Origin of the sequence: Bacillus cereus group sp. MYBK222-1 (assembly GCF_051916425.1) — a bacterium.
GTDB classification, from domain to species: domain Bacteria; phylum Bacillota; class Bacilli; order Bacillales; family Bacillaceae_G; genus Bacillus_A; species Bacillus_A paranthracis.
In genome coordinates this window covers 346,030-576,715 of sequence record NZ_JBQAGP010000001.1, presented here as the reverse complement: position 1 = coordinate 576,715, position 230,686 = coordinate 346,030, and the positions used below count along the sequence as shown (strand labels likewise).

Below are 230,686 nucleotides of genomic sequence, written 5' to 3'. Positions count from 1 at the left end.
TTTAGCCATTTCAGCAAAGAAGCGAAAATTATGAGCCGAACGTGGTATATCGAATCCTTTACTTTCTTTAATTGGCTTTCCCACATCCAGAGTTTCTATATAAGCTAGCTCATCCACTCTTTCCATAATCAAATCCGACATTTTGCATAAAATATTTGATCGCTCTTCCACAGGCATTTTACTCCAAATACCGCTTTTAAATGTACGTTCTGCCACATCAATTGCTCTTTTGGTGTCCTCTTCATTTGCCTTTGCAATAGATGCAAGCTTTCTATTCGTTGCTGGATTGAACGTATCAAACGTTTCACCACATACAGAATCCACATACTGTCCATCAATAAACAATTTCGCATCTTTCACTTTCAGTTTGTCCGCTAATAATTCTTTGTTCACCTTCTTTACCTCCTACTCCTCAATTTCTAAAACCATCTCAATTTCAATTGTTGTATTATTAGGTAACTGAGCCATACCGACTGCTGAGCGAGCATGTTTCCCCTTTTCTCCAAATATATCTACTAATACATCCGATGCACCGTTCATTACTTTTGGCTGATTAATAAAGTCTTCCGTACTATTTACAAAACCAAGTATTTTTACAATTCGTTTTACCTTATTTAAATCACCTAGTTCATTTCTCACAACACTTAACAAATTCAACATCGATTGCCTTGCCGCTTTATACCCTTCATCAATTGAAATATCTTTTCCTAATTTCCCGTGATACTCATCTACACCTTGTCCAGCAGTAAATAATAAGTTACCTACTCTTACACAACTAACATAATTTCCAACTGCCGGGCGAATAGCTGGTAGTGTAATTCCCAACTCACTTAGTTTATCCTCAGGTGTTTGTACTCTCTGCATATGCTACACCTCGTTTTTTTATATCAATATTTAAAAATTCCGCAGCATTTCCCCCAAGCATTGCTGCTTTTTGTTCCTCTGATAAACTGGCTGTTTCATCAATCACTTTACCCGGATCAACTTCTCGCAATAAAAATGGATAATCTGAACCCATGAAAATCTTTTCATGCCCAAACCTTTCAATCATATATTTCAAATTAATAGGATCATAATTTAAAGAATCAAAATAAAATTTCTTTGCATAATAACTAGGAGGATGCGTAGTCAATCGTAAATGCGGCCATACTTTCCAGCCTTGATCTAACCTTGGCAAAATATATGGGAAAGAGCCGCCGCCATGCGCAAAACAAACCTTTAGCAGTGGAAACTTCTCCATTATTCCACTCCATACTAATGTAGCTGCCGCAAGTGCCGTTTCACTCGGCATCCCAACTGTATACATAAAATTATGATGTGGCATTCTATCACGCCCTAATGTTTCCCATGGATGAATAAAAATCGGAACTTGCCATTTTTCAGCCATTCGAAAAAATTCAATAAACGATGGGTCATCTAAATTTTTTCCATTTACGTTTGTACCAATTTCAATACCATGTAAATTTAATTCCGTTATACAACGCTCCATTTCACGAATCGCAGTTTCTCCATCTTGCATCGGAACCGTTCCTAACCCTACAAAACGATCTGGATATGCTAAAACTGTTTCTGCAATAAAATCATTTTGAATACGTGCCATACTTTCGGCTTCCTCTGGTTTTGCCCAATACGAAAATGTAACGGGGATTGGTGATAGAACTTGAATATCAACACCTTCACGATCCATATCTTCAATTCTTTTCTTAGGACACCATACTTGGTCTGTCACGTCTCGAAAATTTTTACCTCCAACCATAATACTTGCACCACATGTACAAGTCCGATTTAATATCGGCCAACGACCGCCACCAAACTTCTCTTCAAAATCTGGAAAAGTTTCAGGAATAATATGTGTATGAAAATCTATTCGCACTTCCATTCCTCCACTTCCTCTGGCATAATATGACCGCAGTTTTTACACGCTCGAATTTCTTTATTTGAATTAAAACTATGAATTGCTTCTTTTACTTGTTTTTCAATATCACTTAATTGGACGCGTACACGATGCATTTCATGATTACACTCATCACAGAACCAAACGAAATCCTCAAGTTCTCCTTGGCTACGTTTTCTTTCAATTACGAGCCCATATGTGTTAGCAACGCGATGTGGTGAATGCGGTACCATAGCTGGGAGCATAAATACATCCCCTTCTTTTACTGTGACGACTTCCCGCTTCCCTTCTTCTGTAATACATTCCACATAACATTCACCTTTAATTTGATAGAAAAATTCATCTGAAGGATCTACATGGAAATCACGTCTTCTATTTGGACCACCTAATATCATGGCGATAAACTCTGAATCTTGCCAAATAACTTTGTTATTTACTGGTGGCTTCAATAACTCCTTATTCTCATCAATCCATTTTAGTAAATTAAAAGATTGCAATGTTTTAGACATACTATTTCCTCCTTATAATTCCTTTTTATTTATATCGTTTTAAAAGACCAACCGAGTAAAGAACTAGACTTTTGCAAATCCCCATGATAGATATAATCTCTAATTCTCGTTGAAGATATTCGCTCACCTTCATCACAGCAAACATCTTTCACTATAGAAAGGTTGAATTGTTCTCTTAGTAGCTCAATATTTCCCTCACGATTTTTTCCAAACCTAAAATCTTGACCAATAAAAATTTCTACAGGGCTTAACCTTTTTATATCTTGAATAAAGCAACTCGCACTTTTTGTTATATAAGACTCATCAAACCGAATTACAATCACATGTTCAACACCAAGGTTTTGAATACGTTTCACTTTCTCATCAATAGTCGTTAATACTTGCGCTCCTTGAAAATATGAGCGTGGTGGTGGATCAAATGTGTACACAACATTTGTTATCTTTAATGCTTTTGCCTTCTCAACCGCATTTTTAATTACGGCTTGATGACCTTTATGCACACCATCAAATGCTCCAATTGAAACAATAGATTCCGTTAATTCAGGTATACACTGCTCATGTATATAAATGATACTCATCTCTTTTCTTCTAAAGTTAAATTTCCAAATAACCAAATTCCTTTGAAATCAAATTTGCCGTATTCATCACACTTTGAATTATGATTTCACGGTTACTTCCTTGCATATACGATATAGGTCCAACAATATTAAGTGCCGCAATAGTTCTCCCAGTATAAGATCGAATAGGAGCTGCAATTCCATACAGTCCATGCTCATTTTCGTTATCACTAATTGAATAACCTTGCTTACGAATTTTCTGTAACTCTGTTTGGAATTGTTTGACACATGTAATGGTATTGGGTGCTCGTCGTAAAAGCCCTTTTTCTGAAGTATATTCTAAGGGTGATGAATGAAATGAAAGCAGCACTTTCCCTGTGCTTGTACAATATGCAGGTTCTCTTGATCCAACATGTGTTGAAATTTGAACGGACTCCTTCGATGAAACTTTCAATATAAATACAACATCACCACGGTCAAACATACCGATATGCACAGTACCACTAAAATTTCTTACTAGCTCTTCAACAAGCGGAATCGCTCCACTATATATCTCTTGCTGAAACATGACTTGATTTCCCCACTCTAACAATTTCCAACCTAATCTATATTTTCTTTGCTCATCTTGTATGAGCATTCCTTCTGCACACAACGTACGAACAAGATGGTGAACCGTACTTGCATTCATATTTAGCTTTTCCGCTATTTCCGAATTACCTAGCACAGGCTCATCACTTGTGAAACAATTTAGAATTTTGCAAATTTTACTGATGGAAGCGATCAAATCATATACCTCCCCTATTCCAGTTACAGTTCTCACGTTCTAGATATTGTTAAAAATATAAGAAGAATTACATCCTAACAGTAAAATTCTTTCTATCATCTATTGCTCCTTCCTTTTCCAAACAAAAATGTAAGCGCAAACATTTTTATTTAACTTAAGGCCCCTTCAGATGAACTCGATTGCAACGCATTGTTCACAAGTGAAAAAGTTTGTTGTTTTTTGTACGCATTATAAAACATTCCCATTTTACGCACCGGATCTCCAGAATAATAACGCTCATATTGTAATAACCGTTGTCCAAAAGCCTCACCACATAAGTCCCATGCTAATTTAAACAAACGAACCCGTTCCTCAGAGGATACTCCTTCACGCCCGATATAATACTTTTGCATATCATCATGAATCTCGGGGTTCATAAAATCAGCACCTGTCGGTGACATTAATAATCCACCCGCACCTATAGTTTGAATAATCTCAATAGCCCGCGGATACATCTTAGGTAATAAACTGCGTATCGTATCAAGCGGTAACCTCGCAGGAATAACTTCTCCATATGAATTCGTTTCATACTCATATTCAGCTACTTGCAGGAGAGCACGTATCGTTTCAACATCTTGCATAAGCTCTGCTAGCTGGTTTTGTACATTTAAAAAACCATCTACTCCAATCGAATCTGCTAATTTCATAGCTACTTCAGCTGCAAAAGATAGTTTTACTAACCCTCTTACCCCAGATTGATGTGCTGGTTGATGACCAATTCCGGTTTTAGGATACAATTGATTCCCAGCTTCCACACTTTGATAAATAAATACTTTATCCCACGGGATAAACACATTATGAAATACTAGTAATGCATCCATTTCCTCAAACCTTGATGCGAGTGGATGATCAAATAAAGATCGTTTTCCATCTTGCATTGGCTCACGACATAGAATTCTTAGACCTGGTGCGTCAATTGGAACTGCAAAAGAAATTGCATGACGTTCATCACCTGGCTTAAAACTTGGATAGGAATATATTATTATCTCATCCGTAATCGGCGCCAGTGTCGCTAACATTTTAGCACCACTAACATACATTCCTTCCGCTGTTTCACTTACTACCCCTAAATGCATTGTTTCATCTTCTTGTTGATGGGAGGCCTTACTCCGATCATTTTGCGGATTAATAATTGCGTGTGTTAAAAACAAATCATTATCCCTTATATGTTTATAATAATTTTTTATATTCGCTCCCCATTCTGGATTAAACTTCTCAAAAAACCACGAATTACTTGCCATTGAAGTAACCGTTACATTTAAAAAATCAGGTGTTCTACCCATTAAACCATAAGTGGCTTTTGCCCACACTTCAAATAATTCGCGGCGTACTTTTAAATCCTCATAATTTCTCGGTACTAAAAATGCATTTGATACCCTTTCTCCTGTCTCTTCGCATATATGAGTAATCTTATCTTGATATTCTGGATTGTGCTGCATATCATATAAGTTCGCAATTTGTATAATTGGTTCACGAAAAACATCTTCATTTACTACATCCGTTACTTTTCTTCCTCCAATCCAAATTTCAGGATTTCTTTTTCGCAACCCTTCAATATACTGTTCCCCTGTTCTAATTGCCATTCTTTCCCCTCCAATTTCCAATAATAATATACTAAAAAGTTTAGAAATTTTACCAGATGACTGAATTTTCAATCATTATATCAATTCTATTTCTTACAGATTCTCCTTTATTTCATATTATGAAATCTTAAAAATTTTTTAGTGTAAATGAGTAAGGAACGGTCCCCCGTCCCTTACTCATTTAATTTATAAATTAAAAAATGATAAAAAATAAAAAGAGAAACGGCATCCCATTTCTCTTTTTCACTCTTATTGTTCTTTTTCTGTATTATTTAAAGGCAGTTTCTTCGCTTGTTTTTCTTTAAAGATTTCACCAATTGCCCCGAGAGTACCAAGTGTTTCAATTGCATTAGATGGAATAAAGACTTTATTTGCTGGCCCTTTCGCAACTTCAGCTAATGATTCAAATGATTTGTAAGCAAGTATACGTTCATCTAAATTCGCCTCGCGAAGTAATTCAATTCGATTTTGTTCTGCTTTTGCAATTTCCTCAATCGCTCTTGCTTCCCCTTGCGCTTCTAATTCTTTTGCTTCTTTAATACCTTCTGCTTCTCGAATACGTGCTTCTTTATCCCCTTCAGCCATTAAGATTTTACTTTGCTTTTCCCCTTCAGCACGAAGGACTTTATCTTGTTTTGCAGCTTCAGCTTCTAATATGATCGCACGTTTATTACGCTCTGCTTTCATTTGTTTTTCCATTGATGCTTGCACATCTTTCGGCGGATTAATATCGACAACTTCAACACGTTCAATGCGAACGCCCCATTTTTCTGTAGCTTCATCAAGTGCTAAGCGAATTTCTGTTGAAATTTTTTCACGACCAGATAACGTTTCATCCAGTTCCATTTTACCAATGATTTGACGCATCGTTGCTGAAGTAATGTTACGTACACCGTATTCATAGTTCGAAATACCATATGTCGCAAGTTCCGGTTCAACGACTTGATAGAAAATAATTGTATCAATTTCCACTTGTACATTATCTTTCGTAATTACTTTCTGCGGTGGTACATTCGTTTGCTGAATACGTAAGTCATGATATACACGAACGCGATCTACAATCGGGATTAATAAATTTAATCCTGGCTGCATCACACGCTGAAACTTACCAAATCTTTCAACGACTCCAACTTTTTGCTGTGGAATAATTTTAATTGTTAATGCGATAAATGTAACAACAATTAGTGCAAAAATAATCGTTAACGTTAATGCTACCATATTTATTCACTCTCCTTTTTTACTTGTAATATAGTACTATGCCTCTTTATAACAATAACTTTTTCTCCAGCATCAATTGGATCATCTGCAATAGCTGTCCAAGTATCTCCATCCACTTTCACAATGCCGTTCGCCTCATTTGTAATCGCTTGCATAACAATCCCTTTTTTACCTGCAAGCATATCTACTGTATCAGTAAAACCTTTTGCTTCCCGAAAGTTTTTTGATATTCTTTTCGTAAAGAAAGTCAATGTTAAACTTACAATTGCACCAGCAACAACTTGTAACAGTAGTGCTTCAGGAACAAACAAAGCAATAAGACCTCCGACAACAGCTCCAATTCCAAGCCAAAGCATGTAAAATGTAATCGACAGCATTTCTGCAATAAATAAAATACCAGCTATTATAAACCAAATTACCCAAGCAGCCATTTGCAACCCTCACTTTCTTTCTCATTTTCTATATGTATATGAAGAAAAGAATGGTTTATCCGCCCTTTCTCATACGTGGGCGCTTACTACAAGCTATTGTACATTTTCACTGTTACAATGAGTATTATTAAAATACTATATTAATATATTCTTCATTATACATGAAAATCCCTTTCAAAAAGTGACAAAAAATTAAATTCTTTCGAAAATTTAATTTCCAAATTATAATTATTCTAACTACTGAAATATTACTTTTTTGGAAGGTGGTGTTCTTATTGCAACAACGTTCATTGACTTACTATTTAGGATCGAAAATATGCATTACTCTCGCTGACATCGTATACATAATGATTATTACAACTCATATGTATATCACAACGAAATCAGCTACATTAACTGCTCTTTTTCCATTATTACAAGTCATAACTAATCTTATAGCAAATACATCTGCACCACTTATAATGAATCGTTTTTCATCTTATTCATTACTTTTTACACTGCAATGGATAAAAACTGCTCTATTATTTTTATTCATGATATTATTCCCGATCGTTTCCACAAGCATTGTAACACTATTCATTTTCATCTTTTTCATTTCATTGTGTAGCGGCTGGAGTGCTCCATTATTATACGGTATTCTTCCGCGCCTTACACCGAAAGAGAAATTAGTAAAAGTAAATAGTATATTTTCCTTTTCCACACAAATTGCGCAAGCCGCTGCTTATTCATTTACAAGTATTATTGTTCTTCTCGTCGGCGCTACTACTACACTTATGATGAATAACATATTGATGATTTTTGGATGTGTTGCATTACATATTTCCTTACGGTCCATACATACTGAACGAGTAATAGAGCCTTCTTCTTCAAAAGGTGCTGCTTTATTGGAAGGTTGGAAACTCTTATTTAAAAACCCTTCCCTCCGTACTGTTACATGTATGGACTTAATTGAAACTTTTGCAGGAACAATATGGATCGGTGCTATTACGATGGCTTATGTAACAACTGTCCTTCATAAAGGAGAAGAATGGTGGGGATTTATTAATACAAGTTATTATGTTGGGACGTTAATTGGCGGTCTATTAGCGTGGAAAATGAGTACATACATTCAAAACAATTTAATACGCTCTATGGCGATAGGCTCTCTTCTGTTTAGTATTCTTACATTTTTATATGGTATAACAAGTAGCGGATTTATTGCGCTGTTCCTATGCATTCTAATGGGCCCATGTTACCAAATTAGAGATATTTCTCAAACAACTGTTTTACAATCCAGCGTCGCTCCATCTTTATTATCAAAGATGTATACAGCTCACGGCGCTCTTCTCTCAACAGCTTCTGGCCTTTCTATGCTGAGTGTTGGCATTATTACCGATTTGTTCGGTGTTCGTACGATCTATATTCTCGCTTCAATCCTTATATTGTGCTCTGCTTGTTTATCATTTAACTTATTAAAATATGATAAGACAAAGCAAAAAAACATGTAACTTTAATGAACAAAATAAATAGGACAGGATTTCCTGCCCTATTTATTTATGATAAGTTAGGAGATTTCCGATGCTTTGTCGCTTGTTCAAAAGCGTATGCGAGTTTAATTAAAGTCCCCTCATGAAAAGCAGTGCTTGCAAGCGTAATTCCAAATGGTCTCCCGTTATCCATATATCCCGCAGGTATTGCTATAGACGGATAACCTGCTTTCGCACATATAGTGGAGCCTATATAAGAAGGAAACAGAATCGCATCAAGATTATATTTTTCCAGTGCAAAATCAATGCCTTGTTCTTGTGAAAAATATATATCTTCTAATCTTGCATTTAAATATTGTGGATTTCTTAACGTATTAGGAAAATCTTTTCTTCTTTCTAACTTAGTTTGTCCATATCTCAGAGCTCTTTCTGCTATGTTTTCATTAAACTCCATTAACTCTGAAATAGAATGCACTGGTATAGTAGAAGGCAATTTCGAAAGATAGTTATCTAAACTATGCTTTAATTCATAAAGCGATACACCCCAGCTCCATTCTCTATGAAAAGACGGCATATTAATATCCTCTACTACTGTCGCTCCCTCAATACGCAATACTTCAATCGTTTCCTTAAACAATTTTTCATCATACTCACCAGTTTCATAATACTCTTTTGGTGCATTGCTATATACACCAATTTTCGCTCCATTTAAACCATTAACATCAAGGTATTTTGTATAATCATGCTCTGCTATCCCTTCACTTTTATAAGTGGCTACATCTTTCTCATCTACCCCAGTTAAACTCCCTAACAAAATAGCCGCATCTGTTACCGTTCTAGCAAATGGTCCTGCTGTATCTTGCGAATACGTAAATGGAATAGTACCTCTACGACTAATTAAACCAACAGTCGGTTTAATACCGACTACAGAGTTTTGAACAGCTGGACTCAAAATAGAACCATCCGTTTCTGTTCCAACCGATATTACTGTACAGTTAGCAGCAACTGCTATGGCAGATCCTGTACTTGAGCCACCAACAAACATATCATCCTCACCCGTACCGTAAGGGTTTATTGTTTGCCCACCTCTTGCACTATATCCAGCCCACATTTCAAATGACATTGCATTTGCTAATTCTGTCATATTTGTTTTCCCTATTATCACTGCTCCTGCTTCTCGCAGCTTCGTAACGAGAAATGCATCTTCACTACTTATATGTTGTTCTAGCGCAATTGTACCTGCACTTGTATGCATAGAGTCATTCGTTTCAATATTATCCTTAAGTAAAACCGGTATACCATGTAATGGACCTCTTTTACCTTTAATCTTTCTTTCATAATCTAACGCTTCAGCAATAAAGATGGCGTCTGGATTGATTTCTAAAATAGAATTAATTTCCGGTCCATCTTGATCATACTTTGCGATTCTATGAAGGTAATACATAACTAGTTCTTTTGAAGTTAACTTTCCATCTTCCATCGCTCTTTGTATATCATGAATTGTTAATTCTTTTTGTAGTAGTGTATTGAACTAAATCTCCATTTTCATTCTCCTTCTATAAACCTTTATTGATAGCATATCTCTATTACTTTTTCATTTTCTCCGCTCCTCACATATACAACTACAATCCCTCTATAAGAATTCAACTTACCGATGTAAAAACCTTTTATTTCCTGAAAAATAAAAAAAGTCTGAAACGATTTCACCTTCGCCTCAGACCCTATTATTACTGCACGTATACCTCATCTAACAAATGTAAAAACTCACCTTGTTTCCCCGCTAATTCAGGGCATTTTGCAATATCAATCCATTCATAGCAAAATACTAAGCCTTCATCTTCCTCACCGGCACTTACAATATGTTCCCAACGATCTTTTACATCTGTTAGTAATGTTACATGGAAGAAATGGCGTTTTTGATATTCCTTTTTTTCTTTCACATGTATGATGTAATCAGCTAGGAATCGTTCTATGCATAAATGACGTAATCCAGTCTCTTCTTGTACTTCACGTAAAATCGCTGCTTCTAATGTTTCCCCTTCTTCCACTGTTCCTCCTGGTATTTGTATACCAGCTTCAGGTATATCACGATGTTTAAAAACAAGCAGTTGCATAACTCCTTCTTTTTCTCTTGTCACATATGCGTGTACTTTTTTCTTATATAACACCGTCATAATCCTTCTCTCCCCTCAATTGTTCACTGCGCTACTTCTTCAAGTGTTAGTTGATTTTCATATAAATATGTAGCTTGTGGATTTCCCACATACCTCACGTGCCATGGTTCAAATCGATAGCCCGTAATCGATTCTTTCTCCTTTGTATATCGGATGACAAAACCAAATTTATGGGCATTTTCAGAAAGCCACTGCCCTTCTTTCGTTTCACCAAAAATTGTCTCTAACTGAAACTTAGCAGATTGTGATGTGATATCCATAGCTAGTCCTGTTTGATGTTCACTCGTTCCAGGAACTGCACTCGACATTGCCGTTTTGGCTTCTCCATCTTGTTTTTTATACATTGTATTTAACGCTTTTTGCCGATCAAAAGATCTAAATCCAGAGACTGCAAATAAGAAAACACGCTCCTTATCCGCTTGCTGAAACATTTCCTCAAGCGCACCGGCCGCCTCTTTCCTCATTTTTTTCTTTTCTTGATCACCTTCACTAGAATAGCGCACTTTCGGAATAACTAAATCTGGCGGTCTATACCCGTCTGGTAAACGCCTACTTTTATTCACAAGCACAAGCATTGAATTCGGATTACTAATTACTGCAATATCTCCATCCATATTCGCAATCGTTTCTTTCGCTTTCGGAAATATGTTATTTACATTCACCTCGCGCGCTTGCTTATCCTTATACATTTTATAATTGATTCCTGCTACTCCAACAATGAGTATCGCCGCTACGATACCAAGTAGTATCCATCTTTTTTTCATATAACGACCTCTTATTTTAATAATTTGGCCATTTCATACTCATCGATGTTCTCTCCATCGATAATAAGAGCAGCTCTTTTGACACCTTCTTTCTCAAATCCAGCTTTTTTATATAGTGCCTGAGCTCTTGTATTGTGGGCCATTACCGTTAATTCTAAACGCCATACATCATGTAATCTTGCCCACTTCTCGACCTCTTTAAACAATCTAGTCCCAATACCTCGCCCGCTATACTCTTGCAAAATCCCAATTACAATACTTGCTACATGTCTCTTTCTTTGAATATGATTTCCATTCACTAAAATAAACCCTACTATTCTCTCTTCTTCAACTGCTACCAATATTGTTGCATATTTATTTTCTACAAAACGCTGAATCATTTGCTCTTGTTGCTCGGCTGTGAATTTCCTTTCTCCTGGTTCATACAACATAAATTTTGTTTCTTCATCTAATTGCTTACTTAATTGCAAAAATGATGCTGCATCTTCTACTTTGATTTCCCTAATCACTTCAATCACCCTACCAATTTCATAATAAAAAGCTTTCCTTGTAAAAAGATTTTCTCTACTTTCCCGAAAATCCCTTTGTAAATCTCCCAGTATAATTTGACAAATTTCGATCTTACTATAACATCGACAAATTATGTCTATTCTGTGACGCATCATTAATTACAAAAAAACGCAAGCTTTACATTACACTCACGTTTTTTCAGACTCTCGCATTCATTTCTGTTTCACTTTATCCATTCACTTTTTCTGCCTGCCAGAAATATTCACCAAACGCTTTAGCTAGCGCATCAATCGATCGATTTAGTTCTTCCTCTGTATTATCTACGCCACCAACTTCAATTAATATCGCTTGTCCTGACAAATCTTGATTGTAGACACCATTTCCTGTTTGGAATCCTTTTTGAATGACACCACGACTAACGCCTGGATATTTCTTACTAATCGTCTCATGTAAAGCCGTTGCTAATTGCAAGTTTTTTTCATAGTTTTTGTTACCTTTCCCTACTACAAACGCAAGCTTCGCATATGATTTATCACCGATTATTTTTGTCGTGACATTTTTCCGAGCACTATCACGATGTAAATCAAAGAAGTATTGTAATTCTTTATTGCCGGCCATTGCTTCTTGTACAATTTCCCGTGACATTTTATATGAACTATTACTATTTAACCCTTTACTAATCAACTTTTGACCAACATCAGTCTTGTCGTTAGTTGCTCCGATTCCTTCATTTGCTAATTGTTCACGAAATCGGTCGCCGACTATTGAAATATTCGTTACGGAACTTGTGGCTTTATTCGGATTTGGATCATTTGTTAAATTCAATAATGGCAAATAAGATTCCCAGCTATGCGAATGATAAATAAATGCAACTTGTCGTTTTCCTGTCGTTTGAGCTGGTTGCTTTTTCTCTTTATTCGTATCCGGCTTTTGAGCCTGTCCACCTTCTCCAGTCCGTTCTTTTACTACTTCTTCAAGTGGAACGCTCGACTCTATAGGCAAGTTAGAATAATTTGTTCCTTCACCCGCAATAACAATTTCTGTATCGTACTTACCGAAACCAGGTAGCTCTTTGCCGACAAAACTGCGTACATCGTTAAAACGAATATTCGTAGCCATAGAAAAGAGAAACGAAGATATTGAAAAATCTTGATTTAAATTTCTATATTCCTGTGTAAAATAATGATTCTCTTTCCCAAGAACGTACATGTAACCATTCATTGATAACTCATTTAACCAATTATATAAATACGTTGACTTTGTCTCTTTCATAGAAGTTACCATCATACTAATAAGAAAAAAAGTCGCTAGTACTGTAGCAATAATAAATAATACTAACTTACGTACACTCGTGAATTTCACATAAAAAAAGCCTCGATTCATACTATCACCTCTCTATTTCAAGTTATGTACAAGCTCTAGAGAATAGACCGTCTAAATTCAGGCTATATTGTTAATGAGGTGAAATGAATTGAAACTACTAATAGGAACACTCCCCGTTGTACTATCATTTATTTTTTATTGGCTTGCTAAGCATCCTACCATCCGTGTTGTGTTACATATTTCAGCATATCTAGCACTTTATGTACTCGGTACAATCATTTCTATTCATATATATGATGTTTTAATACAAGACTTAGTTTTTATGACAAGTATTCATGGGATTTTACTAAATCCATTTTTTCTTATATCAGGAGCGTATATAGGGATATACACTTTGTACCTACTTTTGTCCTACATTATTACAAATATAGAAAATGGAGCGCAATGAAATGCAACCACCGTTCATCTGTCATACATGCAAAAAAAGAATTACGCGAAAGAAAGATCTTATTACTACCACATGGTACTTCCGCTTTTATGTATTTCATAGTGATTGTTTTAAACGACAGCAAGTTTTTATCTCACGATTTATCCCTGTAAATACACTTATTAATTTCTTTCTTATTATATATGGGCTGATTGTTGGTAGCATTCTTATGACTGTAGAGCCATCTATCATTTGGCTTGTTTTCTTACTTCCAATTTTATATCGGTTTCTTTCCTATTATTATGTTGAACGTTTTTTCTCTAAATGAAAGTTAGACTTTCCTCTAGGAATACTTAAACATTCCCACTCATTTTCTTTTAACATTTTACCGATGTAAATCATTTGTCCAATATGCAAAGCATAATGAGAGATTTGTCTTTCAATTGCTTGCATGACAGTATGTGCTTCACCGCGAATATATACCGTCTGCAATAAATGTTCTGACGTTAGTGCATTCATCGTTTTAAAAACATATTCCCAACCTTCATTCCATGCTGCGAGTACCTCTTTCTTAGAAGAATAACCACCTTCAAATTCAGCATCTCGGTTACGATCTATTTTTTCACCGTCAGATGTTAAAAAATCCGTCCATCTAGAACGCATATTACCGTGCAGATGCTTAATTATAATTGCTATGCTATTTGTTACTTCATGAGAAGACCATTCAATCTGTTCATATGATAATTGTGAAAGCACCCGTTCCCCTTGTTTCTTTGTTGCTTCAAAATTCGAAATGGCACACTGTACGTATTCGCGTCCAATATCCATGTTCCCCCGCCTTTACATTAACTAATTTTTGTTCCATTTGGTAATTCCATATTAGGCTGCAGTAATACGACATCACCCGCTTCAGGTACTCCTCCTAAAACAAGTACTTCTGATTTAAATCCCGCTACACGCTTTGGCGGAAAATTTACAACAGCAACGATTTGCTGACCGATTAAATCTTCTGGGTTATATCTCTTCGTAATTTGAGCACTTGACTGCTTCATTCCAAGCTCTCCAAAATCAATTTCTAGTTTAATCGCTGGAACTCTCGCTTCTTTAAATTCCTCTGCATGTGTTACAGTCCCAATCCGTAAATCCAAAGTTAAAAAATCTTCAAAATTAGCCATTTTATCACTCCTTTCATTTATTACTTAGACAAAACAAAAAAATCCCCTTTAAAAAAAGAAAGGCGCCTAAGCACCTTTCTTTTGTAATTCACTTGATTCATTTGATTTATAGAAGAAGAAACCGAGGATCCCGCCAATACATGATGGGATTAACCATCCTATTCCTTCTTTATATAATGGTAACATTTGTAGTACGTTAGAAATCGCGTCAATTTTAATATTCGCACTTTCTAAACCGTTAAAGAAACTAATTAACAACGCACCTAAAATAGCTCCAATATAAATGGTATTACGCTTCCCAATCCATTTATGGAAGTAAGAAAGTACAATTAATACGATTGCAACTGGATAAATAATCATTAACACTGGTAAAGTAACTGCGATTAATTGTGTTAAACCTAGGTTAGATACAATTAAACTAAATACACATACCATTGTTACAATCGTTTTATGCGAAAGTTTTGGGAATAAGTTTGTAAAGAAGCCAGCACAGGCTGATGTTAATCCAACAGAAGTTGTTAAACAAGCAAGTACAATAACAAGTCCTAATAAAATTTTACCACTTGTTCCATATAACTCATTTACAACATTCGTTAAAATAAGTCCACCATTCTCTGATACCCCAAGTGATGTACTTGTTGAACCAAGATAAGCAAGTGATAAATAGATTAACGTTAAACCAAGTACAGCGATAATACCTGATACTACTGTTATTTTTGCAATTTGATTACTCTCTTTTATTCCTTTAGAGCGGATAACTTGTACAACTACAATTCCAAATACAAGCGCACTAATTGCGTCCATCGTTAAATATCCTTGAATAAATCCACCAAAGAAAGCATTTTCCTTGTATGCCTCTAGCGGTGCAGCTGGTTCTCCAATCGGATCAACAATTGCCTTTCCGACAATTACAGCAACAATTAATACTAACAATGGTGTAAGAAATTTCCCGAACCAATCCACTAATTTTGATGGATTTAAAGATAAATACCAAGTTATTCCGAAGAAAATTATAGTGAAAAGAAATAGCATGTACCATTCGGAAACTAATGCCTCTGATAAAAATGGCTTCATACCCATTTCAAATGAAACGGCTCCCGTACGCGGAATCGCGAAAAAAGGTCCAATCGCTAAATAACTAATTAATGGGAAAACAAACGCAAATATAGGGTGAACTCTAGAAGATAGCGCTTTCAAGTCCCCCTCTACAAACGCGACAGCTGTTACAGCTAATAGGGGTAATCCGACTCCCGTTACAAGGAATCCAATTGTAGCAACCCAAACATTCTCTCCAGCTTGTTGCCCTAAAACTGGTGGAAAAATTAAATTTCCTGCTCCTAAAAATAGTGCAAATAACATTAAACCAATTGCTACCGTATCACCTGGCCTTAAACGTCCCTTCATGCTTTTCATTTGCATAGCACTTTTTCATTGTTTATCTCTATTTTCACAATATGCTATGCATCCTCCTCTCTGTTCAAGCTGATAAAATATGCCCCTTACAAAGCAGTGTCTTTCTCCATAATTTCTCCAGTCCCCTTATTTTTACTCTAATTATTAATTTTTGATTTTTTTGAATTTTTAAATCATTAGAGTGGTATTGCGCGGAGTATAGTTGTCAGACCTCTTTGTTTTTATCACACATATAGTAACATATTTAGTTGAAAAATAAAAACATATTTTCAAATTGACTTTTTTGAAAATCAAAATTATCTACATTTTTTATTCTTTTGCACAAATATTGTTTCAAACTCACTTATTATCTATCGTTATTTTTAAATAATTTTATACACGTAACATAACAAAAGCCATCCAACATAATTAGACGGCTTTTGCATATTATTCTATCGTTTCAACTTCACGTGGATTTTTCATCTCTTCCACATACACCACTCTAAATCCGTGATCTTCTAAATCTTTCAATAACGTCTCTAATTCACCATCGTTAAACTCTTCTCCTAATGTAAACATAATTCTACGAACTAATAAGGCATCATTATCAAAAGTCATTAAACTTTGGATACCTGTATATTTTTTTAATACTGTCGATAATTTTTGAATAGCCCCATTATAATCTTGTGTCCCAATCATGACAGAATATTTACTAGAATGAACGCCCCAAGCATCTTCTAATAGCTCAAAAACTTTTTTATGCGTTAAAATCCCAAGAAAGACTCCTTTTTCATCAACTACTGATAAATAAGGTAATTTTTTTATTGTAAAAAATACTTTAAAGAACGAAGAATCTTCTCTGACATATCCTTCTTTATCGTTTAATAGTTGTAATACACTCTCTTCCAGTGAACCTTTATATTCTAAAATATCTACTTTATATATATTCCCTAAATATTTCTCTTTTTTTTCATCTAAAACTGGTACACAACGATAACCAGTTTTATTTAAATGCTCTAGCGCTTCCCCTACTGTAATTGAACTTGAGCAAAATAAAACTTCCCTTTTCGGCACATAATTCCCTTTAATCCTCATAAACAGCCTCCTTATGTTAAAATACTTTCTGTGCCATAACTATATTATATTTTCAGAAAAAAATAAATAATTTATTTTATTTTTCTGAAAATTATTCATTTTCTTGTCATAATTTATTCACGTTTCATTCAATTCTATCCACTACAATACTAAACTTCTTTAAGAAAAATATATTGTAACTTACTCCGAAAAAAGCTAAAATAAGAATAAGAATTTTCTGAATATTCAAAGAGTAGGTGATTACATGTCTTTATTGCGCTCACATATATATAAATTTATCGTTGGTGTTCTCATTATATTTATCATTAGTCCTATTCCAACTTTATTCGTTACACATAAATACTCATACATCACCGGCTTTATAAGCATTTTCCATAACTTCGCACAACTTTCTTCGATGACAATTCCAAAGATTGATTGGATGCACGAATCTATCTTTTTCTCAGCAAATGAGATGGTACATACTGCTAATCAATCAACACCGTTATTCCCTTACATGTGGGAAATATATTTTTTATCGATTGTTCGTTTTACCTTTACTCTTGCAATCGGATTCTTCATCAGCTTAGGGATTGGCCATTTATTTTTTAAAGCACCTCAATCGGTTAAAAAGTTCGCTTCTTTATTAAGATGGATTCCTTATTCTTTATGTACTGTATTATTACAATGCGCAGTCTTATTACTACTCCTATACATCACAAAATTTATAAAGATTCCTTACTACTCATCTTTTATCATCGTTTGTAGTACTTCCATGATTATCGTTATGCAAGCAATAAAAAAATGGATTCCTTTCTTAAGTAATACAAATGAATATGAAATAAAACAAGCTTCTTTCCTTGTAGATACATTGTTTTTAGCGCTTACTTCGAATCATAAATCTATTTTAGGTTCCATTATTCTTTCATTCGTTTTTATGGAATGCGTTTTTCACGCAAGTGGACTATTGCAATTTATCGTTCAATTCGGCGGAAATGCACCTATTATTGTTACAATTAGCTTATTACTTTTGTATATCCCGTATTGTATACTCTCATTCCTTCAAACGCTATGGACGACAAACTACTTTAAACAACAATCATACGCTTTAACGAGAAGTATTCCAAAACCTTAATTTAAAATAACCCTCTAGAATCTGAAAGTAGAGGGTTATTCCTTTTGTATAGCGGACAAAATAACAGCAAATTCAAAAACCATTGCAGAAACATACCAATATTTACCCTTTTTCTTTGACTATTCTTTTCATTTGGATTTATTATAAAAGTATAACATAATTGCAGGAGGTGACATCTTTATTCCAAACGACGGAATAGAGAATACACTTGGACATATTAAATATTTTTCTCATCTTTGTTCTTATCCTTATTTCCGGCTTTTTCGTTGCATCAGAATTTGCTGTTGTAAAAGTACGAAAAAGTCGAATTGACCAGCTTGCAAACGAAGGCAATAAACAAGCTTTAGCTGCAAGAAGTGTCATTTCTAATTTAGATGTTTATTTATCAGCTTGTCAGCTCGGGATTACAATTACTTCTTTAGGGCTTGGTTGGCTTGGTGAACCGACTGTGGAACATTTACTACGACCGCTCTTTGAAAAGATTAATATTACTGGAACAATGGCAAATACTTTATCATTTATTATTGCTTTTAGTGTGATTACATTTTTCCATGTTGTATTAGGTGAATTAGTTCCAAAGTCATTCGCAATTCAAAAAGCAGAGGCGATTACGCTTAAGTTTGCACGACCACTTATTTTATTTGATAAAATTATGTACCCGTTCATTTGGTTACTTAATAGTACTGCTATCTTTTTCACAAAACTACTCGGTTTAGAACCTGCGAAAGAAAATGAACTTGCCCATTCTGAAGAGGAACTACGACTCATTTTAGGTGAAAGTTTCAAAAGCGGCGAAATAAATCAAACCGAATATAAATATGTAAATAATATTTTTGAATTTGACGACCGAGTTGCGAAAGAAATTATGGTCCCTCGTACAGAAATGATTTGCTTATCTACTGAAAATACGTTAGAAGAAAATATGGATATCGTCGCAACTGAAAAGTATACACGCTACCCTATCATCGAAAAAGATAAAGATGATATTATCGGTATGATCAATACGAAAGAAGTATTTCACGATCAAACGAAAGGCATTCATAAGCCACTTGAATCTTACATACATCCAGTACTAACTGTATTTGAAACTGTTCCAATTCGTAAAACACTGGTACATCTACAAAAGAATCGCGTTCAGATGGCAATCGTTATGGATGAATATGGTGGTACTGCTGGACTTTTAACAATGGAAGATATTCTTGAAGAAATCATTGGAGAAATTCAAGATGAGTTTGATGCAGATGAATCACCCATGATTGAAAAACGTACGCCTAAACTTACTGTTCTAGATGGAAAAGTACTTATTTCTGAAGTAAATGATATGTTTGGCTTACATATTGATGAGAGCGACTTAGATACAATTGGAGGCTGGCTATTATCGCAAGCAGTTGACGTAAATATTGAAGCTGGCTACTCCATCGAATATGCCGGTTTTCAATTTAAGGCATTAGAACTTGATGGACATCAAGTCAAAAAAATTGCTGTACATAAATTAGATATACAAAAGGAGTTATAAAGTGACTGTTTTCTTAACAATCTGTATCATTGCCTGTTTCATTATTTCATTTCTAGCTTTTATTTATCCTATTATCCCGGGCATCCTAGCTGTCTGGGCTGGATATTTCATTTACCATTTTGGTATAAATGGCGGAGAACTAACGATTTCTTTTTGGATTATTCAAGCTATTTTCACACTATTCATTTTCGTTGCTGATTTTATTGCAAATGGATATTTCTTAAAGAAATACGGTAGTTCTAAATGGGGCGAACGTGTCGGAATGATTTCGATCATTGCCGGATCTTTCTTCTTCCCACCATTCGGACTTATTATCATACCGTTCTTAGCGGTATTTATAACCGAATTAATGCATAAAAAAGCGCCAAAAGACGCTTTTCTAGTAGGAGTTGCTACTGTAGTTGGTTTTTTAAGCAGTACAGTAGCGAAAGCCATTCTCCAAATCATTATGATTATCATATTTGTATGTTATATCGTCTTTTAACCATCCCAATTTTGGGATGGTTTTTTAATAGGAAATACCTACCCGGCTATTCTCATATTTGTTTTCACTACACAGATTCCATGTAAATTGCGCTGTATCACCAACTGTTATTTTTGCTCCTCCTTCTGGTAATACATCTTTTTCAGTTCGATATATACCTGTCACATCACCGTCAATTAAATGCGTCGGACAAACGACCGTCCAGCATAAATTACTACTACTAAGTATCTTATATGCAGCTAAATGATCTTCTGCTGCTGTTGTCGACTTTCTCTTTGATTCCGTTGATTGAAAACGATATAAATTTAGATTTGTTCTTGCTTGTAAAATACCGGCTGTTCCTATTGTAATGATTTTACGAACTCCTTCTTCTTCCATTTTCTTTATAATTTGTGGCATACTCTTCGCTAACGTCCCATTTTGATCCGTTCCAAGTGCACTAATTACTATATCGCTTCCTTTTATCGCTTTCTTTATATCATTTTCATTTAATACATTACCTTCTATAACTCGTAATCTTTCATGATTTATTTCTACCCTACTTGAATCACGCGCTAATGCAGTCACTTCTGCTGAATCTTTTAATGCTAATTTAATTATGTTTGAACCTACTCGCCCTGTTGCTCCCAATATACATACTTTCATTTGTTTTCCCCCTCTTTCATTCTTTCTCTATTTTTCAATAATCTCAATCAATTTACAACAAAAAAGCTTCCTCACATAAAAGAGGAAGCTCTATTATTACATTATTTCTTTTCTTTAGAATCCGTAGACTTCTCAGTTCCACTTGTTTCTTTATCCTTTTTATCCTCTTGTTGTGTTGTTGTATCGTCCTCTTTCTTCTTGTCCTCACCTTTACTACAACCTACCATTAATAAAGAACTTGCAAGTGCCATAGCAGTTAATGATTTAACCCATTTGTTCATTTGCGTTTCCTCCTTTTGATAGAATATGTACAATCCCATATTACTCTCTATTTTTAAAGGAAAGATTGAAAAATAGTAAATAAACGGTAAATATTTGTAAATTTTCTGATAATAAATATGTACATATATTCATTTTTCTCCACGAAAAGTAAAAAACTAAGGCGCCTATCTTTCCGCCTTAGTCTCTTATGCAAATTTCTCATTTTCATATACATGTTTAATCTTATACTCTTTCTTCACGACATATTGCCATACACTATAGGCATAACGATTCATTTTCAGGAAGCAGTTTTCTAAAAACGAGCGAAATTCTGGATTTGCAACTTCAACTGCCACTTGAGCAAACTTTAACGCTAACCGTTTCAAATGCGAAATATAACAAGTTGCAATATACATATCACCTGTATATTTACTATCAGTTTCCTTTTCCATTTCATGAAAATGAAATGAAATTGGTTCACAAGTTATATGCTGTACATTCTCTCCTTCTTGAAAGTTCACTTGTTCATTATATGCTTGCAACATATATGGTAAATGATGCTGTAATAACTCCTTTAATTCTTCGTCTCTTACCTCTCCTGTATACTCCCCAACCTTATATATAAGCATATAACTATACCTCATCAATTCTTTCATACAATCCATGAAAGTGCCCCCCTTCTTTTTGTCTATATGCTATAAATATGATGCTATAACATTTGCTATTCTTGCTAAAAACCAATCCCATTTACTAATTTCCTCAAAATCTTCTTCCGAAAATCTTTTTGATTTATGGAAGTCTTCTTTTAATCGGTTCCATACGTCGGCAACAACTGTTTTATCATATATGATACAATCAGATTCACAATTTAAATAAAAACTTCTATTATCAAAATTCGCTGTACCTATATCAACAATTTCTCCATCAATGATTGTTACTTTCCCGTGAAAAAAACCATTCCGATATTGATAGATCTCCGCTCCAGCATGGTTCATCTCTCTCAAATACGGATAGGCAGCTTGTTTTAACAATACTGCATCACTTTTAAATGGTACGAGAATTTTCACATTGACACCGCGGTTTAATGCACCTTTTAACTCTTTCATCATTTCTTTACTTGGTACAAAATATGGTGTAGCAATAATTAAAGACTTTTTAGCCTGCTTTAAAAACGCTCCATATTTTTCCCATAACCCTTTTCCATCTGAAAATAAATATTGATATTTTACATTCCCAATTGCAGGTAGACTTTCATGTACAGGCATTTTTTCTCCCGTATCTTCTTTCCAGTCAGCAGCAAATTTTCTTTCCATATCCGTGGCACCATTCCCCTTAACCCGCACATGATAATCACGCCACTGGCCAAATTTCGGATCTTGTCCAAGGTATTCCTTTCCGATGTTAAAGCCGCCGATATATGATACTTTTCCGTCTATCGTAACAATTCGTCTATGATTTCGCTGATGCAACGAATAGAATAAATGTTTCAATTTAGGTTTTTTACTAAACGTAAACTGGACACCATTGCTTTGTAGTTGACGAATTACCTTTTTCTTCAGCTTATATCCACCTATTCGATCGACTGACAATTTCACTTCTACTCCGCTAGATGCCTTTTTCTCGAGCAACTGCAAAAACTCTTTGCTTATTTCATCTTTACCTACAATATAAAAATGGATATATATGTACTTCTCCGCATTACGTATATCCTCAAATAAATTCGTATATAACTCTTCACCGTTCGTATACAGTTGAAATTCACCTAATCTAACTTGTCCTACTTCATATTCACTAGCCATTTTTTTCCCCATTTCCACATCGATGTTCATCCAAATGAATACACCTATTACACAAAGGATTACAACGAAAAAGTGTTTCATGGATATTTTCCTTTCTCCACTTACTGTTATTTCTATATCTTCCCTTTTTTAATACAATATCATTCAAGAAAATATGTCATTGCATGATATATGTCCATATCAAACGATAGCTCATTTGCATATTGTATGTTGTATCTTAAAATAAAAGGAGGAAATAACAATGGGCTTCGCACATGGTAATGGATTCGCGTTATTAGTCGTATTATTTATCCTCTTAATCATCGTCGGTGCTGCTTGCTTCTGCTAAGTAGTTATTGTCACATGATATGCGGATAGAAAAACTATAAAAGCGGACACCTATTTTTAGGTGTCCGCTTTTCATATGAAGAACATTTCGCTCTGTTATAATACCTTTAACAACTAAATATTCAATTCAAAAAGTTAGTAATGTAGCTACTTTCTTACTCTCTGCCTTACGTATATGACGTTGTTCTGCACGTAACACTGCAATGCGATGTAATTCTTTCTCTTCTTCTGTTTCAGGGATTACTCGCGGCACAGGAACTGGATTATTTTCCTTACTCAGTGCAACAAAAGTAACAAAAGACGTTGCTGCGATACGCTTCTCACCTGAAATTAAATCTTCCGCTACTACCTTCACAAATACTTCCATAGAAGTTCTACCCGTCCAAATTACGAAGGATTCATAACTAACACAATCTGAAGAGCGAACTGGATGTAAAAAATCAACCCAATCCATAGAGGCTGTTACACATTCTTTTCTTGCATGCCTCGTTGCTGAAATAGAAGCAACCATATCCATCTCGGCTAATATCTTTCCACCAAATAACGTGTTATGATCATTTAAATCTGTTGGAAATACTCGGCTCGTTTTGAACACCCTTGATTCATTGGCTGTTTTCCCCTTTACTTCTGTCATTGTTATCACCCCTTTAATGATGTATCCTTAATATCTCAATAATCACTATACTAAATGAACTACACGTTTAATATTAACAACATTCAGAACTCTTAGTCCATAAAAAAGAACCGATGTTATCAATCGGCTCCTCTAAATACATATTGCTCTTTCGGTTGTTCAACTTTATTCCATTTCGTTACTTCTAAAACAGGAATGTTCGCATGGAATGGCTGATAAAACTCCGTTGATATTTCTCCTTCAACTTGAATCCAATCATCATTGGTCCATTCTACCCCTTCTGGCTTTTTCACTAACATACCATATACACCAGAATCCGCTACACAATGTATAATACCGAAACGGAATAAGAAATATTGTTCTTTTTTAGAAGAATCATCTTTGAAAACAAACCCTTTAAAAGATAATTTCTTCCCAGTAAACTCGCCAGGATAATTATAAATTGTTTCCATCCCTTTTAAGAAATCTTCATCTTTTAAAGCAATACTATCTTTCGTAACAAACTCTTTTTTCCCTTTTTCCATTACACCACGATATCCTTCTTTCCCGTAATAAATGCTCGTATCAGGTCTTAGAAATTGCCTTGTCATAAATGGATCTTTACTTTCTGCTTGTGCTACTGGAAAATGAAACCCTTTTGCCTTAACAATATCTGAATCTAACGTTGCAATCGGGAAAAACAAACCTGAGACTATCGGAAAACAAAACAATGTGTACGAAAATGCTTTTTTCCACCAAGTATTTTCATCTTTCGAATGATCATGCCCGCAATGGCTATGATCACAACCACAATTATGCTGTTCTCTTTCTTTTTGATGTTCTTTTTGGAAAACGATTATAATTTGAACAACAGTTAAAAAACCTAATATAATAGCTGCTGTTTTTGATAAGTAGGCATACTTCATATTAATATACTTCGTAATATTACCTGAAATATGAAGCTGCGCGATTAAGATTGTAAAACCTAATAATATATATGCTCGAAACATAACCTACCACCCCATCGCATAAATGAGTAGTGAGCTTGCATAAACAACAACTGTAACTGTAACTGTAACGACAATTACAAATTTTGTTTTAAATGTCGCAAGCATCATAAACATATTTTTAATATCCACCATCGGTCCATATACGAGGAACGCGACAAGTGATGCTGTTGAAAATGTACTTTGGAATGACGAAGCAATAAATGCATCTGCTTCTGAACAAAGTGATAAAATGTAAGCAAGTCCCATCATAACAGCTGGTGAAGAAAACGGACCTTGTCCTATAGCAAGAAGTGTTGAAGTTTGTACGAACGTTTGAACTGCAGCTGCAATTAATGCACCTAATACTAAATATTTTCCCATCGAGAAAAATTCCTCAACAGCATGCGTACATACATCCCACATTTTTTTACGTAATGGACGCTTATGATTCACTTCTGGGAAGTGATCATCTCGTAATTGATGTTCTTTAAACATAAATGATAATATAATTCCAACAATGATTGCTACGATAATCGCTACAATAGAACGATACCATACCATGTGCATACTACTTCCAAAGGCAACGTATGTTGCAAATAATACGACCGGATTAATAATTGGACCAGTTAACATAAATGCAATCCCGGCATATGGCGGAACCCCTTTTCCAATTAATCGCCTAACAATCGGAACGATTCCACATTCACAACCTGGAAACATCATCCCTAAAAAAGTAGCCATTAAAACAGACAGAAATCGGTTTTTCGGCATCCATTTTGCTACCATATCTTCTGTCACAAACATTTGAATGAATCCTGAAATAAATACACCAATGAGCACAAAAGGAAGTGCTTCGATTAATATGGAGATAAAAATTGTATTCATTTGCAGGAATGCTTTCGGTAATTGAAACAATTCCATGATGTATTTCCTCCAACTTTTCATTAACAATATGTAATTTTAACCCCATTTTATTAATTGGACAAGACTTATACGGAATTCCCTTCTACCATATACATTACATTTTATAAGTTATATTCTATTCAAAACTTTCGATTTCATAGCAAAAAAGCTGCTCTAGCGCAGTTACACAACTATGCTAGAGCAGCTTTCTTATCGTTAAAAGTAACGTTTCTTCCAAAATACAAATGCTAAAGCGCAAGATAATGTTGCACATATTATGAGTACAATTACAAAACCTTGAGCCTCACCTTCAAATGGAACCTTTACGTTCATTCCGAAGAAACTAGAGACCATTGTTGGTAATGATAAAATGATTGTAATAGACGTTAACAGTTTCATAACACTGTTCAAATTATTCGATATAACAGAGCTAAAAGTATTCATCATTCCACTTAGAATATGACTATATATTTCCGCCATTTCAATAGCCTGTTTATTTTCAATTAATACATCTTCTAATAAATCTTGATCGTCTTCATACATTTTTAAAAATGTACTGTTACGCATTAATTTTTGAATTACAATTTTATTCGCCTTCAATGATGTTGTAAAGTATACTAAACTTTTTTCAAGGCCTAGCAATGTGAAAATCTCTTTATTTTTCATCGACTGATTTAATTGATGCTCTAAATCGATTGTCTTTCTGTTAATTTGCTTTAAGTATCTTAAATAGTAAGTAGAAATCGTATATAAGAGCTGAAGTGCAAAGCGTGTCTTTTTAAACGTATAAAATTCTTTAATACGTTGATTAATAAAACGTTCAAAAATTGGATTTTCTTCTAAACAAATTGTCACAAAGCAATCTGGCATTACAATCATACCTATTGGAATCGTGTCATAAATCGAATTTCCTTCTTCATCATGTCTAACTGTTGGAATATCTACGATTATTAAAGTATTATTGTCTTCCTTTTCAATACGAGAGCGTTCTTCATCATCTAAAGGGTCTTTAATGAAATCTAAGTCCACATTTAAAGTTTGTACTAGATATTGAATTTCTTCTTCCGTTGGATGAAGTACATTAATCCAGCAACCCTTTTGCATTTCCTCAACCTCTTGTAGTTTTCCGTTTCGGTCTGTTAAATAAATATTTAACATACTATCACCCCGATTCTTTTTACATGTAGGAATCTACCTCTCTTACATAACAGTTTTTGAACCGCCATTCTCAGCATATGAAACATACGTTTAAATTTCAATAGAAAAATTATTTTGAAAACGTTTTTATAAGAAAAATATTATAAAGTGAAACTTTAATCAGTGGGGGGCTTCATCCCCCCACTGATTTTCAGCCCTCACCAATCGGGCTTTTACGGGCAGCCCGCCCCCAACCAAACTTCTTTTCTTTCGCTGAATTTTGAGGTGAGGATCTTACTGCCCGTTAAAGCGGGATAAACAAAGAAAAAGACAGAGTGCTCTCTGCCTTAAAAAGCTTATGTTGCCTTTATAACATATTTAGAAAGCATCCACAAGTTAAAGCCAACTGAAATCGTATAACCAGCGTATGTTGAAATAATAAAACTTACATAATCAAAATACGGAAGCAATACAATATTTAAAACTATCTTCACAATAATGCCAATCACTAACCCTAGCACTGTTTTCTGTTGTTGATTAATTCCTTGCAACATTGCAGCCGTTACTGTAAAAAGCGAAAATAGTATACAAGCAGGAGCGTAATACTGTAAAATAACGCTTCCCATCTCCGGATCATTTCCGGCACCAAATAAAAGAGTATACACTGGTTTTGCTAACACCATCATTCCAATTGCCGCGGGTACCGTAATACCTACTACTAATAGATTCGTCCTCGTAAAATGTTTGTACAGTAACTTCACATTTCCTGCTGTATAAGCTTTTGTCATTTCAGGTACGAGTGACATACTAAAAGCAGTCGCAACGGAAACTGGGATAAGTACAACCATCTGAACAAGTCCAATTATCGCATTAATCTTCTCCGCTTCTCCTTGCATATATCCTATTTGTATAAGTAATTTATTAATTGTAAATGTGTCAATCGTCTGATACAACGGAATTGCTAAACCAACCACAACAAATGGTATTGAATATGTAAAGAGCTCCTTATATAGTAAAAAAAAAGATTTCGTTGTTTGCGGTATACTTGCCATTTCTTTTTTCTTTAAGTGCTTTCTCCTCCTTATGTAATACGCACTTAAAACAGTTAGTCCACCTATCGCTCCCATAAAAGCACCGAACGTTGAAATACCAACAGCTAGTGAGATAGAAGCTTTTAAAACATATAAAACGACAAAGCTTCCTATCAAGATGGTTAAGACTCGAAAAAATTGCTCTACAACTACACTTAGAGCAGAAGGCCCCATCGATTGAAATCCTTGAAAAAAGCCCCTTAATAAACTCATTACTGGTACGAGTATTAACGCAAAACTTACAATTTGAATATTAGTAGTGACCGCCGCTACACTATTCCCCGTTTGATCATTTCCATCGATTACAAGTTTAGCCAAATGCGGAGCTAGCATATATAACGTAAAACACGAAATAACTCCCATTATAAACATAAAAACAATTCCACTTTTCAACACTCTCTTAACCGTATGATAATCATTTAATTGATCATATTTTGATACCATCTTTGAAACTGCAAGTGGTAGTCCCATCGTCGCAATGCTAAGCATAATTGTATATGGACGATAAGCATACGTGTATAAAACGTACCCACTCGTACCGACCATAGCTGTAAATGGTATAACATATATAAACCCTAACATTTTAGATATCATCGTTGCCATTGTTAAAAATATCGTTCCACGTATAAACGGTGACCCTTTCATCACATTCCTCCGCTACGCTTTATTATTACACATTATGGACAACTCCTTTTTTTTAGAACCAAAACAAATAAAAAAGCCAATGAAAAATCATTGACTTTAACGCGCTGCTTTTTTCTTTTTGAAATACTTTAAACCGAAGTATAGAGCAACAAAGAGAACCGCTCCTATAATTATGTAATGTGTGTAGTCAGATGCATACTCTTTAATATGTCGCCAATTTCCACCAAGCTTTTCACCTAAATATATAAATAGTATTGACCACGGAATAATCGCAACTACTGTATACAGTGTGAATAGTTTTAATGGCATCTTAGCTAATCCTGCTGGAATAGAAATTGCATGACGTACGACTGGGATAAAACGTGCCGAAAAGATTACTCCTGCTCCGTAACGCTTAAACCAATTTTCTGCTATGTCTAAATGGTGTTTATTAATAAGCAGATATTTCCCATATTTCTCTACAACTGGACGTCCACCATAGTATCCAAGCCAATATAAAAAGATTTGGGCTAAAGTACCACCGATTGTTCCAGCAATAACTGCACCGACAAAGCTAATTTTACCATCTGCGACTAAAAAGCCAGCATACGAAAGTACAATTTCACTTGGGATAATTTCAATCATTAAAGCTAGCGCTACTCCAAAGTAACCTAAACTTGCAAAAAATTGCAATAACTGATCTATTATGCTTGCTAACATCTTATTTTCTATCTCCTTTTTTCTTCACATACCATCTCATTATTACATAAAGGTTGCATTCTGCCAATATCTTCATGCCGACAATATCACAGGCATACGCATTATTAATCTATTACTATTTCTTTCTGAGGTTCTTTTATGTAGGCAAACATTTGTTTAATTTGCTCTTCTGTATTTCTAGCAATCGATAAATTAGGCAATTCATTTTCACCAAAAAACTCCACATCATCTGTTTCAATACTAGTTTTCTTTTCACCACCAATAATTTTACAGCCAATAAAAATTTTATATACATGCGTTGCTGAAGGCGATGGTTGATGTTTTTCTTTATCAAATATAGCGAGTAACTTAAAATGATCTACCTCATAACCTGTCTCTTCGAAAACCTCTTTTGCCGCTACTTCTGTCGGCGTATAACCGATATCAGCCCATCCACCTGGCAATGCCCATTTCCCATCACTTTTTTCTTTCACAAATAATAACTTTTCATTTTGAAAAACGACTGCTCTTATATCGACTTTAGGTGTTTGATAGCCTGTCTCACTTGCAAATAACTTCTCTACAACTTCCCAATCTGTCTTTGTATAATGTGACATCATCGAAATGGAAATATCCCGTAATTGTTGGAAACGTTCTATATCATACACATCCTTAGAATACGTTAAACCCGCTTGAGCTATAGATTGTATTTGTTTTACCCAATCAATCCATTTTACCGTCATGTTTCCACATCTCCATCCTTTATTAAGTATATATTACGCCAATTCTACCAATACTTCTTTATTATACAAAAAAAGAGATTGATAATGTTCCAATCTCTTTCAAAATTAATCCAATTCATGTAAATGATCTTGTATATACTTTCTTCTTTTATTTATATATTCCTCAATCATATCAGCTTCTTGATCAAATATTTCTAATTTTTCTTTCATATATGGATCTTGTAGTAAATAAGGACGAATCGACTCACACAAACTTTCTACTTTCGGCATCATAAATGAAACGGTAAATTGTTCTTCTAATATTTCTTCCAAAATACCTCGGTATTGCTTTCTAAATACAGGTATATCTAACAATCTTGCACTTAACGTGTTATAACCTTGAATACGAATATATTCATGATTAAGTGGTCTCCCTTGTACATCTCGCCCCCAAGTCGCATCATAATCCCACGGTATTACTTCAAATAAATTTGTTTCATCATTATGATATAGTGCATAGTTATGAACGAAACCATCAAAGTTTTGTGTAAAAATAACGCCAGCTAACCATCGTAAATATTTATCAACATGCAAAAACTTCCCAATTTCTTTTTCATAAGATTCCCTCGACAAAGCGTTCGCTTGAAATACAAATTCACTCAGCTGTTCTTCACTATTTTCATTCGAGTATTTAAATTCATAACCCGCAAAGAGCTCGGTCTTAACATCTTTATCTCTCTCACTCATTAAAGAAAAATTCGCATCATCATCTATCGCATAATAAATAGAACCACTCGGTAATCCTCTATTTTTCAAAAAGTTTTCGTCAACTGATTCTAACTGTAAATATACACCTTGAATTTGACCATTAATTTTTATAAACACATGTTGTGATTTCGGTGAAAGTACACCAATATCATGAAAAAAGTCTAAAGATAATTTATTTCGTATGAGAGACGGATCCATAAACTCAGAATTTAAATGAATCTCTTTCGCACCTTGAAATTTTTTAGGCTTATAAAACATAACATGATAAGATTTTTTCTCAAATTCACGAATATGAGCACCACGGTATACGATATCAATATCATACTTCTTTTTTCCATAAGTTAATTTTGCTGGTACTGGACTGTCTGACCAAATGTCTTTTTTCAATTCCACTAAGTACATTGGATGAATAAAAAAATCATATGAAGGTAGCATGTTTTCTCATCCCTTCTCAGTTCTCTTCATTCAATGTATGCAACTCGCCTTGTCCATACATCCGCTATCATCTATTTATATAAAATTACACTCTTGTCCTGTTCAGAAAGATACCTACATACATATCCTGTTAAGGAAAAAGAATACCTTTTCAACTTAATACATGATAAGGAGGATTTCTATGAAACGTGATATTAGAAAAGCGGTTGAAGAAATCAAAAGTGCTGGGATGGAGGATTTCTTACACCAAGATCCAAGTACTTTTGAATGCGATGATGATAAATTCACTCATCATACTTGTACAACTGGATGTAAATGTACAACTGGGGGTAAATGTCCAAGAACAAGATGTACTCGCGTGAAACATTGTACGTTCGTTACAAAATGTACACATGTGAAAAAATGGACATTTGTTACAAAATGTACTCGTGTACGCGTTCAAAAATGGACGTTCGTTACGAAAGTGACGCGTAGAAAAGAATGCGTTTTAGTTACAAAACGTACTCGCAGAAAACATTGTACATTCATTACAAAATGCATACGCTTTGAAAAGAAATTTTTCTGGACTAAACGAAGTTTCTGTAAAAAGTGCGAATTCTTCCCGCATAGACACGGCGGCTCTTGCGATGATTCATGCGATCATGGTAAAGACTGTCACGATGATGGACACAAATGGAATGATTGCAAAGGCGGACATAAATTCCCATCTTGCAAACACAAGAAATTTGATCACTTCTGGTATAAAAAACGTAATTGTTAGTTTTTATGCCTACAAAAAAAGGCCGCAAAACGGCCTTTTTTACGTTTATCCCGCTTTATTGAAAATGACTTATATCTGCAAATTGCTTCACTTCACCTTTACCATCTTCAAATTCTATTATACTGAGACTAGCACTATGCATAAATGGATCATTCCACACATTTTCTATTTCAATACCCGCAAAATGTCCTACAAGTAATTTTGCTGCTGCCGCATGGGAGACAATTAATATACTTTCTCCTTTATGCTTTTCTAAAAGAATCTGCATCCCCTCAATTACCCTTTTATGAACAGCCTCAAAATTTTCTCCTGATGTTGACTGAAAAAGATGTGGCTCATACCAAAATAACTGTATGTCGTCTGGATATTGCCTTTCTATATCATCAATTGTCTGTCCTTCCCATATACCCATGCTAATTTCATAGAAATGCTCATCCGCGATTATCGGTATATCACGTTCTCCCTTTATTAACTCTGCAGTATGAAGGGTTCTTTCACTCGGACTACTATAGATTGCATGAATAGATAAATCTTTCATTCGCTCTCCTAATTGCTTAGCTTGCAGTATACCATTTTCAGTTAAAGCAGAATTTTTCCGTCCTTGCATTCGCTTCGCTACATTCCATTCCGTTTCACCATGCCTTGTTACATATACCGTTGTCTTCACTTCAATTCCCCCTTACCATGTTGGCCGCAATTCCCACGGTTCTACTCGTCCTACAATCCATTCATTACATTTACGTTCAATTCCTTTTATTACCCCATCCGATATTTCTTCATGAGTAAGCCATCTTGCGTATGTATCTTCTAATATAAAACCTAAAATTATTCTATGATAGCTACATCGCGTACCACCTATTTTTTGTGAGGCTATTCTCGACGCTTTACTGCCTAAAATATGAAAAACTTCGTATGTTTCAGGCGACAAGTCTAATTCTCTACAAATAAGTGATAACGCATCTTCTGCACTTGAGTGTATCCATGCGACAACTAATGTTATTGGGCCATTCCGCTCAATTGTGCTTTTAATAGCTACCTTTACATCGTCATCATTATGATAATCTAACGGAAGGCATGTGATATTTTCTGGTATAGCACTCTCTCGTTTAACATTTTCTAATTTCACTTCATCTCTTCCAATAATAGAAACATGAAACCCTTGCTCACAAAGCCACATAGACACCCTCTTTAGCATTCCTGTTCCACCAATTACTAGCGCATGCAACTTTCTTTGCCCCCCTTAATAAAACGTCATATGAGGTTTATCTTCCCTATAATAATTAAGCCTGTCTTGCAATGTCCCTGAATGAAACTCAAATTTGTGGCCGTCAGGATCAACAAAATATATAGATTCACAGTCCCTTACATCCCGTTCTCTTCCTTGTAAAATATGAACATCGTTTTCTTCTAATCGCTGCAGTAGACGTTCAAAGTCTTTCTGTTCAACAGAAAACGCAATATGCGTATAAGATTGATGAATCTCATTTCTTGGAATATGTATTTCTTCATTAAGCGCTATCCATACTCCACATATATTAAAATATGCAAGTTTTCTTCCTCTAACTAATAATTCTCCTTCCAATACTTTTTCGTAAAATGTAATAGAATCTTCTAAATTAGATACTGAAAAACAAAGATGATTGATTCCTTTTAACAACTCTAATTCCTCCTATACAAATAAAAGATGAGCGAAAATTCTCTCATCTTTTATTATACTATTTTTTTGTAATATATGCCCATTTATAACTGAAGTCCCCACCAAACGTATGATTTGCAATACCTTTTACGTATGGTTTCTCTAAGTATGCGGTACTTTGTTGGTACGTAGGAGAAATGGCAGCATCTTGACCAATTAAGATTTTTTCCGCTTCTGCAAGTGCATTCCAGCGTGCTTTATCATCTTTTAATAGTTCTCCTTTTGATTTCGCTACTAACTCATCATACTTCGGATTAGAATAATCCATTTCATTAAATGAGCTTCCAGTAACAAACATATCAATATAAGTCATTGGATCTGGATAATCTGGACTCCATGCAGATAAAGAGAATTCATATTCAAGTTTCTTTTCTAAATCCAACTTCTGCTTATATGGCTGTTGTTTTAAATTCACTTTAATACCAGGTAAGTTTTTCTCTAACTCTTCTTTAATAAAGTCTCCTACTTTTTTACGACTACCGTTATCATCATTTAGTAATTCGACTGTAATTGTATCTTGACCAATTTCTTTCTTCGCTTCTTCCCATAATTTTTTCGCTTTTGCTGCATTATCTTTACTGTCACGGAAATTTTTATTTACAGTACGGAAATCTTTCCCATCAGGTCCTGTCGTAAATTTTTCAGGTACTAAGAAATACGCTGGCAATGATCCATCATTTAAAATAACATTTGCAATTCCTTTTTTATCATATGCTAGATCAATTGCTTCACGAACTTTTTGGTTTTTAAACGTTGCATTTTTTTGGTTAAAACGTAAGAAATACATACGTGGATCTAACTTCGTTTTAAATTCATCTGGCTTATTCTTTTTATATTTATCAACAAATTCAGAAGTTAAAATAACCCGATCAGCTTGATCACTATCATATAAATTTACTCCTGTGCTTGTTTCCTTCACAATATTCACATTAATTTCTTCTAACTTCACAGTATCTTTATCCCAATAATTAGGGTTTTTCTTTAACTGATAACTTCTTTCATGTTTCCATTCACTCATCGTAAATGGTCCATTATATAATAATTTATCTGCTTCTAATCCGTATTTATCTCCTTGTTCTTTCACATATTTTTCATTTAAAGGGAAAAATGTTGGGAATGAAGTAAGCTCAAGGAAATATGGTGCTGGTTGTTCTAATTCTACTACTAAAGTTTTATCATCCTTCGCTTTCACTCCTAATTGATCTAACGGTAACTCTCCTTTATTTACTTTCTGTGCATTCTTTACATCAAATAAAATAAATGCATACTCAGCTGCCATTGCTTTATCTAATGTACGTTGCCATGCATATACAAAATCTTGCGCTCGAACTGGATCACCATTTGACCATTTTGCATCACGTAATTCAAATGTATATGTCTTTTTATCTTCACTAATTTTCACGTCTTTTGCCATACCTGGAGTTGGTTTATTATCCTTATCTAAACGATATAATCCTTCCATTGCATTTACAAAGGCACGGAATGATACAGAGTCTGTTGATTTTGACGTATCCATTGAAGGAATTTCAGCTGTTTCTAGTAAGTTTAATACTTGCTTATCTGCTGCCCCCTTACCTGTTTCTTTCTTCGTTGTAGATGCCTTCTCCCCATTTCCGCAACCCGCAACTAATATACTAGTCGATAATGCAACTGCAGCAATCGTTGTTACCTTTCTCTTCATTGTTCCTTCCCCCAATCTATATGTATAAATGAAAGCCAGTATAATACATATTATTATACAAAAGATTCAGATTATTTCAAATATTATTTTCGTATATACAAAAAAAGAAGCGGATAGAGAGCTCTACTATCCACTTCTTTTTCTTTTACTTGTAATCCATCCTCTATGTCAAATGGATTTTGAACTTTAAATATTTCGTCCATTATCTTTAAAAATTCTTCCTCATTTTTAGATTCGCCATTAATCATAAGTGAGTATGGCTCAATCTCACCCAATTTATAATCAACAACAAATTGGATCGTAACCTTTTTCTTCGACATATCCGGACTATCCCCTTGGAACTCTACCAATTCTAATCCTTCCGTGCCACGATAATATGCCCAACCCGGATTTCTAAAATAATTTTCAAACGATTCACCAATTGAAAGGAATGGATATTCATATAGCGAGCTTGTACGAACTTTTTGAATAATATCTCGATCAGTCGGGAAAAAGAAATGGCTGATAAAAATACTAGCAACCGCTAAAATCGTAACAATTGTTGCTCCCATTTTACTCGTTCCACCACTATCACGAATGAGGTACTTTTCAACCGATCCATCTTGAATTTCTCTTGCTTTTATTCGATATATACGCCTTTCTGCAAATTGATAATATAATCCATTCGCAAAAATCGCCATTCCAAATAAAATAAAAACGAGTAATAGAAACGTAAGAGGCACCATATTAATGATCGGCAATGCTACGTTGAAGCCCATATAATAAGAAAACGCATCACACGCTAATAATAACACTACAAATAAAGCTGCAGGTAAATAATACTTACGATATCCGAGCCAACCTACATTGAAAATAGCTGCCCAACCATTCCAGCTCCACCTAGCAATCCGCTTTTCCTCAAGCTCCCATTTCCTTTTGTAATACGGATATTGTCTCCCTACATATACTTCTAATTCCTTGTCTATTAGCGAGCTTCCTTCACTCTGTTCAGTATGCAAAGTCCGCTGGCAACTTTCACAATTCAGCTGATTTCCCTCGCAAAGTTGCCCACAATTTATACATTTCAAAACAATCCCTCTTCCCATCCATACGTCATTTCAAAATACCTTCATGTTTTAATAACCACTCTTTCCTCCATAAACCGCCCGCATACCCAACAAGTTTCCCGCTCTTTCCTATTACACGATGACACGGAACGATTATTGAAATCGGATTGCGACTATTTGCTCCTCCTATTGCTCGTACAGCTTTCGTATTTCCGACTTTCTCTGCAATATCTAAATATGAAGCACTTACGCCATAAGGAATCGTATAGAGCGCATCCCATACATTTTTTTGAAATGCTGTTCCCTCAGGAGACAACGGGACTGCGAACTCTTTTCTATTCCCCTTAAAATATTCATCGAGCTCATTTATACATTGATCTATCATTTCATTTGTATGTTCTTCTTGTCTCTCATCAACGAATATAACAGACGTAATTCCTTTATCGTTCGCTGTAATTTCTAGCAAGCCTAATTCACTTTCATAATAAGCTTGGTACATATGTCATCCTCCAATTCAATTCATATTCATTATTGTAACACGAATAGACAAAATTTTTCGTATAAGCGTTTTATTCGAGAAACAAAAACGAGAATGATACAATGTAAGAAAATTCAATCTAGGAGGCTATTGGATGAATTACAAACTTTTTTCACCTTATACAATTAAAGACGTTACATTAAAAAACCGGATTGTTATGTCACCTATGTGCATGTATTCATCGAAAAACGAGGATGGCCAAATAACGAATTTCCATCTTATTCATTATGGAACAAGAGCTGCTGGTCAAGTTGGTTTAGTTATGATTGAAGCAACAGCCGTGTTACCTGAAGGTCGAATTTCAAATAAAGACTTAGGCATTTGGGATGACAGTTTAATTGAAGGCTTACATAAAGCGACAACTTTTATACACGATAATGGTGCAAGAGCTGCCATTCAACTCGCTCATGCTGGAAGAAAAGCAGAATTAGAAACAGATGCGTTAGCTCCTTCAGCCATTCCATTTAATGAAACAATGAAAATGCCAATAGAAATGAGCAAACACCAAATTAAAGATACTGTATTAGCTTTTCAGCAAGCTGCAGTACGATCCAAACAAGCTGGATTTGACGTTATTGAAATACACGGTGCTCACGGTTATCTTATTAATGAATTTCTTTCTCCACTTACCAATAAGCGGACTGATGAATATGGTGGTTCACCTGAAAATCGATATCGTTTCTTACGCGAAATCATTGAATCGATAAATGAAGTTTGGAACGGACCGTTATTTGTTCGTATTTCAGCAAATGATTATCATCCTGACGGGTTAACAGTTCAAGATTATGTACAATATACAAAATGGATGAAAGAACAAGGAGTAGATTTAATCGATTGTAGCTCTGGGGCTGTTGTACCTGCGCGCATCGATGTTTACCCTGGGTATCAAGTACAATATGCTAAACATATTAAAGAGCATGCTAACATTGCAACTGGTGCAGTTGGATTGATTACGACCGGGGCACAAGCAGAGCAAATTTTAAATAATAACGAAGCAGATTTAATTTTTATCGGACGTGAGTTACTTCGCAATCCTTACTTCCCAAGAATAGCCGCCAATGAACTTGGCTTTGAATTAGAAGAACCGTATCAATACGAGCGAGCGCCTGGGAAAATCAGTACAAATAAATAAAACCGAGAAGCTTTTCTTCTCGGTTTTATTTATTCTATCGTTGTAATTTCATTCGAATTATAAATGTGGATACCTGATTCTTCTCGCAATGCAGTTATATACATCCCTTTTGCCACATCTTTAGCGGAAATTGGTTTATACTTTTTGAAGGCTCCTTTAAATATAAAAGGAATCATACGAGATAATTTTTCCGCCATTCTTTCACCAAAGCGAAATTCTTGTCGATTTCCTACTAATAAAGATGGCCTAAAAATGTGAATACCACCGATTACTAACTTTTGCAATTCCTCTTCCATTCTTCCTTTCACTTGTGAATAAAAGAAAAACGATTTAGGATTCGCTCCCATTGAGGACACAACAAGGAAATTTTGCACCCCTTGTTTTTCAGCTAAACAAGCCGCTCGTAACGTATATTCATAATCTACCTTTTTGAAATTAGCTTTCGTTTTTGCTTTTTTGATTGTTGTTCCTAGACAACTAAATACGTCATCTACAGCAAAGAACTCTTTATATTCCTCTAATGCCAAATAATCTACTTGCTTTTGCTGTAACTTTTCATGTTGCCATTGCATTGGTTCTCTTACAAAAATAGTAACCGAATCGTAGTAATCTGATTCAAGTAATAGACGCGTTATCTCTTGCCCAACTAAACCACTTGCACCAAGTACTAACGCTGTTCGCTTATTCATATATGCATATACCTCTTATTTTACTTTTCTCTCCTTTAGTAACATACAACTTTTAGGAGTTTCCTTCTCTCATTTTACCACAAGTAAAGCACTATGCGTACGCATAGTGCTTTACTCACTCTTTTTTCTCATCTTTCTCTCGTAATTTTGTTACGGTTGATGCATCTCCTAAATTACTTATTAATCTTCTTAAAAAAATTAAGACTACGGCTAATGGTAATACTACCGCTAATATCAATAAAATAGCTTCCATTAAGTAACCCAAACACTCAGCCCCCTCTACACCCTCCTTTCATATATATGAACACAGCGTTGTCACATATGCATGTATTCGCAAAAATAACACACCTATATTTGACAACTTTATAACAAAATCAAATCGGAATGATTATTATTTATTGCAACTTTATAAAAGATGTATTATACTAAGTTCGCAAACTAAAACGTAATTATTCCGTTTTGTATTAAAATGATATTTTTCTTCTATAATTGGGGAAAATATATCCGTAAAAAAAGAAAAGAGGAGAACTTCATGCCTAAAAGATTGACTATATTTTCATTCTTACTTATTTTCACTTTAATTTTTACTGGCTGCTCAAATACAAAAGAAGGTAATGCCAAGAAAGACGGAAAGCTAACTGTTTATACAACTATTTTTCCTCTTGCAGATTTCGCAAAAAAAATTGGTGGCGACTATGTAACTGTTGAAGCAATTTATCCGCCTGGTGCCGATTCTCATACATTTGAGCCAAGTCAGAAACAAACAGTACAAGTTGCAAAAGCCGATTTATTCGTTTATAACGGTGCTGAATTAGAACCATTTGCTGAAAAAATGGAAAAAACATTACAAAAAGAAAACGTTAAAATTGTAAATGCATCAAAAGGTATTGAACTGCGTACTTCTACTGAAGAAGAGCATCATGATCACGGAGACGGCCATAAAGAGGATGAACATCATCACGATAAAGACCCACACATTTGGTTAGACCCTACTCTAGCAATGAAACAAGCAGAAAAAATTAAAAATGCACTTGTAGCATTACAACCTGACCATAAACAAGAGTTCGAAAAAAACTTTGCAGCACTTCAAACAAAATTTACTGATTTAGATGATCAATTTAAAGCAGTTGTTTCGAATGCAAAAACGAAAGATATTTTAGTTTCTCATGCAGCTTATGGATACTGGGAACAACGCTATGGCCTAAAACAAATTGCTATCGCTGGTATTTCAGCTTCTGATGAACCTTCTCAAAAACAGCTTGCTGATATTACAAAAACAGTAAAAGAACATAATCTAAAATATATTTTATTTGAAACATTCTCTACTCCAAAAGTAGCATCCGTTATTCAAAAAGAAACGGGTACAAAAGTTTTACGCTTAAATCACTTAGCCACTATTTCTGAAGACGATGCGAAAAATAATAAAGATTACTTCACTTTAATGGAAGAAAACGTGAATACATTGAAAGAAGCTACTAACTAATCAACTTTTGATAAGAAGAGGCTGTCTCAAAAGGTCTTTAAACAAGACCTTTTGGAGACAGTTTTTTATTTTAACTTTAATATGGATGAGAAAATCTTTAAGAATCAAGAGTAGTTCATTTTAGAGATGTAGTTTCAATTGAAACTACATCTTTTCATGCTCATAAAAACTCTATATCCACTTCACATTTACATTAGATTCATCCATAATTATTTCATATAATTTAGCTGTCTTTTCTTAATATTAAGTATTTACATTTCCCCTTCTTACCTCATAATTTTAATCGGGAAAGGGAGGAAAAAAATGGTTCAAATAAAAGTAACGCCCGAAGAATTGGAACGAGTTGCAAAACGGGCAAACGATACAAAGCATGCATTAGAATCTATACATAATAACTTATGCAATCAAATTGATTACATGTGTTTTCAATGGACAGGCGCATCAAATCAAAATTTCGTTCAAATGTTTAACAATGCAAGACCATCCGCATTCACAGCTATTAATGCGCTTGTGCATGTTGAAGAAGAATTAAAGAGAATTGCTGAGAAATTCCGCGTTGCAGATAGTGAAGATGTAACATCCCCAAAAACGACTAAGTCTAGTAAAGCACCTGAAAAATCTTTCTTAGGAAAAGTATGGGATGGTATAGTAGACGGTGCGGGAGATGCTGTTGGAGATACAATCGACGGTATAAAAGCATTAGGTGACTGGGAAACTTGGAAAGGCATGGGCTACACTGTCACCCATTTAGATGAAGCTTTACCTGCTATGTGGAATGCGTTATCAGATTCCTTTAACAAAGATGTGATAAATGGAGATGCAGAGACCCGTGCAAGATGGGGATCTTACGCTTTAACACAAATTGGATTAGGTCTTCTTGGAGATAAAGGGGTCAGTAAGGCTGCAAAGCTAGCACAAGGGGCTAAATTCTCTCAAGGTATCTCGAAAGCTGGACAATTATTTAATAAAGGCGATAATTTGGCTTTCGCAGGCGGTAATGGTGGTAGATCTGTATTTGATAGTGCTAGTTTTAGACAAGCCGAAGAAAAACTTTCAACCTACCAGTTTGCTAAAGGTGATAGGTCCCAACCTGTCACAAGTGTAGGTGAAGCACAAGTAAAACGTTATTTAGAGAATACTGGCGGAACAGTGGCAGAAATCAAACCGAGATATACACGTGAACAAATCGAACATCTAGCTGAAAGTAACTTTGAAAATCAAATAGATTCTGTTTTGCGGGATGTAGATATATCACGTGAAAAGTTTAATGAGCTAAAAACAAAAATGTATCATGAACTTAGTCCAGAAGAAGTAGTAGCCATGAAACAGATTAGAGACAGTGTTCCCGCACCAACTTCTACTACAATGATGCAGAAAGCAATTCCGTTAGAAGATATAAAAAAATACTTAATGGATGAGCGATTCAATGAAGTCGGGGGATGCGTTGCAAAATTTGAAGATGTAGCAGACATTCAATCATCACATGACTTATTTCACTCATTACGTTTAGATTATCACAAAACCAAATTTACTACCGAAAGTGATTTTGGTGTTATTAGATTTACATCGGATGATGCGGAAAAACTATATATTCCTTATGGCGATAATTTTAATGACCCAATAAATAAAAAACCTAGCGATTACTTACAATATCCTCAAACAGGAAATGGATTTGTAATGTCTGAAAACGGACGTATTATTCCAGAATATGAATCTCAATTTCCACAGAAATTAAGACCACATGATGGAGCAGAAATATATGAAGTTGTAAACGGAAAGGAACGATTGGTAGGAATATATAGCGAGCTAGATAAAAAATTTATTCCAGCTGTGACTAAGAACTAAGAAAGGAATTATGGAAATGATTAGACGAGATGAGTATGCAGTTTATAAAGGGACAGAATATAGTATATCCAAAATCGGTAATCGGTTTATATTAACTTCTACAAATCAAAAGGACTTACAAAACGGTTTTACACCCTACGAACGAAATCCCAATTTATTTATAAAAGAAGTTGAAAAATCCGAGTTAGAAACAGCGTATGACATTACACCTTTTGCCAAGCATAAAGAAATTATGTTTCGAATTATTGGAGAAAATAAAGACAAGGGAACTGTTTCAATATATACGATTGATCCCAAAGTAGGAAAAGAATTAGGAATGTCTTCACCTGGTCGTGGGGAATTCGTAAAAGATGTAAGACTAGAAGATGTTGAGTTAATTGAAAAAGTAGAACCTATCTGGGGATTTACACTAAATAAAGAGAATTAATTACAATAGATAACAGCAGAACCTTATAAGCACAAAGGTTCTGCCGTTTAATACCGGCAACCGAAAAACAGTAGATTAGGTGACTCAATGATTAGAGATGGAAAATATGGATTATATAATGGACAAGAATACATGTTAGCTGGAAAGAAAGATGATCTAGAAATTATATCGAATGATCCAGCTGAACTATTAAATGGTTTTATTCAAGATGATTGGGATGAAAATATTTTCTTTAAAAAAATAAAAAAAGAAGACTTGGATACCGCTTATGAAATTACAACATACGCAAAATATAAAGGACATAATTTCGGAGTACTAACTGCAAGCGAATTAAAAGTAGTTATTGCTACAAATAATCCACAGGTAGGACACAAACTAAATATGTCTGTACCAGGTCGTGGGGAATTTCATATGGAAGTAAATAGGACAGATGTTGAGTTAATTGAAGAAAAAAAACCTATATGGGGATTTACACTAGATATAGACAATTAATTACACCAAATAAAAGCAGAACCGTATAAGGGTTCTGCTTTTATAATCCTTACCTATTTTGTAACAATAGCAAATCCTAAACCAGCATCTTTATTTTAACTAGCTATCCAAATTGATAAATATAAGGATCAATATGTTCCTAAAAACACAATCCAGAATTTCTCCTGTAGGATATTACATACAGCAGACAATACAAAACCAAGTGCCCCTTCAACGAGTGCAATGTGCAGTGAATAAAAATATTGAGTTCACCAATGGAGATGCTCTTATTAGCATAATGTTTATGTGTTTCTGCTTGACTTGACCAAAATAACAAGTAAAATTATCCATATTAGCTTTTAAGCTATATTAATTTAGAAGGTGAGTTGGAATTATGACTCTTCACATTTGTGAAGTAACAGAAAAAAATTGGCGTTCGGTAGCTGCTTTAAACGTCGCAAAAGACCAGCAGCAATTTATTGAAAGCAATGCGTTTTCTTTAGCAGAATCATTATATGAGGGAAACGGAACGTCAGTAGGTTTATATGATGGAGAAACACTTGTAGGATATGCAATGTATGGATGGTATTGTGAAAAACGTAAAAGCATATGGTTAGACCGCTTTATGATTGACCAACAATATCAAGGAAAAGGATACGCAAAACGTTTCCTTCGCTTGCTTATTCAATTCTTACAAAATAAATTTGAATGTAAAACAATTTATTTAAGTTTACACCCAGACAACAAACTTGCAATGGGATTATATGAGTCATTTGGCTTCCGTTTAAATGGCGATATTGATGATGAAGGTCCTGTTGTAGGTGTTGTAATGGAGTTACTTTTAGATGAACATACAAACCTGTGAAAACAGGTTTTTTTAGTCCTTCGTTTTTGGCAATCTAGTATTTTTCTACAAAACACTTAGTTAAGTCCAAAAAATAAGCCTGCAATAAACGCAGACTTATTTCACACACTCCTCGAAATGTGCTTGGAACCATTCTTTATTAATATCTTTTCCGATAAAAACAACTTCACTTACTCGATCTTCGCCCTCTTGCCACTCTCTATCATACGAAGCAGCAAATAACGTATGTACGCCTTGGAAAACGATACGTTTATCCACTCCATCAATCGATAAAATTCCTTTGTAGCGATATAAATATTCTCCTAGTTCTTGAACGACAGCTGACATCCACTCATTTAGTTTTTGTAAATCTAACGGACGCTCTTCGCGTAGTACAAACGATTTTACACCTTCTAAATGATTATGCTCTGTATGAGGATAAATTTGTAACGTATCTTTCGTTTTAAACGTTTGAATTTGTAGTAACGATGGAATATCCACATCACAATTAGTCGACTGAATTAACTTTGCAGTCGGGTTTATTCCTTGCAATTCATGTAGGAGATTTTCTTTTTCACTCTCTTCAATTAAATCTAACTTATTCACTAATACAACATCAGCAAATGCAATTTGTTCTTTTGCTTCTAGCCCTTTTTCAAAATGTTTATGTATATGATAACTATCTACTACTGTTACAACACCATTAATTTGGTATGCAGATTGAATAACAGGATCTAAAAAGAATGTTTGAATAATAGGACCTGGATTTGCAAGACCCGTTGTTTCAATTACTAATCCATCAAAGTCCATTTTCCCTTCTGCTTTTACGTCCAGTAATTGTTTTAACGCAACGAGTAAATCCTCACGTACAGTACAGCATAAACAGCCGTTTGTCATTTCCATAATTTCTTCTTCAACATTCATAATCAACTGATTATCAATACCAATTTGCCCGATTTCATTTACGATCACCGCCAATTTCTGACCGTGATTCTCTGATAAAATACGATTTAATAATGTCGTTTTCCCTGAACCAAGAAAACCAGTTAATATTGTTACTGGAATCATTTTGTACCTCTCCTTCTAGCTATATGTTTTTACATTATATCATATAGAAATAATCGTTTTTGTAGCAAAACATATTTATTGTTTGTACGCCCCTCTAACTATATAATAATATGTAGTAAGAAAGCCTTTTCAAAAAATAATCATTCATCAAGGGGGTACTATAATGGAACGAGTTCAAATGACCGAAGCACTCGAATTTTCTCGTATGATTCAAGGTTTTTGGCGTTTAGCAGAATGGAATATGACGAAACAAGAATTACTTTCTTTCATTGAAGATTGTATGGATATGGGAATTACTACTTTTGATCATGCTGATATTTATGGCGGTTATACGTGTGAAGGACTGTTCGGAGAGGCATTACAACTAAAGCCTTCCTTACGTGAAAACATGCAAATCATCACAAAATGTGGAATCGCTCCCCCATCACCGAAATTTCCAGAGCGTTATGTTGCTCACTACAACACTAGTGCAAAACATATTATTCAAAGTGCAGAAGCTTCACTTAAAAATTTACATACAGATTATATTGACGTATTACTTATCCATCGTCCTGATCCTTTCATGGATCCAAATGAAGTGGCAGAAGCGTTCTCACGCTTAAGACAAGAAGGAAAAGTTCGGCATTTCGGTGTATCTAACTTTTTACCTTCCCAATTCAATATGTTAAGTTCATACTTAGATTTCTCGCTTATTACGAACCAAATTGAAGTATCAGCTCTGCAGCTTGAGCATTTTGAAAAGGGAACAATTGATTTATGTCAGGAAAAACGAATCAATCCAATGATTTGGTCACCTCTTGCTGGCGGAGAAATCTTTACTGGTCAATCAGAACGTGCTGTACGTGTACGTGAAACTGTGCAAAAAGTTGCTACTGAGCTAGGTGTTTCTAGTATCGATACGGTTATGTATGCTTGGTTACTTGCACATCCAGCTAAAATGTTGCCAATCATCGGATCTGGTAAATTAGATCGTGTTAAAACAGCCGCTCTTGCTACAAAAGTTAACTTAGACCGTCAACAATGGTTTACAATTTTCGAAAGCTCTAACGGACATCCTGTACCATAATACACAAAAAGAAGAGCCGTTTCTCTACAGCTCTTCTTTTTCATATGTATTTCTAGTCATCGCAAATACACACATATCCCTTAATCCATTTCCATCTACTGCAACACTCGCACTTTCTAAAACACCCTCTAATTTAAAACCTAATTTCTCAGGGATCGCTCTACTTTTCTTATTTAAAGAATCACAACGAATTTCTACGCGGTTTGCTTTCAGTTCAGAAAAAGCATAATCTGTTATGCCTTTCGCAGCCTCGACCATATAGCCCTTTCCACTAAACCTTGAATCAATCCAATATCCGATTTCAAATTGTGGTATATTCCAATTAACGCGATGTAATCCAGCCGATGCAATAAATTCACCTGTTTCTTTCGAAAAAACTAGTAATCTTAAGTCCTCACGCTGTAAAAATTGAATATGTGATTTTCTAATGCTCACTTCTACTTCTTCCTCTGTTTGCTCTTTTTGCGCAAAAACCATCCATGGTTTTAATTCTTTCATAGAAGCTTGAATGGCATCGTATACAACTTTACCATCACCTGGTTTCGGCATTCGAATCAATAACCTTTCAGTATAAAATTCAGAAGGAAAATCGAATAATAATGGATTCACTGTAAACACTCCCTATAATTCTTTTATATATAATAATATCCATCTCAAACTATACAGTAAAGAAATTTCTGAATTTTATACATTTAATTCATTTACATCTACCGCAACACGAACGCCAGATTCAATTGCCCCTTGTATCCATCCGTGATATAACGTTGTATGGTCTCCAGCAAAGAATATTCTTCCCTCTGGTTTGACAATCGCTGGTTGCAACTCTGATTCTTGACCTGCCTGAAATAGAGCAAACCCTCCAAGTGCATATGGATCCAACGTCCAACTTTTTGATATACCAGATAAGAATTCATCATATACTTGACCACCTAATATCGTTGCTAAGTTTTGTAATGTGTAATAAATACGGTCACCCTTTGATAAGCCATCCCATAACAACGCATCATAAGACCATGTATAGCTTCCTAGCATCATAGCTGGTCCCTTCTCTCCAATTCCATAGCTTGGATAATAGGCGTAACGAATTGGCAAATCTGTTATAATTCTGCCACCTAACTGTCCTTGTTCTTCCCAAAATCGACTTTTAAATTGAATTCCTATTTTTGTCGCTGGCATATAATGCAATTCACGAATTGCTTTCCATTTCTCATGAGATATAGAATCAAATGGATCTACTTCTACAAACCGCATTGTCGAAAACGGAATGGTAACAATAACTAAGTCCCCTGTAATACTACTATATTCAAACGTTTCTTCGTTTCGATAGAAAGCTGTCACACCATTATCATGCTGATGTAGCTTCATTAATTTTTGATTATATATAATATCTTCCTCTAATTGTGGTAAAAAAGATTTTGGCAATCTATCATTACCGCCTATTATTTCACAAAATCCGCTCTCCTCTTGCATAATGTATAAAAAACGTAATGTCTCAACGAATGACCTTTCTAAAAAACCTTCTAAATCCAACAAAACGCCAATCATCTCAATTGTTACTGGTGAAAAGTAAGTATTATATTGATAAGGGTGATACTTTAAAAATTGTCCTGTAGAGTATCTGCCAAAATCATTTACTACAACATCCCAATTTTTCTCCGGGTTCTTTTTAATAAAATTTATAATAGGCTGTACCGCTAACAATAATAGCTCCTCAGACGTTTTCCCAACTTCATTCATTTCCACAGGATACTTTAATATACTTGGCTCTTTTTCATATTGTTTTAATGTCGTTTTTCGGCCGTTTACGTAAATAATATCAGTCTCATTCCTATTAATAAAAGGGCTTACCTGTAGCCCAAATTTTCTTATATATGCCATCGTTAATGTATGCGAATACGGAATTCTCATCGCCCCTACATCCAAATATAAACCGGTATCTTCCATTCTAACTGTCTCTATGCGGCCACCTACCCGGTTGTTTGCCTCAAAAATCTTCACTTCATGTCCCGCAGCTTTTAATAAAGATGCCGAAACTAATCCAGCCATGCCAGCCCCTACTACAATAATTTGCTTTGGACTCGTCGTCTTCTTTAATCCTTTATTTATAATTTTTAACGTTTCATCCATCTCCGTGTTATACATTATATCTTTCTGCACAATTCCACCCCTTACTTCATCAAATGGGCATTAGTCGTTTAGTGCATTTTATTCATAAATTTCCATAAACATAACAACAGAGCAAGTTGAATATTCACTGAAAATACATAAGAGATCGCTCTCACATCTCTTCACGCTTCGTATAATATAGCAACAGCAAATAAGGAGTGGTTAAAAATGAAACCAACTTACGACTACAATGCTACAAAAAAGGATTTAGAAGAAAAGAAACAACAGCTATGCAACAAACTTAGTAATATGCATCTATCTAAAAAAGAGCGTGAACAAATAAAACTTGAGATTGATAACTACGAATATATTTTAAATGTAGTCGAAATGAATCATTATGAACGAGGATTTTCACATTAAAAGTGGATATATAATTTATCCACTTTTTATTTTGAGCATTTCATTACGCATTTTTCGTAAGTAAATATATAATAGGATGTACATTAAGATTGAGAGGTATATTCTATGATCAAATTAAGTGTATTAGACCAATCCCCTATTTCAGATGGTAGTACAGCAACCCAAGCTTTTTCACATACAGTTACGCTTGCGCAAGAAGTTGAAAAACTCGGATATACACGCTTTTGGGTATCAGAGCATCACAATTCTGTAAGCCTTGCTGGTTCAAGTCCAGAAATACTTATTTCTCATATTGCAGCAAAAACGGAGCGTATGAGAGTTGGTTCGGGTGGTGTTATGTTACCTCACTATAGCCCGTATAAAGTTGCTGAGAATTTCCGTGTTTTAGAAGCGCTTTATCCAAATCGTATTGACCTTGGTGTCGGCAGAGCACCTGGTGGTATGCCCATTGCAACTCGCGCACTTCAAGAAGGAAAAATGGTCTCACTTGATCAATATCCAGAGCAAATTGCAGATGTTGCAATGTACTTACATGATCAAGTACCAGAAAACCATCATTATGCAAATTTAAAGGCTACTCCTGTAATTCCCACATCTCCTGACATGTGGTTGCTTGGCTCTAGCGGAGAGAGTGCAAAGATTGCCGCACAACAAGGTGCTTCTTTTGCATTCGCACAGTTCATTAACGGATACGGCGGCCCTGAAGTAATGGAAGCTTATCAAGAACAATTCCAGCCTTCCTATTTAGGAGATAAACCAAAATCAATCGTCGCTATTTTTGTTATTTGCGGAGAAACAAATGAAGAGGCGGAAAAAATTGCTTCTAGTTTAGATTTATCAATCTTATTACTAGAACAAGGAAAGCGTACAACTGGCACTCCTTCTATCGAAACTGCTCAAAATTATTCATATAGCACGTATGATTTATTCCGTATAAAAGAAAATCGTCAACGTATGATAGTAGGCGATCCGTCTTCTGTAAAAGAAAAAATCATAAACTTAAGCAAAGCGTACAATACTGAAGAATTTATGATTGTCACTATTACTCATCGATTTGAAGATAAATTGAATTCTTATCGCTTATTGGCAAATGCTTTTAATTTATAATTTTAAAAAGGAGATACATCACATATGATGCATCTCCTTTTCTTACTACTTATTGTTTTCATTCCCTATATATTCAATAGCTTCTTTCAATACCTCTTCAAAGTGAATAGGATAATCATGATTTAAGTTAGGTATAATTTTATACTTATGTTCTATATTCTTATCTCTTAATAATTGTACAAATTGCTGTGTGCATTCGAAACAATCTTCATCTTGATCACCGCAGACTATATATCCCTTTATATGTTTATCCTGTAGTACTCCCAGCAACTCATTCCATTCTTCAACCTCTGGAAGCCACGGTGCCATAAAAATAAACCCATCCACAGCTATATTTTTTTGTAAAATTGTATATAGAGCTACTCTTGCTCCAGCAGAAAAACCGCCAATTATTACATGTTCTACTGTACGGTTCTCTATAAGCTTATCGTAATGCTCTTTTAATTCTTCTTTCCCTCTATGTAAATCATCCCATACAAACCCATCTGAAAACTGGATTTTCGAAGACTGTGGTAAAGCTAACGTATAATTTTGTGCCAAAACAGATTTCCAATATGGTTCTATTATTCCTATATTTTCTTGATCACCGTGCATTGCAATAAATAGTTTTTCTTTTTTCTTACTTTCTATATATTTCACATCTGCTCGTTCTGTTTTCTTTGCTAACTCTTCTCTTTCTTTACATAATTGAACCATTTGATGAAACTCTTCAAATTTATGTAGTGGTTTTAAATCGTCGTCCGAAATTAAATACTCATTTCCATACCAAAAACCCTTTTCTATAATAGCTTCCTTCATTAAATGCAACGCTTCTTCTTCAAGTCCTGCTGCACTCGCTAATGCATATTTAAAATTATATATTTGAGCCTCATTCCCTACTATACCTTTAGCATGCTCCATTATATAAGTGTACGCTTCTAAACTTCCTTTACTTGCATAGCAATGTAACGTTTCATTTAATAATTGAATGTAAGTCATACCATTTTTCATACATCTACTCCCCCGTAACCTGTTATAATATTTATGTCTCAAACCTTTATATCATTCTGTAATCGTTATATAACTCAAGCTAACAATAACTTTATTCTTAAAATGATACTCAATTATTACTCCTCTTTACCCAATAAATTTAGTATAAAGTTTAATAGACTGAAAAATAAATATTTTTACAACCAAAAAAAAGACAACAATATATTTATTGTTGTTCTCAATACATCTACCCACTCTTTTGTTTTTTTCTATCTGGTTTACTTGAAACTAAATAATGTTTTTCTGAAATATATAAGTCTCTTTTTAATATACGATCTAAGTAAGGTCCTAGTTTCATTCCGCATATGAGGCGATCTTCACTACCTTCTACAATTGGAAACATTTCTTTTTCTGTTACATACTGATCTACTGCCTTTTGTACAATATCAATTTCTTTCACTAGGTTTAAGTTTTCTTCTGTATGTTCAAATACCTCAAGCGTTTCCTTCGTAATAAGAAAATGGTTTGTTGGAAATGCAGGTAAATACGGCTTTAACAAATCATAATTCACTGTATAATCATCATTTACTAATACTGTATAAACGATATTAGCATTCTTTTCTAGAAACTTAGCCATCGCTTGTTCCAATTCATCTTTCGTAATTTCACGCTCTTCTTTTCTAGTTTTGAAAAAGCGAAACATCGCATCGCCTCCTTTTTACTATATTATAGCATAAAAGAAAACTGAAAAATCACAAAAAAGTCATTGAAAGAATTTTTCAATGACTTTTTTCTTTATATTCTTATATTTATCCCGCTTTAATGGGCAGTAAGCCCCCACTGATTAAAGTTTCACTTTATTTTAAGAACGCACTTAGCATCCATACATGTTGTTCTAATGTTGTATGAATTGCTAACAACATGTCCGCTGATGTTTCATCTCCAGCTTCACCAGCAACTTCCATGCCTTCTTTTAGTTCTTGAATAAGTGCTGAGTAATCATTTACTAATGTTTGCACCATTTCTTCTGCAGATTCCTTGCTTGTCCCTTCATTCACACTAGATGTTGCAAGATATTCTTTCATTGTCGCTAACGGCTTACCTTCCAATGCTAAAATACGTTCTGCTAATTCATCAATATACGTTCCAGCTTCATTGTAAAACTCTTCAAATTTCTCATGTAATGTAAAGAAGTGTGGTCCTGTCACATACCAGTGATAATTATGTAGTTTCACATATAACACATTCCAGTTTGCTACCTGCTTGTTTAATACTTCAACAACATTTGTTTTCGTACTCATACAATCCACTCCTCTTATCATTTTGTAATGATTATCTTTTCATAACCTAGTTACATGTTACCATACATTTCCTATCCTTTCGAACGATTAGCTTATATGTAACAAAGTTTTAACACCTTTAATATTTCCCTAATATGTATTAATTCATGTATGTTTTCAAACACTTCATACGTCTAATTGTCCAAGCTCATACATATGCATAATAGTAAATCAAGCTCATCGTAGTAGAAAGAGGGATAACATGGACAATCAACAATGGCAAGTAGCAAAGAAAGTCGCTGCTACTTATATTGGAACAGTCGTTGGAGCTGGATTTGCTACTGGACGAGAAATTGTTGAATTTTTTACAGTGAATGGCTTTTATGGAACAATTGGCATATGTATAAGTGGATTTTTTTTTATTTGGCTCGGTACAAAAATGATGTTACTCTCCTCACAAATCGGTGCATTTTCAGCGCAAGAATTTAACAAATATTTATTTGGGGATGTATTTGGAAATGTCGTAAACACATTATTATTACTCGTATTATTTGGTGTAACGAGCGTTATGTTATCAGGAGCTGGGGCGGTATTCGAAGAGCAACTTCGTTTACCAAGACAACTCGGTATTTTCATTACAGTAATCGCCTGTCTCATTATAGGTAGTCGCGGATTACAAGGGGTTTTTGAAGTTAATACACTTGTCGTACCTATTATGATGATTTTCATTATCGGACTTGCTATTACAACGTTTTTTCACGGTACAACTCCTATTAGTAACACTATTCCTGCAGAAAGCTGGAATATGAAGTGGATAACTAGTCCTATTACATATGTCGCCTTAAATCTTTCTCTCGCCCAAAGCGTCCTCGTCCCGTTAGCCAGCGAAGTAAAAGATCGAAAGGCCATTTTATGGGGCGGTATTTTAGGTGGGGCAGGACTTTCTTTAATATTATTATGTAGCCATTTAGCTATCTTATCAGTCGACCAATTTTATCAATATAACATTCCAATGGCTGAAGTCATAAGAAAATTCAATGCCACTTTTCACTTTTTCTTTGTTCTTATCATTTTCGGTGAAGTATTCACAACTTTAGTTGGCAATGTGTTCGGAATGACAAAACAAATGCAATCCATCACTGGCTGGAAAAATAACAATATTATTTTCTTCATTTTACTAATAAGTTATTGCTTTAGTTACGTTGGTTACAGTGAATTACTCCATATTCTATATCCAGTAATCGGGTGGGTTAGCATCATTTTACTTCCGATTATTGCTTTTAAACAACTTCAAAAAACATAAAAAGCATCCATGTTATTGGATGCTTTTTATATATATTTACTCACAATCATCACATACTTCCCAGTACGGCCCCATTTCGAGTGCCAAATATGGCTTTAATTGCAACCGAATCATTCGACTAGGCATACGTTCTAAAACGAATTGAATCCCTTCTTCTTCTTCATCTAATTCAACTTTTGAAATCGCAATTCTTTGCATCGTCGAAATAGGCATTCCCTCTTTATATAAAGTGATTTTCACCTCATCATATTCATTAAAATACAATTCAACACTCATTTGATTTTTCAACATTTCATTAACAATTTCATATTTATCATTTCGTTCCTGGATTATATATTTCCAAGCGCCTCTACCTTCTTCTTTCGGAGCTGCTTGAAATAATGTCATCAAATCCTCGTATAGCATAAGATAACCCCTCTCTTACTAAAAAACGATGAGTATTTTATATACTCTTTATCTCTATCACTATCCATATGTATTGTACCATATATCAACGTTCTAACCGTATTCATTTGCTTCATAAGTATATAAAACACTTTATTCAGTCTTCATTATTATGTGGCTTACTTTATTACTTAATCCTCCTTAAATTTTAAACCTATTCCCAATCATTATTTGCTCACATCAAAAAAGGAGAGTGATTTACATCACTCTCCTTAAAAGAATTTCCCAGTAGCTGCTAACGCTAATACTAGTATTAGAATTGTAAATAATAATGATACTATAAAACTAAAAATAGGTAATGCTTTCTTTTCATTCTTCTTAAAGAGTAACTTTAAACTAAGAAAGATGTTTACTGGTACAAATATAAAATAAAAATATTTAACAATTTGCACTGAACTATTTGAAAGTGTTTTAAAAATAAACACTTCAATGAGAAAAACAATAAAAAATGAAATACTTAACCAAAATGAGACATAACTAAGCCAAGAATGTCTTTTTGTCCCCCAATACACTCCCATACGAATCTCCTTTTATTTGTATTCTATATGATTATAATTATACACAAAGTTAACAAATACCTTTATTTTTCGACAAATATTATACAAAATATATATTTAAACCTCATAAAAGTATTGTGTATTTCTATTTAATTTTACAAAAAAACAGACTACTCCAATAGCATACTGCTATCTTGGAGTAGTCTGTTCTCTATTAAACTTTAAATCTTTCAATTAATACTTGTAACTCTTCAGCCATTTGAGAAAGCGTACCAGCTGCAGAACCAATTTCCTCCATCGAAGCTAATTGTTCTTCCGCTGATGCTGCAACGTTTTGAGTACTCGTCGCATTATTCTGCGCTGTCATTGCAATTTGTCCTACCGAAATAGACACTTCATTTGCACCTTTTGACATCCCGTTAGCCGTTTCAACCATCGTTTTAATTTGATCGGCAATTTCGTTTGTAGATTGTAAAATCTCAGTAAAGTTTTGCTTCGTTTCATTCGCAATTACAAGTCCAGATTGAACTTCTTCATTTACATGCCCCATTGATTTTACCGTCTTACTCATGTCATCTTGTATTTCACTTATTAATTTACTAATTTCACTAGAAGATACGCTAGACTTCTCCGCCAATTTACGTACTTCATCTGCAACGATTGCAAATCCTCTTCCGTGCTCTCCTGCTCTTGCAGCTTCAATTGCCGCATTCAAAGCTAGAAGATTTGTTTGATCTGCAATATTTTGAATGACTTCCAGTATGTCACCAATTTGTTTTGATTTATTATTTAATAACTGTATAACTTCATCTGACTGTGAAACAGATTCTGCAATAGACTGCATTTGATTTACTGTTTTTCCTACTAGTTTTCCACCATCTTCTGCTTTTTCACGAGTATGCGCAGAAGCCGTACTAATTGATGATGAACTATTTGCTACATGTTGAATTCCTTCTGTTACATTAAATAGTAACATTGCACCATTTTCTACACTTGTTGTTTGTGTTGTTGCCCCGCTCGATATTTCATCCATTGCCATTGTAATTTGCTCAGTCGCTTCACTCGCTTGTCTTACACTTGCCGTTAGCTCTTCTGATGCTGCTGCAACATGTCCAGCCGAAGTATTAATTCTTCCGATTAATGTTCGCAATGCATCAGTCATCTCATTAAATCCTTTTGCAAGTTGACCAATTTCATCATTAGAATGAATTTCGATGGTTTGCGTTAGATCTCCCTCACTTATTTCTTTAGAAGTGACAACTAATCTTTTTAATGGCTTCGTTATAGAAAGTGTCACAAAATAAATAAGTGCCCCGCCTATAACTAATGAAATGAACATAACAATTAACATATTATAAAATACAGGCTGCGCAGCTTCAATTACTTCATTTGAGTACATCGTCCCACTGATTTTCCAACCTGTTTTTACATTTGTAGCAAATACCATTTGTTTTTCGCTACCGTCATACATATATGAAAAAGCACCATGATTATCTTCATAAATTTTCTTCGCCCAAGAATCAGATGCTTTTTCTCCTGACTTCTCTTGAGGATGTGCAATTATTTTTTGTTTCCCATCTAAAATGAAAGCATATCCCTTTTTACCAATATTAATTAACTTCGTTGTTTTTAATAAATTATCTAAACTTAAATCTATCGCTACAACACCGTTTTTATCTTCTGCTTGTTTTGCAATCGTTACGACAATATGTCCATTTCCTTTTGCCTTATACGGCTCAGTAATTACAATACCACCTTGTTTTGCCACTGCATCTTTATACCAAGAACGTTCTGTTGGATCATAGTCCGCTGCCATTTGTATATTTGGTTCTTGCACAAATTTCTTATCATTTCCAGCAACGTATACTTGTTCAACATCTTTATTTAAATTAATATATTGAGATAACATCTTCCTTAATTCATCTTGATTTTCCCCTTGATACATATTCCCTTGAATCACTCGCGCAAAATTATTTATATCATTAAATTTTGCCTCAATCATTTGATTGATTAAATTATCTAATATTTTTATATTGTCGTGAGCACTACTCGTAATTTGTGATTCAAAATTCTTTTTAGCTGTTTGATAAGACATGCCTCCGATAATAGAGACCGCCGCAATTAGAATGACGAAAAATGAAATTAGTAGTTTTTTTGCTACTTTCATATCACGAAACCAATTTAATAGTCTACCCATTACAAACCTCCTGCTTTTCAATTTTATAAGATAAATATTGTGAATTATAAATACTTCCCATTCCCTAATTATTATTTTCATAACCTATTATGATGAATACTTTGTAAAGTTTAAACAAATAAATTCTATTTGTCTATATATTTGAATAATATTATTATAAAATTTACAAATGTAAAAAACCAAAGGAATATACCTTTGGTTTTTTACATTTTTTTATGCTGTTTAGAAATCTTTTTCCACTTATCACGCTCTGCTCTTGCAAGAACAGCATCTTGTTTTCTCATAAAATAGGCTAGTTCTCTTTGTAATTTTTTATAGCTTTGCAATCGATTTATCGTAATCATTCCGTTATCAATTGCCTTATGCACTGCACACCCTGGCTCATTTTCATGCTTACAGTCCCTAAAACGGCATGTATTTGCTAGTTCTTCAATATCAGAAAATGTTGTTTGAATCGCATCGCTTCCTTCCCAAAGCTGCAGCTCCCTCATACCCGGAGTATCAATAACTAAACTACCACTCGGTAATCGGAACAATTCACGATGAGTTGTCGTATGCCTTCCTTTACTATCTTCCTCACGAATATCTCCCGTTTTTGCTACTTCAATTCCTATAAGTGCATTTAACAAAGTAGATTTCCCAACCCCTGATGACCCGACTAAAGCAATTGTTTTTCCTGAAGTAACGAATTGCTGCAACGATTCAATACCGGCATGCTCTACACTATCAACGACGAAGATTGGAACACCAATTGCCACAGCTTCCGTTTCAACAATTTTCTGCTCTATGTCCTCACATAAGCTACTCTTTGTTAAAACAATTACAGGCATTGCACCGCTTTCATACGCTAATAGTAAATAACGTTCCATTCTTCTTACATTAAAATCATGATTAAGTGCATTCACTAAAAATAGATAATCTACATTTGCTGCTATTACTTGTTCTTCCGTTCGAGTACCAGCCTCTTGTCTAGAAAAAGAGCTTCTTCTTGGAAAAATACGATGAATAATTGCTTTCTTTTCATTCTCTATTTTCTTTATATACACCCAATCACCAACTGCTGGATAATCTCCCTTCGTTACTGCTTCATGTCGAAACTTTCCAGACAGCTCTGCCATATATTCACCATCATTACAAATAATTCGATATATATGCTTATGCTCAAGTAAAATTCGTCCTACTTCAAAGTTCTCAACAGCTTGTTCCTCAAAAAAAGAATCCCAGCCGAACGATTCTAAAATATTTTGATTCAAATTGATATCCTCCCTAGTTTAAGCTAAGCGGAAGGATCGTGCGCTCCCTTATATAGTCTCGCCCTTTCCATCCACCTTTGTATTTGGTTTATTATTCATATAAGTTATTTTCGCCATAATACATCACCCCGTTCTCATTTTAATTACTCTCATTATATGGAATATTCATTTAAAAAGCTACCTTATTTAACGTAATTTTCAAACATTTTATTTTTCATCATTCTAATTTGCCCACGGTGACTAATCTCATCTTCTAGCACGTGAAACCACAAATAGTACTGGTTATGAGCTACACCGTTAGGCCACTTTCTTTCTGACATAAGCCATTCATCACCTTGTTCACTCAAATACTTCAGTGATTCTTCTCGAACACTTTGTAGAAGCTGTACATAATACTTTATTTCATGACCACGAATCGTTTTCCTCGATTCTCCTAAATAGAGTGCGTCTTTCCATATTTCTAATTCTTCCTTTGTAAAGTCACGCTCTTGAAATGAAATAAGCTGATGTGCTTTTTCAATAGCTGCTATATGCTTTAGTAACGCTCCAATGGAATTCCCTCCACTCGGTATCATTAAATCTAATTGCTCAACCGATAGATCTCTTATTTCAAGGAATGTTACAGCCCTTGTATGCTCCAGCATGCTTACTAATTCCCCTATATTTTTTGTATAACCAGCCACACTTCTTATTCGGTAATCTATATTCATATCACGCACCCTTTTCTGTATTCATATTAAGGAATAACAGCTTCATATAATAGACTGAAATATATCAGATTTTTCTGTTATAATTAAATTGAATACGTAATACCCCCAAACAAACTTTCTCAATATGCTTCTATGAAATATTAAAAGGAATCAATATAAAATAATCGAATCTTATTCACTAAAAGGAGTGGATTCGATGGAAATGTATCAATGGCTAACCGCTATACTCGTTGGTGGCATTACCGGTTTCGTTTCCCATCTAATCAATAACCAAGGTAAGTTATTGCTTCCACGCCGTTTGAAGACTTTTTTTCACTTTGGGTTTTTGACTGATATTTTCACTGGTAGTCTAGCTGCACTTCTTGGACTCGTTTTATTTGATGTCACCTTAATCAAAGAAATTATTAAAGTATCCATTGTGACTGCTATTTCCGGTCAGACTTTTTTACTACATCAAGCTCTTGGTGGCGAACAGGCTAAAAATACGCAAATCGGGAAAGCTGATGAGAAGATTCAAGAAATTGACAAATTATTGCGACGTTAGTCTATACTTTTTTTGAAAATTATTGCTATAATAAACAATAAATATTTTCTATTGCGTCGTTTGTCAGAAGAAAGGGTGTTTCGTATGACAAAAAAGAAAATAGAAGATTTCTTAACAGACACTGAAAAAGAGGAACTGCTAGAAAACTATAAATGTTTACGAGAAGCCCGCACAAAAAGCGAAGCTAACTATTTTGGAGAAGCAGTAAACCATCTATTAAATAAAGCTAAACAACGAATTATTAAAGATGCAGGCATACATGATGAAAATGCAGCAACTGTTCAATCAAAGAGAAAAGCACTGTTTTAGTTCATTAGCTAAAACAGTGCTTTTTATTATGTTATTTTTCACATTACTTTCACAACTATTTCACAATTATAAGTAGTCCTATATGTTATACTCAGTATATCCTTTTCCAAGGAGCTATATGCCGATATATGAATCCCTATCTCTATAGGGATTTTTATTTTTGGGCTTTTTTTATTTGTAAGGACTTTATGACGCAATTCCTGTTTCACTATTTTCAGTAAGCTTTTCACTTTTTCTAAACAGAAATACAGCTATAATATATAATATTGCAGTAAAACTACCTACAAATATAAAATTGTGAGATGCTGCAAATAACATTCCTGCCATTGCCGCTCCAATCATTTGACCAATATACATAGAAGCATTAGCTAGAGCCGCTCCTGTTCCTCTTGCTACGATAGATATGTTTTGTAAGTGCCTCATCATTAATACAAACAAAATTCCTGTCACAAAAAACAAAACAAAAAATAATAACTCCACAATTATAATGTTGTTTACATGAGGAAGTAATGCATATAGAACTGCTGTAAATATAATTCCACCATAGAATGAAAGGTTATAACCAATTTTATTTACGATTCTAGGTCCAAAAATATTACCAGTTAAATTTCCTAATCCTAATACGAGCATAGCTGTTCCTATTTCATGAATTTGCAAGCCAAATTGAATAGACAGCCACACACCGAAGAATGAAAATGCAGCAAAATTACCAGTTTGAAAAACAAAATATGCAAAAAAAGAAAGTGAAACCTTAGAATCTGAAAGTAATTGTTTATAACGCCTTAAGATATTTGTTTTATTTCCATTTATATAACCCGGTTGTATTTCTGGTAATACTGCATAAATAAGAATAACAAGTAGTGCTGATAATATACCAATGATGAAGAATGGTGTTGTATAGTGTATCATTGCTAAATATGATCCAACTGGCAGTCCTAAAATTTGAGAGAGTGACAATCCTGCTGTTGCAATCCCAATTGCCTTTACAATTTGTTCCTTCTCTATAAGGAGCGGAATAGATGCCCACACTTGTGGAGATACAAAGGCTGCACTTACACCTGCTAAAAATCTCAATATTAACATCCATAGAAAACTCGGTGCAATTCCACATAAAAACGTACTTAACGCAAAAAAACTCATCCCTATTACCATCACTTTTTTTCTGTTTAAACTATCTGATATAGGACCAGCGATAAGTGCAAATGCAGCATATCCCAAAGCATATGAACTCACCATCCACCCTGACAACTCAGTTGAAATATGATACACCTGTTGTAATGTGGGTAAAAGTGGTGAAATTAAGAAAGTATCTGTACCGATCATAAACATGATTGTAAAGAATACAGCTAGTACTCTTTTCATTTAAATCTTCTCCTTTTATATAAAAAGAGGGAATTATCCCTCCTTTCAACTAATCTTCTAAAATAGATTCAATCTCTTTCATGACATTTTCATTCAATGAAACTTCCACCGCTCTTACACTTTCTCTTATTTGCTCCGCTCGTTTCCCACCAGGAATAACAGTATCAATTCCTTTTTGGTTTAATAACCACGCTAAAGCTAAATGCGATAATTCGAGATCCTTTTCTTTAGCTATGTCTTTTAACTTTTCAACTTTCTTAAAGTTGCTCTTATATGTATTCTCTTCAAATAGATTTACACTTTGACGCCAATCTCCTTTATTCAATTTGAAATCTTCTGTATATTTACCACCTAGTATCCCAAAAGCAAGAGGCCCGTAAGGAATAAATGAAATACCTGATTCTATACAATATGGCAAAAGTTCTTGCCCAGCAGTACGATCTAACATATTATACGGTGATTGTACAACATCTATGTGCCCATACTGATTTGCTTCTTTTAATTGCTCTACGTTTACGTTAGATATTCCAATTGAACGAATTTTCCCTTCTTCTTTTAGGCGAGTAAGTTCTCCAATTGAATCTATGTAACTTGTTTCTGGGTTTGTAAAATGTAAATAATATAAATCAATATAATCAGTTTGTAATCTTCTTAAGCTATTTTCTACAGCTTTTCTTAAATAGCTCGGTTCATTATTCATATAAACCTCTCCATTTAATAACGGTTGTATTCCACCTTTGGTAGCAAGTACAGCTTCGTGGCGTTTTCCCTTCAATGCTTCCCCTACCAATTCTTCTGATCTGCCGAAACCGTATGAATCTGCTGTATCAATAAAGGTAATCCCTTGCCCCATAGCTTCTTCTATTAATCGTTTTCCTTCTTCCTCATTCACATCAGCATATAAATTATGTCCCCCTACAGCGTTTGTTCCTAACCCCAACTTTGAAATATTTAGTCCTGCCTTTTGCAATTTTGTATACTTCATTTTTTTCTCCCCCTATATTTCTATTGTTCGAATATATTCGAACAATAGAAATATACCATTTTATATGTTATAGTGCAAATATATTACTTACACGAGCAGGTGAAAAAATGCGTACTCTCTATCATCCAAATCGAGAAGAAATTCAATTTTCTTCTATTTTATATGCACTTAGTGATCAAATTCGTTTACAAATTGTAACTATGCTACTAGAGAAAAATGAACAATCTTGTGGTGCGTTAAATATTCCAATTGCGAAATCAACTTTATCTCACCATTTCAAAGTTTTACGTGAATCTGGTGTTATGTATACACGCCTTGAAGGCACACAACGTTTCATTTCAATTCGTGAAGATGACTTAAATGCTAGATTCCCCGGTTTATTAGATGTCATAATACATGCAACAGAACCATACTAAAACAACATCTCATAGGAATATGAGATGTTGTTTAGTTTTTTCTATTTTTTTAATACTGTGAAGCTTTATTCATTGAGGCTTTTGTTCTTCACTATAACTACCAAACCCCTTCCTAAATTAAAGTTTGAATAAAACGTTTGAACGCTGATATCCCTTCTTCATCTCGTTTAAAAACACCAGCATCTTCAAGCGCCTGAATAAATTTCCGTCCCAATTCTTCTCTCATAATCTCCTGTATATTTTGTTCATTCATCCTATTTTCATATTTGGTTTTTAATTGTTCTGCCCATCGTATATGAGGTGCTGGAATATCATTTGGAATATTAAGTAAGAATTTCCCCACTTCCTGAAGTTCTGTTTTTAAACGAGCAGGAAGTACAGCTAGCCCCATTACTTCAATCAGACCGATATTTTCCTTTTTAATATGTTGTATTTCCGCATGAGGGTGGAAAATACCCAATGGATGTTCCTCACTTGTATAATTGTTCCGTAAAACTAGATCCAATTCGTACATATTATTCCGGTAACGAGCAATAGGAGTAATCGTATTATGCGGAACATCATTCGTAAATGCAAATAAATTAACAGAAGGATCACTATATCCCTTCCAACTCTCTAATATGTACTCCCCTGCATTTACTATTTGTTCTATGTCGTTACTTCTTAAGCGAATAACTGACATAGGCCATTTAATAATCGAACATTGCATTTTTGGAAAGTTAGTTAGTTCAAAAATTATGTCGTTCGATGCATTTGCCATAGCAAATTCATAGTTTCCACCTTGATAGTGATCATGTGTTAGAATAGATCCTCCTACAATTGGCAAATCTGCATTGGAACCGAGGAAATAATGCGGGAATTTTTCTACAAATTTTAATAAACGTAAAAATGTTTGACGATCAATCTTCATTTCCCGGTGGTCTGATGACAATACAATACAGTGTTCATTGAAGTATATATACGGAGAATACTGTAGAAACCAGCTTTCATCTGTAATGTTCATTCGAATCATACGATGACTCGATCGTGCAGGATGTCCAATTCTGCCCCTATATCCTTCATTCTCTATACAGAGTAAACATTTTGGATAATTTGTATTTTCCAATACTCTTTCTTTAGCAATTTGTTTAGGGTCTTTTTCTGGTTTTGATAAATTAATTGTTATATCAATGGCACCGTATTCCGTATTTACTTTATAATTTATATTTTTGGCAATTTGCTTCATTTGGATATAGTTGCTGTTTTTACTTAATTCATAGAAGTAATCTGTCGCAGCCTTCGGATTTTGTTCGTATTTTTCATAAAATAGAGTATTGATAACGGACGGTTTGGACATAAAAACATCCATAATTGCACTTGCTAAAATCTCCTTCTCATCCAGTACTTCCTCAATGACTTTATGCATACAAGCATATTCTATTAACTCTTCCAACAACTCCGAATTTGCTTTCTTTGCAGGCCCAGGAGCTGGTGCTTCCACTACAAAGTCATCTAAACGAAGTAAGGAAAGGATTTTATTCCTTGTATATATTGCATCTTCTTGTTCAATCAATTGAATTTTGATAGCACGATCAATTAACTGCTGGATAGCTTGATATATCATCATCATTTACCTCCTCTAGTCTCATAGCGTTTTAGGTTGTTACGATGCAAGTTCTATGTACCTTTTATCATTTTATAAACGGACGTATGGGATAACCACCATTCGAATATACGTTTTGCTTTCTCCGAAGAAGCTATTAGCATACTAGAATCGCCCGTTTAGCAAGCTATTTTGTTACATTATACGTACGTAAAAACACTTCTACAATCAACATCTTGTCGTATTTTTTAGACATCTTGCTTTTCATTTTTAACATCTCACTAAAAACATAAAAAAGTACATGTTTTGAAGAACGATTTCCGACGATTCAATGAACACAATGTGGCCTACCTCCACCGAGATAGACCTTTCATCCACAATATTACACTAGCAATAAAATAACCCTAGCTTTATAAACCAGGATTATTTGTTATTTATCTTATTTTCAACATTACAAAAAACAATATTTCTAAAAAACATAGCAATATCTCACTTGTGTAAGCATTTCACAAAAAGTAATCTATGGGTACAGATAGATACTGGAAACTACTTCTGGTTTTAATAGATTCTCAACTACTATACAAGCTTCACATTCTATCAAAATATTAAGTTTAAAAGATCATAAAGTAATCTATACCTGTGAAAAACCATCCATATCAAAATTGCCAAAATGGAAACGAGGGGGTACATATGAAAAAATCGAAAAGGAAATTCAAGAGGAAGATTGCAACACTTGTAACAAGTTGTGTCGTAGGTTCTACTTGTTTTACAAATGGTTCCCTAATCCAAGCCGAAGGAACCACGGATACTAAACAAGCTGAAAATCAAATCATTTCTCAAAGCCCAAATGCGGTTATTTCATCTAATCAAATGAATGTTCTCGTTGATGTGAATTTTCCAAGAGTCATTCAATACGATTTAAAATCCGGAAATGGAGCAGGAAAGACTTTTTACGGACAAACTGAGACCTTAAATACAATCCTTATAAATGATGTAGCAGTAAAACCAAAAGTAAAAACAAAAGTTTCCTCCGAGAAAGTTGTATATGAGATGACGGTAATAGATACTCCCAACAATATCTCTGCGGTTATTACTGCTGAGTTGGCTGTTAAAGAGAATATATTAGAATTCAATATTACAAAGATCGTCGACAACAAAATCGTAAAAACTATCGAAATTCCAAATCATAATTTAATTTCTGTAAATAACAGTCAAAAAAACGCAGTGCTAGATGGCGTACAGATGTCAACAAATACACGTATTAATGGTGATAGACAGGTAAAGGTTGATGAAAGTTTAATTACGAAAGATGAAGAGCAAAAAGGATATATGTATGCCTTTCTTTCTACTGATGAATTAAGTGCAAGTATATGGTCGAATACAGAGAATAGTTTAGCAAAAAAATTGGCTCCAGATTCTTATGCTGCAAAGACCGATGCTCAAAGAATTACGGCAACTGCTACGACTAATAGTACAGGAAAAAAAACACTTGGTCTAAGTAGTACCTTCTGGACGTATCAAAAGTCAGAAGGACATCGTAAAGAAGATGGCACTCTAGAGCTAAAGGATGGAACAGTTAATAAGGTTGATGAAATGCCGTCCGTGAAAGTAATCATTACTGCTGATGCTAATGATGATAAAAAGATAAACTGGCAAGACGGAGCAATTGCTTATAGAAAAATTATGAACGAACCTCTAGGGGCAGAAAAGGTTCCAGACTTAGTTGGTTACCGTGTTAATATGAACTTTGGCAGTCAAGCCCAAAATCCTTTCTTAATGGCTTTAGACGGAGTAAAAAAGTTTTATTTAAATACTGATGGACTAGGACAATCTATTCTACTAAAAGGTTATGGTAGTGAAGGACATGATTCTGGTCATTTAAATTATGCTGATATTGGAACCCGAATTGGCGGTGCAAAGGACATGAAAGCATTGCTAACAAAGGGGAAAGAATATGGGGCGTCTTTTGGTGTTCATGTGAATGCAAGTGAAACATATCCAGAGTCAAAATATTTCCAAGAAGATCGTTTATTAAAAAATCCAGATGGAACTTATAAATATGGTTGGAACTGGATTGACCAAGGAATAAACATTAACGCTGATTATGATTTAAGAAATGGTAGAGCACAACGATTCAAAGATTTATATGATGCTCTTGGTGGTAAGAAAAATGATTTAGATTTTATTTATGTAGATGTTTGGGGTAATGGACAGTCAGGTGATAATAGCACATGGCCGAGCCGTCAATTAAGTAAAGAAATAAACAGTTTAGGTTGGCGCTTAGGTAGTGAGTGGGGATATGCAAATGAGTATGATTCTACATTCCAACACTGGGCAGCCGATTTAACTTATGGCGGGTATACGCTAAAAGGCATTAATAGTACAATCACCCGTTTCATTAAAAACCATCAAAAAGATGCATGGATTGGTAACTATCCTAAGTATGGAGGCGATGCAGATGCTCCATTATTAGGTGGATACAGTATGAAAGACTTTGAAGGTTGGCAAGGTAGGAGTGACTACAAAGCGTATATTGATAATTTATTTGCGGTAAATATTCCAACCAAATTCATTCAACATTATAAAGTCACACAGTGGGAAAATGGTAAAGCAGTTGAAATGAAAGATGATAAGCAACAACCTTACAACTGGGTACCAGGTATGAAGACAGTATTAAAGGATGAATCTAGTGAAAATACACTTACAATTGAAAGAAAATCAAATAATTTTGCAAATGATCAAGATGGCTATCGAACAAGAACTATGATATTAAATGGTAAACGAATATTTGAAGGTAAACCTGGTGACGAAAAATATTTATTTCCATGGTCTTGGGATCAAAATGGTAAAAAATTATCAGCAGAGAATGAAAAATTATATCACTGGAACACAAACGGTGGAAAAACAACGTGGACTGTCCCTACTGGTTGGCAAGGTACCGTTAAAGTGTATGAGTTAACAGAATTAGGTAAAGAGAAAATGAAAAATGTTAAAATTGAAAATGGAAAAATCACATTAGATGCAAAAAAATCTACTCCATATGTAATTTATAAAGGGCCAAAGTCCAATAAAGATGTTAAATGGAGTGAAGGAATGCACCTTATAGATACTGGATTTAATAGCAATTCCCTAAAAGATTGGAAAATTAAAGGAGACTCAAAAGCTGTTAAGATCACGAAGAGTGAAGGTAATAATAATATGCTAACAATCTCCAATAATAAAAAGAAAGTACATGTAACTCAAAAATTAACAGACCTAAAACCTAATACAAGGTATGCTGCATATGTGGGTATAGACAACCGAAGTGAAGCACAAGCAAGCTTAACAATTACTTCTAACGACAAAGAGTACACAAATAGTACTGGTAAATCTATTGCTAAAAACTATGTAAGAGCATACGCACATAATACACTAGGCTCTGAGCAAGCAAAAGCTGATGGTCAAATGACTTCAACTGTGGATGGAACAAGTTACTTTCAAAATATGTATGTGTTTTTTGAAACTGGCAATAAAACACCAGATGTAACCATCGATTTATCTAGAGATAGTGGAAATGGCGCAAGTTACTTTGATGATATTCGCATCGTGGAAAGTAATGCCGAAAACCAAGTAAGCGATCATAAATTCGTACAAGACTTTGAAAACGTAGTACAAGGCATCTATCCGTTTGTAATTGGTAATATTGAAGGCGTAGAAGATAATAGAACACACCTGTCTGAATTACATGCACCATATACACAAAGAGGTTGGAACCAAAAAATAGTAAATGATGTTATCGCAGGTAAATGGTCACTTAAAACGAATGGATTAACAGAAGGTGATGCTCTTGTGTACCAAACGATCCCTCAAAACTTCACATTTAAACCAGAAGTAACCTATAAAATTACTTTTGATTATGAAGCAGGTAGTGATGGAACGTATTCAGTGGTGACAGGTAATGCTCCATTTGAAGAAAAAGGAGTATTAACGAAGGAGGAATTAAAATCGACCGCGAGTAGTGATAAGAATGCAAGAGCTGGCACATATTCCTTTACTTTAACAGGAGATAAATCCGGGCAAAGCTGGTTTGGCATTTATTCCACTAATAAAGCAGCTAATACTAATGGTGTGAAAGGCTCACAAGCTAACTTTAACGGTTATAAAGATATTATGATTGATAATCTAGTTATTGAAGTAGTGCCAAATAAAGTGAAACTTTAATCAATGGGGGTTTTCTTCATCCCCCACTTAACTTCTTGCTTTCGCTGCATTTTGAGGTGGGGGTCTTACTGCCCATTAAAGCGGGATAAATAGAATCAGTTGCTTTAAATTGAAAGAGGTTGTCTCAAAGGATCCTTAAAATTGATCTTTTGGTGACAACTTCTTTTTATACTCTACAAACCTAAGAGAATCCTTCCTTTCTGCCCGTAATTTCGTTGTGGTGACATACTTATATGAAAAAGAGGTTAACCTTTATAGCTATTCAGCTACCTTTCGGTCAACCTCTTTTCTTTCACGATATTACACGAACGATAAAACTCGCTTTATCTTAATTTGAGATTTTTACCTCTGTGTCTCTCCCCCTGTAGTCACCTTTTCAATACGTAAATTATCTAAAATAAACGTACCCGCTCCGGTATCTCCGTTTAAATTCGTTCCATCACTGAAAATTCCAACGTAAGTTTGAGCATTCTCAGAACCTGTCACAGTAAACTCTGCTCTTTTTGTGTCAGTAGATGCAGTAAGAGTGTTATTCACACTTAGTCCCTTTGCACTTGCTATGTCTCGAACATCAATTTCTTGATCCCCTGAAATAAAGCGGAATGCATTTGCTGTTGTTTGGTAGTCAAATGATACTTTATAAGTTACGCCTGGTTCGAAACGATAATTTTGAGGAATAGTACGGTACAGCAAACCTTTATTTCCGGTGTTCACTTTAACGGACCAATTCCCACCTAATACATCATCGACTAATTTTTTACCTGCCCATCCTTTTTGCGTATATGGAGCATGCAATTCAGACAAATGAATTCTGTTGTCTTCTACACCTTCTGTATTACCAATAACAAATGGATAAATACCTTGTACTACCGATTCAAAATCTTGTTTAAATTCCGTCGGTGAGACATTATTTTTTAAAGACTTTTGAACGATTCGAATGTCATCAAATTTTGTGTTCCCTTTCCCAGAATCACGGCTTAGAGTTAATTTAGCCCTATTAGATACAGCTGTAAAGCTCACTTGCATGATTTGCATTTTGCTGTTGTATCCATCATTTGTGGCATGTGAATCTGCCTTAACATAGTTCTTTTGCAGGCTGCGAAGTGTGTAATTGCTAGCATCTTCTTTCCCACCTGTTACTGTAATTCCGGCCTTTACATCACTATTGTTTTCAACATATACCTCTGCTACGTAATCTTTACCTGATTCCAAACCAGTAAGGACACGGGAAACAGTTGTATCTTTTGATGGACTATCAATGTTTAAGTAGTAATCTCCACTACTTACATTACGGTTGTTTCCAGTTTGATTCGTTCTGATGACGCTTACTGCTTTATTATCACCCTCAATAGTTGTATATGCGCTTACTTTTCCTGTATTGAATCCCCCATCATATATATGAGCATCCTTGCCCCAATTGTAGTCAAAGATTTCCAAACCCTTATCTCTTTTTGGTACGACAACATAAGGAGTTGCGGCACTTGCTGTCAAAGTTATCTTATTATTTACGACCTTTACTTCTTTCACATCTGTTCTACCTTGATCTGTCAATTTGTATACATAAACAGTAGTGGCATTTTTATATTCATCTGGAAGTGTCCAAGTCGTTGTACCACCTTCCAAATTCCAGTGATATAATTTTTCTGAATCAGGAGTTGGACTTTTAAAGTCTTGTTTCACCCAAGGAATTAAATACGCATGGCCATCAAGTATAACATTTCCATTTAGCTTAATAACACGTTCTCTAGCATTGTCTTTTCTAGTTACATCGACAACATCCCCATTGCTTGGGTCCTTCAATTTTATTTCCTTTTCTAAGTTCGTCTTGCTCTTATCCCCTTCTACATTTGTCCAGTTCGTTATATAATATTTTTGTAGGAATTTAGTAGGTAAATTCGTATCAAATGTCATACGAATAAAGTTATCGAAATTCTTATCAGATTGCCATCCTTCGAAACCAGCTAATTCAAATCCACCAAGTAATGGATGGTCAGCAGTTCCACCTACTTCAGGCCAATTCAACACCCAAGAATCTCTTTGGTGATTACTAATAAAACGCAGTACTTCTGAGTTAATCCCTTTACTTTCCGGTCCACCGTAGTTTTTATCAGTAGCCCAATGTTGCCACGTTGAGTAATTGGCCATAGAACCACCAAATTCCGTTGTTAATCTCCAACCTCTATCTTTAAATTGATCTGCTATTCTATTTGATTCCCATTGATTTTGATACCATACATCTAAATAAATAAAGTCAAGATCAGGAACAGTCGTTTTCAATTCATCTAGTCTCTTCGCACGTGATCCAGAATACAAATCTTTTAATTTATTAATTGTATAAGATTGATCTAACCATCCCCATCCTAATGAACTTGGACGATCAATAAAATCATTATTGAAAGCTTTCGCTTCTGGATAAGTTTCTTGAGCATTTATATGGACACCGAATTGGGTATTATACTTATGTCCCTCTTTAATAAGCGTATTTAAATCTTTAACGCCTCCCATACGTTCGCCCACATCACCATAATCTGGATGACCACTATCATGCCCTTCGTTTGCATATCCTTTTAATATGACCGCTTGCCCCAATTCATCTGTAGCAAGAGCAACCTTTTTCACATTATCGGATGTTTTTAAGAATGGTTGTTGCGCTTGTGAGCCGAAATTCATTGCAATACGCATTCCAACATTATTGTTTACATCTTGGTATCCTTTAATGTCTTGCATAATATCACGGTATGCAATCGCCGCATCTTGCCAGTCTGCCTTATTATCATTATTCAAATCTTTAGCAATAGCTATTTTAATAGTTGGTTTATCTTTTTGTGGTTCTGGCATAAAATCTCTTTGATAATAAAGTGCACTAGAACCGATTCCCATTGCTTTAGCACCATTTTTATTTACATATCGATTTGCAACTAAATTTTTATAGCCGTCCACTTCTGAACTAGACCATACACCTGCGCTCAATTCGTCAGCTGACAAGAATGCTGTATAATTTTTAGTAGATGTACCTATTTCTCCCATAGAAGAATCTACGCTTACATCTACATCACCTGTTTTCCTAACATCTGTACTAATATTCGTTAATTTAGCTTTTGCACCTTTTTGTTCCGAATTTACCGATATAAAGTTCATATCAGCAAACTCAACCGTCTCGATTTTGGCACTACCATTATTCTTAATTTCATCGAAGCTATAAACAACCTTATTATCATTCACCTTTACAGATACCTTAAATACCGCATCAAGGTTTTTCATTTCATCTACAACTTTTAATGTATATAGTGCTTCACTATCGTTTAACTTTTCAAAGTTTACTTTAGGATAGTATAGTCCACCATTTACTTTCAATCCGTAAACAGGAGCTTCCTGTCCGCTCATTACTTTATCGCCCACTTTGTATTTCACAATCCGCGGGAATACTTGGTCAATTGTGACGTCCATATACTTTGACTTTATTATATTTTCTACTGGTTGAGTATCTGGAGGCTTTGGTGCACTATATTCCTTTATTTTGACATTTGAAATCGTAATATCGGCAGCACCTCGGCTTTTTTCAAATCCTAGTAAGCCAGCTTGATCTACACCACCTGTTAAAGTCCAAGAATCTACCTTTTTACCATCAATGTATAACGTCGCAACATCGTCCATGAATACTAAACGTAAATGGTATGTTTGTTTTGCTTTTAACGGCACGTTTGAAGTCATCGACGTCCAATTGTTTATAGGGCCAAAAGTTTCTCCAAAATACTGATCGTTCGTATCCCCTGTTCCTACATATGTGTATGTAGATGAATTTTGAACACGATAGATAAATCCAAAACGATTCATCTTATCAGTATTAGTAGTAACATCCGCTTCAAAAACACCATTTTTAATCGCCTTCATTTGGTTGTAGACAATTCGATTCTTTTGGGTAGATGTAACACCGAAAGTGGCTGAACCATCTTCATTATAGGTAACTTTTCCGTCACCTGAGATAATTTTCAAATCACCTTCTTCCAATTTATTATCCGTAATATCGACAAGTTTTTCATTTCCTGGATCTGTGCCTCCATCCCCAGGCGCCTTTCCTAATTCAATGAGTACTTGACTATTTTTATCTCCATAAGCCCCAAGTTTAATCGCTTCCTTACCTGTAAGAAGGTTATTTACATCATTAGATAAGGTAACCGGTCCAAATAAATCTTTTCCATCTAACGTAATATTCAAAGTGGTTTTATTATAATCAATTTTAATAGAGTGCGAAGTTCCAGCCTCTGGAAGTGGAACATTAGGTCTAGTTTTTAGCCATTCACCTTTCCCTTGATATTTGTATTCGTAGAACCATCCAAGTGAGTCGTAGCCTACAAAAACGAAATTATTATTGTCAATATAATGAGGATAAAAACCGAATCTAGTATCTTGTCCCTTTGTTTCTGGAATAAAACTATATTCCATCGTTCCTGATTCTTTAGCGACTTTATTCTGTTCTTGAAAAACTGCAGCTTTAGCCCCATTATCGTTGCCAGCACCTGCTCCAAGCCTTGCATATGACTTACCATTTTGTTCTATTAATGCATTGATTTCGTTTCCAACAGATGAAATTGTAACCCATGGATTAGACGTATTTGCCCCTACATGCCGCGGCACAATCATGCTTACTAAAAGTGTTGGCACAATCAACATACATGCAAGAAGGGTATTAAAAACTCTCTTGAAATGCTTATTTTCCAATTCTTTTCCTCCCTTGAATTTAAAATTTTGGTTAAAGACGATACCTGCACATTAATTTTGAAATAAACAAAAACCTGAAAGGCACCGCTTTCACTTATGTTTAGAATAGTTTTTTTAAAGTGCCTACACAATAAAGATATTGTTTCTTTTTTTAGGTATATTGTCTTTTTAAAAACGCTTACAATACAAAGATATTGTTAGCTTTTTCAAGTGTATTTTTTGGCGAAACCCCACTAAAATTCAATTAGTTTGATTGTACATAGCTATTAGTACTTACCATTTTCTTTATATATAAAGGGTCCCCATATACCTTTACCCGAAGCTATAGTTACTACTGCCCTTGCTGTTCTCGATTTTCATTCTAGGGTTTTCACCATGTTGGACACACTAAAAAAAGAGCAGACGAATGTCTGCTCTTAATTTGTCATTCCGTTTAAAAATTGATTCTGATGCAATTATCACTTAAAGCTAGAAAGAAATAAAGGACATATAGAAGGAAAGATATCGTACTAACTTTGAAGATCCGCTGTTTGTTTTACTTTAGCAAACCATGAGTTGGCTGTCTCTTTCAACACGAGATTTAGTTCTTCAGCGTTCCTTTTACCAGTATCTTTTAACCAATCACGACCTGCTTGTTCGCCGCTTATAGCAAAAGGTGCCACACCGTCCTTCCAGGTTGCCCGACCACATAACACTCCGTTAAAGGTAGAACCGGATTCTTTAGCAAATTTCAATGTTTCTTGGAATAATTTAGCACTTACACCTGCACTTAAGAAGATAAACGGCAGCTCAGTTACTTCACTTTGTTCTTTGAAAAAAGAAGCAGCTTCTTCTTTTCTGTAAACGAATTCACCTGTCGTATACCCTTCCACAAAATTCATATCCACCGGAACCTCTACTTTTAAAACATCTACTTGGTATTGAGATTTCGAGAACTCCTTCATAGCCTCAATCACTTTATGTGGTTTTATTTTTGCGTACTCTTTACTTTTCGCATCATCATTTTCAGCATCATAAGTAACAATCTCCAAGAAAAATGGAATATCTTCAGCAGCACACTCAGATCCGATACGTTCCATATAGACATGTTTATAGTTATTAATTTTTTCATCTTCATCGAAATCATAGTAGAGTAAGAATTTAATAGCATCGGCACCTGCTGCCTTTAATCGTTTCACTGACCATTCCGATAATAAATCTGGTAACCGTCCTACTTCTGACGCATCGTATCCGGTTTTTTCATACGCTACTATTAAGCCTGATTCTTTATGTCGGACCTTTGCCGCTGGCAGTCCGTATTCCGGGTCCAAAAGAATTGCTGTTGCAAATGGTGTTAATTCCTCAGAAACCAATTCTTTGAAACGGATAATGCCCTCATCTCCAACATGACTTGCACCGCCAGACGCAATCATTTTTTTCAATGAACCGCGTTGATCAATAGCCAATGCTCCAATTATGCCATTTTCAGCAGATAAACGTTTTAGAGCTTCCAATTTATTCTTGGTTAGTTCTAACATCAACATTCTCCTCTACTAATCTATTTTTTCAATTTTAATGAGATCAAAGTATTGTTTAAACTTATTTATATTAATATAACCAGTACCAACTTCCATCGTATTTAATATTCCTGTAGTCATCGCCGTTTTAAGAACAGTCTCAACCGTTTGATTTTGATATAATGCCACAGCTAGCCCTGCAACTGTCGCATCACCAGATCCAACCGGATTGACCACTTCTATTTTTGGAACCGTAACTTGGTAATAGTCCTCACCATTCCTGACAAAGGCACCTTCACTACCCAATGACACGATAATCCACTCAATTCCAGTAAATAGTTCATGGTTTAATGCTTGCTTCAAATCTATGATTCCCATTTCCATGTTAATGCCCAACAACTGAGATAATTCTGCTTTATTTGGTTTGATGGCAAATGGTTTTTCTTTATGCACCAAGGCGTTTTTCAAAGATTTCCCTGATGAATCTATAATCACTGGAATTCCATTGTTATTACAGATTTCTAACATTTGATAATAAAAGTTAGTCGGTAACCCTTTCGGCAAACTACCTGAAATTGTCACAAGTGAAGCTGTTGTAAGTAAACATTCAAATTTTTCTAAAAAAGTTATCCCTTCTTCATTGGATAATGTCGGCCCTGATTCTAAAATCTCTGTTTGCATCCCTTCATGAAGAATGGCAATACAATTTCTTGATTCTTTTTTAATTTTTAAAAAGTCATTTGGAATATTGTTTTTATTTAATTCTTGAATAATGTATTCGCCAATCGTACCACCAATCACACCTGTCGCTAGAACAGCTTCTTCCATTTGAGCGATCACTCGCGCCACATTCAATCCTTTTCCACCAGCAGTTTTATGAACTGTTTCCACACGGTTAACAACATCTAACTTTAATTCATGAGTCGAATAGGAAATATCGACAGATGGATTCATGGTGACAGATAAAATCATTTGAAATCCCTCTTTCAGAAAAATATTTAAGCTTGAAAATGGCACACACCATCAAGATAGGTAGCTGCTAAATCCATCGCTGGAGTCAGTACTATAAAGTCAGCAGCATATCCTTTAGCGATCTTCCCACATTCGCCATCTAGTTGAATACTTTTAGCTGGTGCAGTACTCGCCATGTAAATTGCTTGCTCGGGCGCGGCAATTCCCCAATCGACGACATTTTTGACAGCATCTTTTAATTGCAAAATGCTACCTGCTAAACTTCCGCTTTCCAAACGAGCCATCCCACCTTTTACTTTCACAGGAAATTCTCCCAATTGATACGTTCCTTCAGGCATACCTCCGGCCATCATACAATCGGATACCATTACAACCTCTTCTCTGCCACGGACATTCATTAAAATATTTAAAGCAACAGGATGAACATGATGTCCATCACATATGATTTCGGTAAAAACATCTTTTAAATTCATGGCTGCTCCAACCACCCCTGGCTCACGATGGTGCAGCGGACTCATACCATTGAAAGTATGAACAAAAACGGATGCGCCTTTTTCACTAGCTTGCTTGGCTTCTTCATAAGTTGCATCACTATGGGCCAATGCTACTATAATCTCTTCTCCTACAGCATATTCAATGAATTCCGCCGCTCCTTTTCTTTCAGGTGCAATCGCAATTTTTTTAATAGAATCATTTGATAATTTCTGCCAACCTTTCAACATATCAACTGATGGGTCACAAAAATATTTCGTGTTTTGTGCTCCTTTATGCTTTTCAGTAAAAAACGGCCCTTCTAAAAAGATACCTTTAATTTTTGCGCCCTGTACTTTTTTGTAATTGGCACCAATCATTTCAACGACATTATTCAACGATTCTATTGAGGATGTTAAAGTTGTCGGTAAAAAGGATGTAACGCCGCAAGAAAGGAGTCCTACCGATATTTGATTTAGTCCTTCAAAATTATTGTCCATAACGTCGTGATTTCTAAAACCATGAATATGTGTATCCACTAGACCAGGAGCAATCCAATATCCTGCATAATCGATGATTTCTTCCGCTTCTTCTGGCCTGTTCTCTAAAAAGATACCGAATTTTCCATCTTTTATCTCCAAAAAACCAGGACCTACGACCTTCCCCTCAAGAAAAAACTTATCTGCAAAGATAAAAATAGACATGTATGTTTCCCCTAACCTAGTTACTCATATTCGTAGATAGTAACACCTTTAACGACACGGTTCACCGTTCCTGTCGGTGAAGGTGTATCTGGTGTATTACCTACTTTCACGGAGGCTAACAGTGATATTGTTTGCCCAATCATAACAAAAGGTAATGCTAAGTAAGCATCTGGTACAGACTGTGCCTCGCTACCAAATACAAACCTATTCCCAGCGTAATTCGTTTCTCCATTAACCTCGATGGCACATATATAGCTGGCAATGTTGTCTTGTTGCATTTCGTTTAACATATCTAAATCATATTGACGTGTATATGGATTGTTAGAAACAAACACAAAAACTAATGATTTTTCGTTTACAAATGATTTTGGACCGTGCCGGAATCCTAGTGGTGAATCAAAAGCGGTGACAATTTTTCCAGCTGTCAGTTCTAATATTTTTAATTGTGATTCTTTCGCTAAACCTTCTAAACTACCAGAACCTAAGTAAATAATTCGGTCAAAATGCAAATCTACTATCTTTTGGATAGCTTCTTCTCTTTGAATGACACTTTCACCCATTTGATAAATTTCTTTCACTATCTTTGATTTTTCTTCAGTCGATATAGAATCAAAAACAAGTAATGCCGTTAACGCCATGCAAGTATAACTCCCTGTCATTGCAAAACCATGATCATTTGATTTTTCGGGCATCAATAGCAATAAGTTTTTGTCATTATTCACGGCCTGTTTAGCTAATTTTCCATCTTTCGCACAAGTAATCGTTATTTGATACAAATCGCTTACTATTTGCTCAGCTAATTGTACGGAAGCGACACTTTCTGGGCTGTTCCCGCTTCTAGCAAATGAAACGAGTAAGGTTGGAAAATCCTTTTTGAAAAATTGGTAAGGATTTGAAACTAACGTAGTTGTCGGGATACTTAGTACTTCCCACTGTTGTTCATCTACTTTTTCTATTACATAAGGGGTGACTGTATCACCGACATAAGCAGACGTTCCAGCGCCTGTAAAAATAACTCGAACCCGATTATGTTTCGTTACTATTTTTTGCAAAAACTCATCAATTCTCTCGCTCTTCTCCATATACAAAGCAAAGGTTTCAATCCATAAATCAGGCTGCCGTCTTATTTCCGCCGTTGTTATCGATGCGCCTAACGAAACTAATTTTTCTTGACTTAATGTAAACATATTCGTCACTCCTCTACCTATTTGCCATCATTCTCTCCATAAAAGAAAAGAAGACCAGCATCGCCTCATTACATACCTTCAAATACTCGTAATCCCGCACCAACAACTCCATTATTTTGTGCCAATGTACTGATGCTCATCTGCTCCAAAAGATGTTGTTGCTCAGGAAGCTGAAAACTCTTTAGCTTCACTTTGATCAACTCCAGTAGAAATGGATTTTTCACAATGACACTGCCACCAAAAACCATTCTATGTGGATCTAATAAACAGGAAATCTTATAAAGACCTTGAGCTAAATAATCAGTTACCTCATTGATAATGGACTGATATTCTGGTACCCCATTTATATAACTAGCAAAAACATCTTTTGTTGAAATCGTACCTACCTGTAAGTCTCTTTCGGCTATTCTCTGGATCCCTGGCCCAGCAGCGATTTTTTCTAATCGTTCATTGATCCCCTTCGATAGAACAGGGATCAAACCTAGTTCTCCAGCAAATCCTGCTCCCCTAAAAAATGAGCCTTTATGAATGATAGAACAAGATATTCCCGTACTTATAGTCACGTAGACAAAGGTTTCATTTCCTTTTACATGTGCTGCTCTCCATTCAGCAAAAGCCGCCATATAGACATCATTGTCAATCGTAATCCGCTGGATTCCAAATTGCTCCTGCAAACGGACTGAAATAGGAAACTGGCTCCACGGTAAATTGTTTTGAAAAACGGCAATTCCATTCTCACAATCCACTTTTCCCGGTACTCCAACGCCAATACCCTCAATATCAGAGATGGAAACTGATAATTTTCTGAGAACTTGTTCCACAGCTTCTACAACTCTACCAAACATTTTTTCCCGGTCTAAAGGATCACTTTTTACTTCCGTACGTTCGAGCAGTTCGCCTGTATCTGAAACAACTCCCGCTGCAATCTTCGTTCCTCCAATATCAATACCGACTGCCTTTTTCATTTGTCTGCACCCCTAAGTTTGTATTTGATGCACTGAGTAGTTTTCTATGTTCATTATCGTTAAACATAGACCTGCGATTTCGTAATCAATCCACTTGCCCCAATTGATTTATACGTATTTCCGATTGTAATTATAAAGCAGCCCTAAGAGACCAGCTAATCCAATTAACATCATACCCAGTTCAAATTTACCAGCTGTCTTTTGGTAGACGATAATGAAAGATAGGCATACGAGAAACACAACAATTTTAATAACGAATACGATATTAGCCTTCATTTGAAAAATCCTCCCACCTGATTTCACTAGGTGCCAACGTCACTTCTATCCTGTTTCCTTGTCCATCGTAGACAAACGTCATTTGTTCGACCATCGAATTGTTAACAATCGCCATTTTTCGGATGGATGGATATGCATGAACTTCACAATAAATGTTGCTCGCATGATACTTTTGAAATTCTTCTTCTTTATGGGCAGCATAGTATAACGCACGCATCAGCAGACGTGTATTTTCTTCGCTGTATGGAAGCCCTGCTATATAGACAGCTCTGCCTTCTCCAAACGGATGAGCAGAAAGATGAACTTCTCCATTTGAATATTCGATTATTTCGGTTTCTTCTGATAACGCATAAATATTTTTCATTCCTTCACCAAAATTAAATTGGGTGCTGTCAGCAGAAATAAAATGATTTTCAACAGGATTAATAAAATATTTATCTGTTGATAAGCTGAATCCGAGTTCCTTGTCAACGCCTAAGACATTTGCCAATTGAAAATAATGTCCTTCATGCTGATAAGCTGTAGGTTCCCCAATACCTATGAATCCTCCGCCATTATACATCCAAGCTCTGATTGTAGTGACTAACTTTTCATTAATCCAATTAGCCCCCCCTGAAAAAGCTGTGCCCACATCTCCGGCATTAATGATTACATCAATATCCTCTGGTATCCCATCATTCATGACATCATCAAAACTAATGAACGAAACCTCCACGGCAGCCCCACTCAAGGACTCTAAAACGCCTAAATAAGAATAAATTTGTTTATACCATAGTGCATGAGCAACCATATGTGTTTGCCAAGTTCTCAACTTGCCCCAAGAATTCAAAATCGCAACTTTAAGACCGCTATATGGTTTCACACCTTTGATTGTGTCATGAATTTCACGAAATTCCTCAGTAACTTTTTCAATATAGGAGATGAATTCTGGAAATTGATACGCTAGACTTAAATACCCCCCATATCCGATACGATCAACAGGATTACGCAGTATAGCTCTACGCGCCGTTAGCCAATTTTCATTCGCTTCAATCGTCGGGTTGTTACCTTCGTAAAAAGTATCTGGAAAGAAATAAGGTAAGAACCGCCCTTCCGTATATCGAACATGTGGTATATCTGCAATCATACGCAATGTGGCTCCACCGCCCACACTGCCTACAACTGCATCCAATCCGATATTTTCAAAGTATTTTCCATATGGTTCTGTACCAATCCAGTTATCACCAAGGAACATCATTGCTTCTTTTCCACTTTCATGGACAATATCCACAAGTTTCTTTGCTTCTTCAGCAACGAACTTATGAACAAAATCTATATAATCTAAAAAAGCTGGGGTTGGAATTCGAAACGAAGTATTATAATAACCTTGATCAACAATGTCCTCTGGTCTTAAGCGATAGCCTTTTTCTTTTTGAAAAGCATCCAAAGCAGCAACTGAAACACTAGCACCATATCCGAACCAATCGACAAACTTCTCTTTGCCAAGATTATTGAATACAAGGGTAAAATGATAGAAAAACGTTGTAAACCTGACCACATCTGTATCCGGATTTTCTGTCAGCCATTGTTTTAAATAGGTTTTCATAAATTCATTAGAATGTGGCTGCCTGACATCAAAAGGAATATCATGTGGCTTATCTCCCCAATTATTAGTAATATGATTGTACATTTGGGTTGGATCCCAAATCGCATAGACTAGGAATGAAACCGTATATTCATGCCAAGGAATCGCCTTCGTAATCAAAACACGATTTTGATCTTCGTTTACTTCCCAATCATTAACGTCAACAACTTCTCCTGTTGTCCGATCAATAACCTCCCAGTATTTTTTTGGACTGTGAACGTAATCCGGTTTTAATTGTTCCTCAAAGTAGCCTTTCATAAAATCAATTTCGAGGGTGTCAGTAATCGCAGTATTGAACAAGCTCATTAAATAAAGTTGCTGGCATTCATCCATATGCTTCTCTGCGAACTCATTGTGAGCTCGAGCAACAAAATAGGTCGTATAAATTTTCGCATCCAATTGTTTAATATCATTATCTAGTTTTGTTCCATCACTATCGCGAATCGCATCTGCACCCCATCGTTCCATTAATTCTTTCGTTTCCTTAAGAAAATTTTCTTCACTCGGTAAAGTAACTCGGCCTGTTTTCCTTTTCATGTAAATCCTCCTCTAATCCTTTAAACCACCAAGGGTCATTCCTTGTGTTAATTTTTTTTGAACAATGATATATAAAATCAAAGTTGGCAGCATGACAAGAACCATTCCTGCATACATTTGACCATAGTTTGCAGCAGATTTTTGAGCTGCCATCAAGTTCATTAACCCAACAGGTAACGTCTTATTCGGCCCTGGAATTAATGTTAAAGCTATAATATATTCGTTCCAAAAGGCAAGAAAATTAAATAAAATGACGGCAATAATACTTGGACGAGCTATCGGAATCATAACTGAAATCATTGTTTTGAAATATCCGGCACCATCGACCAACGCCGCTTCCTCATACGTGGATGGAAGCGATTGAAAAAAACTAGACAGCAAGTAAATCGTGAATGGTAACGCCGTCGCCGCATATACCACAGCTAAAATAAATAAATTGTCTAATAGCAATCCATCACCTAGTTGGCCTCGTAAAAAGTTATCTCCGTCCAATAACATCAAGAAAATTGGCACAACAATGTAGTTCACATTGATGAATAATCCAGCTTTAAAAAAAGTATTTATTAATTTACTTCCTCTAAAGGTATATCTTGCCAACACATAAGCTGCTGGTAAAGCCACAATCAATAAAATAAGAAGGGCCAACGCAGTTACCATGACTGAATTCAACATATAGGTACCCATGTTTGCCTTTTGGAAAGCATCGATAAAGTTTTGAAAATAGAAACTTTTCGGCATGGCCCAAGGGCTTCCATAAAACTCCGAATTTTGCTTCACTGAGGCTAAGAAAACCCATGCAACAGGAATAACAATTGAAATTGCTAACGTAATAAGTGCTACGTAGATAAAGCAGCGATACATTGCTTCTGTAGTCATTCCTTTTTGTGTTTTCATTGTTTTTGGGGCTGGATAAGCTGATTCTACAGTCACTTCTTTTTGTGTTTCTATCGTTTTTGGATCTCGATAAGCTGTTTCTGTAGTCATTCTTTTTTGTGTTTCCATCGTTTTTGGACCTCCTTAATACTCCAACACTTCCCTTTTAGTAACACCACTGATAATTGCAGATAATGCGAATGAGAATAAGAAAATGACCACCCCAATAGCCATACCGTAACCGTAAGAAGAATTCGTGTAAGCCTGCTTATACATGTAGCTTAAAAACACTTCCGTCGATCCATCAGGTCCGCCGCCAGTCATTGCTTGAACGAGAAGAAAACTTAAATTAATCGTACTAATAACGAAGAAAGTTAACGTCGTCCGAATGTTGTTCCAAATTAACGGTAAAGTAATACTAAAAAATTGTCTGAACCGTCCAGCACCTTCCAAAGCAGATGCTTCATAAAAACTTTCCGGGATACTTGCCATTGCCGCCATATACATGACCATATAGTAGCCAATTGCTTGCCAAATGAGCGCCCCGCCAATGCTGTAAATGGCAATTTTCTGATTTCCGAGCCACATCTTTTGTAGGTGTTCCAGGTTAAATAAAGCAAGTAAATTATTTAACAACCCTGTAGTTGGGTCATAAACTGCAGAAAATATTCCCGCGATAACTACAACCGATAAAATATTAGGGATATAAAAAATAATTCGAAAGAAGCTTTTTCCTTTTATTTTTTCTCTTGTTAACAAAGTGGCAAACAAGATCGCCATCACCATCGTGATGAGTGTGACGATAACAATCAAAACTATACTGTTTTGGAGAGACCGAAAGAAGTTCATATCATTCCATAAAATCTTGAAGTTTTCGAGCCCAACAAATACCTTATTATTAGAAAATCCTCCCCACTTATATAAGGACATCCTGAATACCTCAATCGTAGGAACAATCATAAAAATGGCTAACAGGATTAGTGCCGGTGCAGTACAAACAAAAATAAAAATTCTTTTTTCTGTCGTCTTATTCATGCCATCACCTCAATTAATAAGTACAACGGTGAGACTAGGCGACTCACCATTGTACATAGTGAAAACGAATTTATTTTAATGCAGACCGTAATTGGTCACTCACTTTTTCAACAGAGCTTTGCCAATCTTTCACCTTTTTATCACCAGAAACAACACTGTCAATCGTTCTAAATAATGTATCTGGCATACTTACACCTTCAACAGCTTTCGTTGCAGCAAATCCACCTATTCCCACTTTCACTCCATTATCATAGATACTATAGAATGATTTATTTTCACCTGTCAGTTTATTAGAAAGGCCTTTAATAGGCTGGATCGCACTCGACTCAGCAAAAATTTCAGCTGCCTTATCCGAATAAACAAACGTCATGAAGTCTTTAGCAAGTTGTTTATTTTTAGCTGCCGATGGAATCCACATTTGTTCAAAGAAAGTAAATGCATAACGGTCGCTATTAGCATCAAGTGTTGGTAAAGCCATCATGCCCCATTCAAACCCTTTAGATCGAGGAGCTTCTTTCATTTCACCAACTACCCACGTACCATTTGGCATAAACAAAGCTTTGTTATCGAGAATCAACTGTTGATTTTTCTTGTAGTCTTTATCATTTGCATTCGCAACAGTAGTTGGCTCTGTATACTTTCCTAATTTTCCGATAATTTCAAAAGATTTTGTTGCTTCAGAAGTTTCCCAAACACCATCTGTATATTTCATAGCTTTATTAAATAACTCAGGCCCGCCCACCCCTAGTAGTAAAGAATAGAAGAATGTATCAAAGTAGCCTGTAGTAGGATAAGTAAATAATGAAATCCCTTCTGCTTTCGCTTTATCTCCTAAAGCCCACATTTCGTCCCAAGTCTTCGGCACTTCCCAACCTTTTTCTTTTAATAAACTAGCATTATAAAATAATCCAGTTGGACTATAGAACATCGGTGCCATATAAATTTTACCGTCATTATAAGGATTAGTTGCAGGTGTACCAGTAAGCCCTGGTACTAACTTATCTTTGACTTTAACATCTTCACCATAAACATTTTTATCAAAAACATCAGTAATGTCTTCTAATGCTTTATCTTTAATCAAAGTTTCTGTTAGCGCCTGTTTTCTCCCAGTTGCCAACAACACAACATCCGGATACTTTCCTGCTTTCATATTTGATCCTATGACATCCTCAAGATTTTTGTCCACTGTCAATTTAACATCAACTTTAGGATTAGCAGCTTCATATGCGTCAATCACTTTGTTCCACATCTCTTTACCATAAGCCGATTCAAGTGTTGCCACATGAAGGGTTTGTTTTTCACTGGAGCCTTTACCATCCTTAGCGTTATCAACTTTTGTAGTATTACTTTGGCAAGCTATTAAACTAAAAGATAACAAAGCTGTCATTCCAGACAACAATAACTTTTTTTTCATCTTTATCTTACCCCCATCTCCTAATCTTCCTTTCATAATTAAAGAATACAAAATAGATAACGCTTTCACAATAAACATCTTGTTCTGTTTTTTAGATATCTTGCTTTTTACTGAATATCCCACTAAAATCTTTATAAAATAGATAAAAATTCTAAGAAGGAGGGATTCATTTGTCCAATGAAGTATATGAGATTCCACAATTTCAACGAAACCATCTTCCAGTAAAACTTCTTTATATTACAAAATCAAAATACGATAAAGATTGGCATAGTACCATTCATGCTCATCACTTTACAGAGCTATTGTATATTACTAAGGGCAAAGGCACTTTTATCTTTTACAAAGAAGAAATCCCTGTTCAAGAACACAATTTGATTATCGTCAATCCAAATATCGAGCACACGGAAAAGTCTGATACAAATCATCCACTCGAATATATTGCACTTGGTATTCAAGGCCTGTCCTTTTCATCCATAGAAAATCCCAGTCCTGTCACTATTCATAACTATAAACAGGATCAAAAAAACTTCCTCTTCTACCTTCAGCAATTGGTCGAAGAAGTGGAAAACCATCAAGAAGATTATGATTTGATTATACAAAATATTCTGGAAATTTTATTACTTAAGATGATGCGAAAAAAATCTTTTAATGTAGAGAAAACATCTACTCAAAAAATTAATAAAGATATTGAATTTATTAAAAACTATATTAAGCAGCATTTTCACGAAAATATCAGCCTAGATACATTAGCAAGCATTAGTCATATTAATAAATATTATCTATCCCATTCCTTTAGAAAATTCGTCGGTGTGTCGCCTATTGAATATTTAATTCAAACTCGTATTAGAGAAAGTAAAATTTTGTTAGAAACTACTAACTATTCGATTTCTAATATTTCAACCATTACCGGTTTTTCTTCACAATCATTCTTTGCACAATCATTTAAACGAGAAACGAATCTATCTCCTTCACAATACAGAAACGCTATAAATTCTAGCAAAAACAAACTAGATTCTAGTGCAAAAATTTAAAGATAAATGCAATGAATCTATACTTCTTTAATATATTGTTACTACTATTTTGGAAAGAGAGTGTTCCTATGATTCAACAATTAAAAACATATTATGGTGAGGATATAAAAATCAATGAAGCTGTGTTGTCAGAAGATTATAGCTGGTTTTTAGTTGAAGGAAATAAAGTCGGGATTCGAAAAATTCGATTACATCAAAAGGAACATCAATTGCTTTCATCCATCTTAACACCCATTCATGCTGATACATTTTATAAAACGGAAAAAGAAAAATCATGGTACGAAGCATTATACAGAAATAACAATATCCCTATACGATCAGTTCGTTTTTTACACTTCTTCACAACACAATCTATTGTAGAAAGAGAAGAATTTCAAGATGCTTTACAGTCTATGTTTTCTTTTACTACTACAATGTTATGGGAAACTTCGCAAGCCGGTGTCCTCATCTTAGAAGAAAACATAACGGAATCTGTATTGCAAACAGCCTTAGATACACTAGAAACAGATTTTTTTATATCCCTATCCTTCTTTGTTGGAAGACGTTATTCGCAAACAACTGAATTTACTTACCTGTATCAATGGGAACGAACATTATTTTCTGTTCTTTCTCCCTATTTATCAAAAAAAATTACATACATTGAACAACTTCTCCCTTATCAATTAATGATTTCATTACCAAAAGAAGAAAGAAAAAAATACACGAATCAATTATTAGAAAATATTTCAAACGATAAAGAACTAATAGATAGCGTTAAAGTATTCTTCCAGTGTAACTTAAATGTCTCTCTTGCAGCTAAACAATTATATTTACATCGTAATACTTTGCAGTATCGAATTGATAAATTCATTGAAAAAACAGGGATTAATATAAAAACCTTTGAAGGTGCAGTAGCAGTTTATATGGCGTTTCTTTCTTTAGATATCTCGTGAAAGACGATACAATATTCATTTCTCTTATATCATCATCGTTTTATAGTCTCTTGTGTGACTGGGAAACTCTATAAACTTATTTTTCTACGAGAAAAGAATACTTTCTTCCTATATCTATAGATGAACTTAAGTTCTACAGGAGCTTTCTCGTATCTTAAATCTGTAAACTTGCATAAAAGCTCCTCATTCTTTTGTGCACAATGCCAATTTACTTACGCCTTTAATAATCTTATAATTCTATCAATTACAAAAAGGAGTGGATATTTATGGCCGAACTTGTATTAGATCATATTTTTAAAGTTTATGATAATAAAATCACTGCCGTTTCTGACTTTAATTTACATATTAAAGATAAAGAGTTTATTGTATTTGTCGGTCCTTCTGGGTGCGGAAAATCAACAACTCTACGTATGATTGCAGGGCTAGAAGACATTTCTGATGGTTCGTTTTATATTGATGGGGATCGTATGAATGATGTCGCTCCAAAAGATCGCAACATTGCGATGGTATTTCAAAATTACGCACTCTATCCGCATATGACTGTGTATGATAATATGGCGTTTGGCTTAAAGCTACGCAAACTTCCAAAAGATGAAATTAATCGCCGGGTAACGGAGGCGGCAAAAATCTTAGGGCTAGAAGATTACTTACAACGAAAACCAAAGGCATTATCAGGTGGACAACGCCAACGGGTTGCACTAGGAAGAGCTATAGTCCGGGATGCAAAAGTATTTTTAATGGACGAGCCTCTATCGAATTTAGACGCAAAATTACGCGTAAGTATGCGTTCAGAAATTTCTAAACTTCACCGCCGTTTAAATACGACCACTATATATGTGACACATGATCAAACAGAGGCAATGACAATGGCATCACGCCTTGTTGTTATGAAGGATGGGCTCATCCAGCAAGTTGGAACTCCAAAAGAAGTATATGATACTCCTGAGAACATATTTGTTGGCGGATTCATTGGTTCTCCAGCTATGAATTTCTTTACCGGGACATTACAAGATAGCTATTTTCACATGGAAAATATACGCTTCAAAGTACCAGATGGTCAACTAAAAACATTAAAGCAAAAAGGGTATAATGGAAAAAAAATCATACTCGGTATTCGTCCCGAAGACATTCATGATGAACCTATCGTTCTGCAATCTACTCCTGAATCCACAGTCGAGATTACAGTAGAAGTTGCTGAATTATTAGGTGCTGAAACGATGATTCATGGAAAACTTTCAAACCAAAACTTTATTGCGCGAATTAACGCTCGTTCCGAGATTAAAACTAACGATACACTTCCATTAGCTTTTAGTTTAGCGAAAGCACACTTTTTTGATATCACTACCGAGCAAAGAATACGAAATAATTAACGAATGTCTAAAAAAATCCCGATAGAATTGTCCCGTAAGTAACTCAATCTTTCCATTTTATTGTATGCATAACTTCTACTTCGAAAAAATAGATGTAGCTACGACAAACATTTCTTGAAAAAGAATTCAAGACTAGATTCCACTATATATGCGACAGAACCATACTAAAAAACATCTCATATGAATATGAAATGTTTTTTAGTATTTTCTATTCTTTTAATAAATCTAATAAACCATTCCCTTCAGATGTACGTTCATATCCTAAAGGTACAGTTCTTTTAATAAGTTGTGCATATATTTCTGGTTCTGATAACTTTCTACCATATTCCCTTTCACACTGCTTTATGAGCAATGCCAGTGCTCCAGCGACATGCGGTGTGGCCATAGAAGTTCCACTTAATACCGCATATTTCCCTTCAGGATACGTAGATAATATTTCATCGCCTGGCGCCACTAAATCAATTTCTTGATTTGAATTACTAAAACATGCGATTTTCCGCTCTAAATTGACGGCACCCACTTCAATTACTTCTGAGTATGCACCTGGGAAATCTAGTTCCTCCGTATTATCATTACAATCTCCATTATTTCCAGCAGCACATACGACGAGAACATCTTGCTTTACTGCATTTTGAATTGCTTCATGTAATTCTGGAACATCTTGCGGGCCACCAAGTGACATGGAAATGACTCTAACTCTTTCTTTATTAGGCCCTCTCCAATTTACAGCATAATGTATCGCCTCAATAATTTGCTCATAACTTCCAGAACCATCTCCTGCTAAAACCTTTAACACTAACATTTTAGCAAGTGGTGCGACTCCTAAAACACCAACTCCATTTTCAGTCGCTGCAATTGTCCCAGCTACATGAGTACCATGTCCGTTATTATCAAGATAAATATTTGGATCTCCTTCGTAATCTTTCGTGAAATTTCTTCCGCCGATAATACGATCCTTTAAATCTATATGATTCATATCACACCCTGTATCTAATACTGCAACAACAATATCTTTTCCTTTTGTACTCTTCTCCCATACTTGTGGAGCATGAATGAGTTGTACACCTGGCGGAATTTCATTTACTTGTTCAACCACCTTATCTACTGTAAAAGGAATCAATTGTATACCTTTTTGTTTATTCGCTGTACTACTATTCATTGTAATCCCTCCTGAAAATATATTATTTTCATTTCAGACCACTTTTGAAAGCACTTACATTTAACATTCGTTTTATGTGTTTCGTTTTCCTTCCTTAAAAATGTTTCTCAATAAGGCTTACGAAATTTATACTACTCTTTTATTTATCTCGTAATTTGTAGACATCAAAAATCCGATTGGTACAACCAATAACCAAAATAAAAGGACCACTAAATTGGTCCTTTTACTGTCTTTCAAGAATGATATGAAATTTTTAAAATAATATAAATTAAGACTAAGCCTCACTCTTGTTTAAAAACTTCTCTATTTCTTTTATTAAATATTTCGCTCCATCTATACTAACAGTAATGTTTCCATTTGCTAATGATATGTTTTGATTTGAAACATCACCTGTTATTTGACAAGCATTGTAAGGTTGATATTTTTGTAAAATGACTTTGTCTTCTTCTACGAAAATTTCAAGCGGTGATTTAATTTGTATTCCCAATACATCACGTAATTCTTTAGGAATTACAATTCGTCCTAATTCGTCTACTTTTCGAATAACTCCTGTTGCTTTCATATTACTTCCTCCCTTACTATTTATTAATTTTTTCACCTCGCTTTTTCCATTTTATCACTTTTTGGTAATACCTGCCTCTTTTTAGAAAATTTTGTACTCAAGTTAAAAAAACACATTTAACGAATACGTAATCTCTCTTTCAATTGTTTTAAATAACGAAATCGAATCAGTAAAAAATATACAACTTGAATTCCTACGAAAATACTTAATACAATCGCATTTTCTTTAAATAGTGAGTACTCAAACATCTGTCCGAGTGCAGTTAACGCTACTGCCCCATGTAATGTTGCAACACCTATTGGAACAAAGAATAAAAGCGCCAATCGAATTGTAACTACTTTCGATAATTCTCCACTTGTTAAGCCTACTTTTCGAATCATTTCAAACAAACGAGTATCATCCTCCAAGTCAGAAAACAAACGGAAATAAAGGAAGCTTCCTGCACATACGAAAAATACAATACCGATAAAGAAACCTACAAATAGAATTGGTCCTGCAATTTGTAAACTTTGGTTTTGTGCGTACTGTTCTGCACTAAACGTTGCATGTTCTTCATAAGGTTTCATCTGATGCGTTAGTTCTTTCCCAACCTCAATTTCATCTTTCGTTCCCTCTGTTTTGTATACATAATTTTTTTCCTCTTTAAATCCATCTTGTAATGCATCATACTGCTTGTTAGAGATTACATAAACGTTACCTCTTATTATTTTACTTAATGAAGACGTATTAATTTTTTTCACTTTTAAAGGTTCATTCAAATGTGGCAACATAACTTCTTTTCTTTCTTTCATCGGTGGTCCTGGTATATCAACTGCCAAAAATAAAACTTCTTTTTTGGATCCCTCATGAAAGGGTTCTCCTGTTAACTTCGCATATTCCTTATAGTCTGATTCCTTTATAAACGTGGCGCTTCTTAACGACTGCTCCTCCGTTTTCTTTGTTGAAATATTAGTTTTTGAAGCTGCTATACTATGTTTCTTTAACCCTTCGTCAATCATCTTCAAATGCTGTGATTCATTACTATTTCCTTGCTTAGAATGATAGTGAAACGCAATTGGTCTCTCCATAACCGCCTTTGTCATTGATGTAAAGCCAACTAATGTACCTATTGCTGAAAATGCTACAGTTGAAATTATCGTTACAATAAAGAACATTCTTGCGTTATCTCTCATACGGTAAGCTAAATCTGACAACGTAATAATATTTGTCTGTGTCCAATAAAAACGTTTACTTTTTTTACATAGTCTAATAATAAAAACACTCAACTGCTTGTACAGCAAATACGTACCAATAATGACTACCGTTGTAACAGGAATCATCATGATAAATACCATTGTACCGTGTGACATAAGCGCTCCTGCATATCCGGCACTAAGCAATATAACTGCTAATATAGAAGAAATAATGGATGCTTTCGGTTCCGGCTTCGCTTCTGCCGATCCTCTAAACAATTTCATAATTTTATTTTTTCGAATCATTCCTGCACTAAACAATGAAATGATCATAAATAATACGAAAAACATAATACTCGTTACAACAATGGCTTTCATTGGAATGTAATAAGATAAGGAAATATCTAACTTTAATATCATTGGAGCTATAAATAGTAATATTCCGGAAAATAGCATTCCAGCAAGTATCCCAAAAATAATTGCCCCTATTCCAATCATAATATTTTCAAAAAAGATAAGACGCTTTAATTGATATTTCGTCATACCTAACATCATTAAAATTCCTAGTTCACGCTTTCTCGTTTTTAAAAACATTCCCATCGAATATAAAATAAAGAAAAATGTAAATAAGTAAATAATGGACTGTGCAAAAGACATACTTACGAACACATATCGTCCCAATTCTCCAGCACTTAATGCCGGATGAAACGCAAAAAACGAATAAACAAAAAAGGCCATAATAGCAAATGCACTACTTAAAAAATATGCTGAATATGTTCGTCTATTTCGCGTCACATTCCGATATGCGAGTTCTCTAATATTCATATTACTTCTCCGCCCTTCTACTAACTATGTTCTTATATTAGTAAAGTACGGAAATCCCTTCCATCGATTCAAATGACAAAAACCTTACATTATTGAAAGATTTCAAAAAAATTGCTTAAACGATGCAGTTTCATTATAATGACTACATTCATATTCATACACACATCCTATTGTATATTCGTTAATTTTGCGAAATAATAAAGGATAGAAGTATGTACCAATATACATATAAACTTATTTACCGCTTTAATATGAATAGGAGGAAAACATAATGACATTGCAAGAACAGATTATGAAAGCATTACACGTTCAACCTGTAATTGATCCGAAAGCAGAAATCCGTAAACGTGTTGATTTCTTAAAAGATTATGTAAAAAAAACAGGTGCGAAAGGATTTGTACTTGGAATTAGTGGCGGACAAGACTCTACATTAGCTGGACGTTTAGCTCAGCTTGCAGTGGAGGAAATTCGTAATGAAGGTGGTAATGCAACGTTTATCGCCGTGCGCCTTCCTTATAAAGTGCAAAAAGATGAAGATGATGCGCAATTAGCATTACAATTTATTCAAGCTGATCAATCTGTTGCATTTGATATCGCTTCAACTGTTGATGCTTTCTCAAATCAATACGAAAACTTATTAGATGAATCGTTAACAGATTTCAATAAAGGTAACGTAAAAGCACGTATCCGCATGGTTACACAATATGCAATCGGTGGACAAAAAGGGCTCCTTGTTATCGGAACAGATCACGCTGCAGAAGCTGTAACAGGATTCTTTACAAAATTCGGAGATGGTGGTGCAGACCTATTACCATTAACGGGATTAACGAAACGCCAAGGACGCGCTCTATTACAAGAATTAGGTGCGGACGAGCGACTTTACTTAAAAATGCCAACAGCTGATTTATTAGATGAAAAGCCAGGTCAAGCTGATGAAACAGAGTTAGGTATTACGTATGATCAACTTGATGACTATTTAGAAGGTAAAACAGTTCCAGCTGACGTTGCAGAAAAGATTGAAAAACGTTACACAGTGAGTGAGCATAAAAGACAAGTACCAGCATCAATGTTTGATGATTGGTGGAAATAAATAAAACATAAAAAAGAAGCTAATCTCATTTAGCTTCTTTTTTATATGTTAACGATATACCCCTACCCTTTTCTCCAATAAATCTTGCAGGCAATCTTCATGCTGTTTACAAAATAACGGTGGCATGTTGTCTAACGGGAAAAACTTCAAATCCAACGTTTCATCACCATCTACTTTTTTGTCGCCTCCAACTATTGAGCATGAAAAACACATCACAATTGACTGCGCCTTGTCTCCATTTGGATATGATTGAAAATATTTTGTATACACTCCAATAAGTTCATTTATTTCTACATCATACCCGGTTTCTTCTTTTATTTCTCGAATTGCAGTTTCCGCAGCCGATTCTCCTATCTCCATTGCCCCCCCTGGAAAGCCCCAAGCGTTAAAGTCACCTCTTTTTTGCAGTAATACTTCTCCTTCTTTATTAAATACAAAACCACCGGCAAAGTTTAAGAAAACATAATCATGCCCTACTTTTTCGCGTAATTCTTTTATATAATTGGCCATTCTCTTTCCCCTTTTCATACTTCTTTTATCGCTATTCCTTATCTTTTTCAAGCAATTCAATAATTCGATCTAGCTTCTGATTCATATGCATCACTTGTTGTTTTTTTGCAGCGCTGTTTAGAAATACTCTTCTAATAAACAAAGTAAATGATAGGAAAAACAAAACGATAAGTCCGATTACTAAACAAGTATATATCAATGTAAAAATATCACTCTCGAACAAATTCATTTAGATTCCACATCCTTCCTCCTTTCATTTTATCATATAATTCTGATTTTTGTAGTAATACATAAGGAAAAGAGCATCCTTTACAGATGCTCTCTTTCACCGATTAATACGTAAATGTAATTGTCGCTAATGAATAATCTGCCATCGCACTATAAGGTGCTACTTGATAAGATACACGCTTTGCACCCTTTGGCCAATTTATTTCATTTAATGCTTTCTTTATATCTTGCATCGTCCCATCCATAGACTGCTTATATCGTACTTCTACCTTTTCTGGCTTAGAAGCAAATTGTTGCTGTAATTTCTTCTTAAAATCACTATAATTCTCTGCTCCGTATTGTGTAGACATATATTTTAAATTTGTTTCTTTTAACATTTGTTCATACGCCACAGTCTTTGAACTACCCGCTTTTATTTTGTTTGTTAATTCATTAAAGTAGCTTGTAGTTGCTGCTGGATATTTGCTACGATCCCAATCGTGGTCTTTACTTAATTGTTCATCAGACATATTAAAATATGAATATGTTACGCGCCCAGCTTTATCTGGTACTGGATCATCGAATGTTGTATCAAGATGATACCATTTGTTTTCAATGTTCACTAAATTCCATGCGTGAGCTTGTCCATTTCCTGTACCTGTTACAATATGGTTTTGGATACCTGCTCCTTTTAGCAATTCATATGTTAATAACGTATATCCTTGGCAAACAGCAGAGCGATTCGCTAATGCTTCATATGCTGTATATGCTTGATAAGACGTATCATATGATACATGTTTTACAACGTAATCATGAATAGCTTTTACTTTCTCATGATCATCCATCCCTGGTTTTACAATCGAGCCGATAATCGCTTTTGCCTGAGATTTTACATATTGTGTTTGCTCTTTCGATTCACGGTACTTCACTTGCAGTGTAAATGTATAGTTTCCTGGTAACCCTTTAATGGAATATCTAGTAGACGCTACATTATATTTTACATACTCATCTGCATCTACAATTTTATTAAACTCGCCATACAATTCATCCATAATACTTCTAGCATTTCTATCTTTTGTTTTATATGTGATTGTAATATTTTCTTCTCGATTATCAACCTGTTTTTTTAATTCTTTTTTGAAATCATTTAACAACTTTGTATCTGATTGCGATGTCGCTACAGTTTGATTTGTAGCTGCATAAGATACAGATGACGCGTGTAAGCCCCCCATTACTATAGTTGAACAAAGTGCGGCAGCTGTCACATACTTACTTGTCTTTCCCATCATGTCACTCCTTACATTCTATAACTATACGAAAAAGTATCGTATAGTTTCAGAGTATACAATACTTTTTCGTATAGGTCATATGAGATTATGCATATTTAACATTGTAAAAGGGTTGTTCTTTTTACAAGAACAACCCTTTTCATTAACAAGTTTGTAATACACAACATGCATTTTCAAAACGTCGATTTTTCAAGTCTTCATTTCCTATACAGAAATAAAGCATCCCTAAATCTCCCCACATCATATTACAATTTTTAGTATCTGAATCAATTTGGAATAAAAGCGTCATTTGCTGCGGATCTATGTCCATATATTGTCCAGTCTCGTATAATACCTCATCTTGTACAGAAAATGGCTCACCAAATATTTGATGGTTATCATAGTTGTCTGGGATTAGCTCTTCAAGTAATTGCAAGAAACGGTCCGAATCAGCCTCATCTTCAATGAAAAGCTCTGGCAATTTATACGTTAATTCAAAAGTAATTGCACACTGGTTATAATTCGTTTGCAATTCATCTCCTCTTCGTAATTGCTCTACAGGAACATCATAATAAAGCACACGCCCCGCTCCAGTTGGATTCACATCTTCTTCAAAGTAATTTTCCACGGTAAAGAAATATAACATCCCCGTCTTAGGAAGATCGTGATTCATACCAATATTTTGTAAATCCTTTAAATTAAATTGTGCAATAAACTGTAACGTATTTCCTTTATGCGTTGGATATTCAAATGTAAATGGCAAGTCAGGAACCCCTCCCATTTTCGAACTACCTATCGCTACTGTTTCCTCCTGCTTTGGCACAACTTTTATACAAGGAAATACAGTATTCATAAGTTCCTCTTTTAAATGCGTCAGCCCATATTTATCAATTAATACTTCAATTTGTTTATTCATACATTCTCCTTATATTTACATACTTATTTGTATCATCGCACAAAAATTATACTCCATTCTTTATAAAAACAACAAGCCTCCAAAAAAACGGGCTCTTCCTTCATACGCGAACAAGTTAAAAAAAGCATAGTATACATTGTTCCTACAAACACGATAGTTCATTATTTCTTCCAGTACATTTTCCCCTCGTTCATTTTTATTTTTAATTTAAGGAGGAATTCCACATGGGTTACGGATATAGTTGCGGCGGTTACGGTTACGGCGGTTACGGCGGTAGTTGTGGTGGATGTGGTTATGGAGGCTTCGCTTTATTAATCGTTTTATTTATCCTTCTAATCATCATCGGAGCTAGCTGTTGGGGTGGCTTTGTAGGCTGCTAGTAAATTTAAAAACTATTGTAAAAAAGCACGTATAATACGTGCTTTTTTGCCATTTTCAAATATTTTATGTGAAAGGAAGTATGACTTTATGAAGATTGATGGTGTTTTTGAAGGAGGCGGTGTACGCGGAATTGCGCATGTAGGGGCAATTTGCGCGTTAGCTGAAAAAGGCTATGAATGGGAACGTGTAGCTGGAACATCAGCTGGTTCGATTATCGCTGCGCTCCTAGCAGCAGGATACTCTTGCTCAGAGCTAAAAACGATTATAACAAATATTGATTATGATAAATTTACGAAGAGAACCTTTATTGACAGAATCCCGTTTATTGGAAAAGGATTAAGCGCATGGACTACTCTTGGTATTTACTCTAATATTTTTATCGAAGAATGGATTGAAGAATTACTTCGAAAAAAAGGAGTTCACTTATTTACAGATTTACCTGATTTAAATAAGCTTAAAATTATCGCTTCTGATATAAGTAATGGTAAAATGGTTATCTTTCCTGATGACTTACCGAACTACGGATTTTTAAATTATCGCTTCTCTATTGCTAAAGCTGTACGAATGAGTAGTACAATCCCCTTCTTTTTTGAACCGGTAAAATGGAGAACCCCAAAATGGAAGCAGCCTTGTTATATGGTTGATGGAGGAATTTTAAGCAATTATCCAATTTGGATTTTCGACTCCCCTACCTCTCCCCGCTGGCCGACTTTTGGGTTTCATTTCGTAAAAGATGAGATTCAAGCTGACCCAGCCCACTACAACGAGCCTATCTCCATGTTCAAAGGACTTTTTAAAACAATGATGCAAGCCCATGATTTACGTCATTTAGACAAGGAATCAAAAGCAAGAACAATTACAATCCCAACAGGATCCATTACTAGTACAAACTTTGAGTTAACAATGGAAGAAAAAGAGTGGCTATACAATTCTGGTTATAACGCCGCAAATAAGTTTTTACAATCGTGGAATTTCAGACAATATATTGATAACTATAGAAACGGAAATCAGGATCGAAAATCAAATCGTTATTTCCGTCAACTTGACTCATAATATTATTATCTTTTATACGAGAACACGTAACGCTTTCAAAAAATAAGCCTAGTAATATAATATATTACTAAGCTTATTTACTTTCTGTATCATTATTATACGTTGTTTAAGGATAAGTTAACCCTTCTGCTTCCTCTGCAGTAATAACGGTGTATCGATTTCCCGTTCGTAATCCTAACAATTCTGCTTTTTCAATTGCTTCCTGCTTCGTCTCCGCATAAGCAGCTAAATATTTTTCTCCATTGATAATTTGGCAAATTACATATTGTTTCATTACTTTCTCCTCTTACTTTTTCATTAGTTGTGCAAGTTTTTTTATACCTATTTCAATTTCTTCTAATGTTGCGTATGAATATGGATACAAATTTTCATTTCTTCTATACAATATACACTATCATAATAAATTTAAATAGGAGGAAATATGATGAGTGAAGCAATTATTCATGGGATCATTCTTGCATTTGGTCTTATCATTCCATTAGGTGTTCAAAATGTTTTCGTCTTTAACCAAGGTGCGAGCCAACCAAATATTTGGAGGGCAGCCCCTGTCGTATTAACTGCCTCTATATGTGATACGTTACTCATATTGATAGCGGTACAAGGTGTTTCCCTTGTACTCCTTACTTTTTCTTGGCTAAATAACTCGTTATATATAATTGGATTTTTCTTTCTCCTATACATGGGCTTTGTTATTTGGAGAAGTAACCCTTCCAACGATGTAAAACAAGAAAAAAGTATGCCAGTAAAAAAACAAATACTTTTCGCTGCATCGGTTTCATTATTAAATCCACATGCAATTTTAGATACAATCGGTGTAATTGGAACAAATTCGATTCAATACATAGGAAATGAAAAATGGGCTTTCACACTTGCAACTATTATCGTTTCTTGGATTTGGTTTATAAGCTTAGCTTTAGCGGGGAAATTTCTAAAAAGGCTAGACTCAACCGGAAAGACAATCGTATTATTAAATAAATTTTCTGGTCTCATCATATGGAGTGTCGCACTTTATATGTTAAAACAAGTTATTTATTCCTAATGAACGAAAGAGAATTGCATGTTACTGAAAACATCATGCAATTCTCTTACAAATTATGAAGTAGGTTCTGGTTTCTTTTTTACGTTCTTTGCATCTTTTGCTGGTTTAATCCAAATGATTGCTATAGCAGCACCAATCCCAGCGAGAATACTTGTTACATAAAACACTTCATGGTCAGCACCTTTCATGAAAAAAGAGTATAGAGGTGGTCCAGCTGCTACACCGATAAATCGCATAGAACTATAAAATGACGTAACCGTCCCCCTTTGCTCCTTTTCAATTCCTTGTGTAATGAGAGCATCTAAACATGGGAGTGCCATACCAATTCCTACCCCCATAATAACGAGACAAAGGAGTAGTAAATAAATTCCTTTTATAAATAAAGGAATGATGACTGATGCAGCAGCCATTAAAAAACCAATGTAAATACACTTCTTCATCACATTTTGGTTATCTCCAATTTTTTTGCCAGCCATATATGAACTAAGTGACAGTACAAGTAACGGGATTGCAAGTACACACCCTTTCCAAATACCATGAATGTCATACTTTGATTCCAATATAGTTGACAAATAAAAGAGAATTCCGAATAAAATAAGCATAATAATTGCACCTAATGCAAAAATGGCAATTAACCATCTTCCTTTTTCTCGAAACGTAGCAAGAATTGATTTTATAAACTCTTTAAGCGGTGGTACTTCTCCTTCTTGTTTCTTTGCCTTTACTAGAACAAGTAATAAAACAATTGATACTACGCATAAAACTGGAATCGCCCAAAACGGCAAGAACCATACAATGGCAGCCAGAGCAGATCCTAAAATAGGGCTCAACACTTTCCCAAATGTATTGGATGTTTCGATGATTCCTAAACCTGTACTAACTTGTTTTTCATCTTTGTATAAATCACCAACACACGGTATAACAACTGGCATTGCACCAGCAGCACCAATACCTTGAATCGCTCTACCGATCAATATCCAAGTGTAGGGATTATCAACTTTCCAAGATACCCAACCAGTTATCGCTCCTCCTATAGCCGCAATCAGCAAACTCGGAACCATTACCATCTTTCGTCCCCATCTATCTGATAAATAACCAGCAATCGGTATAAGTAGAATGGCTACGATAGAATAAATGGTAATAATCATGGATACTTGAAACGATGAAATATGTAATTTCTTTTCAATAGTCGGCAGAATTGGAATGAGCATTGAATTCCCTAATGTCATAACAAGTGGAACTGATGCAAGCGCAATCAAACAACAGTTTTCTTTTTTTAACATGTTGGCTTCGAAACCTTTCATCATATATTTCTTACCATATAATAGCCCTGCTGGAACGTAACTTTTCATTCCACCAGGGCTATTACATTTTTACTACTTCCCATTCACAACAAAAGAAATTGGGGAAAATATAGTATTATTCCTATTCTTTGAATCCAGTTCACAATATATCCATACCAATTAATTGAAAAAAAAAGAAAGGAAGAATCCTTCCTTTCTCCTATAACCTTCTACAATTAGCGAGTATATCCGCCACCAAGTTGTTGTTCTGCCATCGCTACAAGGCGTTTTGTAATTTCACCGCCTACAGAACCGTTTGCACGTGAAGAAGTATCAGCGCCAAGTTGTACACCAAACTCTTGTGCAATTTCATATTTCATTTGATCTAAAGCCGCTTGTGCTCCATGTGATGCTAATTGATTAGAATTACGATTTCTAGCCATTACCAATCACCTCCTTATTTATATATAAATTGTGTTAAATTTTAATTTAAATACATGGTAATTTTTGGTTATTTATATTTTTAAAAAAGAGTCTCTACAATGAGAGACTCTTACATCATTTTATACTAAGAAGTTACTACTTCTAAATTTCTATTTGTTAGTACTTTCATTTCTTCTTTTCATATATCTTTCGCATTATGTCCAAACCATTCGAGTGAAACAAAAAAGGTATACTTTAATTGGTATACCTCTTTCAAACATACACTTTACATAATAATATTATTAATATCTTTCCAACAATACGCTGTCTCTTCCACCTGTAATCTTTCTAAAAATTTTGTATCAATTTTTTCTGGATTAAACTTTTCATAAAACGTTTTAGAAGGGTTATTCGTAACAACCCATACTAAAAGTGATTGCATATTATTGTTTGTACATTCAGATAGTAAAGCTTGAAATAACTTTTGTCCTATTTTCATGCCTTGATACTCTTGTAAAAGGTAAATCGCATATAATTCTCCATCACAATTATATGTACCAGTTCTTTCTGCTCCTCCATCGATGAATCCAACTATTTCTCCATTTAACGTCTCTGCTACAAATCTAAATTGATGGTTACTTTCTTTTTGAAAAATGTTTTCCCATTGTTTTTCCCGTTTCTCATATGTTATATTTTCTAAAATCTCGTTAGGGAATATGCCTTGATATGTCGTTTTCCAACTATCAGCGTGGACCTTTGCTATACCTGGTATATCATCTTTTATCGCTCTTCTAATATGTATTTCCATCATTTCTCCCCCTCGTTTACTCATCATTATATCAATTTACTTCCTTAAAAATCCAAACAAAAAAGAGTGAATTCACTTCACTCTTTTTTGTTACAATTATCTACTTTCCACTTCAACTGAAACAACACGATCTATCTCTTTTAGTGAGCTATATAACTCAGTTGTATATAAATCTTCTGGAGCTAAAATAACCATCTCTAATTGCTGAAATGCTCCACTATCTATATCTTTAATCTTCACGCGTTTTACATGCATTCCTAAATTTTTAATCTGCTTAAATATACCATCTAACTCATGATGCTCTTTTACAGTAATTTTAATAGACAAGTCCTTTTGTCTTAATGAATACGGTCCTGCAATTTTCACAAGTTGCGGAAGTACATTAATTGCTAAAATAATTAAAATCATAGCAACCGTCGCTTGTAAATAAAATCCTGCTCCAATCGCAATACCTAAAGCTGAAGCAGCCCACACCATAGAGGCGGTCGTTAATCCAGAAATAACGTCATTACTTCTTCGTAAAATAACACCTGCTCCAAGAAAACCAATTCCACTCACAATTTGAGCAGCTAAACGCATGGGATCCATATTTGTATGCCCTGGAACAGAATATACATGTACAGATTCAATTGAAACCATCGTAATTAAACAACTTGCTACAGAAATAACCATACTTGTTTTCACACCAAGTGGTTTATTCTTTAGCTGCCTATCTATCCCGATGAATAATCCTAAAAAGAGTGCTAAACCTAATTTGAGTAAAAATTCATATGACATATTTCCAGTCTCCTTACTTTACAATGTTTCCCTTGGAATAATTCACTATAACTCTTTTATGATATCAATTCCAGTCTTTTCTATTCATTTAACGTAAAAAACCGAAAAAACATTTGTGACGATGTTTCTCCGGCTTTTTATTACGCTTAAAACTCTTCTTTATTTCTTATCTTTAATCTTAATCTCTGCATCTTTGTAGAATGCTAATTTACTGTCATTATACTCTTTTGTAAAATTGTTAAATTGCTCTTTTGATTTTTGTGCTTCCATAGTTAATTCATTAACAGCCTTAACTTTTTCACCAATCTCTTTTAATTTCGTTTCTTTTACTTTTAATTTTTCATACAATTCTTTTTCGGTCGCTAACGCCTTCGTATAATTTTCATTCATCTTTTGGAATGCATCATAACGATTTTTATACGACTCTTCTACTGCTTTCGCTTGTTTTTGTAACTTTTTATCTTCAAGCTTCTCTATATTTCCTTGAACAGATTTCGTTTCTTTCTGAGCTTTTTCTAGCATTTCTTTCTCATTTTTCAAAGCTTTTTCACGATCATCTACATTGGCAGTAGCCTGCTCTATTTTCTTCATAACAGCGTCATTATGATCTTTACCTTCTTGTAAAATTTGAGAATATAGTTCTTGGCCTTCCTTCTCTAACTTCTCTAATTTTTTCGCTTCATCAACTAATGATTTCTCTTGTGTCGCCGCTGTTTCAAAAGCTGTATATAGGTTTTCTTCTGGTTTTTCACCGAAACAACCTGTTAATAGTCCTACTGATAGTGCTCCAACTACTGCTACTTTTCCATACTTCAACGTTCATTCCTCCATTACATACGGTTATCATGCCAGAAATTCACTGGGAAGTGACTCTCTTCATGATAAGCTTCAAACTCATAACCCTTTTCTTTTAACCCTTTTAAAATTGCTGGCACAGCAGCAACTGATTGCGGATGAATATCATGCATTAAAATGACTTCTTGTGGTTTTGTTGCATTTGTTAATACATTTTGAGCAATTTGTGCTGCAGCTGCATCAACTTGCATTTTATTATATTTCCAATCTAATGAATCAATTGTCCAATCCCACACTTTAAAGCCGCCCTCTACCACTTTATTTCGAAGACTTTCATTTAATCCAGGCATTGAACCGTATGGTGGACGTGTTAATTTAGGTGATTTCCCAATAATATTGGCGATTAAGCTTTGATCTTCTTTCATCTCATTTACATACTCGCCATTTTTATATAACTTTGCAAAATTATGCGTCATACTATGCATTCCTACATAATGACCTTCTGCATTTTCTCGTTTCACTAAATCTGGAAACTCTTTTACATTCGCTCCAATTAAAAAGAATGTCGCCTTCGCATCATGTTGTTTTAACGTATTTAATAATTCAGCCGTATATTTCCCCGGGCCATCATCAAATGTAAGATAAGCAACTTTTCTTTCCTTGCCATTAAAACGACTTGGTGCCGTTTTATTCATTTCTACTTTCGGTTGTTCACTTGCGAGTTGTACTACATTTTCTTGTTTTGCAACAGCCTTTGCTGGTGAAGTAATGGATTGAAACATGAAATACCCAATAGCTACTGCTGCAATCGCTATTAAAACGAATACTACTCGTTTAATTTTAAAAGCTTTTTCCATTCTATCGAATTCCTCTCCCTATTAATCTTATATATAAATCACCCAATATAATTATACATCTATTTATTTTATTACACTATATAAACAGACCTATATATGTATTATAATGGGAGTTTTATCAAAATGGTCGTTCCTATTCCTTCTTTACTTATAATATTTATTGTACCTCCATGAAGCTCCACCATTTTTTTAACGATGGCTAAACCAAGACCCGCACCTGTAGCATAATTATTAATCTGGTAAAATGACTGTTCTATATACAGTAAATGCTCTTTAGCAATTCCAATCCCTTCGTCTTTCACCTTTATCACTGCTTGTCCTTTATTTTTAGTCACTTCAATATATACTTTACCATTTTTATGTGAATATTTAATGGCATTTTAAACAATATTCAAGAAAATTTGCTTTAGTCTATTTCGATCTCCTATCAATTCGATTCTTTCTATAGTTTTGATGAATTGCATTTGCTTCTCTTCAGCATTAGGAGTTAATTGCCAAATCTTCTCCTCTAGTATATCGTATAATTGCACCTTTTGTTTATATAAATTGAAATGATTTAAGTATAAAAAATCGTTACAGAAAAGTTACAAATCCATCTCGATAAAAAAAGATTGGCAAAGGCCAATCTTTTTTTATTATTCATTTCGAACTGGCTTTGGTGTTACACCTAAATGTTCATTTAATTTTTTCGAAATATCTTTCACATTTTTTTCATTTGGAATGTAATAATAAATGCCTCCGATACGTTTATCCGTACCTTCCACTTGCATTTTTTCCATTTCCAAATTAGATCCTGCCATATTTTTCGTAATAGCAAGCATATCATCGAAAGTTAAGTTCGTTTTCATATTTTTATCAACCGCATCAAGTAAAGAGCCCATTTTGCTAATAGATTGAACAGACATCGCTTTTTTAGCAATTGCTTCAATTACAAGTTGTTGTCTTTGACCACGCATTGCATCACTGTCAATTTTACGCGTTCTTGCAAGCGCAAGTGCTTGTTCTCCATTTAAATGTTGGTAGCCTTTCTCTAAATGAATCATACCTGCTTGGTCTTTACTATCTTGTTCAGTGAAAGTAACTGGTACATCAATATCAATACCACCAAGTGAATCGACAATTTGTACGAATGATTCAAAGTTAAACTTCACATAATAATCAACAGGAACATTTAAAAATCTTTCCACTGTATCGCGTGTACTTTCAACACCACCAAATACGTGTGCATGTGTAATTTTATCTAATTTCTTTCTAGATGGAATATATACACGTGAATCACGCGGAATACTTACTAATTTAACTGATTTATCATCTTTATTAATTGTTGCTAATAAAAGTGCATCTGTTCGAACAGCTTCTCCGTATTGGCTTTTTCTCATTTCACTACCATCAACACCCATAATTAGAATTGAAATGTTATCCTTTAAAGGTTCAACTTCTTTATCACGCTTCGATGATTTATCAATTTGTGCATATGCATCACTTACTACTGCTTTTGCTTTATTATATATTAACGATCCATATCCTACTCCACCAAAAATAAGTAAGAACAATGGAATTATAATGAACCATTTTATTGATTTTCTTTTAGAACGTTTTTTACTGCTTCTCGTATTCTGTTCTAATTCAGAGCTCATATCCATTCGCCTCTCTTTCTCTTTCCCAATTATAATGCAAGTCTATTAACCTTCATATTGAATTTCCTTTCAATTACCTTACAATTTTGTAAGGTTACTGCGCAAATCCAATATGTACTCCATTTCACATTATACTCTCGTGCTTATTTTTGGCAAGTCACTATTTATATAAAATTATTTTTTAAATTCATATATTATAATTTTATTAGTTTGGTGTATACATAGTTTGCTTTCCATTATTAATAATGAAAGCTGATTTTGCTTTTATTTTCGTCTTTTGTATTTCTATCTCTTCATTTGAGAAATTCACAATAATTTCAATATTTTTTCCATACGAAGCTGATTGTACTAACTTATCTTCTGACAAATATGCAAAGTTCGTCATTTCTTCTTTTACTGCCTTTTCATGAACTTCATTCCAAACTTTCAGGTGCTGCGTAATTTCTTGTTTATGCTTATTCCACTCTACTTTATCTAAATGGTACAACGGAGGAACGTTATACAATAATTCGTATAACATACGGTTTCTAACCTCATCTTTTACTTTCAAGCTTCCCCATTCCCAGTGGTGCGTTGTAATTACAGAATCATTGTATACTAATTTATATAATGGTACTGAATATGCAGGATTTAAATATACTTGTTTATACTCTTCTTTTAACGGTACTTGTTTCGCATATTTTTCTGGAACATTTTGATTCGGTGACCAATATCCACCTACATAATACGGACTTGTTTTATTTTTCCTCATATCTTCATCGTCCCATTTAATTACAGGCGTTTCAATACCATGAGCAAATGCAATCGTACTACTAGCAAAATCATTTCCGCCTTCAGAACCAACGACCATACCCTTTTCTTGCGCAATGTAGTCCATTCGTTTTAAACGTGCTTTTAAATCTTGCTCTTGTGTCGTTATATGTTTCGCTGAATAGTCATCGTAAATTTCACCTGTCGCATCACAATCAATAAACCATGAATTATATTTAGGTCCATTTTGTAATATATCGTTCATTCGTTCTTTTACACTAGGAAGAGATAAAGTTGGATTTAATTTTCGCCCTCTACCTAAAAACCCTTGCACCTTTTCTCCATTTTTCTTCGTTACAGTAGCCTCTTCGTATAATGATGGGTCATTAAAGGATGCTGTGTTCCAATTTTTATCACTTTTTTCGTGAATGGAATGATATGAGTCATACGGACCAACTAAATACCCCATTTCCTTAGCTTCTGTCACGAAATTAGGTTGCATAAATCCTTGTTCCCAGTTTGGCAGACCAATCCACGCTTTTTCTATTCCTGCCTCTTTCATTTCCTTTAGTATGTCCGTTCCATCTGCATTACCCCATTTACTTACCTCTTCAACCGCATCACCAAGTAGCGACTTTAATAAATGCTTATTTAAGCTATACAATTCTGTATTCGTTAAGTGACCTACACCTTTCTTTAATAGCACACTAGCTTCCTGATTAACGTTTTGAAAAATATCATCTTTATAAAATTCTTTCATTGATAACACTTCGTTTATATAACGTAAAATAACATTTTTTTGATACTTATCAATGAAATCTTGTTTACTTACTTGATCTAATACATTCAATTCCCCAGGCTCTGAACTATATTTTTGAATAAGCTCTTTTATATGGCTAAACAAAGGGCTATTTATTTTCTCTCTTAGCTTTGGCCAATTTACATTACTTTCTGATAAGCCATTTTGATTCCAAAAATAAAAATGAGCTGCACCGTAAAGCTTTTCTATCTCTTTATTTTTTCTAGCCTTTTCTTTTAATGTTTTAAATTCACCTTTTCGAGCGATATTGTCTTTATACAGTTTAGCAATACTTACTACATCATTATTTGTCACATATACTTGAAATCCATATGTTTTATTTTTATTTATACGCGGAAATTCATGTATAAAATCAAACCCGATTTTCGGATCCGAATGAAATTTCACCTCATTATTAAACATATTGTTCGCGATATATACAATTGAATATTTCAAACCATTTAATGCGAAAAACTTCATAGAAAATGATTCAGCAAATGAATATGCATCATCCTTTAAAAACTTCTTCCAATTTTCATCATTACTCGAAATTTGCTTCCCTTCCCATAACGGAAGTGTATAATTTTCAGCTTGTACTTTCGGCCAAGTAAAGCTTTCTGCACCAGTCGATTCTACTTCAATATTTAAGTGATCTTTTTTCTTCTCTAGACTCACTTTTACTTTTTGATCTGGATATTCCCAAGATGTACGATCCTTTTCTTTTTTTACATTCAACACCTTCATTTTCGGCAAGGGCTGTGATGCCAGTGCCTTTACGCCATCATGTTCTACAATTAACGTGAAAGTCTCTGGATTGACATCATAAGTAAATTCTTTATACGTTGCTTTCTTTATTTTAGACTCTTGAACAGTATTGCTACCTTTTACATCACACCCGACTAAAGTCGAAAATGACATCGTTGTAAGAAGACATATTGCTATCATTTTTTTCATCTTCTGCACCTCCACCACTGAATATACAGAGGCTTTGTTACAGGAATGTGGCAAAAAAATAGAACCAGCATAATGCTAGCTCTATTTTTGGGATTAAAAATAAATATATATGGGCAACTATAATCTGCTTAATATATATAGTACAATAACCGTGTTTTTTCATCCTCACTAATTATAAAAGCAAATCATTCAAAGCTTTAACATGCATTTCTTAACTAAAAAAATAAGTGTATATAACATACGCTAAAACTAGCACTAAAATTACTATCGCTGTACCTTTCCAATTCATACCACCCGCCATATCAACTGGACTACCCGTTTCAGCTCTGTTGAGCCCATCATGTAAAGAACCGGTAGAATTGTTTTTCAATTCACTTTGCCTTATACGTTCTCTTTTTTCTTCCGGTAACTCTTTCTTCATATGATCCGTTCACCTCCAAGTTAATATACTCTTTACTAAATTATACATTCATATTTTTCTTTTATATGCAAACATATTTACAACATAAAGAAAGCTAGCGATACTAGCTTTCTTTATAATCCAATATGTTCTTCTTTATTTACAGTAATCCCTCTATGATCAATTTCTAGCTCACACACTTTCATAGACGTAAATACTCTCGCTAATTGCTCAGCAATTTCTTGACGTTTCTCATACGGCGTTAATATAAAAATAGATGGTCCTGCACCGCTAAGCGCTGTACCGTATGCACCGAATTCTTTTGCACATTTACGAATAGATGGTAATAACGGTACAAGCTCTAAACGATACGGCTCGTGAAAATGATCCCTTTCCATCATTTCGCCTACAACTTTCCATTTCTTTTGACATAAAGCAGCTACTAATACATTACTTATTGCACTAGCCTTAACAGCTTCATGAAACGGGAATACATCTGGTAATACAGATCGACTTTCATCTGTATTTAGCTCTTCATTTGGAATAAGAGAAATAACACCTAATTCCTTACTTTCAATTCTTACAACCGAAACATTCTTTCCATCAAGTGCTCCGATTACAGTTCCTCCTAATATAGAAGCAGCAACATTATCAGGATGACCTTCAAAATTTGTAGCAATTTGAACTCTTTGATCAGTCGTTAAGTTCAATTTTCCGAGTTGATTCGCAAGCTCTATCCCAGCTACAATTGCTGATGCACTACTTCCTAGACCTCTTGTTAGCGGAATGTTACTAGTAACTTCTATTATATAGGGTGATAAAGAAGGACATACTTTACATGCCGTGCTAACAATTAAATTTTTATCGTCTGTCGGAATTGAATCTTCAAAGGAATGGATTACTTGCCATTTATCAACTTTTTCTTTAACTACTACATGTAAATATAATGACAAAGCTATTCCTACTGAATCGAATCCAGGTCCAACATTCGCTGTACTAGCAGGAACACGAATACTTAATGGTATCACGACATAATCACCCCTTTAATATGCTCTTTAATTTGTTCTATATTATTTGAAATACTTGCAATATCTAATGTATTAGAAGAAATTGCGATATCAGGATCTTTCAAGCCGTTTCCAGTTAAAACTGCAACAACTGTTTCTCCTTTTTTGATTTTTCCAGATTGAACATGTTTCATTACGCCAGCTAATGAAGCATTCGATCCTGGCTCAGCGAAAACCCCTTCCGATTTTGCTAATAATCTATACGCATGTAAAATTTCTTCATCTGATACCATATCTATTTCACCGTGAGATTGCTCAGCAGCCTCTACTGCATATGACCAACTTGCTGGGTTACCGATGCGAATCGCTGTTGCAATTGTTTCTGGCTCGTCAATTACATGCCCTTTTACAATAGCAGCTGCTCCTTCCGCTTCAAATCCATGAATTCTTGGCTTCTTATATCCTTTTTCTTTCTCATATTCACAGAAACCCTTCCAGTACGCTGTAATATTCCCAGCATTCCCAACAGGAATCGCTAAAACATCTGGTGCACTTTGCAATTGGTCACAAATTTCAAATGCTGCTGTTTTTTGCCCTTCAATTCGATAAGGATTTACCGAGTTAACTAATGTGATTGGCTCTTCTGCAGCAATATTTCTTACAGCCTTTAGTGCATCATCAAAATTTCCTTCTATTGAAATAATTTCAGCACCATAGGCAACTGCTTGCGCTAATTTTCCATGTGCAATTTTCCCTTCTGGGATTACGATAATACATTTCATTCCAAGACGTGCCGCGTATGCTGCGGCCGATGCTGATGTATTACCTGTTGACGCACAAATAATGGCCTCCGAACCTTCTTCTTTTGCCTTTGCGACTGCCATTACCATACCACGATCTTTAAAGGAACCTGTCGGATTCGCTCCTTCGTACTTACCATATAACTGAATCCCTAATTGTTTTGATATATTTAATAACGGAATAAGGGGTGTATTTCCTTCCATTAAGCTCACATCAGGTGTGTTTTCGTTTACCGGTAAATAAGAAGCATATTGGTTTAATAGTCCTTTATACATATTGTTTTTCCTCCTCAATAATGTAGTAACTGTTTATTTCACTTGCGACATCTTCTATCGCTCCTAAAACTCGTTCGAATTGATACTTTGAAGTTTGATGTGTCACAACAACGACTTCTGCAAGTTCACGATTTAAAGGTAATTGAATCACTTCTTTTAAACTTACAGAATAATTAACGAAACATTCTGTTATTTTTTGCAACATCCCAGGTTCATCTCGTAATGAGATACGTAAGAAATATTTCGAAACGACTTCTTCATCCCCTTGTAATTCGTACGGTTCCGGTTCTTTTAACGCACTTTTATTTTTCTGAACTTGATTCATATTTTTAACGATTGAAATAATATCACTTACTACAGCAGAACCAGTCGGTAACTTCCCAGCTCCAGGTCCGTAAAACATTACTTCTCCTACCGCTTGCCCGTGAACATATACTGCATTAAATTCATTATTTACATTCGATAATGGATGATGACTAGGTAAAAGAGTCGGTTCTACACTTAAATGAATGGCTGATCCTTGTTTCTCTGCTTTACCAATTAATTTCATTGTAAACCCTAACTTTTCAGCCATTTGTAAATCTTCTTTTTCGACCTTTCGAATCCCTCTTACTTGCACATCATCTAAAGAAACATTCATTGAAAAACCTAAGTTTGCAAGAATCGCTACCTTTCTCGCCGCATCTAGCCCATCTACATCCGCTGTCGGATCTGATTCTGCGAAACCTAATTTTTGTGCTTCCTGTAAAGCCTCTTCATACGACCATCCATTTTGACTCATCTTTGTTAACATGTAATTTGTTGTACCATTTACAATCCCCATTATTTTTTCAATTTGATCTGATGCTAATCCGTCTGTTAACCCTCTTAACACCGGAATACCGCCCGCTACACTTGCCTCATAACATAAATCACAATCATTATCGTTCGCCAGTTGGAGAAGTTCTGCACCGTATACAGCCATTAAATCTTTATTTGCTGTTACGACATGTTTCTTATTTCGTAAAGCTTTAACAATATGCTGCTTCGCTTCTTCAATTCCGCCCATTACCTCTACTACAATATCAATATTTGAATCATTTAGAACTTCATCAACATGACTTGTTACTACGATTCCATCAATACAAACATCACGTTCTTTTTCTAAATCACGTACAGCGACTGTCTTCACTTTCACTTCATACCCTGTATCAAGTGAAATTTTTTTATAATGTTCTTTCAAAATATGGACAACACCACTTCCGACCGTACCTAATCCTAACACCCCTACATTAACAACATTATTCATCTTCTAATCTCCTCCTACAATTTTATTTTTTATCTTTATCAATCACCTTACTCTGCTTTTCAATCATGCAGGTGGTGGTTATTTCCGTACGTACAAATCGTTTCATGTTACAGCACCTCCTTTCAAAGTAATAAAAAAACACACTCATCCCTAGGAAAGGGACGAATGTGTTTTCGTGGTTCCACCCTTGTTCCAATCCAGACATATTTCCTCCTAGATTGCTCAAGTTCAGATAACGGCTGATTCCGTCAATAATTACTAGATTACTCGTTCACTATTGAAGTTCAAAGGTGGTAAAATCATTTCTCGTGTTAGGAAGCTCACACCCTTGACTTCCCTCTCTGTAAACCGTAAAAATGATTTCGTGTCCTTATCGTTACTTTTCGTTCATGTTTATTTGTTAACTCATTATACTCGCATAAAAAACAAAATCAATACTATTTTTTAATTATTTTTAATTTTCAATCTCTAAAACTATAAAAAAACACACTCATCCCTAGGAAAGGGACGAATGTGTTTTCGTGGTTCCACCCTTGTTCCAATCCAGACATATTTCCTCCTAGATTGCTCAAGTTCAGATAACGGCTGATTCCGTCAATAATTACTAGATTACTCGTTCACTATTGAAGTTCAAAGGTGGTAAAATCATTTCTCGTGTTAGGAAGCTCACACCCTTGACTTCCCTCTCTGTAAACCGTAAAAATGATTCCGTGTCCTTATCGTTACTTTTTCGTTCATGTCTATTTGTTAACTTATTATAGTTATCAACTTTTTAAAAAGCAAGCCTATTTTTGTTCATTATTTTTAAAAATACGAATCATTTTATTTTAAAATAACAAATCATCTAATATAGATTTCTACTCTTGCACATGTATTCATCACTTACAAACTAACAAGATTGATATTAAATTCTCATTCTAAAACGTTTAGAGTTTCACACCTCAACACTATATTTAAAAAGTAATTTTCTTAATACAATCTTTCCCTATAACTTTCTTCTAAAGAACGTGCAACATCCTCTTCTGAAGTATTCACTTTCGCATGCTCCAACAACATTTTTGCTGCTGAAGGTAACTCTTTTTTATGTAACCAAAATTCCGGATCCCACATTTTTGAACGAATAAAAGCTTTTGCACAATGAATATAGCATTCCTCTACTTCAACCACAATTCCAAGTAACGGATTGCGTCCATTTGCCTGCATTTCTTGCAAAATTTCTTCGTCGTTTGTTATATACGCTCGGCCATTTATTCTGAGTGTCTCCCCAAGGCCTGGGATAAAAAAGATTAATCCTACACGTGGATTGGAAATAATATTCAAAATGGAGTCTATACGGCGGTTGCCTGGTCTTTCTGGAATGATAATTTTATTATGGTTTAATACGTAAACAAATCCAGGTGCATCTCCTCTCGGTGAAGCATCACACTCTCCTAATTTATTTGCTGTAGATAATACTAGAAAAGGAGATTTAGACAGAAAATCTACGCAATGGTGGTCTAATGATGAAATAACCTTTTTCAAAGCTCGCTCACTTGGTTCCCCTAATATTTTCCGTAATTCTACCTCAGTTGAAATAATCGATTTTATTTCCGTCCTCTCTATACCCACTTATACCCTCTCCTTTTTTCTTTATTTCCCCAAAATTCATTACAAATATTGTATAATAAAATTTGCAGAAAGGGGAATTAAAATGACAGAGTGGTTAACGATATTTGATTCTGAAAGAAATATACTTGGGAAGAAATTACGTGATGAAGTGCACCGTGACGGTGATTGGCACGAAACATTTCATTGTTGGTTTGTAGAAAAAGATGATGAAGATATGTTCTTATATTTCCAATTACGCTCTAAAAATAAAAAAGAAGCCCCATGTATATGGGATATTACTTCAGCTGGACATATTATGCATGATGAAGATGTACAAATTGGTGGCCTTCGTGAAATTAAGGAAGAATTGGGGCTTTCTTTTCAAACGACTGATTTAGCATATAAGGGCATCTTTAAAATAGATTATGAAATTTCAAATCTTACGGATCGCGAGTTTTGTCATATGTATTTCCACAATGTCATCAATCCACTTCCATTCGCACCAGGTGAAGAAGTAGACGATGTGATGAAAATACATGCAACTTCTTTTCTACAGCTATTAAAAAGAGAGATTCCATCTTTTACAGCTACTTCTGTTTTGAGCAATAAACCGCTAACGATAACTTTTGATGATATCTATCCATATGATCTTGCATACTATGAATTTGTTGTTGAACAAGGAAAAGACTTACTAGAAAATAATAGTTTATAAATAAAATAGGACTCCTAGCATTATATTGCATGAAGTCCTATTTTTTCATTATTGTTCAAGCATTTTTAATCTACTCTCTACTCGTATAAATAAACGAATGATTAATAACAGCATAATCACCATAATCGCTATCATTGTATGTGGATATCTAAACAGTATACTAACAACACTTCCAATTAACATCATAATGAATCCGTTTTGCTTCATCACTTCTGCACTATACCTATTACCTACATCCCATAATTCTTTATTTTTCATAGATCGTTTCGTACGATAACCATATGCCGCATTAATATCGGTCGGTGGATTTTTTTGAAGGACAATCGCCGCAAGTATAAATATAATACCTATTAAAATACTCATTCCTATGTTTATTAGTGCATACATCAATTATATTCCCTCCTAACAACCTACAGCTTCATTATACGACAAAATCCTGTTTTTTCCAATTTAACAACACATTCACTTCCGCTCTTTCGATGTTTGGAACATACTTGGCAGCGTTACAAAGCGCGCCCCTTTCGTTTTTAACTGCGGAATCATTTTGTCTAGCGCCTCTACAGATCCTTGCAGGCGTCCACCTGGAGTTGAATGTTGAAGTATGATACTACCAGGGAATGAGTTCCCTAACACATTATTTGTAATCGTATCAGCACTTACACCTTTCCAATCAACTGTATCCACACTCCACTGTACAATCATAAAGTTTTGCTCAGTTGCCCAATGCAATTGATTTTCAAGTATTTCACCATACGGCGGGCGTATAAATTTAGGAGCATAGCCGGCTATACGTTTTAATATTTCTTCCGTTTTTATAATTTGATTACGGTACTCATCCTCATTTACTTTCGCTAAATTAGGATGACTATACGTATGATTACCAATTACATGCCCTTCATTCGCAATACGCTTTACGACATTCGGAAACTTTTCTGCATTTTCACCAAGCAGGAAAAAAGTCGCTTTTACATTATGTTGTTTTAACTTATCTAATATTTTTGGCGTGAATTCTAAATCCGGTCCATCATCAAATGTAAGTGCGACTTCCGCTTTATTGTACGGTCCTGAAAATGCGTACGCATATTTTTCGACCCAAGAAAATGGTGTCCACGATCCACGTTCATCTGCTTTCATTTGTACTTCATAATTTTGAGGGGTATATGCGTATGGCAATGAGTTTATATAGTCTCCATAATAAAATGAGTTATATGGCATATAGGCATACGAAACATCTCGTTCTAGCCCCCATTGATATGGAGCAAACCCTTCTGGTGAATAAAAATAATACATAATAAAAACCTCCCTAGAGTTTCATATGTGATTCATCTGCACTTTGTTAGAGAAATTGTTATTCATAAACAAAAATAAGACTGTCCGTCATTTGGACAGTCTTACTGCTGACTATTATTAATAAATTGATGTACTATCTTTCGGTAAAGCTTTCACATGTTTTAAATAACTTGTCACTCTGTCATCATCACCTTGCGGGTACGGATATCCATAAGCGTTAGCAATTTCGTTCGCCACTTCCCTAAATAAATTACCCATGACAAAGAATGATTCCCATATGTTTTCATATTCTGCATTAGAAAATGTCCTTTTAAATTGCTCCCACATATCTTTTTCAATATATTGCTCGAAATGCTTTCCAAACTTTCCTGCATTAACTGTAAAGTCTGTTTTCATACCAATATGCCATTCTAGCATTACGATGAACATATCCCGCACTGGACCATCAAGCATTCCTTTTGCATAAGAAAGTTCCTCACGCCATAACCCTTTTGCCACATTCGTACTACACCACCAAAACTCATTACAGCAACCTAAAAACTCTTTTTCTGTAGGCTTTTTTATTAAGTAATCTTTATCGCTTGCTGGCGGGAATTCTTCTATACAATTATCTTTATCGAGAAGTAATTTACTTAAACTATCTTGTCCAACGAAATTATTTATTAATTCAACTGGCACTAGTGTTAAATCAATCCGATTCCCATCCATGAACTGCATTAAATACGGAAACTTTCCGTCTCCATCTGGTGGAACTAATGACATTTCTTCCGGCATTTGTACAATCATTATTTCTCCAAATCTATGAATCCAATTATGATTAGACGTAAAGGATTGTATATCTTTTACAACATACATAATATCATAGTCTTGAAAACAATCTCTTTTCACATGTGGATTTACACGCGATCCATTCATAATAACTGCCCGGATTCTTTCATCCTCTTTTGCTGTATTTATAATTAAGTCCAGCATTTCTTTTTCAGTTCTCATCTATTCCTAACCTCCAATTTTTAATATAAACTTATATTTTGAAGTATGTTGGAGGTCCACGAGCTAACTGCGTTGTATACGATACAAGTTATAATTTTTCAAACATCTTTTTCATTCTATTTATCTCCTTTCGTTATTCTTTTACGAAAATGTAAAATCTTTCGGTATTCATACATCACTCATATATTGATCAACAGCCGTCTACTTCTCAATCATACTCATGGAAATACCATCGCTTTCAATACTTTTCTACTATTCACTTTCAATTATACAGAAAATTCCGTCTTATATACAAAAAATAAAGAAGGGACATCTACTTCATTACAAAATAGATATCCCTTCTTTTGTTTATACATGTATCCCTTACGGATTAGTAGACCAAAGTCCTGCTGATTTAATAAATGTACGTTTATTTAATTTCAGCTGCGCTACGATAAACTCTGCAATATCTTCTGCTTGCATAACTTTATCAGGATTTCCATCAGTTAGCCCTAAATCTACAGCCATATCTGTTGCTACTGTACTTGGAGTTAAAGCAGTTACGCGAATGTTATGTTTACGAACTTCCATCGCTAACGATTCTGTTAAGCCAAGAACACCAAATTTAGAAGCACTATATGCACTTGTTACAGGTGCACCTTTTTGTCCTGCTGTAGATGAAATGTTAATGATATCACCAGATTGTTGTTCAATCATGCTTGGTAAAGCTGCACGAGTTGCATAGTATACACCCATTAAGTTTACTTGAATGATTTTTTCCCAATCAGCAACGTCTAGTTCTAAAAACTTACCGAACTTAGAAATACCAGCGTTATTAATTAAAATATCGATAGATCCTAAACCGTTTTTTAACGTCTCAATTGCAGTAGTCACTTCTTCATATGAAGAAACATCAGCAGTCGCAATAACAGCTTTTACGCCTTCTGCTTCTACTTCTTTCGCTACAGCTTTTAAGTTTTCTTCTGAGCGAGCTAAAAGACCTACATTTACGCCCTCTTTCGCTAATGCGATCGCTACAGCGCGACCAATCCCTCTACCTGCTCCTGTAATTAAAGCATTTTTGCCTTGTAATAATTCTGCCAAGTATAACACTCCTTAATCATCTCAGTTATGTATTATATTAAAATTGTATCTATGTTTATGTAAAAAGGCAATGATGCACTTTCATGTGCGTAGGTTACTTGTAGGTAACTATAGAAAGTTCTTATTTATAATTCTCATCTTTTTGCCATAATTCATGTAAAATAGAAATAAATTCCATAAAGGAGAGCATATGCGTATGAAAAGAAAAAATGGTTCTTGTCACTATCTGCAGTCGGACTATTTAGCATATTTTTGGCTATGTACTTTATATTTGGTAATCCACTATATTATAAAGTAATAGAAAAAGAAACTAACGAATATCTCCATACTATAAAAGGATATAAGCAAAAAGAAATACAAAGCATAACCGGAAAATATACTTCCCTTTATAATATCGGCTATTATGCAGAGGTAGTATATAAAGACGAACCTTATTTTACATACTCTTATACATACGATAATAATAAAAAAATAATACAAGACAATGGCATTTTAGGAAGACATACTGAATCATTTGAGCATCTTAATTTAAATTGGTCACTGTTCGATCAACTAATACAAGGGATTCATACGAACTTACAAGAAAGAGGTTTAAGTGAAAAAAAGGATTATTCTATACGACACGTTCATTTCATTGATATAGATGATGATAAAAACGATGCAGAAGCATACGTTGACTTTAAAAAAGATGAATAATGAAGGAAAAGCTTATCAATATAGTTGCAGTAATGGGAAATGTATTTTTAAAGAGAAATAGTGTTAGAAGGTTCCCCTTCTAACACTATTTCTCTTCATGATTCGGAATACGTACAATAAATTCCGTACCACTGCCTTCCTCACTCTCGACTTTTATTTCTCCTTGATGAAGGTCGAGTACTTTTTTTACGATAGCCAAACCTAAGCCACTCCCTCCATAAGCACGATTTCGTGAAGAATCCGCTTTATAAAAGCGCTCAAAAATATGTTGCTTCTGTTCTTCAGATATCCCAATTCCCGAATCGCGAATACGTACTTCCACTACTTTCTCATATTCTTTTAACTGGATTGTAATTGTGCCACCACTTGGAGTAAATTTAATACTATTATGAATTAAATTAATCCAAACTTGACTCATACTTTCTTGGTCAGCAGTAATGTGCACTTTCTCTAAATTAAGTTCCAATTCAATTTCTTTTTCAGCCCAGAGCGGTTCACTATTTAACACAATTTGCTTTAACTGTTGATCTAATCGATAAGTTACTCTTTCTGGTGTATATTCTTCCGACTCTAAAAGGGTAAGCTTCAGTAAATTTTGACTTAGTTTAGATAATCTCGTCGTTTCCGTTTCAATAATGGTAAGGTAATGCTCTCTCTTTTCCTCGGAAAGATTGTTATCTTGTAGCGCTCTAGCAAATCCTTTTATAGAAGTTAATGGTGACTGTATTTCATGAGAAACATTCGATACAAATTCCTGGCGCATTTTCTCCATCGCATTTAGTTCATCTGTCATATCATTTATACTTTTTACGAGCACACCAATTTCTCCATCATATTTCTCTTCATTTCGTATTTTTACGGAGAAGTCCCCTTTTGCAATTTTTTGTATCGGTTCAATAATAGTCCAAATCATCGCCTCTCGCTTCGGTCTCATTAATACTGCAATTAATATCCAAAGAAGAATCATAAATATAAAACTGAGTATGTCACTAATGAGGTAGGTAACAAAAGGAGATAAATGTATTGCAAGTGCATCCAATATACTAGATGATACATAAAATGCTGTAGACCAAATAATAGTAAGAAAAGAAAAGAGTGCTATTATCGCTCCCGTTACTTTTAGCATCTTGAATTTACTCATTCGTTCTCTTTTTCTCATTTACTTACCTCTAAGCGATATCCTAAACCCCTTATTGTTTTAATACTAAATTTCGACTTCTCTTCTTGAAACTTCTCACGTAACCGATTTATATGAACGTCTAGTGTACGTTCATTCCCTTCAAAATCATATCCCCATACATCTTCAATTAATTGCTCTCTCGAACAAGTTCTCCCCGCTTTAGAACCTAAAGTAAAGAGCAATTCGAATTCTTTTAACGGTAACGTAACCGTTTGTTCTCCAATTGTAACTTCAAATGTTTTACGATTTAACAGTACATTCCCAACTTGAATTGATTGCGATACTGTAATTTGGTAACGTTTCAATAACGCCTTAACCCTCACTACTAGTTCTATCGGATCAAATGGTTTTACAAGATAATCATCCGTTCCAAGATGAAATCCTTTTACTTTTTGAGACGTTTCTCCTTTAGCAGTTAACATCAAAATCGGAATATCATAGTATTTCCTTAATTCGAAACATACATCAAATCCATCCATATTCGGCATCATGATATCAAGAATAACCATATCAACTTTCACTTCATCTATTTTTTGAAGTGCATCTAGACCATCAATTGCTTCATATGTTTGAAATCCTTCCCGCTCTAAAAATACAGAAACAAGTTCTCTAATATGTGGATCGTCATCTACTATTAAAATTTTTGGTAGCAAAGAAAACCTCTCCTTTCTACGTAGCATCTTTTATATAACTTTTAAAATGAATCACCAGCGGAGTATAAGCCCCACTGATGATTCATTTTATAATACGCCCTCTTTAATTTTCAATTGTTGCGTTGCAAATTCACGATACATGTCATGTGTGCGTAACAATTCATCATGTGTACCACTACCTGTAAGATTCCCTTTTTCTATAAAGATAATTTTATCTGCATCTACTACAGTAGAAAGTCTATGTGCAATAACTAACGTTGTTCTGCCTTTCATTAAGTTATTTAATGCCTTTTGAACGACAGACTCTGATTTACTATCTAAACTAGAAGTTGCTTCATCTAACATAAGAATTTGTGGATTTCGAAGTAACGCTCGGGCAATGGCAATTCGCTGTCTTTGTCCTCCAGAAAGTTTCACACCACGTTCTCCAACTTCTGTTGCATATCCATTTGGCAAATCATGAATAAATGCATCCACATATGCCATCGCCGCTACTTTTTCAATTTCTTCATCTGTCACTTCTCCCTCAACGCCGTAACAAATGTTATCCCGAATCGTTCCATCAATTAACGGACTATCTTGTGAAACGTAACCAATTTGACGTCGCCATGACTGTAATGAATAGTTCGTAATTGTATCTTTCCCTAATTTAATAGCACCGCTAGTTGGCTCATAAAAACGTTCTAATAGTGAAAATAATGTCGTTTTCCCGCTACCACTTGGCCCTACGATCGCTGTTACTTTTCCAGATTCAATTGTGAAATCAATATTCTTTAACACTTGCTCTTCTTCGTTATACTCGAAATGTACATTTTCAAGAACGATTGGCTGCTTAGCATTTGTGACTTTCACACCTGTTTCATGATCTTCTACTTCATATTCTAAAATTGTATTAATTCTTTCCGTTGCACCAATTGCCTTTTGGAATTGTGTAAAGAACATAGATAATTGACTCATCGGCATTATAATTTGAACTAAATATAAAATAAACGCTACAAGTTCACCTGTAGTTAATGCACCGCTAGAAACACGCATTCCCCCATACCCTACGATAATAACAAGCAATGCCATTAAAACAAACGACATAACTGGTGAAATTAACGCTTGCACTTTTCCTTCTTTCAAACCAAATTGCAATAACTTTTCGATACCTTTATTTCCAGTTTCATATTCTCTTTTTTCTGTGTTCGAAGATTTTACTAAACGAATTTCTGATAACACTTGTGTTAATACACTAGTAAAAGAAGCCGTTTCATCTTGAAGTGCTTTTGAAATCTTATACATTTTTCGTCCAAGTGGAACTAAAATAAGTACTGATAATGGAATAACCGTTAAAAGTAAAAGTGTCATTTTCCAATCTAAAACAAATAATACGATTAATGATCCGACAATTGAAATACCGCCTGTTAATAAATTTGACAAATGCTCAGAAATTAATGTCTTCACAACACCTGTATCATTTGTCATTCGGCTAATTGTATCGCCTGTTCTATTTTGATCATAATAAGATACTGGCAATATAAGTACCTTTTTCCACAAACGTTCTCTCAGTCCAGCTACAATCTTCTGTCCTATATAATTTAATAAATATATAGACAATCCTGCAGCTATAGTTTGCATAATAAAGAATGCAACTAATCCAACAATTTGTCCTGTACTAATTGAGGAAAGCGAAAAATTATCTACTAACCCTTTCGTTAACATCGGAATAAATAAACTCGCTCCTGTAGAAAGTAAACTCATGAATAACGCAAAAATTAATATCCCTTTCGGAGGATTTGTATCTTGAATAAGGCGTAAAAACTGTCTCCAATTCCCTTTTTTCTTTATTTCATCTCTAACTTCCATTCATGTTCATCTCCTCGTGTTAAACAAAACTGTTCTTTCTAAAAATAGAATACAATACAAATGTAAACTGAATGTAAACACACATTTTTTATTTTTACAAAATATACATAAAAACTCATATTTACAACAGATATAAACATCTGATATTATTACCTGGTACTTAATATTATTCTATGTGAATTATAAATAACTAATTTAAAATATTATATAAATCTCCAGTTATTGAAAGGAGTATCCTTTTTGCAAACAAATATACATTCCGAAAAGGAAACAATCATTTTTATTCATGGATTAGTTGGTAATCGTCGTGCCTTCAAAAAAGAGCATAAACGATTTTCAACCTCCTACAACATTATTACGTATGACTTATTAGGTCACGGCGATGATAAAGGTGAAGCTATCGAATTTTCATTACAGCGCCTCGTTGATCAATTATTGAATTTATACGAAAAAGAAGGCATTCAAAAAGCTCATATTTGCGCTTTAAGCTACGGCTGTTATATCTCTACCATTTTTGCACAAATGCACCCAGAAAAAGTTTTAAGCATTTGTCATATTGGCGGCCATTATAATAATCCTTCTCTTTTATATAGCGTATTTCAAAAATTTTGGGAGAAACGAGGAGACGATTACTCTAAATGGCTCTCTCAATACGCAAATACCATTTTTCCAAGTGGCATACTAAAAGCAAACCCATTTGCAGTCATTTCAAGAAATATTTATTACCGTTTCGGATTGCAATTACATTCATCAATTATTGCCCAGTCATTACGACATCGGTTAGAATTCGATTTAAAATCTAAATTAAAATCACTTACCCACCCTATTCTATGGGTAATGGGTGAACATGATCATCTCTATAAATCTTGTCTTTTTGATTTAAAGTCCATTCTTCCTAACGTTTTATATAAAGAAATACCGTTAGCAGGACATGCAGCAAATTTATTTCGCCCTAACTATTTCCATGACTTATACGATCGATTTTTAAACGGGAAGTTAAAGTAAAAACTACTATACTCCCAATTTATTCAACTATAAAAAGGCTTCCCAAGTTTCCCTGGAAAGCCTTTTCTATATTCGAAAAGTATATAAACTACTTTTTCTTAGTATGCTTTTGTGTAACCTAGAAGGTGCTTGCTCCAGTAAGAGTTGCTTACTGAACTAATACGTACGCCAGTTGCATCAGTTTCTGCACTAATGAACTGACCGTTTCCTAAGTAAACACCCATGTGAGAAGGACCTGATTTATAAGTGTTTTGGAAGTATACTAAATCACCTGGTTGTGGATTGCTAGTTTTTGTTTTAGAGCTCCAGTATCCAGCAACTGTTTGACGAGCGCCTTTATGACCAGTTTGATTTAATACGTAGTGAATGAATCCACTGCAGTCAAAACCAGCAGGTGTTGTACCAGCAGTTCTGTATGGTGAACCATTTAAAGATCTAGCGAAACCAGCGATTGAAGATGTATTTCCACCTGTTGTTGGTTTTTGTACGTCTTTAACTGGTTGTTGAACGTTATTCGTAACGTTGTTTACTCCGCCTTTTACAAACTTAACGAAGTCTGCACTTACGTAACCTGCACGGCCGTTATGGTTAATTTTGTACCAACCATTTTCAGCGCCAGTAACGTTTAATACTGTACCGTTTGTTACGCCACCAATTACAGCGTTGTATGTAGCTGGGCCTGTACGTACTTTTAGAGCACCAGTGTTAACAACATAAGAACCACCAGTTTGAACTGTAGTAGTATTGTTGTTTGTAGTTGGTTGTTGTGTTTGGTTAGATACAGCAGAACCACCTTTTGTTACGAAGTCTTTGCTTACGTATCCAGTTCCACCATTGAAGTTGATTTTAAACCAATCTTGTACTTCACCAACAACTTGTACTGTTTTACCTTTATTTACAGAGCCTAATACTGTATGAGATGTACTTGGGCCTGTACGTACGTTAAGTGAAGAAACGTTTACTGTGTAAGTACCAGTTCCTTGTTGAACAGTAGTTCCTGTTTTACCACCAGTCGTTACGAAGTCACCACTTACATAACCAGTTTGACCGTTTACAGTTACTTTGAACCAACCGTTTTCTTGTCCAATTACTTGTAGTACTTGACCTTGTTTTACTTTAGAAATAACGCTATGTCCTGTACCAGCACCTGAACGAACATTTAATACATCAGCAGTTACTGTGTATTTTAAGTCAGATTTTGTTTCTACAGTTTTTGTTTCAGTTACAGTCGTTTGAGTTTGAGTTTGAGTTTGTCCATTAATTTCTTTTAGCGCTTCGTTTGAAACTTGTGCTTGAGCAGAATCCATACCTGGAACTGCAACACCTACTACAGAAGCTGCTGCTAAACCTGCAATTACTTTTTTCATAAGTTGTCTTTACTTCCTTTCCCTACTATCCTCTTTAAAAAAACTTATAAACTTAATACTTTACAATATTATCAAAGTAAAATATTCATTAAGTTCCATTTTTTAGCAAGAGTTTTATTTTTCACACAGAGTTCATTTTAAATGAATGAAGTGAAATCCGTGTGAACTTCATGTGAACTTTACCATTAAACTTACTCTTTTTGCAATGCTTTTTTCATATTTCTTATGTATTTCATTGAAAATTCGACATACCATTCATTATCTTAGTAAATATTTTTCTATCCACTTTGAAAAATTCTATTCATCTAACACAATGCAAAGAATGTATTACTTAGTATAGTTCCTCCCATGAAGCATACTCTTATCATGACAAAAAACACTTTTTTTATCAATAGTATAATATTTTTAGAAAACTATTTTTGATACTATCTATCACTTTTAAAAGATTTGACGATTTGTAAGATTTAACTTCAAAAATTCTGTTCTAATTTGACGAAAGTACACATTCCGCTACCCATTTTTAACTGTCTATGGAATTTATAGGGTATTTATATTATCATATATATAGTAGCGTCTTAATCTATACACATTTTATTTACCCTACACGGAAAGCAATTGAATTTTAAGATGAGCGTTTTATTGCTTGCAAATAATGGAATCAAAAGGGAGGTATATTTATGAATAACATAATAGATGATCCTATAAATAAAAATATAGAACTGTACTATGCTTTTTTTCAATTCGTTTCAATTATTACCTTACAAAAAATATCAACTATTGAAACACGTAAAAACGAATTAAAAAATCAGATGAAAAATTCCTATCAAAAAAATCCTTACTACTTATAAAAAGGTGAACAGGTTGTATCCCTGTTCACCTTTTTATAAGTAGCAAAACCCCGATTGGTTCAAATAATAATTAGTTGGGGATAAACAATTCCCCCACTCGTTCCTACATTATTTATAAATTTTTACACGGTTTTCTAAAGGCTGGTATTCTTTTTCACCTGCAGGTACAACCGGTTTACCAAACGGCATTTGCGCAATAAGCTTCCAATTTTCTGGAACTCCCCATTCTTTTCTCACTTCTTCATCAATTAATGGATTGTAATGTTGCAATGTAGCACCAAACCCTTCAATTTCCAAAGCTGTCCAAATTGCAAATTGTAACATTCCAGAGGATTGCTGAGACCAAATTGGAAAGTTCTCTTTGTATAATGCAAATTTTTCTTGCAGTTCTTCCACCACTTCACTATCTTCGAAGTATAGAACTGTTCCATAACCACTTTTAAATGCATTCATTTTTTCTTCCGTAGAAGCGAAGTTATTTTCAGGTACAATTTTTCGTAACGTTTCTTTCGTAATATCCCATAACTTATCGTGTTGTTCTCCAAGCAAGACGACAACGCGAGCACTCTGAGAGTTAAAAGCTGAAGGTGTATGTTTTACAGCATGATAAATCACTTCTTGAATTTTTTCATCAGAAACTACTTGTTCTTTACTAATTGCGTAAATAGATCTTCTGTCTTCAATCGCTGAGTAAAAATCTTTTGCCATCATAATTCCCTCCAATTTTCATTTGAGGCTTTTTCCTATGTACACATCATATGCCCCTCAAAACTTATCATTAATAAGTTTCTAACTTTATAATATAAACAAACAATAATAAACTCAAATAATAACACTCACATTTTTTACCTTTTTACTTTATTAGTGCTAAAAAATAAAAGGCAATTTGCTGTTACCGATAGTACGTAAAAACAAATTGCCTTTCTTATATGATGATCCAACTCAGTATTTCACTTAATTAACTAAGCCAAATGCATAAGACATTAGCTTATTCGTCTCTGTAAAACGCTTCGTTTTACCTTTTGTTCCCATAACAACTGTAATAATACGAGTATCACCTTGTTTTGCTGTACCCGTAAAACAATACCCTGCGCTATCTGTAAATCCTGTTTTTAATCCGTCTATTCCTTCTATATATAAAGCTTTATTATTTTTGTTTAACATATCATTTGTACTTATAACATTAATATTATTAAATGCTAACTGACTTTGACGTAAGTGAGTCACTTCTAATATTTCTGGGTAATCTTTTATAAGATGATACGCCAAGTTTGCTACATCACCAGCCGTCATTTTTGTTTCACTTCCATCTGGCTCTTGTAATCCAGAAGCATTTGCAAATTTAGCATGTTCCGACATTTTGAACTGTTTCGCTTTTGCATCCATAAGCTGAACGAAATCTTTCTCCGATTTTGCCATATGTTCTGCTAAAGCCACAGCTGAATTATTAGCTGACTCAATCATTAATGCATGATATAAATCTTTAACAGTTAATGTGTCATTAACTTGTACTGGGATTCTCGCTCCCTCTGTTTGTGCCGCTTTCGCACTCATTTTCACCGGATCTTCCCAGCGAACTTTCCCATTATGTACATTTTCTAATAGAAGATATGCTGTCATCATCTTAGACATACTTGCTGGCGCAAAAGCCTCATTTTCATTATGTTGATAAATAATATCTCCATTACTCGCATCAATAATCATAGCTGCTTTTGCATCAATTTCCGGTGGTATGTACTTTGGTGGGACTACTTTTTCAACTAATCCTGTTTTAGGTAGTTCTGCCACTTGTAAAGGTTGTCCCTCTATACTTGTTGCACTCTTTTGAGTTCCTTGGAATAAGAACCAACATATCCCTAAAACAATGACTAATAGGACTGTCAGCCTTCCCCATTTTAACCGCTTCATTTCAAAACTCCTTTAACAAACCTTTTATACACTCACATTTAACCATAACAACTTTCCCTTTATATCGTCAAGGTAAAAAGCATATTTATTCATCTACAGCAATTATTATTTCAATGCATGTATGTTACAATAACAATACCGAAATATAAGAATATTCAATGATAAACCTTATGAATAAAACTATTAATAGAAGGGATTCATACAAATGCCACTTCCAAAATCATTAAAATACGGAGATACAATTGGGATTTACTCCCCTTCTTCTCCAGTAACCTACACTTCTCCTAAAAGATTTGAACGAGCGAAATCTTACTTACAACAGAAAGGATTTCATATATTAGAAGGTTCACTAACAGGTCGATATGATTATTATCGTTCGGGTAGTATACAAGAGCGTGCTGAGGAACTAAATGCTTTAATAAGAAACCCGAATGTTTCTTGTATCATGTCAACAATTGGTGGCATGAATTCAAATTCCTTATTGCCTTATATTGATTATGATGCTTTTCTAAATAACCCTAAAATAATGATTGGGTATTCAGATGCAACAGCTTTATTACTAGGGATTTATGCAAAAACAGGACTCCCTACATTTTACGGCCCGGCACTCGTTCCCTCCTTTGGAGAATTTGAGCCTTTTGTAGATGATACATACAAATATTTTGTAGAAACATTACTGCATGATCAAGCGCTTCCATACAACATAAAACAACCTTTATTTTGGTCAGACGAATTTATTAATTGGGAAGAGAAAACGAAAGAAAAAGAACTTAGACCAAATAATTGGATTTCTGTAACAAATGGACAAGCTACCGGACGGATAATTGGCGGCAACTTAAATACAATACAAGGAATTTGGGGCAGCTCTTTTATGCCATGTATTCAAGAAGGCGATATTCTCTTTATTGAAGACAGTTCAAAAGATGCAGCTACTATTGAAAGAAGCTTTTCATTCCTTAAAATTAACGGTGTATTTGATAAAATTTCAGGTATCATTCTTGGAAAGCATGAGCAATTTGATGATTGTGGTACAAATCGAAAACCTTTTGAAATACTATTAGAAGTACTTCAAAATCAAAGAATTCCTTTTCTAGCCGACTTCGATTGTTGTCATACACATCCAATGATTACCATGCCTATCGGTGTTCAAGTAGAATTGGATGCAACAAATAAAACGATACATATTGTAGAACCTTGGAAAAAATGAATACATGGCTTTTATTGTTTTACAATAAAAGCCATGATACTATATAATTTGGAATGTGAAAGATTAAACTAAATACGTTCCAATATCTATCATTAAAAAAATTAGGTATAAATATATATTTATATGCAAAAGAGAGTGAATAAATGAAACCAACTATTAAAAATTACTTATTTTTACATGTAGCTTTTTTGATATATTCTATCATTATGGTTTACATGAAATGGGCGGCTAAATTCCCCATTGCTTCCATCTCATTTTTTATGGCTTATTTCGGACTAGTTATACTTTTATTTGGATATGCAATTTTATGGCAACAAGTAATTAAACATTTCGAAATATCAAAAGCATATTCACATCGCGGGATTATTATACTATGGTCAATGCTTTGGTCAGTATTTCTATTTGGAGATACGATTCAGTGGAATCATTTACTTGGTGCAGCTATTATTATCGTCGGAATTGTGGTGGTGACAAAAGATGAATAGTTATATGTTATTATTTATTTTCGGGATAATTTTAGCTAATTACTCACAAATATTATTAAAAAAAGCTACTTTGCAACAATACGATTCTAGAATAAAAGAATATGTGAATCCTTATGTTATTATCGGCTACTCTTTATTTGTAATTAACGCTGGATTAAATGTTATCGCCATGAAGGGCATGGCATTAAAACAAGCATCAGCATTAGAATCCTTAAGTTATATCATCATATTAATTTTCGGTTGGTATTTCCTAGGAGAAAAAATAACGAAACGTAAACTCATCGGCAACATGATTATTATCGTTGGTGTAATCGTTTATTGTATCCAATAGTAAAAGGCTCCGTTTATCACAAACGGAGCCTTTTACTATTGACCTAAATTTTGCACCTTCTCTTTCAAATCTCGAACTTGATCTACCGTCTGCATAAGCTCCGAGTTTTTAAACTCTTCTACATTCACTTTCCCTTCTTCTATCTTTGTCATCGCCGTATCAATTAACGTATTTAACTTTTCGTTATATCCGACGATTTGCTGATGAAGATCCTTTGCTACATCAGGCGGTGTTAATTCATTAAAAGCGGGTATATCTTGTTTAATTTCACTAAGCTTCGCTTCTAATTCTTTTCGAGCTTCACTATCATTAACAGCCTTTTCAGCTAATGCTGGTGCATCATTTGCAAACGCACTTATTTCATTTATATAGTCTGTCGCTTTTTGAGCATAATCTATGGAGTTCTTTCCTTGTTCTACTAGTGAACATCCCATTAAGCCAATTGTAACTATAAATACTACTAAAGTTGATTTTATTTTCATTTTAGGCTCCCTTCGTCTTTATAATTGTCTGTAAGTTTCTCTATCCTAACTTCTAGCTACATTACTTATAACCTTTTTTCAAATAGCTATTTACCCTCTTACATGCCCGATTACTGTTACAACATCTACTTCTATATGTACGCTAATAATATCTTCAATTATATCCGTATATCCTTGTCCTATAGCTGTTCCATAGTGTAATGTAAGCCCCTTCTTTTCATACACTGACTTTGGTACTGAAAAAATAAATCTCCTCAGATTTCTTTCATCAGCCGGTTCCATAATTAAAACAATCCCATCCTCATCAAACATATACGCTCGCCCTCCAACTTTACATTCACTATGGCTCAGTATTGCCTTGGTCAGCAAAATTTAAAACATAATACGTTTATATACACACTATGCTGCACCATAAAAATAAAAAACATTCCTTCTTTTTGTTAAGAATGAATGTTTTTTAAAAAATCAATTTCTAACTCTAGCATCTTTCTTTGACGAGGTTTTACTTTTCTTACGGGAACTCCCGCATAAATATACCAATCATCTAAACTCTCTTTTACCATACTCATCGCACCGACTGCCGTACCTTCTCCTATAGTTACATTTGGAAAAATAATAGAATTAGCACCAATAATCGCATGTTTTTTTAAAATAACTTTTTCTGTTTTCACATTCCTATATTGACTCGGAACAGTTGGTCCCATTAATGTATTCCCACTGAAATCATCTAGTACTGCATATACGATTGTTTTAGCTGAGATAGTTGCAAAGTCATGCATTTCAATCCCAACTTCCCCTCCATATAACGCTGTATACGCTGATATATGCGAATAACTTCCAATTGTAATTTTGCCACTTAAAATGCAAAAATCATCAATCCTTACATGATTACCTACTGATATAACACCTGGATTATATATACTTGCTTTTTTACTAATCAATACATTCTTCCCAATTGATAAAAATCCAATTTTCTTTAGCTCTTCTTGACTATAAAAACTATTCATCTGCCAACACCGCCCTCTGACCTAAACATCTTACAATTTGTTCTACTATTTCTTTCGTCATTCCTTCCCATAAAGGCAAACTTACTATTCGTTTTGCTATTTTATTCGTTCTTGTTAAATCTGTAGACTTATAGTTTCTAAAAAGAACTTGTTGGTGGCAAGAGGGCGAAAAGTATAATCTAGCTTCTATTTTCTGTTTTTTCAGGTCTTCTATTACTTGTTTGTTGCGAACTTCTTCCGGACAAAGAATAGGCATAAATTGCTGAATAACTACTTCTGTCTTTTGGAGTTGCCACCCTTTTTTCATTAATCCATTACTTTGTAACAATTGTTTATACCATTCAGAAATACGGGTGCGTTCTTTTAATTTGTCATCCCATTTTTTCATAGTTGCAATCCCAATAGCGGCTGCATATTCAGACATTTTACAATTAAACCCCATCATCGTACATTCACGATTTGTATCAAATCCGAAATTCCCCATTCTTTTAATACGTTGTATATCTTCTTCATTTTTACTATATATGAGCCCTCCTTCACCAATTCCAAAAGGCTTTGTTGCATGAAAACTATATACGATCATTCCACTAAAATCCTGTCCATAATGCACACTTCCATTCATCAATCCGAATCCCGGTGCCGCATCTACGACAACCGGAACACCCCTCTTCTCTAATTCTTCATATTCTTCTAAGTTCATCCATGATCCAAAAGTTGCGTACGGGACAACAATCGCAACCTCTTCTTTTAATTCTTCAATCTTATCCAAAAGTACTGTTTTATCCATATACCAATCATCTATTGAAATATCAATAAAATAAGGTTCCAATCCACACCAAATAGCTGCTAATGGAGTCGCTGGGAATGTAAAACTAGGCATGAGAGCATATTTTCCTTTTTTTCTTTTCTTAAGTTGAATGGCCGCCATTAACCCTAACGTTGCGTTTGCTACTGTTGTAACAGCTCCCCTGTTCTGAAAAAATCCCGACATAATTGTTTGTTCAAAACGTTGATTTATAGGTCCGTAATTCGTATATATGTGAGATGTATCAATTTCCTTCAATTCATCCAAATACTCAATTACAGGTACAGTTGAAGCACGTAAAAAAGGAATATTCTCCATATCTATCTATTCCTTCCTATCATTTTCGGACAATATAGAGCATATCTGTTTCAGATAAGCCAAATTTCCTAGCACTTTTCATCCCTTGTTTTTCAGCTAGGTTATATAATTCCACCTTAAATCCCGCATTCATTAATCGTTGAATGAACCCTGATTGATTATAAATTCTCACATGATCTTCTTGACCAAAAGCTAATTTCCTCAATTGTGGAGTTACAATTAATTCATTCTCTATAATAGAATCCACATTCATTACGATGGGTACTTGAATAATTCCCCATCCACCTGGTTTTAGAACCCTATATAACTCTCGCATTGCTTTGCCATCATCAAGAACATGTTCTAATACGTGGCTACATAAAATTACATCAAAAGTATTACTATCATATGTAATGCTTGTAACATCAATTTCCTTCATTAATGGATCCTTTGGCTCTAAATCCCCACATACATACGTAATATTTTTATACTCGTTAAACCAATCTCTTACATTCGCTTCAGGTGCAATATGAAGCATAGTATATTTTCTACTTAACAAGTCCGTTTCCGTTTCAATGTACACACGATACAATCTTTCACGATCCATCGAACTACAAACTGGACATATCCCTGTATCTTTATTCCACATCTCAAATTTATATTTTGGAAAATCATAATGTGCTGGCCAAGGTGAAAATTTTTCAAATTGTTGATTGCAATATTGACAATAACAACATTCTTTCTCAAACATATGGGCAACTAGTTTGTTTAACCCCTTTTTAATCTTTTCATTATAAATTTGATCTAGTTCTCCATTTCTTACTGCATCCTTAACTATAAATCCCGCATTCTCTAAACAATAGGATAAGCTCTCTTTATAATCTCTTTCAGAACTTAAAAAACCACTATTATATGCATCTATAATTAATTCAATCCACTCGTCAATTGTCATTAAAATAAAATGCATTTGTTTTTGATTTTGTCCACTATGTTGTCTAAAATAACTAAGAGGTTCTTGTATATAAACTACTTTTCCTTTCCTCATCATGTCTAGCCAAGTTGCAATGTCATTAATAGCAGAATAAGCCTTCCCTTTAAAATACCCAAACTTTCCTTCAAACAATTCCCGATTAAACAAAACAGTTGTCGGCTCACCAACTATATTTTTCAAATTTTTTAACATATAATTCCCTAATTCTTTTCCTTCAAAAAGCGTAGTTTCTTTCGCGATTTTCATATTTAATGTTGAAGGTGGTAATATCTCTCCATTCTCATCAATCAGTTCACGATATGACGTCACAAATGAAATATTTTCTAACGTCAAAAAGTATTTCATCATTCTCTCGATCTTTTCATGATGAAATAAATCATCATCTAATAAAAAGTTTATATAGTCCCCATTCGCAAGTTCTACACACTTATTAAAGTTTTCAGCAACTAACGGCGTTTCATTTTTAACATATGTAATACACTTATATTCACGTAAATACGGTTGAATCATCGCATTGACTTCATTATTTGTACTGTCGTCAGAAATAATAATTTCAATATTTTCATATGTTTGATTCAGAGCACTATTAAGCGCCAATTCCAAGTAATACGGTCTATTGTACGCAGGAATAAGTATACTTACTTTCGGTAAAGGAGAATTATTATTTATATATTGTTTTTTCTTTTCTATGTTTATTTTCTTTTCTTTAATTTTTTGATAATAGTCTAATGTATATAATATTGATGATGGAACTATCCTTCTTGCATATTCTAGAAAATTAGTTATCGCTTCATCTAACTCTTTTTCGTTAGATAAGAAACCATATTTTTCTCCAGCTATAATACTATGTGAAAAATCTTCTAATCCATCCATCATTTTATTAGATTCATTTAACTGTTGATCTGGATGTAATCGAAAGTAACTCAGTGTCTCTGCAATATATACCGCTTTTCCTTTACTTAATAAAGATAACCATGAAGCTATATCTACGTTACAAAGATACCTCCTCTTATCAAAAATCCCATACGGTTCTTGTAAATCATTTTTACGAAATAAAACTGTTGTCGGTTCTCCAATATAATTTTTTTGATCGACAATTACCCTATTTGCTAATTCTGTTCCCTCTATAATCGTATCCTCTTTAAATAAACGGACAGTTGAATAAATATGTCGTAGTTCTTTCCCTTTTTCATCAATTACTTGACGATGGGATGTTACAAGCTTAATTTCATTATCTAAATCATTGAAAAAATACTTCATCATTTTTTCAATTTTATCCACATGAAAGATATCATCGTCCATTAAAAAATTTATATATTCACCGCTCGCTTTATTAAATAACATTAGAGCATTTTCAAACTGTCCAAGAGTTGACCTGTTTTTTATATAAGTAATATTTGAATGATCACATAAGTATTTTTGTAACACCTTTTCTGTTTCATCATTCGTACTATCATCTCCAACTATAATTTCTATATTAGAGTACGTTTGTTCCAGCACACTACGTAACGCCTCTTCAAAGTAGCGAGGACGATTATATGTAGGAATTAATACACTTACCAACGGAAGTTGATCTACCACCTCTTCATTTCTTTCAATACGAGTTCTCATTTTACTCTCTCACCTCTTCGCATATTATTTATATACGCGACACAAAAATCACATTACTGTAACCGAATGGAGCCTATATACTTTTATGCAGAAATGAAACGAAATATCATACTTTTCGTTCCTGAATAAACATATTTAATAACACGGACATTTTATTTGCACCTTTTTTATTCATATGATCACTATCATAAAAATCTTCATCACAAAATAATGGCGAATCAAATAAATCTATAATTTGAAAAGAATATTGAGCTTGAAAATCGTTTATAACTTTATAAAAATCTTCTTTTAATTTCTTACTACTACAATTGAAATAATGTGAAGTAACAGGGAATACAACAATTAGTGGTTTTATATCATGTTTTAAAAGTAATTCTAAATATGTTTTAAAAATTGTTTTATTTTCAACTAAAGTATGAGGATATGACAATTTAGCATGTGAAGCTGCTCTTATTTTTCCGTGTTCTTCAAAAGGAATGTGAAGAGGAGTGATATTCCATTCAGCATTTATCCAGGGCAATATCAATGATTCATCTGTTAGTTCGTCTAATAAAATATATTCAAAATGCAAATTAAAAATAGAAAAAAGTGGTTTCGGGGTATCTAGATGTGAGAATCCATCAGTGGATAGAGGAGAATGAACTACAGTATGATGGCCGTCTTGAAACAATGGATAATATACTTTGTGAATTCTATATGATTCAGATGATAACGACATGTCAAAGTAAAACGAGAAATAAGCTATTCCTATCAAACAATATTGAAAGGAATGATCGTTTGATAGAAGTTGTGATGCTATTAAATAATCATAGTATAAATCTTGCGATGGAAGTGTTAGTTTTATTGACTTTTTTGAGAGGAGCTCTGTACTTATGCCACAATGCGGATAAGACAAGCCCGTCGCAAACAATTCATACGTCGGATCACCCTTTGCTTTTTTCATAGAAATGTATAGAGACATAAGATCCGGATTTATTTGATAGATAGAAATTAATTTATTCCTCCATTCATACATGTATTTTGTTAAATTAATAATTTTTGTACTTTGCACGCCCCTGTTTATTAATTCATTTACAAGTTTTTCTGCGTCCACTCTCCAAATAACTATATATTGAAAAGAACTCTCTATACGAACAATAGCTGAAACGTCTACAACATGAACGATTGTTTTACATTTATTTTTGTCTAATGTATTTTGAATCTTCTCCCTTGATAATTCATCACTTAAAACAATAATTTTACACTGCTCCTTCACGTATATCCCCTCCATTATATGTATAATATGAAATTCATTTTTCATTCGTAACGATCATATACATTTGCCATCCATCAAAAAAAGAATAGAATATTTATTTTAAAACAAAAAATAGCTCCACCATTAGGCGTAGCTATTTTTCCATTACATACTTAATAAAGTGAAGCTTTAATCAGTGGGGGGTTTTTCATCCCCCACTGATTATTAGTTGAACCAATCGGACTTTTATGGACAGTTGATCCCCCACCTAACTTCTTTGCTTTCACTGCATTTTAAGGTGGGGGTCTTACTGCCCATTAAAGTCGGATAAAATTATATTCCTTTGTCTAACTCATAAAGCATACGATACTTTTCATTTTCTGTCAGAAGTTGTTCATGACTACCTTGCATCACAATTTGACCACGATCAAGGAATATTACTTCATCAACATGCTCCATTCCTACAAGATGGTGCGTAATCCAAATTACTGTCTTTTCTTCCGTTGCAGAAAACATTGTTTCTATTAAAGATAATTCTGTCTTTGGATCTAAGCCGATTGTAGGTTCATCTAGTACAATGATTGGTGCTTCTTGCATTAGCGTTCTAGCAAAAGCAACCCGTTGTCTTTCCCCGCCAGAAAACCTTTTCCCCATCTCATGCATTTTTGTTTGTAATCTATCTGGAAGAGAAGCAACATGCGAAGCTAATTGTGCTTTCTCTAAAGCATTCCATATCTCTTCATCTGTTGCCTCTGGTTTGCCGATTCGCACATTATTCCCAATTGTCGTATCGAATAAATGCGGCTTTTGATTCAATACAGAAATATATTTTGATAAAAGATTCGTGTGAGCATGTTCACTATTCAATAAAACTTCACCCTGTAATGGGCTTAGTGCACCTGTTAACAATTTTAACAAAGTAGATTTTCCAGTTCCGCTTCTTCCTAAAATGGCGATTTTTTTTCCTGCTTTTATTTGTAATGATACGTCTTTCAATACAAATTCATTGCTATCTGGGTAACTATACGATACATGATTTAATTCAATGTCTATATGTTTTGGTGCAACATAATCTTTATCTCTAGGTAATCCCTTTTCATCCTGTAAAATACCATTACCTTCTACTTGATTGAGACGATGAGCGGATTCTACATATGATGGAATTCGATCGATAGCATCTGACAGAGGAATTAACGCGTTTGTGACAGATAACGTCATTAAGACGAAAGCCGCAATAACGGTAGGAGCAATCTGTTCACTCGCCGCCTCATTTCCAGTCCATATAATCATTGAAATAACTACAATACCCACTACTAATTGAATAATACTGTCCCGAATATGATTCCAGCGCTTCATTCTTTTTTCCGTTTTTAACAACTGAGCATTTTGATCTACATACTTATCAATGAATTCATCTTTTCTACCACTTGCTTGCCAATCAGATAATCCAAAAACAGCATCTGTTAGTTGTTGGTACAAACGGTTTCTTCCTTGCTTTAAAGTAACATGATGTTTCTTCATTAAAAGTAATGATATAAATGGAAGAAGAAAAACGATAATAGCCAACATACATGCTGCAATAAGTGCAAACACTACGTCAAATGTACCGATAACAAGTACGAATATGCTATATACAACTAATGCTAATATGCTAGGAAATATTGTACGTAAATATAGGTTTTGTAAATGCTCTATATCTTCGGATAATACGCCTAACATATCGCCCGTTTGAAATCGTGAACGGAAAAATAACGCCTGTGGTTCTACTATCCCATATAGTTTCGTTCTCATCTTTTCTAATATGCGTAATACAACATCGTGTCCAACTAAACGCTCTACATAATGAAATACCGCTTGTCCTATACTAAACGCACGTGTTGCAACGATAGGAACATATACAGCCATTACATTTTCTGGTCTAAGAGCAGATTTAGAGATTAAATAACCTGAAATGAAAAGTAGCATCGCACCTGAACTAACTCCAAGAAGACCAAGGAAAATAGTTACAGTCATTCTACCTTTATATTGCTGTATATACGGTTTAATCCAGTTACTCATCTCTATCCCCTCTCTTTCCTGCGAAAATGTAATGCTTCATTCTTTACAAGTTCTTCATACGTTCCGCTTTCTATCATTTTCCCTTTATTTAAAATAAGAATATGATCCATCTGTTTCATCCAATGAAGACGATGTGTTGCAAGAAATACTAACTTACCTTCAAACAGACGTAACATCGCTTGCTTTATTTCAAATTCAGTTTCAATATCAAGATGTGCTGTAGGCTCGTCTAATAAAATAATTGGCTTTTTGCTTAAAAGGGCTCGTGCCATTGCGACACGTTGTTCTTGTCCGCCACTCAGCATACGCCCACCTTCTCCAATTCTTTCATACATTCCATTTGGAAGCGATGTAACGAGTGAACGAAGACCAACTTCATTCATAACTCTTTCCACTTCTTCATCCGTTGTATTTGTTTCATAGAAACAAATGTTATCTTTTAATGAAAGCGGGAAAATATAAGGTTGCTGCGGAATATAAGCAATATTCTTTTGCCACTCTTCACGAGTAGCCCCGTCAATTTCCACACCATTTACAATCATCTTTCCAGCTGAAGGAGTTAAAAACCCTGCTAATACGTCGATTAACGTTGATTTCCCTGCTCCACTTTCACCAATTACACCTATAGCGCCAGTGCCTTTCCAAGTAAAATCAATTTCCTCTAATATAGCTTTTTCAGATTCATCATTCTTTACTTTTACATCTTGTAATTTCAAATTACTAGTTGAATTCCATATTAAGTCTACATTAGATTCTTTCTTCCCTATTTCTTTTTGTCGCTGTAAAATCTCTTCTATTTGCTCCATTGCAAGTTGTCCATCTAACGTAGCATGATAATTTGCTCCAACTTGTTTAATCGGCAAGAAGTATTCCGGAGCTAAAATTAAAATCGTAAGGGCTGGCAATAGTACAATTGTTCCATCTATTAAACGTATCCCTAATCCGACCGCTACAAATGCAATTGATAAACTCGTAAAGAAATCTAATGCAAATGAAGAAAGAAAAGCAACTCGCAAAGTACGCATCGTTGCTTTTCTATATCTTTTACTTACTTTTTCAATCTTTCCTTCGTGTTGTTTACTTTGACCTAAATACTTTAATGTTTCTAATCCTTTTAACGTATCTACAAAATGATTAGAAAGAACACGATATGTTTCATATTGGCTATCCGCCATTTTCTGCGCTGCTAATCCTAGTAGGATCATAAAAATAATTACGATAGGAATCGTTACAACTAAAATGATTCCTGACTCAATATCTAGTGTAAAAACATATAGTACAATTAGTCCTGGTACGATACTACTTCTAATCATTTTAGGAATTGTTAATTCAATATATGTTTTAAATTTCTCAATACCCTCTATCGATAAGGTAACCAGATGACCTGTTCCAACAGTTTGAACATACCGTGGACCTAATGTGAAATACGCCTCTATTAATTGTTTTCTCAGTAGCGATCCTGTTTTTTCAGCGAAACGTTCCACTAATATTTGTGACATTCGAACTAGCAAATGACGTACTGCAAACGTGATTCCAAAATAAACAGTTTCATTTAACATAGATTGCACTGCTTCTCCCTGAAATAAAAACGTAATAGCCCGCGCTAAAAACACTGTTTGTGCAATAATACTAAAAGCTTCTAACATGCTAATGATTGTTAGCACTACATATAAAACTCGGCTACCAGGATACGACGGAAGTCCTCTTTTTCTTTTCATTAGTACTCCAAATCTTTATCTGACTTAACAGGTTGTCTAAACACATAGAAACTCCATATTTGACTTCCCAATACAAATGGCAATATAGCAATTGAAAAATACGTCATCAGTTTTAGTGCATAATCTCCTGATGCTGCATTATAAATTGTCAAATCGTATATTGACCCTAACGAACTAATTAAGACACGCGGGAACATGCCGGCAAACACACTCGCACTTAGTAAAATGATTGTTAAACTTGTCATAAAGAAAGCCCAACCATCTCTTCTTCTTTTATTTAATAATGTTGACACACATAATGCTACAAAAGCTCCAATCGGAACCATAATCCATTCTGTACCATGACCAGTGAAAATATCTGTTTTCCATAACCCTACACTAGCAAAAATAAGAAGCGCTATAATTGCAAGTGGTGCAATTTTCAATGCAGCAATACGTGCACGTTCTCTTAACTTACCAGTTGTACGTATTGTAAGGAATTGCAAGCCGTGAACAATACATAGCAGAAGGAACATAACTCCTCCAAGTAATGCAAAGGGATGAAGTAATTGTAGGAATCCACCTACAGCATTTTTCGTCTCATCAATTGGAATACCTACCATAAAGTTAGCAATGGCAACTCCCCAAAGGATAGGTGGTAATAAACTTCCTAAAAACATACCCCAATCCCAAAAACCTTTCCATTTATGATTGTCTATTTTCGCACGGAATTTAAAGGAAACACCTCTTATAATTAAAGCAAGAAGCATAAATACAAAAGGAATGTAAAACCCACTAAATAAAGTTGCATACCAGTGCGGGAATGCTGCGAACATAGCGCCACCTGCACAAACAAGCCATACTTCATTCGCATGCCAAAATGGGCCAATTGTATTTAAGTAAATCCTTTTCTCTAAATCGTTTTCTCCTAAAAACCTTGAAACTATACCTACACCGAAATCGAAACCTTCAAGTACAAAGAAGCCTACGAATAAAATTGCAATAATGATAAACCACAACTCATTAAGAGATAACATACTCATCCTCCTTATCAAATGGATCATGGCTTTGAGAATCCTGTTTCGCTTTCTTATTCTCATGTCCTTTAATGATACGAACGAATAAGTAAATGGTAATTCCACCTATAATTAAATATAGTGATGTGAATGAAACTAAAGAGAATAACACTTCTCCGAACGTAACATTTGGAGATACAGCATCTTCCGTTTTCATAACACCGAAGACTACCCAAGGCTGACGTCCCATTTCAGTCATAATCCATCCTACTGTATTACCGATAAACGGTAGTGAAATTGCATACACCATTAATTTTAAATACCAAGTTTTTTCAGCTAAACGGTCCTTTTTGGATAAGAACCAACCGTACGCTCCTAGAAGAAGCATAAATGTTCCACTCATTACCATCGCTCTAAAACTCCAAAACATCGTGTGTACTGGCGGAATATAATCTCCAGGCCCATATTTTTCTTCATATTGCTTTTGAATTTGATTCATCCCTTCTACTTGACCGCTAAATTTATCAAATGATAATAGGCTTAGCATATAAGGGATTTGAATTTCAAACGAATTTTCTTTCTTCTCTGCATCAATTTTCGCAAATACAGTAAATGGCGCTGGATCTTCACTCGTATTCCATAACGCTTCAGCAGCCGCCATTTTCATTGGGTGTGTTTTGATTAATTGTTGCGCTTGCGCATGACCGAAGAATAATACTAGCGCCGTTGTAAGTGTTCCAACAATGATAGAAATGCGGAATGATTTTTTAAACACTTCCGTTTCTTGGGCTTTCGTTATTTTCCATGCACTCACACCTGCAATAAAGAATGCACCCGTTGCAATTGCCGCTGTAATGGTATGCGGGAATTGTACCCATAATTGTGGATTTTGAATAATTGCTAAGAAATCATTCATTTGTGCACGTCCATCTGCTGCCATTTCATATCCTACTGGCGATTGCATAAATGCACTTGCAGTTAAAATCCAAAATGCTGATAACATTGTTCCAATTGAAAGGAGCCAAATACATAAAAGGTGAATGCGCTTCGGTAATTTATCCTCACCGAATACCCATAAACCTAAAAATGTAGACTCAATGAAAAATGCTAATAAACCTTCAATCGCAAGTGATGGACCAAACACATCACCTACGAAACGTGAATAGGTTGACCAGTTCATACCAAACTGGAATTCTTGTAAAATACCAGTTACTACACCTACCGCAAAGTTAACAAGGAATATTTGTGTCCAAAACTTCGTCATCTTCTTATAAATTTCTTGTCCCTTTACCACATATAACGTTTGCATTAACGCAATGATAAAAGCTAAACCAATAGACAGCGGAACAAAAAAGTAATGGAAAATCGTTGTTGATGCGAATTGTATTCGTGCCAATTCGAGCGTTTCCATACTACAATCACTTCCTTCATAGTTTTTATAATAAAAGTTAATTGAGCAATCTTATCAAGCTCAATTATTAAGAAATACGAAAAGACAAAAACATTTTGTATGTATTGTCGAAAAATACGAAGTTTCAGTTTTTCAAACTATTGTAATGCTATTTTTTACCTTTTCACTATTTCTGTAGTGTTTTATTCGTTAATCGAATTGTATAATATACCTGCATAGTAAATTCAGCTGATTTTTGACGTATTATTGACATCATTTTGTCTGAAATATGTCTTTTGGTATTTTTTTGAATTAGATTTTTCTCATCGATAAAATGTGTTTTTTAATATGAGACTTATCTTTGCATCAATAAAATAATCGTTTCTCTCTTTATACACTTGACTTTTCTACGGAAAAATGTCCTATTAACCAATGGATAATTTCGTTATTTTTTTGTCAAGAGAAAAATGTATTTCTAAAATTCAAACATGAAATATTGTTATTCAAAAATAGGAAATAACCTCCTCTTTTCAGATTAAAAATTCACTTTTTTGTCATTTTTTCAAACTAAAATAAATAAAAAAATACCGAGAATCCATTGGACTCTCGGTATTTTTTTATTTATTTTGCTGTATGTTTTCTAATAGCCGGTAAAATTTCAGTAGCAATTAGCTCGATATTTTTCTCAATTTTATCATATGGTACGCCACCAAAATCAATTTCTGCCATAAAGCGTTGTTGCCCAAACAATTCATATTGGTAAAGCATTTTTTCAATAATTTGTTGTGGGCTACCAACCATTAACGCGTCACGGTAATCTATTGCATTTGTAAATTGTTGTTTCGGATACCCGCCACCGCGTAGCGTAAGCATACCAGCATTAATGTGAGGGTAGTATTCACTAAGTGCATCTTGTGAATTTTTCGCTGTATAAAATAAACTCGTTGTTGCAACTGGCAAACTCGCTGGATTAAATCCACTTTGCGCAGCCGCCTCACGGTAAGCATCTACTGATCCTTTAAAGTTAATAGCTGGACCACCTAGTGTTGTTATCATCATTGGTACACCTGCACGTCCTGCTTTAATCGCACTAGCTGGTGGGCCACCAACTGCACGCCAAATTGGTAAGTTATTATTTTTAGCTCTTGGAATAACCGATGCATGCGCAAGCGGTGCTCTGAACTGTCCATTCCATGTTACATGTTCCTCTTTATTAATTTTTAATAAAAGATCCATCTTCTCTTCAAATAACTCTTCATAATCATTTACGTCATAACCAAGTAAACTATATCCCCCAATACGAGATCCACGACCAGCCACAATTTCTGCACGTCCATTAGAAATCAAATCAAGTGTAGCAAAGTCCTCGTATACTCGTACCGGATCAGATGTACTTATTATCGTTGCTGAACTTGCAATTTTTATATTTTTCGTAGCTTGCGCAATCGCTCCTAAAATAACTGTATGAGCTTGCGTTGTAAAGTGCGTTTGATGACTTTCACCGACAGCAAATACATCAAGTCCAGCTTCATCCGCTAACTTTGCTGTTTCAATTAATTCATGAATTCTTTGTTCCGCACTAATTTTCTCTCCGTTATGTGGATTTAAAACATGATCCCCAATTGAATATAATCCAAACTCCATTCCTTTACTTGTATTCATACGGTATTTTTCCATCATTACTCTCTCCTTTAATGAAGTGTTATTAGTTTCTCTTTTAAAAACTTTTGTAAGTCCAATGTTTTTCTCTATTGTTTACAACATCACTTGATTAGTCAATTGATAATATAAAAAAAATTACTCTTGCGGTAATTCTTTTTTTTCACTATGCTTATGAACCTTTGTCATTAGCTCGTATAACATTTTCTGTTCCTCTTCATTTAATACGTCATCAAAAAACGATGATTGAAATGCAAGTTGCTCTGGCAATGCTTTCTCTAAGGCAGCTTCCCCTTGCTCTGTCAGACTAATTGTTTTCGTTTTCCAATCTTGTTTTCGTACAATATATCCTTCTTTTTCAAGACGCGTTAACATTCGAGAAATACCGCCTTGTGTAACAGTTACCTTTTCAGCTAACTCCATTTGTGTTAGTGGTTGATACGTACGTATTTGCAAAAGCACATCAAATTGAGCAGTTGTTAAATCAAAACGTTTTAAAAACTCATTTGACATCTGATTACTTTGGTTCGTAAATCGTATTAAACGTAACCATATTAATGATCCTATCGTATTATCACGCATGTTTGATCACTTCCTATCGTGAATCTTACTATCACTTTACTACGCAAGTGATAAAAAAGCAAGAGAAAAAGTGAAAAATATCTCATTAAAGTATTACATAAATAACGATAAGAAAGAATTCATGTTTAAATGACTTCTTTCTTATCGTTATTCTTAACTTTCCCTATCATTCATTGCTATATGTAAAGCGCCTACTGCTTTGGGCCAACCAACATAAAAAGCCATATGTGTTATTAATGCAATCATTTCATTTTCTTTAATTCCATTTTGTTTGGCCAGTCGCAAATGAAATGGTAATTGTTCTGTATTACCAAGACTGATTAATACCGACACTGTACATAAACTCCTTTCTCTTAATGTTAAAGTGTCATCTCGCCACACTTCCTCGAACAATATTTTTTCACTATAATGAGCAAATGCAGGTGCCTTTTCTCTCATTTTCTCTTGAATACAATATTCAATGGATTCATTCATCATTTCACTCCCCCTTCACTTTTACCAATTGCGCCAATCCTTGACCAAACGACCAATTTTCAGCGGCTGTCTCGTTAAGTGTAATAAAAATGTCTGCACTTTTTATACTAGAACATTCAGAAACCCTCAAAGATATTGACTGATACAGATCGCGTTTCTGTTTTATCGTTCTTCCCGGTCCACATGTAATAGAAACATAAATCATATTCTCTGTTCTCTTTTCTCCTCTTTCTAATAAATAATATGGATCATATAAAAATTGATTTTGTTGATAAGGTACAAACATTTCAAAAAAATCATTTTCAGGGATGTTAAAATGTTTAATTAATGAAAGATGAATACATTCACCTATCTTTTTCAATTCTTCTTCATTTAATATATTTTCATGATAATAAACGTTCACAAAAGGCATATATTTTCACCCCTTTACTTAATTTAGCATTCAACAAAATATCATTGTGAAATGTGCAAAATCTCATATACTGTAGTACCTTTATTCGTTACCATATCAGGCTTTTCTTCATAAAAATTAAACTTACTATATCCCCATTTATCTGGATTATATACTATTACATTTCCTAAACAATTTTCTACCTTTTGATCCACAATGATAGATTGAATCCCACTCAATGATTCACTTTGAGAAATACTTCCTTCATATTCAACAACATATCTACATTTCTTAAAATCACTCTTTACATTAACAACTAATGGAACACCTATATTTATTTGTTGCCATCCAAAAGATTGTAAAATATTATCGTAATACCCTTCAAAGATAAATTTGTTCATTCCTTCATGACCATTCCAAATATATAAAGGTGCATAACAGTTATAGAAATTTCCGTCCTTATCTGCCTCAGTAATTAAATAAGCTTTAAAATTCAAGTCTTGAAAACCATCCGTTTTATACCCATTATCCTTTACCCTTTTCTTAATAATCTCCATATCATAATCTTTCGGCAAAATGACCTTATATTGCATTCCAATCATGTTTATCACTCACTTTCCATCTTATATACACAATGATAAACCGATGATTGACTAACGTAAAATAGGTATAAATTATGTTTGGTATCATTTATAATGATATCGTATAAGGGGCTGTGATAAATGGAAATAAATGATCTTATTATATTCAAAACTGTAGCTAGCGAAGGTTCTATTAGTAAAGCTGCGAAAGAATTAGGTTATGTTCAACCGAACGTAACTGAAAGAATAAAAAAATTAGAACAAGAGTTAGAAACACCTTTACTACATAGAGATAACAAAGGCGTTTCGTTGTTACCTTCTGGTGACATTTTACTAGACTACACAAATCAAATATTAACGCTAGTAGAAGAAGCGAAAGATAAAATTAAAATGTGTGGTTCTTCTTATATAATCGCGACGTCACAATCGATTTTGACTAATTATGTAAGTAAGCGTATTAAAGAAAATTTCAGGAATTATCAAATATATGTAGAAAATAGTAGTCATTTGCAAAAATTACTGCAGCAACAAAAAGTTGATATGGTCATTACTTATGAGGATTACCCGGACATATCGTTTAAAAAAGTATTTTCCACTTCAATTTCTATCGGCTTATTAAAACCGAAAGAAAAGTGTACCATTGAATTTTCAAAGGAACTCTTCTTCGTTAGTAATGACAAAAAGTGCCCTTTTAGGAATAAGACGATACAATTTCTAAAAGAAAATAATTTATCTCAGCGCCAACTTCAACAATTAGATTCTTATTCGCTTATAGAAGAGTTTATTCAGGACGGAAAAGGAATAGCCTTTTTACCAATTAAAAATGATAAATTAGTACCAATTGAAGATGTTCCAATTGAGAAATTAGCTGTTCATTTCTTTACGAACCAAAATTCTTTCAAACAAATCCCTGATGAACTATTTAATTAATATAATATTTATAAAAGAACTAAATTTACATACAGCAATAAAAATCCCTCCTTTCCGAATCTAAAAGAGGGATTTTCATATTCTATACAATTGATTTTTCACACATTTTGCTCCACTTCTGCACTTTTCTCCTTCTTATTCCGTTTCATATTCTTCAGTCCCTTAACCGTGCCAACTAATCCTTTCGGGAAAACTAGCAATACGATAATGTACAATACACCAAGAATAATCGTCCATCGTTCAAAGATCGGATACTCTGTAGCTAGTTCTGATAAATAATATTTTAGGGATTCAATAATTCCAGCTCCTGCAATGGCTCCAATTAACGTTCCAACGCCTCCAATCATCGTCATCAATAATGCATTTAATGTCATTTCAATTGAAAATACAGTTGTATTAACAAAGCGCAGTGTAATAACAAATAAACCACCGCTAATTGCAGCTACTACTCCTGCAACAATGCTAGCAATAATTTTATAATGAAGAACTTTATATCCTAATGCTTCAACACGTTGCTCGTTTTGTGAAATTGCCTTTAATACTTTTCCAATAGAAGATTTGGTAAAAAGACGTAACAGAACAAAAATGATAAGTAAACATATAAGTGTTACATAATAAAACGTAAAACGATCACGAAATACGTCTGGTACACCAAATGTAAAACCATCTCCTCCGTGAGTGAGCCCACGCCATTTTTCAGCAAGTACGAAAAACAACTGTGAAATAGCAAGTGTTAACATTGCATAAAAATGACTTTTCAGCCGTAAAGAAAGCAAACCAATTATATAACTAACAATGGCTGAAATGATAATTGCAGCTACTATCCCTATTAAAAAGTTCGTTATGGATACTCCTTGTCGATCAAATAAAAGTGCTACGCCATATGCTCCGATTCCAAAGAACATACAATGGCCGAACGATACAATTCCTGTATATCCAAGCAATACATCAAAACTCATTGCAAAAATAGCAAAGATGAAGATTTGAGTGAACAAAATTAACAAGCTCCGTGAATCATTTACGAATGGAAATACACTTAAACAAATGAGCATACATACTCCGAAGTATACTTTAATTCGATTTGATGTACTGTTCACCATTTCACCCCTTTTCACCAACAAGTCCATTTGGCTTCACGATTAAGAAAAACAGTAGCATTAACATATTGATTGCAAGTGATAAATCTGGTATAAAATACGCTGTAAAAGCACCAGCTAATCCGACAATTAAAGAAGCAATTGCTGAACCTTGTACGCTTCCTAATCCTCCAATGATTACTACTATGAAAGCTAAAATCGCATACTGCATACCCATTTCTGCGAAAATAACGCCTGAATACGGTGCTAATAAGAAACCTCCCAACGCTGCCATCCCTGCTCCTAATAAAAAGACGAAAGAAAATATCGCTTTTACGTTAATACCGAGCGCTTGAACCATCTCTTTATCCATTACGCCTGCGCGTATCATAAGACCTATCTTTGTTTTTTTGAGCAATAATAATAATGCAATGTATATGATAACCCCAATTATGATAACGAATAGACGATATTTAATTAATATAACGCCTCCAAATGTAAAACTTCCTTGTAGCCATAACGGTAACTTTGCACCAATTGGATTCGGTCCCCAAAATACTTTAATACATTCACTAAGTACAAGCATTCCTCCAAGCGTAACAAGAAGCTGGCGAACGTGATTTCCATATACCGGTCTAATAAGGAATCTTTCTAAAATGAATCCAAGGAACATTCCCATAGCTATTGCTCCAATTAAAGCTAATACGTAACTACCTGTCATATTAAATAGCCAAACACCTGTAAACGCTCCCCACGCAAATAAACCACCATGTGCGAAGTTTAGAACACTCATCAAACCGAAAATAAGCGAAAGACCTGATGCTAATAAAAAAATGAGCATCCCTGTTGAAATCCCATTTACAAATAAATTGATTAACACATCCATCCTTCTCACCCCGGATTCATGTTAAGAGATCCCTAAATATTTGTGACACATTTCCTTATCCTCTTTTAATTCATGCATAAAACCGTTATGAACAATTTTTCCGTTATCCATAATATAAAAGTAATCACCAATTTGACTAGCCATCATAAAATTTTGTTCAACGAGTAAAACTGTTGTTTTTTCCTTCATTTTCAAAATAGCTATCATTAATTTTTCTATCATAATGGGGGACAAGCCTTTACTCGGCTCATCAATAAGTAGTAAACCATCACTATTAATAAATGCTCTTGAAATTGCTAACATTTGCTTTTGTCCCCCGCTTAAGCGTCCGCTTTTTTTGTGCCAAAATTGCTTTAAATCTGGAAATAGTTCAAGCATCCATTCTATTTTTTCTTCCGCTTCTTCCCCCTTACCTCTAGCAAGAGCGAATGTTTCTTCTACTGTCAGATCGTGAAAAATACCTTGATTTTCTGGTACATACCCTATCCCTTTCCTTGAAATTAAATGTGTAGATAATCCATTTACTTGTGTACGATCATAATAAATTTCACCATGTGCGATATGGTGAAACCCCATAACCGAACGTAACGTCGTAGTCTTCCCTGCCCCATTTCTTCCAAACAGTACAGTAATCGTTCCTTTCTCGACAGTAAGAGATACCCCTTGTAAAATATGAAACTGATCTAAATACGTCTCTATATTATTCACTTGTAATAGTGCCACTATATAATCCCCCTAAATAAGCACTTTGTACACGCTCATCTTTCATAATTTCTTCGGGTAAACCTTCAGCCAATAACTCTCCATGAAATAAAACGATTAGATGGTCTGACAAACCTAGTACCATATCCATTTTGTGTTCAATAAGTACAATTGTACTCTCTGGATGTTTCTTAATATTTTCAATCACTTGTAGTATAGCTGGGACTTCCTCGACCGAAATACCTGCCGTCGGCTCATCAAGTAATAACACATCTGTTTTTAAAGCTAATAACATCGCAAGTTCTAGCTTTCTTTTCTCTCCATGTGCCAAATCTTTCGCTAATACATTCTCTTTCTCCTGAAGTAATACTGTTTTTAAGAAACGTCTCGCCTCTCCAACTTGTTGCTTTAATTTTGCTGGACTCGGGAAAAAACTATAGTAATCTTGTACGAATGATTGAACACTTAAACGGACATTTTCAAGTACCGTTAATTCTGGGAATATGTTTGTAAGCTGAAAAGAGCGACCGATTCCTAAGCGTGTTCGATCTGAAATCGATAGTTTTGTAATATCTTGCCCTTTAAAATACACTTCACCTGTTGTGGGTGAAATCTGTCCACTTAGTAAATTAAATAATGTTGTCTTACCCGCACCATTTGGCCCGATAATAGAAATGAGTTTTCCTTTTTGTACAGTTAAATTTACATCTTTAATAACATGATGCTCGCCAAAAGATACACTAAGATTTTTCGTTTCTAGCAAATGTGTCACGAAATCCCTCCCTTTAAAACTTTCAGTATGAAAGAAATACGTATAAAGAGGGTGTACCCCTCTTTATACGTAAACAACAGAAAATTCAGTCTATTTATTTTGAACTGGTGGTTCTGTTTCTTTCATCGTTAATTCTCGCTCTAACACTGGCACCGGATAATCAACACCATCTTGTTTTTTCAATGTGATAGAATACAGCGTCTGCATCGCTTGATGATCCTTCTCTCTAAATTTCATCTTTCCTTTCGGTGTATCAAATTCCATTCCTTCCATTTTCTTAATTAATGTATCTACATCTGTATCACCTTTTGTTTTCTTTAAAGCTTCTACAATTGAAATTGCCGCTGACATTCCTCCTGCTGTAAATAAATCTGGCACCGCACCATTAAATCGTTTTTTATGTTCTTCCACTAACCAATCATTCACCTTATTTTTCGGGAGTGTATGATAATAAACAGAAAAACCTTGCATTCCTACTAATGCATCCATCGTTTTTAATGCTGGTATATCTGGTGCACCTGTAGAAATTTTAATACCTTGCGCTTCCACATTCATATCTTTCAACTGTTTCCAAGGTGAATTCGCCCCTGCCCAAACGATAAATAAATAATCTGGTTTTGAGCTAATGATATTTTGAATATTAGCTGTGAAGTCAGTCGAATTTGTATCTGCATATTGCTCGTTTACAATGTTCGCACCTAATTTCTTTGCTCCAGCTTTAAACGCCGCAATTCCTTCACGGCCGTATGCGTTATCTTGTGCCAACGTTGCTATTTTCACATCTTTTTTAGCAATTGCTGCAGCACCAGCGACTGCATCTTGAGATGAATTTCTACCTGTTCTAAAAATATATTTATTCCAGTTCTTACCGGTAATACTATCAGCTACCGCCGGTTCTACAACCATTATTTTTTCATATTCTTCAGCTAGTGGTAAAACCGCTAATGTATCACTTGAACTAGACGATCCGACTAAAAAATCAACTTTCTCTTCTTCTAATAACTTCGTAGCTTTTTTAACCGCTACATCAGCTTTTGTTTCTGTATCTTCTACAACAAACTTAATCTTCTTTCCTTCCACTTTCCCAGTTCCATCCGTCGCATAGTCTAACCCTAATTCAAATCCGTTCACTGTTTGTTTTCCATATGATTCTAACGGACCTGTTAATGATGCAAGAACCCCTACCTTAATCGTCTTTTCATCCTCTGTACTTGTTTTCTTTCCTGAACAAGCTGCCGTTATGAATAACGATCCTAAAACACAACCAGTAGCCATCATTTTTAGCCATTTACGTTTTTTCATCGACATTGTGATCCTCCCCATACTTTTCTTTCTGTTAGAATCAAACACGCCAAAATTCCCCATCCGTAATTATGACTTTTTCTTTGAATCATACAAACAAATTTATTAAAAAATTAATGAAGTACCATTACATTCGCCGCCCCTTTCCAAATACCTCCATTTCCCATATATTCATTTAGTATTTTTCACCACCTAATCACAGTAGCTGCCCACGTATACCCAGTCCCTGCACTAACTACTACTGCAATATCTCCGGCCTGTAATTTCCCCTGTTCATTTGCAAAGTGAAGACCAATGCAAGGATCAAGCGCTGACATATGTCCATAATGATCTAAATATACAACTTGTTCTTCTGCTAGCCCTAGCCCCTGTATCAATTCTATTAACATAGAACGTTTTGTATGCAGTGGTAACAATACTTTAATATCTTTAGGAGTTAACCCACTTTTTCTTAACGCCTCCCGAATCACCTTGTCAAAATTAGGGATTGAAACCCGATCTAGACGTTCTTTCATACTAATAGGATCTATTACATCAATATAATGCTGTCGATTCTCAACTGTATCGTAGCTCGCAACCTGCTTCGATCCACCTGCTGGAATACGAACATCTTCATGAAATGAACCATCTGTTATAATCGCACTTCCTAATATTTCACCGTTTCTAGCGTCTTTTTTCACTAAAGCTGCACTTCCGCCATCAGCGAAATTAAACATAAAACGCGAACGTGGATTATCATAATCTACAATTTGAGATTCTTTACATCCACCTACTAATAATATATTTTCAATTGAGTTATCGGAGTAGAGCATATCTTTTGCGACTTTGAGAGCAATAGGAAAGCAAGAACTAACATTCATAATTTCAAAAGCATAAGCATTTTTCAATCCAAGTTCATGCTGAATTTTTGGGGCACTTGACCATACGTGGTAATCTTTATGTGGACTGCCAAAATAAATGACTACATCAATAGATTGAGGATCTACTTGTGATAATATTGGTTTTGCAGCAGCAATAGCTAAATCTGATGCATGCATCGTTTCATCTGCGACATGTTTTTCATATAATCCAAACTTTTCTATAATAATATGCTCAGGAATACCTGTTTTTTTAGATAGGTCTGCAGCCGTCTCTACGTCTTTTGGGAAGAAAACACCAGTCGCTTCAATCCCAATATTCATTAGAATACCCCTCCTTCTTTTGGCACCATCATTGTAGCTACACCTGTTAATACTAAATCTCCTTTTTGGTTATGACACTCTGTTAACAATTTCAAAACTCTCTTTTCCATCATAAATTCTTGTACTGTAGCCGTTGCTGTAATTGTATCTCCTATAAAAACTGGTGCTGTAAATTTAATAGTTTGCTCCATGTAAACGGATCCTTTTCCAGGTAAATGAATACCAAGCAATTGCGATAATAAACTAGAAGTTAGTAAACCATGTGCTATTCTTTGATTAAATCTAGTTTGTTTCGCATACTCATGATCAATATGGATTGGGTTAAAATCCCCACTTAAACCTGCAAATAATACAAAATCTGTTTCTGTAATTGTTTTACTACATGACGCCTGTTGACCAGTGATATATACCGTCATCTCTTCACCTGCTTTTCAATTGATTTGCTAACTGTGCTTTTTGAATTTTACCAGTTGCATTTTTTGGCAATTCCTCTAGAAAAACAATTTCTTTCGGTATTTTATATTTTGCTAGAAATAAACGACAATGCTCAATGACTTCTTTTTCAGTTAATACACTGCTACTCTTTTTCACAATAAAGGCGATTGGAGTCTCTCCCCACTTTACATGTTGCCTACCAACGACCGCTACCTCATATACGTCCGAAAGCTTATTAATGACTTGCTCTACTTCAAGTGGATAAATATTTTCACCACCGGAAATTATCATTTCTTTTTTTCTACCGACAATGTATACAAAACCATCTTCATCAACTCTAGCTAAATCACCCGTATATAACCAACCATCTTGAATCGCTTCTTTTGTTGCATCTGGCCGGTTCCAATACTCTTTCATTACATTCGGTCCTCTTATTAGTAACTCCCCAACTTCACCAACCTCAACTTTATTTTTGTTTTCATCAATAAGTTCATACTCACAAAACAGAACAGGTTTCCCAATCGAGCCTACTTTACGTCTTGCATCTTCTTCTGAAAGCATAAATACGGTTGGTGATGTTTCAGTCATACCGAAGCCTTGACCAAATAAAAATCCTCTATCTATAAATTCCCTCATCAACTCTTCTGGACAAGGGGCACCACCGTTATAAAACCAGCGAACTGATTGTAAATTTGTAGTCTCAAACTTTTCGCAATTCATTAATGCTTGATGAATTGTAGGTACTCCCATCACTACGGTCACTTTATGTTTTTCTATCATGGAAAGAGCTGTGGTTGGTTCGAATTTTCTTGGAATAATGATTACACCGCCTGCAAATAAAGTTGGAAATGCAAATAAACCAATTCCACCAATATGAAATAAAGGTAATAATACAATAGAGCGGTCGTGCATAGTTAAGTCAATCGCAAATGTATTATTAAGCGCATTCCAAAACATATTGTCTTGTGTAAGTACAGCTCCTTTCGGTTTTCCCGTTGTCCCTGAGGTATAACATATAATAAAGGATGCGCTTTCATTTATCTCTTCAAGGTTGTCACTTTTTCTATCTTCTATTTCTTTTAAACTTTTAATCAAAATAACTCTTTGAACATACGATACCTTATGCATTGACAGTGCCATATTTTGAAAGGTTTCCTCTACAAATAAAACTGTAGTTCCACTATCTTTTAACTGAAAGATAAGTTCATTTTCTGTTAACCGTATATTAAGTGGAACAGCAATACATTCTACTTTTGCTATAGCAAACAAAAGTACAATATATTCCAAGCTATTTTGTGATAAAATGGCTATCCTTTCTCCTTTTTGCACATTCAAGTCATAAATTAGATAGGCTGCTACTTTACTTACATACTCATGTAACTGTTTATATGTCATTTCCTCCTCTTCTGTAATAATGGCAATGCGATCTGGATGTAAATAGGACCGTTTTTCAATCCAATAAGCAATGCCCTGCATATTTCCCCCACTCCTTTATCTCTTTCTCAATCCTTCAAATATTAATGACATCGCTGCTTCAAATACATCTTCCGGAACATCTTTCTCTTCCCAATAACCCCATCGCATTCCTAGAAATTGCCCAATTGACATAAGACAATACGCAATTGTTTCTTTATCAAGTTGTTTAAACTCTCCCGCTTCCATACCAGCCGATAAACTTTTTAAAAATCCATTTGCGAGCTTTGCATAGTACCATCTATATAAGTTATCATCAACAACTACTGCCTGTTGTACAATATTATATAGATTAGGTCGATCTTTCACCCACCGAAAAAAAGCCTGAAAACCTCTTCTTTGTGCCTCTTCATAACTTGATATTCCCTTCATTTCTTCTTTAATAATTAAGCGTAACTCACGGTTCAATCTGCGAATCAATTCATCAAATATATCTTTTTTAGATGGAAAGTAATTATAGAAAGTTCCGTGTGCTACCTTTGCTTCTTGTGTAATATTCACGATAGAAGCCTCGTAATATCCTTTACTACCAAATATCTCTTCTGCAGCACACAATAATTTCTCTCTCGTTTCTAACCCTTTTGTTGTTAGATTTTTTACATCCATTATTATTTTTTCTGACACCTGAATCACCTCTTAGATTTGATTATAAATAAATTTCTGAATTTTACAATTATTACCGTTAGACAAAATCTGCAAGTGTTTTTCTACATACAAAAGGCCTAACTTAAAAATAAGTTAGGCCTTTCATCTTAATTAGAATTATTTTCTACTTTCTCTAATCCTTCAGCCAATTGTTTCTTATCTAGCCCTTCCCCTATTACTACTAAGTTCGTCGGGAAACCGAAGTCTTGTTCCAGTAAAGTTGGTACCCCAAATGAATATTGGAATAGGTGCGGGTATTTATCTCCATGGAATTTCACAAATCCTTTTACACGATAAATACTATCTGGTAAATTTGAAAGCCATTCATATAAATTGTCTTGATCAATCGATTTCGTAAATTGATATGTCATCGTTTGTATATGTAAATGCTGTTTGACATGTAGTGTCTCATGTTTCCCATCATTCATAAATTCAGCTTCTTCTATATCTTCTAAAGATATATTACAATATTTTGTTTCAAACAATTTTGCATGATTATTTATTGCTTTCACGTCTTCAATTACTTTGTTCTTATCCGCAAATGTTAGTAAATCTGATTTATTAATTAAAATATGGCTACCAAATTTCATTTGCTCATGCAGTAGCTGTTGCACATTTGCACTTAATATACTTCGATTTAACCACCTTACTGCATCTAAAACGACTACTATTGATTTCACTTCTAAGAAAGGTGCTAAAATTGGTGATACACATGCATCTAACACTTCAATTGGATGCGCAACACCTGTCGTTTCTATATAAATGACATCTGGTCTTTCTTGCTGATATAACGAATGTAATTGTATTTCAAGCTCTTCTTTTAACGTACAACAAATACACCCTTTAAGAAGTTCCCTTAAAACATTCTCTTTTCCAATAATATCTGTATCTACTGAGTATTCACCAATTTCATTCATTAACACTGCAACTTTTCTATTCTTCTTTTTCTCCGCTAACAATAAATTTTGTAATAATGTTGATTTTCCGCTACCTAAAAAGCCACCTAATATATGAATTTCTACTTTATTCATTTGATCTACCATCCATTTCTTTATTTCAAAACGCATTCAAAGCGTAATAATTACGATTTATATTTATTATTTTATTAAAAGAGTCGTGATTTGTAAATATATCTTCACTGTTCATTTACTTCATATGCAACTCGAATTCCAGACTCTATTGCTCCTTGCATCCACCCATGTGTTAATGTCGTATGCTCTCCTGCAAAGTGCACTTTTCCAGATGGTGGTGTAATATACGGAAATAACTCGAGCTCTTGACCTGGTTCAAAAGCTGTAAATGCACCGCAAGAATACGGATTTTGACTCCAGCTAAAAGATGTTCCCGTAACAAACTCACTATAGACGATATCACCGTATATTTCTGCTAAATTTTTTAATGCGTAACGAATGCGTTCTCTATCCGGTAAACTATCCCATGTTAACGCCTCATCTGCCCACGTATAACTCGCTAAAACGATAGCTGCCCCTGGTGTATGAATGCCATAACTCGGATAATATGTAAACCGTATCGGTAAATCTGTAATAGATTTACCTCCACACTGTCCCGCTTTCTCCCAAAATCTACTTTTAAACTCTATCGCAATTTTAGTTGCAGCAATATAATTTAATTCACGAATTGCTCGTCTTTTATAATAAGAGAATAGATTGTAAGGCTGAATTTCAACAAAACGTAAAGCTGAAAATGGGATCGTAACAATTGCAACATCACCTGTAACCATAAATCTCTCAATAGTTTGTTCATAGTTTACTTGCATCATCACTTTGCTATTTTCTTGTATAATTTTTTCAACCTTATACCGCATAAATATATTCTCATTTAACTGCGATAAAAATGCTTTTGGTAATGCATCCATCCCGCCCGTTATTTCATAATATTTCGTCGTTGAAGTAAAGAAGACCATTTCTCGTAATACTTCAATTAAAGACATTCCCATATACGCTTCCATATCAAGAAGTACACCAATCATATCTATTGCACCGTCTGAATAATATTCAGTTAAAAATGTGCCGAGCGAATATGCTTTATACTTTTTCTCAACAATACTCCAATTCTTATTAGGATCTTTCTTAATATAATTTAGAATCGGTTCTAATACCTCTAACATTAACTCTTCTGCCGTTTTACCTTTTTCCCTCTCTAAAATAGGATATCCAAGTATACTTGGATTTTTTTCGAATATGCTTAATCTCGTTTTAATATTATTCGTATAAATAATATCTGAAGCGGTTTTATTTATAAAAAGATTTAACGGTAATTTAAATTTACGAATGTAAGCTAAAGTTAACTTGTGTGTATCAGGAATTCGCATTGGTCCTGCATTAAAATATAAACCTCTGCTAAACGGTTCACGTATCGTATATATTCTTCCGCCTATTCGATTATTCGCTTCTAAAATTGTTATGTTATGACCTGCTTCTTTCAATAACGATGCTGCAACTAATCCTGAAATTCCTGCACCAACAACAATAATCTGTTTTGGCTCCTTCGTTTTAACGAGCCCCACATGAATAATATGGAGCATTCTTTCCATCGTTAATGGCTGCATCATGGCCTTTTCCCCTTCAATAAAGGATTTTATTGCATTATATTCGGTTAACTTACTTCCTATGTTTTATGCAAGAAATTGCACGGATACATTTTCAAATACTTGAATATCTTTTATAAAATGTAATAAACTAGATATGAATCTATAGAAGTAAGACGTATTATCTTACATAATAAAATCAATGAAATTGCGAGGAATTTTGAAATGAAAAAAGGTATTAACCGTGTTGTATTAGTCGGAACAGGAGCAGTTGGATGTAGTTATGCTTACTGCATGATTAACCAAGCTGTAGCTGAAGAATTTGTTTTAGTTGATGTAAACGAAGCAAAAGCTGAAGGAGAAGCGATGGATTTAAGTCATGCCGTTCCATTTGCTCCAGCTCCAACTAGAGTATGGAAAGGTAGCTACGAAGATTGTAAAGATGCTGACCTTGTAGTCATTACGGCTGGATTACCACAAAAGCCAGGTGAAACACGTTTAGATTTAGTTGAGAAAAACGCTAAAATCTTTAAACAAATCGTTCGCAGTATTATGGATAGCGGGTTTGATGGCATTTTCTTAATCGCAACAAATCCTGTAGATATTTTAACTTACGTAACTTGGAAAGAATCTGGTTTACCGAAAGAACGTGTAATCGGTTCTGGTACAACGCTTGATTCTGCTCGTTTCCGCTATATGTTAGGTGAGTACTTCGATATTGGTCCACACAACATTCACGCCTATATTATCGGAGAACATGGCGATACGGAACTTCCAGTTTGGAGCCACGTTTCCGTTGGTATCCAAAAACTACAGACACTGCTTGAAAAAGACAACACGTATAATCAAGAAGATTTAGACAAAATTTTCATAAACGTTCGTGATGCAGCTTACCATATTATTGAGCGAAAAGGTGCAACTTACTACGGTATCGGTATGTCACTTCTACGTGTTACTAAAGCGATTTTAAATGATGAAAATAGTGTATTAACTGTATCGGCTTACTTAGAAGGTCAATATGGTCAAAAAGATGTGTATATTGGTGTACCTGCTGTTTTAAATCGCGGCGGGGTTCGTGAAATTTTAGAAGTAGAATTAAGTGAAGACGAAGAATTAAAATTCGATCACTCAGTTCAAGTGTTGAAAGAAACAATGGCTCCTGTTCTTTAATATGTATAGCAAAAAGCAATCCAAATTATTTCGGATTGCTTTTTACTTTATTTTCTATTTTTTAATCGATTCCTCATTATTTACATCAAGTACATCTAAGAAAAAGATAAAGATTGGTATCCCGATAATAAGCCCCCATATTCCAAGGAAATGTTCTGAAAAGATGAGAATTATAAATGTATAAAAGATTGGTAAATTCGTTTTCGCAGACATAAACTTCGGGTTTAAAAAATAACTTTCAAGAGCATGGATGACTGTAATGAAAATAAGTATGTATACAACGTACATAACTCCGCCTACGTTATAAGCAATGATACTAAGTGGAAATAAAGAAATAATCACACCTGCAACTGGAATCAACCCTAGTAGAAAAATCATAACAGCTAATACGAGAAGCTGCGGAAATCCTAAAACAATTAATGCAATAACAGTAAGAATACAATTTACAACCGCAATTAAAAACTGTGCTTCAATTACTTTACCGAACGATCTTGCAAACCTTTCGCCAAAATATGCGATTTCCTCATAAAAAATCTTTAGCTTACTCTCTTTAAATTTAGAAGTAAAGGTAATAATACGCTCCTTCTCTAATAAGAAAAATAAGCTTAATATGAGAGACAATAATATTTGTAAACTTACCTTCCCTATATTTGCTATCGATTGATAGATGACATCTACACCTTGTTCTATATACTTTGATACTTCCATTCCGTTAATTGTCGAAAGTGCATATTTAATGATTTCATTATCAGGCGGGTTTTGAAAGAACAATTTAAATTGATAAATCAATTGCGAAATTTGTATCGTTAACACAGGTAAATATTTATACAATGTCGTGCCAATAAAGGAAACTAATATGATATACAAACAGGCGATAACAATTTTCCGGTTCACTTTCAATTTTTTTGAAATAAAACGTTGAAATCGATCCATTAAAAATGTCAGTATAAACGTAATTAATATTAAGTTGATCATACTTTTTAATCCATATAATACAAGCGCTACTATTATTAAAACGAGAAACCGTTGAAACCCTCTACTTCGAAAAAAATTTTTCACTTCATTCATTAAGATTTAACCTCCCCCTTCAATGGATGGAAATTGAATATATTACATTTTATGAACTTCTATAGACAATCTTTCTTACTAATTAGAAAGAATCCTTTTTTTCTTTTTATATTGTTAGATTCTATTTATATTAGCCCACCTAATTACTTCAGTTGAGCTCTTTTTTTCGTTTAACCTTTTACAATTTAGGTGGTTTTCTATTTTTAGACTGCTGCTCATACGCATATCCAATATTGAAAAGCTCTTTTTCACCAAACTGTTTCCCTACAAACACTACACCGATTGGTTCTCCATTTTTATCATATCCAGCAGGAACCGCTAATTCCGGATAACCAGCTACAGCGGATAGAAGAACTTCATCGTTATTAATCATAACTAGAGCATCCAAACCTTTTTCTACTAAATATCTATCTAGCTCTTTTCTTGCATTTTTTTGACTCGTTTGCACTACTTTTTCAAACTCATCTTTCGTTGTAGCAGATTTTTCAGATCCCTCAATTAATGTTTGTCCATATTTTATTCGTCTATTACTATCCTTTTTATTAAACGCTATAATCTCTTCTAACGATTTTACCGGTACATTTTTTTGCTTTGAAAGAAAATCGTTAACATTATGTTTGAATTCATATTCTAATATTTGTAGATTATCTACACCCTCAGCGTTTAACTGAATATCATCAGTCACTATTGCACCTGCATCTTGAAGGTCTTTTCTTATCTTTTGTGCTACTTCTTTTCTATTGTCATCTTGTCGATCTATTGAAAATAGTACTCCTACTTTTTTCCCTTTCAAACCGTCTATTGATAAGTCCTTCGTATAATCCATTCTTTCTTTATCTTTCATTTTTTCTGTCATAGCATCTTTTTCATCATAACTTACCATTATGTTAAATAACGTTGCCGCATCCTTTACCGTTCTTGCCATCGGCCCTGCTGTATCAAGCGTTTCAGCTAACGGAATAATGCCTGATCTACTCACCATACCTAGTGATGGACGTAATCCAACTACTGATTGCTGCGTCGCTGGTGCTACAATTGATCCAGTCGTTTCTGTCCCGATTGCAAGCGGTGCAAAATCTGCCGCAACTACTGTAGCAGATCCAGAGCTTGATCCTGATGTATCAAACGTAATCGGACCATACGGATTCAAATTTTGTCCTTTTTTCCCGCTATATCCGCTAGGCATTGTAAAGGATAAATAATTTGCCCACTCAGACATATTCGCTTTTCCTAAAACAAAAGCACCTTCTTCTTTCAACTTTTTCACAATCGTCGCATCCTCATCTGCAACCCAATCTTTTAACACATATGTTCCTGCACTAGTCGGCATCACTTTTTCCGTCTGTACATTATCTTTTACAACGACAGGAATACCATATAAATTCGACTTTTTGTTTCTACCTCGCTCTTGATCTAACTTTCTTGCTTCTTCCATCGCATTAGGATTTATCTCTGTAACAGCATTTAATGTTATTCCATTTTGATCATGTTCTTGTATTCTAAAGAGATAAATACTCGTTAATTCTTCATATGACAACTTTCCATCATCAATCATTTTTTGAAGCTCATCTACAGTCGCATTTACGACTTCTTTTTCTTTCATCTTTACATTTTCTATATTAATTCCTTTAAGCTGATTATGTATCGGTTGTAGCACTCTTTCTTTATCATATACAATACGCTCAGGTTCCTTTGGAAAATAATTTTTATACATGTAATATCCGCCGGCACACGCTAATAAGACAACGCCTCCAGCGATAGACAGCGTTCCCTTTACCCATTTCTTCATGTTGCTTCCTCCACTCTATAAGGTGCTTCGTTATACGAAAAAGAGAGTTACTTTTTACTTAACTCTCTCCAATCGAAATGCCAAATGAAAAAATGAAAGATTTCAATCTAATTACTTCTTTTTTTGCATTTGCTTCGCTAACATTTCTTTCACTTGATTATACGTTAACCCTGAATTTTTATTTAAACGCTTTACTTCCTCGACATCAGTACCTACCACTGTATATTTTTTCTCATCATTCATTTTTCTAGCTCCCTTCTCACCGGATTATTTCTTATATTTCTTCCCTAAATGCGCATAAATTAACACCACTACAAAAAAGGAAGCTGTTTTTAAGCACAGCTTCCTTCTCGTTACATATTGTATTTCTTAATAAAATTTCACTACATCTTCAGTAGGCAAGAACGTTCTTTCTGCTGGTTGTTCGTTTGGTTCACCAAATGGCATTTGACCTACTAAGCTCCACTCTGCTGGAATATTCCAAGTTTCTTTCACTTCAGCATCTACGATTGGGTTGTAATGTTGTAATGACGCCCCAATTCCTTCAGCAGATAATAACATCCACACAGTATGTTGTAACATCGCATTTCCTTGATGAGACCAGAATGGGAACTGCTCTTTATATAATGGTGCGTTTTCTTGCATTTTTTCTACAGTTGCTTGATCTTCAAAGAATAGAACTGTTCCTACACCTGCATGAAAACCTTTTAGTCTTTCTACAGTCGCTTCAAAGTTTTCTGCTGGTACGCGGGCTCTTAATGTTTCTTTCACAATATCCCAAAACTTTTCATGCTCCCCATCCATTAATACAACCATACGACCACTTTGCATATTGAAAGATGTTGGTGCGTGTAAAGCTGTTTTTAGCACTTCTTCAATTCTTTCTTTCGTAATTGCATCATTTTTTGTTACTTTACGAATGGAACGGCGGTTCACGATTGCTTCTTTTAAGTTTGTTGTAGTTGTTGACATTTTAATTCCTCCAAATGTTTGTTTTATAATTTATTTTGTTATTTCATAACAAGCGAATTAGCAATATCCATCGGTATTACATTGCATACCTTCAAATGAATTTGTTTTATCCTTTTCAATTTCTTTATCAATGACCCTTTGTAGCGTTTCTTTACTAGCAAGCCCTTGAATGACTTCATCTCCAATCATGACAGTTGGAACAGCCATAATATTCGCTTCATCATATGCGTGCTGAATTGCTTCTTGATGCTTTTCCTTATATTTACGACTTACTAAAACATCTTTAAATTCCGCCTCAGGAAGTCCTACTTCTACCGCTAATTTTGTTAACACATCAATATCTTCAATGTTTTGCTCTTCTTGGAAAAATGCTGTGAATACGCGGTGATGATACTCATTACCTAGTCCACGTTCTTTCGCAAATTGACACCCTTCGAAAGCTAAATGTGTATATGGATGCGGAGAAACACGTGGCAAACGCATATCAATTCCTAACTTCTTCGCTGTCGGAAGAATGAAAGCATCCCATGAACCTAATTTTTCTGGCTCATTCCATGGATCTATTTTTGAATATGGACTTGGACGTAATTCAAATGGCATCCATTCAATTTCTACATCTTTCTCTTTCGCTACTTCATCTAATGGACCTTTTGCTAAAAAACAAAATGGACATATAAAATCTGAGTATACTTTCATTTTTACAGTCATAACTTTTACACCTTACCTTTATAGTTGTAACCACATAAGTTACATTAATGTTAAAAAAATATAAATATGATTTAAGCATTCATTTTTTCTTGCAAAGTTTCAAACAGCTGCCCCATCGTAATATTTCTCAAAACTTCTTCCATCGCGGATTGTGCTTGAATTAAAATAATTTCTAACACCGCTTGAATATTCGCCCCAATTGGACAATCTGGATTCGGTTGCTCATGAATGTGAAATAATTTATCCTCTTCCACTACATTCACTGCATGATACACATCTAACAATGTGATTTCATGTAAATCCTTTAGTAAACCTGCGCCACCCGGTCCACGATTTACGTAAACAAAGCCAGCTTGTTTCAAGTACGACATCATCTTACGAATGACTACTGGATTTGTATTGACACTCTCAGCCATATAGTCTGAAGTACAAAGTGAAGATGGATTGTTTTTCAAAATAGATAAAATATGAACAGCTATGGAAAAGCGGCTACTAATTTTCATCGTAATCACCACCTCGATGTAATCATTATAGTTACAACCAAAAAATAAGTCAATCCTTTTCACATATTTTTTATAAGTAAATTAAAAAGTGTCCCATTATAATATACGAGACACCTCTTTTTATTCTGCAAATAGCGCCTGAAATTCTTCAATAAATAGCTGCACAGCGATTGAAGAATCCCTTAATGAAGGAACAGCTAAAGCAATTTCTCTCCATACTTGCGGTTCCAATTCTCTCGTTTGCACATTCTGTGGTAAATTCGTTAAAGATAATTCAGCTAATATTGCAATGCCTAATCCTTCTTGAATCATATTTAAAGCTGTCGTAACTGTCGAAATTACATACTCAGCCCGAAGTGGTACGTTTGCTTGTTTAAACATATCGATAATGGGTGGTTCGTATCCGCCCTTACATAATATGATCGGTTCATTCTCCAAATCACGAATTGTAATAGCATCCTTCTTGCAAAGAGGATGATCCTCTCTTAAAATAACAACCATTTTCCCCTTCGTTAATGGAACAATCTCCATCTCTTTATTAGGTAAAATAACAATCCCTATATCAACAACCCTCGATACTAACCAATCTTCAACTTCTTTAATCGTTCCTTCACAAAGAACGACTTCTAAGTTCGGATACTTCTCCTTAAAATGGTTTATCATTTTCGGTAAGAAATGTGCAGAAGCACTCGGAAAACTCCCAATTCGAATCGTCCCCACTTCGTGTCCTTTCTCCATCGCAACTTCTTGTTCAATCTTCTCTACACCGTTCAAAATCTCTCTAATATGTACAAGAATTCTGTTTCCTACATCCGTAACGAGTAATCCTTGTCGTTTATCACGTATAAGAATCGTAACTCCTAACTCTGACTCAATACTTGAAATCGCATGACTTACTGCTGGCTGCGTCATATTTAACACCCGAGCAGCCTTCGTAAAACTACCTAACTCAACAGTTTTTATTAATACTTGTAGTTGTGTAATGGTCATAACTAATCGCTTATACTCCTCATAAAAAAGATTCATTTTATTTATTACAGTCGATATCATATCATAGTGAAATGAATAACATCAAGGAGGTCTTACAGTGACACAGCTTTCTCGAACTAAGACGGCCATCATCCTTACCTTTCTCGTTTTCATGTGGGGAATCAATTGGCCTTTATCTAAGTTTGCCCTGCATTATACACCACCCGTTTTATTTGCAGGCGTTCGAACTTTAATTGGAGGATTCATTTTACTCCTGTTCGCATTACCAAAATACAAAGAGTTACACTTAAAAGAAACTTGGCATTTATACGTTATTTCTTCTTTACTTAATATCATTATATTTTACGGATTACAAACTGTCGGCCTTCAATATATGCCCGCTGGTCTATTTTCCGCCATCGTATTTCTACAACCCGTTTTACTTGGTATTTTCTCGTGGATATGGCTTGAAGAATCAATGTACGGTTTAAAAATTTTCGGGCTTATACTCGGATTTATTGGCGTAGGTGTTATTAGCTCAAGCAGTTTAACTGGACATATTTCTATTATCGGGATTCTTCTCGCGATAGGATGCGCTATTGGCTGGGCACTTGGAACCGTATTTATTAAGAAGACTGGGCATCGCGTTAATTCCATTTGGATGGTAACACTGCAACTTATTATTGGCGGACTTTGCTTAATTGGATTTGGATCAGAGTTTGAAAGGTGGTCTAGTATCGCTTGGAGTATGCCGTTTGTTAGTGTACTACTCTTTATTTCATTCTTTGTTATTGCAATGGGGTGGCTTGCATACTTCACACTCGTTGGAGCTGGTGAAGCAAGTAAAGTTGGGGCTTATACATTTCTCATTCCTCTAATCGCTATTATTGTAAGTTCAATTTTCTTACATGAAGCCATTACTATTAGCTTATTCATCGGACTATTATTTATTGTAGTGAGTATTTGTTTCGTAAATATAAAGCCGAAAACACTTGCTGTAAGGCAGCAGGTTGAAGTGAAATAAATTGACATAAGAAGGAGCCTACTGATTGTAGGCTCCTTCTTATCGTTTCATGAGTAAAGGTACTTAGAATTTTAACAAACCGAATTTTTTTATTGTATGATGATAATTAAGTAGTAAAAATATTATCTCTAGTACAGATGGATGAATTTGTAATTCCAATTATAAGGGGGAGTTATATGGTTTTACATTATAACGAATTTGGAGATACAAACTCTCCACTTATGGTTTTTATTCATGGGGGTGGAGTCAGTGGATGGATGTGGGACAAACAAATTAAACATTTTACTAACTTTCACTGCCTTGTTCCTGATTTACCTGCGCAAGGAAAAAACAGAAGTAAAGAGCATTTCTCAATAAACTTTAGTGCTGAAAAAATCATAGAACTAATTGAAGAAAAAGGACAAAATAAAACTGTTATAGTAATTGGGTTTTCATTAGGTGCTCAAGTGTTAATTACGATGCTTAGCATGAAACCCAACTTAATCCAATATGCCATGATAAATAGTGCTTTAGTCAAACCCATTCCTTTTGCTAGCAAATTTATAAAATCTATCGCGTTAACCTACCCTCTTATAAAGAGTAGGACGTTTTCGAAAATACAAGCCAAATCAATGTACATAGATAAAGAATACTTTGACCACTATTATTATGATAGTTGTCAAATAAGTAAAAATACCGTCATAAGGATACTAGAAGAAAACATGTCGTTTACAATACCAAAAAACTTTGAGAATGCTAATAGTAATATATTAGTAACTGTTGGAGAAAACGAAAAAAGAATAATGAAAGACTCGTTGACTAAAATCCTTGAAAGTAATCCCCATTGCACAGGTGTTATTATTTCTAAAATTGGTCATGGAATTTCTTTAGCGAACCCTAAGCTATTTAATACTTTAATTGAAAACTGGCTAGAACATGATTCCTTGCCAGAAGACGTAATGACCATCAATTGATTTCCATGAATCAATCCTTTTTGTTATATAGTGACTATAACAATATTGCTATGCTCATTTTACTAATCCCTAATATTAATAAAAAGGTCTCATTATTTTCAATGAGACCTTTCAATATTACTTAATTACTTATTTTTTACGACGTACCATAAAAACACACGTACCTACCGAAGATACAATCGCCAAAATAGATAAAACAATTGCTATCAATTGCATATTACTAGTACCTTCATTCTTTTCTACATTAGATACTTCACCATGTTCTCCTGTTAATGACGTACCTTTTGCAATTGTAGTAAGTGAATGCGGTTTTTCAGCTTTCTCATCGCCTGTCCATTCAACAATTTCTCCGTCTTTATATTGTTGATATGCATCCCAAGCTATTTTTTGTTCTTTATCCGGATTTTTAGCGACGAAAGTAAACCGCTGGAATTGGCCAGGTAAAATCCCTTCTCCTGTTGCTTCCCATACTACAGTTTTCACTTTTCCGGCACTATCTTTTTGCTCTTCCATTTTCCACCCTGGCACTGGTTCATACTGTTGGAATTCCACACCAGACGGTATTTTCAGTGTAACTTTTGTTGTTGCTACATTCTTTTCAACTGGTACTTTTATCGTGTAAGTCTCCCAAGAGCCGATGTCAGAAGTTGCTGGCTTCACAGTGACGTGCGCACTAACAGGTAACGAAAAAATTCCCATTGCAATTACTGTTGCTATCATTGTTGTTCCTAATTTTTTTATACGTTTCATTTTCAATTAGCTCCTTTTTATCTATACCTACTCTTTATCCCGCTATTTGCCGGATAGCCCAATTGATGAGGGCTGCTTAAAGTTTCACTCTATCTGCCACCTACAATAAATTTATAATCCGTATCGAAGCTATCAAGTGATTTTGTTAATCCATGTACTTGTATATTCCAGTTACCTGTCATGTTAATATACATACCTTCTGCTTCATATTCTCCCGGTGAAACTGCCGAAACTTTAAATGATCCTTTTCCCATATTCATATCTAACGATTGAGTCGTTAATATGATTTGTTCCATATTAGTAACAGGTTGTCCGTTCTCATCCTTTAAAGTAATATGGAATATATTTTGTCCTACTCTATTAGGACTTACATTTAGCGTCATTTCATATCCATTATCTAATTGTTTACTCTCTGTAAAAGGTCCAGTAGGAGGCATCGGTGGTGTTTGTACGTTTGTCATAAAAGCTACGATTACGAAAATGATAATTCCAATGATAAACTCTACCTTCACCGTAGCACCTAATCCTTGCTCCGCTCTCATTTTCCCTTTCACATAATGAATAATTCCCAATATCCCCATGAAAACGAATAAAATTATCTTTACTAATAAAGCTAATCCATACTTCGTATCAAATAACGATTGGATTGTTGGAATAAAAAATGTACTGTTAAAAAGACCTGTTATGAAAATCACAATGACAGCACATGTTGCCCACGGTGAAAAACGCTTAATCATATCCCAATACATATTCCACTTGTTATCCTCATTACGTAACAGAAGAATAATGGACGATAAACCACCAATCCATAATGAAGCTGCGAATAAATGTAAAAAATCCATAACAACAGCAATATCTTTAAACTTTAAACCATATGCGTGACTATTACATGCTTTCATAACAAGTATCCCGATAAACAATATTATTGGAATACTCCACACTTTAAACGACGAAAGCTTCTCACGCTTCATCGCAAAATACGTAACGATTATAAGCGAACTAATTAGAGCCATTTGAGTAATCCATACATAACTAAAAACAGAAAGCTGTAACGTTTCTTTTAATAGTAAAGGATTGAATGCTTCTAGCCATGAAACATCCGCATTTATTTTCGCTTGCAATGGTAGATTAAATAACAAGCTAATCAATATACCAAATAAGGAGATCCATATTATGTTCTTACTCCTTGATCGGACCGAAGTTGCATTCCCTTTATACATAATAAGATTAAAGAATAGCACTCCTATAAATAATGAGAAACTTGTATATAAAATTCCACGTTCCATGATCATATCAATTTGCGGAACATATCCCACCTCTTCTACTTGTATATCATCTGCTCCAGCTTCCGCTAATCCAATACGGAATGGAATAACTCCTTGAATTGGATGTCCATCAGCTGAAATTACTTTCCACTGAATAGAATAGAGACCGTTTTTGAGATTCTCTTTTAATCCGGCTTCTAATAGCTTTTTATTATTTTTATCAATATGAGCATCTTTTAAATCGACCCTTTTACCTGATGTATCTCTCACGTACAATGTATTAAAACTTGAAACTTGTATGTCCTCATCGAACTCGATTTTCACAACAGACGGTGCTTTCTTCAATGTTTCATTTTCAGTAGGGTTTGATTTCACAACGTATGCATGAGCAGATGCACTTTTCGGTATCAATACGATAAGCACACATACAATAAATAACAATGTCCCTAACCTTTTCATTACTTTCACACTCATTTCACTTCTTTCTTCCTCATCGCTATATTTTCATTATTTTTACTTCCCGAGTTGGATTCTTTGACGAAATATTAACCTGATTAAATATAATCTTCTATACAGTATAACTATTTATTTCTCTCTCACCTCTAAACTTCCAATACAATAGTAACTACCTTGATAGATACAACTTACATTTTTAAAGTCGATTGTTATTATATCATAAAATATATTTATGTAAGTTCTTGAAGAGGAAAAGTTATCGTGAATCATTTGTGAAGAAAGTGTGAAATGCATAAATAAAAAGGTATTACGTTATTACGTAATACCTTCTTAAAAATATCTTTCTTCTACTTCTCTTCCGGATAATCACAATACTCTATAATTGTTCCCTCTGTATCCGCTGGGTTAAGATAGATTAATCTTCTGCCGTGTTTATTCATTCGAAGCGTATGCTCTAACGTTCGAATGTCTTGTTTTTTCAATTCCTCTAAAGCTACATCTAAATCATCTACTCGATATGCAACATGATGAACACCTTTACCTTTTTGTTTTATAAATCGGGCAATTGGTGAAGTGGTGTTATTTGTCGGCGCAAGCAATTCAATTCTATCTCCATCCACTTCAAGAATGGCTACTTCACTTTCAACACCAGGCGCTTCACTTACGTAACGGTCTATTAAAGTTCCTGACAACACTTTTTCATAAAAACGTATCGTACTATCTATATCTCGAACTGCGATGCCGATATGATCAATTGTTTTTTTCATTTTATTTCCCCTACTACTTTATTTTCTTTCATTATTAATAGTAACAAAAAAAGCTATAGAAACAAGTTCTATAACTTTTTTATTTAACCTATTTTCTTATCCACACTAGCTGCTGGTTGAACTTGATTTTTTGCTTTCACAATGCTAATGACATACCCGATCAATCCGCCAATAAGTGCTGGTAAAATCCACCCTAACCCAACTTCATGCATTGGAAGTATTTTAGTAAGAAAATCATTTACTACTGCTAACTTCATACCAGCTGCATTCAATCCATCGAACACACTTACAATAAATGTAATTAATAAACTGCCTTGATACACCTCTGCTCGTCCTTTAAACAATGGATGAAGGAGCGTTAGGAAAATTAAGACGATTGCTAATGGATAAATCGCGATTAATACAGGAACAGAAATTGCAATTAATTGCGTTAAACCTACGTTCGCAACAACTGCACTGAACACTGATAAGATGATTGCTATCTTTTTATACGAAACATTCGGGAATAGTTTATGGAAGAATGAAGAACACGCTGAAACAAGTCCTACACTAGTCGTTAAACATGCTGCTGTAACCATAATCCCTAATATAATTCCGCCGTATGACCCAAAATAATAGTTTGAAACTTTTGCTAATACTGCACCACCATTATCTAAATGACCAAGTTTTGCAACACTTGAAGCTCCCATAAATGAAAGTGCTGAATAGATCATTGCTAAAATAGATGCAGCAATCAATGTTGCTTTTGCACAAACAATCATAATGTCTTTTTTTGTTTTTGCGCCCTTTTCTTTAATCGCATTGATGATGATAATACCGAATACGAATGATGCCAACGTATCCATTGTTAAGTAACCTTCTTGGAATCCTTTAAAGAACGCATGTGATGTATATGCCTCTGCAGGTGCTTGCATTTCTCCCATTGGATGAATAAAAGCAAATACTACTAAAATCCCAATAAACGTTAATTTAATTGGCGTTAAGATTTTTCCTACAATATCGACAATTTTCGCGGGATTTAGCGAAAAAAAACAAGTAATGCTAAAGAATATAATTGTAAAAAGAATGAGTGCTGAAGAACCCATAGCTTCTGGTACAAAAGGCTTCATACCAATTTCATAAGAAACGCTGCCTGTTCTCGGAATAGCGAATAGTGGACCAATCGCTAAATATAAAACTGTCGTAAATACAATGCCGAACACTGGATGTACACGACTTGCTAACGATTGTAAATCTTCTTTACCTGAAATTCCAAATGCTAATACCCCTAGCAACGGTAAACCTACACCTGTTACTAAAAATCCTGCATTAGCAATCCAAACATTCTCTCCTGCCGATTGACCAAGCATTGCTGGGAATATTAAATTTCCTGCCCCGAAAAATAGTGCAAATAACATTAAACCAATAACAACTATGAACGAAAACGGTACTTTATTCGTCATAATATAACCTCCATTCAATATAACCTATGTCATTTCCAATTTTAACTAATTGAATTTTCTGAATATTTAACTTAAGTATCAACTATTCTTGAACTCATTATAGTTTGATATATAATATTTTGCAATACTATTTTCAAACTTTTCATTCATTTTATAAATATACATTTTTTAACATAGAAATAGACTAAAAAACCAACATGGTCATCCATGTTGGTTTTTCCATTTTTACTATCAATTAATTAAAATTTCGCCGCTACTTTCTTAACGTTCTCTAGACCTTCTTCAACAATTTGTTGTGAGCGATCTGGATATTGGTTGTGCCCTTCAATTACAACAGTCTCTGGATTTGTAATTCCCCAGAATCCAAGTACAGTTGTTACGTAATTAACTGCCATTTCCATAGGAGCCATTTGTTCTGAAGAGTAATCTGAACCACGAGCACCTAACACAACTACTTTCTTACCACCAGCTAAGCCTTCTGGACCATTAGCTGTATATTTAAACGTTTTTCCAGCTTGAGATAAATATGAAATATATGTGATTAATGGTGCTGGTACAGTAAAGTTCCATAATGGGAATGCAAATACAACTTTATCAGCTTCTAAAAACTGATTTAAATATTGATCTACTGTAGCAACTGCCTTCTCTTCTTCTGCTGTTAATTCCATACCTTGACTACGTTTGTATCCACCTGAAATAGCAATATTTCCGTAATAAGGAAGATCTAATGCAAATAAATCTAACTCTGTAATTTCTGTATTCGGATTTGCTTCTTTATAAGTACTTACAAATGTTTCATACATTTTTGAACTAACTGCTTGCTCCGCTGGGCGATCGTTTGCTTTTACAAATAATACTTTTGACATTGTTTTATTCTCCTCTACTTTTTGATTTTCTTCTTTTTTACCAAATAACGAGCTAAATAATCCCATTTTCTTCACCTAAACTTTCTTATCATATTCATTATTCATCATCATAAAAATTCTTATTCTAATAAAAAGTTCCAATTGATACCTTAAGGAAAGTTAATTAAAACTTTTTGTTATTTAATTACCTTATGTAAGTGATTGTAATATAGTCACTTACTTTAGTCAAGTAACTTTTAATAAAAAAATAAATCTCAAATTAAAAACATTTACTAAAATACAATTGAACACCAAATTACAGCCTTATTACTTGTATAATAAAATTAGAGAGGAAAATTCATATTTAGAAAGGATTCATTCATGAGCACGATAGAAAAGATTCAAACTTTTATTATTCTTTTTGCTGTTACATGCGGCATCATACTCGGGCAATTTAATTTCATACATATGTATTCAGAGCGATTTATTGTCCCCTTCTTATTTTTCATGCTATATGGATTATTCCTCAGCATCCCATTAAAAGAAATAAAAAACGGATTTCACAATCTAAAATTTGCTGGAACAAGTCTTACTATTAACTTTTTATGGACACCTTTACTCGCTTGGGGATTAGGAGCACTATTTCTTTCAGATCACCCAGCACTGTGGATTGGATTTATAATGCTAATGGTTACTCCATGTACAGATTGGTACTTAATCTTTACTGAAATAGCAAAAGGTAATGTAGCACTTTCTACAGCGATTTTACCAGTAAATTTAATTTTGCAAGTACTACTACTTCCCATTTATTTATTTTTATTCGCTGGTGTTATGAAGACTGTAGCGGTTTCTGTTTTAGTAGAAAGTATTGTTATCGTAATCGTCTTACCATTTTTACTTGCACACGCTACAAAATTCATTATGAATAAACTGAAAAAAGCTGAAACGCTCGAGAATAAACTCATTCCGTTTTTCAGCTCTGCCCAAATTGTATTTTTAAGTTTAGCAATCGTAGCGATGTTTGCATCACAAGGTAAATATTTACTACAAAATATGAATGTCGTTTTATTATTACTCATTCCTGTTCTATTGTTCTTTATCATTAATTTTGTACTAGGACAATTTATCGGGCACGTTATGCGTTTATCTTATAAAGATACAGTAAGTCTAAACTTAACAACGTTAGCAAGAAACTCACCTGTTGCTCTTGCTATTGCTGTGACTGCTTTCCCTGACGAGCCTCTTATTGCACTTGCACTCGTTATTGGACCGTTAATTGAACTGCCAGTACTTGCTTGTGTTTCACAAGTGTTGTTGCTTATTAAGAAAAGACGGCAATATATATAATAAAAAACGTCCTATAGCAGGACGTTTTTTATTTTTGAAAAATCTCATACAACATTTATTTCTTATTTATCATTACAAATGAAATAACCGAAACTAGAAACGTAATAATACCAATTATAATAAATACAATAGAAGCTGAAATTGACTCTAAGGAATATCCCGTTATTGCAATTCCAACCGGGGTTGATACTAATAATAACGAATTTAAAAAACCAAAAAATCTTCCTTGCACTTCATTTGGAATTAACTTTCTATACAACACTCCAAAATATATATTACTTACCCCAAATGCAATTCCTGACAGAAAATAATAAACTGAAAATAATACCGGATTTAACGTCGTACCCATTGCAGCATTAAAAACCCCCATAATAGCTGTAAATATAAAAGCAGTCGTAATCGTTTTATATGTACGAATCTTTTTCGTAATAAATGCTCCTATTAAAATCCCTATCGGTGATGCCGCAAAAACTATACTATACCATCCCGTAGAAAGGTCCATTTCTCTAACAACTATTACTTGTAGCGAAAGCATACACGCCGCTCCAAGTAAATTAATAAGCGCAGCGCTCATAAGCAATGTTTTCAATGATTGATTACTATTAAATATGGAGAAACCCTCTTTAAAGTCTTCATAAAAAGGCTTTTTCTTTTCTACTTTTAATTCACGTGGAAATTTAATTTTCATTAAAATTAAAAATGATATAAAAAATGTAATTGCATCTAACAAAAATACTCCATGAAAATTAAAAATACTAATTAAAAAGCTAGCCATTAAAGGAATAGCTACCGATATGGTTTGTATTGATATTTGCCTCAGCGTAATCGCCTGTTGAACATGCTTTTCTTCCACATATGTTACTAATGCTGCATTTGAAGCCGGAGTAAATAAAGCACTCCCAATTGAGCGTATTATAAGTAAAATTAGTAACGGAATGTATAGCATTTTATTATAAAATGCTATAACTGCAATTAAAATCATGACGATACATCTCATAACATCCGCAATTATCATAAGCTTTCTTCTCGACATTCGATCTGCTAACGTTCCTGTTACAGGTGCAAATAAAATCGCCGTCGTCGCAATTGCAACGTTTACTCCAGAAACAAGTAATGGAGAGTTCGTTAATTTCATTACCCATAACGGTAAAACGAGCGTAACCATAGAATTACCTATTAAAGAAATGCAACTTGCTAAGAAAAAATACGAAAAAATTTTATTGCTCCAAATACTTGTGCTATTCTCTTTTAAATCCTCAATTTCATTATTCACTGCATCCTCCATTTTCCTCTTGTATATTTTCTTTAATTCTTCCTCACCACCTTTCAAAACCTCTATTTAAATGAGAAAAAACCTTCTTCAAAATAAGAAGAAGGTTTACTTATAACCGCATCTTATCTATTAGGAATTTTAGATCCTACAGGATTTAGCACCTTTATATCACATAAGGTTGCTGAGGCTTCGAAGGGCCAGTCCCTCCACCTCTCTTAATAAGAAGTTTTTATTTAATTATCTAAATTCATTATATTTTACATCAAAATAATTTCAATATGTTTTTTTATACAGTTAAAAGAAGATGACATCTATCATCTTCTTTTAACAATTTTGTCGTTACGTTAACAAGACCTTTCTAATTAAAAATGATAGGAAACGTAAATATAACGAAAGCTGCCCAAAGTCCGTAAATTGGTAAATACTTCGTAACGGCATCTTGGATAGCTGTCGGTCCTGATTTGCTTTGCAAGAAACGCATATAGGAAAACATAATCCAAATTAAATTTGCCCAGATCAGTATGTTTACCCCTAAAACAGCAAGTCTATTAGGTGTAATCCCGTAAGAAGAAAGTCTGAATACAATGGCTGATAAAGCGACAGTGTCAATAATAAGCGCCAGAACAATTAAGGCAAAATTTATATAATCTGAAATGTTCTTTTTCTCATCCGAATCACTCTCAACGATAGAAAATATGGTAACGGCCAACACGCCAAGGAGTATTCCGTTGAAGGCCATTAAGAAATTGCGGTCCAAGAAAGGATTTTTCCCGACCCATATAACCGTTATAAGATAGATTAGCAACGTAATCAAGACAAGTGGACTAAAAATTTTAGATATGTATGGTGTAATATTTTTAGCAAGTTTAAGATTCAATGATACTAAGTATGCAGCCACTACAGCGAGAGCGGCAGCTCCAAATAAAACAACATTACTAAAATAGAACTCTCCTATATCCAAGTCAACAAAACTAAATAATCGCATGGTGAATACTGCTAGTATCATTCCACTCACTGCCATGCTAGCGTAGAGAAGACCATATTCTAAATTAAATTTAATATAAGCTAATCTTGTATTACCTTTTGAATATTCATTTCCTGTAAATGCAAGTCCTACCAAGATCCATAAAAATATAGGAAGATGTAAATAAGCAAGGATAATACTGTCTTTATAATTTAATGGCAACATATTAAGATACAACCCGGCAATTAGGAACAACGCTGCAAGGAAATAAATAATACTTTTTTTCGGGGTATTATTGTAAACAAAATAAGCAGCGATAAAGGGAATTACACCAAAAGCCAGGTTAATTGGAGCAATTGCTTCCTGCTCGACAAAGTGGAAAATGATCCTGGTGCTTATGCCGGCCAGAATACCTAAAAGGCCCATGAATAAGAAACCTTTTTGAAACAAAGATGTTTTTTCTTTATTTACTTTCTCCTTGAAATGCAACCTTTCATACCAAGCACCTAGAACTTGAGAATCAGGGTTTTGGTCCCATGCTTGTGAGAATGCTTTTTTAAAAGCTTTCGGATCTTTTCTATACATCTTCTCCAACTCATGGGGGTTATCCATATTTTTAACAATCAAATTGTTAATGTTCATAGTTATACCTCCTCTAATTTTAAAAATAAGGTTGTTACCTTTTAACAAAAGCACCTCACTCATTTATTATGATTTTGATTTTAATACAAGTTTTATCGTTTTACAATAAAAAATTATTATTTAAAGATTTTTTTTTATCGTTAAATTTTATATAAAAGAAAAACAAAAGAGCATGACAGTTTTATGTCATGCTCTTTTAACAAATTAATTCTCAAACACAAAATTAATCTTATTATCTTTCCACTCTAATTTCGCATCAAATGTTTTCTCGCCCTTTTTAAAGCCTTTAATTAAATCGGTTTTCTCACCTTTTAAGAGCTTTGTCATATTCTTTTGCGAAATTGTTTTACTTAATATTTTTTTCGAGATGGTAAAGTCACATTGTGTCGTGTTGTAATTAGAACAGCCGTAAAACGTTGACTTATCAATTACATCGCCATCACATTTTTTACAGCTACCAACCTTTTTACCTGTTGTAAATTTCGATCCTTTTCGCTCAATCGATTCAACATGCAATCCAGTAAAGTCCCATTTCTCTGACATTTCCACTGCATCTTCAATAATTTTAGCTGATAGCTTTTTCGTTTGTTCCATAAATGTAGCTGGTGATGCTGTACCTTCACCAATTTCTGCAAGGCGCTGCTCCCATTTCGCTGTCATTTCTGGTGAAGCTAGTATTTTGTCACCGATTGCGGTAATTAATACTTTCCCTTTATCGGTCGCATACACTTGGTTCTTCTTCACATCTATATATTTACGGTCTTTCAGCATCGTAATAATTCCAGCGCGAGTTGCCTCTGTACCTAAACCTTCTGTTTTCTTTAATACTTTCTCCAGCTCTTCATTCTCTAAATACTTACCAGCTGTTTTCATTAACGTAATAAGTTGTCCTTCTGTATAACGCTTCGGTGGTTGTGTTTTCCCCTCTTTCACTTTCACCTTTACAACTTTTCCTTCTTCACCTTCAGCTACAATTGGAAGAATGGTTTCGTCATCTTTATCGTCTTGGAAAATAACTTTACGCCATCCTTCTTGAATTTGCTGTTTTCCTTTTGAAATAAATTCAGCACGTTCATCTACAAGCGTTACAATTGTTGTATAGTCAAAGATTGCAACTTCATAATGAGCTGCAATAAGCCTTCTTACGATCATATCGTAAATTTTCTTTTCATCACCTGATAATCTGCTTGGGTTTGTAACTTGCTCTGTCGGAATAATGGCGTAGTGATCTGTTACTTTCTTTTCATTCACATAACGCTTATTATTCATAATCGATTCAACCGGAGCTGGTAATAAACCTTTATATTCATCAAACTGACTTAACTTCTGTAAAATATCAGGGAATGTTGCCGCTTCACCTTGTGTAACATAGTTGGAATCCGAACGAGGATAAGAAACAATCCCTTTTTGATATAGTGCTTGCGTTATATCAAGCGTCTTTTTCGGTGAAAACTTAAAGGCTTTATTTGCCGTTGCTTGCAGTGATGATAAGTTAAATAAAAGCGGTGGCTGAAATTCTTTACGCTCCGTTTTCATTTCCTTCACTACTGCCGTTTTACCTTGGCAAAATGCTGCAATTTTATTCGCCATATCAGGGTCTTTTAAGCGGGATTCACTATCCTTCTCCCATTTCCCCTCATACTTCTTTCCTTCTATATTAAAGGTTGCGAACACTTCCCAGAACGGCTCTGACTTAAAGTTTTCTATTTCCTTTTCACGCTTTACGATTAACGCGAGTGTCGGTGTTTGTACACGACCAGCTGAAAATACATCATTCATTCCTTTTTTCTTTAACAAAATACTAAACACACGCGATGCATTCATACCAACAACCCAATCCGCACATGACCTTGTATACGCCTCATAGTACGTATTGATTGTATCTGATTCGTCAAGCAAATTTTTAAATCCTTGGTAAATAGCTTGCTTCGTTAAAGAGGAAATCCAAAGACGCTTCATCGGCTTTTGTACGTTACAAAGATTAATAATGTTTCGTACAATTAATTCCCCTTCGCGCCCAGCATCGCCCGCATGAATAATTTCTGTTACCTGAGGATTATGTAACAGCTGTTTCACAACGTTAAATTGTTTATACTTCGACTTTGTTACTTCAAATTGAAATCGTTCAGGAATCATCGGTAACGTATCAAGTGACCATTTTTTCCACTCTGCGTGATAATGTTCTGGATTACATAACTGCGTCAAATGACCAATTGCCCATGTACAGTACGCTCCATTTGGAAATAACTCATTCGCTTCTACTTCTAAATATCCATCTTTCCGGCGATATTTAAACTGTGAAACAAGAGCCAAACCTTGATCTGGTTTCTCGGCAATAATTAATTTCATTTTATAACTCCCTATCTGTATTCCACTGTTACTTTCATTGTCTATCTGTTTAGAAGCGATGATAAAACAACAATCTTATTTATCATTCGCGGGTTGTCCCGAGTAATGGGATAACTATAATATTATACGCTTATTCTTTATTGCTTCACAATAGAAACTCATTATATAACACTTTCTTTCACATGTTCACACGTAAAAAAATCAAACGCCACCTTGCTTTCATTTATGAAATTGTGCAGATAATATGCAGATATAAATAAGCATAAGTACTCTCTATATGAACATATGATGAAGTGAATGATAGGACAGGGAGGTATCATGATGTTTGCTTATACATTAACTGCCTTAATGCTTTGCTGTATCTCAATTATTATTACATCATATATTTCGAAACGTAGTGGTACCCTAATGGAGTATATGGTATTTATTATGTCTTTTAGTATGAGTATCGGTTTAAGTATAGGTTTTTATTTAGGTATTCTATTTAAAGGAGAATTGCTATATTCTACTTTGCTTGCGATTTTAATTAGTGGTTGTATCGGCTTTTTAGTTGGTCTACGTTTTCATCTATATACTGCTTTAGAAGGAATGTTCTCTGGGGTAATGGCAAGTATGATGGGAGCAATGATTACAGAAATGCTAAATGCGCAACAAGCTCATAGTATACTGTTTATCAGCCTTTTATTTACTATAACGATTACTATGTCATTTATAATTCAAATTTTATCAGAAAGGTTTTCTACTGTGATCCACCGATGCTTTTTGTTATTGCTTTCAATTAGTGTTGTAATTATTGTTTCGGTATTCATAACATTCCCCGATTTTACTCCTTCAACTTCACACGAGTATAAACAACATATGCACTAACACTTAAAACAAAATTATTAAATCAGAAACCTTAGAAGAAGCGATACTTTTAGGTATGCAAGAGGATTTCTCTGTAACGAATGTATTAGCAGTTCTCCTATTTATTAGGGCTTTATTTCTTAAGAAACAATAACACTGTGATTATTAAATTAGAAAAAGGTAACCAAAATCCTCTTCACAAAAAAACGTATGATTGTGTATAATAAGAACTAATGTTCCTTTCGGGGATTCACTAAACCTAAATTACACTTATATATCAAATAGAAGAGGATTGATATACCATGAAAATTGATAGACCCAAAATTTCACCAGAGTTATCTTCAAAAAATTTTCAAGATATTTTTTATGAAGAAGATCCTACACTAGAAATGTGTGAAATTATCGATTCCACTTTCGAAAATGAATCTGTGGATAGAGTACGATTATATGATGCCGTGATAAAGAATTGTAAGTTCACGAATACAGACTTTAGCAATATTGATATTACAGATGTTTGTTTTGAAAACTGTGATTTATCAAATGTTAATTTAAGCAATTCTTCTGTTCACAGAGTTGAATTTAAAAACAGTAAATTAATCGGGGTTAATTTTACAGAATCTAGCTTAGGAAATGTTAAATTTGAGAATTCTATTTTGAACTTAGCTGCATTTGGAAATTCTAAACTAGAAAAGATTGTATTTAATGAAACTTCATTAAATAGTGCAGATTTTTTTGACTGTAAACTAAAAAAAGTTGAATTCCAATTATGTAGCCTTGACGAAGCTAATTTTGACCAGACATCACTGAAGGGGATCGATATTAGCTCTTCTAATTTTAATACTCTGACAGTTTCAGTGAGCGATTTAAGGGGATGTAAAGTATCTACATATCAAGCTGTTCAGTTTGCGACTTTATTAGGATTAATAATTAAAGATTAGTATTTCGAAGATAAAAAGAACCCTATCCCGAATCATGGATTTTTTAATTGTCCACGATTCGAGATAAAGTTCAAATAAATTAGTGATGACTTTCTTATTATTTAACTACAGCTTGTTTTCCTTTGACATGTTCATTATTTACACTCATAAACGCTTCAATCTCTTCAACTTCTCTAATGATATCTTTTGACAAGTTTTCGTATCCGTCTTTCGTTACAAGAATATCATCTTCAATACGAATTCCAATCGATTCTTCTTCAATATAAAGACCAGGTTCAATTGTAATAACCATGCCTTCTTCTAATACTCTATCTTTGTATGTCCCTACATCATGCGTATCTAAACCAAGGAAATGGCTGACACCATGATAATAATATTTTGATAACTCTTCATCTTCTTGAATTAAACCAACCGCTTTACACCCTTCTGCAAGTACTTTTTTAGCATGCTCATTTAATGCAGCGAACTTTAAGCCTGGCTTAATAATCTCTGTTGTTTCTTTCAATGCTTTTAATACGATATTATAAATTTGTTTTTGGCGACTAGAGAATGTTCCATTTGCTGGGAATGTATAACTAATATCAGCGTTATAGTAGTCTTTTTGAGCACCTAAATCTAGTAATACTAAATCACCATTTTGAATTTGCGCATCATTATCTTCATAATGAAGAACTGTAGCATTTTTCCCACTCGCCAAAATTGTATTGAACGCATGATGCTTAATGCCAGATGATTTCAGTGTAAAATCAAATTGAGCTTCTAATTCATACTCCATCATGTCTGCTTTTGCATGCTTAAGTACGTTGTAAATACCGTCTTTCGTTACAGCAATCGCTTCTTTCATAATTTCAATTTCTTCTTCTGTTTTAAACACTCGTAATTCACAAATATTTGGATATATATTACCAATTGTTACGTGGGGGTATTGTTCTCTTACATGTTTAGCAAACGCTAATGTTTTTGTCTCTGTACCATTCCACTCACGACGCTCTAAATCTAAAAATAGATGCTTCACATTTTCTGTGAAGAGTATATTTGACATTGTCTTTTCAAAACTATCTAAATATACAACTTTCTTTATACCAGAAATTTTCTCTGCTTCTTCTTTAGAAACTGTTTTACCGACCCATTTTTCCATTACTGGATCTGATTTTTCAATGAAAAGTGTCTCTTCTACACAATTCCCAAACTTTTTCAGCATAAAAATAACATTTGGTTCATCGATTCCTGTTACATAATAAAAATTCCGATTCGGCACAAACTTATAATGTGCATCCGCTGACATATGAGGTGCTTGACCAGCAAATAAAATTGTAATCGATTCATCTGGTAATGTGTTTACTAATCGTTCTCTATTTTGAGCAAAAAATGTTGATTTCATAATAATCCCCCTAGCGTTCTATGTATGATTAAAAAATAATTATCTAATCAATTCATTTTATTATTGTTACAATTTTTCGTCAATTTTTAACCTTTTTTGATGGTGTTGACATAATTAAAATTACACGTTACAATAACTATACATTAGTAAGCAACTAATGTAATTAAATTAAACTAGAGGTGAAACAAATGAAAAACATTTTATTCCGTATTAACGAATTATCAAAAAAAGAAAAAGCAACTGGATTAACAGTTGATGAAAAACAAGAACAACAAATGCTACGTCAAAACTATACACAAACATTTCGTGGAAGCTTAGATTCCATTTTATTAAACACAAAAATTGTTGATCAAAATGGTCTTAACGTAACACCAGCCGCATTACAAGATGCTCAAATACGTTTAAAATTAAGCAAATGAGTTCCGCGCAAAAGAATTTCAATAAAACATAAAAAGAGCTGGATTTCCTATTTAGAAATTCCAGCTCTTTTTATTGTTTTTTCTAATTTAGCATACGAGCGATACATAGCAATTCTCCACGATACAATCATTGCAAAAGCGAGTAAAAAAAACATTCCACTTAACTCTGCTAAGTCAATCGATTGACTTAAATACGATTTCATTACTACTCGCACTGCTAATAATCCAACTAAAATAAATATAAATGCTTTTGACGGTTTCATATATATTTGTTCATTTCTTATTTCAAACTTCGTTGTTTTAATAAGGAATATAGAGAAAATAAGTCCTACAGTAATTGCTTCTACTATTTCTAATGACGTTAACCGAAACGCTGGTAAGAAGTACATCATAGCACCAGTACTCATAAAAAATGGGGGCAATATAATTTTCTTTTTCGTTACCGGTTTTTTCGCTGCTTTAAAGCGAAGAAACATGACACCAACAGCCATACAGACTGCTACAATACTTGATAAAAGTGCTATCATACTTTCCACTCCTATCTATTTAAATGACTTTTTGAGCAAAATCATAAATTAATAAGTAACTACAAGCACCATTATAGAATTTCTTCATTATATCCCTCCTGCTGTAAACTTTCCATATTCGCTGCAATCATTTTACGCAAAGTTTATGAACGGAATATGAACAAAATATTACATTCAATTTTCAAACAAAAAAGCCATTTTGCAATTAATATTGCAAAATGGCTTTTAACTTATTTTAAATCGTCATTTGTAAAAGCACCTGGAAGTAATTGCTCAACAGTCACTTCTTTTTCATCGCCTTTTACATTCGTTAGTAATACAGGCATTTTCGGATCACAGAATTCAGCAATTACTTGTCTACAAGCACCACATGGTGAAATTGGTCCGTCCGTTTCTCCTGTAATAACTAAGTAACTAAAGTCGCGCTCACCTTCTGATACTGCTTTAAAGATTGCTGTTCTTTCTGCACAGTTACATAAACCATAAGAAGCATTTTCTATATTACAACCAGTATAAATTTTACCTTCTTTCGTAACTAATGCTGCCCCAACAGGAAATTTTGAATACGGAATATATGCTTTTTCTAACATCTTATTTGCTTCTTCAATATATTTTTTCTTATCCATATTATTTCCCCCTCAAAGTAAGTGTAATTATGATTAGTCAGTAATAACTGTATGAACTAATTTAGGAGCCACTGCTGTTTCAGCGATAGAAATGTTCTCATAAATTTTCGCTTTTACATCTTCTACATTTTCGCGATTTGCATAAATCGTTACGAATGGCTCGCCTTCTTTTACTGCATCGCCCACTTTTTTACGTAACATTAATCCTACTGCTAAATCGATTTCATCTTCTTTTGTTGCACGACCAGCACCAAGTAGCATAGCTGCGATACCGATTTCATCAGCAACAATGTTAGAAATAACACCTGAAGTTTTAGCAGGTACATCAATTACATATTTCGCTTGTGGCATTTTTTCTGGATTGTCTACAATCGAGCTATCTCCACCTTGATTGCTTAAGAACTCTTTAAACTTCTCAGTTGCTTTTCCGTTCTTCATCACTTCAATTAACATTTCACGCGCTTCTTCTAATGTATTAGCTTTTTTCGCAAGTACAACCATCTGACTTCCTAATACGAGTACTAATTCTGTTAAATCTTCTGGACCTTCACCTTTTAATGTATCAATTGCTTCTTTCACTTCTAGTGCATTACCAATCGCAAATCCAAGCGGTTGTGACATGTCTGAAATAACAGCCATAGTTTGACGTCCTACATTATTTCCGATACGTACCATTGCATGTGCTAATTCTTTTGCATCTTCTTCTGTTTTCATAAACGCGCCAGCACCTGTTTTTACATCAAGTACGATTGCGTCAGCTCCAGCTGCAATTTTTTTACTCATAATTGAACTTGCAATTAGAGGAATTGAGTTAACAGTTCCTGTTACATCACGTAATGCATAAATCTTTTTATCTGCAGGTGTTAAGTTTCCTGTTTGTCCGATAACAGCTACTTTGTCACGGTTTACAATATCAATGAACTGCTCTTTCGTAATTTCAACGTGGAATCCTTCTACTGCTTCTAATTTATCAATTGTTCCGCCCGTATGTCCTAAACCACGACCAGACATTTTTGCTACTGGTACATCTAAAGCAGCTACTAATGGCCCTAATACTAATGTTGTTGTATCACCAACACCACCAGTTGAATGTTTGTCTACTTTAATTCCTTCAATTGCAGATAAGTCGATTGTTTCTCCAGACTCCACCATTGCCATCGTTAAATCTGCACGTTCGCGATCTGTCATATCTTTAAAGAAGATTGCCATTGCAAGTGCACTTACTTGATAATCAGGTATACTTCCGTCTGTATAACCATTAATAAAGAATTTGATTTCTTCAGTTGTTAATTCTTTGCCGTCACGTTTTTTCGCAATAATATCTACCATTCTCATTACAATCACCATTCCTTTTTATATGATATGAATCTATTAAAATAATAAGCCTACGATTGTTGCTGATAAGAAGCTTACTAATGTTGCACCGAAAAGTAATTTCAAACCAAATCTTGCGACTACATTCCCTTGCTTTTCATTTAAGCTCTTAACTGCCCCTGCAATAATTCCAATTGAAGAGAAGTTTGCAAATGAAACTAAGAATACAGATATAATCGCTGTCGTTCTATCTGAGAAATTAAAGTTTCCTTGTGCTAAATCTGTCATAGCGACAAATTCATTTGATACTAATTTTGTTGCCATAATATTTCCGGCATTAACTGCTTCATGCCAAGGTACACCCATAATAAATGCAAATGGTGCAAATGCATAACCGAGAATTTCTTGGAATGAAATACCGATTACACCTTTAAATACTGCATTAATGAATGCGATAAGAGCCACGAAACCAATTAACATAGCTGCTACTGTAATCGCAACTTTAAATCCATCAATAATGTATTCCCCTAATACTTCAAAGAAAGTCTTTTTTTCTTCTTCTTGTACTTCTAACATATCTTCTTCATCAGTAACTTCATAAGGATTAATAATAGAAGCAATAATAAAGCCCCCGAATAAGTTAAGCACTAAAGCGGTTACAACATATTGCGGTTTTAATAACACCATATACGATCCAACGATAGACATGGAAACGGTAGACATTGCAGATGCACATAATGTGTACATTCTTTTCTCTGGCAATAATCCTAATTGTTTCTTAACTGAAATAAACACTTCAGATTGTCCTAAAATCGCAGAAGCAACAGCGTTATATGATTCTAGTTTCCCCATTCCATTTACTTTACTTAATGCTAGACCGATAGATTTCACAATAATAGGTAACACTTTAATATGTTGCAAAATACCGATTAAAGCTGATATAAATACGATTGGCATTAATACACTTAAAAAGAATGAAAACTCTTTTTGATTTACTAATCCACCAAATACGAAATTTACACCGTCAGCGGCATATTTTAATAGCTCTCCAAAACCATCTGCTATTCCGCTAATTAATATATTCCCTACACTTGTATTTAATAATAGAAACCCCAAAATGAATTGTAATATAACCATCGTTATGATTGGACGATATTTGACTTTCTTTCTATCATTACTAGCAAGCCAAGCGATACCTAAAATCAATACGAGGCCAAAAACACCGATTAAGTATTTCATAAGCCATCTCCTCCCGTGTTCGTATCCGCTTACATTTCTTTCAATTGTTAAAGCAATAGATACACTTTACTTTGTGTATCTATTGCCCTTGACTTCACTAATGATTAGTAGTTATCTGTAGCACCTTTTGCATCATTTAATACGATTGCAACACTAGCACTTGCTCCAATACGAGAAGCTCCAGCAGCTACCATTTTGTCTGCATCTTCACGTGTACGAACACCACCAGATGCTTTTACACCAACGTTTGGTCCTACTGTTTTACGCATTAATGCGATATCTTCAGCAGTTGCTCCGCCAGTTGAGAATCCAGTTGAAGTTTTTACGAAGTCAGCACCAGCTTTTACTGATAATTCACAAGCGCGTACTTTCTCTTCATCTGTTAATAGACAAGTTTCAATGATTACTTTTACAAGAGCTTTTCCTTTTGCTGCTTGTACTACTTCATAAATGTCTTTTTCAACAAGTTCGTCGTCGCCATCTTTTAAAGCGCCTACGTTGATTACCATGTCAACTTCAGTTGCACCTTTTGCGATAGCATCTTTTGTTTCAAATGCTTTTGTTTCAGTCGTGCTTGCTCCTAATGGGAAACCGATTACAGTACAAACATCTACATCATGTCCAGCTAGTTCTTCAGCAGCTAGCTTTACCCATGTTGGGTTAATACAAACAGAAGCGAATTTATATTCCTTTGCTTCTTCGATTACTTTCATAACATCTTCTTTTGTAGCATTAGCTTTTAAAATTGTATGGTCAATTAACTTTGCAATATTCATTATCTTCACTCCTCATATCTTTTAACAACTTCATTCTAACTCTTAGTTGAACAAATGTAAATATACTTTTGAAATTTTGTTCATTCTTTTTAAAAAGGAATTTCCTTCTAGTAAATAAAGCGCATTCTAACTAAGAAATACTTCATATATAAATTCAAATTTTTTATATTAACAATGGTAGTATGTATCTCAATATCCATAATTATTTTAAAAAAGGCAATTTGTATTCAAAAATAATCCCATAATTCATACATAACAAAATAAAAGGCTTTCTCAAAATGAATATCTTGAGAAAGCCTTTTATTTCTAATCTTCTTTTTGATAATGTAACAATTCTTTCGCCGTATGCTGATCGATAATTAATACATTTGCATATCCGCCACGTAACGCACCATCAATTGCTTTTATTTTTCTATTACCACCTGCAACTAAAATAGAGCGTTTCTTTAATTTTAGTTCTTCTAACTCAATTCCGATGGTTCGCTTATTAATTTCTTCACTACTAATATTTCCGTCTCCATCAAAGAAACGTGAACAAATGTCACCGACCGATTGTTTTTTGAGTAAACTCGTTTCATCCTTATCGAAATAACCTAATCGGAATAATAGCGCTTCGTCTCGCACTGTTCCTACAGTGAAAATTGCAATATTCGCTTGTTTCCCCATTTCGATAATGTGATGAATATGTCGATCCTGCTCTACTAATTCTTTTGTCACTGCATTATCAAATATAACTGGAAGAGGTAGATTTCTTGGCGTCGTTTGAAAAGCATCTGCAAATAATGCAATGGTTTCATTTGCATATGTATTTACACTCGAATGGCTAATACCACCTTTTAGCTGGACAACTTCTACACCTTTTACATGTTGTGGTACGATTTTTCTAGCGATTTCATACATCGTCATTCCCCAGCTTACACCAACGATATCACCGTTTTTAACCGTCTTTTCCATATACTCAGCTGCATATTTACTTATATACTCTGTAATCGTTGCATATTCTGGCACTGGGGAAAATACAACATGTGCTTCTAACAAGTTATATTTTTCTTTCAGTAAATTGCCGACATTATCTAAATCAGCAAATGGATCGGCTATACTAATTTGAACAAATCCTTTTTCTTTCGCGTACTTTAATAGTCTAGAAATTGTCGGTCTTGAAATATTTAATTTGTTAGCAATTTCTTGCTGACTATAATCTGATTGATAATATAATCTTGCAACTTCAACACTTAATTGTTGTTTATCTTTATCCATAGTAACTCAATACAAATCCTTTCCTGTATTTCCTTTTCGTTACAAGCATTATACAGCTTTATGCAAAAAAATTCGACTACCGAATTTTATCTAACTGAGCTTCTACTACACTTAGTATTTAAAATGAAACTTTAATCAATTTTTTAAAACTACATACTTCCCCCTACAATTAGAACATTACAAATATTTTTTCACAATATAGCATACTGGTTCTAATCTAAAAAATAATTTTTCATCACGATACATCTTCTCATTTTTAGACATTTCTATGTACAACGTTATAAAAAGTTACATAACAAAATTATTAAAATAAGCAGCTTGTCCACTAGATGTATAATTAAGTAATAATTAGTTCATATTTACTTTATTGTTTTTCTGTTTTTTCACATTTTTTACTTTTTTCTAACTTTTCATCATGATGCGCAGGTAATTCTATAACAGTCGTTAGACCTCCTCGATCCCCATTATTAGAAATAAATAGACGTCCGTGATGAGCCTGCACAATCCTTGCCACCATTGGAATTCCTAGGCCATGGCCTTCTTTGACAGTCCGCTTTCTTCTTGACGAATAAGGTAACTCGGTAATTTCCGTCAATTTCTCCTTTGGGATTCCCCGCCCATTATCCTTTACAATAAAGCGATATTGGGAGCGATCCTTGGATAGAGAGGTTTCCAACGTGATTACACATCCCTGTGTGTTATGATTTACACTATTTTGGACAAGATTACTAATTGCACGAAGTAGCAGTTTCTCGTCTCCAATAACCTTAACCGCTTCAACATTCAGCTTCAAATCAATTTCATAACGATCATCCAACCCATTATTCAAAAAATCCGTAGCCACCTGTCTCGCTAAAACTGATAGACGGATTTGCTTCAAATGCAAAGGTTGCATTTCATACTCAAGCATGGAGACTAGATTCAAATCACTTACAAGTGAGCGGAGCTTCTCACCCTGATGCCGAATGATACCAGCCTGCCGCCTCTGGTCCTCCGACAAATCAAAATTATCTTCCATTTCGCTTGCATAGCCAAGAATAATCGAGAGTGGGGTCCGGATATCGTGAGAAATCCCGGCAATCCAATTAGAACGCGCTTCATCTCGTGCCTTCAACGCGTCCGTTTTTTTCTGGAGCTTAGTGGAGGCAGAATTAATACTTTGAGCTAAGTCACCAAATATTCCCTTGGAATCCAACTGAACCAATTCCTCCCTAGCAAGATTGTGGACTCCTGACACAAGAGGACGTATCCCTCTTATGAGACGTGTACCAATCACAACAGAAATCAACAGAGTTATCCCTACATTAAAGAGCAACAGTACACAAAGCCGCAAGGGTATCTCCCTTAACCAATCAGAAAGAAAGGTAAATTGATACTTCCAGTGACTTCCCTTTGGATATCCGACCACAATTAGTTCATTTTTATGTTCCCAAGTATAAACAGGATATTGCAAAAGATAATATCGCGATAACTTAGCTACATCGACTAAATTATAAAACCTCGGAACATCACTAGGTAAATGGTAATCCCATTGCACATGGCCGTCTTCACTAATCAGCATAGCCCACGCTTGATTGTGCTGCAAAATCTTGGCGGTGTTCTCGTCTAAATGATAGTTGTTATCCTGCTTGTCTAGATTTTGAGAAATCTTTTTAAGTAAACCTTCCGGAGGGATTTGTTGATTAGTTTCATTGAACACCAAGGTACCTAGTAGCACGAAATTAAAAATAAGCACAAATATCGAAATAAGGATGGTCGTGGTGACAAATCGCTGTAATATACGAGTAATTCCTTCCACTCAATACGTCTCCTTTACTAGCAATTTATATCCCAACCCCCTGAAGGTGAGAAGATAGATTGGTTTGGAAGGATCCAGCTCAATCTTTTCACGTATCCGCCTGATATGAACCATCAAAGTATTCTCAAGACCGTAGCTGTCATCTCCCCAAACAGCCTGACATAAGGCATCATTTGTAATGATACGTCCTTGATTTTCATAAAGCTTTACAAGAATGGCATGCTCCTTTGCCGTCAATGGCATCTCTTTCTGCCCTCTGTGTACAACAGCGCTTTCAAGATCAACGATTTGTTCTCCTAATCTGAAGATAGATAGACACTCTGTGACCGAGGAAGAATATACACGTTTCAAAATCGCCATGAGCCGTAATACCAGCTCACGTGGCAGAAATGGCTTCACCATGTAATCATCTGCCCCCAAGCCCAATCCAAGCAATCGATCTTCATCCTCTCCCCGCGCAGAGAGAAAAAGAACCGGTGTGTTCGAAAACTTCCTAATGGAAGACAGTAAAGAAAATCCGTCACCATCCGGTAACATAACATCCAGAATTACGATATCTGGATTGTCTACCTGGCAAAATGACAGAGTAGAAGCGCAGTCAACAGCAGTATAAATGCGAAAAAATCCCTCTTTTCTTAAAAATCTTTCAATCATTATTCTGATTTCTTGTTCATCGTCCACAATTAATATTTTTTTGTTTTTTAGATTTTCCATTTTACATCACCTCATTTGATTATACATAAAAAAGGAATTTTTTGGTGTTTTAATTCAACTTCACTTCTTGATACCTTTTTAAAATTCAAACAAATAATTTGAGGAATTCCACCTATTTCATTTTTGGGCTTCACTATTTAAAACCACATAGTACAGCAATTTTGTTTTAATCTTTATGGGCAAAAAGTATTTAGTTTATTCTTGGAAGAGACATTATACAGTAACAAAAAAAACCCCATTTTTATTCAATGTAAAAATGGGGTTTTGTATTACATTATTATTCGTAAATTAATTACTATAGGAAAGTCCCTTCTTCTTTCAAATTATTATTATTCTCGATACTGCTGTTGCACCGCCTCAGGTAGCTCCTCAAAGCTAACCTCTTCCCAATACGTAACGCCCCGAATCATTGTATAATATAGTTGAATATAAGCTCCTTCCCTCAATTTCTTTCCTGCCGAAAAACTTAGTTCCTCTTTCTTTTTTTTCTCATCATAAGCAATCACCTTATAGTCGTACCGTCCATTCTGACCTTGAACACCGGGTCCAGTTATCTTAGTGTAATAAACGGTTTTCCCTGCAGGATTTTCAGGTGTAAGCTTTTCTGGAGTGAAGAAGAACATCCACATACATGCTCCAAACACGATGACGGTCCCTAGTACCAACAATATTTTTTTCATTATAAATTCCTCCTAACCTCAATCAGGATGAAACAACGTCTCTGTTCTTTAACCTTCTGATTGATCTCGACGCAAAAATAATAACAAAAGCCATATTAATCACCCAAAACAATAAGCTCTGCATGTTCGTCAACTTATCCTGACTCATCACACTCATGCCAATGTTGAGCAAGGAGAACGGGAATAACATTCCAAACTTGCCAATATACATACCTAAGCCGATAAAAACCCCGCACAGACTTATTCCGATTGGTGTAGCAAAACTACGAATCCGTAGCGACAGTCCCAATTGCAAAGCACTAATTGACAGAGAAGCATACCATCCACGTATCGTCCATTCTATAGTTTCTACAGGGAATGATCCAGGTAAAGAGAACAAGGTACCTATTAGCCAGTAGAGTCCCATGAACAGACCTTGCGCGAACAAAATTAAAATACTAACGATAATCAATTTGGCAAGAAACACATTGGCAACCGATACGGGAGAGGTCATAATCATATTCCAATTTCGGTTTAAATGCTCCAGCCTACATATATAAGAGCAACAGATAGCTATCAAAATAGGTAAGAAAAAAACACCGTAAAACAGGCTAACCTGAGTCCACAAGCTGTACCAACCATTTTGCAGAGCGCCTTGGTTCAAATAAAAATTCGCACTTCCAATCAACATACTTATTATTGGAAGTGCAGCAATTACAAGACCAATCCGGGAATGACGTAGTTTAAGCCATTCAGCAGAAATACTTCGTTTCATTAACTTTCCTCCTTAGATTTCCTTTCGGCTTACCTGAATGCGTCCAGCGAAATAGAATAGGACTGTCATATTCAACGCCCCCACTACAATTCCAAAGCTTACTGGCTGTATCATATAGGAACCCGTAGACTCAGCATATAAATAAGTAACGGGGCTGAGCTCCAAGTAATAAGACCAAATAAAAATATGTCTAATAGCAGCTGGAAATAGCCCAGCGGTCATTCCTATAAAGCCGCCCAGCATACCCAAGCACAGCGCAAAAGACTGGTTTTTGATGGAGAAAGAAATCCATTGTTGAAGTGCTGTGACAACAAGAGTTGTCAGTAGATTCCCCCCAATGAACCGGATTAGCAATCCGATAGGAACAGTGCCAGGAAAATCGTTTATTAATCCGAACACTATTATGAATAAAACTTGTGCAAAGATACCATAAAGCAGCAGACTATTAATGCATATATACTTCGCTGCATAGAGTTGCCCACGTTCCACATTAGTAGCAGCAAGCATTTTCCAGGTCGATCCCTTATGCTCCATATCACAAATACGTGAGGCAACAACGGCCGAAATAATCGGCATAAAAAGACCATTCATGGAAGAGATACTAAAAAAAATAGATTCCCAAACGCGGTTATCCGGATTGCTTGCAATGGACCGACTAATGGACATAAAGGCCCACAACATCTCCACAATAAGAAATAATATAATCATAATCCATATTTTTTTTCGACGAATTTTAAAATATTCTAATCCTAATAACTTAATCACAAACTTCGCTCCTTTCCTGTAAACTCCAGGAAAATATCCTCCAAACTTTTCTTTTGCTCCTCGATTCGAGTGACAGCAATTTCATGTTCAACAAGCAATTTGTTCATTTCCGCTACTTCTGTATCCTGAAGATTACCCAACTCAATCCGGCTGCCATTGTTAATTGGACTATATCCTTGATTGAAAAGTAGCTGCTCAGCTTTGGCATTATCCCCCGTTTTCATAAAGATGGCATTTCTATTTTTTTTCCGCAAACTTGTCATACTACCTTGAAACAACAAATTACCTTCACTAATAATCCCTACTGAGGTCGCAATCTGTTCTATCTCAGAGAGTAAGTGACTGGAAAGTAATATAGTTATTCCATAGCGTTCTGGTAAAGATTTGATAAGCTCCCGAATTTCACCAATGCCAGCGGGATCAAGGCCATTCGTCGGCTCATCAAGAATCAGTAGCTTTGGAAAGGCAAGCAGAGCCATTGCGATTCCTAGCCGTTGCTTCATTCCAAGTGAATATTGTTCAGCCTTCTTGTCTTTCTGATTTTCTAGCCGTACAATACGAAGCACCTCGTCTATGTTTTTATCTGGAACATTTCGAAGACGCTGCATGACCTTCATATTCTCCAGCCCTGTCAAATGTCCATAATAAGAAGGAGATTCAATCAGTGACCCAGTACGTTGCAAAATAGATGCACGATTTTTATCCAGGCTTTCCCCGAAAACTTTAATTGTCCCTTCAGAAGGCTTAATAAGTCCCAACAACATTTTTAGCGTAGTTGTTTTCCCTGCTCCGTTTGGACCCAGAAATCCGTAGATTTCCCCTTCCTGAACATGAAGATCAACTTTATTTACACAATTAATAGCCCCATATGTTTTGGAAAGATTTTGCGTTTGTACAATAGCCGAAACACCCATATGAAAAGTCAGCTCCATTCAAATTTTTTAGATATTTTTCTTCTCTTCCAACTGTAATGCCTACACCTTTCTCCAATCTAAAGAGAACCTTAAGCCAACCTTAAATCATTTGATTTGTATTAAAATCTTAAGCAACCGTTGATTTAAAATAATGCTTGATGATGTACTCCGTTTGCCCCATTCCATCGAGAAGGAAAAGTGTCTGGGGCGCTTATCGTAGAGAATTTAGAATCCTATACAAGTCAAAAATAAACTAGCTACTGCTTTACGTGAAATGAGAAGAATTGAAAAGAGCAATTTTATTTTTGTTGATTAGGTTCACTCTTTTTATTTTTGAGGTATTTGTATTTCTTAGCTTGATGGGCATGGGATAGCACCACATGTCCATCAAGCTAATATTTTGAATTACCCCCAAAACAGAATTTCTATCTAAGAATTAAAACATTAAATGTAAAAAAGGAATCCTTTACGGATTCCTTTTTGCAGGCTGTGGAGAAATAATCAATAGTGTTTATTTCTCTTTTCATATACATATTTATTTTTGGAAAAATAATCTAACCCCAAATACTAATAATACTGCGCCCGTAATACCCTCCATTATACGGTTCACTCGTTCTTTTCTTAAAAAAGTTCTTAATTGACGTATTAGCGAGATATAAAGCAAATACCATATTGCGGTCAAAGTCGTAAATGTGACTCCTAATAAAAGAAATTGGAGGAAATGATTTTGATTACTTACAATAAATTGAGGTAAAAAACTAAGGAAGAACACAGCAGTTTTTGGATTTAAAATTGCCGTAGTAAATCCTTGTCTAAAGCTTTTAATTGCCCCAATATTCTTAGAGTCCATTTCTATTGGACCTGACATATCTTCTTTTTTATGTAAGGCACTTTTAATTGACTTTACAGCTAAGTAAATTAAATAAAAAGCCCCAGCACATTTTATAAATGTAAATAACATAGCAAATTTCATTAGAATAGCAGAGAGTCCTAACGTAGCCATTATTGTATGAATCATCATTCCAGATATCGTTCCTAAAACTGTCTTTATCCCACCACTTTTACCATGCGAGATAGTATTTTTTGTAACTAGTGCAAAACCAGGACCAGGCATCATTATGATTAACATTGCTGTAAGGATAAATAATAGATAATTTTCCATGTTCTAGTATTTCCTTTCCAATTTTTAGTTTTGCTTACAGTATAGCTTTTTTCATTAAAACATTAAATATAAAAGACTTGATCAGAAATTTATATATCAAATTACAAGTCCACCTCTCACAAAAACAGGATAAAAAAATAAACAGCAGAACTAGTCCACTGTTTACTTCGCTACGCCTTCATGTAATTTTTCTGTATAATCTTTTACGTCTTTCCAGCTATCTTTTGCTGTATGTAAATCTTCTTTTATAAACGTAAACTCTTCAGGAGTAATTCCTTTTACGTTTTGTAATAAGTTATTATATTTTGCCCCTACTGTATACCATTGATTTGATATGTTTTGCAGTGCTGTAATTGCTGCATCAATCGTTTCAGTCATATTTGTTGTTTTATTTTTTACATCTGTTAAAATTGCGACTTCTGCTTGCGCTCCAGAAATTCTATCTTTTAAATTAGCGATTTCTCGTTCTGCATTTGCGATATCTTTTTTCGCAACCGCAATCATCGGTCCGCCAGCAAGACATGTTATTAGAGCTACGCAAAGTACGCCACCAGCAATAACCATATCATTACTCTTTTTAATCGAATCGTTATATGTATTTATTTGTTGCTCTAGAGCTGGAATACCTGCATTCGTACTTGCCAATATCGCTGTTAACTGATTTGTATCCTCTTTGAAACTATTTGTATCTTTCGCCATTCTATCGCGAAAAGCTTTCAAATTTCCTAATAATCCATCTACCTCATTTTGATTCTTTACAATATCCGCATACAACTTTTCTAAATCCGCTTTTAACTTTCCGCTATCCTTTTGATCAATCGCTATTAACATGTCATTATAATACGATTGAAAAGTATTATTATAATTAATAATATTTTGATCCGTTTTCATAATTTGAGGCTTCATATTATTTAACCAATATGCCGCATTCATTTTTGCATCTCTTTGATGCTGAATCATATTCCCTTTAAATTCACTATTAATCGAACTTATTTTACTTAAATCCGTCTCTTGTTGATTTGGAATTAATTTTGCATATGAATCCATTGCAAATATGCTTAATGTCGTTTGTGCCATTACATCTTGAAATCCAGCTGGTCCAAGAGAATAGTTTTTCACATTTTCTTGTAGCACCTTTACATTTTGTTCTGCTGCAAAAGGATGTAAAGGTAATGCGTTACTCGTTGCCACTCCAGCAATCATTACCGCTAAAAGACATTTCTTATAAAATCGTTTCTGCATACTTTTCACCTAGTTTCTTTATAAGAGTATAAAAAGCTCCTGCTCACAACTGAACAGGAGCTTCAAATCATTCATCAACACTTAACGCTCTAACGATTCGTATTCGATTATGCTTTTTTTGTGTCTACTACTTTAATGTCTTCAGCATAAATCTTTTCTGCATAGTCTTTAATGTTTTTCCAGCTATCTTTCGCAATGTTTAAATCTTCTTTAATAAAAACAAGGTCATTCGGACTAATTGAATCTACATTTTGAAGTAAAGAATTGTATTTTGACCCCATTGTGTACCATTGGTTTGAAATGTTTTGCAACGCTGTAATTGCAGTATCAATTGTATTTGTTAAATACTCCGTTTGTGTTTTAATGTTTGTTAATCCTGCTACCTCTAATTGAGCAGTTGTAACTTGTCCTGTTATTTTTTGAATTTCAGCTTGTGCATTATCAAGCTCCTTTTTTGCTAATACGATTCCAGCTGTACCACCGCCTACAGCTGCTGTACCACCTGCAATTAACGCCACTCCTAACGGCGTTCCTGCACCTGTAGCAATAACTACTGCACCACCGATAATTGCAATTGGCCCTAGAGCTGTCGCAACTGATGAACCGATAATAATTGCATTATATTTACTAATTGCTTCATTGTACGTTGTAATTTGATTTTGCAATAGCGGAATTCCAGCGTCTTGACTAGCTAAAATAGATGTAATTTGATTTGCATCACCCTTAAAGTTTTGCGTATCCGACGTCATTTTATTTCGGAATTTCTTTAAGTCTTCTACTAACTGATCTACTTGCGCTTTATTTTCATTAATACTACTTGATAATCTAGTTAACCCTTTCGTAAGCGTCGCTTTATCTTTTGCATCAACCGCAGCAACTAAAGTATCATAATAGTTTTGGAATTTCGTATTGTAATTAATGATATTTTGATTTGTTGAAATAAGCTGTGGCTTCAATACATCTAACCATTGCTTCGCATTTCCTCTAGCTGTATCCTGGTGCTGAATCACTTTTCCTTTTAAAGCAGCATCAACAGACGATACATTTCCAAAGTTAACATTACCTTGTTTAATAATTGTTAAAGCGTACAGATCCATTACTAAAGCGTTTGAACCTGTTCTTTCCATTGCATCTTTTAGGCCTTCTGGTCCTAATGAGTATTCCTCATAGTCATTATAAGCTTTTGCTACCGCATGAACTGGAGCTTGTTTCACTGTACTTTCAGCTGCATACGTATGAGCTGGCATAATGTTTCCTGCTGCAAATACTGCCATAAGTGCTGATAGAGCCATTACTTTATAAGGTTTTTTTGTCATTTTTCTTCTCTCCCTATATCGTTACTTATTTTTAATGTACTTCAACGTTTGTAACGTAATCTTCAAATTGATTCGTTTGTTTATTCATTTCATCACTTACTTTTTTAATTTGGTTGAAATGTTTTTGTAGTAAACTACTATCTGTATATGTGCCTTCTTCAACATTTTTTTGAATTTGGATCATATTATTGTTTAAAACTTTCCAATCCGTTAACAACGTTTCTAAAGTTGTAATTTGACGGTCAATTAGTTCTGTAAAGCTACTTACTTGATCTTCAACGAATGTAATTTGTGTCGCCTCTGCTTCAGTTTGTGATAATTTTTGAATAAGTGGTAGAAGCTCTTTTTGTTTTTGCTGAATACGAAGAGCCGCTTCCCTCGTTTGACTATCGGCAGCATTTACAATTTCATTACTTAAAGTACCGATAGAAACAAAATCAATTGTTTTCGTTTGTGCAGTTTGATTTGTAATTGTAAATACTTGTTTACCGATATTAATAGAACCTTTAATAATTTCTTGAGGTCTATTCAATATAGTAGTTAGTTCAGCTTGAATTTCCCCTTGAATTCTTTTAATATCTTCTCTTAACTTCACAATATCTCCACTTGATCCTTGTAGTGTTTTTATTGCTTCATCAGCCTTTATCGATAAGTTATTACTATCTTTGTCTAATACTGCTTTAAATCGATTTAGTTCTAATAAATCTTGCTCCATACTCTCTTGGATGCTTTGTACTTGCAATTGTAATTTTCCATATGCGCCTGTAAAATCTGCTTTTGCCTGTTCATTTTCATTTACGTTTTCTGCTAGTTCATAGAGCTTACTATAATAGCTATTAAATCTAGTACTATACCTCATCATCTCTTGATTTAAGTCGATTAACTTCGGATTATATTCATCAATCCACTCTCTTACATTTGCCTTTGCAAATTTTTGATGATTCGTCAAACTACTCATCGCGTTCACCTTAATGTCTGGCTGTTGTAAAATAACTAATCCATATGCTTGTATAAGTGGTGATTGTGATCCTAACATTCTAATTGAATTCGATAATGTATTTGGAGCAATTACATTTTGTGCATATACTGTTTTCACTTCTGTTTGCCCCTCCTTAGCGTAAGCGCTTACAGGAATAAAACAACTCGTAGATACTGCTGTAACCAATAACCCTGTAATTAAAGTCTTTTTCACTTTAACTCCTCCTATGTATTAGCAACTATTACTATCGCATTTTATTATTCTATTTTCTTCCCCATAATTTGAGATGGTTAAAATAGAGAACGTTCTCACCGCAATCCATGTATGAACCACCTCTCTCGTATTGCTACAGTACTTACTTATCTTCACAAAACATTTTATTATTTTTTCATATGTGATTAGTATGAATAACATTGTATAAAATTTCTATTTTATAGCAATTTCCACATTCACACAGTGAATATATTACATAAAAATATTATTCATATTAAACTAAATAACGTACGTAAATATGAAATTCCGTTTTGTTTTCATATAAGTTTTATACTGTAAGGTCATTTAAACACAGCTATTTATATAACGTAAAGAAGTATTTTCATTCCCTTTATTTTCAAGCTTTCATGTCTTTATTTTAAAATATAATCCACTTTACTTTTTCAATTGAAATATCCATATATCACAACAAAAACCTCTACTTACTCACAGATGTAAAAATTATATCAATATATCTTTCGGATTCGTATGCAATTATGCATAGCGTATACACAAAAAGGATAGCTTCACTTTCGTAAAGCTATCCTTAAAAAACCTTCTTATTTTTTCAAATGATATGGTACTGTTGTAATAACAACATTTCTTTTATAGAGTAAATACGCACGAATGAGTAAACTAGACTGATTATGAAGAATGTTATGCCAACCTTTTTTCGGAATGAATTGTGGTATAACGACCGTAACTCGGTAATTTGATTCACTCGCTTTATACTGTACTGTATCAATGAACTTTGTTAGCGGTTGAATAATACTTCTATAATGAGAATGTAAAGTAACAAGCCTTACTTCAGGTTGCCACTTCTTCCATTTCTCTTCAAATTTCTTTTCCTCTTCTCTGTCAAAAGCGACATATACAGCAATAACTTGATCTGCTGAAAGAGACTTTGCATAGTTCAATGAGTTTTCTACCACATGTGTCATACCAGCTACTGGAACGACAATTACATTTCCTTCAATCGGAACAATCCGTTCACAAGTTTTTAAACTTAGTTGGTCTCCTACTGCATCATAATGCTTCTTAATTCGGTGGAATAAGAAGATAATTACAGGTAAGAAAATAAGGATTGACCAAACTTGTGCAAATTTAGTTAAAAAGAACATACTCATTACGATAAAACTAATGACTGCACCAATTAAATTGACCGTTAATCGTAAAGCCCATCCTTCCGGTTTTTCACGAAGCCATTTTAATACCATACCACTTTGAGAAAGGGTAAATGGAATAAATACACCTACTGCATATAACGGAATTAAATGCTCTGTTTGCCCTTGGAAAGCTACAATTAAAATAATCGATGCGATTCCAAGTATAATAATTCCATTTGAGTAACCTAGGCGGTCTCCTCTAATCGTAAACATTCTTGGTATAAACTTATCTTTTGCAAGGTTTACTGCTAATAACGGAAACGCAGAATATCCTGTGTTAGCAGCAAGGATTAATATTAAAGCTGTTGTACCTTGTATGAAATAGTACATGAAATTACGTCCAAATGTTTGTTCAGCAATTTGTGAAACAACTGTTACTTCTTTACTTGGAGAAATTCCGTAATAATAAGCTAAGAACACAATTCCTGAAAATAAAACTGCAAGTAATGCACCCATTGCAAGCAATGTTTTCGCTGCATTGTTTGGCGCAGGATCTTTAAAGTTCGGAATTGCATTTGAAATTGCTTCAACACCTGTTAAAGCAGAACTACCTGATGCAAATGCTCTTAGTAATAAAAATAAACTAATCCCTGCAACTGGTGTTCCAATCGGCGTGTGTAAAGCCTGCGAAACGTGCCCCGTTAAAATATTGTATATCCCTACACCAATTAATATAAATAGTGCCAAAACGAATAAATAAACAGGATATGCTAAAACGGAAGCTGATTCCGTTACACCTCTTAAATTTAAGATGGTAATAAATATAACAAATATAATCGCAATGATTACATTATGTGCATGTAAACTAGGAAAAGCAGATGTGAGCGCATCTGTACCTGCAGACACACTTACTGCAACAGTTAAAATATAGTCAACTAATAAAGATCCTCCAGCAATTAAGCCTGGATTCATCCCTAAATTTTCTTTTGATACAACATACGCGCCCCCGCCATGCGGATAAGCAAAAATAATTTGACGATAAGATAAAATAAGGGCCGTCAATAACACTAATACCCCAACAGCGATCGGAATGGAATACCAATAAGCGATCGCTCCAACACCTGCTAAAGCAATTAAAATTTGCTCTGGACCGTAAGCAACTGATGACAATGCGTCAGAAGATAAAATAGCTAAAGCTTTCGTTTTATTAAGCTTCTGTTCTCCAAGCTCTGTTGATTTTAACGGTCTTCCAATTAAAAATCTTTTAATAGATGAAACCACTGCTGTCCACTCTCCAATAATTTTGTACGAACTTTTCTGCTAGTTATAGCGGATAAACGATTTCTTCAGAAAACAAAAAATGTCTACAAGCCATAACGAAATAGACTTGTAGACATTATTTTTTTTGTCGCACAAGCTCCACCTTCCTTCTCAATATAACGCTTACGAGGTTAGCTGTCGGATTCGGGCCTATGAGTAGCCCTACCTTTTTCAAGGATTCACCCCATTGGATTAAGAACTAATCCATAAGAACGGGTCCCCCGCACCATGCGGTTTCAGCGATTTAGAAAATTGAAACTGTGGATTATAATACTCCTTTATTTTCAAAATGTAAACAAAAATTTTTAAAAAGAAAAAATTAAAATGATTGCGCATAATCCGCTGGTAAATATACATAATGAATACTAAAAAATCAATAAAGGAGATCTATATGTCTAAAGAAAAGAAGCCTATTTTTTCCGATTCCTATTTAGATGCATTAGCAAATGAAATTAATCAATTATACGGTAAACGTGAACAGGAAATAAATTTGACAGATAGAACAAAAAGAAATAAATGATTTGTCATAAAAAAAGAAAGCAATACACTTATATATTGCTTTCTTTTTTATTTTTTCATACATCCAATTGTATTGCTGATTTGTTAAAGGTCATTTCTTCATACACTTTCAAATTTTGATATACTGCTCCTAATAATGGTGCTTCTATAGAAAATTGTTCCGCTACATCTAGTAAGTATCCTTGTAAGTGCTTCGCTTCAATAGACGAACCTTTTTCCATATCACGCTGCATCGATGACTTCATATTATACGAAATTTTATCAATTATTTTCATATGTTCTTGGACAATATTATCTTTAATTGGTGCTCCTACACATCTCATAATTTCCATACATTCTTCAAATAAGTTTTGGATAAAATCGCGTCCACCTTCGCTTTCACGAATCGGTCCTATCGGTGCACGCATTAATGTTGTCACACCTGACATTACAGTGATAAATAAATATTTATGCCACATATCTTGCGTAATGTTTTCACTTAAAATAAAACTAGATTTCGTACCTGCAAATGCTTTAGAAATATGCTTTATTCTCTCTGAATCTTGAGACTTCATTTCTCCAAACATAAGTCTATTTGCAGCGCTAGTTTGTACAATTTCTCCTTGATTGTTTAACGTCGTCTCGATAAAGCATAAACCACCAATTACTTTTTCCTCACCGAATTCCTTTTGTAATAGCGATACATGAGCAATACCATTTAGCAACGGAATGATTACAGTACTTTCACCTACAAACGGCTTCAAATCTTGAATTGCCTCGTTTAAGTGATACGCTTTTGTTGAAAATAGAATCACATCAAATGGAGCAGTTTGATCTTCTTTCGTTATTAATTTCGGTTGAAAGGAAAAATCTCCGTTAACACTTCGGATTACAAGTCCCCTTTCCTCCAATTGTTTTTTCCGTTTACTACGAACAAGAAAAGTAACATCTTCTCCTTTTTCTACTAAGCGTCCCCCAAAAAATCCTCCAACGCCTCCCGCTCCTAATACTAAAATACGCATACAACATCCCCCTTTTCAAAATACAATTTTATAACATTCAGTATACATAACATTATACATGTCCCCTACTAAATAAGCTGAATTTTCATTCTCAATTGAGTATAAAACAGTGGTTATTTTCAAATAAATTTGGGCATGTTGTTTCTATAGCATATATGGAAAGGAAACAATATAGATGGAGGCAATACAAGTAATTGAGGAAAAAGATGTAGCAACAGCTATATTTCAATTTATATTCCCGTTTTCGTTTAAAGCTGGATATGAACAACAGATGTTCCCTTTCTTACAAAAAAATGATTTTCGTCCTTTTCGGCTCGATCATCTCGATGATGAAAATACATATTATGGGGAGTTTAAAGTTTCACATCAAAATATGGAAGCATACTATCTTTCATTTACCAATAAAATTCTCTTTCCTCACTCAGAGCATCAAAAGGGCTTGCAACGTTATTCAAAGGACCTTAACTTAGCTGGACATTTAACAACAAATCTTATTTCAATCCCATTCAAGATACACTCTATTGATGTAACACTTTGTCCTTATGAACTTGGCTTCTTAACAATTCGAACAGAAGTAAACACTGCTCCAAACATGACTTTATCCGAAGCAATCGAATTCGCTGCTCGCTTCCGTGTACTTGAAACTAAAAATGATACAAATGAGACTATTTGTATTGAATGTAACGGAAAAAAGTATTCCCAAGTGGAAAGATTCATTTTTGGTTATTTATTTCATGGCGTAACAGATTTCTTTGAGAAGAAGAGATTAAGAAGTTCTTACTTTCAAACCTTTCCTTTCTTTGAAGATCAGCGAATGTACGTACAAACTTTATTATCTATAAAAGAAGATATGGAACTGAATGAAGTGGATGTTTATCGTACTTCTAGTCTTTCCGGGTTAACAAGTGATGGCAAGGCATATGTGAGTGCAAATAATCTGCCTTATATTCATGATTATTTAAAACAACACGCTTACCAAAGATGGGCTCCGAATCGCTATTTCATAATGGAAGAACATATATTCACATGTGTAACAAATGAAGGAGAACGCGAATTTACTAAACTTGCGAGTCAAATGTATGGGGAGTTTTATTACGCTTTATTATTAAATCTATTTCATAAAATTGTTTTATTGAAAATGGCAAACGCTTATGCTGAATTAAACATTGAACAAGATACAAATGAAATAGAGAAATTAATTTATTCAATCAATTCGTTTACGGCGAATTACTTTTCTTTAGAGCTAGTATCCCAATCACAGAGTGAAGATATTTTCTTCCGCTTAAGAAAGCTTTTTAACATCGAGATACTATACTCGAATGCAAAACAAAATCTTGATAGTTTGTTTAAATATCAAGAAAATGTTGCTTCAAAAAAAGATAGCCTTTTACTATTAATTTTAACGCTCTACTCTGTAGTAGGCCAAATGTTAGGGTTTACTATGATTGATCTGTTAAGAAACACCGATTCAAACAAAATATCATCGCCACTTGAATTTTTCGCGCTGTTAATAGCAATTAGCGGCATAGTCATTTCACTTATTTTAGGTGCGCAAAGTTTATACCAATGGAGTCTACAACATAAACGAAGAAAAGCATGGGTAAAACAAACTGTACTTTCTGCTGTGAGAGAGAAAGATGATAAGAAGTAAAGAAGAGTATTTTTACATTGAAGTATGTGGTACGCTACAGTAATTGAAATTTTTATCAGCGATTTTCAAATTATATCGGCGCAACTCAAAATATATCAGCGATTATTTAAATATATCGACTTACCGACAAAAAACGCCAAAAAATCAAATATAAAAAAGGCTAATCCAAAAATTTAGATTAGCCTTTTCCCTCTTACTTCTCTGCTTCGATTTTCTCTAATGCAGCAGCTACTTGTTCTTCCGTTAATTCATGTTGTATTACGTAGCGGTTACGTGGGCTTACACGGCATTCGTGAGAACATGCACGTAAATATTTCGCCTCGTTTTCTTCAGAACATAAAATTTTCTTGTTACATTCTGGATTTGCACAGTTTACATAGCGCTCACAAGGTTCACCTGTAAAGTGGTCTTTACCAACGATAACATGTTCTTTTTGGTTTACTGGTACAGCGATACGCTCATCGAACACATAACATTGTCCATCCCAGAGCTCACCTTGTACTTCTGGATCTTTTCCATACGTTACAATACCGCCGTGAAGCTGACTTACATCTTCATAGCCTTCACGAACTAACCAACCAGAAAACTTCTCGCAACGAATTCCACCTGTACAATAAGTTAAAATCTTTTTACCTTCAAGTACTTCTTTATTTTCACGAATCCAATCTGGTAATTCACGGAATGATTCGATATCAGGTTTAATCGCACCTTTGAAGTGACCTAAATCAAATTCATAATCATTTCGCGCATCAATGATAACTGTATCTTCTTGTTTCATTGCTTCATAAAAATCTTTTGGCTCTAAATACTTCCCAGTTATTTCGTGTGGGTTAATGTCATCTTCTAGACGAAGTGTAACTAACTCTGGACGAGGACGCACGTGCATTTTCTTAAATGCATGACCATCAGCTTCATCTATTTTAAACACGATACCGTCAAAACGTGGATCATTGTTCATTGCTTCCATGTATTTCTCTGTTTGCTCTACAGTACCAGAACAAGTTCCGTTAATACCTTCTTTAGCTACAAGGATTCTTCCTTTTAACTCAAGTGAATTACAAAATTCTAAATGCTCTGCCGCGAATTCTTCTGGGTTTTCAATTGTTGTGTACATGTAATATAGTAATACTCTGTATGGTTTTGTAGTTGCCAATGTATTTCTACCACCTATCTAATTTTTAAAATCATGTATAAGTTAACGTTCATATCAAAACATATATAATAAGAAAATGAATCCCATTTCCTTCTCTTTATACTATTTTCTATCAGTTAACAAAAATAAAAAACAAGATTACACACCAAAACACTGTGGTTATGTTGTAATCCCAATATATTATATATCATACAAATGCAATTCCATCAATTAATATGCTGTATTATCGGCTTTATGTTCACATAAATTTCAAAAATAGCCCTTTAATTCATTATGTTTCCCCGCCTCATCACACCATAAACTCCCAATTTTTAATAATGCCACACCATTCATTGTATAAAGACATATAATTTGCACTAAGGAAACATTTATGCTCAAATAAAAATATCATCTAATACATTTAAATGTATTGAAATAAACAGTAAGAATACTTACAATAATTTCATCAAGTTAACATTTCAAAGGGGAAAACTACTATGAATAAAGATATATCAAAAGATGAACATGTCCCTTCTCAAAGTACAACTGTTCAATCAGCGCATTTAGCATTAAGCGGACAAACGAAAGGCTTAAAAAGACTTTTACCATTCTTAGGTCCTGCTTTCATTGCTTCAGTCGCTTATATTGACCCTGGCAATTTCGCGACAAATATTGCCGCTGGATCACAATATGGATATTTATTACTCTGGGTAATTCTTGCTTCTAATTTAATGGCTGTATTAATCCAAACTTTATCAGCTAAATTAGGAATCGCTACAGGTAGAAACCTTCCTGAAATTGCTCGAGAAAACTTCCCAAAACCTGTTTCCATCGGCTTATGGATACAAGGTGAACTCGTTATTATGGCGACTGATTTAGCTGAATTTATTGGAGCTGCACTCGGATTGTACTTATTATTTGGGATTCCGATGTTACCGGCAGCTTTAATTACAGCTGCTGGATCATTTATTATTCTTGAATTTCAACGTAGAGGCTTCCGTCCATTAGAAGCTATTATAACAGGAATGATTTTTATCGTTGTTATCGCTTTTGGTGTACAAGTCTTTTATGCAAAACCGGAATTAAGTCCCCTACTTTCAGGACTTTTCATCCCAAAATTCCAAGGCGTAGACAGTATATTACTTGCAGCCGGAATTTTAGGTGCGACAGTTATGCCACACGCAATCTATTTACATTCCGCCTTAACGCAGCGCCGCGTAGTCGGAACAAATGATGAACAAAAGAAAAAGATTTTCCGATTCGAATTTATAGATATCATTATCGCAATGGTTATCGCTGGAGCAATTAATGCAAGTATGTTAATTGTTGCTGCTGCACTATTCTTTAAAAACGGCTTGCATGTCGAAGATCTTGATGTCGCTTTTAACCAGTTTAGCAACTTAGTCGGTCCTGTATCAGCTGCTTTATTTGGAATTGGTCTCTTATCAGCAGGACTATCTAGCTCTTCTGTCGGTACAATGTCAGGTGATATTATTATGCAAGGTTTCATTCGAATGCATATTCCGTTATACTTACGCCGATTTATTACAATGATTCCACCATTAGTTATTATCGCTTTAGGTGTAAATCCAACTTACGCTCTAGTCATGAGTCAAGTCGTCTTATCATTCGGTATTGCCTTTGCATTAGTACCACTTATTATGTTTACAAGTAGTAAAAAAATTATGGGGGCACTCGTTAACCACCGCATAACTACCTTTATCGCTTGGATCATTGCTGTACTTGTTATCATTTTAAATATTTTCTTACTGTATCAAACATTTGTAGGGTAAGGAGAAAAGGTATTCCAATAAACTGGAATACCTTTTTTAGTGAAGTAATTCTCTTTTAATTACCTCTTATATATGTCCCTCTTTCCGGCATCATCTCACCTTTTTCAGTTTGAAAGTACAGTGGCAATCCTTATGCTAAAAACATACTTACCTTGGATGGATCCTGCCTTTGATGATGAATATGTAAATGTGGCTCACTTGAACTTCCTGAGTTACCTACTTGAGCAAGAAATTCTCCTTCATTTACATGTTGTCCTTCCTTCACTTTAATTGACCCTTTCTTTAAATGCGCAAGAACCAAAAATGTCCCTGTTTCATCTAGTCGTAAATAAATATGATTTCCCGCCATTGACTGAAAATCATCCGATCCCGGAACTAAATCTTTTTCATCATTATTGATGGATACAACTGTTCCAGAAGCTGGTGACATTACTCTCGCTCCGAATATTCCATAATCCTCTAACTTATTACTTTTCACTTCAGCAGGTGGAATAAGAATATCATATGCCCATCGTTCATTTGGTTTTATAACGTGATAGTTCGCTTCTAATCGATCGCCACCCCATCCTACTAATGCTCGTTCATTCAAAGGAAAACGAACAACTATTTTAGGGCTCATAGACTGTACATTTGCTGGGTAAGCAAGTCCGCCTATGTTAGCGAACCATCCTAAGGGCCAAGCTCCAATTATAGAAAAAAGCACAATGAAGAGTAGCGTTCTATCTATTCGCTTTCTGAAAATGCCTTTCCACACAAATAGTAATACTGACCCTATCAAAATAAAGCTTGATACGAAGCTAAAGGCTTGTATACTCCACCAAAAAACGACTGATATAATACCATTAACTAAATAAATTACACTCCAACTTGTAAGTAAAAAAGCAACTAAAATTACCAACACATATTTCTTCCACATGTTATATCCCCACTCTCATATCCTTGTTCTACATGATACGAATTGAAAATTACAACATACGTAAGAAATACTTACGACTTTCTTACATTTCTTTATACTGCGGTAAAACGATAGTAAAAACTGTTTCTTTATCGTTACTACGTACAGCGATATCTCCTTTATGAAGTTCTGCTATACTTTTCGCAATTGCAAGTCCCATTCCTTTTCCACCTGTATGAGAGCTGCGTGATTTTTCACCACGATAAAACTTCTCAAAAACATAAGGCAGGTTCTCATCCGGAATACATTGCCCAAAATTTTTAATTTCTATTTCAACATTCATGTCTCTTTTAGAAATTTGAATTACAATCTCCTTTCCGTCTTTCCCGTACATAATACTATTACTAATTACATTTTCGAATAACCTCACCATAAGTGCTACATCCATTTCCACATGTAACTCCTTATCACCTTTCATACAAAAGCTCATATCGGCATCATCTAGTTGTGGTACAAAATCAATCATAATTTGTTCCATTAACGCTTTCATATTTACTACACTTTTATGTAATTCAATCTCTCTATAATTTATTTGACAGTATTCTAATAATTCATCAACTTGATTTTTTAATTCATAACTTTTTCGCTTTAATATGCTTACATACTGTTCACATTCTTCTCCATTTGCATGCAGCTTATTTCCTAATAAGTCCGCATAACCGATTAAAGATGTTACTGGCGTTCGTAAGTCATGCGAAATATTACTAATCATTTCATTTTTCATTTCCTGTGATTTTTTTTCATTCTCGATAGACTCTTTTAAGCTTTTCGCCATTCTATTAACATTTGTCGCTAGTTCACCAATCTCATCGCTTTTCGAAATAGGTATATGTATTTCAAAATTACCTTCACTTATTTCTTTCACGTTCTTGTTAATTTGAGACAACCTTTTCATCAGCGTTTTTGTCATGAATGCAAAGTATGTTGTAGTAAAAATCAAAAAAACTATAAAATATAAAAATGAATATTTTTCCTCTAAAACATTAACCTGACTATATATATTTCCAACCAAAATTTGAAACACTATTATACTTACAGTCGCTAACAAGATGCTACATATGAATGCGATAAAAAACTTAGCTCTAATGCCTTGTAATGATTTAATCTTCAATTTTATATCCGACTCCCCAAACATTTTGAATAAACTTCGGTTCTTTTGGATTCTCTTCAACTTTATTTCTTAATCTTGCGATATGAACCATTACTGTATTATTGCTTTCATAAGCCCTTTCTTTCCAAACGCTCTCATATATTTCTTCAATAGTAAATACACGATTCTTTGCAGCTGCCATTAAATACAAAATATCATATTCAGTTTTCGTAAGATTGATTGTTTCTCCATATAACATTACTGTTCTAGACGCTTCATCTATTTCTAAACCTCTAATATTTATTTTCTTTTCTATTACTTGGACAGCATTTTGATTGAAATATGTATACCTTCTTAATTGAGCCTTCACTCTTGCAATTAATTCAATTGTACTGAACGGCTTCACAATATAATCATCTGCTCCCGTACTAAATCCGACGACTTTATCTACGTCCGATGATTTTGCACTTAAAAACATAATTGGCAAACTATGTTTCTCTCTAATTCTTCTACACAATTCTATCCCATCCATTTGTGGCATCATAATATCCAAAATAGCAAGTTGAATACTGTTATTATTTATAATTTCTAAAGCCTCTTCTCCGTTATGAGCACTAAAAACTTTAAAACCTTCTTGTATTAAATTCACGTTCATAAATCTAACAATATCTTGATCATCATCTACAATTAAAATTGAATTTTTCTCCATATATAAACCTCTTTTTGAAATATATTCCACAATCAATTTTATCACAAATCAAAACTATACTCCCCTCTTGAATAATCTTTATTTTCAGACTAGATTATATAATAACAATACATTCTAGTTTCAAAAGAAATGGAGTGAAAGTATGTTTCCTATATTGAAAACTGAACGACTCATTTTACGAGAACTTACCGAAGAAGATGCACCAGGTATACTACAATGCTTCTCTAATACTGACGTACTGCGCTATTATGGCCAAAAACCGTTACAAGATATTGATCAAGTGAAACAAATTATTCATAACTTTAAACTGAGTTACAATGCAAGAAGCGGTATAAAATGGGGAATCGAATCAAAAGACAAGAAAGAACTCATCGGTACCATTGGTTTTCACGATTGGTCTTCTGAGCATAAACGAGCCAATATAAGTTATGCCTTTTTGCCTGAACACTGGGGACAAGGATATGCGACTGAAGCTGTTTCTGAGGTTATATCATACGGTTTCCATACGATTCATTTAAAGCGGATCGGAGCAATTGTATTTCTTGAAAATGAAGCTTCCAATAAAGTACTATTAAAATTAGGCTTTGAAAAAGAAGGCGTTCTAAAAAATTATATGTATCAAGATGACATTCCCTATGATACGAATTTTTATTCTTTATTAAAATCGTTTTAATAGAATACATGTGTAAAAAAACCTTACTTCAAAAAAGTAAGGTTTTTTGTATTTATTCATTTGCAATATAAGCATTCTTATAAGTATAAATACCACCAAATTGATGCTTTTCAATTCCTCTTACATAATCCTTTTGTACGTAAGCTGAGCCCATTTGATAAAGCGGTGCGACCGCAGCATCCCCTAATAGAATACGCTCGGCCTCTTGCAATGCTTCCCATCTTTTCTTCTGATCTAATACTAGATCGCTTTTCGCTTTCTTTATTAATTCATCGTAGTGACGGTTAGAATAATTCATTTTATTATTTTGATTACCCGTCGTAAATAGTTCTAAATAACTAATTGGGTCTTTATAGTCTGGTCCCCAATTTGCCATAGTTATATCGTAATCACCTGTTTGTTCTAACTGTAATTTTTGCTTAAATGGCTGTTGTTTAATTTGTATCGTTAATCCTTGTAAATTCTTTTCTAAATCACCTTTTATATATTCTGCCATACGTTTTGCGTTATCTTGTTCAAATGTTAAAAACTCGAAGTTTACTTGTTCTACTCCAAGCTCTTTTTTCGCTTCTTCCCAATTTTTTTTCGCACTTTGTACATCATATAAAGAAAGGTTTCCGTTTTCTTCCCTAAAATCTTTTCCCGTTTCTTCATTGATATGCCCAACTGGTACTAGCCCAGTTGCAGGTTTTGCTCCGTTATTAATAAAATGAGCAACGAAATCCTCTTTATTTAACGCGAATGAAATAGCCTGTCGCACTTTCTTATTTGCTAACGCACTATTTTTTTCATTAAAACGTAGCATAGCAATTGCAGGTTCGCTCGACATATGTAACTCCTTATCCCCTTTATACTTGTCTACAAATTGAGAATTAATAGGCACCCGGTCCAAATTACCAGCTTCGTATAAATTAACAGCGGTCATTGTATCCTTTACAATTTGAAAGTTTATCTCGTCTAATTTCACTTTCTTTTCATCCCAATATGTAGCATTTTTCTTTAATTGAAACTCTTGTTCATGCTTCCATTTCTCTAATACAAATGGCCCATTATATATGAGATTACTAGGTTCCAATGCATAATTCTTTCCTTGTTCTTTCAAAAATGATTCATGCTGTGGTAAGTAAATAGGTAGCGCTAACAACTGTAAAAAATACGGGATTGGCTGTTCAAGTTCCACTTCCAATTTATAATCATTTATAACTTTAACCCCAAGTTCAGCAAGAGGTACTGTTCCCTTATTTATCTCTTTTGCATTTTTCACGTAAAAAAGCATATACGCATATTGAGACGCTGTTTCAGGATTAATTGCACGTTTCCATGCAAACATAAAATCATTTGCTGTCACACTGTCTCCATTTGACCATTTTGCATCTTTACGCAAATCAAATGTATATTTTTTACCATCTTCACTTCTTTTAAACGATTTTGCTACCGCTGGAATAGGCTGATCTTGATTATCTAATACATACAACCCTTCAAATATGTTTTGCATAACGTGCGCTGACGTACCATCCATCGTTTTCGCGGTATCAAGAGAAGGAATCTCTTCTGATACTGTTACATTTAATACTTGTTTTTTTGACTCTGCATCACTTTTATTTTCCTTATTATTACAAGCTGTTAATAATAAAGATGTAACAAGTGCCATTACCATTAAATGGCTCTTTTTTCGCTTCATGAGTTGTTCTCCTTAAATATAAAATATTATAAAGCGTTATATATTATAGCAGAAATATGAACAGAAAGATGCGACATTCTTTTGAATATTTATTCGTTCAAGAAAAAAGTGACCCTTTTAAAAAGGATCACTAAAGATTGAATGTATAATCTACGCTGTTCGCTCAAGTTTAAAAAACATCTCCTATTGTATACCTCCCTTTTTGCTTTAACTTTTCTTCTGTTTCATATAAATCCCCCCATAATTAACTTAATAGACATATAGGTACAGTTTGGTTGGGATATTTTTTTATCTCCATTAAGAAATGCCGCTTTTTTTTGAAATTCAGGTCAAGTAGCAAGTGATATTTTACAAATCTTATACACTTAAGGATTTTGTAAGGATCAAGTAAGAAAAACGAGAACTTTGTTTCGTATAGTCAAAATATAAAGTGAAGAAAGAGAGATTAGGAGTTACTAGAGCGATTACGACAAAACCAGAACTGTTGGTTTTAGATGAACATATCAATGGTTTAGACGTTGTTACAACAGAACCTTAATTTATCATACCTATTTTTCACCATCACATATTGGAGGTTAAAACATGAATAAAAAAAAGAAAATACAAAAATCAATACTTTCCTTTACCCTGCTCTTTTCTTTAGGCATTTCATCTTTTCCGCTTACAACAGCTATTCACGCAAATACACATGAGGAACCATCTGTAGAAAAAAAACGAGTCTCTTTAACGGAGCGTACCTCATTATTTTTTGAATATCTCCAGCAAGATAAATATGTAGAGGCACTTCAGTTGACGTCTGCTGCTTTTCAATCCAAGTTTACAGCAAACACATTACAAAACTGGTGGACACAGAGTGGCTGGAGCGGTATAAAAAGCATGGGGCCCCCCGTGATAAAAGAACGAAACTTAGTCCATCAGACGGTGGAAATGCCAGCAGTTATCGAAGGAACTACCATACCGCTACTCCTTAAATTTACACCTGGCGGGAAAGTAGATGAAATTGGAGAAAGGCCTCCCAAGGAATCATATGCCATCCCGCATCCTAGCTATGATCAACCTGACTCTTATCAAGAACGTGAAATCGTCATCGGAAATTCCACCTATCCGTTACCAGCGACATTAACGGTTCCGAAACATAAGCCTGGTGAAAAGCTACCCGTAGTTGTTCTTGTTCATGGTGCTGGCATCCATGATCGCGATAGCACATATATGGGAACAAAAATCTTACGCGATCTTGCGGTGGGCCTTTCATCCAACGGAATTGCAGTGTTGCGCTATGAAAAACGTACCTTAGAACACGCATTAAAGATGAGTGCAGAACCTGTTACGTTAGACCGTGATACTACAGATGATGCAATATATGCAGCAAAATCAGCAGCGCAGCAGGAAGGCATTGATCCAAATAATATTTTCATTCTTGGACATAGTCTAGGAGCTGGCGCAATGCCACGTATACTAAGCAAATCACCTTCTTCACTTGTTAGAGGAAGTATCTTACTCGCACCACCTGCACGCCCCTTGACTGACATTGCCATTGATCAGAATCAATACCTAGGGGCGTCAAAGGAAGTAATCGATGAACTAAAAAGACAGTTCGCTTTTATCCAAGACCCTACGTTCAATCCTGAGCATCCTCCAACTGGCTACAATTTGGGATCGCCTCATTTTATGTATGATGTTTCTAGGTGGCGTCCTGTTGAAGAGGCAAGATCACGAAAAGAACCTTTACTGATTCTGCAAGGAGCACGCGATTATCAAGTAACAGTAAAAAATGAATATATAAAATGGCAGGAAGGGCTTTCAAACCGCAGGAATGTTCAGTTCAATGAATACCCAAAATTGAATCATTTCTTCACAGAGGGTGATGGGGAATTAAGTCTTCCTAGTGAATATGAAATCCCTGCTAATATTCCTAAATACGTAATTCAGGACATTATTAAATGGGTCAACGCGACAAAAGAATAAGAAACATCAAAATCCTTTAAATAATCATTATGATGTAAAGGATTTTTGAAACTAATGATTTTATCTAAATTCTTAACTTCTTTTTATTAATAAAAAGGTTCAAACACAAAAACAGGCTGTGGAGAAAACCTTCTCCACAGCCTAAAAATACCTATCTTTGCAAACCTCGTTTATATCGACTTGCTTCAAATATAATACGCTCTTCATCTAACGTTTTACATTCGCCATTCCAAACGACACGTTTTCCGTTAATAATTACATCGCTTATATCTTTTCCACTAGCAGCATACACAAGATGTGATAACACTTCATCCGCTGGTTGTAAATGCGGCTTATTAGACGGGTCAATCGTAATAAAATCAGCACACTTTCCAACCTCAAGTGATCCTGTTTGTTTCATACCGATTACTTCAGCAGCTCCTTTAGTCGCAAGTGTAAGTGCGGTTTCAACTGGTAACGCTGTTGCATCTTGGTGAATACCTTTTTGTAGTAAAGTCGCTATGCGCATTTCTTCAAACATATCTAAATTATTGTTAGATGCAACACTATCTGTTGCAATTCCTACTTTCATTCCTGCTTCTAACATCGCTTTTACATTCGCTATACCAGACCCTAGTTTTAAATTACTATTCGGATTATGAGCTACTCGAACGTCATGTTCCGCTAAAAATGCACGCTCATTGTCATCTAATACTACACCGTGTGCAATCACTGTTGGTCGTTTAAACAATCCGCAACTTGCCGCATATTCTACTGGACGTTTTCCGTACTGCGCTTCAATATCACGTACTTCACGCTCTGTTTCGGAAAGGTGAATATGAACCATCGTTTGATTTTCTACTGCAATACGTGCACACTCTTCTAACAGTTCTGTACTGCATGTATATGGACTATGCGGTGCAACCATCGTAGTTAACATACCACTTTCGTTATAGTAACGCTTCACATATTTCTCAGCTTCTTCAATTGCTTTCTTTTCATCCTCTTTCGTTCCGAAGCTAAATAAAGTTCTTGAAACAGCAGCTCGCATCCCGCTTCTTGATACCGTTTCCATAATTGCATCTTGATCTACTCCAATTGGATTAAACATATCAGAGAAAGATGTTGTACCACTTTTCACCATTTCAAGTAATCCTAATTCCGTACTAGCAACCGCAAGTTCTGGAGTAAATTGACTTTCAAGTGGCCAAATTCTTGTCTCAAGCCACGGCTGTAATAACATATCATCACCAATACCTCTTAAGAGACTCATTACAACGTGTGTATGTGTATTGACAAGCCCTGGCAAAACCCATTTTCCTTTCATGTCAATTACTTCATCTACTTCAAAATCATTAGCGAATTCTCCGCTCTTCACATCTATAATTTGATCATTTTCTACAATGATATATCCATTTTCTATCACTTCATTTTGTTCATTCATCGTTACGATTGTAGCGTTTACATAAGTTGTTTTCAAAAGTATTTCCCCTTTCAACTCTATGAAGTTCCCTTTAATAAGTTACCACCATTATAGTAACTTATTAAAGATTAAGAGTCAAAAGATAATTTCAATTCTTTCGTTATCTTTTTCTTCAACATGCAATATTGTTTTTCATTTGTATCTGCAAATGCTTCTTCTCGATTTGATTCTATATCCATATAATTCAGTTTTTCATTAAATTGAGCCTCTGTAAAATCAAACCTCTGTCCATCTATAAAGTTATAAAAGTGCCACGCCTCTCTTACTTTTGTCTTTTTAATCTCTCCTCCGTATATGTCTTGAACGACCAAAGCCGTTACACCACACTGTCCCTTTGCTGGATTCTCAGTCGTCCACTTTGAACTTGTTTCAATCGACCACGATCTTATTAATGCTTCATATATTCTTTTTTCCTTTACATCATCCACTCTAATCTTCCCCTACTATTAATAGTTTTACACATCATATTTCAAAAGAGGCAGTAAACGATCCTTAAAGACCGTTGATGGTGTCTCTCCGATTAACTGTGCGCCCATTTTCAAGTAATATCCTTTTGCATTCGGATCACTATCAATCGTAAAACTTTTTAAGCCTAGTTCATTTGCTTTTTCTATTACATACTTCCACATTATTTTCCCGTAGCCTTTCCCTTTGTAACGAGGATGAATGTACAGGAAATCGAGAGCTTTATCATTACGTAAAAATGAGAAAAATCCAATCTTCGTATTATCGTTTTCAAAAACATATACAAAATTATTATTTATATACTCTTCTGTAATAGTTAAATCTTCCTTACAGGCAAGTATGAATTCTTCACTATAATCCCACGTCGCTTTTGATTGTAGTGCGAGTTCACTTAATTCATTTGCTTCACTTAATAACGCTTCTCTTATCTTCATGATTCTTTCTCCTCACCTTCGATATGTAAACTATTAAAATGATTCGAAAAGTAATTAAAAAACCCTCTTATTTTCATAAATCTTTATTATAATTAGTACGGCCTGTAACAATGTATTTAAAGAAAAAAACGCCATCTTTGAAAGTTGGCGTTTTCTTCTTCTAAAATTTTTTTCAAACTCAATCTTTCGTTTTACTATTTCTAACGATACACACCTATACAGTTTCTACTACCGCCTCAAGCATTGTTCCATTTTTAGCATAATTCGTATGCCAAGAAAAAGCTTTTTCTAAAACATGAGGAGTTTGTCCACCTCTCGTTTTAGCTTCTTCGTAATAAGCTCTTAGCTGATCACGATACATTGGATGTGCGCAATTCTCGATAATTAATTCCACTCTTTCTCTTGGGGCCAGTCCTCTTAGATCAACATACCCTTGTTCAGTGACGATAACATCTACATCGTGTTCCGTATGGTCCACATGTGAAACAAAAGGAACGATACTTGAAATGTTGCCACCTTTCGCAATCGATTTCGTAACAAAGATAGCTAGGCGAGCATTTCTCGCAAAATCACCAGAACCACCGATACCATTCATCATTTTTGTGCCTAAAACGTGAGTAGAGTTCACATTTCCGTATATATCTAATTCTAAAGCAGTATTAATCGAGATTAATCCGAGGCGACGAATGATTTCAGGATGATTAGAAATCTCTTGCGGGCGCATCATTAATTTGTCACGATACTTTTCAAAGTTGGAAAATACTTTTTGCATTTTCTCCTCAGAGAGTGTGATTGAACAGCATGAAGCAAAATTGACTTTTCCAGCATCCATAAGATCAAAGACTGCATCCTGTAAAACTTCAGAATACACTTCTAAATCTTCAAACTCCGAATCTAACATTCCATGAAGAACAGCATTAGCCACTGAGCCAATTCCTGATTGTAACGGTGCTAAACGATTTGTTAATCGGCCTACTTCGACTTCTTTTCGAAGGAACTCTATTAAATGCTGTGCCATAATAACAGTTTCTTCATCCGGAGGAACAATTGTCGATGGTGAGTCTAATTGGTTCGTAAACACAATCCCTTTCACCTTTTCAACATCGATTGGAATGCCAATCGTTCCAATTCGATCATCCGTTTTCACAATCGGAATTGGAAGTCTTTCTCCTTGTTTACCTGGTTCATATAAATCATGCAGTCCTTCTAACTGCGTGGATTGAGCCATATTCATTTCAATAATAATGGACTTAGCATTTAAAGAAAACGCTAAAGAATTTCCTATTGAAGTTGTTGGAATAATCATGCCATCTTCAGTAATCGCAACCGCTTCCAAAATAGCAAAATCTACATCCATAACGTCAGCGCGAAGTAACTCTGATGTATGAGATAAGTGCTGGTCCACAAATAAAAAATCTCCGTTATTAATTCCTTTTCGCATAGTCGCATCAGCTTGGAAAGGCAATCTTTTCCCTAAAATTCCTGCTTCCGCAAATAATTTATCTACATCAGAACCTAAAGAGGCACCAGTATAAACATTTACTTTAAAAGATGTATCATTCTTAACTCGGTTTACAAGCGCAAATGGGACTGCTTTTACATCACCTGCACGTGTAAACCCACTTAAGCCTAAAGTCATTCCACTTTCAATCCATGAAGCTGCTTCTTCAGGTGTAACTACGCGATCTTTCAGACGTTCATCCCTAATTCTATCCAAATTATTCTCCATATGTAATCCCTCTCCCTATGAATATTCATAATTATTTTACACTTTAACAGTATCTAAATAGGGATTTCAGTATACAATGGCAAAAATTCAGACAAAACAGCGAATCTAGTCTCTAAAGCAGAATAATTTAGAATCCTAGAAGCTTACGAAAATAACTAGCGTATGATTGACTAACTGGAACCCTCTCTCCATTATCCATAGAAAGTAAAAAAGTAGAATGAGTATCAGGATAAATCGCTTGAATATGATTCACATTTACAATAAAGGAACGGTGGCATCTAATAAATGAATCTTTCGGAAGTAAGTATTCGAATTCTTGTAACGAGTATTTATGTGTCCCTGTTAACTCTTCTGCATTTACATACGTCTTTTTATCTTTCGCCTCTAAATACATGACTTTTGAAAAGGGAACCGGAATCCAGCCGTCCGTTGTTTTTAAAGTAACGACTGATTTTCCGTCCGTTAAAGCTGGATAAATGGCTGTCACGCAACCTTCAAGCTTTCCATTGTTTGAGAATGGTACGGCCATACCATGATAAGGAATACCAAAAACATCCCGATTCATAAACTCAGAGGTTTTTTGGTTTGTCACCATTGCTTTATGAGCAATCGTTCCTTCCTTTATAGGATCACCGACACTAATCTTTAAATCAATTCGTTTACTTGGCCGATAGTATATATATTCTTTCGTATTCGATACAGCAATTGAAATTTCATCTGAAAATAATTCCCCAACAACATCTAATAGTAAACCTAATGTTTTATCTTCCATTCTATTAACACCTCATTCACTATTATACTACTATTATGTATGGCCTCTGTTGCTTTATAAAAAGTTTGATTATTAATTTTATACATTTATCTCCTCATTTGCACAAGGCTTTCTGCTTATTTAATTATATAGAATATAACCTACCTTCAAATATGTAAAAATGACATGAACACTACATCAGTAAATACTTGCAACACCTACAAACAAAAAGTCCAAACTATAAACAGTCTGGACTTAGCTTTCATTCTCATTTATTATGTTCTTCTAACCACGAAATCAAATCTTGAAATACTTCTTCTCTATTCACTTCATGGAACATTTCATGTCTTCCATTTTCATATAGACGCAGCGTTACATCTTTTACGCCACATTTTTTATAATTTTCATATACTTCTTTTACACCTTTCCCCATATCTCCAACAGGATCACAATCTCCTGAAAAAATATGTATTGGAAGGTTTTGCGGTGTTTTCTTAAACTCTTCTAGTTTATTTACTTCTAACACACCAGAAAATAATTCTCGATAAAAACTAGTCGTACAAATGAATCCACATAATGGATCCGCAATATATTTATCTACTTGACTGTTATCTGAAGATAACCAATCAAATTTTGTGCGATTTGGTTTAAAGTGCGAATTGAAATTTCCGAAAGATAAAAAGTTTAGCATCGGACTTTTCGTTTTTGCCCCGCGTAATTTCATCTCAATTGTCGCTACTTTATGACCAATGACTCCTAAGAACCCTGGGTTTCCACCAGTTCCTGAAATAAGGAATCCATCATATAGTTCGCCTCTAAGTTGCACAGCTCGTCTTGATAGGAAAGATCCCATACTATGGCCAAGTAAAAATAATGGACATGACTGCTCTTCTTTTATCATTTCCGAAACAAAGATCACATCAGACACAACCTGATTCCACCCTATATCCGGTTCAAAATGACCATAGTCTTCTTCTCTTTTTACTGTTTTCCCATGGCCTTTATGATCATGCGCATAAACACCATACCCTGCTTCTAATAAAGCATCAATAAAATCTGTATAAACACCTGCATGTTCTGTCATACCATGTGCAATTTGAATAATCCCTTTCGGTTCACATTCTGGTAACCACTTGCGTAAATAAATTTCTGATTCATCCAATGCCGTAACGAAACTTTCCTGTACGTTCATTTCGTCAGCCCCCAACTCTATTATGTATCTCAAAAATGAATATCTATTCATTATTCTTATTATGTATTATATGCAATTGCTTTCATTATGACAAATGCCTACCTTTTCCGATTAGCTGTCAAACTATTTATGTTGACGAAACGTCTATAAAATTATATAGTTACTTACATAAAGTAACTATATGGTTTTAGGAGGTTTTTACTATGATGCCATCACTATTTTTAGCACATGGTTCACCAATGCTCGCTATTCAAGATACAGATTATACAAGTTTTTTAAAAACACTTGGAGAAACATATAAACCGAAAGCAATTGTTATTTTCACTGCTCACTGGGAAAGTGAAGTATTAACGATTTCCTCATCAGATAACGAATATGAAACAATTTATGATTTTGGAGGTTTTCCTCCAGAGTTATATGAAATTAAGTATCGTGCAAAAGGTTCTTCTAGCATTGCATCCATGTTAGAAACAAAATTTAAAAACAAAGGTATTCCAGTTCATCATAATATGACGAGAGGTTTAGATCACGGCTCATGGACACTATTGCACCGTATGTATCCAGAAGCAAATATTCCTGTCATACAAATATCAGTAAATCCATTCCTTTCTGCAAAAGAACAATTTAAGATTGGAGAAGCATTAAAAGGACTTGGACAAGAAGATATTTTAGTAATCGGTAGCGGTGTTACCGTTCATAACTTACGAGCACTGAAATGGAATCAAACTACACCCGAACAATGGGCAATTGAATTTGATGATTGGATTATAAAACATATGCAGACTAACGATAAAGATGCGTTGTTTAATTGGGAAAACAATGCGCCTCATGCACAATTAGCAGTACCAAGAGCAGAGCATTTTGTTCCTTTATTTATCGCTATGGGAAGTGGTGAAAATAGCGGTGAAGTCATTCACCGTAGTTACGAGCTTGGTACATTAAGTTATCTTTGTCTCCAATTTTAAAGAAAAAAGGATGAAGCAATCATTGCTTCATCCTTTTTTCATTCACTTAGTTAACTAACTTCCAAATGTCGTTTCTCTGATACCTCTTCGTTCTTATTATGAAAATAAACCCAAATACACGCAATAAACAATAGTGATGATGTAGAGAAGAAAACATATTGAAACCCTGCATGTGCTGCAATTTGTCCACCAAGTACTGGTCCAATCATATTTCCTAAAAACTGAAACGATTGATTATATCCAAATATTCGTCCCGTTACATGAGTTGGTGTATGTTGTTTTAGTAGAGTTTGTACGGAAGGTAATAATCCTGCTTGTGCAATACCTAATAAAAATCTAAGAATTAATAGTTGCCAAGCTGAGGTTACAAATGCTTGCGGGATAAAAATAATTCCTGCAGCAAACAACGCTACAACTAACGTTTTTTGAGGACCGATATGATCTGATAATCGTCCTAATCTTGGTGCTGCCAAAATAACAGCTAATCCTGTCGCTGACATAACGGCGCCTGCAATTGTTTCAATATGCGCTGTTTGAGGACCAACTAAATTTTTCACGTACAATGTAACAATTGGCTGAACAGACATATTAGCAAGTTGAATAATAAATGTTGTTACAAACAAACTAATAATCAAATGTTTAGCTGGAACCATCGTCCATACTTTTTTCGTTTGTACTTTTTTTGCTTGAGCAGAGTGATTTTCTTCATGTAGAAAGAAAAAAACGATGAGAAAGGAAAGGAATAAAAAAGCTCCTGTAACAAGAAAAACATGACGCATTCCAATTAACTCAGATAAATAACCTCCAAGTAACGGTCCAAGTAAAGAACCGCTCACGCCACCAGTTGAAATTGTGGAGATCGCCCAACCTGAATGCTCTTGCGGAGTTTCTGCTGCAATAAATGTCATTGCTGTTGAAAGGAAACCAGATACTGCTCCCATCAAAAATCTTAGTGCGACTAGTTGATATACATCCGTTACAAACCCCATAAGCGTCATAATAATCGCCATACCAAGGCTAGCACGAATTAGCATCAATTTCCGTCCATGTATATCACCAAGCTTTCCCCATATTGGTGATACGATCGCACCCATTAAAAATGTTACACCAAATGCAAGTCCCGACCACTGTGCAATACTAGAAGTGCCAGTCACCCCTAATTCCTCAATATAAAAAGATAAAAAAGGAATTACTAAACTCATACCGGCTGCAGTGGTAAAACAACCTAGCCAACAAATCATTAAATTTCGTTTCCAGCTGGCCATTTTCACACCTTCTTTCTTTAGATACCCATTCTACACCCTTTCTTATAAAAAGTTTAGTAATTTGCTTTATTTGTAAGATTTACTACAAAACCCGCTATTTTCTAATAAAAATCACTACATTCCCACATTTTTTTCATAATAAAACCAACTCCACCTAAATGAAGTTGGTTAATAATCCATGATCGGTATTAAACGTGCATTACAACATCTCTCATAAAACTCAATTGGGCCCGCTTGCCCAATAATTGCATATTCATAACCCTCTTGCTTCATACTATGCAGACTACAATGTAACAATTGCTTCCCTACACCTTTCACACGATTTTGTTTCGCCGTGCCCATTGGACCAAACAATCCTTTCTTTCCTCTCACTACGTCATAACAAGCGAAACCTACTATCACTTCTTCTTGCTCTGCTATATAAATAGGTAAGTTTTCTTTATATGTACGAAATCCATACTCTATCGAATGTAACCACCGTTCACCAAATTCTGCTTCAACAAAAATTGCTAATTGTTCAAAATCAGAAGCGTTAGCCTTTCTAACAGTACAAGTTAAATCATTATAAATAGGAACAAAACTTTTTAAATCGACTGCTAAATTTCTTGGCTCAGCTATAATACGTAATATATCTCTTTGCATCTGTGCATTTTCAATAACTGGATTTACACGAAATAATGCATATATAACATGTCCTTCATTAATTATTACTTGCTGAAAACGTTCCATACGTTTTTTCGCTATTTGTAAAATTTCTAGCGTCTTATGGGATAATTTATATTGTCCTATTTTTTTATAATCTTGATCCGTTAAATCATATTGTTTTCGTAATGAAAATTTTTCTGAAAAATCCGTACCCATATTACGGAACAAATACATATACAACTCGCCACAAACGCCAGTACCTTCTTTACACATGCCAATAAATAAATGAACTGGTTGAATGATATTACATTCTGCCTCTTCTGCTGCAATCTCCAATATGTTATGCACACGTTTTGTAAATTGAAACTCCTCCATATGTATTTCCATCCTCTACTAATTTACTAACAAACCGTAACCATAAATAATTGAAACAATTACACCCACTACCAATATACCTGGAAGTAAATTTGCCACCTTGATTTTAATAATACTAAGCAAGTTCAATCCAATAGCGGCTATCATAATACCACCTGTAGCTGTCATTTCTACTATAAATTGATTCATTAATTCCTTCGGGACCAAACTATTAATTTGTGTTGCAAAAATTGCAATACCACCCTCATATAAAATAACGGGAATCGCTGAAAATACTACGCCAATTCCTAAAGTTGTCGTTAATATAATAGAAATGAATCCATCGATAATTGCCTTTGTAAATAAAATATCATGATTTCCGCGAATCCCACTGTCGAGTGCACCAAGTATCCCCATCGCGCCAATTGCAAATATTAAAGTAGCTGTTACAAAACCTTCTGATATGCTCCCTTTCCCTTTCGATCCAACTTTATTTTCTAGCCAATCTCCTAACTGTTTTAACTTTCCCTCTAATTGTAACCATTCCCCGATGACGGTACCAATTACTAAACTTAGTATGACAACAAGAAAATTTTCACTTTTCAATGCCATTTGAAGTCCAAGTACAGTAACCGCTAAACCGATTGCATGCATAATTGTTCCCTTCATACTTTCTGGTATTCTACTAAATAATTTACCTAGTAAAGTACCAAATATAATGCAAATCCCATTTACAACTGCTCCTAATATAACCATTTCTCATTCTTCACCCTTCGAATTCTTTATTTCTATATTTTGGTTTATTCATTGATTTACAGGTTATCTATATGTTAACTTAATACTGAGAATATTAACAAATGTTTTTTCAATACATAAACCGCATTTTTTATATCTGTACATAAACCAATTACTTTTTATAGACTCATTGCTAATTTAATTGCGGGATAAACTCAAAAGGGAAGGTATTTATGAAAACTTTACTAAAACGATTTTTGTTAATAGCCTTTTGCATTACGCCAATTGTTGTATTAATTAACCACTCTTTTACTTCAAAAGCGAAAGACAAACCCGATTTCCAAAACAAATCTAGCAAAACTGCTTCAACGAGAGAAAAGAAAATAGAAGACCCAGAAATTACCCTCACCTTTTCTGGTGATACAATGTTCGATTGGCAATTACGTCCGGTAATCGAAAAAAACGGGGCTGATTATCCATTCCAGCATGTAAAAGAAGAAATAACAAAAGCTGATATTTCTTTCGTTAATTTAGAGTCTGCATTTACAACGAGAGAAAAAAAAGCTCTTGGACAACTGTTTTGGATTAAAAGTGATCCATCCACGCTTCAAGCTATAAAAAACACCGGTTATGACATCGTAAATATCGGGAATAATCATACACTTGATTACGGACAAGAGGGATTACTAGATACAATCTCTTACGTAGAAAAATCAAAGTTCCCTTACATTGGAGCCGGAAAAAATGCAAAAGACGCATATACGGCACGAGAAATGACTGTAAAAGGAAAAAAATTCAAATTCCTTTCATTCGTCCGATTTATGCCTGATTTCACTTGGGTAGCTGATGACAATAAACCTGGCGTTGCGAACGGATATGATTTAAATCTTGTAACAAAAACAATTAAAGAGCAAAAGAAAGATGCAGACTATTTAATTGTCTATATGCATTGGGGTGTCGAAAAATCAAATCGTCCGGTAGATTATCAAAAACAATATGTAAATAAAATGGTTACAGCAGGAGCCGACGCGATTGTCGGAAGTCATCCACATTGGTTACAAGGGTTTGAATATTATAATAACGTTCCTGTCGCTTACTCATTAGGAAACTTTTTATTCCCAAGTTATGTGAACGGAAAAAGTGCTGAAACTGGTGTATTAACTTTAACTTTTAAAGGAAAGGATGTCCAAATGTCATTCAATCCTTATATCATCCGTAACAACCAAGTTTCCCCTGTGAATGAGGAAGAAAAGAAAAAAGCTCTACAATATTTACAAGAAGTTTCAACCGATGTAGAAATTGATGATACAGGGAAAATAATAAATAAACGCAACTAAACAGTACAAGATCCATTTCTCTGTAACATACATTAGAGAATAGGTGATGAATATGCTAAAAGATTTATTAGAAAATGTAAGTTTGTTAGAGAATATTTATAAAATGTCTATAGCCGTTCTACTTTTATGTTCACTTTTCTCTGTTAGACTTCTAAAAAAAATAAAACGGGAACGAAAACTTACTACCTTTGAATTTACTATGTATGTAATCATTCGTATTGCGATCCTCTTTTGGTTAGCTAGCTTTATTCTTCTTGAATTTAATGAATATCTAGTTTAACTATAAAAAAGATAGAACAAGCATTATATTTCCTCGCTTGTATCTATCTTTTTTATTTGGGTGCTAACTCTTTCCTTCTATTAAATAAGCAAATCAAACAAAACAGGATTTTTATTAAGCTCCATAAATTGAATATTATTTTCTTTAAAACGGGTAATTAACTGCTCGTAATCTTCTTTATGTTTTAATTCTACTCCGACTAATGCTGGACCATTTTCTTTATTATGTTTCTTAATATACTCAAAGCGCGTAATATCATCTTCTGGTCCTAATCCTTTATCAAGAAATTCTCTTAGCGCACCTGAACGCTGCGGGAATTCAATGATAAAATAATGCTTTAACCCTTCGTAAATGAGAGAACGTTCTTTCATTTCTTGCATTCTATCAATATCATTATTCCCACCACTTAGCGTACATACAACTGTTTTACCTTTTATTTCATCTCTATATAAATCAAGCGCTGCAATAGATAGCGCACCAGCCGGTTCAGCTACAATTGCATTTTTCTTATACAGTTCTAAAATCGTCGTACAAACCTTTCCTTCTGGTACTAAAACAATATCATCAATTACATCTTTACACGTTTCAAATGTTAACTTTCCTACCTTTTTAACAGCTGCCCCATCAACAAAACTATCTATTTTCTCCAATGCGACATTTTCATTTTGAAGAAAAGCCTCTTTCATAGATGCAGCTCCCATTGGCTCTACACCAATGATCTTTGTAGCAGGACTAACACCTTTCACATATGTACCAACTCCTGATGCTAATCCACCACCGCCAATTGCTGTAAAGATATAATCAACCGTTTTCTCCATATCATGCATAATTTCAACTGCGACTGTCCCTTGACCAGCAATAACATATGGATCATCAAATGGGTGAACAAACGTCATCCTATTTTCTTCACAATAGCGCTGTGCTTCTTGGAAAGAGCTATCAAATGTATCACCAACTAATACAATTTCTGCGAAATCACCACCGAAAAATTGTACTTGTGACACTTTTTGTTTAGGTGTCGTCGTCGGCATGAAAATTTTTGACGGAATCTTCAATAAATTACATGTATAAGCTACTCCTTGCGCATGATTACCAGCACTTGCACAAACAACACCGTTTTGTAATTGCACTTTCGGTAAACTTTGAATTAGATTGTACGCACCACGAATTTTGAAAGAGCGAATTAATTGTAAGTCTTCTCGTTTTACATAAACGTCACAATCATATTTCTCAGATAAAACTGTATCACGTTGTAACGGTGTTTTAATAACGATATCCTTCATGCAATTATGAGCCATTAAGATATCTTCAATTTTCACTCTCTCCTTTACCTTTTGCACCATTTCATATCATCCTTATCTCTTTTATATTGGCTCAATCAAAATTTGGGACTTTTAAGACTGCACCTGTATTCGCCGACGTTACCATTTGTGCGTAGCGCCCAAGCCATCCCGTTTTCACTTTTGGTTCTGGTCGTTTCCATTCTTTTTTACGCTTAACTAATTCTTCATCACTAATTCTTACTTCTAACAACCTTTCCTCAACATCGATACAAACGATATCCCCTTGTTCAAGAAGTGCAATCGTTCCACCGGCAGCTGCTTCTGGCGAAATATGTCCTACTGAAATACCACGTGAAGCTCCAGAGAAACGTCCATCCGTTAATAGCGCAACATCTGCACCTAATCCCATACCAGCAATCGCTGACGTTGGTGCTAACATTTCCGGCATACCAGGGCCACCTCTTGGTCCTTCATAACGAATAACAACTACATCCCCTTTCTTAACCTTCCCAAGCATAATGCCTGCAAGCGCCTCATCTTGCGAATTAAAAATAACGCATGGTCCTTCAAATCGTTTTACTTCAGTTGCCCCACTTTTAATAACTGCCCCATCCTTCGCAAGGTTTCCTTTTAATATACGTAATCCACCTTCTTCACTATGAGGGTTTTCAAGAGAATGAATAACTTCCTTATCTTTAATCTCTGCATGAGCAATGTTCTCTCTTAAGGTTTGCCCAGTAGCAGTAATACGATCTAGATGAAGTACCCCTTCTTTTCGGCTCATCTCTTTCAAAATGGCACTAATCCCGCCTGCACGATCAATATCTTCCATATGCCAATTGGACGCAGGGCTTACTTTACATAAATGTGGTACACGTCTTGAAACGGCATCAATACGGCTCATATCATAATCTAGTCCTGCCTCATGTGCGAGTGCTAGTGTATGTAACACTGTATTTGTTGAGCCGCCCATCGCCATATCAAGCGCGAACGCATCATCAATTGCTTCTTCCGTTACAATGTCTCGTGGTTTAATATCTCTTTCAATTAAAATCTTTAATTTTTCTGCTGCTTCTTTAATTAACTCCTCACGTCTCGGATCAATAGCCAAAATACTTCCGTTACCAGGAAGAGCTAAACCTAACACTTCACATAAACAATTCATAGAGTTCGCTGTAAACATACCGGAACAAGAACCACAAGATGGACAACCATGATCTTCAATATCCTTTAATTCTTCTTCTGAAATTTTCCCAGATTGATAAGCTCCTACTCCTTCGAAAACAGAACTTAAATCAACAACTTCTCCTTTAGATGTTTTTCCGGCCGCCATCGGACCACCTGAAACAAAAACAGTTGGAATGTTAATACGAAGTGCAGCCATCATCATACCAGGTGTGATTTTGTCACAGTTTGGAATACAAATCATGCCATCAAACCAATGGGCATTTACAACCGTTTCCACTGAATCTGCAATAATTTCACGACTCGGAAGCGAATAACGCATACCGATATGCCCCATCGCAATACCGTCATCTACTCCAATTGTATTAAATTCAAATGGAACCATGCCTGCTGCACGTACTGCTTCTTTAACAAGTTTCCCAAACTCATTTAAGTGCTTATGACCTGGAATAATTTCAATAAAAGAATTACAAATAGCTATAAACGGTTTATCAAAATCTTCATCTTTCAAACCAGTTGCTTTTAATAAACTACGATGCGGCGCTTTATCAAAACCTTTTTTAATCATGTCACTTCTCATCTTGTCAAATCCCCTCTTACGTATTTTTCACTTACAATCTATTACTCTATTTCTTTACTAATTCTTTCGGTGCATGAATCCAGCTCATCATTTCACGAAGCTCTGCTCCTACTTTTTCTAACTGATGATTTTGCTCTGCTTTTTTCATCGCATTATACGTTGGACGCCCAGCTTGGTTTTCTAAAATCCATTTCTTCGCGAATTCACCTTGCTGAATTTCTGTAAGTACTCGTTTCATTTCTTTCTTCGTTTCATCTGTAACAATTCTCGATCCTGTTACATAATCTCCGAACTCTGCCGTATCGGAAATAGAATGGCGCATGTTCGTTAAACCACCTTCGTACATTAAATCAACAATTAACTTTAATTCATGTAAACATTCGAAGTATGCAATTTCAGGGCGATATCCGCCTTCTGTTAACGTTTCAAAACCAGCTTTCACAAGTGCAGTTACACCTCCGCAAAGTACCGCTTGCTCACCAAACAAATCCGTCTCTGTTTCTTCTTGGAATGTCGTTTCAATTACACCTGCACGTGTACAACCTACACCTTTTGCATAAGCAAGTGCTACATGTAACGCTGTGCCTGTTGCATCTTGATGTACTGCGACTAATGCTGGAACACCATTTCCTTCTTGAAATACACGGCGAACGAGATGACCTGGACTTTTTGGCGCAACCATCGCTACATCTACGTAACTTGGCGGATTAATTTGGCCGAAGTGAATGTTAAATCCATGTGAAAAAAGTAACATTTGTCCTTCACGAAGATTCTCTTCTACCTCTGCTTTATACACATGAGCTTGCTGTTCATCTGGCAGTAACATTTGTACAACTTGCGCGGTTCGAACTGCTTCTGAAACAGACATTACTTCAAATCCATCTGCTTTTGCTACTTCAAAAGACTTACCAAGCCGAACACCAACTACAACTTCCACACCAGAATCGCGTAAATTTTGCGCCTGTGCATGACCTTGAGACCCATAGCCAATTACCGCAACTGTTTTCCCTTTTAATAACTCTACATTTGCATCTTGCTCATAATATGTTTTCATACTCCATACACTCCTTATAATTTGTTTACTTGCAGTACATTGATTAACTTTTTCAACTGACCGACGAGTAATGTTGCTTCTTGTTCTGTACAAACTGCCGTTAACTCCATTTCACTTTCATTTAAATTTAATGAAGAAATATAATAACCACGCCGAGCAAAAATTCCACTTATGCGTAATAAGACATTTGGATCGTTATCGATAACTAATGAAAAAGTATGACTCATTCTTCCCACCTCTTCATAATCATTTCGTTATTCCCTTTATTTGGTGGAACCATCGGAAATACGTTTTCACCTTCTTCTACACAAAAATCAACTACGACAGGTCCTTCATGAGCAAATGCTTCTAACATCACTTGTTTCGCCTCGGTTGAATTTATCGCTCTTAATCCTTTCACTCCATAAGCTTCTGCCACTTTCACAAAATCTGGAGATCCAATTTTCGACTCTGACAATCGGTTTTCATAAAACATTTCTTGCCATTGCCTTACCATCCCTAAAAATTTATTGTTTATAATAAATACTTTTACAGGGATGTTATTTTCAGCAATTGTTTGTAGTTCTTGAATATTCATTTGAAAAGAAGCATCACCTGCAATACAAATAACGAGTTCTTCTTCTTTTGCAAGCTGAGCACCAACTGCCGCCGGGAAGCCAAATCCCATCGTTCCTAATCCACCTGATGTTAGAAAAGTCCGCGGGTTTTTCGCTTTATAAAAATGCGCAGCCCACATTTGATGCTGTCCTACTTCTGTCGTAACAATCGCTTCACCATTCGTTAATTCACTTACTAAGCTAATAACATGCTGTGGTTTTAACTCACTTTCTTTTTGAATATAGGAAAGAGGGTATTCCGCTTTCCATTCCTCGGTTTTCGTAAGCCATTCATCTGTCTGTGTACAAATTGGCATATGTAACAACATGTGTAACGCTTTTTTTACATCTCCAACAACTGGATACTTTACCGCTACATTTTTTTGAAACTCCGAAGGATCTATATCAATATGTACCTTTTTCGAATGCGGAGAAAAGAGTTCTAATTTTCCTGTTACACGATCATCGAAGCGAACACCTAAAGCAAGTAATAAGTCACATTCTGTTACTGCCATGTTTGCAGCGTACGTTCCATGCATACCGAGCATTCCTAAAAATAATGGATCTCCCGGCGGATATGCACCTAGTCCCATTAAAGTTGACACGACTGGAATACGATTTTCTCTTGCAAATTTGATCAGTTCATCAGATCCATCTGAATGAATGACACCTCCTCCAATATAAAGAAGTGGACGTTTCGCTTTTGAAATTTCTTTCGCTACCTCTCTAAGTTTCATGCTGTCTGGTACGAGTTCTGGTTTGTACCCCGGAATATCAACTTCTTCATTAAAGAAACTGGTGACTTTTGCATTTTGAACATCTTTTGGAATATCAATTAATACCGGCCCCGGCCGCCCGCTTTCGGCGATGTAAAAAGCTTCTTGTACAATGCGCGATAAATGATTCACATCACGAACTTGGTAATTATGCTTTGTAACAGGTACTGTAATTCCAACAACATCTGCTTCTTGAAATCCGTCTTTACCAATTAATGACTTTGCAACTTGCCCTGTAATGACAACTAAAGGAATCGAATCCATATAAGCATCTGCTAAGCCCGTAACTAAATTTGTCGCCCCTGGGCCAGAGGTAGCAAAGACTACCCCGACCTTTCCAGAAGCTCTCGCATATCCTTCTGCCGCATGAATAGCAGCTTGTTCATGACGAGTTAAAATGTGCTTTAAACCACTTCCGTATAACGCATCGTACACTGGCAAAATCGCTCCGCCCGGATAACCGAAAACAGTCGTTACGCCTAAATTCTTCAAGCATTGAATAACGTGTCCAGCTCCTGTCACATCTTCACACTGTAATTTCTCATATGTTGTATACTGTTGCTCCATTTTAATTAACTCCTCTCCCTACCTACAGTAAGCTTTCCGCCAATCCTGGAACACGTACTCCTCTTTCCCTCGTTAACTTTTTAAATTCCTCTGTCAATTGTTTCGTTACACTTCCTGGTTTCCCATCTCCAATTTCTCTTGAATCAACTTTTACAACAGGAATTAATTCTGCTGCCGTTCCCGTTAAAAATACTTCATCTGCTACATATACGTCATGGCGAGTAAATGGCCTTTCCTCACATGGAATATGAAGTCGCTCACATAGCTCAATAACACTATTTCTTGTAATACCTTCTAATGCTCCTAAATAGGATGGCGGGGTTAAT

Annotated in this window: 223 protein-coding genes, 4 pseudogenes, 2 riboswitches and 2 other annotated features (2 of these 231 running past the window's edge); of the genes and pseudogenes, 52 read left to right on the top strand and 175 right to left on the bottom strand. The window is 34.6% G+C overall.

Annotated features, from left to right (window positions below):
• The 9 genes from ACTFR9_RS02960 to ACTFR9_RS02920 all read right to left on the bottom strand — a co-directional run.
• Window positions 1-393: the 5' portion of an aldehyde dehydrogenase gene (locus ACTFR9_RS02960; RefSeq protein ID WP_001031170.1), read on the bottom strand. It extends 1,077 nt beyond the left edge of the window; 393 of the gene's 1,470 nt are visible here — the first part of the coding sequence; it begins with the start codon at window positions 391-393; its stop codon lies beyond the left edge, outside the window.
• A 12-nt stretch (window positions 394-405) separates the two neighbouring features.
• Window positions 406-864: a RidA family protein gene (locus tag ACTFR9_RS02955; protein ID WP_001190048.1), complete on the bottom strand. Its 459-nt coding sequence runs from the start codon at window positions 862-864 to the stop codon at window positions 406-408.
• Entirely contained in the window at window positions 842-1,879 is a 1,038-nt protein-coding gene (locus tag ACTFR9_RS02950) for an amidohydrolase family protein (RefSeq protein ID WP_000453804.1), read from the bottom strand. Before ACTFR9_RS02950 ends, ACTFR9_RS02955 begins: the two co-directional genes overlap by 23 nt.
• Window positions 1,864-2,403: a 3-hydroxyanthranilate 3,4-dioxygenase gene (gene nbaC / locus ACTFR9_RS02945; RefSeq protein ID WP_000047733.1), complete on the bottom strand. Its 540-nt coding sequence runs from the start codon at window positions 2,401-2,403 to the stop codon at window positions 1,864-1,866. The genes ACTFR9_RS02950 and nbaC overlap by 16 nt, the downstream gene beginning before the upstream one ends.
• Window positions 2,404-2,432: 29 nt before the next feature.
• On the bottom strand, window positions 2,433-2,981 hold the full coding sequence (locus ACTFR9_RS02940; protein WP_000022929.1) for an FAD synthetase family protein: 549 nt from the start codon (window positions 2,979-2,981) through the stop codon (window positions 2,433-2,435).
• Window positions 2,982-2,997: 16 nt separating this feature from the next.
• Window positions 2,998-3,744 (bottom strand): IclR family transcriptional regulator, encoded by a 747-nt coding sequence (locus tag ACTFR9_RS02935; RefSeq protein WP_000561976.1) that lies wholly within the window; start codon window positions 3,742-3,744, stop codon window positions 2,998-3,000.
• A 149-nt stretch (window positions 3,745-3,893) separates the two neighbouring features.
• A complete protein-coding gene (locus ACTFR9_RS02930) occupies window positions 3,894-5,366 on the bottom strand; it encodes a 4-hydroxyphenylacetate 3-hydroxylase family protein (protein WP_001007859.1) in 1,473 nt (490 codons plus the stop codon).
• 249 nt (window positions 5,367-5,615) lie between these two features.
• Window positions 5,616-6,584, bottom strand: coding sequence for an SPFH domain-containing protein (locus ACTFR9_RS02925; RefSeq protein ID WP_000226261.1), 969 nt, complete (start codon window positions 6,582-6,584; stop codon window positions 5,616-5,618).
• 2 nt (window positions 6,585-6,586) lie between these two features.
• Window positions 6,587-7,015 (bottom strand): NfeD family protein, encoded by a 429-nt coding sequence (locus ACTFR9_RS02920; protein WP_000741991.1) that lies wholly within the window; start codon window positions 7,013-7,015, stop codon window positions 6,587-6,589.
• 275 nt (window positions 7,016-7,290) lie between these two features.
• On the opposite strand from ACTFR9_RS02920, the gene ACTFR9_RS02915 reads away from it, so the two are divergent.
• Complete coding sequence (locus ACTFR9_RS02915; RefSeq protein WP_440048940.1) at window positions 7,291-8,502, top strand: MFS transporter; 1,212 nt, start codon at window positions 7,291-7,293, stop codon at window positions 8,500-8,502.
• 46 nt (window positions 8,503-8,548) lie between these two features.
• Here the strand turns inward: ACTFR9_RS02915 and ACTFR9_RS02910 are convergent.
• From ACTFR9_RS02910 to spoIIP, 5 genes and pseudogenes are all read right to left on the bottom strand, one after another.
• Window positions 8,549-10,012, bottom strand: a pseudogene (locus ACTFR9_RS02910) (amidase family protein); the annotation flags it as partial.
• A 196-nt stretch (window positions 10,013-10,208) separates the two neighbouring features.
• Window positions 10,209-10,655: an NUDIX hydrolase gene (locus ACTFR9_RS02905; protein ID WP_000217583.1), complete on the bottom strand. Its 447-nt coding sequence runs from the start codon at window positions 10,653-10,655 to the stop codon at window positions 10,209-10,211.
• A gap of 23 nt (window positions 10,656-10,678) precedes the next feature.
• A complete protein-coding gene (locus ACTFR9_RS02900) occupies window positions 10,679-11,419 on the bottom strand; it encodes a M15 family metallopeptidase (protein WP_000747655.1) in 741 nt (246 codons plus the stop codon).
• Window positions 11,420-11,430: 11 nt separating this feature from the next.
• A complete protein-coding gene (locus ACTFR9_RS02895) occupies window positions 11,431-11,928 on the bottom strand; it encodes a GNAT family N-acetyltransferase (protein WP_000617586.1) in 498 nt (165 codons plus the stop codon).
• Window positions 11,929-12,157: 229 nt separating this feature from the next.
• Entirely contained in the window at window positions 12,158-13,312 is a 1,155-nt protein-coding gene (gene spoIIP, locus ACTFR9_RS02890) for a stage II sporulation protein SpoIIP (protein ID WP_001079296.1), read from the bottom strand.
• 88 nt (window positions 13,313-13,400) lie between these two features.
• On the opposite strand from spoIIP, the gene ACTFR9_RS02885 reads away from it, so the two are divergent.
• Window positions 13,401-13,700 (top strand): hypothetical protein, encoded by a 300-nt coding sequence (locus ACTFR9_RS02885; RefSeq protein ID WP_000770753.1) that lies wholly within the window; start codon window positions 13,401-13,403, stop codon window positions 13,698-13,700.
• 1 nt (window position 13,701) lies between these two features.
• Window positions 13,702-14,007 (top strand): hypothetical protein, encoded by a 306-nt coding sequence (locus ACTFR9_RS02880; protein WP_002091944.1) that lies wholly within the window; start codon window positions 13,702-13,704, stop codon window positions 14,005-14,007.
• Here the strand turns inward: ACTFR9_RS02880 and ACTFR9_RS02875 are convergent.
• The 4 genes from ACTFR9_RS02875 to cbpA all read right to left on the bottom strand — a co-directional run bounded on the left by ACTFR9_RS02875 (window position 13,980) and on the right by cbpA (window position 17,341).
• Window positions 13,980-14,507 carry a DUF1572 domain-containing protein gene (locus tag ACTFR9_RS02875; protein ID WP_000351110.1) on the bottom strand — a complete coding sequence of 176 codons (528 nt, stop codon included), beginning with the start codon at window positions 14,505-14,507 and terminating at the stop codon, window positions 13,980-13,982. The two genes, ACTFR9_RS02880 and ACTFR9_RS02875, sit on opposite strands and share 28 nt — an antisense overlap.
• A gap of 17 nt (window positions 14,508-14,524) precedes the next feature.
• A complete protein-coding gene (gene csaA, locus ACTFR9_RS02870) occupies window positions 14,525-14,854 on the bottom strand; it encodes a chaperone CsaA (RefSeq protein ID WP_001263033.1) in 330 nt (109 codons plus the stop codon).
• 66 nt (window positions 14,855-14,920) lie between these two features.
• Window positions 14,921-16,258, bottom strand: a complete 1,338-nt coding sequence (brnQ4, locus tag ACTFR9_RS02865; RefSeq protein ID WP_014297788.1) for a branched-chain amino acid transport system II carrier protein BrnQ4 — start codon at window positions 16,256-16,258, stop codon at window positions 14,921-14,923.
• A gap of 435 nt (window positions 16,259-16,693) precedes the next feature.
• Window positions 16,694-17,341, bottom strand: a complete 648-nt coding sequence (gene cbpA / locus ACTFR9_RS02860; RefSeq protein ID WP_001220514.1) for a cyclic di-AMP binding protein CbpA — start codon at window positions 17,339-17,341, stop codon at window positions 16,694-16,696.
• A gap of 244 nt (window positions 17,342-17,585) precedes the next feature.
• Between cbpA and ACTFR9_RS02855 the strand changes: the two genes are divergently transcribed.
• The 3 genes from ACTFR9_RS02855 to ACTFR9_RS02845 all read left to right on the top strand — a co-directional run bounded on the left by ACTFR9_RS02855 (window position 17,586) and on the right by ACTFR9_RS02845 (window position 20,455).
• Complete coding sequence (locus tag ACTFR9_RS02855) at window positions 17,586-18,455, top strand: hypothetical protein (protein WP_000055304.1); 870 nt, start codon at window positions 17,586-17,588, stop codon at window positions 18,453-18,455.
• Window positions 18,456-18,663: 208 nt separating this feature from the next.
• Window positions 18,664-19,971 carry a hemolysin family protein gene (locus ACTFR9_RS02850; RefSeq protein WP_000353728.1) on the top strand — a complete coding sequence of 436 codons (1,308 nt, stop codon included), beginning with the start codon at window positions 18,664-18,666 and terminating at the stop codon, window positions 19,969-19,971.
• Between the two features lies 1 nt (window position 19,972).
• Window positions 19,973-20,455 carry a DUF456 domain-containing protein gene (locus ACTFR9_RS02845; RefSeq protein WP_000215659.1) on the top strand — a complete coding sequence of 161 codons (483 nt, stop codon included), beginning with the start codon at window positions 19,973-19,975 and terminating at the stop codon, window positions 20,453-20,455.
• A gap of 24 nt (window positions 20,456-20,479) precedes the next feature.
• Here ACTFR9_RS02845 and ACTFR9_RS02840 read toward each other — a convergent pair whose 3' ends face one another.
• From ACTFR9_RS02840 to cls, 4 genes are all read right to left on the bottom strand, one after another.
• A complete protein-coding gene (locus ACTFR9_RS02840; RefSeq protein WP_000861632.1) occupies window positions 20,480-21,100 on the bottom strand; it encodes an NAD(P)-dependent oxidoreductase in 621 nt (206 codons plus the stop codon).
• A 101-nt stretch (window positions 21,101-21,201) separates the two neighbouring features.
• Window positions 21,202-21,381, bottom strand: coding sequence for a hypothetical protein (locus tag ACTFR9_RS02835; RefSeq protein ID WP_001045960.1), 180 nt, complete (start codon window positions 21,379-21,381; stop codon window positions 21,202-21,204).
• A gap of 186 nt (window positions 21,382-21,567) precedes the next feature.
• Complete coding sequence (locus tag ACTFR9_RS02830) at window positions 21,568-22,026, bottom strand: spore coat protein (RefSeq protein WP_000340547.1); 459 nt, start codon at window positions 22,024-22,026, stop codon at window positions 21,568-21,570.
• 30 nt (window positions 22,027-22,056) lie between these two features.
• Complete coding sequence (cls, locus tag ACTFR9_RS02825; RefSeq protein ID WP_000680139.1) at window positions 22,057-23,241, bottom strand: cardiolipin synthase; 1,185 nt, start codon at window positions 23,239-23,241, stop codon at window positions 22,057-22,059.
• Between the two features lie 160 nt (window positions 23,242-23,401).
• Here cls and ACTFR9_RS02820 point away from each other — a divergent pair, with 160 nt between their 5' ends.
• A complete protein-coding gene (locus tag ACTFR9_RS02820; RefSeq protein WP_000505094.1) occupies window positions 23,402-23,488 on the top strand; it encodes a YjcZ family sporulation protein in 87 nt (28 codons plus the stop codon).
• 126 nt (window positions 23,489-23,614) lie between these two features.
• On the opposite strand, the gene ACTFR9_RS02815 is transcribed toward ACTFR9_RS02820, so the two are convergent.
• From ACTFR9_RS02815 to cotH, 8 genes are all read right to left on the bottom strand, one after another.
• A complete protein-coding gene (locus ACTFR9_RS02815; protein ID WP_000141167.1) occupies window positions 23,615-24,121 on the bottom strand; it encodes an acyl-CoA thioesterase in 507 nt (168 codons plus the stop codon).
• Window positions 24,122-24,240: 119 nt separating this feature from the next.
• Window positions 24,241-25,110: a TIGR03943 family putative permease subunit gene (locus ACTFR9_RS02810; protein WP_000488036.1), complete on the bottom strand. Its 870-nt coding sequence runs from the start codon at window positions 25,108-25,110 to the stop codon at window positions 24,241-24,243.
• Between the two features lie 3 nt (window positions 25,111-25,113).
• A complete protein-coding gene (locus tag ACTFR9_RS02805) occupies window positions 25,114-26,010 on the bottom strand; it encodes a permease (RefSeq protein WP_000418725.1) in 897 nt (298 codons plus the stop codon).
• Between the two features lie 198 nt (window positions 26,011-26,208).
• A complete protein-coding gene (locus ACTFR9_RS02800; protein ID WP_000932396.1) occupies window positions 26,209-27,150 on the bottom strand; it encodes a magnesium transporter CorA family protein in 942 nt (313 codons plus the stop codon).
• A 335-nt stretch (window positions 27,151-27,485) separates the two neighbouring features.
• Complete coding sequence (locus ACTFR9_RS02795; RefSeq protein WP_000678835.1) at window positions 27,486-28,865, bottom strand: putative polysaccharide biosynthesis protein; 1,380 nt, start codon at window positions 28,863-28,865, stop codon at window positions 27,486-27,488.
• A gap of 96 nt (window positions 28,866-28,961) precedes the next feature.
• Window positions 28,962-29,564: a DedA family protein gene (locus ACTFR9_RS02790; RefSeq protein ID WP_000881208.1), complete on the bottom strand. Its 603-nt coding sequence runs from the start codon at window positions 29,562-29,564 to the stop codon at window positions 28,962-28,964.
• 104 nt (window positions 29,565-29,668) lie between these two features.
• The gene (locus ACTFR9_RS02785; protein ID WP_000216914.1) at window positions 29,669-30,286 is read right to left on the bottom strand and encodes an NUDIX hydrolase N-terminal domain-containing protein; all 618 of its coding nucleotides are present in this window, start codon (window positions 30,284-30,286) and stop codon (window positions 29,669-29,671) included.
• Window positions 30,287-30,391: 105 nt separating this feature from the next.
• Window positions 30,392-31,468 (bottom strand): spore coat protein CotH, encoded by a 1,077-nt coding sequence (gene cotH, locus ACTFR9_RS02780; RefSeq protein ID WP_000937984.1) that lies wholly within the window; start codon window positions 31,466-31,468, stop codon window positions 30,392-30,394.
• A 181-nt stretch (window positions 31,469-31,649) separates the two neighbouring features.
• Here cotH and exsB point away from each other — a divergent pair, with 181 nt between their 5' ends.
• Entirely contained in the window at window positions 31,650-32,228 is a 579-nt protein-coding gene (exsB, locus tag ACTFR9_RS02775; protein ID WP_000817501.1) for an exosporium protein ExsB, read from the top strand.
• Between the two features lie 55 nt (window positions 32,229-32,283).
• Here exsB and ACTFR9_RS02770 read toward each other — a convergent pair whose 3' ends face one another.
• The 6 genes from ACTFR9_RS02770 to ACTFR9_RS02745 all read right to left on the bottom strand — a co-directional run bounded on the left by ACTFR9_RS02770 (window position 32,284) and on the right by ACTFR9_RS02745 (window position 37,150).
• Complete coding sequence (locus tag ACTFR9_RS02770; RefSeq protein WP_061535803.1) at window positions 32,284-32,895, bottom strand: phosphoserine phosphatase 1; 612 nt, start codon at window positions 32,893-32,895, stop codon at window positions 32,284-32,286.
• A gap of 12 nt (window positions 32,896-32,907) precedes the next feature.
• Complete coding sequence (locus tag ACTFR9_RS02765; RefSeq protein WP_229136387.1) at window positions 32,908-33,453, bottom strand: short-chain dehydrogenase; 546 nt, start codon at window positions 33,451-33,453, stop codon at window positions 32,908-32,910.
• Between the two features lie 15 nt (window positions 33,454-33,468).
• On the bottom strand, window positions 33,469-33,885 hold the full coding sequence (gene fosB / locus ACTFR9_RS02760) for a FosBx1 family fosfomycin resistance bacillithiol transferase (protein ID WP_000911692.1): 417 nt from the start codon (window positions 33,883-33,885) through the stop codon (window positions 33,469-33,471).
• Window positions 33,886-33,943: 58 nt separating this feature from the next.
• On the bottom strand, window positions 33,944-35,605 hold the full coding sequence (locus tag ACTFR9_RS02755) for a peptide ABC transporter substrate-binding protein (RefSeq protein ID WP_229136388.1): 1,662 nt from the start codon (window positions 35,603-35,605) through the stop codon (window positions 33,944-33,946).
• Between the two features lie 83 nt (window positions 35,606-35,688).
• A complete protein-coding gene (locus tag ACTFR9_RS02750) occupies window positions 35,689-36,672 on the bottom strand; it encodes a DUF2628 domain-containing protein (protein ID WP_002163686.1) in 984 nt (327 codons plus the stop codon).
• 25 nt (window positions 36,673-36,697) lie between these two features.
• A complete protein-coding gene (locus ACTFR9_RS02745; RefSeq protein WP_000283893.1) occupies window positions 36,698-37,150 on the bottom strand; it encodes a methylated-DNA--[protein]-cysteine S-methyltransferase in 453 nt (150 codons plus the stop codon).
• A gap of 133 nt (window positions 37,151-37,283) precedes the next feature.
• On the opposite strand from ACTFR9_RS02745, the gene namA reads away from it, so the two are divergent.
• Entirely contained in the window at window positions 37,284-38,321 is a 1,038-nt protein-coding gene (gene namA / locus ACTFR9_RS02740; RefSeq protein WP_048556896.1) for an NADPH dehydrogenase NamA, read from the top strand.
• Between the two features lie 29 nt (window positions 38,322-38,350).
• Here namA and ACTFR9_RS02735 read toward each other — a convergent pair whose 3' ends face one another.
• Together ACTFR9_RS02735 and ACTFR9_RS02730 are read right to left on the bottom strand one after the other, a co-directional pair.
• A complete protein-coding gene (locus ACTFR9_RS02735) occupies window positions 38,351-39,010 on the bottom strand; it encodes an oxidoreductase (protein WP_001042754.1) in 660 nt (219 codons plus the stop codon).
• A gap of 115 nt (window positions 39,011-39,125) precedes the next feature.
• Complete coding sequence (locus ACTFR9_RS02730) at window positions 39,126-39,275, bottom strand: hypothetical protein (protein WP_000540927.1); 150 nt, start codon at window positions 39,273-39,275, stop codon at window positions 39,126-39,128.
• Between the two features lie 267 nt (window positions 39,276-39,542).
• Here ACTFR9_RS02730 and ACTFR9_RS02725 point away from each other — a divergent pair, with 267 nt between their 5' ends.
• From ACTFR9_RS02725 to ACTFR9_RS02705, 5 genes are all read left to right on the top strand, one after another.
• Window positions 39,543-40,493 carry a metal ABC transporter substrate-binding protein gene (locus tag ACTFR9_RS02725; protein WP_076856417.1) on the top strand — a complete coding sequence of 317 codons (951 nt, stop codon included), beginning with the start codon at window positions 39,543-39,545 and terminating at the stop codon, window positions 40,491-40,493.
• Window positions 40,494-40,796: 303 nt separating this feature from the next.
• Window positions 40,797-42,338: a WXG100 family type VII secretion target gene (locus tag ACTFR9_RS02720; protein ID WP_229136389.1), complete on the top strand. Its 1,542-nt coding sequence runs from the start codon at window positions 40,797-40,799 to the stop codon at window positions 42,336-42,338.
• Between the two features lie 16 nt (window positions 42,339-42,354).
• Window positions 42,355-42,765, top strand: coding sequence for a hypothetical protein (locus tag ACTFR9_RS02715; protein ID WP_000621152.1), 411 nt, complete (start codon window positions 42,355-42,357; stop codon window positions 42,763-42,765).
• Between the two features lie 87 nt (window positions 42,766-42,852).
• Complete coding sequence (locus ACTFR9_RS02710; protein ID WP_000617398.1) at window positions 42,853-43,257, top strand: hypothetical protein; 405 nt, start codon at window positions 42,853-42,855, stop codon at window positions 43,255-43,257.
• Window positions 43,258-43,630: 373 nt separating this feature from the next.
• A complete protein-coding gene (locus ACTFR9_RS02705) occupies window positions 43,631-44,101 on the top strand; it encodes a GNAT family N-acetyltransferase (RefSeq protein ID WP_000172420.1) in 471 nt (156 codons plus the stop codon).
• A gap of 96 nt (window positions 44,102-44,197) precedes the next feature.
• Here ACTFR9_RS02705 and ACTFR9_RS02700 read toward each other — a convergent pair whose 3' ends face one another.
• Window positions 44,198-45,148: a CobW family GTP-binding protein gene (locus ACTFR9_RS02700; protein WP_000613439.1), complete on the bottom strand. Its 951-nt coding sequence runs from the start codon at window positions 45,146-45,148 to the stop codon at window positions 44,198-44,200.
• A gap of 163 nt (window positions 45,149-45,311) precedes the next feature.
• Here ACTFR9_RS02700 and ACTFR9_RS02695 point away from each other — a divergent pair, with 163 nt between their 5' ends.
• Window positions 45,312-46,214, top strand: coding sequence for an aldo/keto reductase (locus tag ACTFR9_RS02695; protein WP_000442825.1), 903 nt, complete (start codon window positions 45,312-45,314; stop codon window positions 46,212-46,214).
• A 24-nt stretch (window positions 46,215-46,238) separates the two neighbouring features.
• On the opposite strand, the gene ACTFR9_RS02690 is transcribed toward ACTFR9_RS02695, so the two are convergent.
• Window positions 46,239-46,823: a GNAT family N-acetyltransferase gene (locus ACTFR9_RS02690; RefSeq protein ID WP_061184784.1), complete on the bottom strand. Its 585-nt coding sequence runs from the start codon at window positions 46,821-46,823 to the stop codon at window positions 46,239-46,241.
• Window positions 46,824-46,898: 75 nt separating this feature from the next.
• The gene (locus ACTFR9_RS02685) at window positions 46,899-48,371 is read right to left on the bottom strand and encodes a flavin monoamine oxidase family protein (protein ID WP_001168144.1); all 1,473 of its coding nucleotides are present in this window, start codon (window positions 48,369-48,371) and stop codon (window positions 46,899-46,901) included.
• A 177-nt stretch (window positions 48,372-48,548) separates the two neighbouring features.
• On the opposite strand from ACTFR9_RS02685, the gene ACTFR9_RS02680 reads away from it, so the two are divergent.
• Both ACTFR9_RS02680 and ACTFR9_RS02675 read left to right on the top strand, forming a co-directional pair.
• A complete protein-coding gene (locus ACTFR9_RS02680) occupies window positions 48,549-48,740 on the top strand; it encodes a DUF3896 domain-containing protein (RefSeq protein WP_440048939.1) in 192 nt (63 codons plus the stop codon).
• Window positions 48,741-48,845: 105 nt separating this feature from the next.
• A complete protein-coding gene (locus ACTFR9_RS02675) occupies window positions 48,846-49,847 on the top strand; it encodes an LLM class flavin-dependent oxidoreductase (protein ID WP_000594065.1) in 1,002 nt (333 codons plus the stop codon).
• A gap of 45 nt (window positions 49,848-49,892) precedes the next feature.
• Here ACTFR9_RS02675 and ACTFR9_RS02670 read toward each other — a convergent pair whose 3' ends face one another.
• From ACTFR9_RS02670 to ACTFR9_RS02660, 3 genes are all read right to left on the bottom strand, one after another.
• A complete protein-coding gene (locus ACTFR9_RS02670) occupies window positions 49,893-50,837 on the bottom strand; it encodes an alpha/beta hydrolase (protein WP_046197609.1) in 945 nt (314 codons plus the stop codon).
• A gap of 226 nt (window positions 50,838-51,063) precedes the next feature.
• A complete protein-coding gene (locus ACTFR9_RS02665; RefSeq protein WP_000488196.1) occupies window positions 51,064-51,519 on the bottom strand; it encodes a DUF3939 domain-containing protein in 456 nt (151 codons plus the stop codon).
• Between the two features lie 154 nt (window positions 51,520-51,673).
• Window positions 51,674-52,117, bottom strand: coding sequence for a Dps family protein (locus ACTFR9_RS02660; RefSeq protein ID WP_000105198.1), 444 nt, complete (start codon window positions 52,115-52,117; stop codon window positions 51,674-51,676).
• Between the two features lie 241 nt (window positions 52,118-52,358).
• Here ACTFR9_RS02660 and ACTFR9_RS02655 point away from each other — a divergent pair, with 241 nt between their 5' ends.
• A complete protein-coding gene (locus ACTFR9_RS02655; protein ID WP_001990330.1) occupies window positions 52,359-53,399 on the top strand; it encodes a YkvI family membrane protein in 1,041 nt (346 codons plus the stop codon).
• Between the two features lie 36 nt (window positions 53,400-53,435).
• Here the strand turns inward: ACTFR9_RS02655 and ACTFR9_RS02650 are convergent, their stop codons facing one another.
• The 5 genes from ACTFR9_RS02650 to ACTFR9_RS02630 form a co-directional block, all read right to left on the bottom strand.
• Window positions 53,436-53,804 carry a DUF3979 family protein gene (locus ACTFR9_RS02650; protein WP_000965080.1) on the bottom strand — a complete coding sequence of 123 codons (369 nt, stop codon included), beginning with the start codon at window positions 53,802-53,804 and terminating at the stop codon, window positions 53,436-53,438.
• A 251-nt stretch (window positions 53,805-54,055) separates the two neighbouring features.
• Complete coding sequence (locus ACTFR9_RS02645) at window positions 54,056-54,361, bottom strand: hypothetical protein (protein ID WP_000539566.1); 306 nt, start codon at window positions 54,359-54,361, stop codon at window positions 54,056-54,058.
• A 193-nt stretch (window positions 54,362-54,554) separates the two neighbouring features.
• Window positions 54,555-56,537 (bottom strand): HAMP domain-containing methyl-accepting chemotaxis protein, encoded by a 1,983-nt coding sequence (locus ACTFR9_RS02640; RefSeq protein WP_000533111.1) that lies wholly within the window; start codon window positions 56,535-56,537, stop codon window positions 54,555-54,557.
• A 203-nt stretch (window positions 56,538-56,740) separates the two neighbouring features.
• Window positions 56,741-57,790 carry a ribosome small subunit-dependent GTPase A gene (gene rsgA, locus ACTFR9_RS02635; RefSeq protein WP_229136390.1) on the bottom strand — a complete coding sequence of 350 codons (1,050 nt, stop codon included), beginning with the start codon at window positions 57,788-57,790 and terminating at the stop codon, window positions 56,741-56,743.
• 182 nt (window positions 57,791-57,972) lie between these two features.
• Complete coding sequence (locus tag ACTFR9_RS02630) at window positions 57,973-58,500, bottom strand: DinB family protein (RefSeq protein WP_001018091.1); 528 nt, start codon at window positions 58,498-58,500, stop codon at window positions 57,973-57,975.
• Window positions 58,501-58,696: 196 nt separating this feature from the next.
• Between ACTFR9_RS02630 and ACTFR9_RS02625 the strand changes: the two genes are divergently transcribed.
• Both ACTFR9_RS02625 and ACTFR9_RS02620 read left to right on the top strand, forming a co-directional pair.
• Window positions 58,697-59,044 (top strand): DUF4257 domain-containing protein, encoded by a 348-nt coding sequence (locus ACTFR9_RS02625; RefSeq protein WP_000426313.1) that lies wholly within the window; start codon window positions 58,697-58,699, stop codon window positions 59,042-59,044.
• 84 nt (window positions 59,045-59,128) lie between these two features.
• Window positions 59,129-59,353, top strand: coding sequence for a hypothetical protein (locus tag ACTFR9_RS02620; RefSeq protein ID WP_000162601.1), 225 nt, complete (start codon window positions 59,129-59,131; stop codon window positions 59,351-59,353).
• Window positions 59,354-59,539: 186 nt separating this feature from the next.
• Here the strand turns inward: ACTFR9_RS02620 and ACTFR9_RS02615 are convergent, their stop codons facing one another.
• Together ACTFR9_RS02615 and ACTFR9_RS02610 are read right to left on the bottom strand one after the other, a co-directional pair.
• On the bottom strand, window positions 59,540-60,715 hold the full coding sequence (locus ACTFR9_RS02615; protein ID WP_000832291.1) for an MFS transporter: 1,176 nt from the start codon (window positions 60,713-60,715) through the stop codon (window positions 59,540-59,542).
• Window positions 60,716-60,764: 49 nt separating this feature from the next.
• On the bottom strand, window positions 60,765-61,700 hold the full coding sequence (locus ACTFR9_RS02610) for an aldo/keto reductase (protein WP_229136391.1): 936 nt from the start codon (window positions 61,698-61,700) through the stop codon (window positions 60,765-60,767).
• A gap of 107 nt (window positions 61,701-61,807) precedes the next feature.
• Between ACTFR9_RS02610 and ACTFR9_RS02605 the strand changes: the two genes are divergently transcribed.
• The gene (locus tag ACTFR9_RS02605; RefSeq protein WP_001259894.1) at window positions 61,808-62,116 is read left to right on the top strand and encodes an ArsR/SmtB family transcription factor; all 309 of its coding nucleotides are present in this window, start codon (window positions 61,808-61,810) and stop codon (window positions 62,114-62,116) included.
• Between the two features lie 112 nt (window positions 62,117-62,228).
• On the opposite strand, the gene galT is transcribed toward ACTFR9_RS02605, so the two are convergent.
• Window positions 62,229-63,719, bottom strand: coding sequence for a UDP-glucose--hexose-1-phosphate uridylyltransferase (gene galT / locus ACTFR9_RS02600; protein ID WP_229136432.1), 1,491 nt, complete (start codon window positions 63,717-63,719; stop codon window positions 62,229-62,231).
• Between the two features lie 669 nt (window positions 63,720-64,388).
• On the opposite strand from galT, the gene ACTFR9_RS02595 reads away from it, so the two are divergent.
• Complete coding sequence (locus ACTFR9_RS02595; RefSeq protein ID WP_229136392.1) at window positions 64,389-67,898, top strand: endo-alpha-N-acetylgalactosaminidase family protein; 3,510 nt, start codon at window positions 64,389-64,391, stop codon at window positions 67,896-67,898.
• 342 nt (window positions 67,899-68,240) lie between these two features.
• On the opposite strand, the gene ACTFR9_RS02590 is transcribed toward ACTFR9_RS02595, so the two are convergent.
• From ACTFR9_RS02590 to ACTFR9_RS02540, 11 genes are all read right to left on the bottom strand, one after another.
• On the bottom strand, window positions 68,241-72,617 hold the full coding sequence (locus tag ACTFR9_RS02590) for an endo-alpha-N-acetylgalactosaminidase family protein (RefSeq protein WP_440048938.1): 4,377 nt from the start codon (window positions 72,615-72,617) through the stop codon (window positions 68,241-68,243).
• A gap of 509 nt (window positions 72,618-73,126) precedes the next feature.
• Window positions 73,127-74,134: a tagatose-bisphosphate aldolase gene (gene lacD, locus ACTFR9_RS02585; protein WP_000891851.1), complete on the bottom strand. Its 1,008-nt coding sequence runs from the start codon at window positions 74,132-74,134 to the stop codon at window positions 73,127-73,129.
• A gap of 15 nt (window positions 74,135-74,149) precedes the next feature.
• On the bottom strand, window positions 74,150-75,085 hold the full coding sequence (locus ACTFR9_RS02580; protein WP_000603957.1) for a hexose kinase: 936 nt from the start codon (window positions 75,083-75,085) through the stop codon (window positions 74,150-74,152).
• Window positions 75,086-75,111: 26 nt separating this feature from the next.
• The gene (nagA, locus tag ACTFR9_RS02575; RefSeq protein WP_229136394.1) at window positions 75,112-76,260 is read right to left on the bottom strand and encodes an N-acetylglucosamine-6-phosphate deacetylase; all 1,149 of its coding nucleotides are present in this window, start codon (window positions 76,258-76,260) and stop codon (window positions 75,112-75,114) included.
• A gap of 20 nt (window positions 76,261-76,280) precedes the next feature.
• The gene (locus ACTFR9_RS02570; protein ID WP_229136395.1) at window positions 76,281-77,447 is read right to left on the bottom strand and encodes an SIS domain-containing protein; all 1,167 of its coding nucleotides are present in this window, start codon (window positions 77,445-77,447) and stop codon (window positions 76,281-76,283) included.
• A 68-nt stretch (window positions 77,448-77,515) separates the two neighbouring features.
• Complete coding sequence (locus ACTFR9_RS02565) at window positions 77,516-78,412, bottom strand: ROK family protein (protein WP_048556911.1); 897 nt, start codon at window positions 78,410-78,412, stop codon at window positions 77,516-77,518.
• 108 nt (window positions 78,413-78,520) lie between these two features.
• On the bottom strand, window positions 78,521-78,688 hold the full coding sequence (locus ACTFR9_RS02560) for a DUF6903 family protein (protein WP_000646587.1): 168 nt from the start codon (window positions 78,686-78,688) through the stop codon (window positions 78,521-78,523).
• Window positions 78,678-80,849 carry a 1,3-beta-galactosyl-N-acetylhexosamine phosphorylase gene (gnpA, locus tag ACTFR9_RS02555; RefSeq protein ID WP_000824198.1) on the bottom strand — a complete coding sequence of 724 codons (2,172 nt, stop codon included), beginning with the start codon at window positions 80,847-80,849 and terminating at the stop codon, window positions 78,678-78,680. The genes ACTFR9_RS02560 and gnpA overlap by 11 nt, the downstream gene beginning before the upstream one ends.
• A 12-nt stretch (window positions 80,850-80,861) precedes the next feature.
• A complete protein-coding gene (locus tag ACTFR9_RS02550; RefSeq protein ID WP_000449885.1) occupies window positions 80,862-81,851 on the bottom strand; it encodes a carbohydrate ABC transporter permease in 990 nt (329 codons plus the stop codon).
• A 15-nt stretch (window positions 81,852-81,866) separates the two neighbouring features.
• Entirely contained in the window at window positions 81,867-82,757 is an 891-nt protein-coding gene (locus ACTFR9_RS02545; RefSeq protein WP_001044589.1) for a carbohydrate ABC transporter permease, read from the bottom strand.
• A gap of 70 nt (window positions 82,758-82,827) precedes the next feature.
• The gene (locus tag ACTFR9_RS02540) at window positions 82,828-84,171 is read right to left on the bottom strand and encodes a carbohydrate ABC transporter substrate-binding protein (RefSeq protein WP_025991674.1); all 1,344 of its coding nucleotides are present in this window, start codon (window positions 84,169-84,171) and stop codon (window positions 82,828-82,830) included.
• 170 nt (window positions 84,172-84,341) lie between these two features.
• Here ACTFR9_RS02540 and ACTFR9_RS02535 point away from each other — a divergent pair, with 170 nt between their 5' ends.
• From ACTFR9_RS02535 to ACTFR9_RS02525, 3 genes are all read left to right on the top strand, one after another.
• Window positions 84,342-85,202 carry an AraC family transcriptional regulator gene (locus tag ACTFR9_RS02535; RefSeq protein WP_000064378.1) on the top strand — a complete coding sequence of 287 codons (861 nt, stop codon included), beginning with the start codon at window positions 84,342-84,344 and terminating at the stop codon, window positions 85,200-85,202.
• Between the two features lie 68 nt (window positions 85,203-85,270).
• Window positions 85,271-86,134 carry a PucR family transcriptional regulator gene (locus tag ACTFR9_RS02530; RefSeq protein WP_000615939.1) on the top strand — a complete coding sequence of 288 codons (864 nt, stop codon included), beginning with the start codon at window positions 85,271-85,273 and terminating at the stop codon, window positions 86,132-86,134.
• A 266-nt stretch (window positions 86,135-86,400) separates the two neighbouring features.
• Window positions 86,401-87,504 carry an ABC transporter ATP-binding protein gene (locus ACTFR9_RS02525; RefSeq protein ID WP_000829434.1) on the top strand — a complete coding sequence of 368 codons (1,104 nt, stop codon included), beginning with the start codon at window positions 86,401-86,403 and terminating at the stop codon, window positions 87,502-87,504.
• 208 nt (window positions 87,505-87,712) lie between these two features.
• Here ACTFR9_RS02525 and ACTFR9_RS02520 read toward each other — a convergent pair whose 3' ends face one another.
• The 3 genes from ACTFR9_RS02520 to ACTFR9_RS02510 form a co-directional block, all read right to left on the bottom strand.
• Window positions 87,713-88,663: a serine protease gene (locus tag ACTFR9_RS02520; protein ID WP_001089047.1), complete on the bottom strand. Its 951-nt coding sequence runs from the start codon at window positions 88,661-88,663 to the stop codon at window positions 87,713-87,715.
• Between the two features lie 274 nt (window positions 88,664-88,937).
• Complete coding sequence (locus ACTFR9_RS02515) at window positions 88,938-89,225, bottom strand: AbrB/MazE/SpoVT family DNA-binding domain-containing protein (protein ID WP_000648330.1); 288 nt, start codon at window positions 89,223-89,225, stop codon at window positions 88,938-88,940.
• Window positions 89,226-89,341: 116 nt separating this feature from the next.
• Complete coding sequence (locus tag ACTFR9_RS02510; protein WP_229136396.1) at window positions 89,342-91,222, bottom strand: ABC transporter permease; 1,881 nt, start codon at window positions 91,220-91,222, stop codon at window positions 89,342-89,344.
• A 271-nt stretch (window positions 91,223-91,493) separates the two neighbouring features.
• Here ACTFR9_RS02510 and nadE point away from each other — a divergent pair, with 271 nt between their 5' ends.
• On the top strand, window positions 91,494-92,312 hold the full coding sequence (gene nadE / locus ACTFR9_RS02505; protein ID WP_000174879.1) for an ammonia-dependent NAD(+) synthetase: 819 nt from the start codon (window positions 91,494-91,496) through the stop codon (window positions 92,310-92,312).
• A 48-nt stretch (window positions 92,313-92,360) separates the two neighbouring features.
• Here nadE and ACTFR9_RS02500 read toward each other — a convergent pair whose 3' ends face one another.
• The 4 genes from ACTFR9_RS02500 to ACTFR9_RS02485 all read right to left on the bottom strand — a co-directional run bounded on the left by ACTFR9_RS02500 (window position 92,361) and on the right by ACTFR9_RS02485 (window position 95,213).
• A complete protein-coding gene (locus tag ACTFR9_RS02500; RefSeq protein WP_000035006.1) occupies window positions 92,361-92,822 on the bottom strand; it encodes an NUDIX hydrolase in 462 nt (153 codons plus the stop codon).
• A 31-nt stretch (window positions 92,823-92,853) separates the two neighbouring features.
• A complete protein-coding gene (locus ACTFR9_RS02495) occupies window positions 92,854-93,051 on the bottom strand; it encodes a DUF4083 domain-containing protein (RefSeq protein WP_001048096.1) in 198 nt (65 codons plus the stop codon).
• A gap of 103 nt (window positions 93,052-93,154) precedes the next feature.
• Window positions 93,155-94,315, bottom strand: a complete 1,161-nt coding sequence (locus ACTFR9_RS02490; RefSeq protein WP_000520842.1) for a transglutaminase domain-containing protein — start codon at window positions 94,313-94,315, stop codon at window positions 93,155-93,157.
• Window positions 94,316-94,460: 145 nt separating this feature from the next.
• A complete protein-coding gene (locus tag ACTFR9_RS02485) occupies window positions 94,461-95,213 on the bottom strand; it encodes a YwqG family protein (RefSeq protein ID WP_001041265.1) in 753 nt (250 codons plus the stop codon).
• Between the two features lie 224 nt (window positions 95,214-95,437).
• On the opposite strand from ACTFR9_RS02485, the gene ACTFR9_RS02480 reads away from it, so the two are divergent.
• Window positions 95,438-95,593, top strand: coding sequence for a YjcZ family sporulation protein (locus ACTFR9_RS02480; protein WP_000540426.1), 156 nt, complete (start codon window positions 95,438-95,440; stop codon window positions 95,591-95,593).
• A gap of 88 nt (window positions 95,594-95,681) precedes the next feature.
• Window positions 95,682-96,647: a patatin-like phospholipase family protein gene (locus tag ACTFR9_RS02475; RefSeq protein WP_000686816.1), complete on the top strand. Its 966-nt coding sequence runs from the start codon at window positions 95,682-95,684 to the stop codon at window positions 96,645-96,647.
• A 106-nt stretch (window positions 96,648-96,753) separates the two neighbouring features.
• Here the strand turns inward: ACTFR9_RS02475 and ACTFR9_RS02470 are convergent, their stop codons facing one another.
• Window positions 96,754-96,921, bottom strand: a complete 168-nt coding sequence (locus ACTFR9_RS02470; RefSeq protein ID WP_000816383.1) for a DUF3933 family protein — start codon at window positions 96,919-96,921, stop codon at window positions 96,754-96,756.
• Between the two features lie 150 nt (window positions 96,922-97,071).
• On the opposite strand from ACTFR9_RS02470, the gene ACTFR9_RS02465 reads away from it, so the two are divergent.
• Window positions 97,072-97,686, top strand: a complete 615-nt coding sequence (locus ACTFR9_RS02465) for a LysE/ArgO family amino acid transporter (RefSeq protein ID WP_229136397.1) — start codon at window positions 97,072-97,074, stop codon at window positions 97,684-97,686.
• A 53-nt stretch (window positions 97,687-97,739) separates the two neighbouring features.
• On the opposite strand, the gene ACTFR9_RS02460 is transcribed toward ACTFR9_RS02465, so the two are convergent.
• The 14 genes and pseudogenes from ACTFR9_RS02460 to ACTFR9_RS02395 all read right to left on the bottom strand — a co-directional run bounded on the left by ACTFR9_RS02460 (window position 97,740) and on the right by ACTFR9_RS02395 (window position 112,148).
• The gene (locus ACTFR9_RS02460) at window positions 97,740-98,969 is read right to left on the bottom strand and encodes an MFS transporter (protein ID WP_033670231.1); all 1,230 of its coding nucleotides are present in this window, start codon (window positions 98,967-98,969) and stop codon (window positions 97,740-97,742) included.
• 236 nt (window positions 98,970-99,205) lie between these two features.
• Entirely contained in the window at window positions 99,206-99,412 is a 207-nt protein-coding gene (locus ACTFR9_RS02455) for an alpha/beta-type small acid-soluble spore protein (RefSeq protein WP_000113545.1), read from the bottom strand.
• Between the two features lie 266 nt (window positions 99,413-99,678).
• Window positions 99,679-100,203, bottom strand: a complete 525-nt coding sequence (locus tag ACTFR9_RS02450) for a GNAT family N-acetyltransferase (RefSeq protein ID WP_048556916.1) — start codon at window positions 100,201-100,203, stop codon at window positions 99,679-99,681.
• A gap of 93 nt (window positions 100,204-100,296) precedes the next feature.
• On the bottom strand, window positions 100,297-100,977 hold the full coding sequence (locus ACTFR9_RS02445) for an MgtC/SapB family protein (protein WP_000119508.1): 681 nt from the start codon (window positions 100,975-100,977) through the stop codon (window positions 100,297-100,299).
• A gap of 159 nt (window positions 100,978-101,136) precedes the next feature.
• Window positions 101,137-101,793 carry a YkyA family protein gene (locus ACTFR9_RS02440; protein ID WP_000873552.1) on the bottom strand — a complete coding sequence of 219 codons (657 nt, stop codon included), beginning with the start codon at window positions 101,791-101,793 and terminating at the stop codon, window positions 101,137-101,139.
• 14 nt (window positions 101,794-101,807) lie between these two features.
• Entirely contained in the window at window positions 101,808-102,629 is an 822-nt protein-coding gene (locus tag ACTFR9_RS02435; RefSeq protein WP_000409387.1) for a peptidoglycan-N-acetylglucosamine deacetylase, read from the bottom strand.
• Window positions 102,630-102,730: 101 nt separating this feature from the next.
• Window positions 102,731-103,195, bottom strand: a pseudogene (locus tag ACTFR9_RS02430) (sensor histidine kinase); the annotation flags it as partial.
• A 69-nt stretch (window positions 103,196-103,264) separates the two neighbouring features.
• Complete coding sequence (locus tag ACTFR9_RS02425; protein WP_002163688.1) at window positions 103,265-104,266, bottom strand: LCP family protein; 1,002 nt, start codon at window positions 104,264-104,266, stop codon at window positions 103,265-103,267.
• Window positions 104,267-104,471: 205 nt separating this feature from the next.
• A complete protein-coding gene (locus ACTFR9_RS02420) occupies window positions 104,472-106,769 on the bottom strand; it encodes a glycoside hydrolase (protein WP_000738160.1) in 2,298 nt (765 codons plus the stop codon).
• Window positions 106,770-106,980: 211 nt separating this feature from the next.
• Entirely contained in the window at window positions 106,981-107,190 is a 210-nt protein-coding gene (locus tag ACTFR9_RS02415) for a DUF6366 family protein (RefSeq protein WP_000711908.1), read from the bottom strand.
• A gap of 113 nt (window positions 107,191-107,303) precedes the next feature.
• Window positions 107,304-108,197 carry a homoserine kinase gene (gene thrB, locus ACTFR9_RS02410; protein WP_000612679.1) on the bottom strand — a complete coding sequence of 298 codons (894 nt, stop codon included), beginning with the start codon at window positions 108,195-108,197 and terminating at the stop codon, window positions 107,304-107,306.
• Window positions 108,194-109,252, bottom strand: coding sequence for a threonine synthase (gene thrC / locus ACTFR9_RS02405; protein ID WP_000276453.1), 1,059 nt, complete (start codon window positions 109,250-109,252; stop codon window positions 108,194-108,196). Before thrC ends, thrB begins: the two co-directional genes overlap by 4 nt.
• Window positions 109,245-110,540 carry a homoserine dehydrogenase gene (locus ACTFR9_RS02400; protein WP_229136398.1) on the bottom strand — a complete coding sequence of 432 codons (1,296 nt, stop codon included), beginning with the start codon at window positions 110,538-110,540 and terminating at the stop codon, window positions 109,245-109,247. The genes thrC and ACTFR9_RS02400 overlap by 8 nt, the downstream gene beginning before the upstream one ends.
• A gap of 154 nt (window positions 110,541-110,694) precedes the next feature.
• Window positions 110,695-110,926, bottom strand: a binding site (T-box leader).
• A gap of 114 nt (window positions 110,927-111,040) precedes the next feature.
• Window positions 111,041-111,272 (bottom strand) — a binding site (T-box leader).
• A gap of 237 nt (window positions 111,273-111,509) precedes the next feature.
• On the bottom strand, window positions 111,510-112,148 hold the full coding sequence (locus ACTFR9_RS02395) for a pyridoxamine 5'-phosphate oxidase family protein (protein WP_229136399.1): 639 nt from the start codon (window positions 112,146-112,148) through the stop codon (window positions 111,510-111,512).
• An 82-nt stretch (window positions 112,149-112,230) separates the two neighbouring features.
• Here ACTFR9_RS02395 and ACTFR9_RS02390 point away from each other — a divergent pair, with 82 nt between their 5' ends.
• On the top strand, window positions 112,231-112,839 hold the full coding sequence (locus ACTFR9_RS02390; protein WP_000141370.1) for an NUDIX hydrolase: 609 nt from the start codon (window positions 112,231-112,233) through the stop codon (window positions 112,837-112,839).
• A 48-nt stretch (window positions 112,840-112,887) separates the two neighbouring features.
• On the opposite strand, the gene ACTFR9_RS02385 is transcribed toward ACTFR9_RS02390, so the two are convergent.
• The 4 genes from ACTFR9_RS02385 to ACTFR9_RS02370 all read right to left on the bottom strand — a co-directional run bounded on the left by ACTFR9_RS02385 (window position 112,888) and on the right by ACTFR9_RS02370 (window position 116,202).
• Window positions 112,888-113,226, bottom strand: a complete 339-nt coding sequence (locus ACTFR9_RS02385) for an SdpI family protein (protein ID WP_000271090.1) — start codon at window positions 113,224-113,226, stop codon at window positions 112,888-112,890.
• A gap of 75 nt (window positions 113,227-113,301) precedes the next feature.
• Complete coding sequence (locus tag ACTFR9_RS02380; protein WP_229136400.1) at window positions 113,302-114,129, bottom strand: peptidoglycan-N-acetylglucosamine deacetylase; 828 nt, start codon at window positions 114,127-114,129, stop codon at window positions 113,302-113,304.
• Window positions 114,130-114,246: 117 nt separating this feature from the next.
• On the bottom strand, window positions 114,247-115,119 hold the full coding sequence (locus tag ACTFR9_RS02375) for an aminoglycoside 6-adenylyltransferase (RefSeq protein WP_229136401.1): 873 nt from the start codon (window positions 115,117-115,119) through the stop codon (window positions 114,247-114,249).
• A 363-nt stretch (window positions 115,120-115,482) separates the two neighbouring features.
• Window positions 115,483-116,202 (bottom strand): 3-ketoacyl-ACP reductase, encoded by a 720-nt coding sequence (locus ACTFR9_RS02370; RefSeq protein ID WP_000818985.1) that lies wholly within the window; start codon window positions 116,200-116,202, stop codon window positions 115,483-115,485.
• A 258-nt stretch (window positions 116,203-116,460) separates the two neighbouring features.
• On the opposite strand from ACTFR9_RS02370, the pseudogene ACTFR9_RS02365 reads away from it, so the two are divergent.
• Window positions 116,461-116,959, top strand: a pseudogene (locus ACTFR9_RS02365) (DUF3139 domain-containing protein).
• 24 nt (window positions 116,960-116,983) lie between these two features.
• Here the strand turns inward: ACTFR9_RS02365 and hitS are convergent.
• The 3 genes from hitS to ACTFR9_RS02350 form a co-directional block, all read right to left on the bottom strand.
• The gene (gene hitS / locus ACTFR9_RS02360) at window positions 116,984-118,057 is read right to left on the bottom strand and encodes an envelope stress sensor histidine kinase HitS (RefSeq protein ID WP_141491326.1); all 1,074 of its coding nucleotides are present in this window, start codon (window positions 118,055-118,057) and stop codon (window positions 116,984-116,986) included.
• Complete coding sequence (gene hitR / locus ACTFR9_RS02355) at window positions 118,054-118,731, bottom strand: envelope stress response regulator transcription factor HitR (protein ID WP_000937024.1); 678 nt, start codon at window positions 118,729-118,731, stop codon at window positions 118,054-118,056. The genes hitS and hitR overlap by 4 nt, the downstream gene beginning before the upstream one ends.
• A gap of 87 nt (window positions 118,732-118,818) precedes the next feature.
• Window positions 118,819-120,579, bottom strand: coding sequence for an ABC transporter ATP-binding protein (locus ACTFR9_RS02350; RefSeq protein ID WP_000453768.1), 1,761 nt, complete (start codon window positions 120,577-120,579; stop codon window positions 118,819-118,821).
• A 240-nt stretch (window positions 120,580-120,819) separates the two neighbouring features.
• Between ACTFR9_RS02350 and ACTFR9_RS02345 the strand changes: the two genes are divergently transcribed.
• Window positions 120,820-121,584, top strand: a complete 765-nt coding sequence (locus tag ACTFR9_RS02345; protein WP_076875037.1) for an alpha/beta fold hydrolase — start codon at window positions 120,820-120,822, stop codon at window positions 121,582-121,584.
• A 98-nt stretch (window positions 121,585-121,682) separates the two neighbouring features.
• On the opposite strand, the gene entFM is transcribed toward ACTFR9_RS02345, so the two are convergent.
• Complete coding sequence (gene entFM / locus ACTFR9_RS02340) at window positions 121,683-122,951, bottom strand: enterotoxin EntFM (protein ID WP_000755535.1); 1,269 nt, start codon at window positions 122,949-122,951, stop codon at window positions 121,683-121,685.
• 677 nt (window positions 122,952-123,628) lie between these two features.
• Between entFM and ACTFR9_RS02335 the strand changes: the two genes are divergently transcribed.
• The gene (locus tag ACTFR9_RS02335; RefSeq protein WP_001059583.1) at window positions 123,629-123,799 is read left to right on the top strand and encodes a hypothetical protein; all 171 of its coding nucleotides are present in this window, start codon (window positions 123,629-123,631) and stop codon (window positions 123,797-123,799) included.
• 108 nt (window positions 123,800-123,907) lie between these two features.
• Here ACTFR9_RS02335 and ACTFR9_RS02330 read toward each other — a convergent pair whose 3' ends face one another.
• Together ACTFR9_RS02330 and ACTFR9_RS02325 are read right to left on the bottom strand one after the other, a co-directional pair.
• Window positions 123,908-124,510 carry a nitroreductase family protein gene (locus tag ACTFR9_RS02330; protein WP_001993708.1) on the bottom strand — a complete coding sequence of 201 codons (603 nt, stop codon included), beginning with the start codon at window positions 124,508-124,510 and terminating at the stop codon, window positions 123,908-123,910.
• Window positions 124,511-124,753: 243 nt separating this feature from the next.
• Entirely contained in the window at window positions 124,754-125,707 is a 954-nt protein-coding gene (locus tag ACTFR9_RS02325; RefSeq protein ID WP_000825885.1) for a D-alanyl-D-alanine carboxypeptidase family protein, read from the bottom strand.
• Window positions 125,708-125,912: 205 nt separating this feature from the next.
• Here ACTFR9_RS02325 and ACTFR9_RS02320 point away from each other — a divergent pair, with 205 nt between their 5' ends.
• The 3 genes from ACTFR9_RS02320 to ACTFR9_RS02310 all read left to right on the top strand — a co-directional run bounded on the left by ACTFR9_RS02320 (window position 125,913) and on the right by ACTFR9_RS02310 (window position 127,730).
• Window positions 125,913-126,914: a S66 family peptidase gene (locus ACTFR9_RS02320; RefSeq protein WP_001130816.1), complete on the top strand. Its 1,002-nt coding sequence runs from the start codon at window positions 125,913-125,915 to the stop codon at window positions 126,912-126,914.
• A 143-nt stretch (window positions 126,915-127,057) separates the two neighbouring features.
• A complete protein-coding gene (locus ACTFR9_RS02315) occupies window positions 127,058-127,399 on the top strand; it encodes an EamA family transporter (RefSeq protein ID WP_000805123.1) in 342 nt (113 codons plus the stop codon).
• The gene (locus tag ACTFR9_RS02310; protein ID WP_001089868.1) at window positions 127,392-127,730 is read left to right on the top strand and encodes an EamA family transporter; all 339 of its coding nucleotides are present in this window, start codon (window positions 127,392-127,394) and stop codon (window positions 127,728-127,730) included. The genes ACTFR9_RS02315 and ACTFR9_RS02310 overlap by 8 nt, the downstream gene beginning before the upstream one ends.
• A 35-nt stretch (window positions 127,731-127,765) precedes the next feature.
• On the opposite strand, the gene ACTFR9_RS02305 is transcribed toward ACTFR9_RS02310, so the two are convergent.
• The 15 genes from ACTFR9_RS02305 to ACTFR9_RS02235 form a co-directional block, all read right to left on the bottom strand.
• Window positions 127,766-128,212 carry a DUF6376 family protein gene (locus ACTFR9_RS02305; protein WP_000695301.1) on the bottom strand — a complete coding sequence of 149 codons (447 nt, stop codon included), beginning with the start codon at window positions 128,210-128,212 and terminating at the stop codon, window positions 127,766-127,768.
• A gap of 90 nt (window positions 128,213-128,302) precedes the next feature.
• Window positions 128,303-128,524 (bottom strand): hypothetical protein, encoded by a 222-nt coding sequence (locus tag ACTFR9_RS02300; protein ID WP_000459104.1) that lies wholly within the window; start codon window positions 128,522-128,524, stop codon window positions 128,303-128,305.
• Window positions 128,525-128,652: 128 nt separating this feature from the next.
• Window positions 128,653-129,219, bottom strand: coding sequence for an acyltransferase (locus ACTFR9_RS02295; protein ID WP_229136402.1), 567 nt, complete (start codon window positions 129,217-129,219; stop codon window positions 128,653-128,655).
• Entirely contained in the window at window positions 129,212-130,342 is a 1,131-nt protein-coding gene (locus tag ACTFR9_RS02290; protein WP_000427955.1) for a DegT/DnrJ/EryC1/StrS aminotransferase family protein, read from the bottom strand. The genes ACTFR9_RS02295 and ACTFR9_RS02290 overlap by 8 nt, the downstream gene beginning before the upstream one ends.
• Before the next feature lie 19 nt (window positions 130,343-130,361).
• Window positions 130,362-132,923, bottom strand: a complete 2,562-nt coding sequence (locus ACTFR9_RS02285; protein ID WP_001260403.1) for a glycosyltransferase — start codon at window positions 132,921-132,923, stop codon at window positions 130,362-130,364.
• A 106-nt stretch (window positions 132,924-133,029) separates the two neighbouring features.
• Window positions 133,030-134,178, bottom strand: a complete 1,149-nt coding sequence (locus tag ACTFR9_RS02280) for a hypothetical protein (RefSeq protein ID WP_000662729.1) — start codon at window positions 134,176-134,178, stop codon at window positions 133,030-133,032.
• 312 nt (window positions 134,179-134,490) lie between these two features.
• Window positions 134,491-136,215, bottom strand: coding sequence for a thiol reductant ABC exporter subunit CydC (gene cydC, locus ACTFR9_RS02275; RefSeq protein ID WP_229136403.1), 1,725 nt, complete (start codon window positions 136,213-136,215; stop codon window positions 134,491-134,493).
• 2 nt (window positions 136,216-136,217) lie between these two features.
• Entirely contained in the window at window positions 136,218-137,933 is a 1,716-nt protein-coding gene (gene cydD, locus ACTFR9_RS02270; protein WP_000824083.1) for a thiol reductant ABC exporter subunit CydD, read from the bottom strand.
• Window positions 137,933-138,949, bottom strand: coding sequence for a cytochrome d ubiquinol oxidase subunit II (gene cydB / locus ACTFR9_RS02265; RefSeq protein WP_000950063.1), 1,017 nt, complete (start codon window positions 138,947-138,949; stop codon window positions 137,933-137,935). Before cydB ends, cydD begins: the two co-directional genes overlap by 1 nt.
• Window positions 138,936-140,339, bottom strand: coding sequence for a cytochrome ubiquinol oxidase subunit I (gene cydA / locus ACTFR9_RS02260; RefSeq protein ID WP_000448876.1), 1,404 nt, complete (start codon window positions 140,337-140,339; stop codon window positions 138,936-138,938). The genes cydB and cydA overlap by 14 nt, the downstream gene beginning before the upstream one ends.
• A 600-nt stretch (window positions 140,340-140,939) precedes the next feature.
• The gene (locus ACTFR9_RS02255; RefSeq protein WP_000417588.1) at window positions 140,940-141,995 is read right to left on the bottom strand and encodes an LLM class flavin-dependent oxidoreductase; all 1,056 of its coding nucleotides are present in this window, start codon (window positions 141,993-141,995) and stop codon (window positions 140,940-140,942) included.
• A gap of 120 nt (window positions 141,996-142,115) precedes the next feature.
• The gene (locus ACTFR9_RS02250) at window positions 142,116-142,559 is read right to left on the bottom strand and encodes a MarR family winged helix-turn-helix transcriptional regulator (RefSeq protein WP_001205518.1); all 444 of its coding nucleotides are present in this window, start codon (window positions 142,557-142,559) and stop codon (window positions 142,116-142,118) included.
• Between the two features lie 153 nt (window positions 142,560-142,712).
• Entirely contained in the window at window positions 142,713-143,036 is a 324-nt protein-coding gene (locus tag ACTFR9_RS02245; protein ID WP_000980848.1) for a carboxymuconolactone decarboxylase family protein, read from the bottom strand.
• A 1-nt stretch (window position 143,037) separates the two neighbouring features.
• Window positions 143,038-143,445: a tautomerase family protein gene (locus ACTFR9_RS02240; RefSeq protein ID WP_001117248.1), complete on the bottom strand. Its 408-nt coding sequence runs from the start codon at window positions 143,443-143,445 to the stop codon at window positions 143,038-143,040.
• Between the two features lie 41 nt (window positions 143,446-143,486).
• Window positions 143,487-144,026, bottom strand: a complete 540-nt coding sequence (locus ACTFR9_RS02235) for a DUF4865 family protein (RefSeq protein ID WP_000579901.1) — start codon at window positions 144,024-144,026, stop codon at window positions 143,487-143,489.
• 120 nt (window positions 144,027-144,146) lie between these two features.
• On the opposite strand from ACTFR9_RS02235, the gene ACTFR9_RS02230 reads away from it, so the two are divergent.
• On the top strand, window positions 144,147-144,935 hold the full coding sequence (locus tag ACTFR9_RS02230) for a LysR family transcriptional regulator (protein WP_000405007.1): 789 nt from the start codon (window positions 144,147-144,149) through the stop codon (window positions 144,933-144,935).
• Between the two features lie 98 nt (window positions 144,936-145,033).
• On the opposite strand, the gene ACTFR9_RS02225 is transcribed toward ACTFR9_RS02230, so the two are convergent.
• The 11 genes from ACTFR9_RS02225 to ACTFR9_RS02175 all read right to left on the bottom strand — a co-directional run bounded on the left by ACTFR9_RS02225 (window position 145,034) and on the right by ACTFR9_RS02175 (window position 155,979).
• Window positions 145,034-145,987 (bottom strand): branched-chain amino acid ABC transporter permease, encoded by a 954-nt coding sequence (locus ACTFR9_RS02225; RefSeq protein WP_061536843.1) that lies wholly within the window; start codon window positions 145,985-145,987, stop codon window positions 145,034-145,036.
• 49 nt (window positions 145,988-146,036) lie between these two features.
• On the bottom strand, window positions 146,037-146,897 hold the full coding sequence (locus tag ACTFR9_RS02220; protein WP_000382789.1) for a branched-chain amino acid ABC transporter permease: 861 nt from the start codon (window positions 146,895-146,897) through the stop codon (window positions 146,037-146,039).
• Window positions 146,898-146,918: 21 nt separating this feature from the next.
• Entirely contained in the window at window positions 146,919-147,620 is a 702-nt protein-coding gene (locus tag ACTFR9_RS02215) for a branched-chain amino acid ABC transporter ATP-binding protein (RefSeq protein WP_440048937.1), read from the bottom strand.
• The gene (locus tag ACTFR9_RS02210; protein WP_000149327.1) at window positions 147,598-148,371 is read right to left on the bottom strand and encodes an ABC transporter ATP-binding protein; all 774 of its coding nucleotides are present in this window, start codon (window positions 148,369-148,371) and stop codon (window positions 147,598-147,600) included. The genes ACTFR9_RS02215 and ACTFR9_RS02210 overlap by 23 nt, the downstream gene beginning before the upstream one ends.
• Before the next feature lie 90 nt (window positions 148,372-148,461).
• On the bottom strand, window positions 148,462-149,679 hold the full coding sequence (locus ACTFR9_RS02205) for a substrate-binding domain-containing protein (RefSeq protein ID WP_000061985.1): 1,218 nt from the start codon (window positions 149,677-149,679) through the stop codon (window positions 148,462-148,464).
• Window positions 149,680-149,858: 179 nt separating this feature from the next.
• Window positions 149,859-150,854 carry a 3-oxoacyl-ACP synthase gene (locus tag ACTFR9_RS02200; RefSeq protein WP_001020494.1) on the bottom strand — a complete coding sequence of 332 codons (996 nt, stop codon included), beginning with the start codon at window positions 150,852-150,854 and terminating at the stop codon, window positions 149,859-149,861.
• Entirely contained in the window at window positions 150,854-151,270 is a 417-nt protein-coding gene (locus ACTFR9_RS02195) for a MaoC family dehydratase (RefSeq protein WP_000219483.1), read from the bottom strand. The genes ACTFR9_RS02200 and ACTFR9_RS02195 overlap by 1 nt, the downstream gene beginning before the upstream one ends.
• A gap of 4 nt (window positions 151,271-151,274) precedes the next feature.
• Window positions 151,275-152,765, bottom strand: coding sequence for an o-succinylbenzoate--CoA ligase (locus tag ACTFR9_RS02190; protein WP_001161515.1), 1,491 nt, complete (start codon window positions 152,763-152,765; stop codon window positions 151,275-151,277).
• 15 nt (window positions 152,766-152,780) lie between these two features.
• Window positions 152,781-153,386 (bottom strand): TetR/AcrR family transcriptional regulator, encoded by a 606-nt coding sequence (locus ACTFR9_RS02185; protein ID WP_001290794.1) that lies wholly within the window; start codon window positions 153,384-153,386, stop codon window positions 152,781-152,783.
• Between the two features lie 128 nt (window positions 153,387-153,514).
• On the bottom strand, window positions 153,515-154,438 hold the full coding sequence (locus ACTFR9_RS02180; protein ID WP_086707954.1) for a CobW family GTP-binding protein: 924 nt from the start codon (window positions 154,436-154,438) through the stop codon (window positions 153,515-153,517).
• A 104-nt stretch (window positions 154,439-154,542) separates the two neighbouring features.
• The gene (locus tag ACTFR9_RS02175) at window positions 154,543-155,979 is read right to left on the bottom strand and encodes a flavin monoamine oxidase family protein (RefSeq protein WP_073541028.1); all 1,437 of its coding nucleotides are present in this window, start codon (window positions 155,977-155,979) and stop codon (window positions 154,543-154,545) included.
• 201 nt (window positions 155,980-156,180) lie between these two features.
• Here ACTFR9_RS02175 and ACTFR9_RS02170 point away from each other — a divergent pair, with 201 nt between their 5' ends.
• Window positions 156,181-157,125 (top strand): L-lactate dehydrogenase, encoded by a 945-nt coding sequence (locus ACTFR9_RS02170; RefSeq protein WP_000715321.1) that lies wholly within the window; start codon window positions 156,181-156,183, stop codon window positions 157,123-157,125.
• 54 nt (window positions 157,126-157,179) lie between these two features.
• Here ACTFR9_RS02170 and ACTFR9_RS02165 read toward each other — a convergent pair whose 3' ends face one another.
• From ACTFR9_RS02165 to ACTFR9_RS02135, 7 genes are all read right to left on the bottom strand, one after another.
• Window positions 157,180-158,193, bottom strand: a complete 1,014-nt coding sequence (locus tag ACTFR9_RS02165; protein ID WP_001006585.1) for an AI-2E family transporter — start codon at window positions 158,191-158,193, stop codon at window positions 157,180-157,182.
• A 178-nt stretch (window positions 158,194-158,371) separates the two neighbouring features.
• The gene (locus ACTFR9_RS02160; RefSeq protein ID WP_000759428.1) at window positions 158,372-159,982 is read right to left on the bottom strand and encodes an amidase family protein; all 1,611 of its coding nucleotides are present in this window, start codon (window positions 159,980-159,982) and stop codon (window positions 158,372-158,374) included.
• Between the two features lie 111 nt (window positions 159,983-160,093).
• Window positions 160,094-160,225, bottom strand: coding sequence for a hypothetical protein (locus ACTFR9_RS02155; protein WP_000997344.1), 132 nt, complete (start codon window positions 160,223-160,225; stop codon window positions 160,094-160,096).
• A gap of 126 nt (window positions 160,226-160,351) precedes the next feature.
• Complete coding sequence (locus tag ACTFR9_RS02150; RefSeq protein ID WP_000108570.1) at window positions 160,352-160,954, bottom strand: nitroreductase family protein; 603 nt, start codon at window positions 160,952-160,954, stop codon at window positions 160,352-160,354.
• A gap of 57 nt (window positions 160,955-161,011) precedes the next feature.
• Window positions 161,012-161,662: a DsbA family oxidoreductase gene (locus ACTFR9_RS02145; protein WP_000216680.1), complete on the bottom strand. Its 651-nt coding sequence runs from the start codon at window positions 161,660-161,662 to the stop codon at window positions 161,012-161,014.
• Window positions 161,663-161,733: 71 nt separating this feature from the next.
• Entirely contained in the window at window positions 161,734-162,165 is a 432-nt protein-coding gene (locus ACTFR9_RS02140) for an Rrf2 family transcriptional regulator (RefSeq protein WP_000704088.1), read from the bottom strand.
• Between the two features lie 120 nt (window positions 162,166-162,285).
• The gene (locus tag ACTFR9_RS02135) at window positions 162,286-163,155 is read right to left on the bottom strand and encodes a LysR family transcriptional regulator (RefSeq protein ID WP_000156779.1); all 870 of its coding nucleotides are present in this window, start codon (window positions 163,153-163,155) and stop codon (window positions 162,286-162,288) included.
• A 97-nt stretch (window positions 163,156-163,252) separates the two neighbouring features.
• Between ACTFR9_RS02135 and ACTFR9_RS02130 the strand changes: the two genes are divergently transcribed.
• Together ACTFR9_RS02130 and ACTFR9_RS02125 are read left to right on the top strand one after the other, a co-directional pair.
• The gene (locus tag ACTFR9_RS02130) at window positions 163,253-164,158 is read left to right on the top strand and encodes a DMT family transporter (protein ID WP_000192795.1); all 906 of its coding nucleotides are present in this window, start codon (window positions 163,253-163,255) and stop codon (window positions 164,156-164,158) included.
• 176 nt (window positions 164,159-164,334) lie between these two features.
• Complete coding sequence (locus ACTFR9_RS02125; RefSeq protein ID WP_229136404.1) at window positions 164,335-165,111, top strand: alpha/beta fold hydrolase; 777 nt, start codon at window positions 164,335-164,337, stop codon at window positions 165,109-165,111.
• 129 nt (window positions 165,112-165,240) lie between these two features.
• Here ACTFR9_RS02125 and ACTFR9_RS02120 read toward each other — a convergent pair whose 3' ends face one another.
• From ACTFR9_RS02120 to ACTFR9_RS02100, 5 genes are all read right to left on the bottom strand, one after another.
• The gene (locus ACTFR9_RS02120; protein WP_000821410.1) at window positions 165,241-165,861 is read right to left on the bottom strand and encodes a YcnI family copper-binding membrane protein; all 621 of its coding nucleotides are present in this window, start codon (window positions 165,859-165,861) and stop codon (window positions 165,241-165,243) included.
• A gap of 89 nt (window positions 165,862-165,950) precedes the next feature.
• Window positions 165,951-167,600, bottom strand: a complete 1,650-nt coding sequence (locus tag ACTFR9_RS02115) for a copper resistance CopC/CopD family protein (RefSeq protein ID WP_000114300.1) — start codon at window positions 167,598-167,600, stop codon at window positions 165,951-165,953.
• Window positions 167,601-167,929: 329 nt separating this feature from the next.
• A complete protein-coding gene (locus ACTFR9_RS02110; RefSeq protein WP_000750841.1) occupies window positions 167,930-168,349 on the bottom strand; it encodes a VOC family protein in 420 nt (139 codons plus the stop codon).
• 83 nt (window positions 168,350-168,432) lie between these two features.
• Entirely contained in the window at window positions 168,433-169,791 is a 1,359-nt protein-coding gene (gene brnQ, locus ACTFR9_RS02105; protein ID WP_000182722.1) for a branched-chain amino acid transport system II carrier protein, read from the bottom strand.
• Between the two features lie 239 nt (window positions 169,792-170,030).
• Window positions 170,031-170,723 (bottom strand): FMN-dependent NADH-azoreductase, encoded by a 693-nt coding sequence (locus ACTFR9_RS02100; protein ID WP_000522508.1) that lies wholly within the window; start codon window positions 170,721-170,723, stop codon window positions 170,031-170,033.
• 294 nt (window positions 170,724-171,017) lie between these two features.
• On the opposite strand from ACTFR9_RS02100, the gene ACTFR9_RS02095 reads away from it, so the two are divergent.
• Window positions 171,018-171,983: an arsenic resistance protein gene (locus ACTFR9_RS02095; RefSeq protein WP_229136405.1), complete on the top strand. Its 966-nt coding sequence runs from the start codon at window positions 171,018-171,020 to the stop codon at window positions 171,981-171,983.
• Between the two features lie 55 nt (window positions 171,984-172,038).
• Here the strand turns inward: ACTFR9_RS02095 and ACTFR9_RS02090 are convergent, their stop codons facing one another.
• The 3 genes from ACTFR9_RS02090 to topB form a co-directional block, all read right to left on the bottom strand.
• Entirely contained in the window at window positions 172,039-173,268 is a 1,230-nt protein-coding gene (locus ACTFR9_RS02090; protein WP_000389106.1) for an MFS transporter, read from the bottom strand.
• Between the two features lie 107 nt (window positions 173,269-173,375).
• Window positions 173,376-173,481: riboswitch (SAM riboswitch) on the bottom strand.
• A 133-nt stretch (window positions 173,482-173,614) separates the two neighbouring features.
• Entirely contained in the window at window positions 173,615-174,862 is a 1,248-nt protein-coding gene (locus ACTFR9_RS02085; protein WP_229136406.1) for a DUF4153 domain-containing protein, read from the bottom strand.
• Window positions 174,863-175,066: 204 nt separating this feature from the next.
• A complete protein-coding gene (gene topB / locus ACTFR9_RS02080; RefSeq protein WP_000766745.1) occupies window positions 175,067-177,211 on the bottom strand; it encodes a DNA topoisomerase III in 2,145 nt (714 codons plus the stop codon).
• A gap of 321 nt (window positions 177,212-177,532) precedes the next feature.
• Here topB and ACTFR9_RS02075 point away from each other — a divergent pair, with 321 nt between their 5' ends.
• Together ACTFR9_RS02075 and ACTFR9_RS02070 are read left to right on the top strand one after the other, a co-directional pair.
• Complete coding sequence (locus tag ACTFR9_RS02075) at window positions 177,533-178,078, top strand: hypothetical protein (RefSeq protein ID WP_000458505.1); 546 nt, start codon at window positions 177,533-177,535, stop codon at window positions 178,076-178,078.
• 281 nt (window positions 178,079-178,359) lie between these two features.
• A complete protein-coding gene (locus ACTFR9_RS02070; RefSeq protein WP_000687264.1) occupies window positions 178,360-178,995 on the top strand; it encodes a pentapeptide repeat-containing protein in 636 nt (211 codons plus the stop codon).
• Between the two features lie 97 nt (window positions 178,996-179,092).
• On the opposite strand, the gene ACTFR9_RS02065 is transcribed toward ACTFR9_RS02070, so the two are convergent.
• Complete coding sequence (locus tag ACTFR9_RS02065; RefSeq protein WP_000842991.1) at window positions 179,093-180,376, bottom strand: aminopeptidase P family protein; 1,284 nt, start codon at window positions 180,374-180,376, stop codon at window positions 179,093-179,095.
• Window positions 180,377-180,564: 188 nt separating this feature from the next.
• Here ACTFR9_RS02065 and ACTFR9_RS02060 point away from each other — a divergent pair, with 188 nt between their 5' ends.
• Window positions 180,565-180,795, top strand: coding sequence for a DUF896 domain-containing protein (locus ACTFR9_RS02060; protein WP_000789783.1), 231 nt, complete (start codon window positions 180,565-180,567; stop codon window positions 180,793-180,795).
• A 47-nt stretch (window positions 180,796-180,842) separates the two neighbouring features.
• Here ACTFR9_RS02060 and ACTFR9_RS02055 read toward each other — a convergent pair whose 3' ends face one another.
• The 17 genes from ACTFR9_RS02055 to ACTFR9_RS01975 all read right to left on the bottom strand — a co-directional run bounded on the left by ACTFR9_RS02055 (window position 180,843) and on the right by ACTFR9_RS01975 (window position 199,497).
• On the bottom strand, window positions 180,843-181,322 hold the full coding sequence (locus tag ACTFR9_RS02055; protein ID WP_000561052.1) for a CcdC family protein: 480 nt from the start codon (window positions 181,320-181,322) through the stop codon (window positions 180,843-180,845).
• A gap of 230 nt (window positions 181,323-181,552) precedes the next feature.
• Window positions 181,553-181,948, bottom strand: coding sequence for a cytidine deaminase (locus ACTFR9_RS02050; RefSeq protein WP_000358525.1), 396 nt, complete (start codon window positions 181,946-181,948; stop codon window positions 181,553-181,555).
• Between the two features lie 33 nt (window positions 181,949-181,981).
• Complete coding sequence (locus ACTFR9_RS02045) at window positions 181,982-183,283, bottom strand: pyrimidine-nucleoside phosphorylase (RefSeq protein WP_001983022.1); 1,302 nt, start codon at window positions 183,281-183,283, stop codon at window positions 181,982-181,984.
• 36 nt (window positions 183,284-183,319) lie between these two features.
• A complete protein-coding gene (locus ACTFR9_RS02040) occupies window positions 183,320-184,501 on the bottom strand; it encodes a NupC/NupG family nucleoside CNT transporter (protein ID WP_000876184.1) in 1,182 nt (393 codons plus the stop codon).
• Between the two features lie 104 nt (window positions 184,502-184,605).
• Window positions 184,606-185,277 (bottom strand): deoxyribose-phosphate aldolase, encoded by a 672-nt coding sequence (gene deoC / locus ACTFR9_RS02035; RefSeq protein ID WP_001017431.1) that lies wholly within the window; start codon window positions 185,275-185,277, stop codon window positions 184,606-184,608.
• A gap of 306 nt (window positions 185,278-185,583) precedes the next feature.
• A complete protein-coding gene (locus ACTFR9_RS02030; protein ID WP_000356563.1) occupies window positions 185,584-186,534 on the bottom strand; it encodes a sugar-binding transcriptional regulator in 951 nt (316 codons plus the stop codon).
• 364 nt (window positions 186,535-186,898) lie between these two features.
• Window positions 186,899-188,332, bottom strand: coding sequence for a sensor histidine kinase (locus tag ACTFR9_RS02025; protein ID WP_000398539.1), 1,434 nt, complete (start codon window positions 188,330-188,332; stop codon window positions 186,899-186,901).
• Window positions 188,333-189,046 (bottom strand): response regulator transcription factor, encoded by a 714-nt coding sequence (locus ACTFR9_RS02020; RefSeq protein WP_000429325.1) that lies wholly within the window; start codon window positions 189,044-189,046, stop codon window positions 188,333-188,335. It abuts the gene before it with no gap.
• Between the two features lie 329 nt (window positions 189,047-189,375).
• On the bottom strand, window positions 189,376-189,726 hold the full coding sequence (locus ACTFR9_RS02015) for a YxeA family protein (RefSeq protein WP_000722584.1): 351 nt from the start codon (window positions 189,724-189,726) through the stop codon (window positions 189,376-189,378).
• Between the two features lie 22 nt (window positions 189,727-189,748).
• The gene (locus tag ACTFR9_RS02010) at window positions 189,749-190,480 is read right to left on the bottom strand and encodes an ABC transporter permease (protein WP_000830528.1); all 732 of its coding nucleotides are present in this window, start codon (window positions 190,478-190,480) and stop codon (window positions 189,749-189,751) included.
• Window positions 190,481-190,492: 12 nt separating this feature from the next.
• The gene (locus ACTFR9_RS02005) at window positions 190,493-191,245 is read right to left on the bottom strand and encodes an ABC transporter permease (RefSeq protein ID WP_229136408.1); all 753 of its coding nucleotides are present in this window, start codon (window positions 191,243-191,245) and stop codon (window positions 190,493-190,495) included.
• On the bottom strand, window positions 191,242-192,159 hold the full coding sequence (locus tag ACTFR9_RS02000) for an ABC transporter ATP-binding protein (RefSeq protein ID WP_000539074.1): 918 nt from the start codon (window positions 192,157-192,159) through the stop codon (window positions 191,242-191,244). The genes ACTFR9_RS02005 and ACTFR9_RS02000 overlap by 4 nt, the downstream gene beginning before the upstream one ends.
• A gap of 535 nt (window positions 192,160-192,694) precedes the next feature.
• Window positions 192,695-193,321, bottom strand: coding sequence for a LysE family translocator (locus ACTFR9_RS01995; RefSeq protein ID WP_000433004.1), 627 nt, complete (start codon window positions 193,319-193,321; stop codon window positions 192,695-192,697).
• Between the two features lie 162 nt (window positions 193,322-193,483).
• Window positions 193,484-194,563, bottom strand: coding sequence for a non-hemolytic enterotoxin subunit C (nheC, locus tag ACTFR9_RS01990; RefSeq protein WP_229136409.1), 1,080 nt, complete (start codon window positions 194,561-194,563; stop codon window positions 193,484-193,486).
• Between the two features lie 107 nt (window positions 194,564-194,670).
• The gene (gene nheB, locus ACTFR9_RS01985; protein ID WP_000162970.1) at window positions 194,671-195,879 is read right to left on the bottom strand and encodes a non-hemolytic enterotoxin NHE subunit B; all 1,209 of its coding nucleotides are present in this window, start codon (window positions 195,877-195,879) and stop codon (window positions 194,671-194,673) included.
• Window positions 195,880-195,910: 31 nt separating this feature from the next.
• On the bottom strand, window positions 195,911-197,071 hold the full coding sequence (gene nheA, locus ACTFR9_RS01980) for a non-hemolytic enterotoxin NHE subunit A (RefSeq protein ID WP_000751839.1): 1,161 nt from the start codon (window positions 197,069-197,071) through the stop codon (window positions 195,911-195,913).
• Between the two features lie 599 nt (window positions 197,072-197,670).
• A complete protein-coding gene (locus ACTFR9_RS01975) occupies window positions 197,671-199,497 on the bottom strand; it encodes an APC family permease (RefSeq protein ID WP_000254902.1) in 1,827 nt (608 codons plus the stop codon).
• 144 nt (window positions 199,498-199,641) lie between these two features.
• A riboswitch (cyclic di-AMP (ydaO/yuaA leader) is annotated at window positions 199,642-199,788 on the bottom strand.
• A 139-nt stretch (window positions 199,789-199,927) separates the two neighbouring features.
• On the opposite strand from ACTFR9_RS01975, the gene ACTFR9_RS01970 reads away from it, so the two are divergent.
• Window positions 199,928-200,056 (top strand): hypothetical protein, encoded by a 129-nt coding sequence (locus ACTFR9_RS01970; RefSeq protein ID WP_000031869.1) that lies wholly within the window; start codon window positions 199,928-199,930, stop codon window positions 200,054-200,056.
• Window positions 200,057-200,111: 55 nt separating this feature from the next.
• Here ACTFR9_RS01970 and panE read toward each other — a convergent pair whose 3' ends face one another.
• Window positions 200,112-201,056 (bottom strand): 2-dehydropantoate 2-reductase, encoded by a 945-nt coding sequence (gene panE, locus ACTFR9_RS01965; protein ID WP_001221880.1) that lies wholly within the window; start codon window positions 201,054-201,056, stop codon window positions 200,112-200,114.
• A gap of 175 nt (window positions 201,057-201,231) precedes the next feature.
• On the opposite strand from panE, the gene ACTFR9_RS01960 reads away from it, so the two are divergent.
• On the top strand, window positions 201,232-202,707 hold the full coding sequence (locus ACTFR9_RS01960; protein ID WP_000387465.1) for a hypothetical protein: 1,476 nt from the start codon (window positions 201,232-201,234) through the stop codon (window positions 202,705-202,707).
• Window positions 202,708-202,900: 193 nt separating this feature from the next.
• Here ACTFR9_RS01960 and trhO read toward each other — a convergent pair whose 3' ends face one another.
• Window positions 202,901-203,860 (bottom strand): oxygen-dependent tRNA uridine(34) hydroxylase TrhO, encoded by a 960-nt coding sequence (trhO, locus tag ACTFR9_RS01955; RefSeq protein WP_309422671.1) that lies wholly within the window; start codon window positions 203,858-203,860, stop codon window positions 202,901-202,903.
• A 476-nt stretch (window positions 203,861-204,336) separates the two neighbouring features.
• Here trhO and ACTFR9_RS01950 point away from each other — a divergent pair, with 476 nt between their 5' ends.
• Entirely contained in the window at window positions 204,337-205,632 is a 1,296-nt protein-coding gene (locus ACTFR9_RS01950) for an Nramp family divalent metal transporter (RefSeq protein WP_074542865.1), read from the top strand.
• Between the two features lie 55 nt (window positions 205,633-205,687).
• Here ACTFR9_RS01950 and ACTFR9_RS01945 read toward each other — a convergent pair.
• From ACTFR9_RS01945 to ACTFR9_RS01935, 3 genes and pseudogenes are all read right to left on the bottom strand, one after another.
• Window positions 205,688-206,548 (bottom strand): annotated as a pseudogene (locus ACTFR9_RS01945) (peptidoglycan DD-metalloendopeptidase family protein).
• Between the two features lie 82 nt (window positions 206,549-206,630).
• A complete protein-coding gene (locus tag ACTFR9_RS01940; RefSeq protein ID WP_000695279.1) occupies window positions 206,631-207,698 on the bottom strand; it encodes a sensor histidine kinase in 1,068 nt (355 codons plus the stop codon).
• On the bottom strand, window positions 207,688-208,386 hold the full coding sequence (locus ACTFR9_RS01935) for a response regulator transcription factor (RefSeq protein ID WP_000414531.1): 699 nt from the start codon (window positions 208,384-208,386) through the stop codon (window positions 207,688-207,690). The genes ACTFR9_RS01940 and ACTFR9_RS01935 overlap by 11 nt, the downstream gene beginning before the upstream one ends.
• A 142-nt stretch (window positions 208,387-208,528) precedes the next feature.
• Between ACTFR9_RS01935 and ACTFR9_RS01930 the strand changes: the two genes are divergently transcribed.
• Window positions 208,529-209,059, top strand: coding sequence for a GNAT family N-acetyltransferase (locus ACTFR9_RS01930; protein ID WP_440048936.1), 531 nt, complete (start codon window positions 208,529-208,531; stop codon window positions 209,057-209,059).
• 52 nt (window positions 209,060-209,111) lie between these two features.
• Here ACTFR9_RS01930 and ACTFR9_RS01925 read toward each other — a convergent pair whose 3' ends face one another.
• The gene (locus tag ACTFR9_RS01925; RefSeq protein ID WP_440048935.1) at window positions 209,112-210,740 is read right to left on the bottom strand and encodes a peptide ABC transporter substrate-binding protein; all 1,629 of its coding nucleotides are present in this window, start codon (window positions 210,738-210,740) and stop codon (window positions 209,112-209,114) included.
• A 582-nt stretch (window positions 210,741-211,322) separates the two neighbouring features.
• Here ACTFR9_RS01925 and ACTFR9_RS01920 point away from each other — a divergent pair.
• Window positions 211,323-212,705 (top strand): alpha/beta hydrolase family protein, encoded by a 1,383-nt coding sequence (locus tag ACTFR9_RS01920; protein ID WP_440048934.1) that lies wholly within the window; start codon window positions 211,323-211,325, stop codon window positions 212,703-212,705.
• Window positions 212,706-212,856: 151 nt separating this feature from the next.
• On the opposite strand, the gene ACTFR9_RS01915 is transcribed toward ACTFR9_RS01920, so the two are convergent.
• The 6 genes from ACTFR9_RS01915 to ACTFR9_RS01890 form a co-directional block, all read right to left on the bottom strand.
• Window positions 212,857-214,182, bottom strand: a complete 1,326-nt coding sequence (locus ACTFR9_RS01915) for a bifunctional S-methyl-5'-thioadenosine deaminase/S-adenosylhomocysteine deaminase (RefSeq protein ID WP_025991679.1) — start codon at window positions 214,180-214,182, stop codon at window positions 212,857-212,859.
• Window positions 214,183-214,235: 53 nt separating this feature from the next.
• On the bottom strand, window positions 214,236-214,595 hold the full coding sequence (locus tag ACTFR9_RS01910) for a YunG family protein (RefSeq protein WP_000342916.1): 360 nt from the start codon (window positions 214,593-214,595) through the stop codon (window positions 214,236-214,238).
• 27 nt (window positions 214,596-214,622) lie between these two features.
• Window positions 214,623-215,066, bottom strand: coding sequence for a GNAT family N-acetyltransferase (locus ACTFR9_RS01905; protein ID WP_000701911.1), 444 nt, complete (start codon window positions 215,064-215,066; stop codon window positions 214,623-214,625).
• A 214-nt stretch (window positions 215,067-215,280) separates the two neighbouring features.
• Window positions 215,281-216,795: an acetyl-CoA hydrolase/transferase family protein gene (locus tag ACTFR9_RS01900; RefSeq protein WP_000429782.1), complete on the bottom strand. Its 1,515-nt coding sequence runs from the start codon at window positions 216,793-216,795 to the stop codon at window positions 215,281-215,283.
• 127 nt (window positions 216,796-216,922) lie between these two features.
• Window positions 216,923-217,567 (bottom strand): LytTR family DNA-binding domain-containing protein, encoded by a 645-nt coding sequence (locus ACTFR9_RS01895; protein ID WP_000389714.1) that lies wholly within the window; start codon window positions 217,565-217,567, stop codon window positions 216,923-216,925.
• Window positions 217,568-217,814: 247 nt separating this feature from the next.
• Complete coding sequence (locus ACTFR9_RS01890; RefSeq protein WP_001102555.1) at window positions 217,815-218,738, bottom strand: alpha/beta hydrolase; 924 nt, start codon at window positions 218,736-218,738, stop codon at window positions 217,815-217,817.
• A gap of 203 nt (window positions 218,739-218,941) precedes the next feature.
• Between ACTFR9_RS01890 and ACTFR9_RS01885 the strand changes: the two genes are divergently transcribed.
• Window positions 218,942-219,703: a DODA-type extradiol aromatic ring-opening family dioxygenase gene (locus ACTFR9_RS01885; protein ID WP_000982925.1), complete on the top strand. Its 762-nt coding sequence runs from the start codon at window positions 218,942-218,944 to the stop codon at window positions 219,701-219,703.
• A 50-nt stretch (window positions 219,704-219,753) separates the two neighbouring features.
• Here ACTFR9_RS01885 and ACTFR9_RS01880 read toward each other — a convergent pair whose 3' ends face one another.
• From ACTFR9_RS01880 to ACTFR9_RS01870, 3 genes are all read right to left on the bottom strand, one after another.
• Entirely contained in the window at window positions 219,754-220,968 is a 1,215-nt protein-coding gene (locus ACTFR9_RS01880; protein ID WP_000179317.1) for a multidrug efflux MFS transporter, read from the bottom strand.
• 168 nt (window positions 220,969-221,136) lie between these two features.
• Window positions 221,137-221,988, bottom strand: coding sequence for a GNAT family N-acetyltransferase (locus tag ACTFR9_RS01875; RefSeq protein ID WP_229136417.1), 852 nt, complete (start codon window positions 221,986-221,988; stop codon window positions 221,137-221,139).
• An 18-nt stretch (window positions 221,989-222,006) separates the two neighbouring features.
• The gene (locus ACTFR9_RS01870; RefSeq protein ID WP_000236043.1) at window positions 222,007-222,723 is read right to left on the bottom strand and encodes a DUF554 domain-containing protein; all 717 of its coding nucleotides are present in this window, start codon (window positions 222,721-222,723) and stop codon (window positions 222,007-222,009) included.
• Window positions 222,724-222,935: 212 nt separating this feature from the next.
• Between ACTFR9_RS01870 and ACTFR9_RS01865 the strand changes: the two genes are divergently transcribed.
• The gene (locus tag ACTFR9_RS01865) at window positions 222,936-224,039 is read left to right on the top strand and encodes a CapA family protein (protein WP_171484037.1); all 1,104 of its coding nucleotides are present in this window, start codon (window positions 222,936-222,938) and stop codon (window positions 224,037-224,039) included.
• A 52-nt stretch (window positions 224,040-224,091) separates the two neighbouring features.
• On the top strand, window positions 224,092-224,319 hold the full coding sequence (locus ACTFR9_RS01860; RefSeq protein WP_000910228.1) for a hypothetical protein: 228 nt from the start codon (window positions 224,092-224,094) through the stop codon (window positions 224,317-224,319).
• Between the two features lie 80 nt (window positions 224,320-224,399).
• On the opposite strand, the gene ilvA is transcribed toward ACTFR9_RS01860, so the two are convergent.
• The 6 genes in view from ilvA to ilvE are tightly spaced (at most 46 nt apart) and all read right to left on the bottom strand, a layout consistent with a single transcriptional unit that may run on beyond the window.
• Window positions 224,400-225,662 carry a threonine ammonia-lyase IlvA gene (gene ilvA, locus ACTFR9_RS01855; RefSeq protein ID WP_044790453.1) on the bottom strand — a complete coding sequence of 421 codons (1,263 nt, stop codon included), beginning with the start codon at window positions 225,660-225,662 and terminating at the stop codon, window positions 224,400-224,402.
• A gap of 31 nt (window positions 225,663-225,693) precedes the next feature.
• Window positions 225,694-227,367, bottom strand: a complete 1,674-nt coding sequence (gene ilvD, locus ACTFR9_RS01850; protein WP_171484036.1) for a dihydroxy-acid dehydratase — start codon at window positions 227,365-227,367, stop codon at window positions 225,694-225,696.
• Window positions 227,368-227,413: 46 nt separating this feature from the next.
• On the bottom strand, window positions 227,414-228,421 hold the full coding sequence (gene ilvC / locus ACTFR9_RS01845; protein WP_171484035.1) for a ketol-acid reductoisomerase: 1,008 nt from the start codon (window positions 228,419-228,421) through the stop codon (window positions 227,414-227,416).
• A 14-nt stretch (window positions 228,422-228,435) separates the two neighbouring features.
• Window positions 228,436-228,648: an ACT domain-containing protein gene (locus ACTFR9_RS01840; RefSeq protein ID WP_000019906.1), complete on the bottom strand. Its 213-nt coding sequence runs from the start codon at window positions 228,646-228,648 to the stop codon at window positions 228,436-228,438.
• Window positions 228,645-230,360 (bottom strand): acetolactate synthase large subunit, encoded by a 1,716-nt coding sequence (ilvB, locus tag ACTFR9_RS01835; protein WP_000437840.1) that lies wholly within the window; start codon window positions 230,358-230,360, stop codon window positions 228,645-228,647. Before ilvB ends, ACTFR9_RS01840 begins: the two co-directional genes overlap by 4 nt.
• Before the next feature lie 22 nt (window positions 230,361-230,382).
• On the bottom strand, window positions 230,383-230,686 hold the 3' portion of the coding sequence (gene ilvE / locus ACTFR9_RS01830) for a branched-chain-amino-acid transaminase (RefSeq protein WP_000528129.1). The gene runs 596 nt beyond the window's last position; 304 of the gene's 900 nt are visible here — the last part of the coding sequence; its start codon lies off the right edge, out of view; its stop codon occupies window positions 230,383-230,385.

Bases quoted from the DNA above. Each gene is read 5' to 3' on its own strand.
- ACTFR9_RS02565 (WP_048556911.1), bottom strand. From the start codon at position 78,412: ATGAAAAAGGCAGTCGGTATTGATATTGGAGGAACGAAGATTGCAGCG.
- ACTFR9_RS02065 (WP_000842991.1), bottom strand. From the start codon at position 180,376: ATGAAATCAACATTTTTTGCTCAAAATAGAGAACGATTAGTAAACACA.
- ACTFR9_RS02145 (WP_000216680.1), bottom strand. From the start codon at position 161,662: ATGACTGTAAAAATGAAAGTATACTCAGATTTTATATGTCCATTTTGT.
- ACTFR9_RS02255 (WP_000417588.1), bottom strand. From the start codon at position 141,995: ATGGAAAAATACCGTATGAATACAAGTAAAGGAATGGAGTTTGGATTA.
- ACTFR9_RS01885 (WP_000982925.1), top strand. From the start codon at position 218,942: ATGATGCCATCACTATTTTTAGCACATGGTTCACCAATGCTCGCTATT.
- ACTFR9_RS01925 (WP_440048935.1), bottom strand. From the start codon at position 210,740: ATGAAGCGAAAAAAGAGCCATTTAATGGTAATGGCACTTGTTACATCT.
- ACTFR9_RS02480 (WP_000540426.1), top strand. From the start codon at position 95,438: ATGGGTTACGGATATAGTTGCGGCGGTTACGGTTACGGCGGTTACGGC.
- namA (WP_048556896.1), top strand. From the start codon at position 37,284: ATGAATTACAAACTTTTTTCACCTTATACAATTAAAGACGTTACATTA.
- ACTFR9_RS02115 (WP_000114300.1), bottom strand. From the start codon at position 167,600: ATGAGTGTGAAAGTAATGAAAAGGTTAGGGACATTGTTATTTATTGTA.
- ACTFR9_RS01890 (WP_001102555.1), bottom strand. From the start codon at position 218,738: ATGAACGTACAGGAAAGTTTCGTTACGGCATTGGATGAATCAGAAATT.
- ACTFR9_RS02545 (WP_001044589.1), bottom strand. From the start codon at position 82,757: ATGAATAAGACGACAGAAAAAAGAATTTTTATTTTTGTTTGTACTGCA.
- panE (WP_001221880.1), bottom strand. From the start codon at position 201,056: ATGCGTATTTTAGTATTAGGAGCGGGAGGCGTTGGAGGATTTTTTGGG.
- ACTFR9_RS02095 (WP_229136405.1), top strand. From the start codon at position 171,018: ATGAGCACGATAGAAAAGATTCAAACTTTTATTATTCTTTTTGCTGTT.
- ACTFR9_RS02300 (WP_000459104.1), bottom strand. From the start codon at position 128,524: ATGTTTGATGAGGATGGGATTGTTTTAATTATGGAACCGGCTGATGAA.
- ACTFR9_RS01880 (WP_000179317.1), bottom strand. From the start codon at position 220,968: ATGGCCAGCTGGAAACGAAATTTAATGATTTGTTGGCTAGGTTGTTTT.
- ACTFR9_RS02070 (WP_000687264.1), top strand. From the start codon at position 178,360: ATGAAAATTGATAGACCCAAAATTTCACCAGAGTTATCTTCAAAAAAT.
- ACTFR9_RS02795 (WP_000678835.1), bottom strand. From the start codon at position 28,865: ATGAAAGGGTCACCGTTTATACGTGGAACGATATTTTTAACAATGGCA.
- ACTFR9_RS02435 (WP_000409387.1), bottom strand. From the start codon at position 102,629: ATGGAAAAAGCTTTTAAAATTAAACGAGTAGTATTCGTTTTAATAGCG.
- ACTFR9_RS02720 (WP_229136389.1), top strand. From the start codon at position 40,797: ATGGTTCAAATAAAAGTAACGCCCGAAGAATTGGAACGAGTTGCAAAA.
- ACTFR9_RS02290 (WP_000427955.1), bottom strand. From the start codon at position 130,342: ATGGAGAATATTCCTTTTTTACGTGCTTCAACTGTACCTGTAATTGAG.
- ACTFR9_RS02135 (WP_000156779.1), bottom strand. From the start codon at position 163,155: ATGACCATTACACAACTACAAGTATTAATAAAAACTGTTGAGTTAGGT.
- cotH (WP_000937984.1), bottom strand. From the start codon at position 31,468: ATGCTACCTTCATATGATTTTTTTATTCATCCAATGTACTTAGTGGAA.
- nadE (WP_000174879.1), top strand. From the start codon at position 91,494: ATGACATTGCAAGAACAGATTATGAAAGCATTACACGTTCAACCTGTA.
- ACTFR9_RS02325 (WP_000825885.1), bottom strand. From the start codon at position 125,707: ATGAAGCGGTTAAAATGGGGAAGGCTGACAGTCCTATTAGTCATTGTT.
- ACTFR9_RS02595 (WP_229136392.1), top strand. From the start codon at position 64,389: ATGAAAAAATCGAAAAGGAAATTCAAGAGGAAGATTGCAACACTTGTA.
- ACTFR9_RS02425 (WP_002163688.1), bottom strand. From the start codon at position 104,266: ATGAGCTCTGAATTAGAACAGAATACGAGAAGCAGTAAAAAACGTTCT.
- ACTFR9_RS02200 (WP_001020494.1), bottom strand. From the start codon at position 150,854: ATGAATATTGGGATTGAAGCGACTGGTGTTTTCTTCCCAAAAGACGTA.
- ilvD (WP_171484036.1), bottom strand. From the start codon at position 227,367: ATGAGAAGTGACATGATTAAAAAAGGTTTTGATAAAGCGCCGCATCGT.
- cydD (WP_000824083.1), bottom strand. From the start codon at position 137,933: ATGAAAAGAAAAAGAGGACTTCCGTCGTATCCTGGTAGCCGAGTTTTA.
- ACTFR9_RS02315 (WP_000805123.1), top strand. From the start codon at position 127,058: ATGAAACCAACTATTAAAAATTACTTATTTTTACATGTAGCTTTTTTG.
- ACTFR9_RS02320 (WP_001130816.1), top strand. From the start codon at position 125,913: ATGCCACTTCCAAAATCATTAAAATACGGAGATACAATTGGGATTTAC.
- exsB (WP_000817501.1), top strand. From the start codon at position 31,650: ATGAAACGTGATATTAGAAAAGCGGTTGAAGAAATCAAAAGTGCTGGG.
- ACTFR9_RS02485 (WP_001041265.1), bottom strand. From the start codon at position 95,213: ATGAATAAACAAATTGAAGTATTAATTGATAAATATGGGCTGACGCAT.
- ACTFR9_RS02755 (WP_229136388.1), bottom strand. From the start codon at position 35,605: ATGAAGAGAAAGGTAACAACGATTGCTGCAGTTGCATTATCGACTAGT.
- cbpA (WP_001220514.1), bottom strand. From the start codon at position 17,341: ATGAGGATTAAAGGGAATTATGTGCCGAAAAGGGAAGTTTTATTTTGC.
- ACTFR9_RS02955 (WP_001190048.1), bottom strand. From the start codon at position 864: ATGCAGAGAGTACAAACACCTGAGGATAAACTAAGTGAGTTGGGAATT.
- cydA (WP_000448876.1), bottom strand. From the start codon at position 140,339: ATGGAAACGCTCGAATTGGCACGAATACAATTCGCATCAACAACGATT.
- spoIIP (WP_001079296.1), bottom strand. From the start codon at position 13,312: ATGAATCGAGGCTTTTTTTATGTGAAATTCACGAGTGTACGTAAGTTA.
- ACTFR9_RS02805 (WP_000418725.1), bottom strand. From the start codon at position 26,010: ATGGAATTGTTTCAATTACCGAAAGCATTCCTGCAAATGAATACAATT.
- ACTFR9_RS02560 (WP_000646587.1), bottom strand. From the start codon at position 78,688: ATGAAGGCTAATATCGTATTCGTTATTAAAATTGTTGTGTTTCTCGTA.
- ACTFR9_RS02180 (WP_086707954.1), bottom strand. From the start codon at position 154,438: ATGAATAAAGTAGAAATTCATATATTAGGTGGCTTTTTAGGTAGCGGA.
- csaA (WP_001263033.1), bottom strand. From the start codon at position 14,854: ATGGCTAATTTTGAAGATTTTTTAACTTTGGATTTACGGATTGGGACT.
- ACTFR9_RS02735 (WP_001042754.1), bottom strand. From the start codon at position 39,010: ATGAATAAGCGAACAGCGTTAGTACTTGGTGCAAGTGGTTTAGTTGGG.
- ACTFR9_RS02140 (WP_000704088.1), bottom strand. From the start codon at position 162,165: ATGAAAATTAGTAGCCGCTTTTCCATAGCTGTTCATATTTTATCTATT.
- ACTFR9_RS02350 (WP_000453768.1), bottom strand. From the start codon at position 120,579: ATGGAAGTTAGAGATGAAATAAAGAAAAAAGGGAATTGGAGACAGTTT.
- ACTFR9_RS02950 (WP_000453804.1), bottom strand. From the start codon at position 1,879: ATGGAAGTGCGAATAGATTTTCATACACATATTATTCCTGAAACTTTT.
- deoC (WP_001017431.1), bottom strand. From the start codon at position 185,277: ATGAATATTGCAAAGTTAATTGACCATACAATTTTAAAAGCTAATGCT.
- ACTFR9_RS02525 (WP_000829434.1), top strand. From the start codon at position 86,401: ATGGCCGAACTTGTATTAGATCATATTTTTAAAGTTTATGATAATAAA.
- ACTFR9_RS02230 (WP_000405007.1), top strand. From the start codon at position 144,147: ATGGAAATAAATGATCTTATTATATTCAAAACTGTAGCTAGCGAAGGT.
- ACTFR9_RS02085 (WP_229136406.1), bottom strand. From the start codon at position 174,862: ATGAACATTAACAATTTGATTGTTAAAAATATGGATAACCCCCATGAG.
- ACTFR9_RS02110 (WP_000750841.1), bottom strand. From the start codon at position 168,349: ATGAAAAAAACAATTGATCATATCGGCATCGCAGTTCGAGATATAGAT.
- ACTFR9_RS02830 (WP_000340547.1), bottom strand. From the start codon at position 22,026: ATGGATTGTATGAAAGAATTGATGAGGTATAGTTATATGCTTATATAT.
- entFM (WP_000755535.1), bottom strand. From the start codon at position 122,951: ATGAAAAAAGTAATTGCAGGTTTAGCAGCAGCTTCTGTAGTAGGTGTT.
- ACTFR9_RS02605 (WP_001259894.1), top strand. From the start codon at position 61,808: ATGCGTACTCTCTATCATCCAAATCGAGAAGAAATTCAATTTTCTTCT.
- ACTFR9_RS02490 (WP_000520842.1), bottom strand. From the start codon at position 94,315: ATGGGAAAGACAAGTAAGTATGTGACAGCTGCCGCACTTTGTTCAACT.
- ACTFR9_RS02335 (WP_001059583.1), top strand. From the start codon at position 123,629: ATGAATAACATAATAGATGATCCTATAAATAAAAATATAGAACTGTAC.
- ACTFR9_RS02530 (WP_000615939.1), top strand. From the start codon at position 85,271: ATGATTCAACAATTAAAAACATATTATGGTGAGGATATAAAAATCAAT.
- hitS (WP_141491326.1), bottom strand. From the start codon at position 118,057: ATGAGAAAAAGAGAACGAATGAGTAAATTCAAGATGCTAAAAGTAACG.
- ACTFR9_RS02045 (WP_001983022.1), bottom strand. From the start codon at position 183,283: ATGAGAATGGTAGATATTATTGCGAAAAAACGTGACGGCAAAGAATTA.
- brnQ (WP_000182722.1), bottom strand. From the start codon at position 169,791: ATGACGAATAAAGTACCGTTTTCGTTCATAGTTGTTATTGGTTTAATG.
- ilvA (WP_044790453.1), bottom strand. From the start codon at position 225,662: ATGGTGCAAAAGGTAAAGGAGAGAGTGAAAATTGAAGATATCTTAATG.
- ACTFR9_RS02225 (WP_061536843.1), bottom strand. From the start codon at position 145,987: ATGCTCATTTGTTTAAGTGTATTTCCATTCGTAAATGATTCACGGAGC.
- ACTFR9_RS02010 (WP_000830528.1), bottom strand. From the start codon at position 190,480: ATGAAACGAAGTATTTCTGCTGAATGGCTTAAACTACGTCATTCCCGG.
- ACTFR9_RS02415 (WP_000711908.1), bottom strand. From the start codon at position 107,190: ATGAAGAAAGAGTTACCGGAAGAAAAAAGAGAACGTATAAGGCAAAGT.
- ACTFR9_RS02640 (WP_000533111.1), bottom strand. From the start codon at position 56,537: ATGGGTAGACTATTAAATTGGTTTCGTGATATGAAAGTAGCAAAAAAA.
- ACTFR9_RS02235 (WP_000579901.1), bottom strand. From the start codon at position 144,026: ATGATTGGAATGCAATATAAGGTCATTTTGCCGAAAGATTATGATATG.
- ACTFR9_RS02170 (WP_000715321.1), top strand. From the start codon at position 156,181: ATGAAAAAAGGTATTAACCGTGTTGTATTAGTCGGAACAGGAGCAGTT.
- ACTFR9_RS02815 (WP_000141167.1), bottom strand. From the start codon at position 24,121: ATGACAGAAGTAAAGGGGAAAACAGCCAATGAATCAAGGGTGTTCAAA.
- ACTFR9_RS02100 (WP_000522508.1), bottom strand. From the start codon at position 170,723: ATGGGATTATTTAGCTCGTTATTTGGTAAAAAAGAAGAAAATCAAAAA.
- ACTFR9_RS01870 (WP_000236043.1), bottom strand. From the start codon at position 222,723: ATGGTTATATTAGGAGCAGTTGTAAATGGGATTTGCATTATATTTGGT.
- ACTFR9_RS02040 (WP_000876184.1), bottom strand. From the start codon at position 184,501: ATGAAATACTTAATCGGTGTTTTTGGCCTCGTATTGATTTTAGGTATC.
- cydB (WP_000950063.1), bottom strand. From the start codon at position 138,949: ATGTTATCTCTTAATGAGTTGTGGTTTATCATTATTGCAATTTTATTC.
- ACTFR9_RS01920 (WP_440048934.1), top strand. From the start codon at position 211,323: ATGAATAAAAAAAAGAAAATACAAAAATCAATACTTTCCTTTACCCTG.
- ACTFR9_RS02090 (WP_000389106.1), bottom strand. From the start codon at position 173,268: ATGGAGGATGCAGTGAATAATGAAATTGAGGATTTAAAAGAGAATAGC.
- nheB (WP_000162970.1), bottom strand. From the start codon at position 195,879: ATGACAAAAAAACCTTATAAAGTAATGGCTCTATCAGCACTTATGGCA.
- ACTFR9_RS02000 (WP_000539074.1), bottom strand. From the start codon at position 192,159: ATGGGTGTTTCGGCTATTGTACAAACGCAAAATCTTTCCAAAACATAT.
- ACTFR9_RS01995 (WP_000433004.1), bottom strand. From the start codon at position 193,321: ATGGAAAATTATCTATTATTTATCCTTACAGCAATGTTAATCATAATG.
- ACTFR9_RS02800 (WP_000932396.1), bottom strand. From the start codon at position 27,150: ATGTTAAATATTTATTTAACAGACCGAAACGGAAAACTACAAGAGGTT.
- ACTFR9_RS02420 (WP_000738160.1), bottom strand. From the start codon at position 106,769: ATGAAAAAAATGATAGCAATATGTCTTCTTACAACGATGTCATTTTCG.
- ACTFR9_RS02655 (WP_001990330.1), top strand. From the start codon at position 52,359: ATGGACAATCAACAATGGCAAGTAGCAAAGAAAGTCGCTGCTACTTAT.
- ACTFR9_RS02500 (WP_000035006.1), bottom strand. From the start codon at position 92,822: ATGGCCAATTATATAAAAGAATTACGCGAAAAAGTAGGGCATGATTAT.
- ACTFR9_RS02195 (WP_000219483.1), bottom strand. From the start codon at position 151,270: ATGACGGTATATATCACTGGTCAACAGGCGTCATGTAGTAAAACAATT.
- ACTFR9_RS02855 (WP_000055304.1), top strand. From the start codon at position 17,586: ATGTCTTTATTGCGCTCACATATATATAAATTTATCGTTGGTGTTCTC.
- ACTFR9_RS02050 (WP_000358525.1), bottom strand. From the start codon at position 181,948: ATGGATAAGAAAAAATATATTGAAGAAGCAAATAAGATGTTAGAAAAA.
- ACTFR9_RS02790 (WP_000881208.1), bottom strand. From the start codon at position 29,564: ATGTTAGCAAGCATAATAGATCAGTTATTGCAATTTTTTGCAAGTTTA.
- ACTFR9_RS02680 (WP_440048939.1), top strand. From the start codon at position 48,549: ATGAAACCAACTTACGACTACAATGCTACAAAAAAGGATTTAGAAGAA.
- ACTFR9_RS02155 (WP_000997344.1), bottom strand. From the start codon at position 160,225: ATGAATGATGAGAAAAAATATACAGTGGTAGGTACTGATGTCGAGGAA.
- ACTFR9_RS02940 (WP_000022929.1), bottom strand. From the start codon at position 2,981: ATGAGTATCATTTATATACATGAGCAGTGTATACCTGAATTAACGGAA.
- ACTFR9_RS02030 (WP_000356563.1), bottom strand. From the start codon at position 186,534: ATGGATAAAGATAAACAACAATTAAGTGTTGAAGTTGCAAGATTATAT.
- ACTFR9_RS02820 (WP_000505094.1), top strand. From the start codon at position 23,402: ATGGGCTTCGCACATGGTAATGGATTCGCGTTATTAGTCGTATTATTT.
- ilvC (WP_171484035.1), bottom strand. From the start codon at position 228,421: ATGAAAACATATTATGAGCAAGATGCAAATGTAGAGTTATTAAAAGGG.
- ACTFR9_RS02510 (WP_229136396.1), bottom strand. From the start codon at position 91,222: ATGAATATTAGAGAACTCGCATATCGGAATGTGACGCGAAATAGACGA.
- ACTFR9_RS02075 (WP_000458505.1), top strand. From the start codon at position 177,533: ATGTTTGCTTATACATTAACTGCCTTAATGCTTTGCTGTATCTCAATT.
- ACTFR9_RS02120 (WP_000821410.1), bottom strand. From the start codon at position 165,861: ATGAAACGTATAAAAAAATTAGGAACAACAATGATAGCAACAGTAATT.
- galT (WP_229136432.1), bottom strand. From the start codon at position 63,719: ATGATATATCAAGCTATCCAGCAGTTAATTGATCGTGCTATCAAAATT.
- ACTFR9_RS02385 (WP_000271090.1), bottom strand. From the start codon at position 113,226: ATGTATGCACTAATAAACATAGGAATGAGTATTTTAATAGGTATTATA.
- ACTFR9_RS02925 (WP_000226261.1), bottom strand. From the start codon at position 6,584: ATGGTAGCATTAACGTTAACGATTATTTTTGCACTAATTGTTGTTACA.
- ACTFR9_RS02250 (WP_001205518.1), bottom strand. From the start codon at position 142,559: ATGCGTGATAATACGATAGGATCATTAATATGGTTACGTTTAATACGA.
- ACTFR9_RS02150 (WP_000108570.1), bottom strand. From the start codon at position 160,954: ATGTCAACAACTACAACAAACTTAAAAGAAGCAATCGTGAACCGCCGT.
- ACTFR9_RS01935 (WP_000414531.1), bottom strand. From the start codon at position 208,386: ATGGAGAAAAATTCAATTTTAATTGTAGATGATGATCAAGATATTGTT.
- ACTFR9_RS02470 (WP_000816383.1), bottom strand. From the start codon at position 96,921: ATGAAACAATATGTAATTTGCCAAATTATCAATGGAGAAAAATATTTA.
- ACTFR9_RS02725 (WP_076856417.1), top strand. From the start codon at position 39,543: ATGCCTAAAAGATTGACTATATTTTCATTCTTACTTATTTTCACTTTA.
- ACTFR9_RS02020 (WP_000429325.1), bottom strand. From the start codon at position 189,046: ATGGAAAATCTAAAAAACAAAAAAATATTAATTGTGGACGATGAACAA.
- ACTFR9_RS02665 (WP_000488196.1), bottom strand. From the start codon at position 51,519: ATGTTTCGCTTTTTCAAAACTAGAAAAGAAGAGCGTGAAATTACGAAA.
- ACTFR9_RS01950 (WP_074542865.1), top strand. From the start codon at position 204,337: ATGAATAAAGATATATCAAAAGATGAACATGTCCCTTCTCAAAGTACA.
- ilvB (WP_000437840.1), bottom strand. From the start codon at position 230,360: ATGGAGCAACAGTATACAACATATGAGAAATTACAGTGTGAAGATGTG.
- ACTFR9_RS02715 (WP_000621152.1), top strand. From the start codon at position 42,355: ATGATTAGACGAGATGAGTATGCAGTTTATAAAGGGACAGAATATAGT.
- ACTFR9_RS02610 (WP_229136391.1), bottom strand. From the start codon at position 61,700: ATGAAGTATACAAAATTGCAAAAGGCAGGACTAAATATTTCAAAGTTG.
- ACTFR9_RS02465 (WP_229136397.1), top strand. From the start codon at position 97,072: ATGAGTGAAGCAATTATTCATGGGATCATTCTTGCATTTGGTCTTATC.
- ACTFR9_RS01895 (WP_000389714.1), bottom strand. From the start codon at position 217,567: ATGGAAGATAAAACATTAGGTTTACTATTAGATGTTGTTGGGGAATTA.
- ACTFR9_RS01875 (WP_229136417.1), bottom strand. From the start codon at position 221,988: ATGGAGGAGTTTCAATTTACAAAACGTGTGCATAACATATTGGAGATT.
- ACTFR9_RS02930 (WP_001007859.1), bottom strand. From the start codon at position 5,366: ATGGCAATTAGAACAGGGGAACAGTATATTGAAGGGTTGCGAAAAAGA.
- ACTFR9_RS02835 (WP_001045960.1), bottom strand. From the start codon at position 21,381: ATGAACAAATGGGTTAAATCATTAACTGCTATGGCACTTGCAAGTTCT.
- ACTFR9_RS02710 (WP_000617398.1), top strand. From the start codon at position 42,853: ATGATTAGAGATGGAAAATATGGATTATATAATGGACAAGAATACATG.
- ACTFR9_RS02905 (WP_000217583.1), bottom strand. From the start codon at position 10,655: ATGACGGTGTTATATAAGAAAAAAGTACACGCATATGTGACAAGAGAA.
- ACTFR9_RS02475 (WP_000686816.1), top strand. From the start codon at position 95,682: ATGAAGATTGATGGTGTTTTTGAAGGAGGCGGTGTACGCGGAATTGCG.
- ACTFR9_RS01860 (WP_000910228.1), top strand. From the start codon at position 224,092: ATGCTAAAAGATTTATTAGAAAATGTAAGTTTGTTAGAGAATATTTAT.
- nagA (WP_229136394.1), bottom strand. From the start codon at position 76,260: ATGTCTATTTTTATCTTTGCAGATAAGTTTTTTCTTGAGGGGAAGGTC.
- nheC (WP_229136409.1), bottom strand. From the start codon at position 194,563: ATGCAGAAACGATTTTATAAGAAATGTCTTTTAGCGGTAATGATTGCT.
- ACTFR9_RS02390 (WP_000141370.1), top strand. From the start codon at position 112,231: ATGACAGAGTGGTTAACGATATTTGATTCTGAAAGAAATATACTTGGG.
- ACTFR9_RS02175 (WP_073541028.1), bottom strand. From the start codon at position 155,979: ATGATGCAGCCATTAACGATGGAAAGAATGCTCCATATTATTCATGTG.
- ACTFR9_RS02645 (WP_000539566.1), bottom strand. From the start codon at position 54,361: ATGGGAGTGTATTGGGGGACAAAAAGACATTCTTGGCTTAGTTATGTC.
- brnQ4 (WP_014297788.1), bottom strand. From the start codon at position 16,258: ATGAAGGGACGTTTAAGGCCAGGTGATACGGTAGCAATTGGTTTAATG.
- ACTFR9_RS02810 (WP_000488036.1), bottom strand. From the start codon at position 25,110: ATGTTTCGAGCATATATATTATTAGGTTTTACAATCTTAATCGCGCAG.
- ACTFR9_RS02055 (WP_000561052.1), bottom strand. From the start codon at position 181,322: ATGATAGCACTTTTATCAAGTATTGTAGCAGTCTGTATGGCTGTTGGT.
- ACTFR9_RS02445 (WP_000119508.1), bottom strand. From the start codon at position 100,977: ATGTCATATGAATTTTTACTCAAATTAGGTTTAGCACTCTTTTTAGGA.
- ACTFR9_RS02620 (WP_000162601.1), top strand. From the start codon at position 59,129: ATGACAAAAAAGAAAATAGAAGATTTCTTAACAGACACTGAAAAAGAG.
- ACTFR9_RS02550 (WP_000449885.1), bottom strand. From the start codon at position 81,851: ATGGAAACACAAAAAAGAATGACTACAGAAACAGCTTATCGAGATCCA.
- ACTFR9_RS01960 (WP_000387465.1), top strand. From the start codon at position 201,232: ATGGAGGCAATACAAGTAATTGAGGAAAAAGATGTAGCAACAGCTATA.
- ACTFR9_RS02190 (WP_001161515.1), bottom strand. From the start codon at position 152,765: ATGCAGGGCATTGCTTATTGGATTGAAAAACGGTCCTATTTACATCCA.
- ACTFR9_RS02310 (WP_001089868.1), top strand. From the start codon at position 127,392: ATGAATAGTTATATGTTATTATTTATTTTCGGGATAATTTTAGCTAAT.
- lacD (WP_000891851.1), bottom strand. From the start codon at position 74,134: ATGTTAGAACTAACCAAGAATAAATTGGAAGCTCTAAAACGTTTATCT.
- ACTFR9_RS02455 (WP_000113545.1), bottom strand. From the start codon at position 99,412: ATGGCTAGAAATCGTAATTCTAATCAATTAGCATCACATGGAGCACAA.
- ACTFR9_RS02615 (WP_000832291.1), bottom strand. From the start codon at position 60,715: ATGAAAAGAGTACTAGCTGTATTCTTTACAATCATGTTTATGATCGGT.
- ACTFR9_RS02570 (WP_229136395.1), bottom strand. From the start codon at position 77,447: ATGTTTACATTAAGTCAAGAAAAATTAGTTTCGTTAGGCGCATCGATA.
- gnpA (WP_000824198.1), bottom strand. From the start codon at position 80,849: ATGAAAAGGAAAACAGGCCGAGTTACTTTACCGAGTGAAGAAAATTTT.
- ACTFR9_RS02520 (WP_001089047.1), bottom strand. From the start codon at position 88,663: ATGAATAGTAGTACAGCGAATAAACAAAAAGGTATACAATTGATTCCT.
- nbaC (WP_000047733.1), bottom strand. From the start codon at position 2,403: ATGTCTAAAACATTGCAATCTTTTAATTTACTAAAATGGATTGATGAG.
- ACTFR9_RS02515 (WP_000648330.1), bottom strand. From the start codon at position 89,225: ATGAAAGCAACAGGAGTTATTCGAAAAGTAGACGAATTAGGACGAATT.
- ACTFR9_RS01900 (WP_000429782.1), bottom strand. From the start codon at position 216,795: ATGGAGAATAATTTGGATAGAATTAGGGATGAACGTCTGAAAGATCGC.
- ACTFR9_RS02205 (WP_000061985.1), bottom strand. From the start codon at position 149,679: ATGTCGATGAAAAAACGTAAATGGCTAAAAATGATGGCTACTGGTTGT.
- thrC (WP_000276453.1), bottom strand. From the start codon at position 109,252: ATGTATAAAGGACTATTAAACCAATATGCTTCTTATTTACCGGTAAAC.
- ACTFR9_RS02060 (WP_000789783.1), top strand. From the start codon at position 180,565: ATGAAAAACATTTTATTCCGTATTAACGAATTATCAAAAAAAGAAAAA.
- ACTFR9_RS02900 (WP_000747655.1), bottom strand. From the start codon at position 11,419: ATGAAAAAAAGATGGATACTACTTGGTATCGTAGCGGCGATACTCATT.
- ACTFR9_RS02625 (WP_000426313.1), top strand. From the start codon at position 58,697: ATGGAAATGTATCAATGGCTAACCGCTATACTCGTTGGTGGCATTACC.
- ACTFR9_RS02540 (WP_025991674.1), bottom strand. From the start codon at position 84,171: ATGAAAAAAAAGTTATTGTTGTCTGGAATGACAGCTTTGTTATCTTTT.
- ACTFR9_RS02880 (WP_002091944.1), top strand. From the start codon at position 13,702: ATGCAACCACCGTTCATCTGTCATACATGCAAAAAAAGAATTACGCGA.
- topB (WP_000766745.1), bottom strand. From the start codon at position 177,211: ATGAAATTAATTATTGCCGAGAAACCAGATCAAGGTTTGGCTCTTGTT.
- ACTFR9_RS01905 (WP_000701911.1), bottom strand. From the start codon at position 215,066: ATGAAGATAAGAGAAGCGTTATTAAGTGAAGCAAATGAATTAAGTGAA.
- ACTFR9_RS02650 (WP_000965080.1), bottom strand. From the start codon at position 53,804: ATGCTATACGAGGATTTGATGACATTATTTCAAGCAGCTCCGAAAGAA.
- ACTFR9_RS02840 (WP_000861632.1), bottom strand. From the start codon at position 21,100: ATGAAAGTATGTATATTGGGAGCAACAGGGCGAGTAGGTTCAAACATA.
- ACTFR9_RS02695 (WP_000442825.1), top strand. From the start codon at position 45,312: ATGGAACGAGTTCAAATGACCGAAGCACTCGAATTTTCTCGTATGATT.
- ACTFR9_RS01865 (WP_171484037.1), top strand. From the start codon at position 222,936: ATGAAAACTTTACTAAAACGATTTTTGTTAATAGCCTTTTGCATTACG.
- ACTFR9_RS02495 (WP_001048096.1), bottom strand. From the start codon at position 93,051: ATGAATTTGTTCGAGAGTGATATTTTTACATTGATATATACTTGTTTA.
- ACTFR9_RS02330 (WP_001993708.1), bottom strand. From the start codon at position 124,510: ATGATGGCAAAAGATTTTTACTCAGCGATTGAAGACAGAAGATCTATT.
- ACTFR9_RS02240 (WP_001117248.1), bottom strand. From the start codon at position 143,445: ATGCCTTTTGTGAACGTTTATTATCATGAAAATATATTAAATGAAGAA.
- ACTFR9_RS02160 (WP_000759428.1), bottom strand. From the start codon at position 159,982: ATGAAGAAATGGGTAAAGGGAACGCTGTCTATCGCTGGAGGCGTTGTC.
- ACTFR9_RS02285 (WP_001260403.1), bottom strand. From the start codon at position 132,923: ATGAGAACTCGTATTGAAAGAAATGAAGAGGTGGTAGATCAACTTCCG.
- ACTFR9_RS02125 (WP_229136404.1), top strand. From the start codon at position 164,335: ATGGTTTTACATTATAACGAATTTGGAGATACAAACTCTCCACTTATG.
- ACTFR9_RS02580 (WP_000603957.1), bottom strand. From the start codon at position 75,085: ATGATTTTATCTGTCACCATGAATCCATCTGTCGATATTTCCTATTCG.
- ACTFR9_RS02305 (WP_000695301.1), bottom strand. From the start codon at position 128,212: ATGAAAATAAAATCAACTTTAGTAGTATTTATAGTTACAATTGGCTTA.
- ACTFR9_RS02460 (WP_033670231.1), bottom strand. From the start codon at position 98,969: ATGTTAAAAAAAGAAAACTGTTGTTTGATTGCGCTTGCATCAGTTCCA.
- ACTFR9_RS02375 (WP_229136401.1), bottom strand. From the start codon at position 115,119: ATGAGAACTGAAAAAGAAATGCTGGACTTAATTATAAATACAGCAAAA.
- ACTFR9_RS02875 (WP_000351110.1), bottom strand. From the start codon at position 14,507: ATGGATATTGGACGCGAATACGTACAGTGTGCCATTTCGAATTTTGAA.
- ACTFR9_RS01930 (WP_440048936.1), top strand. From the start codon at position 208,529: ATGTTTCCTATATTGAAAACTGAACGACTCATTTTACGAGAACTTACC.
- ACTFR9_RS02705 (WP_000172420.1), top strand. From the start codon at position 43,631: ATGACTCTTCACATTTGTGAAGTAACAGAAAAAAATTGGCGTTCGGTA.
- ACTFR9_RS02295 (WP_229136402.1), bottom strand. From the start codon at position 129,219: ATGAATAGTTTTTATAGTCAAGAAGAGCTAAAGAAAATTGGATTTTTA.
- ACTFR9_RS02745 (WP_000283893.1), bottom strand. From the start codon at position 37,150: ATGTACCAAGCTTATTATGAAAGTGAATTAGGCTTGCTAGAAATTACA.
- ACTFR9_RS02220 (WP_000382789.1), bottom strand. From the start codon at position 146,897: ATGGATGTGTTAATCAATTTATTTGTAAATGGGATTTCAACAGGGATG.
- ACTFR9_RS02165 (WP_001006585.1), bottom strand. From the start codon at position 158,193: ATGAATGAAGTGAAAAATTTTTTTCGAAGTAGAGGGTTTCAACGGTTT.
- ACTFR9_RS02785 (WP_000216914.1), bottom strand. From the start codon at position 30,286: ATGACGGTAAAATGGATTGATTGGGTAAAACAAATACAATCTATAGCT.
- ACTFR9_RS02630 (WP_001018091.1), bottom strand. From the start codon at position 58,500: ATGAATATAGATTACCGAATAAGAAGTGTGGCTGGTTATACAAAAAAT.
- ACTFR9_RS01840 (WP_000019906.1), bottom strand. From the start codon at position 228,648: ATGAGTCATACTTTTTCATTAGTTATCGATAACGATCCAAATGTCTTA.
- ACTFR9_RS02245 (WP_000980848.1), bottom strand. From the start codon at position 143,036: ATGATGAATGAATCCATTGAATATTGTATTCAAGAGAAAATGAGAGAA.
- ACTFR9_RS02015 (WP_000722584.1), bottom strand. From the start codon at position 189,726: ATGAAAAAAATATTGTTGGTACTAGGGACCGTCATCGTGTTTGGAGCA.
- ACTFR9_RS02400 (WP_229136398.1), bottom strand. From the start codon at position 110,540: ATGAATAATGTTGTTAATGTAGGGGTGTTAGGATTAGGTACGGTCGGA.
- ACTFR9_RS02700 (WP_000613439.1), bottom strand. From the start codon at position 45,148: ATGATTCCAGTAACAATATTAACTGGTTTTCTTGGTTCAGGGAAAACG.
- ACTFR9_RS02380 (WP_229136400.1), bottom strand. From the start codon at position 114,129: ATGTATTATTTTTATTCACCAGAAGGGTTTGCTCCATATCAATGGGGG.
- ACTFR9_RS02675 (WP_000594065.1), top strand. From the start codon at position 48,846: ATGATCAAATTAAGTGTATTAGACCAATCCCCTATTTCAGATGGTAGT.
- ACTFR9_RS02670 (WP_046197609.1), bottom strand. From the start codon at position 50,837: ATGAAAAATGGTATGACTTACATTCAATTATTAAATGAAACGTTACAT.
- ACTFR9_RS02660 (WP_000105198.1), bottom strand. From the start codon at position 52,117: ATGAGTACGAAAACAAATGTTGTTGAAGTATTAAACAAGCAGGTAGCA.
- ACTFR9_RS02450 (WP_048556916.1), bottom strand. From the start codon at position 100,203: ATGATGGAAATACATATTAGAAGAGCGATAAAAGATGATATACCAGGT.
- cydC (WP_229136403.1), bottom strand. From the start codon at position 136,215: ATGAGTAACTGGATTAAACCGTATATACAGCAATATAAAGGTAGAATG.
- ACTFR9_RS01970 (WP_000031869.1), top strand. From the start codon at position 199,928: ATGTCTAAAGAAAAGAAGCCTATTTTTTCCGATTCCTATTTAGATGCA.
- cls (WP_000680139.1), bottom strand. From the start codon at position 23,241: ATGAAACACTTTTTCGTTGTAATCCTTTGTGTAATAGGTGTATTCATT.
- ACTFR9_RS02920 (WP_000741991.1), bottom strand. From the start codon at position 7,015: ATGGCTGCTTGGGTAATTTGGTTTATAATAGCTGGTATTTTATTTATT.